At 69.5% G+C, this 220,059-nt stretch carries 219 protein-coding genes and 1 pseudogene (1 of these 220 running past the window's edge); 131 read left to right on the top strand and 89 right to left on the bottom strand.

The genetic code is table 11. The annotated features are described in order from the left end of the window. Positions 1–59: 59 nt before the first annotated feature. Both AC3WOE_RS06690 and AC3WOE_RS06685 read left to right on the top strand, forming a co-directional pair. The gene (locus tag AC3WOE_RS06690; protein ID WP_492689205.1) at positions 60–1,142 is read left to right on the top strand and encodes an alkene reductase; all 1,083 of its coding nucleotides are present in this window, start codon (positions 60–62) and stop codon (positions 1,140–1,142) included. Between the two features lie 112 nt (positions 1,143–1,254). Beyond that, positions 1,255–2,526, top strand: coding sequence for a PEP-CTERM sorting domain-containing protein (locus AC3WOE_RS06685; RefSeq protein WP_492689203.1), 1,272 nt, complete (start codon positions 1,255–1,257; stop codon positions 2,524–2,526). Between the two features lies 1 nt (position 2,527). On the opposite strand, the gene AC3WOE_RS06680 is transcribed toward AC3WOE_RS06685, so the two are convergent. The 3 genes from AC3WOE_RS06680 to AC3WOE_RS06670 form a co-directional block, all read right to left on the bottom strand. Beyond that, positions 2,528–3,544 carry a C1 family peptidase gene (locus AC3WOE_RS06680; RefSeq protein WP_492689201.1) on the bottom strand — a complete coding sequence of 339 codons (1,017 nt, stop codon included), beginning with the start codon at positions 3,542–3,544 and terminating at the stop codon, positions 2,528–2,530. Between the two features lie 145 nt (positions 3,545–3,689). Continuing rightward, complete coding sequence (locus AC3WOE_RS06675) at positions 3,690–4,832, bottom strand: hypothetical protein (RefSeq protein ID WP_492689200.1); 1,143 nt, start codon at positions 4,830–4,832, stop codon at positions 3,690–3,692. Next, entirely contained in the window at positions 4,832–5,398 is a 567-nt protein-coding gene (locus tag AC3WOE_RS06670; protein ID WP_492689198.1) for an MOSC domain-containing protein, read from the bottom strand. The genes AC3WOE_RS06675 and AC3WOE_RS06670 overlap by 1 nt, the downstream gene beginning before the upstream one ends. A 179-nt stretch (positions 5,399–5,577) precedes the next feature. On the opposite strand from AC3WOE_RS06670, the gene AC3WOE_RS06665 reads away from it, so the two are divergent. Then, positions 5,578–6,834 (top strand): cation:proton antiporter, encoded by a 1,257-nt coding sequence (locus AC3WOE_RS06665; protein WP_492689196.1) that lies wholly within the window; start codon positions 5,578–5,580, stop codon positions 6,832–6,834. Further along, a complete protein-coding gene (locus tag AC3WOE_RS06660) occupies positions 6,831–7,946 on the top strand; it encodes a YbdK family carboxylate-amine ligase (RefSeq protein ID WP_492689194.1) in 1,116 nt (371 codons plus the stop codon). The genes AC3WOE_RS06665 and AC3WOE_RS06660 overlap by 4 nt, the downstream gene beginning before the upstream one ends. A gap of 3 nt (positions 7,947–7,949) precedes the next feature. Here the strand turns inward: AC3WOE_RS06660 and AC3WOE_RS06655 are convergent, their stop codons facing one another. Next, complete coding sequence (locus tag AC3WOE_RS06655) at positions 7,950–9,440, bottom strand: CoA-acylating methylmalonate-semialdehyde dehydrogenase (protein ID WP_492689193.1); 1,491 nt, start codon at positions 9,438–9,440, stop codon at positions 7,950–7,952. 8 nt (positions 9,441–9,448) lie between these two features. After that, positions 9,449–10,792, bottom strand: coding sequence for an omega-aminotransferase AptA (aptA, locus tag AC3WOE_RS06650; RefSeq protein ID WP_492689191.1), 1,344 nt, complete (start codon positions 10,790–10,792; stop codon positions 9,449–9,451). A gap of 89 nt (positions 10,793–10,881) precedes the next feature. On the opposite strand from aptA, the gene AC3WOE_RS06645 reads away from it, so the two are divergent. Next, the gene (locus AC3WOE_RS06645) at positions 10,882–11,805 is read left to right on the top strand and encodes a LysR family transcriptional regulator (RefSeq protein WP_492689189.1); all 924 of its coding nucleotides are present in this window, start codon (positions 10,882–10,884) and stop codon (positions 11,803–11,805) included. A gap of 292 nt (positions 11,806–12,097) precedes the next feature. Then, complete coding sequence (locus AC3WOE_RS06640; protein WP_492689188.1) at positions 12,098–13,972, top strand: phosphoenolpyruvate carboxykinase (GTP); 1,875 nt, start codon at positions 12,098–12,100, stop codon at positions 13,970–13,972. A 61-nt stretch (positions 13,973–14,033) separates the two neighbouring features. Here the strand turns inward: AC3WOE_RS06640 and AC3WOE_RS06635 are convergent, their stop codons facing one another. Continuing rightward, positions 14,034–14,252, bottom strand: coding sequence for a hypothetical protein (locus AC3WOE_RS06635; protein WP_492689186.1), 219 nt, complete (start codon positions 14,250–14,252; stop codon positions 14,034–14,036). 106 nt (positions 14,253–14,358) lie between these two features. Further along, positions 14,359–16,101 carry a pectate lyase-like domain-containing protein gene (locus AC3WOE_RS06630; protein WP_492689185.1) on the bottom strand — a complete coding sequence of 581 codons (1,743 nt, stop codon included), beginning with the start codon at positions 16,099–16,101 and terminating at the stop codon, positions 14,359–14,361. Positions 16,102–16,240: 139 nt separating this feature from the next. Here AC3WOE_RS06630 and AC3WOE_RS06625 point away from each other — a divergent pair, with 139 nt between their 5' ends. After that, a complete protein-coding gene (locus tag AC3WOE_RS06625; RefSeq protein WP_492689184.1) occupies positions 16,241–16,531 on the top strand; it encodes a hypothetical protein in 291 nt (96 codons plus the stop codon). Here AC3WOE_RS06625 and AC3WOE_RS06620 read toward each other — a convergent pair. From AC3WOE_RS06620 to AC3WOE_RS06610, 3 genes are read right to left on the bottom strand one after another with little or no spacing between them, the layout of a single operon-like run. Beyond that, entirely contained in the window at positions 16,528–17,070 is a 543-nt protein-coding gene (locus AC3WOE_RS06620) for a DUF924 family protein (RefSeq protein WP_492689183.1), read from the bottom strand. The two genes, AC3WOE_RS06625 and AC3WOE_RS06620, sit on opposite strands and share 4 nt — an antisense overlap. Further along, on the bottom strand, positions 17,070–17,288 hold the full coding sequence (locus tag AC3WOE_RS06615; protein ID WP_492689181.1) for a hypothetical protein: 219 nt from the start codon (positions 17,286–17,288) through the stop codon (positions 17,070–17,072). The genes AC3WOE_RS06620 and AC3WOE_RS06615 overlap by 1 nt, the downstream gene beginning before the upstream one ends. Before the next feature lie 43 nt (positions 17,289–17,331). Then, positions 17,332–18,195: a hypothetical protein gene (locus tag AC3WOE_RS06610; protein ID WP_492689180.1), complete on the bottom strand. Its 864-nt coding sequence runs from the start codon at positions 18,193–18,195 to the stop codon at positions 17,332–17,334. A gap of 154 nt (positions 18,196–18,349) precedes the next feature. Between AC3WOE_RS06610 and AC3WOE_RS06605 the strand changes: the two genes are divergently transcribed. From AC3WOE_RS06605 to AC3WOE_RS06565, 9 genes are all read left to right on the top strand, one after another. Continuing rightward, positions 18,350–19,123 carry a CPBP family intramembrane glutamic endopeptidase gene (locus AC3WOE_RS06605; RefSeq protein ID WP_492689179.1) on the top strand — a complete coding sequence of 258 codons (774 nt, stop codon included), beginning with the start codon at positions 18,350–18,352 and terminating at the stop codon, positions 19,121–19,123. 46 nt (positions 19,124–19,169) lie between these two features. Continuing rightward, positions 19,170–20,063, top strand: a complete 894-nt coding sequence (locus AC3WOE_RS06600) for an AAA family ATPase (protein WP_492689177.1) — start codon at positions 19,170–19,172, stop codon at positions 20,061–20,063. Positions 20,064–20,067: 4 nt separating this feature from the next. Next, positions 20,068–21,222, top strand: a complete 1,155-nt coding sequence (locus AC3WOE_RS06595) for a vWA domain-containing protein (protein ID WP_492689176.1) — start codon at positions 20,068–20,070, stop codon at positions 21,220–21,222. A 118-nt stretch (positions 21,223–21,340) separates the two neighbouring features. Further along, entirely contained in the window at positions 21,341–21,661 is a 321-nt protein-coding gene (locus AC3WOE_RS06590) for a BON domain-containing protein (RefSeq protein ID WP_492689174.1), read from the top strand. Positions 21,662–21,758: 97 nt separating this feature from the next. Then, positions 21,759–22,301, top strand: a complete 543-nt coding sequence (locus AC3WOE_RS06585; protein ID WP_492689172.1) for an SRPBCC family protein — start codon at positions 21,759–21,761, stop codon at positions 22,299–22,301. Between the two features lie 145 nt (positions 22,302–22,446). Next, the gene (locus tag AC3WOE_RS06580; protein ID WP_492689170.1) at positions 22,447–23,529 is read left to right on the top strand and encodes an acyltransferase family protein; all 1,083 of its coding nucleotides are present in this window, start codon (positions 22,447–22,449) and stop codon (positions 23,527–23,529) included. 68 nt (positions 23,530–23,597) lie between these two features. Beyond that, a complete protein-coding gene (locus AC3WOE_RS06575; protein ID WP_492689169.1) occupies positions 23,598–25,571 on the top strand; it encodes a ferritin-like domain-containing protein in 1,974 nt (657 codons plus the stop codon). After that, positions 25,561–28,356, top strand: a complete 2,796-nt coding sequence (locus AC3WOE_RS06570; RefSeq protein WP_492689168.1) for a PAS domain-containing hybrid sensor histidine kinase/response regulator — start codon at positions 25,561–25,563, stop codon at positions 28,354–28,356. Before AC3WOE_RS06575 ends, AC3WOE_RS06570 begins: the two co-directional genes overlap by 11 nt. A 14-nt stretch (positions 28,357–28,370) precedes the next feature. Continuing rightward, positions 28,371–28,757: a DUF488 domain-containing protein gene (locus AC3WOE_RS06565; RefSeq protein WP_492689167.1), complete on the top strand. Its 387-nt coding sequence runs from the start codon at positions 28,371–28,373 to the stop codon at positions 28,755–28,757. 250 nt (positions 28,758–29,007) lie between these two features. Here the strand turns inward: AC3WOE_RS06565 and AC3WOE_RS06560 are convergent, their stop codons facing one another. After that, positions 29,008–29,703 (bottom strand): helix-turn-helix transcriptional regulator, encoded by a 696-nt coding sequence (locus AC3WOE_RS06560; RefSeq protein WP_492689165.1) that lies wholly within the window; start codon positions 29,701–29,703, stop codon positions 29,008–29,010. 230 nt (positions 29,704–29,933) lie between these two features. Continuing rightward, entirely contained in the window at positions 29,934–30,329 is a 396-nt protein-coding gene (locus AC3WOE_RS06555; protein ID WP_492689164.1) for a VOC family protein, read from the bottom strand. A 218-nt stretch (positions 30,330–30,547) separates the two neighbouring features. Here AC3WOE_RS06555 and AC3WOE_RS06550 point away from each other — a divergent pair, with 218 nt between their 5' ends. Both AC3WOE_RS06550 and AC3WOE_RS06545 read left to right on the top strand, forming a co-directional pair. Then, positions 30,548–30,865, top strand: a complete 318-nt coding sequence (locus AC3WOE_RS06550) for a DUF805 domain-containing protein (RefSeq protein WP_492689162.1) — start codon at positions 30,548–30,550, stop codon at positions 30,863–30,865. 68 nt (positions 30,866–30,933) lie between these two features. After that, positions 30,934–31,182 (top strand): hypothetical protein, encoded by a 249-nt coding sequence (locus tag AC3WOE_RS06545; RefSeq protein WP_492689161.1) that lies wholly within the window; start codon positions 30,934–30,936, stop codon positions 31,180–31,182. Here the strand turns inward: AC3WOE_RS06545 and AC3WOE_RS06540 are convergent. Further along, positions 31,179–31,367, bottom strand: a complete 189-nt coding sequence (locus tag AC3WOE_RS06540; RefSeq protein ID WP_492689159.1) for a hypothetical protein — start codon at positions 31,365–31,367, stop codon at positions 31,179–31,181. The genes AC3WOE_RS06545 and AC3WOE_RS06540 overlap by 4 nt on opposite strands. A gap of 223 nt (positions 31,368–31,590) precedes the next feature. Then, entirely contained in the window at positions 31,591–33,057 is a 1,467-nt protein-coding gene (gene glpK / locus AC3WOE_RS06535; RefSeq protein ID WP_492689158.1) for a glycerol kinase GlpK, read from the bottom strand. A gap of 27 nt (positions 33,058–33,084) precedes the next feature. Here glpK and glpD point away from each other — a divergent pair, with 27 nt between their 5' ends. Beyond that, the gene (gene glpD / locus AC3WOE_RS06530; protein WP_492689157.1) at positions 33,085–34,563 is read left to right on the top strand and encodes a glycerol-3-phosphate dehydrogenase; all 1,479 of its coding nucleotides are present in this window, start codon (positions 33,085–33,087) and stop codon (positions 34,561–34,563) included. Here the strand turns inward: glpD and AC3WOE_RS06525 are convergent. After that, entirely contained in the window at positions 34,547–35,224 is a 678-nt protein-coding gene (locus AC3WOE_RS06525; RefSeq protein WP_492689156.1) for a hypothetical protein, read from the bottom strand. The two genes, glpD and AC3WOE_RS06525, sit on opposite strands and share 17 nt — an antisense overlap. 52 nt (positions 35,225–35,276) lie before the next feature. Between AC3WOE_RS06525 and AC3WOE_RS06520 the strand changes: the two genes are divergently transcribed. Further along, positions 35,277–36,242 carry a DMT family transporter gene (locus tag AC3WOE_RS06520; RefSeq protein ID WP_492689155.1) on the top strand — a complete coding sequence of 322 codons (966 nt, stop codon included), beginning with the start codon at positions 35,277–35,279 and terminating at the stop codon, positions 36,240–36,242. On the opposite strand, the gene AC3WOE_RS06515 is transcribed toward AC3WOE_RS06520, so the two are convergent. The 4 genes from AC3WOE_RS06515 to AC3WOE_RS06500 all read right to left on the bottom strand — a co-directional run bounded on the left by AC3WOE_RS06515 (position 36,239) and on the right by AC3WOE_RS06500 (position 42,324). Continuing rightward, on the bottom strand, positions 36,239–39,118 hold the full coding sequence (locus AC3WOE_RS06515) for a carbohydrate-binding protein (RefSeq protein ID WP_492689154.1): 2,880 nt from the start codon (positions 39,116–39,118) through the stop codon (positions 36,239–36,241). The two genes, AC3WOE_RS06520 and AC3WOE_RS06515, sit on opposite strands and share 4 nt — an antisense overlap. 498 nt (positions 39,119–39,616) lie before the next feature. Next, positions 39,617–40,471 (bottom strand): PEP-CTERM sorting domain-containing protein, encoded by an 855-nt coding sequence (locus AC3WOE_RS06510; RefSeq protein WP_492689152.1) that lies wholly within the window; start codon positions 40,469–40,471, stop codon positions 39,617–39,619. Between the two features lie 318 nt (positions 40,472–40,789). Beyond that, complete coding sequence (locus tag AC3WOE_RS06505; protein WP_492689151.1) at positions 40,790–41,563, bottom strand: metallophosphoesterase; 774 nt, start codon at positions 41,561–41,563, stop codon at positions 40,790–40,792. Further along, positions 41,563–42,324, bottom strand: coding sequence for a UPF0149 family protein (locus tag AC3WOE_RS06500; RefSeq protein WP_492689149.1), 762 nt, complete (start codon positions 42,322–42,324; stop codon positions 41,563–41,565). Before AC3WOE_RS06500 ends, AC3WOE_RS06505 begins: the two co-directional genes overlap by 1 nt. Before the next feature lie 220 nt (positions 42,325–42,544). Here AC3WOE_RS06500 and AC3WOE_RS06495 point away from each other — a divergent pair, with 220 nt between their 5' ends. From AC3WOE_RS06495 to AC3WOE_RS06480, 4 genes are read left to right on the top strand one after another with little or no spacing between them, the layout of a single operon-like run. Further along, a complete protein-coding gene (locus tag AC3WOE_RS06495) occupies positions 42,545–45,064 on the top strand; it encodes a TonB-dependent receptor (protein ID WP_492689148.1) in 2,520 nt (839 codons plus the stop codon). Positions 45,065–45,109: 45 nt separating this feature from the next. Then, complete coding sequence (locus tag AC3WOE_RS06490) at positions 45,110–46,354, top strand: MFS transporter (protein ID WP_492689147.1); 1,245 nt, start codon at positions 45,110–45,112, stop codon at positions 46,352–46,354. Beyond that, positions 46,351–47,913, top strand: a complete 1,563-nt coding sequence (gene treF, locus AC3WOE_RS06485; protein WP_492689146.1) for an alpha,alpha-trehalase TreF — start codon at positions 46,351–46,353, stop codon at positions 47,911–47,913. The genes AC3WOE_RS06490 and treF overlap by 4 nt, the downstream gene beginning before the upstream one ends. 56 nt (positions 47,914–47,969) lie before the next feature. Further along, positions 47,970–48,653 (top strand): CAAX prenyl protease-related protein, encoded by a 684-nt coding sequence (locus tag AC3WOE_RS06480; RefSeq protein ID WP_492689144.1) that lies wholly within the window; start codon positions 47,970–47,972, stop codon positions 48,651–48,653. Between the two features lie 34 nt (positions 48,654–48,687). Here the strand turns inward: AC3WOE_RS06480 and AC3WOE_RS06475 are convergent, their stop codons facing one another. Continuing rightward, entirely contained in the window at positions 48,688–49,446 is a 759-nt protein-coding gene (locus AC3WOE_RS06475; RefSeq protein ID WP_492689142.1) for a helix-turn-helix domain-containing protein, read from the bottom strand. Positions 49,447–49,564: 118 nt separating this feature from the next. On the opposite strand from AC3WOE_RS06475, the gene AC3WOE_RS06470 reads away from it, so the two are divergent. From AC3WOE_RS06470 to AC3WOE_RS06460, 3 genes are all read left to right on the top strand, one after another. After that, positions 49,565–50,002: a hypothetical protein gene (locus AC3WOE_RS06470; RefSeq protein ID WP_492689141.1), complete on the top strand. Its 438-nt coding sequence runs from the start codon at positions 49,565–49,567 to the stop codon at positions 50,000–50,002. A 3-nt stretch (positions 50,003–50,005) separates the two neighbouring features. Continuing rightward, the gene (locus AC3WOE_RS06465) at positions 50,006–50,179 is read left to right on the top strand and encodes a hypothetical protein (protein ID WP_492689139.1); all 174 of its coding nucleotides are present in this window, start codon (positions 50,006–50,008) and stop codon (positions 50,177–50,179) included. Positions 50,180–50,293: 114 nt separating this feature from the next. Further along, the gene (locus AC3WOE_RS06460) at positions 50,294–50,740 is read left to right on the top strand and encodes a YiaA/YiaB family inner membrane protein (RefSeq protein WP_492689137.1); all 447 of its coding nucleotides are present in this window, start codon (positions 50,294–50,296) and stop codon (positions 50,738–50,740) included. A gap of 2 nt (positions 50,741–50,742) precedes the next feature. Here AC3WOE_RS06460 and AC3WOE_RS06455 read toward each other — a convergent pair whose 3' ends face one another. Then, positions 50,743–51,522, bottom strand: coding sequence for a hypothetical protein (locus AC3WOE_RS06455; protein ID WP_492689136.1), 780 nt, complete (start codon positions 51,520–51,522; stop codon positions 50,743–50,745). A gap of 142 nt (positions 51,523–51,664) precedes the next feature. On the opposite strand from AC3WOE_RS06455, the gene AC3WOE_RS06450 reads away from it, so the two are divergent. From AC3WOE_RS06450 to AC3WOE_RS06415, 8 genes are all read left to right on the top strand, one after another. Further along, positions 51,665–52,129, top strand: coding sequence for a hypothetical protein (locus AC3WOE_RS06450; protein WP_492689134.1), 465 nt, complete (start codon positions 51,665–51,667; stop codon positions 52,127–52,129). Beyond that, positions 52,126–52,908 carry a DUF2145 domain-containing protein gene (locus AC3WOE_RS06445; RefSeq protein WP_492689132.1) on the top strand — a complete coding sequence of 261 codons (783 nt, stop codon included), beginning with the start codon at positions 52,126–52,128 and terminating at the stop codon, positions 52,906–52,908. Before AC3WOE_RS06450 ends, AC3WOE_RS06445 begins: the two co-directional genes overlap by 4 nt. Beyond that, on the top strand, positions 52,905–54,803 hold the full coding sequence (locus tag AC3WOE_RS06440) for an MFS transporter (RefSeq protein WP_492689131.1): 1,899 nt from the start codon (positions 52,905–52,907) through the stop codon (positions 54,801–54,803). The genes AC3WOE_RS06445 and AC3WOE_RS06440 overlap by 4 nt, the downstream gene beginning before the upstream one ends. After that, positions 54,800–55,057, top strand: coding sequence for a hypothetical protein (locus AC3WOE_RS06435; RefSeq protein ID WP_492689130.1), 258 nt, complete (start codon positions 54,800–54,802; stop codon positions 55,055–55,057). Before AC3WOE_RS06440 ends, AC3WOE_RS06435 begins: the two co-directional genes overlap by 4 nt. Further along, a complete protein-coding gene (locus tag AC3WOE_RS06430; protein ID WP_492689128.1) occupies positions 55,054–55,794 on the top strand; it encodes a prolipoprotein diacylglyceryl transferase in 741 nt (246 codons plus the stop codon). Before AC3WOE_RS06435 ends, AC3WOE_RS06430 begins: the two co-directional genes overlap by 4 nt. Continuing rightward, positions 55,791–57,272, top strand: a complete 1,482-nt coding sequence (locus AC3WOE_RS06425) for a radical SAM protein (RefSeq protein WP_492689126.1) — start codon at positions 55,791–55,793, stop codon at positions 57,270–57,272. Before AC3WOE_RS06430 ends, AC3WOE_RS06425 begins: the two co-directional genes overlap by 4 nt. A 106-nt stretch (positions 57,273–57,378) precedes the next feature. After that, positions 57,379–58,209 carry a phosphate/phosphite/phosphonate ABC transporter substrate-binding protein gene (locus tag AC3WOE_RS06420; protein ID WP_492689124.1) on the top strand — a complete coding sequence of 277 codons (831 nt, stop codon included), beginning with the start codon at positions 57,379–57,381 and terminating at the stop codon, positions 58,207–58,209. A gap of 11 nt (positions 58,210–58,220) precedes the next feature. After that, positions 58,221–60,434 (top strand): sensor histidine kinase, encoded by a 2,214-nt coding sequence (locus tag AC3WOE_RS06415; protein ID WP_492689123.1) that lies wholly within the window; start codon positions 58,221–58,223, stop codon positions 60,432–60,434. Here AC3WOE_RS06415 and AC3WOE_RS06410 read toward each other — a convergent pair. After that, the gene (locus AC3WOE_RS06410; protein WP_492689121.1) at positions 60,431–60,928 is read right to left on the bottom strand and encodes a hypothetical protein; all 498 of its coding nucleotides are present in this window, start codon (positions 60,926–60,928) and stop codon (positions 60,431–60,433) included. The genes AC3WOE_RS06415 and AC3WOE_RS06410 overlap by 4 nt on opposite strands. Positions 60,929–60,966: 38 nt before the next feature. Next, complete coding sequence (tgt, locus tag AC3WOE_RS06405; RefSeq protein WP_492689120.1) at positions 60,967–62,094, bottom strand: tRNA guanosine(34) transglycosylase Tgt; 1,128 nt, start codon at positions 62,092–62,094, stop codon at positions 60,967–60,969. Between the two features lie 66 nt (positions 62,095–62,160). Between tgt and AC3WOE_RS06400 the strand changes: the two genes are divergently transcribed. Continuing rightward, positions 62,161–62,949 carry a substrate-binding periplasmic protein gene (locus tag AC3WOE_RS06400; protein WP_492689118.1) on the top strand — a complete coding sequence of 263 codons (789 nt, stop codon included), beginning with the start codon at positions 62,161–62,163 and terminating at the stop codon, positions 62,947–62,949. A gap of 109 nt (positions 62,950–63,058) precedes the next feature. On the opposite strand, the gene AC3WOE_RS06395 is transcribed toward AC3WOE_RS06400, so the two are convergent. Next, positions 63,059–65,551 (bottom strand): PKD domain-containing protein, encoded by a 2,493-nt coding sequence (locus AC3WOE_RS06395; protein ID WP_492689117.1) that lies wholly within the window; start codon positions 65,549–65,551, stop codon positions 63,059–63,061. Positions 65,552–65,687: 136 nt separating this feature from the next. Between AC3WOE_RS06395 and AC3WOE_RS06390 the strand changes: the two genes are divergently transcribed. Then, positions 65,688–66,293: an IMPACT family protein gene (locus AC3WOE_RS06390; RefSeq protein ID WP_492689115.1), complete on the top strand. Its 606-nt coding sequence runs from the start codon at positions 65,688–65,690 to the stop codon at positions 66,291–66,293. A gap of 4 nt (positions 66,294–66,297) precedes the next feature. Here the strand turns inward: AC3WOE_RS06390 and AC3WOE_RS06385 are convergent, their stop codons facing one another. Both AC3WOE_RS06385 and queA read right to left on the bottom strand, forming a co-directional pair. Beyond that, positions 66,298–68,757 (bottom strand): YCF48-related protein, encoded by a 2,460-nt coding sequence (locus AC3WOE_RS06385; protein ID WP_492689113.1) that lies wholly within the window; start codon positions 68,755–68,757, stop codon positions 66,298–66,300. A gap of 84 nt (positions 68,758–68,841) precedes the next feature. Next, positions 68,842–69,894 carry a tRNA preQ1(34) S-adenosylmethionine ribosyltransferase-isomerase QueA gene (queA, locus tag AC3WOE_RS06380; RefSeq protein ID WP_492689111.1) on the bottom strand — a complete coding sequence of 351 codons (1,053 nt, stop codon included), beginning with the start codon at positions 69,892–69,894 and terminating at the stop codon, positions 68,842–68,844. Between the two features lie 120 nt (positions 69,895–70,014). Here queA and AC3WOE_RS06375 point away from each other — a divergent pair, with 120 nt between their 5' ends. From AC3WOE_RS06375 to AC3WOE_RS06365, 3 genes are all read left to right on the top strand, one after another. Further along, a complete protein-coding gene (locus AC3WOE_RS06375; RefSeq protein WP_492689109.1) occupies positions 70,015–70,377 on the top strand; it encodes a TraR/DksA family transcriptional regulator in 363 nt (120 codons plus the stop codon). A gap of 18 nt (positions 70,378–70,395) precedes the next feature. Next, positions 70,396–70,764 (top strand): hypothetical protein, encoded by a 369-nt coding sequence (locus AC3WOE_RS06370; protein WP_492689108.1) that lies wholly within the window; start codon positions 70,396–70,398, stop codon positions 70,762–70,764. A gap of 117 nt (positions 70,765–70,881) precedes the next feature. Next, the gene (locus tag AC3WOE_RS06365) at positions 70,882–71,628 is read left to right on the top strand and encodes a substrate-binding periplasmic protein (protein ID WP_492689106.1); all 747 of its coding nucleotides are present in this window, start codon (positions 70,882–70,884) and stop codon (positions 71,626–71,628) included. 37 nt (positions 71,629–71,665) lie between these two features. On the opposite strand, the gene AC3WOE_RS06360 is transcribed toward AC3WOE_RS06365, so the two are convergent. Genes AC3WOE_RS06360 through AC3WOE_RS06350 form a run of 3 tightly spaced genes read right to left on the bottom strand, consistent with a single transcriptional unit; the run spans position 71,666 to position 73,407 of the window. Further along, positions 71,666–72,505: an anti-sigma factor family protein gene (locus AC3WOE_RS06360; protein WP_492689105.1), complete on the bottom strand. Its 840-nt coding sequence runs from the start codon at positions 72,503–72,505 to the stop codon at positions 71,666–71,668. Then, positions 72,502–73,017 (bottom strand): RNA polymerase sigma factor, encoded by a 516-nt coding sequence (locus AC3WOE_RS06355; RefSeq protein ID WP_492689104.1) that lies wholly within the window; start codon positions 73,015–73,017, stop codon positions 72,502–72,504. The genes AC3WOE_RS06360 and AC3WOE_RS06355 overlap by 4 nt, the downstream gene beginning before the upstream one ends. 18 nt (positions 73,018–73,035) lie before the next feature. Continuing rightward, positions 73,036–73,407, bottom strand: coding sequence for a COG4315 family predicted lipoprotein (locus AC3WOE_RS06350; RefSeq protein ID WP_492689103.1), 372 nt, complete (start codon positions 73,405–73,407; stop codon positions 73,036–73,038). A gap of 235 nt (positions 73,408–73,642) precedes the next feature. On the opposite strand from AC3WOE_RS06350, the gene recG reads away from it, so the two are divergent. Further along, the gene (recG, locus tag AC3WOE_RS06345) at positions 73,643–75,697 is read left to right on the top strand and encodes an ATP-dependent DNA helicase RecG (protein WP_492689101.1); all 2,055 of its coding nucleotides are present in this window, start codon (positions 73,643–73,645) and stop codon (positions 75,695–75,697) included. A gap of 27 nt (positions 75,698–75,724) precedes the next feature. Here the strand turns inward: recG and AC3WOE_RS06340 are convergent, their stop codons facing one another. The 6 genes from AC3WOE_RS06340 to AC3WOE_RS06315 all read right to left on the bottom strand — a co-directional run bounded on the left by AC3WOE_RS06340 (position 75,725) and on the right by AC3WOE_RS06315 (position 80,676). After that, complete coding sequence (locus tag AC3WOE_RS06340) at positions 75,725–75,916, bottom strand: hypothetical protein (protein WP_492689100.1); 192 nt, start codon at positions 75,914–75,916, stop codon at positions 75,725–75,727. Between the two features lie 93 nt (positions 75,917–76,009). Further along, positions 76,010–77,149, bottom strand: coding sequence for a 6-phosphofructokinase (locus AC3WOE_RS06335; RefSeq protein ID WP_492689099.1), 1,140 nt, complete (start codon positions 77,147–77,149; stop codon positions 76,010–76,012). Between the two features lie 12 nt (positions 77,150–77,161). After that, positions 77,162–77,884: a LytR/AlgR family response regulator transcription factor gene (locus tag AC3WOE_RS06330; RefSeq protein WP_492689097.1), complete on the bottom strand. Its 723-nt coding sequence runs from the start codon at positions 77,882–77,884 to the stop codon at positions 77,162–77,164. Continuing rightward, entirely contained in the window at positions 77,881–78,915 is a 1,035-nt protein-coding gene (locus AC3WOE_RS06325) for a sensor histidine kinase (protein WP_492689095.1), read from the bottom strand. The genes AC3WOE_RS06330 and AC3WOE_RS06325 overlap by 4 nt, the downstream gene beginning before the upstream one ends. A gap of 27 nt (positions 78,916–78,942) precedes the next feature. Beyond that, a complete protein-coding gene (locus AC3WOE_RS06320; RefSeq protein WP_492689094.1) occupies positions 78,943–79,836 on the bottom strand; it encodes an alpha/beta fold hydrolase in 894 nt (297 codons plus the stop codon). A gap of 123 nt (positions 79,837–79,959) precedes the next feature. Continuing rightward, a complete protein-coding gene (locus tag AC3WOE_RS06315) occupies positions 79,960–80,676 on the bottom strand; it encodes a peptidylprolyl isomerase (RefSeq protein WP_492689092.1) in 717 nt (238 codons plus the stop codon). 149 nt (positions 80,677–80,825) lie between these two features. Between AC3WOE_RS06315 and AC3WOE_RS06310 the strand changes: the two genes are divergently transcribed. Beyond that, positions 80,826–81,299, top strand: a complete 474-nt coding sequence (locus AC3WOE_RS06310) for an FKBP-type peptidyl-prolyl cis-trans isomerase (RefSeq protein WP_492689090.1) — start codon at positions 80,826–80,828, stop codon at positions 81,297–81,299. Here the strand turns inward: AC3WOE_RS06310 and panC are convergent. After that, the gene (gene panC / locus AC3WOE_RS06305; protein ID WP_492689088.1) at positions 81,292–82,128 is read right to left on the bottom strand and encodes a pantoate--beta-alanine ligase; all 837 of its coding nucleotides are present in this window, start codon (positions 82,126–82,128) and stop codon (positions 81,292–81,294) included. The genes AC3WOE_RS06310 and panC overlap by 8 nt on opposite strands. 110 nt (positions 82,129–82,238) lie before the next feature. Beyond that, positions 82,239–83,045: a 3-methyl-2-oxobutanoate hydroxymethyltransferase gene (gene panB / locus AC3WOE_RS06300; RefSeq protein ID WP_492689087.1), complete on the bottom strand. Its 807-nt coding sequence runs from the start codon at positions 83,043–83,045 to the stop codon at positions 82,239–82,241. 63 nt (positions 83,046–83,108) lie between these two features. Here panB and AC3WOE_RS06295 point away from each other — a divergent pair, with 63 nt between their 5' ends. The 11 genes from AC3WOE_RS06295 (at position 83,109) to AC3WOE_RS06245 (ending at position 96,104) form a co-directional block, all read left to right on the top strand. Continuing rightward, entirely contained in the window at positions 83,109–84,029 is a 921-nt protein-coding gene (locus AC3WOE_RS06295) for a hydrogen peroxide-inducible genes activator (protein ID WP_492689085.1), read from the top strand. 103 nt (positions 84,030–84,132) lie between these two features. Beyond that, complete coding sequence (locus AC3WOE_RS06290) at positions 84,133–86,949, top strand: hypothetical protein (protein ID WP_492689084.1); 2,817 nt, start codon at positions 84,133–84,135, stop codon at positions 86,947–86,949. A 153-nt stretch (positions 86,950–87,102) separates the two neighbouring features. Continuing rightward, positions 87,103–89,268 (top strand): catalase/peroxidase HPI, encoded by a 2,166-nt coding sequence (katG, locus tag AC3WOE_RS06285; RefSeq protein WP_492689083.1) that lies wholly within the window; start codon positions 87,103–87,105, stop codon positions 89,266–89,268. A gap of 105 nt (positions 89,269–89,373) precedes the next feature. Continuing rightward, a complete protein-coding gene (locus tag AC3WOE_RS06280; protein ID WP_492689082.1) occupies positions 89,374–89,802 on the top strand; it encodes a DoxX family protein in 429 nt (142 codons plus the stop codon). Between the two features lie 57 nt (positions 89,803–89,859). Further along, positions 89,860–90,354: a Dps family protein gene (locus AC3WOE_RS06275; protein WP_492689081.1), complete on the top strand. Its 495-nt coding sequence runs from the start codon at positions 89,860–89,862 to the stop codon at positions 90,352–90,354. Next, complete coding sequence (locus AC3WOE_RS06270; protein WP_492689079.1) at positions 90,354–90,959, top strand: DJ-1/PfpI family protein; 606 nt, start codon at positions 90,354–90,356, stop codon at positions 90,957–90,959. Before AC3WOE_RS06275 ends, AC3WOE_RS06270 begins: the two co-directional genes overlap by 1 nt. Before the next feature lie 134 nt (positions 90,960–91,093). Next, positions 91,094–91,663 carry a hypothetical protein gene (locus tag AC3WOE_RS06265; protein ID WP_492689078.1) on the top strand — a complete coding sequence of 190 codons (570 nt, stop codon included), beginning with the start codon at positions 91,094–91,096 and terminating at the stop codon, positions 91,661–91,663. Beyond that, the gene (locus AC3WOE_RS06260; RefSeq protein ID WP_492689077.1) at positions 91,660–92,673 is read left to right on the top strand and encodes a sensor histidine kinase; all 1,014 of its coding nucleotides are present in this window, start codon (positions 91,660–91,662) and stop codon (positions 92,671–92,673) included. Before AC3WOE_RS06265 ends, AC3WOE_RS06260 begins: the two co-directional genes overlap by 4 nt. Continuing rightward, a complete protein-coding gene (locus AC3WOE_RS06255) occupies positions 92,670–93,359 on the top strand; it encodes a LytR/AlgR family response regulator transcription factor (protein WP_492689075.1) in 690 nt (229 codons plus the stop codon). The genes AC3WOE_RS06260 and AC3WOE_RS06255 overlap by 4 nt, the downstream gene beginning before the upstream one ends. Before the next feature lie 47 nt (positions 93,360–93,406). Then, positions 93,407–95,035 carry a peptide chain release factor 3 gene (locus tag AC3WOE_RS06250; RefSeq protein WP_492689073.1) on the top strand — a complete coding sequence of 543 codons (1,629 nt, stop codon included), beginning with the start codon at positions 93,407–93,409 and terminating at the stop codon, positions 95,033–95,035. A gap of 118 nt (positions 95,036–95,153) precedes the next feature. Further along, the gene (locus AC3WOE_RS06245) at positions 95,154–96,104 is read left to right on the top strand and encodes a PEP-CTERM sorting domain-containing protein (protein WP_492689072.1); all 951 of its coding nucleotides are present in this window, start codon (positions 95,154–95,156) and stop codon (positions 96,102–96,104) included. 13 nt (positions 96,105–96,117) lie between these two features. Here the strand turns inward: AC3WOE_RS06245 and AC3WOE_RS06240 are convergent, their stop codons facing one another. Further along, on the bottom strand, positions 96,118–96,672 hold the full coding sequence (locus AC3WOE_RS06240; protein ID WP_492689070.1) for a DUF3617 domain-containing protein: 555 nt from the start codon (positions 96,670–96,672) through the stop codon (positions 96,118–96,120). Between the two features lie 104 nt (positions 96,673–96,776). Here AC3WOE_RS06240 and AC3WOE_RS06235 point away from each other — a divergent pair, with 104 nt between their 5' ends. Together AC3WOE_RS06235 and AC3WOE_RS06230 are read left to right on the top strand one after the other, a co-directional pair. Beyond that, the gene (locus AC3WOE_RS06235) at positions 96,777–97,496 is read left to right on the top strand and encodes a zf-TFIIB domain-containing protein (protein WP_492689069.1); all 720 of its coding nucleotides are present in this window, start codon (positions 96,777–96,779) and stop codon (positions 97,494–97,496) included. Between the two features lie 14 nt (positions 97,497–97,510). Beyond that, on the top strand, positions 97,511–98,701 hold the full coding sequence (locus tag AC3WOE_RS06230) for a tetratricopeptide repeat protein (protein WP_492689068.1): 1,191 nt from the start codon (positions 97,511–97,513) through the stop codon (positions 98,699–98,701). A gap of 30 nt (positions 98,702–98,731) precedes the next feature. Here the strand turns inward: AC3WOE_RS06230 and AC3WOE_RS06225 are convergent, their stop codons facing one another. Together AC3WOE_RS06225 and AC3WOE_RS06220 are read right to left on the bottom strand one after the other, a co-directional pair. After that, entirely contained in the window at positions 98,732–99,214 is a 483-nt protein-coding gene (locus AC3WOE_RS06225; RefSeq protein ID WP_492689067.1) for a hypothetical protein, read from the bottom strand. Further along, positions 99,211–100,143 (bottom strand): hypothetical protein, encoded by a 933-nt coding sequence (locus AC3WOE_RS06220; RefSeq protein WP_492689066.1) that lies wholly within the window; start codon positions 100,141–100,143, stop codon positions 99,211–99,213. The genes AC3WOE_RS06225 and AC3WOE_RS06220 overlap by 4 nt, the downstream gene beginning before the upstream one ends. 232 nt (positions 100,144–100,375) lie before the next feature. Between AC3WOE_RS06220 and AC3WOE_RS06215 the strand changes: the two genes are divergently transcribed. From AC3WOE_RS06215 to AC3WOE_RS06205, 3 genes are read left to right on the top strand one after another with little or no spacing between them, the layout of a single operon-like run. Then, complete coding sequence (locus tag AC3WOE_RS06215; protein WP_492689065.1) at positions 100,376–101,476, top strand: PQQ-dependent sugar dehydrogenase; 1,101 nt, start codon at positions 100,376–100,378, stop codon at positions 101,474–101,476. A gap of 51 nt (positions 101,477–101,527) precedes the next feature. Next, positions 101,528–105,604: a hypothetical protein gene (locus tag AC3WOE_RS06210; RefSeq protein ID WP_492689064.1), complete on the top strand. Its 4,077-nt coding sequence runs from the start codon at positions 101,528–101,530 to the stop codon at positions 105,602–105,604. 25 nt (positions 105,605–105,629) lie between these two features. Continuing rightward, positions 105,630–106,145, top strand: a complete 516-nt coding sequence (locus AC3WOE_RS06205; protein ID WP_492689063.1) for a YgjV family protein — start codon at positions 105,630–105,632, stop codon at positions 106,143–106,145. Here AC3WOE_RS06205 and AC3WOE_RS06200 read toward each other — a convergent pair. Further along, positions 106,111–106,986 (bottom strand): YihY/virulence factor BrkB family protein, encoded by an 876-nt coding sequence (locus tag AC3WOE_RS06200; protein ID WP_492689062.1) that lies wholly within the window; start codon positions 106,984–106,986, stop codon positions 106,111–106,113. The genes AC3WOE_RS06205 and AC3WOE_RS06200 overlap by 35 nt on opposite strands. A gap of 126 nt (positions 106,987–107,112) precedes the next feature. Here AC3WOE_RS06200 and AC3WOE_RS06195 point away from each other — a divergent pair, with 126 nt between their 5' ends. After that, entirely contained in the window at positions 107,113–108,270 is a 1,158-nt protein-coding gene (locus AC3WOE_RS06195; protein ID WP_492689061.1) for an AI-2E family transporter, read from the top strand. Between the two features lie 18 nt (positions 108,271–108,288). Here AC3WOE_RS06195 and AC3WOE_RS06190 read toward each other — a convergent pair whose 3' ends face one another. After that, positions 108,289–109,230, bottom strand: coding sequence for an MBL fold metallo-hydrolase (locus tag AC3WOE_RS06190; protein ID WP_492689060.1), 942 nt, complete (start codon positions 109,228–109,230; stop codon positions 108,289–108,291). Positions 109,231–109,493: 263 nt separating this feature from the next. On the opposite strand from AC3WOE_RS06190, the gene AC3WOE_RS06185 reads away from it, so the two are divergent. The 13 genes from AC3WOE_RS06185 to AC3WOE_RS06125 all read left to right on the top strand — a co-directional run bounded on the left by AC3WOE_RS06185 (position 109,494) and on the right by AC3WOE_RS06125 (position 123,650). Beyond that, a complete protein-coding gene (locus AC3WOE_RS06185) occupies positions 109,494–111,683 on the top strand; it encodes a TonB-dependent receptor (protein WP_492689059.1) in 2,190 nt (729 codons plus the stop codon). Positions 111,684–111,748: 65 nt separating this feature from the next. Further along, on the top strand, positions 111,749–113,254 hold the full coding sequence (locus AC3WOE_RS06180) for a sigma-54 interaction domain-containing protein (RefSeq protein ID WP_492689058.1): 1,506 nt from the start codon (positions 111,749–111,751) through the stop codon (positions 113,252–113,254). A gap of 160 nt (positions 113,255–113,414) precedes the next feature. Then, positions 113,415–114,620, top strand: a complete 1,206-nt coding sequence (locus AC3WOE_RS06175) for a substrate-binding domain-containing protein (protein ID WP_492689057.1) — start codon at positions 113,415–113,417, stop codon at positions 114,618–114,620. A 13-nt stretch (positions 114,621–114,633) separates the two neighbouring features. Beyond that, complete coding sequence (locus AC3WOE_RS06170) at positions 114,634–115,377, top strand: ABC transporter ATP-binding protein (protein WP_492689056.1); 744 nt, start codon at positions 114,634–114,636, stop codon at positions 115,375–115,377. Then, positions 115,374–116,105 (top strand): ABC transporter ATP-binding protein, encoded by a 732-nt coding sequence (locus AC3WOE_RS06165; protein WP_492689055.1) that lies wholly within the window; start codon positions 115,374–115,376, stop codon positions 116,103–116,105. The genes AC3WOE_RS06170 and AC3WOE_RS06165 overlap by 4 nt, the downstream gene beginning before the upstream one ends. Beyond that, positions 116,102–117,079 (top strand): branched-chain amino acid ABC transporter permease, encoded by a 978-nt coding sequence (locus AC3WOE_RS06160; RefSeq protein WP_492689054.1) that lies wholly within the window; start codon positions 116,102–116,104, stop codon positions 117,077–117,079. Before AC3WOE_RS06165 ends, AC3WOE_RS06160 begins: the two co-directional genes overlap by 4 nt. Further along, the gene (locus AC3WOE_RS06155) at positions 117,079–118,167 is read left to right on the top strand and encodes a branched-chain amino acid ABC transporter permease (RefSeq protein WP_492689053.1); all 1,089 of its coding nucleotides are present in this window, start codon (positions 117,079–117,081) and stop codon (positions 118,165–118,167) included. The genes AC3WOE_RS06160 and AC3WOE_RS06155 overlap by 1 nt, the downstream gene beginning before the upstream one ends. Continuing rightward, positions 118,164–119,006 (top strand): alpha/beta fold hydrolase, encoded by an 843-nt coding sequence (locus AC3WOE_RS06150; RefSeq protein ID WP_492689052.1) that lies wholly within the window; start codon positions 118,164–118,166, stop codon positions 119,004–119,006. Before AC3WOE_RS06155 ends, AC3WOE_RS06150 begins: the two co-directional genes overlap by 4 nt. 60 nt (positions 119,007–119,066) lie before the next feature. Next, positions 119,067–119,837: an ABC transporter ATP-binding protein gene (locus AC3WOE_RS06145; RefSeq protein WP_492689051.1), complete on the top strand. Its 771-nt coding sequence runs from the start codon at positions 119,067–119,069 to the stop codon at positions 119,835–119,837. Beyond that, positions 119,837–120,550: an ABC transporter ATP-binding protein gene (locus AC3WOE_RS06140; RefSeq protein ID WP_492689050.1), complete on the top strand. Its 714-nt coding sequence runs from the start codon at positions 119,837–119,839 to the stop codon at positions 120,548–120,550. Before AC3WOE_RS06145 ends, AC3WOE_RS06140 begins: the two co-directional genes overlap by 1 nt. 23 nt (positions 120,551–120,573) lie before the next feature. After that, a complete protein-coding gene (locus tag AC3WOE_RS06135; RefSeq protein ID WP_492689049.1) occupies positions 120,574–121,770 on the top strand; it encodes an ABC transporter substrate-binding protein in 1,197 nt (398 codons plus the stop codon). Positions 121,771–121,785: 15 nt separating this feature from the next. Continuing rightward, positions 121,786–122,673: a branched-chain amino acid ABC transporter permease gene (locus AC3WOE_RS06130; protein ID WP_492689048.1), complete on the top strand. Its 888-nt coding sequence runs from the start codon at positions 121,786–121,788 to the stop codon at positions 122,671–122,673. Next, positions 122,673–123,650 carry a branched-chain amino acid ABC transporter permease gene (locus tag AC3WOE_RS06125; RefSeq protein WP_492689047.1) on the top strand — a complete coding sequence of 326 codons (978 nt, stop codon included), beginning with the start codon at positions 122,673–122,675 and terminating at the stop codon, positions 123,648–123,650. Before AC3WOE_RS06130 ends, AC3WOE_RS06125 begins: the two co-directional genes overlap by 1 nt. On the opposite strand, the gene AC3WOE_RS06120 is transcribed toward AC3WOE_RS06125, so the two are convergent. Beyond that, a complete protein-coding gene (locus tag AC3WOE_RS06120) occupies positions 123,589–124,494 on the bottom strand; it encodes a DMT family transporter (RefSeq protein ID WP_492689046.1) in 906 nt (301 codons plus the stop codon). The genes AC3WOE_RS06125 and AC3WOE_RS06120 overlap by 62 nt on opposite strands. Positions 124,495–124,595: 101 nt before the next feature. Here AC3WOE_RS06120 and AC3WOE_RS06115 point away from each other — a divergent pair, with 101 nt between their 5' ends. From AC3WOE_RS06115 to AC3WOE_RS06105, 3 genes are all read left to right on the top strand, one after another. Beyond that, complete coding sequence (locus AC3WOE_RS06115) at positions 124,596–125,519, top strand: helix-turn-helix domain-containing protein (RefSeq protein WP_492689044.1); 924 nt, start codon at positions 124,596–124,598, stop codon at positions 125,517–125,519. 39 nt (positions 125,520–125,558) lie between these two features. Next, complete coding sequence (locus AC3WOE_RS06110; protein ID WP_492689043.1) at positions 125,559–125,705, top strand: hypothetical protein; 147 nt, start codon at positions 125,559–125,561, stop codon at positions 125,703–125,705. 123 nt (positions 125,706–125,828) lie between these two features. Continuing rightward, a complete protein-coding gene (locus AC3WOE_RS06105; RefSeq protein WP_492689041.1) occupies positions 125,829–127,055 on the top strand; it encodes a response regulator in 1,227 nt (408 codons plus the stop codon). On the opposite strand, the gene AC3WOE_RS06100 is transcribed toward AC3WOE_RS06105, so the two are convergent. Then, positions 127,052–127,405, bottom strand: a complete 354-nt coding sequence (locus tag AC3WOE_RS06100; protein ID WP_492689040.1) for a winged helix-turn-helix transcriptional regulator — start codon at positions 127,403–127,405, stop codon at positions 127,052–127,054. The two genes, AC3WOE_RS06105 and AC3WOE_RS06100, sit on opposite strands and share 4 nt — an antisense overlap. A 63-nt stretch (positions 127,406–127,468) precedes the next feature. Between AC3WOE_RS06100 and AC3WOE_RS06095 the strand changes: the two genes are divergently transcribed. Beyond that, positions 127,469–128,029 (top strand): carboxymuconolactone decarboxylase family protein, encoded by a 561-nt coding sequence (locus AC3WOE_RS06095; RefSeq protein ID WP_492689038.1) that lies wholly within the window; start codon positions 127,469–127,471, stop codon positions 128,027–128,029. 19 nt (positions 128,030–128,048) lie between these two features. Here AC3WOE_RS06095 and AC3WOE_RS06090 read toward each other — a convergent pair whose 3' ends face one another. Continuing rightward, the gene (locus AC3WOE_RS06090; RefSeq protein ID WP_492689037.1) at positions 128,049–128,651 is read right to left on the bottom strand and encodes a PAS domain-containing protein; all 603 of its coding nucleotides are present in this window, start codon (positions 128,649–128,651) and stop codon (positions 128,049–128,051) included. Between the two features lie 91 nt (positions 128,652–128,742). Then, complete coding sequence (locus AC3WOE_RS06085; protein WP_492689035.1) at positions 128,743–129,909, bottom strand: serine hydrolase domain-containing protein; 1,167 nt, start codon at positions 129,907–129,909, stop codon at positions 128,743–128,745. A gap of 129 nt (positions 129,910–130,038) precedes the next feature. On the opposite strand from AC3WOE_RS06085, the gene AC3WOE_RS06080 reads away from it, so the two are divergent. Then, a complete protein-coding gene (locus AC3WOE_RS06080; protein WP_492689033.1) occupies positions 130,039–130,410 on the top strand; it encodes a GFA family protein in 372 nt (123 codons plus the stop codon). A 99-nt stretch (positions 130,411–130,509) separates the two neighbouring features. Beyond that, a complete protein-coding gene (locus tag AC3WOE_RS06075; protein WP_492689032.1) occupies positions 130,510–130,902 on the top strand; it encodes a hypothetical protein in 393 nt (130 codons plus the stop codon). A gap of 211 nt (positions 130,903–131,113) precedes the next feature. Here AC3WOE_RS06075 and AC3WOE_RS06070 read toward each other — a convergent pair. The 7 genes and pseudogenes from AC3WOE_RS06070 to AC3WOE_RS06040 form a co-directional block, all read right to left on the bottom strand. Further along, positions 131,114–132,561 (bottom strand): annotated as a pseudogene (locus AC3WOE_RS06070) (IS1182 family transposase). 428 nt (positions 132,562–132,989) lie between these two features. Beyond that, on the bottom strand, positions 132,990–134,219 hold the full coding sequence (locus AC3WOE_RS06065) for a serine hydrolase domain-containing protein (RefSeq protein WP_492689031.1): 1,230 nt from the start codon (positions 134,217–134,219) through the stop codon (positions 132,990–132,992). A 145-nt stretch (positions 134,220–134,364) separates the two neighbouring features. Then, positions 134,365–135,558 (bottom strand): efflux RND transporter periplasmic adaptor subunit, encoded by a 1,194-nt coding sequence (locus tag AC3WOE_RS06060; protein WP_492689029.1) that lies wholly within the window; start codon positions 135,556–135,558, stop codon positions 134,365–134,367. 2 nt (positions 135,559–135,560) lie between these two features. Then, the gene (locus AC3WOE_RS06055; RefSeq protein WP_492689027.1) at positions 135,561–137,936 is read right to left on the bottom strand and encodes an ABC transporter permease; all 2,376 of its coding nucleotides are present in this window, start codon (positions 137,934–137,936) and stop codon (positions 135,561–135,563) included. Further along, the gene (locus AC3WOE_RS06050) at positions 137,936–138,658 is read right to left on the bottom strand and encodes an ABC transporter ATP-binding protein (protein WP_492689025.1); all 723 of its coding nucleotides are present in this window, start codon (positions 138,656–138,658) and stop codon (positions 137,936–137,938) included. Before AC3WOE_RS06050 ends, AC3WOE_RS06055 begins: the two co-directional genes overlap by 1 nt. A gap of 71 nt (positions 138,659–138,729) precedes the next feature. Further along, the gene (locus tag AC3WOE_RS06045) at positions 138,730–139,395 is read right to left on the bottom strand and encodes a glutathione S-transferase family protein (protein WP_492689024.1); all 666 of its coding nucleotides are present in this window, start codon (positions 139,393–139,395) and stop codon (positions 138,730–138,732) included. After that, the gene (locus AC3WOE_RS06040) at positions 139,392–139,808 is read right to left on the bottom strand and encodes a DoxX family protein (protein WP_492689216.1); all 417 of its coding nucleotides are present in this window, start codon (positions 139,806–139,808) and stop codon (positions 139,392–139,394) included. The genes AC3WOE_RS06045 and AC3WOE_RS06040 overlap by 4 nt, the downstream gene beginning before the upstream one ends. Before the next feature lie 86 nt (positions 139,809–139,894). Here AC3WOE_RS06040 and AC3WOE_RS06035 point away from each other — a divergent pair, with 86 nt between their 5' ends. Then, positions 139,895–140,767: a LysR family transcriptional regulator gene (locus AC3WOE_RS06035; RefSeq protein WP_492689023.1), complete on the top strand. Its 873-nt coding sequence runs from the start codon at positions 139,895–139,897 to the stop codon at positions 140,765–140,767. Here AC3WOE_RS06035 and AC3WOE_RS06030 read toward each other — a convergent pair. Beyond that, positions 140,754–141,671, bottom strand: coding sequence for a LysR family transcriptional regulator (locus AC3WOE_RS06030; RefSeq protein ID WP_492689021.1), 918 nt, complete (start codon positions 141,669–141,671; stop codon positions 140,754–140,756). The two genes, AC3WOE_RS06035 and AC3WOE_RS06030, sit on opposite strands and share 14 nt — an antisense overlap. A 117-nt stretch (positions 141,672–141,788) precedes the next feature. Here AC3WOE_RS06030 and AC3WOE_RS06025 point away from each other — a divergent pair, with 117 nt between their 5' ends. The 7 genes from AC3WOE_RS06025 to AC3WOE_RS05995 all read left to right on the top strand — a co-directional run bounded on the left by AC3WOE_RS06025 (position 141,789) and on the right by AC3WOE_RS05995 (position 148,639). Next, positions 141,789–142,682, top strand: coding sequence for an MBL fold metallo-hydrolase (locus AC3WOE_RS06025; protein WP_492689020.1), 894 nt, complete (start codon positions 141,789–141,791; stop codon positions 142,680–142,682). Positions 142,683–142,795: 113 nt separating this feature from the next. Then, positions 142,796–144,973 (top strand): heavy metal translocating P-type ATPase, encoded by a 2,178-nt coding sequence (locus tag AC3WOE_RS06020; protein ID WP_492689018.1) that lies wholly within the window; start codon positions 142,796–142,798, stop codon positions 144,971–144,973. Then, on the top strand, positions 144,970–145,365 hold the full coding sequence (gene cueR / locus AC3WOE_RS06015; RefSeq protein WP_492689017.1) for a Cu(I)-responsive transcriptional regulator: 396 nt from the start codon (positions 144,970–144,972) through the stop codon (positions 145,363–145,365). The genes AC3WOE_RS06020 and cueR overlap by 4 nt, the downstream gene beginning before the upstream one ends. Before the next feature lie 58 nt (positions 145,366–145,423). Beyond that, positions 145,424–145,858 (top strand): hypothetical protein, encoded by a 435-nt coding sequence (locus tag AC3WOE_RS06010; RefSeq protein WP_492689016.1) that lies wholly within the window; start codon positions 145,424–145,426, stop codon positions 145,856–145,858. Then, complete coding sequence (locus tag AC3WOE_RS06005) at positions 145,855–146,736, top strand: DUF2145 domain-containing protein (protein ID WP_492689015.1); 882 nt, start codon at positions 145,855–145,857, stop codon at positions 146,734–146,736. The genes AC3WOE_RS06010 and AC3WOE_RS06005 overlap by 4 nt, the downstream gene beginning before the upstream one ends. Before the next feature lie 10 nt (positions 146,737–146,746). After that, complete coding sequence (locus AC3WOE_RS06000) at positions 146,747–147,202, top strand: hypothetical protein (protein WP_492689013.1); 456 nt, start codon at positions 146,747–146,749, stop codon at positions 147,200–147,202. A 99-nt stretch (positions 147,203–147,301) separates the two neighbouring features. Beyond that, the gene (locus AC3WOE_RS05995; protein WP_492689011.1) at positions 147,302–148,639 is read left to right on the top strand and encodes an aminotransferase class I/II-fold pyridoxal phosphate-dependent enzyme; all 1,338 of its coding nucleotides are present in this window, start codon (positions 147,302–147,304) and stop codon (positions 148,637–148,639) included. A gap of 42 nt (positions 148,640–148,681) precedes the next feature. Here AC3WOE_RS05995 and AC3WOE_RS05990 read toward each other — a convergent pair whose 3' ends face one another. The 3 genes from AC3WOE_RS05990 to AC3WOE_RS05980 form a co-directional block, all read right to left on the bottom strand. Further along, positions 148,682–149,386, bottom strand: coding sequence for a glutathione S-transferase N-terminal domain-containing protein (locus tag AC3WOE_RS05990; RefSeq protein ID WP_492689009.1), 705 nt, complete (start codon positions 149,384–149,386; stop codon positions 148,682–148,684). Between the two features lie 109 nt (positions 149,387–149,495). Then, positions 149,496–149,843 (bottom strand): hypothetical protein, encoded by a 348-nt coding sequence (locus AC3WOE_RS05985; RefSeq protein ID WP_492689007.1) that lies wholly within the window; start codon positions 149,841–149,843, stop codon positions 149,496–149,498. A gap of 5 nt (positions 149,844–149,848) precedes the next feature. Beyond that, a complete protein-coding gene (locus AC3WOE_RS05980; RefSeq protein WP_492689005.1) occupies positions 149,849–150,223 on the bottom strand; it encodes a nuclear transport factor 2 family protein in 375 nt (124 codons plus the stop codon). Positions 150,224–150,297: 74 nt separating this feature from the next. Here AC3WOE_RS05980 and ubiA point away from each other — a divergent pair, with 74 nt between their 5' ends. The 3 genes from ubiA to AC3WOE_RS05965 all read left to right on the top strand — a co-directional run bounded on the left by ubiA (position 150,298) and on the right by AC3WOE_RS05965 (position 153,664). Continuing rightward, positions 150,298–151,206 (top strand): 4-hydroxybenzoate octaprenyltransferase, encoded by a 909-nt coding sequence (gene ubiA, locus AC3WOE_RS05975; protein ID WP_492689004.1) that lies wholly within the window; start codon positions 150,298–150,300, stop codon positions 151,204–151,206. Then, positions 151,203–151,964, top strand: a complete 762-nt coding sequence (locus AC3WOE_RS05970; RefSeq protein WP_492689003.1) for a substrate-binding periplasmic protein — start codon at positions 151,203–151,205, stop codon at positions 151,962–151,964. The genes ubiA and AC3WOE_RS05970 overlap by 4 nt, the downstream gene beginning before the upstream one ends. A gap of 68 nt (positions 151,965–152,032) precedes the next feature. Beyond that, complete coding sequence (locus tag AC3WOE_RS05965) at positions 152,033–153,664, top strand: S41 family peptidase (RefSeq protein ID WP_492689001.1); 1,632 nt, start codon at positions 152,033–152,035, stop codon at positions 153,662–153,664. Here the strand turns inward: AC3WOE_RS05965 and AC3WOE_RS05960 are convergent. The 6 genes from AC3WOE_RS05960 to proC all read right to left on the bottom strand — a co-directional run bounded on the left by AC3WOE_RS05960 (position 153,661) and on the right by proC (position 159,107). Further along, positions 153,661–154,680, bottom strand: coding sequence for a Gfo/Idh/MocA family protein (locus AC3WOE_RS05960; protein WP_492688999.1), 1,020 nt, complete (start codon positions 154,678–154,680; stop codon positions 153,661–153,663). The genes AC3WOE_RS05965 and AC3WOE_RS05960 overlap by 4 nt on opposite strands. An 11-nt stretch (positions 154,681–154,691) precedes the next feature. Further along, entirely contained in the window at positions 154,692–155,720 is a 1,029-nt protein-coding gene (locus tag AC3WOE_RS05955; protein WP_492688998.1) for a Gfo/Idh/MocA family protein, read from the bottom strand. Then, positions 155,710–156,864, bottom strand: coding sequence for an HPP family protein (locus tag AC3WOE_RS05950; RefSeq protein WP_492688996.1), 1,155 nt, complete (start codon positions 156,862–156,864; stop codon positions 155,710–155,712). The genes AC3WOE_RS05955 and AC3WOE_RS05950 overlap by 11 nt, the downstream gene beginning before the upstream one ends. Before the next feature lie 89 nt (positions 156,865–156,953). Further along, positions 156,954–157,502 (bottom strand): hypothetical protein, encoded by a 549-nt coding sequence (locus AC3WOE_RS05945; protein ID WP_492688994.1) that lies wholly within the window; start codon positions 157,500–157,502, stop codon positions 156,954–156,956. A gap of 181 nt (positions 157,503–157,683) precedes the next feature. Further along, positions 157,684–158,214 (bottom strand): chorismate--pyruvate lyase family protein, encoded by a 531-nt coding sequence (locus tag AC3WOE_RS05940; protein WP_492688992.1) that lies wholly within the window; start codon positions 158,212–158,214, stop codon positions 157,684–157,686. A gap of 80 nt (positions 158,215–158,294) precedes the next feature. Continuing rightward, positions 158,295–159,107: a pyrroline-5-carboxylate reductase gene (gene proC / locus AC3WOE_RS05935; protein ID WP_492688991.1), complete on the bottom strand. Its 813-nt coding sequence runs from the start codon at positions 159,105–159,107 to the stop codon at positions 158,295–158,297. Positions 159,108–159,183: 76 nt separating this feature from the next. On the opposite strand from proC, the gene AC3WOE_RS05930 reads away from it, so the two are divergent. Continuing rightward, on the top strand, positions 159,184–160,224 hold the full coding sequence (locus AC3WOE_RS05930) for an alpha/beta hydrolase (RefSeq protein WP_492688990.1): 1,041 nt from the start codon (positions 159,184–159,186) through the stop codon (positions 160,222–160,224). 49 nt (positions 160,225–160,273) lie between these two features. Then, entirely contained in the window at positions 160,274–161,275 is a 1,002-nt protein-coding gene (locus AC3WOE_RS05925) for a DUF1444 domain-containing protein (RefSeq protein WP_492688988.1), read from the top strand. Between the two features lie 79 nt (positions 161,276–161,354). Here AC3WOE_RS05925 and AC3WOE_RS05920 read toward each other — a convergent pair whose 3' ends face one another. From AC3WOE_RS05920 to AC3WOE_RS05900, 5 genes are read right to left on the bottom strand one after another with little or no spacing between them, the layout of a single operon-like run. Further along, positions 161,355–163,202 (bottom strand): ABC transporter ATP-binding protein, encoded by a 1,848-nt coding sequence (locus tag AC3WOE_RS05920; RefSeq protein ID WP_492689215.1) that lies wholly within the window; start codon positions 163,200–163,202, stop codon positions 161,355–161,357. Between the two features lie 60 nt (positions 163,203–163,262). After that, on the bottom strand, positions 163,263–163,538 hold the full coding sequence (locus AC3WOE_RS05915) for a DUF2164 domain-containing protein (protein WP_492688986.1): 276 nt from the start codon (positions 163,536–163,538) through the stop codon (positions 163,263–163,265). A 4-nt stretch (positions 163,539–163,542) separates the two neighbouring features. Next, positions 163,543–163,965 (bottom strand): hypothetical protein, encoded by a 423-nt coding sequence (locus AC3WOE_RS05910; protein ID WP_492688984.1) that lies wholly within the window; start codon positions 163,963–163,965, stop codon positions 163,543–163,545. A 37-nt stretch (positions 163,966–164,002) separates the two neighbouring features. Next, positions 164,003–164,398 (bottom strand): MAPEG family protein, encoded by a 396-nt coding sequence (locus AC3WOE_RS05905; RefSeq protein ID WP_492688982.1) that lies wholly within the window; start codon positions 164,396–164,398, stop codon positions 164,003–164,005. Between the two features lie 42 nt (positions 164,399–164,440). Continuing rightward, positions 164,441–164,719 (bottom strand): DUF2277 domain-containing protein, encoded by a 279-nt coding sequence (locus AC3WOE_RS05900; protein WP_492688981.1) that lies wholly within the window; start codon positions 164,717–164,719, stop codon positions 164,441–164,443. 102 nt (positions 164,720–164,821) lie between these two features. Here AC3WOE_RS05900 and AC3WOE_RS05895 point away from each other — a divergent pair, with 102 nt between their 5' ends. Next, positions 164,822–165,472, top strand: a complete 651-nt coding sequence (locus tag AC3WOE_RS05895; protein WP_492688979.1) for an MSMEG_1061 family FMN-dependent PPOX-type flavoprotein — start codon at positions 164,822–164,824, stop codon at positions 165,470–165,472. A gap of 8 nt (positions 165,473–165,480) precedes the next feature. On the opposite strand, the gene AC3WOE_RS05890 is transcribed toward AC3WOE_RS05895, so the two are convergent. Then, positions 165,481–165,669 (bottom strand): oxidoreductase-like domain-containing protein, encoded by a 189-nt coding sequence (locus AC3WOE_RS05890; protein WP_492688978.1) that lies wholly within the window; start codon positions 165,667–165,669, stop codon positions 165,481–165,483. Between the two features lie 35 nt (positions 165,670–165,704). Between AC3WOE_RS05890 and AC3WOE_RS05885 the strand changes: the two genes are divergently transcribed. The 4 genes from AC3WOE_RS05885 (at position 165,705) to AC3WOE_RS05870 (ending at position 167,351) form a co-directional block, all read left to right on the top strand. After that, a complete protein-coding gene (locus tag AC3WOE_RS05885; protein ID WP_492688976.1) occupies positions 165,705–166,244 on the top strand; it encodes a GNAT family N-acetyltransferase in 540 nt (179 codons plus the stop codon). 73 nt (positions 166,245–166,317) lie between these two features. Then, a complete protein-coding gene (locus AC3WOE_RS05880) occupies positions 166,318–166,644 on the top strand; it encodes a YbjQ family protein (protein ID WP_492688974.1) in 327 nt (108 codons plus the stop codon). Between the two features lie 4 nt (positions 166,645–166,648). Further along, positions 166,649–166,936, top strand: coding sequence for a hypothetical protein (locus AC3WOE_RS05875; RefSeq protein WP_492688973.1), 288 nt, complete (start codon positions 166,649–166,651; stop codon positions 166,934–166,936). Continuing rightward, positions 166,929–167,351 (top strand): hypothetical protein, encoded by a 423-nt coding sequence (locus AC3WOE_RS05870; protein WP_492688971.1) that lies wholly within the window; start codon positions 166,929–166,931, stop codon positions 167,349–167,351. Before AC3WOE_RS05875 ends, AC3WOE_RS05870 begins: the two co-directional genes overlap by 8 nt. Here AC3WOE_RS05870 and AC3WOE_RS05865 read toward each other — a convergent pair. Both AC3WOE_RS05865 and putA read right to left on the bottom strand, forming a co-directional pair. Next, positions 167,342–167,704 carry a hypothetical protein gene (locus tag AC3WOE_RS05865; RefSeq protein ID WP_492688970.1) on the bottom strand — a complete coding sequence of 121 codons (363 nt, stop codon included), beginning with the start codon at positions 167,702–167,704 and terminating at the stop codon, positions 167,342–167,344. The two genes, AC3WOE_RS05870 and AC3WOE_RS05865, sit on opposite strands and share 10 nt — an antisense overlap. Positions 167,705–167,782: 78 nt before the next feature. Continuing rightward, entirely contained in the window at positions 167,783–171,340 is a 3,558-nt protein-coding gene (gene putA, locus AC3WOE_RS05860) for a bifunctional proline dehydrogenase/L-glutamate gamma-semialdehyde dehydrogenase PutA (protein ID WP_492688969.1), read from the bottom strand. An 88-nt stretch (positions 171,341–171,428) separates the two neighbouring features. Here putA and AC3WOE_RS05855 point away from each other — a divergent pair, with 88 nt between their 5' ends. From AC3WOE_RS05855 to AC3WOE_RS05840, 4 genes are all read left to right on the top strand, one after another. After that, on the top strand, positions 171,429–171,899 hold the full coding sequence (locus AC3WOE_RS05855) for an Lrp/AsnC ligand binding domain-containing protein (RefSeq protein WP_492688967.1): 471 nt from the start codon (positions 171,429–171,431) through the stop codon (positions 171,897–171,899). Between the two features lie 324 nt (positions 171,900–172,223). After that, positions 172,224–172,997, top strand: a complete 774-nt coding sequence (locus AC3WOE_RS05850) for a substrate-binding periplasmic protein (RefSeq protein ID WP_492688965.1) — start codon at positions 172,224–172,226, stop codon at positions 172,995–172,997. Between the two features lie 37 nt (positions 172,998–173,034). Next, positions 173,035–176,160 carry a ligand-binding sensor domain-containing protein gene (locus AC3WOE_RS05845; RefSeq protein ID WP_492688963.1) on the top strand — a complete coding sequence of 1,042 codons (3,126 nt, stop codon included), beginning with the start codon at positions 173,035–173,037 and terminating at the stop codon, positions 176,158–176,160. A gap of 21 nt (positions 176,161–176,181) precedes the next feature. Next, the gene (locus tag AC3WOE_RS05840) at positions 176,182–176,709 is read left to right on the top strand and encodes a hypothetical protein (protein WP_492688962.1); all 528 of its coding nucleotides are present in this window, start codon (positions 176,182–176,184) and stop codon (positions 176,707–176,709) included. Here AC3WOE_RS05840 and AC3WOE_RS05835 read toward each other — a convergent pair. Together AC3WOE_RS05835 and AC3WOE_RS05830 are read right to left on the bottom strand one after the other, a co-directional pair. Continuing rightward, complete coding sequence (locus tag AC3WOE_RS05835) at positions 176,706–177,293, bottom strand: uracil-DNA glycosylase family protein (protein WP_492688961.1); 588 nt, start codon at positions 177,291–177,293, stop codon at positions 176,706–176,708. The genes AC3WOE_RS05840 and AC3WOE_RS05835 overlap by 4 nt on opposite strands. 4 nt (positions 177,294–177,297) lie before the next feature. After that, positions 177,298–177,993: a dienelactone hydrolase family protein gene (locus tag AC3WOE_RS05830; protein ID WP_492688959.1), complete on the bottom strand. Its 696-nt coding sequence runs from the start codon at positions 177,991–177,993 to the stop codon at positions 177,298–177,300. A gap of 87 nt (positions 177,994–178,080) precedes the next feature. Here AC3WOE_RS05830 and ribA point away from each other — a divergent pair, with 87 nt between their 5' ends. Continuing rightward, a complete protein-coding gene (gene ribA / locus AC3WOE_RS05825) occupies positions 178,081–178,695 on the top strand; it encodes a GTP cyclohydrolase II (RefSeq protein ID WP_492688957.1) in 615 nt (204 codons plus the stop codon). A gap of 97 nt (positions 178,696–178,792) precedes the next feature. Here ribA and AC3WOE_RS05820 read toward each other — a convergent pair whose 3' ends face one another. Both AC3WOE_RS05820 and AC3WOE_RS05815 read right to left on the bottom strand, forming a co-directional pair. Next, positions 178,793–179,011: a hypothetical protein gene (locus tag AC3WOE_RS05820; protein WP_492688955.1), complete on the bottom strand. Its 219-nt coding sequence runs from the start codon at positions 179,009–179,011 to the stop codon at positions 178,793–178,795. Positions 179,012–179,202: 191 nt separating this feature from the next. After that, on the bottom strand, positions 179,203–180,033 hold the full coding sequence (locus tag AC3WOE_RS05815; protein ID WP_492688954.1) for an AraC family transcriptional regulator: 831 nt from the start codon (positions 180,031–180,033) through the stop codon (positions 179,203–179,205). A 106-nt stretch (positions 180,034–180,139) separates the two neighbouring features. Here AC3WOE_RS05815 and bglX point away from each other — a divergent pair, with 106 nt between their 5' ends. The 3 genes from bglX (at position 180,140) to AC3WOE_RS05800 (ending at position 185,543) form a co-directional block, all read left to right on the top strand. Beyond that, the gene (gene bglX / locus AC3WOE_RS05810) at positions 180,140–182,398 is read left to right on the top strand and encodes a beta-glucosidase BglX (RefSeq protein ID WP_492688952.1); all 2,259 of its coding nucleotides are present in this window, start codon (positions 180,140–180,142) and stop codon (positions 182,396–182,398) included. Positions 182,399–182,517: 119 nt separating this feature from the next. Next, on the top strand, positions 182,518–184,245 hold the full coding sequence (locus AC3WOE_RS05805; protein ID WP_492688951.1) for an ABC transporter permease: 1,728 nt from the start codon (positions 182,518–182,520) through the stop codon (positions 184,243–184,245). Beyond that, on the top strand, positions 184,242–185,543 hold the full coding sequence (locus AC3WOE_RS05800) for an ABC transporter ATP-binding protein (RefSeq protein WP_492689213.1): 1,302 nt from the start codon (positions 184,242–184,244) through the stop codon (positions 185,541–185,543). The genes AC3WOE_RS05805 and AC3WOE_RS05800 overlap by 4 nt, the downstream gene beginning before the upstream one ends. Here AC3WOE_RS05800 and AC3WOE_RS05795 read toward each other — a convergent pair. From AC3WOE_RS05795 to AC3WOE_RS05785, 3 genes are all read right to left on the bottom strand, one after another. Beyond that, positions 185,513–186,331, bottom strand: coding sequence for an alpha/beta fold hydrolase (locus tag AC3WOE_RS05795; RefSeq protein WP_492688950.1), 819 nt, complete (start codon positions 186,329–186,331; stop codon positions 185,513–185,515). The two genes, AC3WOE_RS05800 and AC3WOE_RS05795, sit on opposite strands and share 31 nt — an antisense overlap. Positions 186,332–186,469: 138 nt before the next feature. Next, positions 186,470–186,754 carry a hypothetical protein gene (locus AC3WOE_RS05790; RefSeq protein WP_492688949.1) on the bottom strand — a complete coding sequence of 95 codons (285 nt, stop codon included), beginning with the start codon at positions 186,752–186,754 and terminating at the stop codon, positions 186,470–186,472. Positions 186,755–186,864: 110 nt separating this feature from the next. Continuing rightward, positions 186,865–187,386, bottom strand: a complete 522-nt coding sequence (locus tag AC3WOE_RS05785; RefSeq protein ID WP_492688948.1) for a DUF1697 domain-containing protein — start codon at positions 187,384–187,386, stop codon at positions 186,865–186,867. Between the two features lie 131 nt (positions 187,387–187,517). Between AC3WOE_RS05785 and AC3WOE_RS05780 the strand changes: the two genes are divergently transcribed. The 3 genes from AC3WOE_RS05780 (at position 187,518) to AC3WOE_RS05770 (ending at position 190,689) form a co-directional block, all read left to right on the top strand. Further along, positions 187,518–188,288, top strand: a complete 771-nt coding sequence (locus AC3WOE_RS05780) for a DUF1521 domain-containing protein (protein ID WP_492688947.1) — start codon at positions 187,518–187,520, stop codon at positions 188,286–188,288. A 207-nt stretch (positions 188,289–188,495) separates the two neighbouring features. Next, on the top strand, positions 188,496–190,139 hold the full coding sequence (locus AC3WOE_RS05775) for a LysM peptidoglycan-binding domain-containing protein (protein ID WP_492688946.1): 1,644 nt from the start codon (positions 188,496–188,498) through the stop codon (positions 190,137–190,139). Positions 190,140–190,149: 10 nt separating this feature from the next. Then, positions 190,150–190,689, top strand: a complete 540-nt coding sequence (locus AC3WOE_RS05770) for a hypothetical protein (RefSeq protein ID WP_492688944.1) — start codon at positions 190,150–190,152, stop codon at positions 190,687–190,689. Positions 190,690–190,693: 4 nt separating this feature from the next. Here the strand turns inward: AC3WOE_RS05770 and AC3WOE_RS05765 are convergent, their stop codons facing one another. From AC3WOE_RS05765 to AC3WOE_RS05725, 9 genes are all read right to left on the bottom strand, one after another. Then, the gene (locus tag AC3WOE_RS05765) at positions 190,694–191,416 is read right to left on the bottom strand and encodes a DUF6683 family protein (protein ID WP_492688943.1); all 723 of its coding nucleotides are present in this window, start codon (positions 191,414–191,416) and stop codon (positions 190,694–190,696) included. A gap of 27 nt (positions 191,417–191,443) precedes the next feature. Next, a complete protein-coding gene (locus AC3WOE_RS05760) occupies positions 191,444–191,602 on the bottom strand; it encodes a hypothetical protein (protein WP_492688942.1) in 159 nt (52 codons plus the stop codon). Beyond that, positions 191,575–192,540 carry a TolB family protein gene (locus AC3WOE_RS05755; protein ID WP_492688941.1) on the bottom strand — a complete coding sequence of 322 codons (966 nt, stop codon included), beginning with the start codon at positions 192,538–192,540 and terminating at the stop codon, positions 191,575–191,577. Before AC3WOE_RS05755 ends, AC3WOE_RS05760 begins: the two co-directional genes overlap by 28 nt. A gap of 141 nt (positions 192,541–192,681) precedes the next feature. Continuing rightward, on the bottom strand, positions 192,682–193,716 hold the full coding sequence (locus AC3WOE_RS05750; protein WP_492688939.1) for a TolB family protein: 1,035 nt from the start codon (positions 193,714–193,716) through the stop codon (positions 192,682–192,684). 77 nt (positions 193,717–193,793) lie between these two features. Continuing rightward, a complete protein-coding gene (locus tag AC3WOE_RS05745; RefSeq protein ID WP_492688938.1) occupies positions 193,794–194,504 on the bottom strand; it encodes a hypothetical protein in 711 nt (236 codons plus the stop codon). Between the two features lie 159 nt (positions 194,505–194,663). Further along, positions 194,664–195,359, bottom strand: a complete 696-nt coding sequence (locus tag AC3WOE_RS05740; RefSeq protein ID WP_492688936.1) for a DUF6683 family protein — start codon at positions 195,357–195,359, stop codon at positions 194,664–194,666. Next, positions 195,356–195,988, bottom strand: a complete 633-nt coding sequence (locus AC3WOE_RS05735) for a GNAT family N-acetyltransferase (protein ID WP_492688934.1) — start codon at positions 195,986–195,988, stop codon at positions 195,356–195,358. Before AC3WOE_RS05735 ends, AC3WOE_RS05740 begins: the two co-directional genes overlap by 4 nt. Continuing rightward, positions 195,985–196,272, bottom strand: coding sequence for a FliO/MopB family protein (locus AC3WOE_RS05730; protein WP_492688932.1), 288 nt, complete (start codon positions 196,270–196,272; stop codon positions 195,985–195,987). Before AC3WOE_RS05730 ends, AC3WOE_RS05735 begins: the two co-directional genes overlap by 4 nt. 4 nt (positions 196,273–196,276) lie before the next feature. After that, on the bottom strand, positions 196,277–197,494 hold the full coding sequence (locus AC3WOE_RS05725; RefSeq protein ID WP_492688930.1) for an EscU/YscU/HrcU family type III secretion system export apparatus switch protein: 1,218 nt from the start codon (positions 197,492–197,494) through the stop codon (positions 196,277–196,279). A gap of 369 nt (positions 197,495–197,863) precedes the next feature. Here AC3WOE_RS05725 and AC3WOE_RS05720 point away from each other — a divergent pair, with 369 nt between their 5' ends. The 23 genes from AC3WOE_RS05720 (at position 197,864) to AC3WOE_RS05610 (ending at position 216,921) form a co-directional block, all read left to right on the top strand. Continuing rightward, a complete protein-coding gene (locus AC3WOE_RS05720) occupies positions 197,864–198,556 on the top strand; it encodes a lytic transglycosylase domain-containing protein (RefSeq protein WP_492688929.1) in 693 nt (230 codons plus the stop codon). Further along, entirely contained in the window at positions 198,553–200,529 is a 1,977-nt protein-coding gene (locus tag AC3WOE_RS05715; RefSeq protein ID WP_492688928.1) for an FHIPEP family type III secretion protein, read from the top strand. The genes AC3WOE_RS05720 and AC3WOE_RS05715 overlap by 4 nt, the downstream gene beginning before the upstream one ends. Next, complete coding sequence (gene sctC / locus AC3WOE_RS05710) at positions 200,526–202,340, top strand: type III secretion system outer membrane ring subunit SctC (RefSeq protein WP_492688926.1); 1,815 nt, start codon at positions 200,526–200,528, stop codon at positions 202,338–202,340. The genes AC3WOE_RS05715 and sctC overlap by 4 nt, the downstream gene beginning before the upstream one ends. A 6-nt stretch (positions 202,341–202,346) precedes the next feature. Beyond that, positions 202,347–203,318 (top strand): SctD/MshK family protein, encoded by a 972-nt coding sequence (locus tag AC3WOE_RS05705; RefSeq protein ID WP_492688925.1) that lies wholly within the window; start codon positions 202,347–202,349, stop codon positions 203,316–203,318. A 34-nt stretch (positions 203,319–203,352) separates the two neighbouring features. Further along, positions 203,353–203,655, top strand: coding sequence for a hypothetical protein (locus AC3WOE_RS05700; protein ID WP_492688924.1), 303 nt, complete (start codon positions 203,353–203,355; stop codon positions 203,653–203,655). Continuing rightward, positions 203,652–204,044: a hypothetical protein gene (locus AC3WOE_RS05695; RefSeq protein WP_492688923.1), complete on the top strand. Its 393-nt coding sequence runs from the start codon at positions 203,652–203,654 to the stop codon at positions 204,042–204,044. Before AC3WOE_RS05700 ends, AC3WOE_RS05695 begins: the two co-directional genes overlap by 4 nt. After that, positions 204,044–204,778, top strand: coding sequence for a type III secretion system inner membrane ring lipoprotein SctJ (gene sctJ, locus AC3WOE_RS05690; RefSeq protein ID WP_492688922.1), 735 nt, complete (start codon positions 204,044–204,046; stop codon positions 204,776–204,778). The genes AC3WOE_RS05695 and sctJ overlap by 1 nt, the downstream gene beginning before the upstream one ends. Next, entirely contained in the window at positions 204,771–205,286 is a 516-nt protein-coding gene (locus tag AC3WOE_RS05685; RefSeq protein WP_492688921.1) for a hypothetical protein, read from the top strand. Before sctJ ends, AC3WOE_RS05685 begins: the two co-directional genes overlap by 8 nt. Continuing rightward, positions 205,283–205,918: a FliH/SctL family protein gene (locus AC3WOE_RS05680; RefSeq protein ID WP_492688919.1), complete on the top strand. Its 636-nt coding sequence runs from the start codon at positions 205,283–205,285 to the stop codon at positions 205,916–205,918. Before AC3WOE_RS05685 ends, AC3WOE_RS05680 begins: the two co-directional genes overlap by 4 nt. Next, the gene (locus AC3WOE_RS05675; RefSeq protein ID WP_492688918.1) at positions 205,915–207,243 is read left to right on the top strand and encodes a FliI/YscN family ATPase; all 1,329 of its coding nucleotides are present in this window, start codon (positions 205,915–205,917) and stop codon (positions 207,241–207,243) included. Before AC3WOE_RS05680 ends, AC3WOE_RS05675 begins: the two co-directional genes overlap by 4 nt. A 2-nt stretch (positions 207,244–207,245) precedes the next feature. Further along, positions 207,246–207,716 (top strand): hypothetical protein, encoded by a 471-nt coding sequence (locus tag AC3WOE_RS05670; RefSeq protein WP_492688917.1) that lies wholly within the window; start codon positions 207,246–207,248, stop codon positions 207,714–207,716. A gap of 7 nt (positions 207,717–207,723) precedes the next feature. Then, entirely contained in the window at positions 207,724–208,305 is a 582-nt protein-coding gene (locus AC3WOE_RS05665) for a hypothetical protein (protein WP_492688916.1), read from the top strand. After that, a complete protein-coding gene (locus tag AC3WOE_RS05660; RefSeq protein ID WP_492688914.1) occupies positions 208,302–209,186 on the top strand; it encodes a hypothetical protein in 885 nt (294 codons plus the stop codon). Before AC3WOE_RS05665 ends, AC3WOE_RS05660 begins: the two co-directional genes overlap by 4 nt. Continuing rightward, positions 209,183–210,244, top strand: coding sequence for a sensor histidine kinase (locus tag AC3WOE_RS05655; protein ID WP_492688912.1), 1,062 nt, complete (start codon positions 209,183–209,185; stop codon positions 210,242–210,244). The genes AC3WOE_RS05660 and AC3WOE_RS05655 overlap by 4 nt, the downstream gene beginning before the upstream one ends. After that, a complete protein-coding gene (locus tag AC3WOE_RS05650) occupies positions 210,241–210,882 on the top strand; it encodes a response regulator transcription factor (RefSeq protein WP_492688911.1) in 642 nt (213 codons plus the stop codon). The genes AC3WOE_RS05655 and AC3WOE_RS05650 overlap by 4 nt, the downstream gene beginning before the upstream one ends. Continuing rightward, entirely contained in the window at positions 210,879–211,550 is a 672-nt protein-coding gene (locus tag AC3WOE_RS05645) for a hypothetical protein (RefSeq protein WP_492688909.1), read from the top strand. Before AC3WOE_RS05650 ends, AC3WOE_RS05645 begins: the two co-directional genes overlap by 4 nt. A gap of 3 nt (positions 211,551–211,553) precedes the next feature. Next, on the top strand, positions 211,554–212,216 hold the full coding sequence (gene sctR, locus AC3WOE_RS05640; protein WP_492688907.1) for a type III secretion system export apparatus subunit SctR: 663 nt from the start codon (positions 211,554–211,556) through the stop codon (positions 212,214–212,216). Next, positions 212,213–212,488 (top strand): type III secretion system export apparatus subunit SctS, encoded by a 276-nt coding sequence (sctS, locus tag AC3WOE_RS05635; protein ID WP_492688906.1) that lies wholly within the window; start codon positions 212,213–212,215, stop codon positions 212,486–212,488. Before sctR ends, sctS begins: the two co-directional genes overlap by 4 nt. Next, a complete protein-coding gene (gene sctT / locus AC3WOE_RS05630; RefSeq protein WP_492688905.1) occupies positions 212,485–213,270 on the top strand; it encodes a type III secretion system export apparatus subunit SctT in 786 nt (261 codons plus the stop codon). The genes sctS and sctT overlap by 4 nt, the downstream gene beginning before the upstream one ends. A gap of 152 nt (positions 213,271–213,422) precedes the next feature. After that, positions 213,423–215,147, top strand: coding sequence for a TIGR02594 family protein (locus tag AC3WOE_RS05625; protein ID WP_492688903.1), 1,725 nt, complete (start codon positions 213,423–213,425; stop codon positions 215,145–215,147). Between the two features lie 62 nt (positions 215,148–215,209). Next, on the top strand, positions 215,210–216,007 hold the full coding sequence (locus tag AC3WOE_RS05620; RefSeq protein ID WP_492688902.1) for a hypothetical protein: 798 nt from the start codon (positions 215,210–215,212) through the stop codon (positions 216,005–216,007). 94 nt (positions 216,008–216,101) lie between these two features. Continuing rightward, a complete protein-coding gene (locus AC3WOE_RS05615) occupies positions 216,102–216,323 on the top strand; it encodes a hypothetical protein (RefSeq protein ID WP_492688900.1) in 222 nt (73 codons plus the stop codon). Then, positions 216,316–216,921: a hypothetical protein gene (locus AC3WOE_RS05610; RefSeq protein WP_492688898.1), complete on the top strand. Its 606-nt coding sequence runs from the start codon at positions 216,316–216,318 to the stop codon at positions 216,919–216,921. Before AC3WOE_RS05615 ends, AC3WOE_RS05610 begins: the two co-directional genes overlap by 8 nt. Before the next feature lie 1,286 nt (positions 216,922–218,207). On the opposite strand, the gene AC3WOE_RS05605 is transcribed toward AC3WOE_RS05610, so the two are convergent. Both AC3WOE_RS05605 and AC3WOE_RS05600 read right to left on the bottom strand, forming a co-directional pair. Beyond that, complete coding sequence (locus AC3WOE_RS05605) at positions 218,208–218,648, bottom strand: hypothetical protein (RefSeq protein ID WP_492688897.1); 441 nt, start codon at positions 218,646–218,648, stop codon at positions 218,208–218,210. 835 nt (positions 218,649–219,483) lie between these two features. Next, complete coding sequence (locus AC3WOE_RS05600; protein ID WP_492688895.1) at positions 219,484–220,047, bottom strand: helix-turn-helix domain-containing protein; 564 nt, start codon at positions 220,045–220,047, stop codon at positions 219,484–219,486. An 11-nt stretch (positions 220,048–220,058) separates the two neighbouring features. Here AC3WOE_RS05600 and AC3WOE_RS05595 point away from each other — a divergent pair, with 11 nt between their 5' ends. Next, position 220,059, top strand: partial view of an MFS transporter gene (locus AC3WOE_RS05595; RefSeq protein WP_492688894.1) — a 1-nt sliver only. It continues 1,172 nt past the right edge of the window; only 1 of the gene's 1,173 nt is visible here; the start codon is cut by the window's right edge — 1 of its three bases falls inside, at position 220,059; the stop codon falls past the right edge of the window.

Genomic DNA, 220,059 nt, shown 5'->3' with positions numbered 1-220,059 from the left:
GCCGCTTGCGTAGCCTCCTTCCCATCGCTCTCCCCATCGACTTTCCGACCGTCTTCACCATGACCACTCTTTTCGACCCCGTCCGCTTCGGCGACATCCAGCTGGCCAACCGCGTCGTCATGGCGCCGCTGACACGCAACCGCGCGACCCGGCAGATCCCCCACGCCCTGCACGTCGAGTACTACCGCCAGCGCGCCGGGGCCGGCCTCCTCATCACCGAGGCAACCCAGATCCGTCCCGACGGCCAGGGCTATTTCGACACCCCGGGCATCCACTCGCCCGAGCAGATCGCCGGCTGGAAGCAGGTCACCGACGCCGTGCATGAAGCCGGCGGCAAGATCGTCGTGCAGCTCTGGCATGTGGGCCGCATCTCGGTGAACAGCCTGCAGCCGGGCGGCCAGCAGCCGGTGTCGTCCACCAACCGCGCCGCCAAGACCAAGACCTATGCGGCCCATGGCGAGCTGGTGCCCACCGCCGAGCCGCGCGCGCTCGCCACCCACGAGATCCCGCAGCTGATCGCCGACTATGTGCAGGCCGCCAAGAACGCCATCGCGGCCGGCTTCGACGGCGTCGAGGTGCACAGCGCCAACGGCTATCTGCTCGACCAGTTCCTGCGTGACAGCGCCAACGACCGCAACGACGAGTACGGCGGCAGCATCGAGAACCGCGCCCGCCTGCTGATCGAGGTCATGACGGCCATCGCCGGCACCATCGGGGCCGGCCGCACGGCACTGCGCCTGTCGCCCGTCACGCCGAGCAACGACATCGGCCAGGACAGCAACCCGCAGGCCCTCTTCAACTATGTGGCCGAGCAGCTCGCACCCTTGAAGCTGGCCTTCCTGGAAGTGGTGGAAGGCGCCACCGGCGGCGCCCGCGACATCGCCCCCTTCGACTACGCCGAACTGCGCCGCCGCTTCAACGGCCCCTACATCGCCAACAACGGCTACGACCGCGGCATGGCCCTGGATGCCGTCGCCAGCAACCACGCCGACGCCGTCGCCATCGGCCGCCCCTTCATCAGCAACCCCGACCTCGTCGAGCGCATCCGCAGCGACCTGCCCTGGGCCGCGCCGCAAAAGGAGACCTTCTATGGCGGCGGTGCCGAGGGCTACACGGACTACCCGGTGCTGAAGCAGGCTTGATTCATACGTCGCCGATATGGCGATGCCCTGTTTCAGATATTTGACGCCTGAACGCGTGCTCTCCAGTATGGCGGCCGTCCTTGGGACGACCTCATAAAAACTGGAGACACGCATGAATCGCCTTCTCGCGCTGGCCTTGGTGACATCACTGGCCAGCCTCGCCGGGCCCGCCCTCGCGGCCGACCCGGTCAAGATCCTCTTCGTCGGCAACAGCTACACCTTCGGCCGCGTCGACCCGGTGCTGAGCTACAACGCTGGTGCCGTGCACGACCTGACGGCCGGCTTCAACGCCGTCAACCCGAGCGGCACCAACAGCTTTCCCCCCGGCACGGTGGGCCAGGGCAGCTTCGAGCCCCACCCCTGGGGCGGCGTGCCCGGCATCTTCAAGAAGATGACCGACGAGGCCGGCATGAACTACGACGTGTCGCTGTCGACGCGCAACGCGGCCTCGCTGCGCGGCCAGTTCCTGGACACGGCCAACAGCGACTGGAAGCTGCGCGAGAACGTCGCCACGCAGAAGTGGGACAGCGTCGTGCTGCAGGAGCAGAGCGACGCGGCCCTGCCCGCCGGCAGGGGCAAGAACGCCAACCTCGCCACCTTCAACGCCTACGCCGACCAGTTCGAGCGCTTCATCCACAACGGCGCGGCACAGAGCTACAAGGAGTCGACGTTGTTCGGCAGCCTGGCGGCCTGCACGGCGACGGGCCTGTCGTCCGGCAGCTGCAACACGACACGCACCATCGCCGCCAACCCCAACGCCAGCAGCAACACCAAGGTCTATCTGGAGGAGAGCTGGGCCCGGCCCGACATGGTCGAGGCCCACAAGGTCACGACGCCCGACCTCAACAGCGCTGACGGACGGCCCATCGTCGACGCCAGCGGCGGCAACGCCACGCTCTACTACAACAGCCTGGCCGGCATGACGGCCGATCTGCACGACTCCTTCTATGCCAAGGCCGCGTCCAACCCGGGCTTTGCCGGCGTCGTGCCGGTGGGCGATGCCTTCCAGCGTGCCGTCGACCAGGGCCTGGCCCAGGGCAGCGGCTTCTACAACGCGAGCGGCACGTTTGCCGAGACGGCGGGCGCACTCAACCTCTGGTGGCTGGACCGCACCCACGCGAGCAAATACGGCTCCTATCTTTCGGCCCTGACGCTGTTCGGCAGCATCACCGGCCACGACCCGTTGAGCCTGGGGCTGGGCGAGCAGGCCGCCGTCGACCTCGGCATCGACGCGACGACGGCGCGTGCGCTGCAGCGCGTGGCCAGCCAGCAGCTCGGCTTCACGACCGCCGTGCCCGAGCCGCAGAGCCTGGCCCTGCTGCTGGCGGGTCTGGGTGTGATCGCCTTGAGGACCGGCAAGCGCCGCAGCGGCGTGCCGGCCTGATTCAGCGGACCTCCATCACGTCCTCGATGACGTAGGCGACCTCGAGGATGCGCTTGAGGTCGCTGTCGCGGATGACCAGGGTGCCCTTGTCGCCCCATTCAGGGCCCCACATGTTCGCGAGACGGAACTCGGCCTTGGCCTGATCGAAGCCGACGACGGCCATGCTGTGGCCGCCGGTGGGGCGCAGCGGCGTGCGGATGACGACGCGGCCATCGGCACCGACCCGGTCGAAGTCCTCGGTGACGCTGAGCTGCACCACGGGCAGCTGCCCGGCCTGCATCGCACTGACGAGGGCCTCGGGCTTGCTGTCCAGCTTGCGAAACTTGCTGACCTTGTACGCCGGCTTCACCGAGGCCGCCGGGGCGGGACCGGCGTAGGGCCATTGCGACTCCAGCCAGGCGCCCACCTGCTGCGCACCCTTGAGGCCGCCGACGACGCTGCTGCCCTCGTAATCCTCGCCCGGCCATTCATCGAACTTGCGCGCCGTGACAAAGAGCCCGCGCGCCGAGATCGTCACCTTGCGGTTGAACTTGCTCTTGATGGCGGCCTGCAGCGCATAGGCGACGGAGAAGCCGATGGTGGTGCCTTCGCTGCCCTGGTTGCGGATGGCGCCCATCGCGTCGCGCAGGTCCAGCAGCAGCGCCGGGCCCGCCGCCGAGGCACTGGCCGACCGGTACTCCGGCGCCACCATGGTCATCTTCATGTACTCCTCGCGCCGCTGCGCCACCTCCTTGCGGTTGCCCTCCATCTCCTTCTCGAAGTCGGCCAGCATGCGCGTCACCTTCTCCGAGGCCTCCTTCTCCTTGCGCGCGATCTCGTTCTCGAACTTGGTCTCGATGCCCTTGCGCACCTCGTCCAGGCCCTTGAGGCCGACCAGCGTCAACACGACGGTGGCCGCGCCGAAATAGGCCAGGATGCGGGACTTGGCCTTCTCGGCGACCTTGTACGACCAGTAGTCGTCCCAGTCGGGATCCTTGGGGCGGGCGGGCGCCGGGGCAGCGTCGTCTGCAGATGTCATGCGGGCCTTCCTGCCTGGCGTCAATGCCAGCTGCGAAGGATTCTTGTCGCCATGCGCGCGCGGCTCATCCTCAACGCGGAGGAGAGGTGGCCCTCCACAGGATCGAACCAGGACGTGGCGGCGTGGCCGGCAGATGAATGCGGCTTCAGGTCTGGAAGGCGCCGGGGCTGCGCGCCGGACCGTCCAGCGCTTGCGTCGTGTGCGGGTGGCGGTACTCACGCGAGGGCGCCAGCCTGAGGCCGCCCCCCTCGCCCGCGTCGGCTGCCTTGCCGCGCAATGACGAATCCGGTTTGAGCCGGTAGTCGTCGCGCGCCGCGCGCACGAACTCATCCCAGTCGGCCGCGAAGTTGGCGCGCCGCGTCCAATGCCCCTCGGCCGCCAGCTTCGGGCCGCCGACCAGCAGGTTGTTGGCCAGCACCACCTCGGCTTGGGGCGGCGTCACGCGCAGCCAGATGCCACCATTCACGCCATTGCTCGGCAGCTGGTCCACCAGCGTGTTGTTGACGAGGTAGAGGGCCTGCTTCTCCCATTTGGCGCCCTCGACGCCGAAGGAGATCACATGCGGGTTCTCGGTCGTCGAACTCTGGACGATGAGATTGCCCATGACGACGGCGATGCCGCCGTTGGGGAACTCCAGCTCATAGCTGGCGCGGCCGCCGATCTCGTCGCTGAGGCGGTTGTAGAGGATGTGGTTCAGCGCCGCGCGGCTCTTCAGCAGATGGCCGAGCTTGCCGTGATGGAAATAGCTGCCCGTGACGGCGAGGCGCCTGATGGCGCCGACATAGAGGTTGTGCGTCTTGCCCTCGCGCAGCGCGATGGGGCCGAAGTCGCAGTCGACGATGTCGAGCTCGATGCTCTCGTCGTTGGCCGTCAGCAGGCCGTTCTCGTTGTCGACGAAGCCGCAGTCCACCAGGGTCAGCGAGCCTGCCTCGACGCGGATGCCGGCACCGTTGCGGTCGGGCACGGCGGCGCCGATGAAGTCGAAGCCCTCGATGCGCTGACGCCGGCCCGTCGTGACGAAGAGGCCTTTGCCCTGGGCATGGGCGCCATTGGCGAGCAGCCGCACGCGGCCGCCGACGGCACGCAGCGTCAGCTCGTGCTGGCGCCAGACCGCGACGTCGGCCACATAGTCGCCGGCGTCGACCTCGACGAGCGTGCCGTCACGGGCCTGCCGCGCCGCGGCGGCCAAAGACTTGATGGCACGCCGCGGGCCGACCTGCAGCACCGGACCCGCCCGGGCGGCGATGGGCAGCAGGCCGGCGGCGGCCAACAGCTGGCGGCGACGCATCAGCCCTTCTTCTTCATCTTGGCCTTGAAGAGCTCGACGATGCCGACTTCACGCGGGCCAGGAATCAGCTCGAAGCTGTCGCCGGCGGCGATCGAGCCCGCGCGCTTCACGGCCAGGTAGAAGCCGCACCAACCGCTCTGGGCCATCAGCTTGGCGGCCTGGTTGAAGCCCATGTGGGCATTGAACTTGAAGCAGGGGTAGCGCGGCTCGGAGACGACGAGTTCGCAGTCCGGGAAGCGCAGCACGTCGCCGATCCAGACCTGGCTTTCCAGCAGGCCCGACAGCGTCAGGTTCTCGCCGCAGTCGCCGGGCTGCAGGGCGCCCTCGACCTTGGCCTGGCCGCGCACCGTCGTCCAGAAGGCGTAGTGCTCCTGCGGATAGGCATAGACCGCCTTGGACAGGCCACCATGCACGCTGAGGTCGGCCTGCTCATCGCCCTCCAGGCTCAGCGCGTGCACGCCGACACGACCCGCGCGCGGGCGCTTGCGGATGGCGGAATCCAGGGACTCGCCCGTCGTGGCGACGAAATGCTCGACGCGGGCGGTATTCACGCTGAGGACTTGCATGTCAGGGGCGCCCGGCCGCCCGAAGGCACTGACGCGCCCCCTCGGGGGGGCAGCGAGCAAAGCGAGCGTGGGGGTTGTTTCATGCCCCCCATTCTCCAGGAGGCTTTTCGGCGTGTTGGCCTACAAGGCCGGTCGAACCGCCCATCTAGGCTTGCGCAAAAACCTCCAAGGGAGAGCCTATGAATGCACTCGACAGCGGCGCCAGGGTCTGGGCCGGGCTGGCGGTGGCCCCCTCCAGCGCGCTGATGTTCGTCGTCGGCGTGCTGCTGGCCGGCGCACTTGCCGGCGAATTCATTGCCGCGACGACGCGGCTGCCGCGCGTGGTCGGCTACACGCTGGCGGGCTGCGTGGCAGCCGCCTTCGGTCATGGCGTGGCCATGCCGCTGTCCGGCGCGGCGCAGACCGTCACCGACCTCGCCCTGGGCCTGCTGCTGTTCGAGATCGGCTGCCGCGTGCACCTGCGCTGGCTGGTTCGCAACCCGGGCCTGGCCCTGACCAGCCTGGCCGAGGCCTTGTGCAGCGCCGTGGCGGTGGCCCTGGTGCTGCGCCTCTTCGACCTGGGCTGGCAGACCGCCGTGGCCTGCGCCATCCTGGCCATGCCGGCACCGGCCGCCGTGTCGGGCCGCGTGTCGCTGGAGCTCGGTGCCGAGGGTCAGGTCACGCAGCGCGCCTCGGTGCTGACGGCCTTGAACACGCTGTATGCCGTCATCGCGCTGACGCTGATGCGCACCTGGTGGGCAGCCGACGATGGCGGCAGCCTGCCGCAGGCCCTCGCGGGCCTGGCCATCTCGTTGCTGACGACGCTCGGCGTCGCCGCACTGCTGGCCGGTGCGACCTATCTGGCCGCACGCCGCCTGGACCTGCGCAACCAGAGCGCGGCCCTGCTGGTGTTCGGCCTGGTGGCCTTTGCCATCGTCGCGGCGCGCGCCATCGGCGTATCGACGCTGCTGATGCCGCTGCTGGCCGGCCTGCTGCTGCGCAACACCAGCGAGCGCCCCTGGGTCTGGCCGCGCCACTTCGGCACGTCGGGCGGGGCGCTGGTGCTGATGCTCTTCGTCATCGTCGGCTCGGCCTGGTCGCCCAAGATCCTCGTGGCCGGCGGCTTCGCGGCCCTGGCCCTGCTGGCGGCGCGCTTCATCGCCAAGACCCTCGCCGTCGTGGCGCTGGCGCCGCTGGCCAAGGCGAGCTGGCGGCAGGGCCTGGCCCTGTCCATCACGATGACGCCGCTGTCGGCCACGGCCCTGGTCATGCTCAGCGAGCTGATGCGCGCCGAGCCCGAGCTGGCCGCCGGTGCCGTGCCCATCATCCTGGCCAGCATCGCGGTACTGGAGCTGCTCGGTCCCATCGCCGTGCAGTTCGCGCTGCGCCTGGCGGGCGAGCTGCCACCGGCGCCCAAGCGCCGCAAGAACAACAGCAAGGAGGGCAGCACGCCATGAGCCTGGGTGAATTTTCCAAATCGCAGCCGCTGACGCTGGGCGTCGAGCTGGAGCTGCAGATCGTCAACAGCCACGACTACGACCTCGCGCCGGTGTCGGGCGACCTGCTGCGGCTGATGGAGAAGCGCAGCATCCCGGGCGACGTGAAGCCCGAGATCACCAGCAGCATGATCGAGCTCGCCACCGGCGTGTGCACCGGCTTCGGCCAGGTGCTGTCGGAGCTGGGCCAGATCCGCGATGCGCTGGTGGACTGCGCCGATCGCCTGGACGTCTGCCTGGTGGGCGGCGGCACCCACCCCTTCCAGCATTGGAAGCGTCAGCGCATCTTCGAGACGCCGCGCTTTCACGAGCTGTCGTCGCTGTACGGCTATCTGTCCAAGCAGTTCACCATCTTCGGCCAGCATGTCCACATCGGCTGCCCGAGCGCCGACGAGGCCCTGGTGCTGCTGCATGGCATGAGCCGCTTCATCCCCCACCTGATCGCGCTGGCGGCCTCCTCACCGTTTGTGCAGGGCGAGGACACCGGCTTCGACTCGGCAAGGCTGAATTCGGTCTTCGCCTTCCCGCTGTCGGGCCGCGCGCCCTTCGTGCAGAGCTGGACCGACTTCGAGGCCTTCTTCGCCAAGATGACGCGCACCGGCGTCGTCTCGGGCATGAAGGACTTCTACTGGGACATCCGCCCCAAGCCCGAGTTCGGCACCATCGAGGTCCGCGTGCTGGACACGCCGCTGACCATCGAGAAGGCCGCCGCCCTGGCCGGCTTCATCCAGTGCCTGGCGCGCTGGATCACGGTGGAGAAGCCCTTCACGCTCAGCGAAGACGACTACCTGCCCTACACCTTCAACCGCTTCCAGGCCTGCCGCTTCGGCCTGGACGGCACCTTCGTCGACCCCGAGACCGGCGAGCACCGCGTGCTGCGCGACGACCTCATCGCCGTGCTGAGCAAGCTGGACACCCATGCCGGCGACCTGCACGCCGAGGCCGCGCTGCAATACATGCGGCGCGAGATCAACGGCATCGGCAACGACGCCACCTGGCTGCGGCGCGTCGAGGAAGAGAGCCATCTGCTGCCCGAGGTGATCCGGCGCGCCGCCAGGCGCTGGCACGGCTAGGGCTTACTTGCTGCTCGGGAAGGCGAACACCGCCTGCTCGCGCACGCCCGACGAGGGCCAGCGCTGGGTGATCTGCTTGCGCCGCGTGTAGAAGCGCACGGCGTCCGGCCCATAGGCATTCAGGTCGCCGAACAGCGAGCGCTTCCAGCCGCCGAAGGAGTGATAGGCCACCGGCACCGGCAGCGGCACGTTGACGCCCACCATGCCGACCAGGATGTGGTCGGTGAAGTGGCGCGCCGTCTCGCCGTCGCGCGTGAAGATGCAGGTCCCGTTGCCGTATTCGTGGGCGTCGATCATCGCCATCGCCGCCTGCAGGCTCTCGACGCGCACGATGCCCAGCACCGGGCCGAAGATCTCCTCCTGGTAGATGCGCATGCCGGGCTGCACGCGGTCGAACAGGCAGGGGCCGAGGAAATAGCCTTGCTCGTGCCCGGCCACCGTCAGGCCGCGACCGTCGACGACGAGTTCGGCACCTTCGGCCACGCCCTGGTCGACATAGCCGCGCACCTTCTCCAGATGGGCCTTGTTGACCAGCGGCCCCATGTCGCAGCCGGCCTCGCGGCCCGCGCCGACCTTCATGCGCGCGATCTCGGCAATGAGCTTCTCGCGCACGGCATCGGCCGTCGCGTCGCCCACCGCCACCACCAGCGGGATGGCCATGCAGCGCTCGCCGCAGGAGCCGAAGGCAGCGCCCATCAGCGCCGTCACGGCGTTGTCGAGATCGGCATCGGGCATGACGACGGCATGGTTCTTGGCGCCGCCCAGGGCCTGCACGCGCTTGCCGTGCCTGGTGCCGGTCGCATAGATGTACTCGGCGATGGGCGTCGAGCCGACGAAGCTGACGGCCTGCACGCGCGGGTCGGTCAGCAGCGTGTCGACGGCCTCCTTGTCGCCGTTGACGACGTTCAGCACGCCCGGCGGCAGGCCGGCTTCCTGGGCCAGTTGGGCGATGTAGAGAGTGCTGCTGGGGTCGCGCTCCGAGGGCTTGAGGATGAAGCTGTTGCCGCAGGCGACGGCCATGGGCCACATCCACAGCGGCACCATGGCCGGGAAGTTGAAGGGCGTGATGCCGGCGCACACGCCGAGAGACTGGAACTCCGACCACGCGTCGATGCCCGGGCCGACGTTGCGGCTGTGCTCGCCCTTCAGCAGTTCAGGTGCGTAGCTGGCGTACTCGACGTTCTCGATGCCGCGCTGCAGTTCGCCCAGGCTGTCCGCCAGCACCTTGCCATGCTCGTCGGTGATGAGGCGGCAGATGGTGTCGGCATGGGCCTCGAGCAGTTCCTTGAAGCGGGTCAGCACGCGGGCGCGCTTGAGCGGCGGCGTGTTGCGCCAGGCCGGGTAGGCCGCCTGCGCGGCCGCGATGGCCGCCTCGACGGTGACGCGGTCCGCCAGGCGCACCTGGCCGCCGACCTGGCCGGTGGCGGGGTTGAAGACATCGGCCGAGCGGCTGCCGCCGTCGACCTGCTGGCCGTTGATGAGATGGGTGATCACGAGGAGGCTCAGGCGGTGGCGTTGAAGCAGTCGCCGAGGGCCGACACCAGGGTGTCGATCTCGGCTGCCGTGCTGATGAAGGGGGGCGCGAGCTGGATGGTGTCGCCGCCGTAGCGGACGTAGAAGCCCTTGCGGTACATGGCCATGGCGATGTCGAAGGGGCGCTTGGCCGGCTCGCCGGGCAGCGGCGCGACGGTGATGCCGGCGGCCAGGCCGAAGTTGCGGATGTCGGCCACATGCTTGACGCCCTTGAGGCCATGCACGGCGGTCTCGAAGGTCGACGCCAGCGCCTTCACGCGCTCCAGCGAATGCTCACGCTCCAGCAGGTCCAGCGAGGCGAGGCCCGCGGCGCAGGCCACCGGGTGGGCCGAGTAGGTGTAGCCGTGCGGGAACTCCAGCATGTAGTCGGGCCCGCCCTGGGCCATGAAGACGTCGTGGATCTCCTGTTTGGCGACGACGACTCCGAGGGGCTGCACGCCATTGGTGATCTGCTTGGCGGCGGTCAGGATGTCGGGCGTCACGCCGAAGGCCTCGGCGCCCGTCCACGCGCCGGTGCGGCCGAAGCCGGTGATGACCTCGTCGAAGATCAGCAGGATGTTGTGGGCCGTGCAGATCTCGCGCAGGCGCTGCAGATAGCCCACCGGCGGGATGACGACGCCGGCCGAACCCGAGAAAGGCTCGACGATGACGGCGGCGATATTGCTGGCGTCGTGCAGGGCGATCAGCTGCAGCAGCTCGTCAGCCAGGGCCGCGCCCATCGGGCCCTCCTGCGGCGGCATGCCCTTGAAGAAGCTGCCGTTGGGCGGCTGGGTGTGGGGCAGGTGGTCGGCCTCGATGGCCTGTCCGAAGGTCTTGCGGTTGCCCACCATGCCGCCGACCGAGATGCCGCCGAAGTTGACGCCGTGATAGCCCTTGGCGCGGCCGATCAACCGCGTCTTGCCGGCCTGGCCCTTGGCGCGCCAGTAGGCCCGCGCCATCTTCAGTGCCGTGTCGGCCGATTCCGAACCCGAGCCGGTGAAGAAGACGCGATTCAGGCCGGCGGGCATCTTCTCGACGATCTTGTTGGCCAGTTCGAAGGACAGCGGGTGGCCGAACTGGAAGGCCGGCGAATAGTCCAGCTCGCGCGCCTGGCGGCTGAGGGCGTCGACGATCTCGGTGCGGCCATGGCCCAGGCCCGTGCACCACAGGCCCGAGAGGCCATCGAAGACGCGCCGGCCATCGTCTGTGCGGTAGTAGGCGCCTTCGGCACCGGTCAGCAGGCGCGGGTTGGCCTTGAACTCGCGGTTGCCCGTGAAGGGCATCCAGTGGGCGTCCATCCAGCCCTCGGGGCGATGGTTTGCGGAAGGAGACATGGGCAAGGGCTCCGAAGAACGATGCGCGCATGCTGCCCGCCGAATCGCTTGCAGAGAATGGCAAGATATCAATGTTCACTTGACTTGATATGAAAGCAAAAACGCCCCCGCTGCCCGGCCAGATCGCCGATGTCGACCTGCGGCTGCTGCGCGTCTTCAAGGCAGTGGTGGAGTGCGGCGGCATGGCGGCCGCCGAGCTGGAACTCAACGTGGGCATGCCGACCATCAGCCGGCAGATCAAGGACCTGGAAGAGCGCCTGGGCCTGGTGCTGTGCCGCCGCGGCCGCGCCGGCTTTGCGCTGACGGCCGAGGGCGCCGAGCTCTATGCCGCCGCCCTGCAGCTGCTGGCCGCGACGACCGACTTCCGCGCCCGGCTGGAAGACATCCACCACCAGGTCAGCGGCGACCTGCACGTGGCCCTGTTCGAGAAGACGGTCAGCAACCCCGCCTGCCATATCGACCAGGCCCTGGAGCAGTTCCACCGTGCCGCGCCGGGCGTCAAGCTGCACCTGCATGTCGGCACCATCACCACCATCGAGCAGGGCGTGCTGGCAGGCCAGTTCCAGGTCGGCGTCATCCCCGAGCACCGGCGCTCCGACAGCCTGGCCTACCGGTCGCTGTTCGGCGAGACCATGCATCTCTATGCCGGCAGCCACCACCCCTGGTTCGCCGATGAGCGCCGCTTCAAGTGGGCCGACCTGCGGCGCCAGAAGCTGGTCGGCCTGGGCTATCACTCACCGAACATGCTGCTGGCCCACCACCGCAAGCTGGAGCGCCAGGCCACGGCGTCGGACCAGGAAGCCGTGGCCACGCTGGTCCTGACCGGCTGCTTCGTCGGCTTCCTGCCCGATCACTATGCCCGGCCCTTTGTCGAAGCCGGCCGCATGCGCGCGGTGTCCCCGGGCGAGCTCAGCTACGAATGCCGCTTCGCCAGCATCCACCGCAACGACCCGACCCCGACCCGGGCGGCGTGGATGTTGTTGCAGGCGCTGGAGCTGGCGCACGCGGGATAGGCCGCCGGCGGTGGCAAGCCATTCTTGAGGCTTCGTCGCCAGACAACGCTGCCACCCCAAAAGTTGCACGGAGTTTCAGCGCGCCTTCGCGCAAACCCTAGGCCCACTTCGCCACAGCCGTGAGCCTCTCTCCCATGACAGCATGGCGTTATTCCTGTTTTGCATGACCCCACCGACCCGGGTGGTTACGGCGTGATTACATTGGATTCGACAATCCACCTCCCGAGGTTCGGTGTGCTTGGGCCAGCTCGCTGGCTGCCCCAAACACATTCCCATGATTGGAGCTTTCGCCATGAACCAACCCGCCATGCAGGGCCTGAGGCTGAACCTGCCTGCCTATGTGAAACACGCCCGGCTGATCGCCTGGGTGGCCGAAATTGCGGCGCTGACCGAAGCGGCCGACGTCTACTGGTGTGACGGCAGCACCGAGGAATACCAGCGCCTGTGCGACCAGCTCGTCGCCGCCGGCACCTTCAAGAAGCTCAACCCGGCCCTGCGCCCGGGCAGCTATCTGGCCAATTCCGACCCCAGCGACGTGGCCCGCGTCGAGGACCGCACCTTCATCTGCTCGCAGAACAAGGAAGACGCCGGCCCGACCAACAACTGGATGGCCCCGGCCGCCATGCGCGACCTGCTGCAGACCGGCGAGCAGGCCCTGTTCAAGGGCTGCATGCGCGGCCGCACCCTCTACGTCGTGCCCTTCAGCATGGGCCCGCTGGGCAGCCCCATCGCCCACATCGGCGTGGAGCTGAGCGACAGCCCCTACGTCGCCGTCAACATGCGCACCATGACGCGCATGGGCCGCGCCGTCGTCGAGCTGCTCGGCACCGACGGCGACTTCGTCCCCTGCGTGCACACCGTGGGCGCACCGCTGGAAGCTGACCAGGCCGATGTGTCCTGGCCTTGCAACAAGACCAAGTACATCGTCCACTTCCCTGAGACGCGCGAGATCTGGAGCTATGGCTCGGGCTACGGCGGCAATGCCCTGCTGGGCAAGAAGTGCTTCGCGCTGCGCATCGCCTCCACCATGGGCCGCGACCAAGGCTGGCTGGCCGAGCACATGCTGGTGCTGGGCGTCGAAAGCCCCGCCGGCAAGAAGATGCATGTCGCCGCCGCCTTCCCCAGCGCCTGCGGCAAGACCAATTTCGCCATGCTGATCCCGCCCAAGGCCTTCGCCGGCTGGAAGATCACCACCATCGGCGACGACATCGCCTGGATCAAGCCGCATGCCGACGGCAAGCTCTACGCCATCAACCCCGAGGCCGGCTATTTCGGCGTCGCCCCGGGCACGAACTCGCACACCAACCCCAACTGCATGGCCAGCCTGGAGCGCGACGTGATCTTCACGAACGTGGCGCTGACCGATGACGGCGACGTCTGGTGGGAAGGCATGAGCGACACGCCGCCGGCCCATTGCATCGACTGGCAGGGCAAGGACTGGACGCCGGCCCTCGCCAAGGAGACCGGCGCCAAGGCCGCCCACCCCAACGCCCGCTTCACCGTCGCCGCGACCAACAACCCGGCCCTGGACGCCAACTGGGACAACCCCGCCGGCGTGGCCATCGACGCCTTCATCTTCGGCGGCCGCCGCTCCACCACGGTGCCGCTGGTGACCGAGGCCCGCGACTGGACCGAAGGCGTCTACATGGCCGCCACCATGGGTTCGGAGACCACCGCCGCGGCCGCCGGCCAGCAGGGCGTGGTGCGCCGCGACCCCTTCGCCATGCTGCCCTTCATGGGCTACAACATGAGCGACTACTTCCAGCACTGGCTGAACCTGGGCGCCAAGCTGCAAGCCTCGGGTGCCAAGCTGCCCGCCATCTACTGCGTCAACTGGTTCCGCAAGGGCGCCGACGGCAAGTTCGTCTGGCCGGGCTATGGCGAGAACATGCGCGTGCTGAAGTGGATGCTGGACCGCCTGGAAGGCACCGGCGGTGGCGAGGAACATGTCTTCGGCGTGACGCCGGGCTATGCCGACCTGAATTGGGACGGCCTGGACTTCTCGCAGCAGCAGTTCGATACCGTCACCCGCATCGACGCCGCCGAGTGGCAGGCCGAGATGAAGCTGCACGACGAGCTGTTCGCCCAGCTCGCCTTCCATCTCCCCGCTGCGCTGCCGGCCGTCAAGGCCCGCATCGAAGAGCGCCTCGCCCAAGAGGCCCGCTGAGCTTTCCCCTGTTCTTTCCGGTGCAACACTTCAACGGGCGCTCAGGCGCCCGTTTTTTTCTTCAGCGCCGGCCGCCGAACACCAGCAGCAGGCCGCCCACGGCAATGGCGCCCACGCCCAGCCAGACCGGCACATTGACCTGTTCCTTCTCCTTGGCCGAGACCTCCAGCGAACCCAGCTTCACAACGGTCTTGTCCTTGGTGTAGCTGAAGCCGCCCATGGCGAGGCTGGCCGCGCCAACGACGAGCAGCACGATGGCGATGATGCGAGTGAATCCCATGTCGTTCTCCTTGCTTTGAGGAGACGTCAGGCTAAGGGCGATGCCCTGTGACAAACGGTGTCCGACGGCGCGATGCGCTGTCGGACGAAGCCGACAGCGGGTCGTTTCACGGATAGTCCTTCAGCGTCGCCGTGTTGCTGCCACCCTTGCAGCGCGCCGCGTCGCCGGCGTCGTTGATGACATGCTCGATGCTGCCCTTGTCGACCAGGCAGACCGTGATCATGTGGTGCATGCGCACGCCCGCGGCCTTGGGCACCTCGAAGGCGCGGTCCAGCACGACGTCGGGCTTCAGGAAGACGCTGTAGGCGCCCAGGCCCCAGGCCTCGTGGCGGGTCACCGTGTCGGCCACCTTGTAGGCCGCATGGCCGCGGCCGCCGGCGGCGTTCGTCCACTGGCCTTGAGTGGGCGGGTCATAAGGGATCTCGGACTGGTAGAAGTAGACGCGGCCACCATTGCCCTGCCAAACGACCTGCTCCTTCTGGAAGTGTTCGACGAAGAGGCCGTGGATGGTCACGTCCTCGCCGTTGACCCACAGGCCGTGGGCGGACGGGTTGCTCGTCCAGCTGACGCCTTCGCCATGGTCGGCGCGCCAGATCCAGGTGTGGTCGACGAGGGTGTCGTGGGCGTTGATGCGCAGGGCCGTGTCCACCTGTCCGGCTGCCGCGCCGCCGATGCGGAAGAACAGGTCGTGCAGAGCTATGGGGTCGGCCTTGTGGCGCTTGTTGGCGCCCGCCGGCGCCACTTCCATCAGCACACCGGGGTCCTGCTTGCCGGCGTCCAGGAACAGGCCGGAGATCGTCAGCCCGTCGACGTCCGCCGTCTTCAGCAGCGGCTGGCCGTTGTCCGAACGCAGCGTCGGGAAGCCGATGCCCAGCACGACGGTACCGGCGCGATTGACCTGCAGCGCTTCGGTCAGGAGGTACTCGCCCGGCGTGAACAGCAGATGCTTGCCGGCGGCCAGCTGGCCGTTCAGCTTCGCCGCCGTGTCGCCCGGCCTGGCGATGAAGAACTGCGCGATGGGCAGGGTCTTGCCCGGCGCCGTGACGGGCTTTCCAGCGCCGTTGGCCCAGGAGACGCCCACGCTGTCATGCCGCAAGGCCGGCACGCGCACCGCATAGCCCCCCTTGGCGTCGATGAAGAGCCAGGGCTTCTCGCGCACCACCGGCACCTGCGCCACCTTGGTGTAGCGCTGGCCGGGCGTCGGGAATTCGCCTTCCGGCGCGCCCTTCACGCCGACGAAGACCATGTTCCAGTTCGATCCCGTCCAGCTCGCCCACTCGCTGTTGCGCGACAGCCATTGCTGCTGGGTGGCCGAGTTGACCTGACCGTCCACCCGCACGTCCGAGAACCAACCGCCGCTGGCCCAGCCCTGGTTCTGGTTCAGCCGCATATTGCCGCGCACATGCATGCGCCGGAACGGGATGGCCTGGGACACGGCCCATTGCATGGTGTTGTCACCGATGCCCAGCGTCGGCGTCACGGCGAAGTTCTCGGCGCCGCGCCAGAAGTTCTGCGTCGCGTTGTCGTTGTCCAGCAGGGCCGTGGAGCGCAGGTCGCCGATGACGTGGACGTCGTCGGGGTGGGCCCCCAGGCCCAGCACCTGGGTGTAGAAGCCCACCGGGATGCGCAGGTCCTGGTAGGTTCCCGGCTTGAGCAGGATGGCGTCGCGGCGCGGACCGAAATGATTGGGCTGCTGGGCCGCGTAGATGCCGTCGATCAGCGCCTGCAGGCCCGGCGCCTTCGGATCAACGATGTGGACGTTGGGGCCGAAGTCGGGCACGCCGCCTGCCCATGCCGACACCGCCAAGCCGGTGGCCAGCACCCCCATCATCACTCGCTTGCTCTGCATGTCTCTTCCTCGCGGCCCTCGAAATGGAATCGGTTCCAATTCCTGGATTGGATCATGCCCGACGGGCTCGGGGCATCAGGGTCAGCCCCGGCGCACAATGGGCCGCACTCGAGCAGCCTGATCAAGGCGAGGAGGCTCCATGAACCAAGGCTTCGGTCACGAACTGCCGCCGCGACATGCCCAGCAACAGCACCGCCAGGTGTCCCGCTACCTGGTGGTCATCGGCTCCAGCGCCGGCCCGGTCGCCAAACTCTTTCTCGACGACCGCCGACAGGTGGGCGAGTTCGACGCGGGCACGGAGGAGGTCGCCGTCATGACGCGCAACGCCTCCTCATCGACGGGCGCCAGCGGCGCCGAATGGGACAAGGCCCTGTCCGGCCACAGCGCCCAGGAGCGCGCGGCCGCCACGGTCCATCTTCTCGATGTCTAGAAGCTCGAACCAGGCTGCTTGAGGAATTCGATTTCCTCGGCCGTCGACGCGCGGCCCAGCATGGCGTTGCGGTGCGGATAGCGCCCGAAGCGGTCGACTATTGTTTTGTGCTTGAGCTCGAACTCGTGGGTGTGCCGTGGTGCGCGCTCGCGCATCAGCGGCTCGGCTGCCGCGTGGATGGCGGCGGACTCGCTGTGCATATAGGGCATGTAGAGGAAAGCGCGCCGCTCGATGTCGAGCAGCAGGTCGGCACCGGCGGCAACAGCCTCCTGCGCCAGGGCCAGCGCCAGCGGGTCGGCCGCAAAGGCTCCGGCCGTGCCGCGGTGGATGTTGCGCGCGAACTGGTCCAGAACGATGACCTCGGCCAGCCGCCCCGCGGGCGTGACGCGCCAGGTGAACAGCTCGCACAGCCTGGCCCTCTCGTGCAGGGCGCCGAAGCGGCTGCGCACGAGTTCGTCGAAGGCCGGGTCGACCTTCCACCACTGCGCCGGCTGGATCTCCTCGAACCAGAAGCCCAGGATGTCCTCGGCCGTCGCCATCACTTGCGCCCGCCGAAGAGCAGCAACAGGCCGCCGACCGCGATGGCGCCGACGCCCAGCCACACCGGCAGGTTCACTTCTTCCTTCTTCTTGGCCGTCAGCTCCAGGGGCCCAAGCTTCACGACGGTGCTGTCCTTGGTGTAGCTGAAGCTGCCCATGGCCAGGCTGGCCGCGCCGGCGATGAGGAGGAGCACGCCGACGATCTTGGCGAAGTTCATGAGGCTGGCGGGTGAGTGCGAAGAGGCCAGCAGCTTAAGCGCTTCACCAGGCGTAGCTCGCCCCCAGCAACCCGTAGTTGCTGCTCTCGCCTTGCGACCCATGGCTGCGCCCGATGCCTGGCATGATCGTCCAGCCGGCACCCGCCGCGATGGCGGCCTTCATCTGCACGCTGTGCAGATTGCCGCCGTCGTGCACGCGGTCCTGCATGACCTCGCCGTTCAAGGCCACGCGCTCGCTGACGCGCCAGGTCACGCCGAGCTGGTGGCTGCGGTCCAGGGCCGCCTCGTCGCGGTTGACGGCCGAGACGCGGTTGCCGACCAGCGGCACGCCGGCCAGCAGACCGCCGTTGCTGGTCGTCTGGGTCGTCGTCGAATAGCGGTTGTGCAGGGTGGCGCCGTAGACGGTCAGCCGCTGCGTCACCGCGACGGCGCCGTGCACGCCGACACCACGGCCTTTGACGCGCTGCTCCACCGGCGCGTTGCCGGCCGTGCCGCGCGCGCGACCCTGGCGCCTCACGGCGTCCACGCCCAGGTTGACGCCTTCCGTCGGCCGCCAGTCCGCGGCCGCCGCCAGATCGGTCTGGCGCAGCCGGTTGCAGTCGCGGCGCTGGCTGGCATTGACGCTGGCCTGCCAGGCCTTGCCGGTGACGCCGCCACCCACTGCCGCTTGCTTGGGGCGGTAGACCTCGCCGCTGGCCACGTCGCGGCTGCGCGACTCGCCGACGCCGGCATGAACCCAGGCGCTGTCGCCCAGGGGCAGGCTGAGGGCTGCCTCCGCGCTCTGGTTGCGCTGGCCGTCACGCTGGACGGCCAGGTTGAGCGTGCGCTTGTCGGCATTGGGGGCGGGCTCCTCGGCATGGACCGCGAGACTGGCGAGCAGCAGAGACAAAGAGGCGAGGGCTTTCATGGCGTTTCCTTCGGGTTCCGCGGGCCGGCCCGTGCCGACCCTTCCACTCGACAACGCCGCCCAACGCCAAATCCTTCCCATCGGCCTGTAAACACTTGCAAGCGCCCGCGCCGCCGGGCGCTAGAGTCGCCCCCCTTACGCCGTCACGCCGCCGATGCCGCCCACCCGCGACACCTTCCCCAACGCCTTCGAGGCGGTCTTCCTGGTTGCCTGCCTGTTCGCCGCCGAATTCCTGATCGGCATCGCGCTGTACGACGCCCGGACGGTGCTCGGCATGCACCCCAACGACCTGATGGACCTCGCCTCCGTGCTGGCCAACGGCCTGCTGCTGACGGCGGTCATGCAATGGTCGGGCCTGAGCTACGGCGCGCTCTTCCATCCCGCCAGGAGCTCGCCGCGCGCGGTGATGGGCCTGCTGGCCCTGCCCATCCTCTGCGTGGTGCCGGCCCTGACCCTGGGCATCACGACCCTCGAGGCCGGCGTGGTCGCGCTGTTCCCGATCTCGGCATCCGACGCCGCAATGTTCGAGCGCATGACCTCGGGCGGCGTGATCTCGGTACTGATGATCTGCCTCGTCGCGCCCATGGTCGAGGAGATGCTGTTCCGCGGCGTCATCCTGCGCAGCTTCCTGCGCCAGTACCCGCGCTGGCCGGCCATCCTGGGCACCTCCCTGCTGTTCGGCCTCACGCACATGAACGTCTACCAGTGCGTGGCTGCCTTCATCACCGGCACGCTGATGGGCTGGCTCTACGAGAGAACGCGCTCGCTGTGGCCTGGCATCCTGCTGCATGCCAGCTACAACACCGCGGTCATGTTCGGGCCGGATGCCGACAGCGCCGTCTCGCCCTTCTACGGACTGATCATCCTCATGCTGGCCGCGGCCGGCACCCTCCTGTTGAGATCGCTGCTGCTGCCACGCCGGGCCTGACGCGCGGATACTCCCGGCACCGTGATTCACAACAGGCCCTGCCGACATGAATCAGCCGCCGCCGGCCAGCATCGAGGCCACCGCCGCCGCCCTCCAGGGCCAGGCCTATCTGCCCTCGCGTGAACTGGCCACCGCCGCCTTCCTCGCCCTGCGCCTGTCGCGCCCCCTGCTGCTGGAAGGCGCGCCCGGCACCGGCAAGACCGCCATCGCCGCCGCCCTGGCCGCCGCGCTGCAAAGGCCGTTGATCCGCCTGCAGTGCTACGAAGGCCTGGACCTCGCCGCCGCCGCCTACGAGTGGAATTACGCGCGCCAGATGCTGGAGATCCGCCTCGCCCAGCCGGGTGAGCCCCGCACGGCGGACGAACTCTTCGCGCGCCGCTTCCTCATCGAGCGACCCCTGCTGCAGGCGCTGACGACGACGCCGGCGCCCGTCCTCCTCATCGACGAGCTCGACCGCGCCGACGCGCCCTTCGAGGCCTTCCTGCTGGAGTTCCTGGCCGACTTCCAGCTGACCATTCCCGAGCTCGGCACCGTCACCGCCGCCGCACCGCCCCTGGTCATCCTGACCAGCAACCGCAGCCGCGAGATCCACGACGCGGTCAGGCGCCGCTGCCTCTACCACTGGCTGGACTTTCCCGACGCGACGCGCGAGCTGGCCATCGTCCAGGCCCGCCTGCCGGATATCGCGGCACGCCTGGCACGCGAGGTCGTGGCCTTCGTTCAGGGCCTGCGCCAGCTCGATCTCTACAAGCTGCCCGGCCTGGCCGAAACCCTGGACTGGTCGCGCGCCCTGGTGGAGCTGAACGCCGTCAGCCTCGACCCCGCCACCGTGCAGTCGACGCTGGGCGTGCTGCTCAAATACCAGGACGACATCGCCCGCGTTCAGGGCAGTGAGGCGGCGCGCCTGCTGGCAGAGATGCGCGAGGTCGCACGCGCCTGAAGTGATGGACAGGCTGGCTGAAAACCTCGTCCACTTCGGCCGCGTGCTGCGCACCGCTGGCATGCCGGTGGGCACCGACCGCCTGCTGCTGGCAGCCCAGGCGCTGGAGGTCGGCGGCCTGGCCTCCCGAGCCGACTTCAAGGCCACGCTGGCCACCTGCCTCGTCGACCGCCCCGAGCACCGCCCGCTGTTCGACCAGGCCTTCCACGTCTTCTGGCGCGACCCCGACCTGCTGGGCCGCATCATGGCCCTGCTGCTGCCCCAGGCCCAGGGTCGCAGCGAGGCCCCGCCGCCACCCGAGAACCGCCGCCTGGCCGAGGCGCTGTTCCCCAGCGAGCCCACGGCACCGCGCACCGAGCAGGTCGACATCGAAGCCCGCCTGGACGCTGGCGACCGCGAGCTGCTGCAGCACCGCGACTTCGACACCATGACGGCCGCCGAATGGGCCGCGGCGCGCCGCGCCCTGGCCGCCCTGCAACCCCGGCTGAAGCAGCAGCTGACGCGCCGCCACGCCGCGGCACCCCGAGGCCGCATCGCCTGGCGCGCGACACTGCGCGCCGAGGCCCGCCACGATCTCGCCCTGCCGCTGCGCGAGCGCGCCCGCCACCGCGCGACGCCGCTGGTGCTGCTGGCCGACATCTCCGGCTCCATGGGCCGCTACTCGAGGGTGCTGCTGCACCTGGCCCAGGGCCTGCTGAACCCGGCGGCCGGCACGGGCGAGGCGCCCGTCGTCGAGGCCTTTGTCTTCGGCACGCGGCTGACCCGCATCACGCGCCAGCTCAAGAGCCGCGATCCCGATGCCGCCCTGGCCGCCGTGTCGACGGCGGTGCCCGACTGGGCCGGCGGTACGCGCATTGCCCAAAGCCTGCACGCCTTCAACCGCGACTGGGCGCGCCGCGTGCTGGGCGGTGGCGCGGCCACGGTCCTGCTCGTCAGCGATGGCCTCGAGCGCGACGCTCAGGAAAGCGCCCGCCTCGGCTTCGAGGCCGAACGCCTGCGCCTGAACTGTCGCGAACTGCTCTGGCTCAACCCGCTGCTGCGCTTCGACGGCTTCGAGCCGCGAGCCGCCGGCGTGCGCGCCCTGCTGCCCCAGGTAAGCCGCCATCTGCCGGTGCACAACCTGGACAGCCTGCAGCAGCTGCTCACCGCGCTGACCTGACGTCGTCCTACAAAGCGGCGGCGCACCGTCCGCCGCGGCCGACACGGCCGGCTGCCTAGATTCCGGTTTCAGCGGTGCGCATCGGGTGTTGCCGCTTCCGATGAAAGGAACCCCAGCCATGAAGATCTCGAAACTCGCTTCCCTCGTTGTCGTCGGCGCCCTCGTCGTGCCGCTGGCCAGCTTCGCGGATGACAAGCCCGCCGGCACGGCCAAGACCTGGGTCAAGGACTCGGTCGTGACCACCAAGATCAAGGCCCAGCTCGCCACCAGCAAGGTCTCCTCGCTCGCCAAGGTCCACGTCGAAACCGACGCCAATGGCTGGGTGGAGCTGACCGGCAAGGTGTCCACCCAGGCCGAGAAGGACCGCGCCGAAGCCATCGCCAAGGCGGTCGACGGCGTGAAGTCGGTCGACAACCAGCTGACCGTCACCGGCAAGTAAACCGGCAGATCAAGCGCCCCCCGGCCTCCCGCGCACGGCCCGCCGACGCACCACGGCGGGCCGTGCCTTTTTGCGGGCCCGGCGCCAGAATGCGCCGATGCAGATGACCGGCCAGCAAACCCTGCCCGTGAGCCAGGCCGACGCCTGGGCCGCGCTGAACGACACCGCCATGCTGCAGGCCGCCCTGCCCGGGTGCGAGGCCATCACGCCCAGCGGCGACCACGCCTTCGACTTGGCTCTGGCCGTCTCCATCGGCCCGGTCAAGGCCAGGTTCAAGGGCCGGCTGCAGCTGTCCGAGCTGACGCCGCCGCAGAGCTACCGCCTCGGCTTCGAAGGCTCGGGCGGCGCGGCCGGCCACGGCAAGGGCCAGGCCCTGGTGCAGTTGCAGGCGGTGGCGCCGCACGAAACGGTGCTCAGCTACGACGTCACCGCCAGCGTCGGCGGCAAGCTGGCGCAGGTCGGCTCGCGCCTCGTCGATGCGGCAGCCGGCAAGCTGGCCGAAGACTTCTTCGCGCGCTTCCACGCCGCGTTGGTCGAACGTCATCCGCCCGCCCAGGCGGCGACGCCGCCGGCCCCCGCCCCGCCGCCCCCCGGTCGCCTGAAGCGGCTGCGGGCCTGGCTGAGGCGGTTTTTTGCCTGACTGGATGTTGCAAATTGCCCGGACGGCTTCGTGACGGCCTGAAACAAGGGGGGTTTTCCCCGGGACGGCGCCGGTACAATTTCACAAGTCCGAAACAACGGGCCTGCCTTGTGCAGGCCCGTTCTTTTGCAGGCCCGTTCTTTTTATGTCCAACCCATCCCGCCGACTGCCGCACATCGACGTCCTGAAGGCGCTCGCGGCCCAGATCATCGTGCTGCACCATCTGGTCAGCTACGGTCCGATCGCCCGCGCCGCTCATGCCGCCCTGCCCCTGCTGGCCGGCGCGATGCATCAGTACGGCCGCATGGCGGTGCAGATCTTCCTGGTCGTCGGCGGCTATCTGAGCGCGCGTGGCCTGTCGCCGCGCGGCCAGGCCCTGCAAGCCGCCGCGCCCGAGCTGCTGTGGCGGCGCTATCTGCGCCTGGTGCTGCCCTTCCTGGCCGCCCTGGCGCTGACCCTGGGAATCTCCGGCCTCATCGCCTCGTCCTGGCCCGAACTGGTGCCCACCGACATCAGCCTCGGCCAGCTGCTGGCCCACGCCCTGCTGCTGCACGACGTGCTGGGCTACGAAGCCCTCACCGTGGGCGCCTGGTATGTGGCCATCGACCTGCAGCTGTTCGCGCTGCTGGTGGGCCTGCTGTGGCTGGCGCGGCGCGGCTGGCGGCATCCCAGCCGTCTCGTCGTCGGCCCCATCCTGGTCGCCGCCGGCGTGCTGGCCTCGGCCTGGGTCTTCAACCGCCAGCCCGAGCTGGACGCTTTCGGGCTCTATTTCTTCGCCGCCTATGGCCTGGGCGCCCTGGTGCACTGGCTGGGCCTGTGGCGCCATCGCCGCGCCGGCTTGGCTCTGCTGGCCGCTGCCGTCGGCGCCGCGCTGATGGCCGACTGGCGCGACCGGCTGGCCCTCGCGCTGGCCACGGCCCTGTGGCTGTCCTGGGCCCAGGCCCGCCATGGCACGGGTCGACCGCTGCTGCCGGACGCCTGGGCGTCGCGCATGGCCAGTGCCGCCACGCCGTCCTATGCCCTCTTCCTGCTGCACTTCCCGGTGCTGCTGCTGAGCAACGCCCTGCTCGCCCATCTGCCCGGCGCCTCTCCCGAGGCCGGCGTGGCGCTGCTGGTCGCCACCTGGCTGCTGGCCAACGGCCTGGCGGTGCCTTTCCACCGCTGGGTGGAAGCGCCCGCCGCGCGCTTCGATCCCCTGGCCTGGCTGCCGCGCCTGCGCACAGCCTGAAAACCACAGGTTTCGGGGTTGCGGCTGCGTGCTAATGTCACGCGAAGCCAGCCCGAGGATGCGCTTCCATGACGACGCCCAACGCGGCTCCCAGCCGCGAACAACTGCTGCATTGCCTCTACGAGGCCGCCGAGCTGGAGCACAACCTGATGTGCACCTACCTCTATGCGGCCTTCAGCCTGAAGCAGGGTGAGGCCGAGGGCCTGAGCGCCGCGGAGGCCGCCGCCACCGAGCGCTGGCGGCGCGAGATCACCGCCGTGGCCGTCGAGGAGATGGGCCATCTGGTCGCGGTCTGGAACATCACGGCCGCCCTGGGCGGCGCGCCGCGCATCGGCCGCGGCAACTTCCCGCTGGACCCGGGCTATCTGCCGGCCAGCGTGGTCGTCAAGCTGGCGCCCTTCAACGAGGCGACGCTGCAGCACTTCATCTTCCTGGAGCGCCCCGACGGCAGCAGCGAGCAGGACGGCGAGGGCTTTGCGGCGGAGCGCCAGTTCACGCGCGGCTCCGACGTGCCGCGCATCACGCCCATGGCCTGCGACTACGAGACCGTCGGCCACTTCTACAAGCAGCTGAGCGAAGACCTGCGCAGCTTCGTCGCCCTGCACGGCGAGCCGGCGGCCTTCGCCGGCGACCGCTGGCTGCAGCTGGGGCCCGACGAGCTCAACCTCTGCGGCGCCCGCCATGTGCTGTGCTCCAAGACCGCGCTGGCGGCCTTCGACGCCATCGTGCGCCAGGGCGAGGGCGCGCCCAGCGACAGCGAGACCTCGCACTACCAGCGCTTCGCCGCCATCCGCAGCGAGCTGGCCGCCCTGCGCCAGGCCAACCCCGGCTTCCAGCCCGCCTGGCCGGCCGCCACCAACCCGGTGCTGCGCCGCCCGCCGCGCCCCGAGGGCCGGGTCTGGCTGGAGAACCCCGACGCCAGCGCGGCGGTGGACGTGGCCAATGCCAGCTACGGCCTGATGCTGCGGCTGCTGGCCCAGAGCTATCTGATGCCCGGCCCCTCGGCAGAGAAAAGCCTCATCGTCGACCTCGGCATCGGCCTGATGCGCGCCTTCACGCCGCTGGCCGAGCATGCGGCACGCCTGCCCGCCGGCCCCAGCAGCCCGGGCTGCCACGCCGGCGCCAGCTTCACCGCCCTGCGCGATGCGGCCGGCATGCCGCCGGGCCCGGCGGCGCGGCGCTATGTCATCGAACGCCTCGGCCAGCTCGCCGACGCCGCGGCCGGCCTACACGCCCAACTGGGCGCAGAACGCACGGGCCGCGCCGCGCGCCAGCTGCAGTCGCTGCGCGAACGCGCCGAGCGCGGGCTGGACGTGAACGCACCGGCACCCGCGCCGACCGCCAAGCCGGCGGCCGCGGCGCCACCACCGCCCGCGCCGCCCACCGAGGTCGTCGACGGCATCGAGGTCGTGCAGGGTGAGAAGATGGAGTTGCGCTTCGAAGCCAAGCGCTGCATCCATGCGCGCTTTTGCGTGACCGGCGCGCCCAAGGTCTTCCTCGCCAACGTGCAGGGGCCGTGGATCCACCCCGACGCCATGCCGGTCGAGCGCCTCGTCGACATCGCCCACGCCTGCCCCTCGGGTGCCATCCAGTACCGCCGCAAGGACGGCGAGGCCGACGAAGCCGCGCCGCCCGTCAACCTGCTGTCGGTGCGCGAGTCGGGGCCTTACGGCATCCGCGGTGCGCTGTCGCTGCGCGGCCAGTCCATCGGCACGCGAGCCACGCTGTGCCGCTGCGGGGCCAGCAAGAACAAGCCCTTCTGCGACGGCAGCCATCACGACATCCACTTCGCCGCCAGCGGTGAGCCCGAGACCGGCCTGCTGGGCCTGTCCACCGACATGCCCGCGGTGCGCGACGGCGCCGTCGCCATCGAGCCCGAACCCAATGGCCCGCTGCAGCTGCGCGGCAATCTCGAGGTGTTGAGCGGCACCGGCCGCATGGTCTGCCGCGTCACGCAGGCGCGGCTGTGCCGCTGCGGCGGCAGCCAGACCAAGCCCTTCTGCGACGGCAGCCACGCCCGCAATGGTTTCAGTGCCGACTGACACCAACGACACCCGCGACGCGCTGCAATTGATGGCGGCGCGAACGCTGCTGTGGATCGTCGGCGTCGTCGGCACCATCGCCGCGCTGATCGGCATCGGCGAAACCCTGCTGGGCCTGCGCGCACTGTGGGCCAGCCAGCGCCTCGTCGTCGGCCTGGCCCTGCTCAGCGTCAGCGCCGTCGGCTGGCTGCTCTGCCGCGCCGGCCGGGCGCGCATGGCGACCACCCTGGTGCTGGGCGGCACCCTGCTGGCCCTGTTCGCCCATGCGGCCCATATCGGCATCGGCGTGCACACCATCGTCCTCGCTGCCGGCGCCCTGGTCATCGCGCTGGGCGGGGGCGTGGCCGGCAATGCGGCGGCGGTGCTGCTGACCGTCTTCTATCTCTGCGGCATCGGCGCGCTGGCCATGATGGAGGCCCAGGGCCTGCTGCTCGGCCTGACGGCGCCGCGCCAGCCCCAGCTGTCCGACCGCCTGGTTGCGCATTTCCTGCTGGCCACCAGCGGCCTCGCCTCGGCCCTGCTGCTCAACCGCATCCTCGGCACGGCGCTGACGCGCGCCATCGGCGAGGAAGCCCGTCTGGCCCGCCTCGTGCAGGCCGCCCACAACTGGGCCTGGGAGGCCGACGCCAAGTTCCGCGTGACCATGCTGTCCGACGAGTTCGAGACCCTGTCCGGCCACCAGCGCGAGGCCTTCCTGCGCATGGGCGAGCCCGGTGGCGTGGTGCTGGTGCGCGACGCCGACTACCCCGGCCTGCTGGAAGACATCCGTGCCAAGCGCGCCTACCGCGACCGCGTCAACGCCTTTCGCACGCCCGACGGCCGCATCCTGTGGGCGCTGACCTCGGGCGAACCCATCTTCGACGCCGACGGCGAGCACATCGGCTGGCGCGGCGTCAGCCACAACATCACCGGCGAACGCCTCGCCCTGCAGCAGCACCAGCGCACCGCCAACATGCTGGACCGCGTGCTGCGCGCCAGCCCCGATGCCATCTGCGTGGCGCATATGGAGGACGGCAGCATCCGCTTTGCCAACTCGGGCTTCTGCGCCCTGGTGGGCCTGACGCGTGAGGAGCTGATGGGCCGCTCGGGCCGCGAACTCGGCCTGTGGCCCGACAGCAGCGAGCCCAGGCGCCTGGCTGCCGAGCTGGCCGCCTCGGGCATCGTGCGCGACTTCCGCTCCGCCCTGCTGGTGCATGGCGAATGGCGCGACGTGCTGGTGTCGGCCGCCACGCTGGACTGGGAGGGCGAGCCGGCCACCATGCTGATCGCCCGCGACATCACCGACCGCGAGCGCGCCCGCATCGAGGCCGAGGCCATCCTGGAGCACGCCAGCGTCGGCATCGCGCTGACCCGCGGCGAGCGCTTCGAGCGCGTCAACCACCACTGGCAGGAGATCTTCGGCGGCACCGAACCCCAGCTCGCCGACGCCCACGCCAGCCTGCCGTCGGCCCAGCAGGTGGCCAGCGCCGCCCTGGCTTTCGAGCGCGACTTCATCCGCCCCGACGGCCGGCGCATCACCGTGCGCTTCAACGCCCGCGGCCTGCCGGCGACGCTGCCCGGGCGCAGCGAGCAGGACGGCGACCGCGCCACGCTGTGGGTAGCCGACGACGTCACCGAGAGGCGTCGCCAGGAGCGCGAGCTGCAGGCCGCCAAGCAGCAGGCCGAGGGCGCCAGCCACGCCAAGAGCGCCTTCCTCGCCACCATGAGCCACGAGATCCGCACGCCGCTGAACGGCGTGCTCGGCCTGGCGCGGCTGTTGCAGCAGGGCGCCCCCGACGACGCGCATCGCGACAAATACCTGGCCCACCTCGTCGGCGCCGCCGAGTCGCTGAACGAGATCGTGTCCAACGTGCTGGACCTGTCCAAGATCGAGGCGGGTCATCTCGAGCTGGAGAAGATCGAGTTCGACCTGCATGCCCTGGCCCAGGCCAGCTTCGAAGGCTGCGCGGCGCTGGGGCGGGAGCGCGGCCTGGACATGCAGATCGAGCTGGCGCCGGGACTGCCTCGCCTGGTCATCGGCGACCCGCTGCGGGTGCGCCAGATCATGGCCAACTTCCTCGTCAACGCGCTGAAGTTCACCGAGCGCGGCCACATCCGCCTCAAGCTGTCGGTGGCCGACACCGACCGCGTGCGCATCGTCGTCGCCGACAGCGGCATCGGCGTGCCGGCGGAACTGCAGGGCCGGCTCTTCCGCCCCTTCGCCCAGGCCGACGATTCGACGACGCGGCGCTTCGGCGGCACGGGCCTGGGCCTGTCCATCTGCCGCGAACTGGCCACGCGCATGCAGGGCCGCGTCGGCGTGCAGAGCGACGGCGCCAGCGGCTCCAGCTTCTGGGCGGAACTGGCCCTGCCGACCAGCCTCACCGTCGACGACACCGCCCAACGCAAGCGCATCCCGCTGCCGCCGCGCTACCCACTGGCCGGCCAGCGCCTGCTGGTCGCCGAGGACAACCCGGTCAACCGCCTCATCATCACGGCCCTGCTGCAGCGCCTGGGCGCCGAAGTCGTCGAGGCCGAAGACGGCGAGGAGGCCGTCCGCATCGCCCGCGAGCAGTCCGGGCGCCTGGACGGCGTGCTGATGGACCTGCACATGCCCAAGGTCGACGGCCTGAAGGCGACCGAACTGCTGCGTGCCGATGCGGCCACCGCCCGCCTGCCCATCCACGCCTTCACGGCCGCCGTGCTCGATCAGGAGCGCGAGAAGGCCCTGGCCGCCGGCATGAACGGCTTCATCGCCAAGCCCGTCGCGGAAGAGGAAGTCATCCGCGTGCTGGGCCGCCGCTGAAAGAGGACTCGACCATGGCCATCCGCATCGTCAGGCTCGGCAGCCCGCGCGCCCCGGACGAAGGCACCCGCATCGGCACCGTGCGCCGCCCGCCGCGTGGCGTGCCCAAGGCCGAGTTCGCGTCGCGCGACTTCTACGACGTCTGGTTCCCCAATCTCGCGCCCAGCCTCGAGACCATGAAGCTCGGCCAGGCCGTGGCGACCGAGGCCGAATGGAAGGCCTTCACGAAGAAATACCGCGCCGAGATGGCCGAGCCCGAGGCCCAGCACGCGCTGGCGCTGCTGGCCACGCTGTCGGCGCAGACGAACTTCTCGGTGGGCTGCTATTGCGAGGACGAGGCGCGGTGCCATCGGTCGCTGCTGCGCCAGTTGCTGGCCGACAAGGGCGCGCAAATCACGTAATTCGCCGGTGGCGTGCCAGTGTTGATTCGCGGGCCGAGCGCTGGGCCGCTCCCGAGCCGGCCCGCCTTGGGCGATGTGCTTACGGCTCAATGCCGCAAGCATCGCCGTCCCCTCGGGGGCTGAGGCCGGACACGGTGAGTCCTGAGGACTCGCCGTGCCTGCCGAAGCGCTGCGGGCTCTGGCCGCAGCGCGGTCCCGGTCAGGTTCGCCCGCGTTCAGCGCGGCGAGACTGGACGAAGGGGGCTCCATTTCACGCCCCACCGTTGTCCTGCGCCTCGCGCTTGCGATTCATGTCCGCCAGCGTCTTGCCCGGCTCGTCGCGGAAGGCGTCTTCCAGCACCTCCAGCGTTTCCACGCGGTCGACGCGGAAGCTGCGGAAGTCGTTGCGCAGCTCGCACCAGGCCGCCAGCGTCCAGACCGGGCCCCAGAACAGGCAGGCCAGCGGGCGCACGATGCGATCGCTCTTGACGCCGCCCAGGTCCAGATAGCCCACCTTCAGCTTGCGCCGCGCCTCGGTGGCCTCGCGCATGGCGGTCAGGTGGGCGCTGGTGGCCGGGTCCAGGGCCGGCAACGGTGCATAAAGGGCCAGGCTCTCGGCCGCTGCGCGGGCGTCCAGCGGCAGCACGGCGAGGATCTTGCTCAGCGCGTTCTCGGCCTGGCGGGCGAGTGCCGCGTCCAGGCGCGACTCGGCCATGCGCACCGTCGCGACCAGGGCCTGGGCCTCCTGCTTGCTGAACATCAGCGGCGGCAGGTCGAAGCCGGCCCGCATGCGGTAGCCCACGCCGGCCTCGCCCTCGATGGGCACGCCCTGCTGGCCCAGGGCCGCGATGTCGCGGTAGACCGTGCGCATCGACACCTCCAGGCGCTGGGCGAGGTAATCGGCCGTCGTGAGACGGCGCCCACGGATGAGCTGGACGATCTGGAAGAGGCGGTCGGCGCGGCGCATGGGGAGCCACTGTAGGGCAGTGGGCATGCCCCTTGCAGAAGACATGCGTCACCGACAACGACGTCGAACACCATCATGGCCATCTACGCCTCCTTCCAGGCTCGTGCGACCCACGCAGCCGAACTGGCCACGCTGGGCGCCATCAGCGCCCCGCAGCCCTCACTGGCGCAGGACCAGCTTTTCGTTGCACGCGCTTCGACAGGGCGAAGTCGCCCCGCAAAGGGGCGCAGTCAGCCCATGGCCGTGCAGAGCTCGACCAGCGCGCCGTCCGGGCAGCGCACATAGGCCACGGTCTGGCCCCAGGGCTTGGTGACCGGGGCGGCCAGCGCACGCGCCCCGGCGGCGACGGCCTTGTCGTAGGCGGCTTGCACATCACCCACCGTGAAGCCGATCTCCATGCCCAGCGGTTGGGTGCTTTCGCTCGCCGCGACATAGTCGTGCTGGACGCTGTCGCGCGCGGTCGCATGATCGACAAAGGCCAGCTTGGCCCCGGCCGCACCGGTCTCGACTTCGCCATAGGCACCGCTCTCATGCAGAAAGCGCGTCTTCAGGCCGAAGGCCTTGTCGAAGAAAGCCAGGGAGGCGGCGACGTCGGGCACGTAGACGAGGGTGTAGGCGAAGTTCATGCGGCGCTCCTGAGGTCTGAAAGACTGCATGCTGCGCCGGGTTGCCTGTCAGCTCCTGTCAGCAGCCCCCCCGGACGATACGCAGCAATGCGAGCCTTCCTCATCGCCACCGGCCTGGTGGCTCTCGCCAGCCTCGGCGAGAGCCTGGGTTTCTAAGGGGTGGTCAAAAGCCGCGGCGGCCCTAGCATGCCGGCGACCCAACTCGCCAGGGACAGGCCATGACCTTTCAGGATTCGATCAAAGTCTGCTTCAACAAATACGTCGACTTTTCGGGTCGCGCCAGCCGCTCCGAATACTGGTGGTTCGCCCTCTTCGTCGTGCTGGGCTGCATCGTCACCTCGGTGGTCAACCACTGGCTGTACTACCTGTTTGCCCTGGGCACCCTGCTGCCCCAGCTGGCCGCCGCCTCGCGCCGCCTGCACGACACCGGCCGCAGCGGCTGGTGGCAGCTGATCGGCCTCATCCCTCTGATCGGCTTCATCGTGCTGATCGTCTTCCTGGCCCAGGAGAGCGGCGAAGCGTCGGAGCCGGCCTGAGCTCACGGCGCCGTGCTGCAGGACCAGCGCAGCGGCGCCATCGTCACGCTGTCCCGAATGACGGCCAGATGTCGTTCGGGGGCTTCGGCGGCGGCACACGCAGCTTTGCCAAGGGCATGGGCGGCACCCAGGCGGGTGATCCGGAGCAGGCGGCGGCGACCATCGATGCGGCGCTGAGGGCCGAGGCCACGCCATTGCGGCTGCAGCTGGGGGCGGATGCGATTGACGCGGTGCGGGCGCACAGCGAGCAATTGCTGAAAGATCTGCCGGCTTGGGAGGCGATCGCCCGCGCTACTTCCGTAGACCTGCCGGCTTAAGCGGAGAACTTGACGAGCTCGCGGAAAGCCCAGCGATCACGGACAGATTGACTGGACTGCTTCAGCACGTAGAACGCGGTCTCGTGCAGGACAAGATGACACAGGTAGTCCCAGTCAGTTTTCAAGACCTGCAGCTCATTGCCAAAGCCATTGCATTTCATGAGGTCCAAGGCAGCGCGGATCATGGCGTCGCTCTGTTCATCTTGAATCACTATCAAGCATCGGTCAGGCCAAACGAAGCACTTTGCGGCCCTATCTGGATTGGTCTCGGGAACATCTCGTTCGACACACCATTGATGCACTGAGCCTACGACCTCGAGCCAATTCGGCTGAATACCATAGTGACCCAGTAGCTTGTGGACCTTCGTAATGTGCTCAGCAACACGAATCATGGTCAGCCGGCCCTAGTCATTCCGCCAACACCTGCCTCACCGCCCTGTCCCACTCCGCCAGCCTCGCCCCCGCCTCGTCGCGTGACATGCGCGGCTCAAACGCGCGGTCGAGTTGCCAGATGGCGCCGATCTGCTCCGTGGACTCGTAGACGCCAGTCCCCAGACCGGCCAGCAAGGCCGCACCCAGGGCCGTCGTCTCGATGACCTGGGGCCGCAGCACCGGGATGCCGAGCAGGTCGGCCTGGAACTGCATCAACAGATCGTTGGCACTGGCGCCACCGTCCACGCGCAGCTCGGTCAGCCGGTCCGCGGCATCGACGTCGGCATTCATCGCCGTCAACACCGCCGCGCTCTGGAAGGCGATGCTCTCCAGCGCCGCGCGGGCGATATGGGCTTGCGTGGTGCCGCGTGTCAGGCCGAGCAGGGCGCCACGCGCATCGGGCCGCCAGTAGGGCGCGCCCAGGCCGGCGAAGGCGGGCACGAACATGACGCCGCCGGCATCGGCCACGCTGCCGGCCAGGGTCTGCACCTCGCCGCTGCCGCCAATGGCCTTGAGCCCGTCGCGCAGCCATTGCACGACGGCGCCGCCGACAAAGACGCTGCCTTCCAGCGCGTACTGCGCCGCCGCATCGACTTGCGCGGCGCGCGTCGTCACCAGGCCTTGCGTGGAGGTGCGCGCCTGGGTGCCGGTGTGCATCAGCAGGAAGCAGCCGGTGCCATAGGTGTTCTTGGCCTGGCCGGGCTGCAAGGCCGCCTGGCCGAACAGGGCGGCCTGCTGGTCACCTGCAATGCCGGCGATGGGCACGCCAAACTCCGTCGCCTGGCCGAACACGCCCGCCGAGGGTCGCACCTCGGGCAGCAGGCTCTTCGGAATATCGAAGGCGGCCAGCAGCTCGTCGCTCCAGTCGCCGCGGTGGATGTCGTAGATCAGCGTGCGCGAGGCATTGCTGGGGTCCGTCGCATGGACCTTGCCGTCGGTGAGCTTCCACAGCAGCCAGCTGTCGATGGTGCCGAAAGCCAGCTCGCCGCGGGCCGCGCGCTCGCGGGCGCCCGGCACGTTGTCGAGCAGCCAGCGCAGCTTGGTGGCGGAGAAATACGGGTCCAGCACCAGGCCGGTCAGCTCGCGCACGCGCGGCTCCAGGCCCTGGGCCTTGAGCTGCTCGCAGAAGGCCGCCGTGCGCCGGTCCTGCCAGACCAGGGCCTTGTGCAGGGGCTGGCCGGTCTTGCGGTCCCACAGCACGACGGTCTCGCGCTGGTTGGTGATGCCGATGGCGCCGACCTTCACCCCCGCCTTGGCCAGGGCCTCACGAGCGCAAGCGATCTGGTGTTGCCAGATCTCCTCGGCGTCGTGCTCCACCCAGCCCGGCTGGGGGAAGTGTTGAGGCAGTTCGCGCTGAGCCACGGCCAGCAGGCGGCCGGAGCGGTCGAAAACTAGAGCGCGTGAACTAGAAGTTCCCTGGTCCAGCGCAAGCAGTGCATCCATGGCGTCGGTTCACTTAGAGTGGTCGGTATGGATGATATTGACGTCGTGGTGGTGGGAGGCGGCATCAACGGCACAGGTCTCGCCCGCGATCTGGCCGGCCGGGGTTGGCGCGTGCTGCTGGCCGAACGCGACGACCTCGCGTCCCACACCTCGTCAGCCTCCACCAAGCTCGTGCACGGCGGCCTGCGCTATCTGGAGACCTATGAGTTCTCCCTGGTGCGCAAGGCCCTGCAGGAACGCGAGGTGCTGCTGAAGAGCGCGCCGCATCTGATCCAGCCGCTGCGCTTCGTGCTGCCGCATGCGCCGCATCTGCGCCCGGCCTGGATGATCCGCATCGGCCTTTTCCTCTACGACCATCTGGCCCGCCGCGAGCTGCTGCCCGGCTCCCACGGCCTGCGCCTGGCGGGCAGCGTCTACGGCGCGCCGCTGAAGCCGGAGTTCACGCGCGGCTTCGTCTATTCCGACGGCTGGGTGGACGACGCCCGCCTCGTCGTGCTGAACGCCCAGGACGCGCAAGCCCGCGGTGCCGAAGTGCTGACGCGTTGCGCCGTGACCCAGGCGGTGCGCGGCAAGGACGGCTGGCAGGTCACGCTGCAGAACGGCCGCCAGCTTCGCAGTCGCGCCCTCGTCAACGCCGCCGGCCCCTGGGCCGAGCGCTTCCTGCGCGACCACACCCAGGGCGGCAACGGCCAGGCCCTGCCGACGCGCGGCCTGCGCCTGGTCAAGGGCAGCCACATCGTCGTGAACCAGCGCTTCACCCACGACCACGCCTACATCTTCCAGAACGCGGATGGCCGCATCATCTTCGCCATCCCCTACCAGGAGCATTTCACGCTGATCGGCACGACCGATGTGGAGCTGCCGGAGCACGAGGAACCGCCGTCGCGCGCCACCATCGCCCAGGACGAGGTGGCCTATCTCTGCGAGCAGGCCAGCCGCTACCTGGCCCAGCCCGTGGCGCCGGCCGATGTGCTGTGGACCTACGCCGGCGTGCGCCCGCTGCTGGACGAGGGCGGCTCGGCCTCGGCCGTGACGCGGGACTATCTGCTGGAGTCCGACAGCAATGGTGCCCCGCTGCTGAACGTCTGGGGCGGCAAGCTGACGACCTATCGCAAGCTGGCCGAGGATGGTGCGACGCAGGTGGGCGACATGCTCGGCGATGCACGCAAGCCCTGGACGGCAGGCACCCGGCTGCCGGGTGGTGACCTCGGCGCGCATGGCGTCAACATCGACGCCTTCGCCGCCGAACTGCAGGCCGCGCATCCGGGCCGACCGGGCGTGCGCCGTGTCGCCCGCGCCTACGGCCAGCGGGCCCGCGAACTGCTCGCGGCGCCGACGGGCGCCGAGATCGCACCGGGCCTGTTCGAATCCGAACTGCGCCATCTGGTGGACCATGAATGGGCGCGCGACGCCGAGGACGTGCTGTGGCGGCGCAGCAAGCTCGGCCTGCACTACACGGCCGATCAGCGTGAAGCCGTGGCAGCCTGGTTCAGAACGCGAGCTTGAAGCCGACCGTCGCCAGGCGGGCCCGCGTGCCGCCGAGTTGACGACCCCAGGACGCATCGACAAAGACCCGGTCCGGCACCAGCGCCACGCGCAGCGCCGCATTGGCCCAGGGATGACCCCGGTCGTCGCCGAAGACCTCGGCCATGGGCTGCCAGCGCCCGCCTTCGCCCAGCCCGTTGTGCTCGGCCGCCAGAGCCCAGGTGGTGCTGCGCCGGTGCGCCAGCTCGTCGCGCTGATGTCCCAGGTTGGCATGCAGGACCCAGTCGCGCGACAGCGGCGCCGTGGCGACGAGGATGAGCCCGACGCCGCTGCGCCGCCAGGCCGTCTCGACGTGGCGATGGCTGAGGCTGTAGGCCAGGCTCAACTGCGCGTCGCCGTCCCCCCAGGGCGTGCTGAAGAACTGCGTCTTGCCGTTCACCGCGAACTCACGCGGCGTGAAGGCCTGCAGCGCGACCTCGGTGCCGCCGCCGATGCCGCAGCCGAGTTGCAGATAGCTCTGGTGGGCGTCGCGCCCCTGGCCGCGCCAATCGCTGTGCGCGCCTTCGAGCTCGCAGGCGTGCGGATCCATGACGGGCGCGTCCTCGGCCTGCAGAGGCCGGCCCGCCTCGGCGGCGCTCGCGGCTAGCAGGCTCAAGACCAGGACGAAGGGCAGGCGTGACATGGAAAGAGCCTAGCGCCTGCTTGTGACGAAGGCATGGGTGATGATGCCGGCCATGTTGTTTGGTTTGTTGTTCGCCTTCGCCGCCGGACTGATGTGGGGGCTGGTGTTTGTCGCGCCCGTGATGTTGCCGGGCTATGCCCCCGCCTTGCTGACGGTAGGCCGTTACCTGGCTTTCGGGTTGATCGCCCTGCCACTGGCCCTGGCCCTGGACAGGCGCGCGCTGCGCGAGCTGCAGCGGACCGACTGGTGGGAGGCCGCCAAGCTCAGCCTGGTGGGCAACTTCCTTTACTACCTCTGCCTGTCGGCCGCCATCCAGCGCGCCGGCGCGCCGCTGCCGACCATGATCATCGGCACGCTGCCGGTCGTCATCGCCATCTGCGCCAACCACCGCAACCGCGTGCGCGACGGCCATCTGCCCTGGGCGAAGCTGGCGCCGTCGCTGCTGCTGATCGCCGCGGGTCTCGCCTGCGTCAACCGCGACGAGCTGGCCGTGTTGCAGGCCGAGGCCGGCGACCCGCGTCGCTATGCCGAGGGCGCCCTGCTGGCCATTGCGGCCGTGGCCTGCTGGACCTGGTATCCGATTCGCAATGCCGACTGGCTGAGGGCGCACGCCGATCGCAGCCCGAGGGCCTGGGCGACGGCTCAAGGCCTGGTCACGCTGCCGATGGCGTTGGTGGGCGTGCTGCTGCTCGCGTTGCTGTACCTGCTGGCGCCTGGCACGCTGATCCCCGCGGACTACGCTTTTCCCTTCGGCGAAAAGCCGCTGGCCTATATGGGCCTGATGGCGGCCATCGGCCTGTGCTCGTCGTGGCTGGGCACGCTGTGCTGGAACGAGGCCAGCCAGCGCCTGCCGACCTCGTTGTCAGGACAGTTGATCGTCTTCGAGACCCTGGCCGCGCTGGCCTACGCTTTCGCGTGGAACCAGCGCACCCCGCCGCCGGCGACTTTGCTGGGCGTGGCCCTGCTGATCGCCGGCGTGGTCTGGGCTCTACGCATCAAACCAGTGAAGCACGCCTAGAACCCGGAGTTGCCCGACCCCCGGTTCAGCGTGAAGCCACCCGTGTTGCTCAAGCCACCTTGCGCAGCACCGCTGACCGTCACGTTCTGGAAGGTCGCATTGCCGCCGGACTTGATCTGGATGCCGTAGGTGCCGGCGCCCGTGATCGTCACGCCGTCGAACAAGGCGCCCTGCACCTGGTTGGGTCCGCTGATGTAGATGCCCGAGTAGGTGCTGTCCTGGATGATCAGGTCCTTGATGATCAACGGCGACGTGATGCTCGACGTATCAGCGAACAGGAAGAGGGCGCCGAACTGGTCGTTCCAGTTGGGCTCAAAGCCGCCCGTGCGCACCAGGGTGTTGCCGGTGATGCGCGTGGTGCCGCTGAAGGGCACGGGGCTGAAGCGCGAGCTGACCGTGATGCCCGACGAGCCGACCACCGTGTCGCTGATGACGTTGTACTCGGCGCGGTTGCCATTGCCGCCGTAGATGCCGATGCCGTTGGCCAGCACCGGCGACTGCACGGTGTTGCGCAGATAGGCCGAGTTGGTCACCGCGGCGCCTTCCGAGAACATGGCCAGCGCGTCGTCGCCCGTGTTGCGCACGACGCTCTGGTCCATCACCACGTTCTGCACATTGGCGTGGATGTTGACGCCATCGGCGAAGGTGTTGCGGATGCGCAGGCCGCTGGCATAGAGGCCGTTGGTGCCCGAGTCGATCCACATGCCGACCTTGGTGTGCTCGAACCACAGGTTCTGGAACATCGAGCCGGTGCCGAAGTTGCCCTCCAGCGGCGCGTCGGTCAGCACCTGGCCGTCGGGGTCGCGCAGCGTGACCTTGCCCAGCATCAGGAAGTCGACGAGCTTGACGTTGCTGCCGGTGCCGTAGAGGCCACCGTGGCCGTCGTCGCCGAGCTGCACCGTCGAGTACCAGGGACCGGCGCCGCGCATCGTCACGCCGGAGATGTTGATGCGCGAACTCAACTTGAAGGTGCCCGCCGGGATCCACACCACGCCACCGCTCGGTTGCGCTGCGGCGATGGCCTGCTGGAAGGCCGAGGTGGCATCGCCGCCGCCGGACACCGCGCCATAGCTGGTGATGGAGAAGGCACCGGCCGGCATGGCGTAGGCAGCGGGCACGACCTCGGTCTCGATGAAGTCGATGTCGTAATAGGCGGCGCTGTTGCCGCTGTCCTTCTGCAGCTTGAACACGGTGCCGGCCGGATAGCTGGCCAGCGGCACATGGACCTCGTCGTAGAAGTGGCGCGGCGTGCCATCCGACGGCACGCCGCGGAAGGGATAGGCGCCGTAGACCCAGGCATAGGTCGAGGTCAGGTTGAGGTCCTGCACCTTGGTCCCGTTGGCGTACAGGGCCAGCGTCGCCGACTGGCCGCCACCGCCCGGTGCATCGGGGATGGAATAGCGCAGCACCAGGGAGTTGGTCGGCTGCGTCGTCGTGAAGCTGACCTGATGGCCGGTGCTCGACAGGCGCACCAGGCTGCGGCCGCTGGACTCGGATTGCACCGTGAAGGGCGTGCGGCTGGCCGTCAGCACGGTGGCGTTGGTCGAGGCGCTCTCCGCCTCGTACAGCGTCGTGCGCACGGTGGCGCCGCGTGCCGCGGCCGCCAGTTCGCCGGCCACGCTCAGGCTGTCGATGCCGACATCGGCGCCGGCGGACGCTGCCGCCAGACCGACGGTGTTGTGGCCGGTGCGCAGCGTCAGCGGCAGGCTCAGCGTGGCCCAGCTGCTGCTGGCCGGGATGCTGACGGTGCCAACCTTGGCCGCGTTGACGACGACGTCCAGCGTGCGGGCGCTGCCGCTGGTGTTGAGGTAGCGCAGGCTGGCGGTGGCGCTGCCGTCACCGCTCATGAAGACGGTGCGGATGGCGCGCGCACCGCTGCTGGAGAAGCCCGCGGCATAGCCACTGCCGTTGTAGCCGGTGACCGAGGTCGACACCGCGGCGCCGCCGGACATGAACCAGGTCTCGGCCTCGGCCGGCGTCACGTTCGGGTTGCCGCCGCCGGTGATGGCCGCGACGTCGAGCGCATCGAGGTTCACGTTGCCACTGTCGCTGGTCGTGAACTTGTAGGCCACGGTGTGGGCACCAGCGCTCAGCGTGACGGTCGACGTCTGCGTCGCCCAGCTGTCCCAGTTGGCCGTGGCAGGCAGGCTGACCTGGCCGGCGGAGGCGCCATCGACGTAGACGGTCAAGGTCTTGGCCGCGCCGGTGCCGTTGGCATAGCGCAGGCTCAGCGAATGGCTGCTGGTGCTGGCCGCCGTCACGGCGAAGGCGACCTGGGCATTGCCCTTGTTGCCATCGGTGAAGCCACCGACAAAGCCGCTGCCCTGGTAGCCGGTGTGGTCGGTCGCCACGACGGCACCACCGCTCAGCGTGGCGTTCTCCGCCTCCCGGCCGCCGCTGCCAGTGACGACGGCGTCGACGTCCAGCTTGTCGAGGTTGACATTGCCGCTGTCGGCGCTGGTGAACTTGTAGGTCAGCGTGTGATTGCCGGCCGTCAACGCGACGGTCGTCGTCTGCACCAGCCAGTCGTCCCAGTTGGCGGTGGCACCCAGGCTGACCTGGCCCTGGGACACGCCGTCGACGTAGAGCGTCAGCGTCTTGGCCGAGCCGGTGCCATTGGCATAGCGCAGCTTCAGCGTGTAGTTGCCGGCGCTCGCCGCATTGACGGTGAAGGCGGTCTGGGCATTGCCCTTGTTGCCGTCGACATAGCCGCCGACAAAGCCGCTGCCGGTGTAGCCGGCGTGGTCGGTGGCCGTGGCCGCGCCACCGCTGAGGGCGGCGCTCTCGGCCTGGAAGGTGGCAGCATGAATGGTGGACGCCGCCATCAGGATTGGCAGGCAGGCGATCAGTCGGCGCAGAGCCGGTTGGGTATGCATAGTTTTGTCTCCGTAGTGGTCTTCACGAGACCCGTCTGACGCGGGTCGAAAACCACTCTAGGGACGAGGGACAGCCCTTTGGCGATGCCCCGGCAAGGCGCAAGGCCTGAAGCTTCAAAACCTTGGGAAGGCTTCAGGCCGGCTTCAGATTCGCCATAGGTCCGGCGAGCGTGGCCTGGACAAGCGGGAGACGGCGGGACGTTTGGTAACGCGACCCCAGGACATTCACCGATGCGAACCCATGCTGCCGCGATGCAACCCGCGGCCCATCACGATGAAGCATTGTGAGTCGATCGGATCGCAAGGCGCCCGTCCGTGGCGCAGCGACCGCGGAATCTGCGAAGCGGGATCGGGCGGGCTGGCAAGGCATGCAGGCGCCAGAAGCGCTACCACGCCCGCTGGCGTGAGCCAGCAGGCGGTAGCAGGTCCGCCCGGCCCTGCCAAAGCGCATACGGCGCCCCAAGGCGCCGTATGGGGCTCCCCGACCGCGCCGGGGTCTCAGTTGCGGCGACGGCGTGCAGCGCCGGCAGCAGCCAGACCGAGGCCCACCAGCGCCAGGCTCATGGGCTCGGGAACGCTGGGCGGTTGGCCAACGAAGATCTCAGCCAGGACGCCCAGCTCGCCGGTGCCACTGGCGGCCCCGCCGTTGTCATAGCTGCTTTCCGCATTGCCGGTTTCGTCCAGGCCCAGGAAGCCGACGAAATGGCCGGTTGCGTTCACGTTCGGGCTGAACACCGCGAAGATGGCCTGACCTTCCCACAGGGCGGTGAAGGTGTAGGTCACATTGCCCGGTTGAGCAGCCGTGGAGCAGCCGTAGGTGTCGTCGTAGTCAGTCGCGAACAGGCTGCCCTGATTGCTGAAGCCAGGGCCGCAAGCGGCCGGGCCATCGTGGAATACGTAATCAAAGTTGACGCCGGCTGCAATGTCGGCCAGGTTCTTGACCTGCGTGCGGTGGAAGGCGCCTCCAGCGTTGCTGTCCTTGTCGACATCGGTGCCGGCCGCCAACAGCGCGTTGGCGCCGTTGTAGGCCGTGCCGCTGAGTCGGACATTGGTGAACGCCGAGGCAGTGCTGTTGTTGATGTAGATGTGCGGGTCGTCACCGGTGTACTGGCCGCTGATGGTGGCGACCAGAACGGGGCCTGCGTGGGCCAGGCCGGCAACGGCGAGCATTGCGGTCGCGGCGGTTTTGGCGAAAGCGCGGAAGACCATGATTTCGACTCCTCGTTTGAGTTCAATGAACCGGACGACAGGGGTTGCATCGGAAAGACAACCGCACGCAACCGCGGAACCCCATCGAATCAAGCATCTTTTGGGCCATCGACTCAAGTCTTTGTCAGGATTGGGCAATTGCAAGACGCGGAACGTGAGCCGCTGGATCCGGGACGGAAATGTCAGATTTCTCGACTCCCGAGTTCTAGGGATTCGCCAGGGCGATGCCCTCGCGAAGGAGACTGGTGGGCGTACGAGCCGCCCGACCGACTGCCGTGCGTGTGGTGTCGCGGGCCGGCGGTGTCGGCCCCATGAAGCCGGTGATGAACACCGCGGTCGCTCGGGACATCGACACCGGGTGACGCGGTTCAGCCTCGAGCAGCCGTGGGGCTCCACCCATCGCTGCCGGCTGTCGCATCCAAGCCAGCGCGGCAAGACATCAACGACCGTGCCCGTTGAGCCTCAAGCCGCGAAGACCTCGAACACCCGTTGCCCATCGAAGCCATCGGCCTCGCCGCGCTTGGTGTGGCCGCGGGCATTGCTGATCACGCGCGTGTCGCCCAGCCAATAGTTGTGGCGGCAGTGCAGATGGCCGTGAATCCACAGGCTGGCGTGAGGCAGCAGCTCTTCGTCGTTGTTGCAGAAGCTGGCCGTGCCGGGCTGGCGGCCATAGCGCGGGTCGGCGCTCTTCAGGCTGGGGGCGAAGTGGGTGATGGCCACCGTCGCGTCCCAGTCGCTCGTCGAGTTGCCTCGCGCGAGTTCATCGGCCAGCCAGGCGCGCTGCTCCAGCGCCAGCACGCGCACCGCATCGACGCCAAAGGGCTCGCCGTGGCGCGTGGACTGCATGACGTTCTGGAAGTAGCCGCCGGCACGCATTGCGCGGTCGCGCCCCGAGGGGCCAAAGGCGTCGAAGTCGCACCAGCGCGTGCAGCCGACAAAGCGCACGCGGCGGCCTTCGCGGTCGCTGATGACGACGGACTCGTCATCCAGCATGCGCAGGCCGACTTCCTTGACGTGAGCGCGCAGCGCCTCGCGCGCCTCGTCCACGTCACGGCGGTCGTACTCGTGATTGCCCGGCACAAAGAGCACCGGCACCGGCCAGCCGCGAAACAGCTCGAAGCTGCGCCAGGTCGTGTCGATGTCACCGGCCAGGATCAGCAGTTCGGCGCCGGGTGCGGGCACAGGAACGTAGCTCTCTGTCTCCAGGTGGAGATCAGAGAGCAGCTGCAGGCGCATCAGTTAGCGCCGTGACATTGCTTGTACTTGCGCCCCGACCCGCAAGGGCAAGGATCGTTGCGCCCCACCTTGGGCGTGTCGCGCTTGATGGTCTCGACGCGGTAGCGCTCGGCCTCGGTCAGGTCGGCCAGGTCGGCCACCGTGACGACCAGCTCCTCGATGGCATCGTCCAGGTCCTTCAGCGGATGTTCGCGGTTCAGCGTGGCGACGACTTCCTTCTCCTCGGCGGTCTCGGCCGGCAGATGGCGGTACAGGCGGGCCATGGCGGCGGCGACGTCCTCGTTGGGCATGTCGGCCAGCTCGGGGAAGCACAGGGCGGCATGCTGGAAGCCGGCCACCCAGGGCATCAGGGCGCGGGAGATCGGGCCCAGTTCGTCATAGCTGGCGCGGGCCGAGCGCTCCTCGTCGGTGGCGTCCTCGGGCAGGGGCTCGGGCTCCTGCTCTTCGTCGACCTCGAGGATGACGGGGTCGAACCAGCCGTCTTCCACGAGACCCCGGTTCAGGGCGGCGTGGCGGCGCTCGACGAGCTGGGTCAGCTTGTCCAGCCAGCCCGCGTCGACGGTCTCCGGCAGCAGGCCGCCGTCGTAGTCAAAGATATTGGGCAGCCACTCGTCGGACTCGATGAGGCGCGGCTGCACGATGACGCCACAGAGATAGCCGTCCAGCATGGAAGCATCCAGCGGTTGCAGGGGCTGGGGCGTGGCGGCGAGGAGTTCGTCGAGTTCGGCGAACTCGGCGTCGGTGAGGTCATGGGTGCTCATGGGCGGCGATTGTCGGGGTTTGCCCCCGCTCAACAAGCCGCCCCACCGAAATCTGGTCTCAAGCCGGGCCGCAATCGATGTCATCGATGTCAGCGCACCGCCACATTGGTAAAAACCCAAATGACATCGATAACATTTGCCATCAAAGTCCAGTCCATCGAAAGTCGGCGACGGCCGCGACGGCTTTCGGGACGCACAACAACCACTACCGGAGACATCCATGACCAGCTCACCCGCCACGCGCCGCGCCGGCGCCTTCCGTCCCCAGCTGATCGCCCTGGCCGCCGCCCTGCTGTGCGGCAGCGCCTTCGCCCAGGAGGCGAGCCCCACGCCCAAGCCCGCCGACAAATCCCCCGAAGTCAAGGAGCTCGAAGCCGTCGTCGTCACCGGCACGGCGCGCCGCGAGGGTGTGCGCAAGCTGGAAGCCGGCTTCTCGATCACGACCGCCACCGAGGAACAGATCAAGCAGGCCGCGCCCACCAGCACGGCCGACATCCTGAAGACCGTGCCCGGTGTCTTCGTCGAGACCTCGGGCGGCCAGGCCGGTGCCAACATCCGCGTGCGCGGCTTCCCGACGCCCGGCGACGGCCCCTACTCGACCTTCCAGCTCAACGGCGCGCCGCTGTACCACCTGCCCACGCTGAGCTTCTTCGAGCACTCCCAGCTGTTCCGCCTGGACGACACCATCGACCGCATGGAAGTGCTGCGCGGCGGCCCCAGCCCCATCTTCGGCAGCGGTCAGCCCGGCGTGACGGTCAACTTCATCCAGAAGGACGGCCGCAACCCCGAGGCCGGCCTGCGCGTGACGACGGGCACCGGCAACCTCAAGCGCGTCGACGGCGTCTATGCCGGCAAGCTCAGCGACCAGTGGAACATCATGGTCGGCGGCTTCTGGCGCGAGAGCGACGGCGTGCGCGACACGCAATTCCCCGCCGACAGCGGCGGCCAGGCCAGCGTCATGCTGAGCCGCAAGCTCGACAACGGCAGCCTGCAGCTCTATGCCCGCGCCTTGCATGACCGCAATGCCTTCTTCACCGCCATTCCGGTGGTCGGCTCGGCCGACGGCAAGAGCGCTTCCAGCTATCCCGGCTTCGATGCGCTGAAGGACTATTTCTACGGCAACGAGCTGCGCAACATCGTGCTGGAGACGGGCCGCGCCACGGGCCGCACCCTGCCCAACGGCAAGCCCGAGATCCAGCGCAGCGCCGTCACCAAGGACCTGGCCGACGGCCGCGGCGCCGACGTGCAGACCTATGGCGCCAACCTCGACTCCAAGCTCGGCGACTGGACGCTGACCAACAAGCTCAGCCACACGACGGGCGACACGCCGACGTACGCGCTGTTCTCGGGTGCCAACCCGCAGACGCTGTCCAGCTACATCGCCTCGCAGGTCGCCGCGGCCAACGGTGACGCGGCAGTCGTGGCCGCCGCGGGCAGGGCTGCCACCACCGGCACCGCCACCTTCACCAACGGCGGCGGCACGGTCACGGGCAGCACGCCCGTCATCGTCAACGGCATGTGGGCCGTCGACAAGGCGCTGCGCTCGACCAGCAACGAGACCCGCCTGTCCCGCGAGATCGCCCCGGGCAACAACCTGACCCTGGGCCTGTACCTGGCCGGCTACAGCTCGCATGACGTGTGGACCCTGGGCCAGGCCCAGTTGATGACGGTGCAGTCCCATGCCCGCCTCGTCGACGTGATGCTGGACAACGGCGTCAAGGCCTCGCGCAACGGCTATGTCTCGCCGCCCTTCTCCTTCGACCTCGACGCCAGCTACAGCGGCAACACCCGCGCCTTCTTCATCGCCGACGAATGGCAGCTGACCAAGGAGCTGCGCGTCGACCTCGGCGCCCGCCGCGAGACCCAGCGCATCACCGGCACCATCGCCAACGTCAGCAACGGCGACCTCGATGCCGACCCGACGACGATCTACAACAACAACCTGGCCTACTTCAACGGCACGAATACGCTGATCGACAGCAAGCTGAGCCGTTCCTCCTTCACCGGCGGCGCCAACTACGCCTTCACGCGTGACTTCAGCGCCTTCGTGCGCGTCAACAAGGGCCACCGCCTGCCCGACTTCGACGTGCTGCGCGGCCGCGGCGCCAACGAGAGCAAGGATTCGGTCGAGGACATCACGCAGTTCGAAGTCGGCCTGAAGACCGCCACCAAGCTCTACAGCGCCTTCCTGACGGCCTATGCCAACAAGCTGACCAACTCGCAGACCCAGCAGTTCACCAATGCCGGCAATGTCGTGCTGCGCCCCAACAGCAAGGCCAACGGTGTCGAGTTCGAACTGGCGCTTCGCCCAGGCTATGGCTTCGAGATCGCCGCCACCGGCAATCTGCAGGACGCGAAGTACAAGGACTTCCAGCAGTTCAGCGGCAACCGCGTCGAGCGCGCGCCGAAGTTCCAGGCCCGCCTGACGCCGAGCTGGCAGACCCAGACCGGCTTCGGCCAGCTGCGCACCTTCGCCACCTTCAGCCATGTCGGCGAGCGCTTCGCCGACCAGACCAACACGCTGAAGCTGCCGGCCTACCGCACCCTCGACGCGGGCGCCGTGTTCTCCATGGACAACGGCCTGGAAGTGCGCCTGACCGGCACCAACCTGACCAACAAGGTCGGCCTGACGGAAGGCAACTTCCGCGTGCCGGGCCAGGGCGTGGGCCAGGACGGCGTCTTCCTCGCGCGGCCGCTGTTCGGCCGGGCCTATGAGCTGAGCGTCGGCTTCCAGTTCTGAGGAAGCGCCAAGATGGCGATGCCTGAACTCCAAGCCCCGCTCGACATGACCACCACTCCTGCAGTCTCCCTGTCGAGCGGCGGCCTGCGCATCAAGCTCGCCATCATCCTCACCTACATGCTGTTCGGCGCCCTGCTGAACAGCGTGGGTGCGGTCAACCTGCTCGTCGTGCAGACGCTTGGCGTGCCGCGCGCTGAGGCGGCCCTGCTGGACGCGTGGAAGGACCTGCCCATCGCGGTCACGTCCTTCCTCGTCGCCTCGTTGCTGCCCCGCCTTGGGTTGAAGAAGTCCATGCTGCTGGCCCTGGCGGCCGTCGGCGCGGCCTGCCTGGCCATGCCGGTGCTGTCGGCCTTCTGGGCCATCAAGCTGCTGTTCTGCACCCTGGGCGCGGGCTTCGCCCTGGTCAAGGTCTCGGCCTATTCCATGATCGGCCTGGTCACGCAAGACCGCGCCGGCCATGCGCGCTTCACCAACCTGCTCGAAGGCCTCTTCATGGTCGGCGTGCTGGGCGGCTTCCTGCTGTTCAGCCAGGCGGCGCACTCGCAGGGACAGGCGTGGCTGCAGGTCTACAACATCCTCGCAGCGCTGGCCGCCGGCGCCTTCGCGCTGCTGCTGTTCAGCCCGCTGGACGAAGGGCCCATCCAGTCCTCGGACACGACGCTGCGCCAGGATCTCGTCGCGATGGCGCCGCTGCTGAAGATGGCGCTGGTGGTCGTCTTCCTGCTGTCGGCGTTTCTGTACGTGCTGATCGAGCAGGGCATCTCGACCTGGCTGCCCAGCTTCAACAACGAGGTGCTGCACCTGCCGACGGCCATGAGCGTGGGCCTGGCGGTCATCATGCCCGCCACCACCGCGCTGGGGCGCCTGACCAGCGCGGCCGTCATCGGCCGCCTGGGCTGGTTCGCCGTCGTCATCGCCTGCCTGGTCGGCATTGCCGCGCTCATCCTCGTCGCGCTGCCGATGGCGAAAGGCGCGCAGCCGCTGACCGGCGACATCGGCTGGCTGAACGCCCCGCCGGCGGCCTATCTGCTGCCGCTGACCGGCCTGCTGCTGGCACCCATCTACCCGGCCATCAATTCCGCCATGCTGAGTGCGCTGCCGCAGCGCCAGCACGCGGCCATGACCGGCCTCATCGTCGTCTTCTCGGCCCTCGGCGGCACGCTCGGCAGCTTCATCACCGGCCGCCTCTTCGTCGCCTTCGACGGCACCACCGCCTTCGGCCTGCTGCTGGTGCCCGTCGTGGTCCTGGCGGTCTCGCTCACCCGGCTGCGCCGGCATCTCGCGTCATGACTTCGTCCTCCTCGCGCCACCTCCTTGCGGTCGCGCCCACCCATGCGGTCGCCCCCGCCCACGCGGCGGCCGCCACGCCCCATGAGCTCTATGGCGAGCTCTTCGTCGCCGTGCAGATGACGCGCGTCTTCGGCGACGGCAAGAGCTTTGTCGACGCCCGGCCCAAGACCGCGCCTTCGCTGATCCGCGCCCGCTTCGAGGCCGAGCGCCGCCTGCCCGGCTTCTCGCTGCCCGACTTCGTGCACGCCCATTTCGAGCTGCCCGGGCATGACGCCCCCGTAGGCCCGCGACTGGGCATCCGAGAGCACATCCGCGCCCTGTGGCCGCTGCTGGTGCGCGAGCACCCCCAGGCCCAGGAGGGCGAGAGCCTGCTGGCCCTGCCCCAGCCTTACGTGGTGCCCGGCGGGCGCTTCCGCGAGCTCTACTACTGGGACAGCTATTTCACGATGCTGGGCCTGGTGGCCGATGGCCGGCGCGACCTGGCCGAGCACATGCTCGCCAACTTCGCCCACCTGATCGCCACCCACGGCTTCATCCCCAACAGCAGCCGCAGCTATATGCTGAGCCGCAGCCAGCCGCCCTTCTTCTTCCGCATGGTCGAGCTGCTGCACGCGGACGACCCCGCGGCCGGCTTCGCCACCCATCTGCAGTCGCTGAAGACCGAGCACGCCTTCTGGATGGCCGGCGAGGCCACGCTGGCACCCGGCCAGGCCCACCGCCGCGTGGTGCGCACGGCCGACGGCGCTCTGCTCAACCGCTACTGGGACGACCGCTGCACGCCGCGCGAGGAGAGCTGGCGCGAGGACGTGCTGACGGCCGAGGCCGCCAAAGGTCGCACACCGACCGACGTCTGGCGCGACCTGCGCGCCGGCGCCGAGAGCGGCTGGGACTTCTCCGGCCGCTGGTGCGCCGATCCCGCCGACATCGCGACCATCGAGACGACAGCGCTGGCGCCCGTCGACCTGAATGCGCTGCTGGCCGGGCTGGAGAACGCGATTGCGCTCGGCGCCACGCGCAGCGGCGACACCGCCACCGCCCGCGCCTTCGAGGCCCGTGCCGCCGCGCGCCGCCAGTTGCTGCAGACGCGCTTCTGGCGCTCCGATGCCGGCCATTTCGCCGACCTGAACTGGCGCCAGGCCGCCGATCCGCGCCCGCTGACCGCCGCCGCTCTCGTGCCCCTGTATCTCGGCATGGCATCGCCCGCCCAGGCCGACGCCATGGCCGCCCAGGTGCAGCGTCATCTGCTCGGCGCCAACGGCCTGCTGACGACGGCTCTCGTGACCGGACAACAGTGGGACGCCCCCAACGGCTGGGCCCCGCTGCAGTGGATGGCCGCCCTCGGCCTGGCCCGCTACGGCAGCACGGCCCTGGCTCGCGACATCGCTTCGCGCTGGTGTGCCAGCGTGCATCGCGTCTACCTCGCGACCGGCCGGCTGCTGGAGAAGTACGACGTCGCCGAAGACAAGCCCGGCGGCGGCGGCGAGTACGAGACACAGGATGGCTTCGGCTGGACCAACGGCGTCTTCGTGGCCTTCAAGACGGGGCTGCTGGCCCCCTGAGGCTTGGGGGTGTTGGCGCCTCGGCCCGTCACGACCTGGCCTTAAGCTGGGCCCTGATGCCTGCCGACACGCCCCCGTTCAGCGCCGCCGCCCTCGCCCGCTGCATTCCCTTCCTCGTCTTCATGGCCTTCCTGGCCCTGCGGGGCTATCTGCCCGCTGACCTCGGCCTGGATGCGCGCTGGATCTATGGCGCCCAGACCCTGGTCGTCGCCGGCCTGCTGGCCTGGTACTGGCGTGGCTATGGCGAGCTGGCGCGGCAGAACCTGCCTACCGCCCGCGAGACGGGCTGGGCGGTCGTCGTCGGCATCGCCGTCTTCGCCATCTGGATTCAGCTGGACGCGCCCTGGATGCAACTCGGCTCGGCCACCGCCAGCTTCGTGCCGCTGGACGCCAACGGCCAGCCCATCTGGACGCTGATCGCCTTGCGCCTCGTCGGCGCCGCCCTCGTCGTGCCCGTCATGGAGGAGCTGTTCTGGCGCAGCTTCTTGATGCGCTGGGTGCAGCACCCCGGTTTCGAGCGTGTGGACCCGCAGACGGTGGGCCTCAAGGCCATCGCGCTGTCGACCTTCGTCTTCACGCTGGCCCACACGCTGTGGCTGGCCGCCGTCGTCGCGGGCCTGGCCTATGCCTGGCTCTATCGCCGCAGCGGCAAGCTGTGGACGGCCGTCGTCGCCCACGCGGTGACCAACGGCCTGCTCGGCATTTGGGTCATCGCGACCGGGCGTTGGGAGTTCTGGTGAGAAGGGCCAGCGAAAGGCTGGCTCGACAGTCGATCTAACCCTTGCGCTGACCCAGTCCCGGCCGTTCCAGATCCCGGAAGGCCTCGAAGATCCACGACCGCAAGCCGATGACGACGCTGTAGGGCCGCTTCTCGGAGGCGGGAAGCTTCTGGTCCAGCAGGTGCTGGCGCGCGAAGTCGTCGGCGGCGCGCTGCAGCCGCTCCGCCAGCTCGCGGGCATGGCCGGCACCGAACTCGCCGTGCACCAGGGTCAGCAGCTCGCCATCGCCGTCGAAGCCGCCGGCGAAGAAGTCGGCCATCACGCGCTCGCGGAAGAACTGCATGACGGGGCCTTGCGGTCGCCAGCGTAGGGTCTTGGCCACCTTGAGCTTGTAGCGGTTGTGCGGCCGCAGCTCGATGACGCCCAGGCGGTCCAGCTGGGCCAGGGCCGCGACGATCTCGGCCTCGGCCATGCGATAGCGCGTCAGCATGTTCTCCAGCGGCCACTGGCTCAGGCAGCAGATGGCCACCAGCAGCAGCTTGGGGTCGGCGACGACGGCCTTCTCCTGCTCCAGGCTGAGCTCGCGCTGGGTCGGCGTCTCGCGCACCAGGCGTGCCGCCAGCTCGGCGAACTCCAGGCCCAGCACGCGGCAGATCTCGTCCACGCGTGACAGCGGCATCTCGCCGCCCGGCGCCAGCATGCGCTTGACGCTGGATTCCGACAGCTCCAGCTCGCGCGCCAGCTCGGCATAGCTGAGGCCGCGCGTCTTCAACTCGGCCTTGATCAGGGCCACGAGGGTTTGCGTGCTCGACATGGCGCGACGGTAGCGCATGACGGCACCCGCCGGTCCGCCGCACGCTGCCGTGCCGGATTTCCAAGGTCGCCGCGGCCTCCCAGCACTGAACATCGCGCCGCTCTCCACAGGACGCCCGATGAAACCCCTGCTTGCCTTGACTCTCGCCCTGAGCCTCGCCACCACGGCGCAGGCCCAAAGTCCCAACACCGCCGACTCGGTGGCCAGCACCCTGCCAACCGCCATGCTGTCGGCAGCGTTGCTCAACGCCGGCGGCGTGTCGACGCGACTGACGCCGCAGCTGCTGCTCGCCGAAGGCGCGGTCCTCAGCGTGATCGGCGTCTACGAGGAAGGCGATGGCTTCAGCTGGCTGCTGGAAAGGCCGTCCGATGGCGCCCGCTTCAGTGTGCGCATCGCTGGTCGCCTGCTCGACGGCGTGTTGATCGCGCCGGGAGCCGTCGTCTGCGTCACGGCCATGTCCACCGGCGCCTTGCTGTCGGCTGCGGGCCGGGCACTGGCCTTCATTCCCAACGAATCAGGCAAGGCCCTGTTCCACCACGAACGCATCAGCAGCTGACCCATGCTCACACGACGCCACCTGCTGTGCTGCGGCGCCCCACTCGACCGCCTGCGCGAGCACGACCCGCTGCTTTTCGACCTCGCGCTCAAGCGCGCCGCCCACTGGCGCGGGGCCCGGCTGTCACCGGTCGTCTTCGCCACCCGCCCCCATTTCGAGGGGGCAACGGTGTCATGAGGCGCTACTTTGCGACTCTTGCCACGCGCCTCGGCACTATTCCCAAGGTCGCGCCCACGGGCTTCCCTCAAGATCGCGGCCCATCACTTACTCACGCTGAAGAAAGAACTTTCCATGGCCACCCGCTTCGTCATGCAACGCGACACCAACGCCTGGCGCCTCCAGGTCTGGACCTCCTTCGTGCTGGCGCTGATCGCCTGCGCCTGGGGCGTGTTCGGTGCACCCGGCCAGGACCTGGACCGCGCCTTCCTCGCCATCGGCCTGTTCTTCTCGGTGTTCGCCTGCTTCGCCGTGGCCAAGACCCAGCGCGACAACCGCGACGGCCAGGTGGACACCCAGGGCTGGGTCATGATGGTCTGGATCGCCCTCGTCGCCGCGCTGGCGCTGACGGCCTGGGGCCTGTGGCGCATGCAGATGGACGACTGGACCAAGCGCTACCTGGCCGTGTCCTGGCTCTTCCTGGTCTCGACCACCTTCACGCTGGCCAAGACCCTGCGCGACCGCCATGAGGCCGATCTGCTCGAACAATCGAACGCGCGCGGCACCCAGCAGGAAGACTGAGGCTATTCGCGGGATTTCACGTCCAGGAAGCGCTGCTGGCGCAACAGCGCCTCACCCGCCTGGTCCTGCAGCGGCTGCAAGCGCCTTTGCAGGCCTTCATGCAGCGTCGCCAACTGCTGGACCAGGGCCGCATCGGCGCTGGGCTCCCCCGAGGCCAGCGGCAGCGCGCGCTGTGCCACCGGGATGCCCAGATAGGCCTCCAGGCTGTCGGGCAGATAGCGAGCCACGCACAGCTGCACAAAGGACCGATCCTGCATGGCCAGGCTGCCCAGGAATCCCGGTTGCTGGGTCAGCTCCAGGCTCTGCTTGATGGCCTTCAACGCATCCCTGGCCGGCGCTGGCATCTGCGGCGCGGCGCGCGCCAGCAACTGGTCCAGGGCCTGCAGGTCCGCACTCGACAGCAGCGACTCCTGGCCCGACTCGCCCGGCGCCCGACGCAGGCGCCAGACGCCGCGCGCGGCCCAGGCCAGGCCCGCCGTGCCGACGACGACCAGCACGCCCACCAGCACCGGCTGGCCCACGAACAAGGCTCCCGACAGCGAAGCCACACCGACACCTGCCTGCACGCGCGCGGCCATGGGCAGTGGTGTCGTCGTCATGGGCCGAGGGCCGGCTGCCAGCGGGCGCCCCAGCTCATGGCGCGCGCGCAACTGCTGCTGGCGCTGCTGGACGACCTCGGGCCGCTCTTCGCTGCCGGACGGCTGCAGCTGCCGCGTGCGCCGGTTCACCGGCTGCGAGCCAACGGCAAGACGCGACGACGATTCGGGGGCGGGAGCAGGCATGCGAGGCATCCTAACCAGCCGCCGGGGTGTCGCCACACGCTACCGGCCGGCGCTTGCCATGCGCCTCGGAACTATTCCCGAGTGCCCGCCTGCGGCATCGCGCAAGATCGCTGCCACCTCTGCTGCACAAGCGTTCATCGCCATGCCTCACACCGCCGCCCTTCGACGCCTTGCCCGGCCCGCCCTGCTCAGCCTCGCGCTGTGCGCCGCCTGGCCCGCCCAGGCCGACGCCAGCCTGTCCGAGGCCAGCGTGGCCGTGTCACTGGCCCCCGTCGCGCTGTCGATAGGCGCCGTCAGCGCCACCGGCGTCGCGCTCAGCGCCATCCCGGCGGGCATCCTGTCGGCCGGCGCCACGCTGGTGGTCGTCAGCGTCGAAGTCGTTGCCGGCGCGACGGTCTGGGTGCTGGAACGCGTCTCGGATGGCGTGCGCATCAGCGTCAAGGCCGCGGGCAAATTGGTCGAGGGCGTCGTCATATCGACCGGCACGGTCGTCACGGTCTCGGTCATCGGCGCGGGCACCATCCTGTCCGCCGCCGGCGAGGTCATCGCCTTCATCCCCAGCGAGATCGGCAAAGCCCTGCTCTACAACGAGCAGATCAGCCGTTGAAGCCCGTCCTTGCCGCGGCGGCGCTCGCCGTCGCGACGACCGCCCACGCCGGCCGCCCCTGCGACGAGAAGCAGCCGACGACCCGCCAGATCGAGCAGGGGCTGAACCTGGCCCAGGCCACGGCCCGCCAGCTCGATGCCAGCGGCGCCCAGGTCGTGCTGCTGGCGCGCGCCGGGCAGGACCTGTCCAAATACGGCCTGCAGTGGTCGCATCTCGGCTTCGTCTACAGGGACGCCAGCCAGCAACCGGCGGTCTGGCGCGTCGTGCACAAGCTCAACCACTGCGGCACCGACCATGCCGCCGTGTACCGCCAGGGCCTGGGTGAATTCTTCCTAGACGATCCCTACCGCTACGAGGCCGCCTTCGTCGTCCTCAAGCCCGAGCTGCAGCAGGCCCTGCTGCCCGTGCTGACCGACAACGGCCGCGTGGTGCGCTTCAACGAGCGCCGCTACAGCATGGTGGCCTATGCCTACGGCAGCAAATACCAGCAAAGCAACCAGTGGGTGCTGGAGACGCTGGCCGGCGCGGCGGCCCCGGGCGTGGTCAGCCGGCGCGCGGCACAGGACTGGCTGCAGGCCCAGGGCTACCAGCCCACCGACCTGCACCTGTCCACGCTGACCCGCCTAGGGGGACGCCTGACTCGCGCCAACATCGCTTTCGACGATCATCCGAGCGCGCGTCGTTTCACGAGTCATATCGACACGGTCACCGTGGACTCGATGTTCGCGTGGACCCAGCGCACCGGCCTGTCCCAGTCACCCCAACTCATCAAGCAATGAGCCAAGAACATCCGAATCAGTTCGCGCTGTTGAAGCAACGCCGCTTCGCGCCCTTCTTCTGGACGCAGTTCCTCGGCGCCGCCAACGACAACGTCTTCAAGTTCGCGTTCACGCTGATGATCACCTACCAGCTGCAGCTGGACTGGCTGCCGTCCAAGATGGCGGGCCTGGTCATCGGGGCCCTGTTCATCCTGCCCTATGTGCTGTTCTCGGCCACCAGCGGCCAGCTCGCCGACAAGCACGACAAGGCGCGGCTGATGCAGCTGGTGAAGAGCCTGGAGATCGCCATCATGGTGATCGCGTCCTGGGGCTTCTACGCCACCAATGTGCCGGCACTGCTGCTCTGCGTCTTCCTGATGGGCCTGCACTCGACGCTGTTCGGCCCGGTCAAGTACGCCTACATGCCGCAGCAGCTCAACGAGCGCGAACTGACCGGCGGCAACGGCATGGTGGAGATGGGCACCTTCGTGGCCATCCTGCTCGGCCAGCTGGTCGGCGGCATCCTGGTCGACACGCCCGTCGTCGGCCCCCAGCATGTGGCCTGGGCCTGCCTGGCCTTGGCGGTTGCCGGCCGCGTGACGGCGCAGGCGATTCCCGCCAGCCCGTCGACCGACCCGAATCTGGTCATCAACTGGAACCCCTTCACCGAGACCTGGCGCAACCTCAAGCTCGCCCACGAAGGCGTGGCGGTGTTCCGCTCCCTGCTGGGCATCTCGTGGATGTGGTTCTTCGGCGCCGTTTTCCTCAGCAACTTCCCGGCCTTCGCCAAGGAAGTGCTGCACGGCAGCCCCCAGGTCGCCTCGCTGCTGCTGGCGGTGTTCTCCATCGGCATCGGCATCGGCTCGCTGATGTGCGAGATGCTGTCCAAGCGCCATGTCGAGATCGGCCTGGTGCCGCTGGGTGCCATCGGCATGAGCGTCTTCGCCATCGACCTGTATTTCGCCGCCTCCGGCCTGCCCGCGGCCGAGCCCTACAGCGTCAGCGCCTTCCTGGCCGTGACGGCGCACTGGCGGGTGCTGGCCGACTTGGGCGCGCTGGCCCTGTTCGCGGGCCTGTACAGCGTGCCCATGTATGCGCTCATCCAGCTGCGCGCCCAACCCAGCCACCGCGCCCGCATCATCGCGGCCAACAACATCCTGAACGCTGTCTTCATGATCGCCAGCTCGGTCATCGCCGGCGCCATGCTGGGTGCGGGGCTGACCATTCCGCAGATCTTCCTGGCCGTCGGCATCGCCAATGCCGTCGTGGCCTTCTACATCTTCCTCATCGTGCCGGAGTACCTGCTGCGCTTCGCCGCCTTCGTGCTGACGCGCCTGGTCTATCGCTTTCGCGTCATCAATGACGAACGCATCCCGACCGCCGGCCCGGCCGTGCTGGTCTGCAACCACGTGTCCTTCGTCGACGCCGTGCTGCTGATGGCCGCCAGCCCACGCCCCATCCGCTTCCTGATGGACCACCAGATCTTCAAGATCCCGGTGCTGGGCTGGATGTTCAAGCTGGCCAAGGCCATCCCGATCGCCTCGCAGAAGTCCGACCCGGCCACCTACGAAGCCGCCTTCGCCGCCGCCCGCGCGGTGTTGAAGGACGACGAGATGGTCTGCATCTTCCCGGAGGGCGCCCTGACACGCGACGGCGGGCTGCAGCCCTTCAAGGGCGGTGTCATGAAGCTCATCGAAGGCATGCCCGAAGTACCCGTCATCCCGATGGCTCTGGGCAATCTCTGGGGCAGCTTCTTCTCGCGCGTGGAAGACGGCAAGGCCATGGTCAAGCCGCTGCGGCGCGGCATGTGGAGCCCGGTCAGCCTGACGGTGGGTGAGGTGATGGCGCCGGCCGCGGTGTCGCCCGACGCCCTGAAGACTCAGGTGCAGGGGCTGCTGGCGGGAGCTGCAGCATGAGTGACGCCCGCACCCCGTTCGGCCGCATCGTGCTGGTGGGCATGCTGATCATCGCCACCCTGGGTTTCGGCCTGGCGGGCTTGTGCGGCGGCGTCTTCACCGTGATGGCCCTGCCCGAGGTGATCGCGCCACCGCGTCACGAGGGCTTTGCGGGCGCCATCCTCTTCATCTCCCTGCCCAGCCTGCTGATCGGCGGCGTGCTCGCTTGGCTGTGCGTGCGCAAGCTGCTCAAGATGTCACGCAGCGACGATTGATTGCCGACGCCGTCAGTGCCGCCTGGGTCCACAGCGCCTTCGCCTATGCCGGCATGGCCCTCGGCGCGGCGATGTGGCGCCGATCGCTGCGGCAGCAGTCGCGCGGTGGCGCGCTGGCGCCGGGCAATTTCGGTGTCCTCGTCGGCCTGCTGATCGGCGCTGCCCTGGGCAACAAGCTCGTCTTCCTGATCGAGCGCCCCGACATCGCGCTGGCCCTCTGGCAAGGCGGCCAGCTCATCTTTCCGGGTCAGAGCATCGTCGGCGGCCTGCTGGGCGGCCTCATCGGCGTCGAGCTTGCCAAGCAGCTGACCGGCCAGACGCGCAGCACCGGCGACGCCATGGTGCTGCCCATCGCCGTCGGCCTCGCCATCGGCCGCGTGGGTTGCTTCCTCGCCGGCCTGCATGACGACACCTATGGCCTGCCGACGACCCTGCCCTGGGGTGTGGATTTCGGCGACGGCGCGCCGCGCCATCCCACCCAGCTCTACGAGATCGCCGTCGTGCTGGCCCTGGGCCTGGCGCTGCACCGCGCCCGCTTCGCCACACCGGGCCTGGCCTTCAAGCTCTTCCTCTGCAGCTATCTGCTCTGGCGCTTCCTCGTCGAATTCCTGAAGCCCGTGCCGGTCGCCTGGCCGCTGGGCCTGTCCGGCATCCAGTGGACCTGCCTGGTCGCGCTCGGCCTCTACGCCCCCATCACCGCCCGCGCCTGGCGCCAACCCGCCCTGGCCACGCCATGAACCGCAAGAACCGCCCCTATCTGTTCTACGACACGACGCAGTCGGTCTGCACGACCTGCCTGAGGCATTGCGAGGCCAAGATCCTCATCAAGGACGACCACGTCTACATGGACAAATGGTGCCCGGCCCATGGCACCGAGCGCGTGCTGGTCAGCGACGACGCGGCGTACTACCGCCAGTGCCGCGAGGTCTTCGTCAAGCCGCCCGAGATGCCGCAGCGCTTCGCGACACCGATGCAGTACGGCTGCCCCTACGACTGCGGCCTCTGCCCCGACCACATGCAGCACAGCTGCCTGTCCATCGTCGAGATCAGCGACCACTGCAATCTGCGCTGCCCGACCTGCTATGCGGCGTCCGGCCCGGAGCGGCTGACGCACCGCTCGATGGACGAGGTCATCGCGATGCTGGACGCCATCGTCGCCAGCGAGGGCGAGGCCGATGTCGTGCAGATCTCCGGCGGCGAGCCGACGCTGCATCCGCAGTTCTTCGACATCCTCGATGCCGCCAAGGCCCGGCCCATCAAGCATCTGATGGCCAACACGAATGGCCTGCGCATCGCCCAGGATGCAGCCTTTGCCGAGCGGCTGGCGGGCTATGCGCCGGGGCTGGAGATCTATCTGCAATTCGACTCGCTGCGGCGCGAGGCGTTGATGGACCTGCGCGGCGCCGACTTGCGGCGACCGCATGAAGAAGCCCTCTCCAGGCTGGACGCGCTGGACCTGTCGACGACCCTGGTCATGACCGTCAAGCGCGGCGTCAACGACGACGAGATCGGTGACGTGATCCGTCACGGCCAGTCCTTCGGCTGCGTGCGCGGCGTGACGCTGCAGCCCATTCAGAACGCCGGCCGCGTCGAGGCCTATGACGCGGCGAAACACCGCCTCACCGTCAGCGAGTTGCGCCGCCGCATCGCCGAGCAGAGTGGCGTCTTCACGCCGGCCGACGTGCTGCCCGTGCCCTGCAACCCCGACACGCTGGCCATGGCCTACGCGCTGCGCAGCCAGGACGCAGAAGGGGGCCTGGTACCGCTGACGCGCTATCTGGATGCCGCCACGCTGCTGTCCGGCGACCGCAGCACCATCGTCTTCGAGGGCGACCCGGCCTTGAAGGCCTCGGTCTTCAAGCTGTTCTCCACCAACCACTCGCCCGAGAGCCAGTCCAACTGCCTGTCGGAGCTGCTGTGCTGCCTGCCCAAGATCGATGCACCCCAGCTCAGCTATCGAGACGTCTTCCGCGTCCTCATCGTGCAGTTCATGGACGCCCAGTCGCTGGACATCCGCGCACTGAAGAAGAGCTGCATCCACATCGCGCGGCCCGATGGGCGACTGATTCCCTTCGAGGCCTACAACCTCTTCTACCGCGACGAGCGCCAGACCGAGCTGGCCGCCATCCGCGCGGAGATCGACCAGGGCCGGGCCTTGCGCCTCGCGGCGGCTGGGACGCCCATGCACTTCGCCCGGGCCGCCGGCATCGACTGAGGTTCCATTCGCGTCGCGGCGACGGGATTTTTTGCCACGCGCCGCGCTGGGAAAGCCGGGACACTGTGAACAAAATCGGGCACGTTCCGCTACCGCCGGAGGATCGATGAGAGCCATCGCCCTGCTGCTGGCTGCCGCCAGCCTCGCGCTGCCCGCCATGGCGCAGACGGAGTACCGCTTCTCGCCGGTCAACCAGGCCAATCTCGCGACGGCGGCCTCGTACTGGAATCCCATCGTCGCCTACGTCTCCGAGAAGAGCGGGGTGAAGCTGTCGCTCAAGCTGGGCCGCACTTCTGCCGACACCACCGCCTTTGTGCTGGCCCAGGAGGTGGAGTTCGCCTTCACCAACCATCTGTTCAGCCCGGACCGCGAACAACTGGGCTGGAAAGTCTTCGGGCGCCGCAACACGCCGGCATTGCATGGCCAGATCGTCGTCGCCGCCGACTCACCGATACAGGATCTCGCTCAGTTGGACGGCAAGGAGATCGGCTTCCCGGGCCCCGAGGCCTTCATCGCCTACAAGACGACCTATGCCCAGCTGCTGCAGCGGAAAATCAACGTGCGCACCGTCTTCGGCGGCAACATGGACGGCGCCTTCGCCCAGCTCTTCAGCGGCAAGGTTGCCGCGGTGGGTGCCAACTCGCAGCTCGTCGAGGGCTATGCCAGGCGCGAGGGCAGGCAGTTCCGCGTGCTGTGGAACTCCGAGCCCTACCACGACCTGGCCCTGATGGTGTCTCCCAAGGTGCCCGCGCGCGATGCACAGGCCGTCGCCAAGGCCTTCACGGAGATGGCACAAGACCCGAAAGGCCGTGAGATCCTGGCCTCCGGCGCCAAGCTGATCGGGTTGTCGACGGAGGCCTACTTTGTCGCTTCCGACGGACATGAATACGCGTCCTACCGCCGCTTCTATCAGGCAGCCCCGGCCCAGTTGCGCTGAAACGGCTCACGATGTCCCGCCTGGATTCCCTGCTGCCGCGCTCCCTGGTCAGTCGCGTCATGCTGCTCTACACGGCGGCGCTGACGCTGCTGGTCACCGCCGGCTTGGGTGTCTTCCTGGCTCATGCGGTCAAAGCCACGCTGGAGGACGCCGAGGTCGGCGCGCAGGCCATGTCGGCACTGCTGTCGCCCGCCATCGCCGACGCTGCCGTCATCGGCGACTACGACACCATCAAGCGCACGCTGGATCGCGCCATCGCCCATCCGTTGTTCGAGCGTGCCGCCTTCATCGATCTCAAGGGCGGCCGCATCGAGGTCGTGCGACAGGATCTTCCTGACCCGACACCGCCCAACTGGCTGGTGCGCCACGTTGCCGCCCAGCAATCGCCCGTCAACGCGCCCATCAACGTGGGCGGGCGCGACTATGGCATCACCCGTCTGACCGTCTGGAGCGAGCGCCTCGCCGCCGACATCTGGCAGGGCATGCGGCTGGCGATGCTGCTGGCCAGCGTTGGCGTCCTGGCCGGTATCGCGATGGTCTGGTGGCCGCTCAAGCGCTGGCTGGGTCAGCTGGACCGCGTCAGCGACCTCGGCGCCCGGCTGCAGCAGGGCCACCAGGCCATCCTGCCCATGCCCGTCGACCAGGCACCCACCGAGTTCCAGCGCACCTTCGAGGTTGTCAATCAGGTCGCCGCGTCGCTGCAGGCCGAGCGCACTCAGGCTGCCGTCACGCTGGCCTCCATCGCCGAGGGCGTGGCCACACTGAACCGCGCCGGCATCGTCGTGCTGGCCAACCCGGTGCTGGGCCGCTTGCTGGGCACCGAAAGCACGATGCTGCTGGAGCACCCGATCTCGCAGCTGCTGCCCGAGCTGCATGTCGACCCTGCCACCGACCACGGCTGGCATGGCCGCCGCTTCGAGCGCGGCGAGCGCGTGCTGGAGGCCAGCCTGGCACCTGTGCGATCCGATCAGGGCGAGTCCGCGGGTGCCGTGATCGTGCTGCGCGACGTCACCGAGCAGCAGGCCTTGGAGGACCGCCTGCGTGCCGAGCTGGAAGCCCGCTCGCACGCCATGGAGGCCATGAGCGAGATGCTTGGGTCTGCGGGCTCGGTACCAGAGGGCCTGCGCACGGGGGCAATCGAGCAGCTGTCCAGCCAGGTGGGTGACATGGTGACGCGGCTGCGCCGCCAGACCGGACAGCTGCATGCCATCTTCAACCTCAGCCCGGACGGCTTCATCGCCTTTGACGCGCAGCGCCGCGTGCAGTTCGTCAGCCCGGCCTGCGTCTTCCTGACGATGCTGCCGGATCGTGATGTATTGGGTCAGGATGAGGCAGGCCTCGAAGCGCTTCTGCAAGGCCGCTTTGCCCAGCCGGACACGCAGCGCCCGCTGCGTCTGCAGGAGCTGCGCGAGACGCCGCGGATTGTGCAGATGGCCAAGCCCATGCAACGCATCCTGTCGCTGGCGCTGCACGACGGTGGCGGCGTCGAGACGCCGCAGCTGCTGCACATCCGCGACATCAGCCAGCAGTTCGAACTCGACCGGCTGAAGAGTGAGTTCATGACGACCGCTGCTCACGAGCTGCGCACGCCGATGACCAGCATCTACGGTTTCGTCGAGCTTCTCATCCATCGCGAGTTCTCACCCGAACGGCACAGGGAGCTGCTGCAACGCGTACACCGGCAGAGCCGCGCCATGATCGACATCCTTGACGAGCTGTTGGACCTGTCACGCATCGAGTCACGCCGCGCGCTGGACTTCCAGTTCCAGCCCGTCAGCCTGGGCGAGCTGCTGCGCCAGACGCTCGACGACTTTGGCGTACCGCCGGGCCGTGAGCCGCCGACGCTGTCGCTGTCCGCCGTAGCGCCGTGGGTGCAGGTGGACGCCAGCAAGCTCGGTCAGGCGCTGCGCAACTTGCTGTCCAATGCCTACAAGTATTCGCCCGCCGGCGGGCCCGTGGCGATACGGATGCTGCCCGTCGGCGAGGAGCTCGTCGACATCGAGGTGCAGGACCACGGCATCGGGATGACGCCGGAGGAGCTGGAACATGTGACCGAGCGCTTCTACCGTGCCGACCGGTCGGGCGCCATCCCGGGCACGGGCCTGGGCATGGCCATCGTCAAGGAGCTCATAGAGCTGATGGACGGCAGCCTGCAGCTGCATAGCGAGCCAGGTCACGGCACGACGGCGACGCTGCGGCTGCGGCGCATCGCGCCTCCCGGCTAGGAGGTGCGCCACCCTCTCCAGCGTCGCACCAGCTTGAGCTTGATCGCCCGTGCCGTGCGCCACACGGCACTGGCGCGTATCCAAGCGAGCAGATCGGCCTTCCAGGCCGTCCAGCGCGCGTAGAAGCGGGCGAACCAGGGCAGTTGCATCAACGCCGGCTGGATGAGCTGGAACAGCCAGGCCAGCAGGGCCGTGCCGAACAGCTTGGCCCCGATGATGACCGCCACGCCCAGCAGCGCGTGGCCCTTGGCCACCAACCAGACGGCCGCCAGCTTGATGGGCAGGATGAGCAGGCTGGGCAGCACGAGCACGACGAAGGCCCAGCGCGGTGGCAGACGCTTGAGCAGGGCCTCGATCTGGCGGATGACCGGCAGCTTCGCGATCAGCGCGAAGACGCGCCGCAGCGGCTCCCAGCCCCACTCCTCGAACAGGATGAGGATGGCCAGGACGACCCGGATCAACCAGCGCAGCGGAGCGATGAGGGCTTTCAGCATGCCGCTATCTTGGGGCCGTTGCGCCGTTCACCAAGAGGTCACACCCCGCGCGCCCGGTCGGCGTGGAACTGGGCCCGCCAGGCCTCGAAGCGACCGGCGTCCAGCGCGTCGCGGATCTCCTGCATCAGGTTCAGGTAGTAGTGCAGGTTGTGCACGCTGGTCAGCATGGGGCCGAGCATCTCGCCGCAGCGGTCCAGGTGGTGCAGATAGGCGCGGCTGAAGCCCTGGCAGCACTCGCAGGTGCAGGTCTCGTCCACCGGCTTCTCGTCGGCCTTGTAGCGGGCGTTGCGCAGGCGCAGGTCACCGAAGCGCGTGAACAGATGGCCGTTGCGCGCATTGCGGGTGGGCATCACGCAGTCGAACATGTCGATGCCCTGGGACACGCCTTCGACGAGATCCTCCGGTGTGCCCACGCCCATCAGATAGCGCGGCTTGTTCGCGGGCAGCTGATGGCCGGTGTGCTCGAGGATGCGCTGCATCTCGGCCTTGGGCTCGCCCACCGACAGGCCCCCGATGGCATAGCCCGGCAGGTCCAGCTCGGCCAGGCCCGCCAGCGAGGCGTCGCGCAGGTGGGTGTACATGCCGCCCTGCACGATGCCGAACAGCGCGTTCGGGTTCTCCAGGCGGTCGAACTCGGTGATGCAGCGCCTGGCCCAGCGCAGGCTGAGCTCCATCGACTGCTTGGCCTCGCGCTCCGTCGTCAGCACGCCCTTGCTTTCATAGGGCGTGCACTCGTCGAACTGCATGACGATGTCGGAGTTGAGGATGGTCTGGATCTGCATGCTGACCTCGGGGGTCAGCAGCAGCTTGTCGCCATTGACGGGCGAGGCGAACTTGACGCCCTCTTCGCTGATCTTGCGCATGGCGCCCAGGCTCCAGACCTGGAAGCCGCCGGAGTCGGTCAGGATGGGCTTGTTCCAGCTCTCGAAGCGGTGCAGGCCGCCGAACTGCTTGACGACGTCCAGGCCCGGCCGCATCCACAGGTGGAAGGTGTTGCCCAGGATGATCTGGGCGCCCATCTCCTGCAGCGAACGCGGCGTGACGCCCTTGACCGTGCCATAGGTGCCCACGGGCATGAAGATGGGCGTCTGCACGACACCGTGGTTGAGCGTGAGCGTGCCGCGGCGGGCGCGGCCTTCGGTCTTGAGGAGGTCGAACTTCAGCATGGGGGTGGGATTGTCGCAGTCGCCCGGGGCTGGACGCCATGCCCTCCAGCCGCCACCATCCAGCCCATGATGCGCACCCTGATCGCGGGCTGGCTGCTCGCCTCGGCGGGGCAGGCCGCCCAGGCCTGCGGCCCCTACACGGCCGCCCTCTATCCCTACGCCCGCTTCTATTACGAGGACCCGCAGAAGGGCCCGGCCGGCATCGACAAGGACATGTTCGACGAATTGGCGCGCCGCACCGGCTGCCAGCTGCGCATGGTGGTGGAGTCGCGCGTGCGCATCTGGGACCAGATGCGCCGCGGTGGCGTGCAGATGACGCTGTCGGCGCTGATGAGCACCGAACGCCGCGAGATCGCCGAGATGGTGCCCTATGCCCAGGGACGCTACCAGGTGCTGATGCGCCGCGAACTGGCGGCTCGCATCCCCAGCATCGCGGCCTTCGAGGCCGATACCCGATTGAAGCTGCTCGACGTGCGCGGCTATGTCCACGGCCCCACCATCGACGCCTGGGTGGCCCGCATGCGCAGCCAGGGCCGCCTCGTCGAGACGGGCGACTTCAAGACCGCGGCCCGCATGATGCGCGCCGGCCGGGCCGATGCGCTGCTGGCCCTGCCCAGCGGCTGGGGCATCGCCCAGGCCGCCTTCGACGACCCGGATGAGCTGGTGCCGGTGGACGTGACGCCCAACGAGCGCCATCCGGTCGCCCTGGCCATGCTGCACAGCATGCCGGACGCCGACCGCCAGCGCCTGAAGCGCGCGCTGACGGGCATGCTGGCGGACGGCAAGGTCCACGAGATCCTGACGCGCCATCTCGGCGACAAGGGAGCCAGGGCCGCAGCCTATACCGGCGATTGAGGTCGACGCTGAAGGGAACGGTCCTTCGGGGCCTGCGACCGCTTGGCCGGCTGGCGGGACAACGCCCCACTGAAACTTCCGCTGGACGCAAACATCCGCATCGCCAGCTTCACTCGCCGCCGGTCGCGGTGCCGAGGAGGGTGTTGGCCCCAAAGGCCCAGACGGCCCGCGCATCGACGATGGACAGGCGTCGCAGGTTGGCGCTCGTTGGCGCGGCCTGGAACTCCCAGGTCTGCCCCCCGTCGCCGGTCGTCCAGATGCCCCCCTGCGCGGAAAGTGCCCAGCCGCGCTGCGCGTCCGCAAAGGTGAGCTGGGTCAGCAGGCTGCGGTACCTCGACGAGCCGGGCAGCGTGACCGCCGACCAGGTCTTGCCGAAGTCCTTGCTGCGATGCAGGCCGCTGGTGTTGAACAGCCAGAAGCTGGAGGCCCCTGTCGCCACGCCAAACAACCCTATCCCGGAGGCGACCTGGGGCACGGTACATGCGGTCCAGTTCGCGCCTCCGTCTTCGGTGGTCTGGAGGCAGAGGATGGGAGGGTTGGAAGAGCCGGCGTAAAAACTGCTGCCGGCCACACCGTGCTGCGCGTCAAGCATCTGCATGCTGGACGCGGAAAGCATCCCCGAAGCCTGCCAGTTCATGCCCAGGTCGGCCGACCGGAACACCTGGGCGCCCGTGTACAACCATCCCTGCGTGCGATCGATGAACTGCACATCCAGCACCGTCCCCTTGAACACGCTCGTCCAGGTCTTGCCACCGTCCGCACTGCGGAGCAGCCGTGGCTCGGGAGCGCCCCGATCGGTGAACAAGCCGCTGAGCAGCAGCGACTGGTCCGGGCCCTTCCAGAGGTTGTAGACCGTGCCGGCAGGCAGGGTCGTGTTGGTCGTCCACGACCGCCCCCCATCGTCCGTCTGCAACAACGTGGTCGCGCTGGAGACCACGAAGCCCTGCTTGACCGTCAGGAAGACGCCGCCGCCATTCGTGGCCACAGGCACCGAGCGGGGGCCTGCGACGGCGACGCCGGCCCAGGTGACCCCGTTGTCTTCGGTACGGAACAGCTTGTCCTTGCGCAACTGCAGGCCGCGCTGGGCGTCGAAGGGCTTGTTCTCGGCAACATCACCCAGACTCGACTGGATGCGGAACTGGTAGCTGCGCGTGAAGTCGGACGACGCCGGCGAAAAAGCCACCCAGTTCTTGCCGGCATCCGAGGAGAAGAACGTCAGATCACCCTGGTAGCCAAAGACCGTCTTGCCGCCGGCGCTGAGTTCCGCCCAGAGCCTTTGCTCATCGACGGCATGGATCGCCAGGCTCTTCATGTCCGCGGCTTGGGGGAGGCGCTGCCATGGCGCCCCGGCCGGGTTGGACAGCAGCAGGTTGCCCTGGTCGTCACGCACGCCGAGGCCGGCGTCGCCGATGAACCCTGTCGAACCCGAAAAGGCATCCCCTCCCAATGACTCGCCGGGTGCCGCCACCGCCCAGGTCGCGCCGCCATCGACGCTGTAGCAGACCTTGGCGACATAGGTGCCCGGCCCGAGCACATAGCTGGTATCGGTCACCGCCATCAACCGCCCGGCAGGCGCGACCTGCAGGCTTGCACTGTTGAGGTGGTAGACACAGGACGCCGGGAACGATCCAAGGGTCTGAACGGTGAGCCCTGCATCGTCCGACGCTTCCACCGACAAGCCGTTGAGCCGCCACATGCGGCCGGATCGACCTGCCGCGGGCAGGGAGGACAGGTTCAAGGTCCATGGCGGGGTCGTGGCGCTGACGGGATTGGCGCGCCAGGTGGCGCCACCGTCCACGCTGCCGAATGAAGGCCCCCTCGCGGAAACGGACTCGGCGATCAAGGCCCTGCCGCCCAGCACGCGGACGCGGTAATTGGAGCCCAGGCTTTCATCCTGGGCCGGCAGCGCCGGTGCAAAGCTCGCGCCGCCGTCCGAGGTTCGCCAGATCACCGGGTCAAAACCCACCGTCCCTTCTACATTGGCCGCCACCCAGCCATTCATGGCGTCCGTGAAGTAGACGCCCGTCGCACCGTTCGGCCCCGAGGCGGCCAGGGTCTGCCAGGTCTTGCCGGCATCCACCGTGCGCCACACATCGCCAAAACCGGTGACCAGCCACGCCTGCGTAGCGTCGGCGACGTGGACCGCCTGGATGGGTAGCGCCTGCGACTCGACCCCGATCCGGCACCAACCACCCAGGCCCGGCCGACTGCAGGACGTGCTGCGCAGATTGGCCCAGGCTTGCACGGTCAGCTTCCTGGTGGCGGCAACGCTGGCCCCCTGCGCATCGGTAATCGTCAGCGCCACCGAGTACTCGCCTGCGCTGGCATAGCTGTGCTGCGGGCGCGCCTCGGTACTGGATTCGCCGTCGCCAAAACGCCAGTCGTAGCGCCAGCCTGCCGCGGCGGTGACGACGGAACTGTCGAAGGCGACAGCGGTCTGCCAGTCGGCTTGTGCCGGAGCCGTCACGGTGATGCTGGACGGCAGCGCCGGCGGCGCTGGGGGCGGCGGTTCGTTGGACGATCCACCGCCGCCGCAACTGGCAAGCAACACCGAAATTCCAAGCCATGGCGCCGCCAGGCGTCGGGCAAAGTCCACGAACACGCTCCCTGATTCTGTTTTCCGAATCTAACAGCCAAGATCGACGCAGTCGTGGCGCCATGGGAGATGGCAGCAGGCTGGATGCAACGACTGGCAGGCCGCACATCACACCGTTGATGTGGTCGGACAATCCCGCCACATGCCCCTGACCCTCGCGGCGCCGGCCGAACACGAACTCGTCATCAAGAAAAGCCGCTTCCTCGGCCGCGTCGAGCCCTGCGCCGATCGCGCGGCGGCCCTGGCCCGCGTGGCCGAGCTGCGTGCCGCCCATCCCGGCGCGGCCCATGTCTGCTGGGCCCTGCTGGCCGGCGGCCACTCGGCGGCCAATGACGACGGCGAGCCCGGCGGCACCGCCGGCCGACCCATGCTGGACGTGCTGCGCCACCAGGGCCTGGACGGCGTGCTGGCGACGGCCGTGCGCTATTGGGGCGGTGTCAAGCTCGGCGCCGGCGGCCTGGTGCGGGCCTACACCGACTGCATCGCCCAGGCCCTGCTGACGGCCGAGAAGATCGAGCGCGTGGCCCAGGTGGAACTGGGCTGCGAGCTGCCCTATGAGCTGGAGGGCCGGCTGCGCCGCCTGGCCGAACAGCATGGCGCCCTGCTCGTTGACGTGCGCCACGAGACGCGCGTCAGCATGCGCTTCAGCCTGCCCGTGACGGCCCGCGCCGCCTTCACCGCCGCCGTCAACGAAGCGGCCCAGGGCCGGCTGGCCTGGGCGCGCGAAAGCAGCATCGCCGCGGGGTAACGGATCAATCCCCGCCGCTGCCGGTGCCGAGGACGACGCCGTTGCCGGTGATCCAGCCGTTCTTGGTGTCGACGAAGCTCACCCCGGTGAGGTTCTGGCCCGTGGCCTGGGCCTGGCGCCTCCAGGTCTTGCCACCGTCGCTCGTGACCACGACCAGGCCCCGGCTGCCCACCAGCACGCCGTAGCTCGGCGTGGGGAATTGCAGGGCCAGCAGCACGCCGCGCGCCGGCAGCGCCACGTCGACCTGGACCCAGGTGCGTCCCGCATCACTGGAGCGCATCACGGTCTCGCCGACCAGCCACAGGGTCTGGGCGTCGCTCCAGGCGATGTCGTTGAAGACCGTGGGAAAGCAGGTTGGCGTCCAGGCCTGGCCGCCGTCCGTGCTGGCCGCCACGCAGCTGCCCGAAGGCTCCATGCCCGGCTTGCGGCCCAGCAGCACCAGATGCTGGGCATCCAGGGCCTTCAGCCGCTCGGCCTGCAAGCCGTTGATGATCATGGCGCCGCCCCAGCTGTCGCCGCCATTGCTGCTCGCCAGCACCGCGGTGCTCGACGTGGCCTGATCAAAGCGTGCCACCCAGACCTTGCTCTCGTCCAGCGCGGCCACGTCGGCGTAGGAGGACGTGGCGCCTGGCGCATAGGACAGCGTCATCGCGCCCAGCACCTGCGCGCTGGCACCGCCGTCCCGCGTCGTGCAGAGTCGACCGCCCTGGTTGCTGTCGCCCAGCGCCCAGCCTCGAGAAGCGCTCCCGTAGGCGATATGCCGGATGAAGCCGCAGGCGTCGTTCCAGGCGGTCTGCCAGATGGGGCTGCGGCCGGTGCCCTGCAGCAGCCCGACATTGCCGGGGGCCAGCAGGCCGGCGCCCGACGTCTTGTCGAACAGGTGGGGCTCGGACCAGAGCAGCACATCGACCGTCGCGAACGCCAGGCCCGCCGGCGACAGGAAACTGCTGGTGCCGCGGGCCGCAAAGCTGCCGTTGCCGAGCAGCTGCACCCGCGTGGGCACGAAGCCACCCGTCGGGAGGGCCGTGTTGACGAAGCGCTGGCTGCGCCAGCTGACGCCGCCGTCGGACGTGCTGAGCAGGAAGCTGTCCTGGGGGCTGGTCGCACTGATCACCAGCGTGTTGCTGTCGGGGGCGGCGAGGAGCTCCCGGCTGGAGAAGCCCGCCGGCAGGGCGACCGCCCGCCAGGCCTGATCCAGCCCGGTCGACCGGTAGAGCCCGCCATCGGCGCCCAGGGCCCAGCCGCCGCCCGCGGGCAACAGCCGCACCGCCGCGCTGGAAATGGGCGTGTACAGGCTGGGTTTGGGGCCGACGTAGTTGCCGAAGGTCGGCAGGCCTTCGCTGGATTGCTGCTTCCAGCTGGCGCCGCCGTCCTGGCTGACGCAGAAGGCCCAGTGGTCGCCATCGCCGGCGTGCTGCGCGCCGAGCTGAGCGACCAGGGCCGTGCCGCGCACCTGCAGCGGCGGCAGGGCATTGGCAAACACCGGCGCGCAGGCCGGCGCCGCCGCGGCGGCGGTCCAGGTCGCACCGCCATCGGTGGACAGGCTCGCCTGCTGGCCATCCCACGACCACAGCGGGCCGTCGGGGAGCATCGGGCCGGCCGGTGCACCGCTGGCGGTGTAGTAGCTGTCGAGGAAGTGACCGCTGTGCGTGAAGATGCCGCGCGCCTCGGGTGGCAGGCTGCGTGTCGTCCAGGTCTTGCCGGCGTCGCCGCTGAAGCGGTTCAGGGACGGCGCCCAGATCCGGCCATTGCCTTGCGCGAACAGCGGGACCGGGGCCGCGTTGCCCGCGAGCGCGTCGGTCAATCGGGTCCAATGCTTGCCCGCGTCCACGCTTTGCCAGAGGTGGCGGCTCGTGAAGACCCAGGCCGTGTCGGCATCGGTCAGGGTCAGGCGCTGGGGCTGTTCATCGTCGAGCATCAGGCCCAGGCTGTAGGGCGCCCAGGTCTGTCCGCCGTCCTGCGTGGCGGCAACGTCGCCCACCGGGCTGACCGCCAGCCCCTGGGTCGCGGTCGACCAGACGACATCGGCGAAGGCGATGGCGGGCTGCGGGTAGCGCAGCCCGCACCAGCCCTGGCCGTTGTTGCCGGTACAGAGCAGCTCACGCAGGCGCGCGGTGTCGTTGACCTGGACGATCGACGTACCACTGACCTGCGCAGTGCCATTGCCCAGCGTCAGCTTGACGGCGTAGTCGCCCGGCTTGGTGTAGCTGTGCTGGGGGTTGGTGTCGGTGCTGGTGCTGCCGTCACCAAAGTCCCAGCTGAAGCTCAGGCCGGCACCGGACGTGGCGGAGCTCGTGAATGCCACGGCCTGGCTGATGTCGGCGCCTGCCGGCACCGTGACGACGACACTGGCCGGCAGCGCGGTCGGGTTCGGCGTCGGGCTGGGGTCGCTGCCACCACCACCGCCGCCGCAGGACTGCAACAGGAGCAGGCCGAAGAAGCCAAGGACATGGGACGGATTCAAGCAGCGCAAGAACAACTCCGAGAGTGGCGGCGCGCGCAAGATACCTGCGTTTGGCCCGCAAACTGACGGTTATTTTCACACCCCCTAGACACCGCGGGCCAGCAGCATCGCGTCGCCGTAGCTGAAGAAACGGTAACGCTGTGCAATGGCGTGGGCGTAGACGGCCCGGATGTGCTCGTAGCCCGCCAGGGCGCTGACCAGCATCATCAGCGTGCTCTTGGGCAGGTGGAAGTTGGTGACGAGTCTGTCGACGACGCGGAACTCGAAGCCCGGTGTGATGAAGATCTCGGTCTCGCGGGCGCCCGCCTCGAGCTGGCCACCGCGCGCGGCAGACTCCAGGGCGCGCAGCGTCGTCGTGCCGACGGCCACGACGCGGCCACCGCGGGCGCGGCAGGCGGCCACGGCATCGACGGTCGACTGCGGCACCTCGAACCATTCGCTGTGCATCTTGTGCTCGTCGAGCCTGTCGACACGCACCGGCTGGAAGGTGCCGGCGCCCACGTGCAGGGTCACATGCGCCTGCTCGACGCCACGCGCGGCCAGCCGCGCCAGCAGGGCCTCGTCGAAATGCAGGGCGGCCGTCGGCGCGGCGACGGCGCCGGGTTCCTTGGCGAACACCGTCTGGTAGCGACGCACATCGTCGGCGCTGTCGGCATGGGCGATATAGGGCGGCAGCGGCACATGGCCATGCTGCTCCAGCAGCGCGAAGGGGTCGCCGGCGAAGCGCAGATGGAACAGGCCGTTGTCCGGTCCGCAGCGGCCCAGCACCTCGGCGTCGAAGGCATCGGCGAAGCGCACCCGGCTGCCTGGCTTGGGGCTCTTGCTGGCGCGTAGATGCATCCAGACTTCCTGGGTGCCGGGCAGCACGCGCTCGACCAGCGCCTCGACCGATCCGCCGGTCGACTTCAGTCCAAACAGCCGCGCCTTGATGACGCGGGTGTTGTTGAAGATCAGCAGGTCGCCGGCCTGCAGCAGCTCGGGCAGCTCGCGGAAGACGCGGTCCACCAGACCGCTGCCGGTCGCGTCCAGCAGGCGGGAGCCGGTGCGCTCGGCCGCGGGATGCTGGGCGATCAGTTCCGGGGGCAGGTCGAAATCGAAGTCGGCGACGGTGTAGGCCGGCGGGGCGGAAAGACTCATGACGCGTTGGAGGGCAGGACGGACCCGTGCCAAAGAAAGATGGATTTTCCCATCGCGCCGACTTGATGCAGCGCAAGGTGCGGGCGACGGCCCGGTGCCAGCATGGCGCCAGGAGATTCCATGAGCACTGCCCTGACACCCGGACAACATGCGCTGCTGGAGAGCCAGCTGCAACTGGCGCGCCAGCGCGTGCAACTGGCGCTGCAGGCCCAGCGCGAAGGCAGCGACCGCCTCAGCCATGCCGCCGCCCTGCTCGAGGACGAGCCGCAGCAGCACGGCGCGGACCGCGAGCTCGACCAGGCGCGCGACACCCACCTGCTGACCGAGCTGCAGGACATCGACGATGCCTTGATGCGGCTGAAGCTGCCCGGCTATGGTCGCTGCGTCGACTGTGCCGCCGTCATCCCCTTCGATCGCCTCCAGCAGCTGCCCCAGGCCCTGCGCTGCGTCGCCTGCCAGGCGAACGCCGAGGCCGCAGGCTGAGCCTCAACCGGAGTTTGCATGTTCCACGCCGTCGTCCACCTTGATCACCACCACGCCCAGGTGCTGCACTTCGACGCCCACCAGGTGCACGCCGCCCGCATCGAACCCCAGGACCGCCGTGCCCATGGCCATGACGCCCACGGCGAACAGGCGCTGTTCGAGGCCGTCTGCCAGGCGGTGCAGGACACTTCCGAGGTGCTGGTGACCGGCTCGCATCCGGTCATCGGCCAGTTCCGCCACTACGTCGAGGCACACCGGCCCGCGCTGGCGCCCCGCATCGCCGACTACCGGCCGGCCGCGCCGCTGAGCCAGGGCCAGATGCTGGCCATGGCGCGCCAGTTCTTCATCGCCCACGACCGCATGGCCGGCGTGCCGATGCCGGGCTGAACCGGCCGGCGGCCGCTTGCCGCGTGAAATCTCACACGGCCGGGCCGGGAACGGGTCGCCTGCGACGGGGCTTGTCACACACGCCTCCTAGACTGGTAGCGCAATCCCTCCGCCCTCGTGAAACGCCGCTCCTGTCTCGTCCTGCCCGCGCTCATCGCAGCGTCCTTCACCGTCGCCGCGGCCGACGACGTCCTGCTCGGCATCACCGAAAATCTGCCGCCGTTGAACTACCTGGAGGACGGCAATCCCCAGGGCTTCAGCGTCGAGCTGCTGCGCATGATGGCCAGCCAGGCCGGCGTGCGCCTGGAGCTCCAGGTGCTGCCCTGGCAGCGCGCCATGCAGGTGGCCGAGGCCAATGCCCAGGGCGTGCTGTTCTCGCTGACGCGCACGCCCGAACGCGAGGCCCAGTTCCAGTGGGTCGGGCCCATCGCCCAGCGGCGCATCCTGTTCTACAAGCTGGCCAGCCGCGCTGACCTGACGCTGACCCAACTGGCTGACCTGGGCGGCTCTCGCATCGGCGTCGTGCGCGACTCGGCCGCCGACCGCGCACTGCAGGCCGCGGGCCTGCGGCCGGGCATCGAGCTGGAGCATGGCCTGGACGATGCGACCAATGTGCGCAAGCTGATTGCCGGGCGCATGGAGTACGTCACCCTGCTGGACTGGGCGGCCGCCTGGAATCTGCGCCAGCTGCAGCTGCCCTACGGCACCCTGCAGGCCGTCATGGAGCAGGACGTCAGCAAGTCCTATTGGTACGGCCTGCGTCTCGACGCCAACCCGGCCCTGGTGCGCCGGCTGCAGGCGGCCCTGGACACCATCCGGCGCGACGGCCGCTATGAGCGGCTGCGGCAGCGCTATTTCCGTTAGGGCCTGTGAACGCTATGGCAATGGGTCGCGCAGGCCCTTAGCCCGCCAGCTGCTGGTGCACCCGCTGCGCCAGCGGCTGCAGCTCGATGGCCGGGTGGGCGCTGAGGGCATAGCCGAAGCCGCCGTCCACCCAGTAGAGCGTCGTGCGGCCGTCCTGCTGCAGCAGGCGGAACTCCGCATTGGCCGGCGCGGCCGCGGGCTCGAAGACGGCCACCAGCAGCGTCAGGCGGTCGCCATCGGCGTTCTCGTACATGAACTGCGCCCGCGGGCTGCCCGGCTGGCCGGCGTCGCCCGGCAGCAGCCGGCCGCCGAGCAGGGCGTAGCCGCGGTCGGCCAGCACCGGCACCTTCAGCGGCCGGCCCAGGCGGCGGCTCAGCCACTGCACGAGATGGTCCTGCTCGGCGGCCGACACCTCCACCGGATGGCGCTTCTCGGTGCTGTAGACGGCGAAGGCCACGCCGGCCTCGCGGGCGAACTCGGGCACCGCTCGGTGGGCCAGGGACTCGACCGGCAGGCGCGGCGCACCGGCATCGTGGCGGCCCCACTGGTAGCCGCCGCCCAGGCCCGCGGCCAGCAGCACACCCGCAGCCAGCGCCTGAGGCAGATAGGCACGCCGGCGCTGGGATGCCGCCGCACGCAGCACGACGCCGGTGAAGTCGGCCGGCGTGTCGTCCAGCGGCCAGTCGCGGGCCAGGCCGCGCAAGGCCTGGCGCTGGCTCTGCCACTGGGCGACGCGGGCGGCGGCCTCGGGGTCGGCGCGCAGGCGCTGCTGCACGGCCGCGGCAGCCTCGGGCGACAGCTGGCCGTCGACGTAGGCATGCAGCTCGGCCTCGCCCGCCGGCAGGGAGTCGGGAGGGGGGGAGTGGGGCTGGCTCATCGCTTCATCCGCGCCAGGGTGACGATCTGGGCGCCGGCCATCGGGGCCGTGGACGCCAGGCGCTGGCGCAGGGCCTCGCGCCCGCGGTGCAGGCGCGACATGACGGTACCGACGGGCACGCCCAGGATCTCGGCCGCTTCGGCATAGCTGTACTCCTCGACGGCGACGAGCAGCATCACCGCGCGCTGGGCCGTCGGCAAGGCCGCAAGCGCCCGCTCCAGGTCCAGGCGCTCGCCGGCCGGCGCGGCCGGGTCGGCAGGCTCGGGCATCTCATCCAGCAGCGCATGGCCATCGTCGAGATGCCAGTCGCGCAGCTGGTTGAGGTGCAGGTTGTGCATGATGGACAGCAGCCAGGACCGCAGCGAGGGGCCCGGCCGCCACAGCGCCCATTTGCGGCAGGCGCGCTCCAGCGTGTCCTGGACGAGGTCGTCGGCGCGCGTGGCATCCCCAGTCAGCAGGCGCGCATAGCGGCGCAGCGCCGGGATGTGGACGAGCAGCTGTTCGACGGCCACGCCAGGATGCCGGATGCGTCAGGGGCGGGCGAGCTGCCAGACCTTGTTGAAGCCGTCGCCGCTGCGGTCGCCAGCCTTCTGGTCCTTGGCCCAGAAGTACAGAGGCTTGCCCTTGTAGGCCCACTGGCGGCTGCCGTCGTCGCGGGTGACGACGCTCCAGTCGCCACTCGCCGCAGCACCCGCAGCCGCGGCCAGCGGCGGCCAGTTGGTGGCGCAGGGGCCGTTGCAGACGCTCTTGCCGCTGCCGGCAGCGTCCTTGTCGAAGGTGTAGAGCGTCATGCCGTTGGCACCGACGAAGACGCCATCGACCACGTTGGCGGGCGCCGGAGGGGTGGACGCGCAGGCGGTGAAGGCCATGACGGAGGCGCAGGCCAGCAGACGGAAGTTCATGTCGAAACCCGAAAGAGTGGAGGGGACATGACGGTGAACACGGGAAGGCCACCCACTATTCCATGCGCTCCCGAAAAATCCCAATCCTTCATTCGCCGCGCACCAGCATCCCGGTGGTCTCGTGGATGCCCTGGTCGGCCTGGATGGCCCCGTGGGCACGGCGGGGGCATTCTGGCAGCAGGCCCGCTGAACCCGCTGCCTGCCCGGGCCACCCGGCGCCCGCAAAATGGCGCCCATGCCCGAGGCCGCCGCCACGCCCCCACCTCAGCCCAAATCCGCGCCCCAGAAGGCGATGGAGAAGCTCGGCCTGGTGCGCGACATCGACCTGGCCCTGCATCTGCCGATGCGCTATGAGGACGAGACCCAGCTGACGCCCATCGCCGACCTGCGCGAGGGCGTGCCGGCCCAGGTCGAGGGCATCGTCGTCGACTGCCAGGTCGAGCTGCGCAGCCGCCGCCAGCTGCTGGTGCGGATCAAGGACGGCACCGGCACCCTGCTGCTGCGCTTCCTGCACTTCTATCCCTCGCAGCAGAAGCAGATGTCGGCCGCCACCCGGCTGCGCGTGCGCGGCGAGGCGCGCGTGGGCTTCTTCGGCCGCGAGATGGTGCACCCCGTCGTCAAGGTCGTCGACGAGGACACGCCGCTGGCCCAGTCGCTGACGCCGGTCTACCCGGCCTCGGCCCAGCTGCCCCAGGCCTATCTGCGCAAGGCCGTGGCCTCGGGACTGGCGCGGGCCGACCTGCGCGAGATCCTGCCGGCCGGCGTCGTGCCCCAGGGCCTGCCCAGCCTGAAGGAGGCGCTGACCTATCTGCACCACCCGCCGCCCAGTGCCTCGCAGGAGGCCCTGCATGAGCACCATCACCCGGCCTGGCACCGCCTCAAGTTCGAGGAGCTGCTGGCCCAGCAGCTGTCGCAGCTGCAGGCCCAGCGCGAGCGCGCACTGCTCGTCGCACCGGCCCTGCGCGCACGGCCGGGCGGCCTGCACGAGAAGCTGCTCGCGGTGCTGCCCTTCCAGTTGACCGGTGCCCAGCAGCGCGTGTCCGAGGAGATCGCGCAAGACCTGGCGCGCCCCCAGCCCACGCACCGGCTGCTGCAGGGCGACGTCGGCTCGGGCAAGACCGTGGTGGCGGCCCTGGCCGCCGCCATCGCCATCGATGCCGGCTGGCAATGCGCGCTGATGGCACCGACCGAGATCCTCGCCGAGCAGCACTTCCGCAAGCTGATCGGCTGGCTGGAACCTTTGGGGCTGAAGGTGGCCTGGATCACCGGCAGCGTGAAGGGCAAGGCGCGGCAGAAGATGCTGGACGCGGCCGCCTCGGGCGAGGCCCAGCTCATCGTCGGCACCCATGCCGTCATCGAGGACAAGGTGAGGTTCGCCAAGCTGGGCCTGGCCATCATCGACGAGCAGCACCGCTTCGGCGTCGCGCAGCGGCTGGCGTTGAGAAACAAGCTCAAGGCGATGGACCTGGAGCCGCATCTCTTGATGATGAGCGCCACGCCCATCCCGCGGACCCTCGCGATGACCTACTTCGCCGACCTCGACGTCTCCACCATCGACGAGCTGCCGCCCGGCCGCAGCCCCATCGTGACCAAGGTCTTCACCGCGTCCAAGCGCCATGACGTGGTCGACAAGATCCGCGGCGCGGTGGCCGACGGCGCCCAGGTCTACTGGGTCTGCCCGCTGGTGGAGGAGTCGGAAGCGGTGGATCTGCGCAATGCGACCGAGACGCACGCGGAGCTGAGCGCGACGCTGGCAGGCACCAGGGTGGGCCTGCTGCATGGCCGCATGTCGCCCGCCGACAAGGCCGCAGTGATGGCGCAGTTCTCCAGCGGCGAGATGAGCGTGCTGGTGGCGACGACCGTCATCGAGGTGGGCGTGGACGTGCCCAATGCCAGCCTGATGGTCATCGAGCATGCCGAGCGCTTCGGCCTGGCCCAGCTGCACCAGTTGCGCGGCCGTGTGGGCCGGGGTGCCAAGGCCAGCGTCTGCGTGCTGATCTACAGCCCGCCGCTGTCCGACACCGGCAAGTCGCGATTGAAGGCCATGGCCGAGACGACCGACGGCTTCGAGATCGCGCGCCGCGACCTCGACATCCGCGGCCCCGGCGAATTCATGGGCTCGCGCCAGAGCGGCGCCGAGCTGCTGCGCTTTGCCGACCTGCAGGAAGACGCGCCCTTGCTCGTCGCCGCACGCGCCCTGGCGCCGCGGCTGCTGGACGAGCATCCCGAGGCCGCGCGCCGTCAGGTGGCGCGCTGGCTCGGGACCAAGGCGGAGTTTCTGAAGGCTTGAGCGCGGCCGAGGGCAAGGCTGATCTGCTTACTTGCAGATGAAGCTCTTGGCATTCACCTCCTTGACATTGCCCGCACCGCAGGTGGCAACGGCCTGCTCGCTCATCTTGGCAATGGCGGCTGATTCGGCCGGGAAGGCGGTGGCGGGCGGTGCGAAGACGCAGGCGCTGAGGAGGCTGGAGGCGGCCAGGGCAAGGGCGAAGGCGGCGATGCGGGTCATGCGGTATCCGTCGTTGGAGATGAAGAAGGCCGCAGCCTAAGCGGCCCACTGCCAGCCGTCGCGCCCGGGGCGACGAACTGCACGACCGCAGGGTCAGGTTGCAGGGACGACCGACACGCCGAGGCAGACACCCAGGTCCGTCGCCGTGGCCAGCGTGTCGCCGTCCAGCGGCACGGCCTTCATGCGGCCCGCCACCTCGGCCAGTGGCACGGGGCGCACGTCGCGGCCGTCAAGCGCCACCATGACGTCGCCCAGACCGGCATCGAGCGCCCGCACCGCCGCGGCGCCGAAGCGCAGCGCCGCGACGCGGTCGAAGGCCGTCGGGCTGCCGCCGCGCAGCAGATGACCCAGCACCACGCAGCGCGCGTCCTTTCCCGTCAGCCGCGCCAGCGCCTGCGCCACCTGCTCGCCCATGCCGCCCAGGCGCTCGGCGTGGCCGGCCTCGGCGGGGCCGCACAGCACGCGCTCGCCGCCGCGCGGGTGGGCGCCCTCGGCCACGACGACGATGGAGTAGGCCAAACCGCGGGCCTCGCGCCGCGCGATCATCTCGGCCACGGGCGCGAGGTCGAAGGGCAGTTCGGGCAGCAGGATGGCATGGGCGCCGCCCGCCAGGCCGGCATGCAGCGCGATCCAGCCGGCGTACCGGCCCATGACTTCCACGGCGATCACACGGTGGTGGCTGGCGGCCGTGGTGTGCAGGCGGTCGATGCACTCGCTGGCGAAGGCCGCGGCGGTATCGAAGCCGAAGGTCATCACGGTGCCATCGAGGTCGTTGTCGATGGTCTTGGGCACGCCCACGACACGCAGCCCGCGCTGGGCCAGTCGGTGGGCGATGGCGAGCGACCCGTCGCCGCCGACGGCCACCAGCGCGTCAACGCCTTCACGGGCCAGCGCGTCGAGCAGGTCCTGCGAGCGGTCGACGAGGGCGACGCTGCCATCAGCCTGCGGCATCGGGAAGGCGAAGGGGTCGCCCTTGTTGGTGGAGCCCAGCAGCGTGCCGCCCAGCGCAGCAATGCCTTCTACGCGCTCGCGCGTGAGCGCGAGGCAGCCGTCGCCGGCACGGTAGCGCTCGGGGCGCAGCAGGCCGTCGTAGCCGTCGCGGATGCCGACGCAGGTCCAGCCGCGCTGCAACGCGGCGCGCGTGACGGCCTGGATGACGGCGTTCAGCCCGGGGGCGTCGCCGCCGCCGGTCGTGATGGCGATGCGGCGGATGGCGGGGTTCGGCGTGGACATGCGCCCAGTCTCCTACAGCTCCAACCTCTCGCGCAGCAACTTGGCCTGGCGCCGCGACACCTCGACCTGGTGGCCGTCGCGCAGCAGGACACGGTAGCCGTCGTTGCTCCAGGGCTGGATGTCCTGGATCCAGCGCAGATTGATCAGGTGGCTGCGGCTGGCGCGGAAGAAGAGCTGGGGGTCCAGCCTCTCCTCCAGCGCCGTCAGCGTGCGCGTCAGCAGCGGGCGCTGACCGTCGAACCAGGCCTGGGCGTAGTTGCCGCAGGACTCGAAGCCGGCGATGTCGCCCAGGCGCACGAACCAGCAGCGCTCGCCATCGCGCAGGAAGACCATGTCGTCGGCCCCCTTGAAGGCGCCCGCCGCCATGCCGGCGGCCGGCGCCGGCCGCAATCTGTCGCGCGCCTTGGCCAGGGCCGCCTCCAGCCGCGCGGGATCGATGGGCTTGAGCAGATAGTCCAGCGCATTGCGCTCGAAGGCCGCCAGCGCATGCTGGTCATAGGCCGTCGTGAAGATGACCAGGGGCAGGTGCTCGAGCTGGTCCAGCAGGTCGAAGCCGGTGGCGCCGGGCAGCTCGACGTCCAGCAGCAGCAGCTCGGGAACCAGCGCCTCGATGGCCGCGCGCGCCGGCGCGAGCTCGGCGGCCTCGCCGACGACGTCGGCGTCGGGAATGGCCGCCAGCAGGGTGCGCAGCTCCTGGCGGGCCAGGCGCGAGTCCTCGACGATATAGATCCTCATGGGGCCAGCTCCACGGTGACGGTCACGCGGCCGTCCGCTGCGGCTATGCGGCAGCCCGCGCCGTCGCCACCCGCACGGGCCAGGCGCTCGCGCAGATGGGCCAGGCCGAGGCCGGTGCCGTCCGACGAGCCCGGCGCCCACTGGCCGGGGTTGCTGACGGCCAGCGTCAGCCGCGCGCCGTCGCGCTTCAGGCCGATGTCGACGACCCCGCCGCCCGCGGTGCGCGCGATGCCATGCTTGATGGCGTTCTCCACCAGCAGCTGCAGCAGCATGGGGGGCACGCTGGCGCCGGCGGTAGCGGGGTCGACCTGCCAGTCCACGTGCAGCCTCTCTTCGTGATGCAGCTGCTCGAGCGCCACATAGTCGCGCACGACGGCCAGCTCGTCGGCCAGCGGCACGCGCTCCTTGGCGCTGTGCTGAAGGGTGTGGCGCAGGGTGTTGGACAGGCGGCTCAGCATCTCGCGGGCGCGGGCCGGGTCTTCGTTGATGAGGGCGCGCAGATTGTTCAGCGCGTTGAACAGGAAGTGCGGGTTGATCTGGGCACGCAGCACCTGCAGCTCCAGCTCGCGGGCGGCGGTTTCGGCCTTCCACTTGGCGATCTCGCCGTGGCGCCAGCGGTTGATCATCTGCACGCCGACCCAGACCGCCATCCACAGCCACAGCAGCACGCTGGTGTTGAAGGTGTAGGTCGCCAGCACCATCCAGCCACGCGGCAGGCCTGCAGGAAACTGCAGCAGTCCCAGCGTGATGCCGGCCGAGTTGACGGCGTAAGTCAGCAGCTGCACCACGAAGGCGAACAGCGGCGGCACCAGCAGCAGGCGCAGCAGCAGGCTGCGGGGCGGCAGGTCCAGCCAGGCGCGGCGCAGGGCCAGCGCACGCAGGGCCTCGCTGGCCACCCACAGCCCAGCGCCGACGAAGACCATGACGAAGACCAGGGAGCCGCTCAGCGCTCCGAAGCTCGCGATCATCGCGATCGAGAGGCCCGAATAGAAGCACCACAGCAGCGCCTGCACCGCGATGCGCTTGCGCATGTCCATGCTCCTCCCGGGTCGTTGCTCTTACTTGGCGGTGGCCAGGAAACCCTTGACCTCGCCGACCAGCCAGTCGGCATCGTCCCACATGAGGAAGTGGAAGCCGCGCTGGCTCATGGCGATCCTGGCGCCGTCCAGGCCGGCGTACTGGGCCTCGAAGATCTTCTTCGTGCTGTCCAGCGTCGAGCCCATGGGTTCGAAGGCGGCCCAGGCGCCGAGCACCAGGGTGGGCGTCTTGATCCTGGGCAGCAGGGGGCGCAGATCCTCGCCCCACAGCTCGGACATGGCCTGAGCCGAGGTAGCGCGGTCGCTGGCCAGGCTCCAGCCATAGACGCGTTCGTTGTTGGCCGGGTTGCGGCTCATGCCCATGGAGCCCTGGCGGGCACCGGCCTCCCATTGCTCCTGGGTGGCCGACAGCATCTGCTGGCGCATGCCGGCGGCCATGCCGCGGGCGGCTTCCGGCGTGGCACCGCGGATGCCGGCCAGGAAGGGCAGGGAGTCGACGATGACGAGGCGGTCGATGCAGCCCGGCTTCTCGGCTGCCATTTCCAGCGCCAGCACGCCACCCAGGCTGTGGCCCATGACGACGGGCCTGTCGAGCTTGCGGTCGTCCACATAGGCCAGCAGGCGGTCTCGCATGCCGTTCAGGAAGTTGTCCATCGCCACGGCGGGCGCGCCGGCGAAGCCGGGCAGCTGCACGATATGGCATTGCACGCCGGGCTGCAGGGCGGCGCAGGTCTGGTCCCAGGTGCTGGCGGCGCTGTTCAGGCCCGGGATCATCAGCACCGGCCTGCCCTGGCCGACGACGTCGACGCGCAGGTCGTGGAACTCGGTCGTGGCGGCGTGGCTGTTGCTCACCCACAAGGCGGTGGCAATGCCCACGGCAGCACCGAACAGGCCGATCCAGGTACGCTTGGACATGCAGGTCTCCATCGAGGTTGTGATGGACGCATGTTGCCGGCGCTGCGGCGCGTCGCCCGGCACCGGATGACGAACGGCAAGCCGGGCGGACGAATGGCGGGCCGCCCGGACGGGCGGGGGGGCTTACTTCAAGCGTTGTGCCCAGTAGACGAGCACCTCGGTGCGCGGCTCGATGTCGGTCGAGCTGTAGGTGTAGGTCGGCACGACGTTGATCGCGTCCAGCGTGTTCAGGCCCGAGATGATGCGGCCGAAGACGGCATAGCCCGGGTTGGCGGCGCTCTGGTAGTCCAGGCTGGCGTTGTCCTGCACATTGAAGAAGAACTGGCTGGTGGCGGAGTCGGCGCTGTCGCGACGGGCCATGGCAATCGTGCCGCGCAGATTGGACAGGCCGTTGTTGCTCTCCAGCTTGATGGGCGCGAACAGCGGTGTCTTGGTCACCATGCCGCTGGTGTAGCCGCCGCCCTGGATGACGAAGTCGCGGTCGACGCGGTGGATCAGCGTGTTGGAGTAGAAGCCCGCCGACACGTATTTGTAGAAGTTGGCGACCGTCTGCGGCGAGTAGGTGTCGTAGAGCTCGACAACGATCTCGCCGCTGCTGGTCAGCATGCAGACCGTGCCCCATTTGCTGGCGGCGGACGCGGCCAGGCCGGCCGGGCTGCAGGACTGCGTGGGGGGATTGGGATTGGGGTTGGGGCGCGGGTATTGCGTGCCGCCGCCACCGCCACCGCCGCCGCCACCCCCACCACCGATCTCGACTTCCACGCCGCCGCCGCAGGCGCTCAACACGGCGGCCGCGCCCAGGGCGAGGACGAGGCTCAGGAAGCGGGTGGGCAGGCGCATGGGACAACTCCGGTGACGACGGTCTAGAGCGGCTAACGTCAGCCTTCGTGGCCTGTTGACTCTGCTTACAAGCCTTTACGTGCGCTGGCTATAGTCCGCGCCGCCGCCACGAGCGGCGCTTCTTTTCCTTCCACTTCGCCGTCGACCCCATGTCCGCTCTTCGCACCCGCCGCTTCGCCCTCCTGCTCGCAATGAGCGCCAGCCTCGGTCTGTCCGCCTGTGGCGGTGGTGGCGGAAACTCCGGCACCCCCATCAACCAGGACCCCAACGGCTGGAATGCGGTGACCACGCTGAAGACGACCGACACCACGGTCGGCACCGGCGCCACCGCAGTGGCCGGCAGCAAGGCCACGGTGAACTATTCGGGCTATCTCTACGACGTGCGGGTGGCCGACACGCGTGGCACCAAGTTCGATGCCGGCAGCTTCCAGTTCACCCTCGGCACCAACCCGCTGCAGGTCATCGCCGGCTTCGACCAGGGCGTCACCGGCATGAAGGTGGGCGGCAAGCGCACCGTCACCATCCCGGCCAGCCTGGGCTACGGCAGCACCGGCGCCGGCAATGGCGCCATTCCGCCCAATGCCGCCCTCGTCTTCGACATCGAGCTGACCGCGATCAACTGACTTCGAGGTTGTCGATCAGGCGGGTCTTGCCCAGCCTGGCGGCACCCAGGGCGACCAGGGGCTGGCCTTCGACGGCGGCTCCGAGGTCGTGTTGGCGGCGCAGCGTCAGATAGTCCGGCGCCCAGCCAGCCTCGCGCAGCGTCTGCATGGCGTCGGCTTCCATGGCCGCGAGGTCGCGCTCGCCGGCCTGCCAGCGGGCGATCAGGGCCTTCAGCGTGCGCGACAGGCGCAGCGCTTCCACCTTCTCGGCCTCGCTCAGATAGCCGTTGCGCGACGACAGCGCCAGGCCTTCGTCACTGCGGCGGGTCTCGCCGCCGAAGATCTCGATGGGCAGGCCCATCTGCGCCGTCATGCGGCGCAGCACCATCAGCTGCTGGTAGTCCTTCTTGCCGAACACGGCCAGCGTCGGCTGCACGAGGTTGAAGAGCTTGTGCACGACGGTGCAGACGCCCGTGAAGAAGCCGGGCCGGAAATGACCTTCGAGGATGTCGGCCAGCTCGGCGGGCGGCACCACCTTGTAGCCCTGGGGCTCGGGATAGAGCTCCTTCTCGCTCGGCGCGAAGACGATGTCGCAGCCGGCGCCTTGCAGCAGCGCGCAGTCGCGCTCCAGCGTGCGCGGGTAGGTGTCGAAGTCCTCGTGCGGCGCGAACTGCAGGCGGTTGACGAAGATGCTGGACACCACGGCACCCGCCGGCCCCACCAGCTCACGCGCCTGCTTCACCAGCGCGAGGTGACCCTCGTGCAGATTGCCCATGGTGGGCACGAAGCCGCGCTGGCGATGGATGGCGAGGGCGTCGCGCAGCTCGGCGATGGTGTGGATGACTTGCATCGTCTGCATCCAATCAAAAAACAAGCAAAGCCACAGAGACACAGAGGCACAGAGAACAAGCGCAGTCTCTCTGTGCCTCTGTGTCTCTGTGGCTGTGTTTCATAGATTTCTTAGAACCCGTGCGTCTGGTTCACCGGGAAGGTCTTGGCCTTCACCTCGTCCACATAGCCCTTCACCGCCGCCAGCACCGAGTCCTTGCCGGCCATGAAGTCCTTGACGAAGCGCGGCTTGCGGCCGGGCGTGATGTTGAGCATGTCGTGCAGCACCAGCACCTGGCCCGAGGTGCCGACACCGGCGCCGATGCCGATGACGGGCACGGGCGATTCGGCCGTGATCTCGGCGGCCAGAGCGGCCGGCACCATTTCGTAGAGCAGCATGGCGGCACCGGCTTCGACGGCCTGCCAGGACTCGCGCTTCATGCGGGCGGCGCTTTCCTCGTCGCGGCCCTGCACCTTGAAGCCACCCAAGGCGTTCACCGTCTGCGGCGTGAAACCGAGGTGCACGCAGACCGGGATGCCGCGCTCGCTGATGAAGCGCACGGTCTCGGCCGTCCAGCCGCCGCCTTCGAGCTTGACCATATGCGCGCCGGCCTTCACCAGCGCGGCGGCGCTCTTCCAGGCCTCTTCCTTGCTGACGTGATAGCTGTCGAAGGGCAGGTCGGCAATGATCCAGGCCCATTTGTGGCCGCGCGACACGCAGAAGGTGTGATAGACCATGTCCTCGATGCTGACCGGCGCCGTGGAGCCGCGGCCCTGCAGCACATTGCCCAGGGAATCGCCGATCAAGAGGATGTCGACGCCGGCTTCGTCCAGCAGGCTGGCGAAGGCCGCGTCATAGCAGGTCAGCATGGCGATCTTCTCGCCGCTCGCGTGCATCTGCGCCAGGCGCGGCAGGGTCATGGGCTTGCGGTCGGTCATGCGTCTTCTCCGTAGAAACCCCGATGAGGCTGCCGAGGCGGCCGCAGTGTAGCGTTGCGCCCCATGACCCTGACCGAGCTCAGATACATCGTCGCCGTCGCCCGCGAGCGTCATTTCGGCCGCGCCGCCGAGGCCTGCTACGTGTCGCAGCCGACGCTGTCGGTGGCGATCAAGAAACTGGAGGAAGAGCTCGACCTGAAGATCTTCGAACGCGGCGGCAGCGAAGTCACCGTGACGCCGCTGGGCGAGGAGATCGTGCGCCAGGCGCAGTCGGTGCTCGACCAGGCCGGCGCCATCAAGGAGATCGCCAAGCGCGGCAAGGACCCGCTGGCCGGCGCCCTGCGCCTGGGCATCATCTACACCATCGGCCCCTATCTGCTGCCCGAGCTGGTCAAGCACACCATCGAGCTCTATCCGCAGATGCCGCTGATGCTGCAGGAGAACTTCACGGTGAAGCTGCTGGAGATGCTGCGCACCGGCGAGCTGGACTGCGCCATCATGGCCGAGCCCTTCCCCGATGCCGGCCTGGCCACGGCGCCGCTCTACGACGAGCCCTTCGTCGTCGCCCTGCCGGCGGTGCATCCGCTGGCCACGCGCGAGACCATCTCGGCCGAGGAGCTCAAGCGCGAGACCATGCTGCTGCTCGGCACCGGCCATTGCTTTCGCGACCATGTGCTGGAGGTCTGCCCCGAGTTCGCGCGCTTCTCCAGCGACGCCGAGGGCATACGCCGCAGCTTCGAGGGCTCGTCGCTGGAGACCATCAAGCACATGGTGGCCTCGGGCATGGGCGTGACCGTCGTGCCCCAGCTGTCGGTGCCGCGCGATCCCGCACCGCACCTGGCCTTCGTCCCCTTCAGCGAGCCCGTGCCGACGCGCCGCGTCGTGCTCGCCTGGCGGCGCAGCTTCACGCGCTACGAGGCCATCGCGGCGCTGCGCAATGCCATCTATGCCTGCCAGCTGCAGGGGGTGGCACGGCTGAGCTAGGGGGCCGCTGCGCGCTCGTCAGTACTGGTGATGGCAGGGATGCCGTCGGGTTCCAGCATGGAGTCCTTCGCCGCCTCGCTGCGGCTTCTTCAGGGGGCCTTCCATGCACAAACCCATCACCATGCGCCGTTGCCCGGCGCCCGTCCTCGTCTCCACGCTGCTGGCCAGCGCCGCCCTGCTGAGCGGCTGCGGTGGCGGCGGGTCGGCAGCCGAACCACCGCCCGCGGCGCCGCTGACACCGACGCCGGCACCGCCCGCCACGGTGGCCATCAGCGGCAAGGCCGTCGACGGTGCCCTGTCCGGTGCCACGGCCTGCTATGACCTGAACGACAACGGCGCCTGCGACAGCGCCGAGCCCAGCGCCACCACCGCCGGCGACGGCGGCTTCAGCCTGGCCGTACAGCCGGCCGATGCGGGCAAGCACCGCGTCGTCGTGATGGTGCCCGCGACGGCCATCGATGCCGACACCGGCGCCGCCGTCGGCACGGCCTTCACGCTGCTGGCACCGGCCAGCGGCAACAGCGCGGCGCACAGCGTCTTCGTCAGCCCGCTGTCCACGCTCGTGCAAGGCCATGCCGATGCCAACGGCGTCAGCCTCGCCGACGCGACGGCCCTGGTGCAGGCCCAGGCCGGCCTGGCCGTCTCGCCGCTGGCCGACTTCACCGCCAGCGCCAATGCCGACAACAAGCAGGCCGCCCTCGTCGCCCGCCTCGTGCAGGCCACCACGCTGGCTCAGGCCGACGCCCTCAAGGGCGTGGTCGGCCAGGCCGACATCAGCGGCGCCACCGCGTCGGCGGCCGAAGTGAACCAGCAGGTGACGAGCGCCGTCGTCGGCGCCCTGCCCACCATCGCCGGCAAGGCCGCCGAGACCGGCGTCGCCGGTGCCAGCGGCGCGGCGCTGACGACGGCCATCAACGACGCCGCCAAGGCCGTCGTCGCCCAGGCCGGCATGACGCCCGACGAGGCCAAGGCCGCCATCGGCGCGGCCAAGCTGCCGGCCGACGCTTCCGTCTCGACCGCCATCCCGACGGCCCAGCTGACCGCCCTGCGCTACACCGACGTCAACAACTGGTTCATGCGCAGCCTGCAGAACAGCGCGGCCGACAACACGCCTGATGCCGCCGGCTTGATCCGTTATGCCTCCCTCTATATGCTCAGCCAGAGCAGCGGCTACAGCGCCGCCGGCGTGACCCAGGCCTGGGCCAACGGCGGCAGCGCGGCGCGCAGCGGCGACCTGCACTGGAACGGCAGCGTCTGGGTGGCCTGCAAGCTCGGCGACCGCAACACCGCCAGCGTGCGCGATGCCCAGGGCCGCGCCAGCTACAACTACTGCGACGGCCTGGAGAAGGGCCGCACCTGGCGCACGGTGCTGGACCTGGCCGGACAGGGCATCGCCAGCGTGTTCACGAGCCGCATCCGCAGCTACCCCGGCGGCAGCGGCGGCGTTCTCTATGCCAACTGGGGCCCCGCCAACCTGGCCAGCTTCGGCAGCGCCAGCTTCCCCGCGGGTGCCAGGCTCTACTACCAGACCAACACGCCGACCGAGACCGCCATCGCCTACGACGTGCAGGCCAGCGCCATCGCGACGGGCTACAGCGCCGAGATCGCCGCCGGCGGCGACGCCCGCAGCACCACCGGCCTGGCCTGCGCCGGCACGACGACGGCCGTCAACCTGACCACGCTGGAAGACCTCGTCGCCCGCAACCCCGGCAAGCCCTGCATCTTCGCCAAGGCGACGAGCGGCGGCGACGCCAGCCTCGACCCCAACGAGTGGTGGAGCAACTCGACGGCCAGCCTCGGCACCCTGGCCGGCGCGGCCACCAGGCCGGCCGGCACCGGCAACTGGTACAGCACCGACCTGCGCCTGCGCGTGGCCTTCGCCGGCGGCGGCGGCACGGCGACCACCTACTACAGCTGCCTGAACCGCGCCAGCAACGGCAGCACCCGCAACTGCACGCCGCTGGGCAGTGGCAGCTACAGCATCAAGACCCTGGGCGACGCCCGCGTCATGACCCTCAGCGGCCTGCCGGCACTGATGGCCCAGGCCGGCTACAGCCGCGTCTTCGTCGAGCGCGGCGGCAAGGTCTATTTCGGCTACCAGAACCCGGCCGGCGCCAGCCAGAGCCTGCTGCGCCTCAACCTCGAGGCCGCCAACGCCGTGCTGGCCGCCCTGCCCGGCATGCCGGCCATCAACCCCGCCACCCGCTACACCGACCTGTCCGCCGCCAGCCAGGCCGCGCTGACGACGGCCAAGGGCGCCTGGCTGGCCACCGACGGTGACAACCTGGCCCTGCTGCGCATCGGCGACGGCGGGCGCTACCTGTTCGGCCAGGCGGCCGCGGCCCATGCGCTGTCCCAGACCGGCCACGAGCTGGGCTGGCTGAGCTATGACGCCGCCAACCAGACCTTCACCGGCCTGGTGGAGAGCAACTCCGCCGGCGAAGGCGCCGAGCTCAAGCGCAGCGCTGCCGAGCAGGCCACCGAGAAGCTGACCATCACCGCCACCCAGCTCAGCAGCAGCCTGGGCACGGTGTTCAGCCGCGCGCCCAACGACAACACCGGCATGGTCGGCCTGTGGGCCTTCTCGGCGACCGAGTTCAACACCCAGCACTTCCTCTTCCTGCCCAGCGGCAAGCTGCTGATGATCGACCCGCTGGGGGACACCCAGCCCGGCAGCTGCCTGAACGAGCGCAAGGGCCCGGCCGGCGGCGAATACTCCAGCTACAGCTACGACAAGGCCAGCGGCGCCCTGGCCGTCACCGGCAAGATCTACGACACCAACGGCTGCGCCGGCATGTGGGACATCGGCGCCAGCGCCAACGCCAGCTTCTCGGCCCAGGTGCAGTTGTCGGCCGACGGCATGACGGCCACGGTCACGGCGCCGGACGGCGTGTTCACGATCTATCGCATCACCCCCTAAGCCGGAGCCCACGCCAGCGGGTCCCTCGTCGCAACATCGGGCGCCGACCACGGCGCTTGATGATTTTGGCTATTGTTAGGTTAGTTCTATTCAAAACCACCGCCCAATAGCCATCATTAAGCTTTGGTCTCCCCCCAGACACCAGGAGCCGACATGAGCGACCCGACCACCAAGCCCGAAGGCAAGTGCCCCTTCCACCACGCCGCCGGCAGCGGCACCACGAACCGGGACTGGTGGCCCCACCAGCTGCGCGTCGACCTGCTGAACCAGCATTCGAGCAAGTCCAACCCGCTGGGTGAGGACTTCAACTACGCGCAGGCCTTTGCCAAGCTGGACTACGCCGCGCTGAAGGCCGACCTCGTCAAACTGATGACGGACAGCCAGGACTGGTGGCCCGCCGACTTCGGCCACTACGGCCCGCAGATGGTGCGCATGGCCTGGCACGCTGCCGGCACCTACCGCACGACCGACGGCCGCGGTGGCGGCGGGCGCGGCCAGCAGCGCTTCGCGCCGCTGAACTCCTGGCCCGACAACGTCAACATCGACAAGAGCCGCCGCCTGCTCTGGCCCCTCAAGCAGAAGTACGGCCAGGCCATCTCCTGGGCCGACCTCTTCATCCTGGCCGGCAATGTGGCGCTGGAATCCATGGGCTTTCGCACCCTGGGCTTCGCCGGCGGCCGCGAGGACGTGTGGGAACCCGACATGGACGTGGCCTGGGGCGCCGAGACGAAATGGCTGGCCGACGACAAGCGCTTCGAGGGCGAGCGCAGCCTGATTGCCAGCGTTGGCGCCACCCACATGGGCCTGATCTATGTGAATCCCGAAGGCCCCAACGCCAGCGGCGACTACCTGGCCGCGGCCAAGGACATCCGAGCCACCTTCGGCCGCATGGCCATGGACGATGAAGAGACCGTCGCGCTGATCGCCGGCGGCCACACCTTCGGCAAGGCCCACGGCGCCGCGCCCGAATCGCACAAGACCGCCGAGCCCGAAGGCGCCAGCATCGAGTCCCAGGGCCTGGGCTGGACCAGCGGCTTCGGCAGCGGTTCCGGCAAGGACACCATCTCCAGCGGCCTGGAAGTCACCTGGACGCAGACGCCGGCGCAGTGGAGCAACCACTTCTTCGACAACCTCTTCAAGTACGAGTGGGAGCCCATGACCTCGCCGGCCGGCGCCAAGCAATGGGTGGCCAAGAACGCGCCGGAGGACATCCCCGACGCGCATGTGCCGGGCAAGTTCCACAAGCCCACCATGCTGACGACCGACCTGACGCTGCGCTTCGACCCCGAGTTCGGCAAGATCTCGCAGCGCTTCCGCGACGACCCGCAGTCCTTCGCCAATGCTTTCGCCCGCGCCTGGTTCAAGCTGACCCACCGCGACATGGGCCCCAAGGCCCGCTATCTCGGCCCGGAAGTGCCCAAGGAAGACCTGATCTGGCAGGACCCGCTGCCCGCGGCCACCCACCACCCCAGTGCCGGCGACATCGCCGAACTGAAGGCCAGGATCGCCGCCTCAGGCCTGTCCGTCGGTGACCTCGTCTCGATCGCCTGGGCCTCGGCCTCGACCTTCCGCGGCGGCGACAAGCGCGGCGGCGCCAACGGTGCTCGCATCGCCCTGGCCCCGCAGAAGAGCTGGGCCGTCAACGAAGCCGCCGTGAAGGCCCTGCCCCGGCTGGTCGAGATCCAGCAGGCCTCGGGCAAGGCGTCGCTGGCCGACCTCATCGTGCTGGCCGGCGGCGTCGGCATCGAGCAGGCCGCCAAGGCCGCGGGCGTCACCGTCGAGGTGCCGTTCGCACCGGGCCGCGTCGACGCCACCCAGGACCAGACCGACGTCGAATCCTTCGCCGTCCTCGAGCCCCTGGCCGACGGCTTCCGCAACTACAGCAAGGGCAAGCTTGGTGCCTCCACCGAGGCCCTGCTGGTCGACCGCGCCCAGCTGCTGACGCTGACCGCGCCCGAGATGACGGCCCTGGTAGGCGGCCTGCGCGTCCTCGGCGCCAACGCCAACGGCAGCCCGCACGGCGTGTTCACCGACAAGCCCGGCACGCTGAGCAACGACTTCTTCGCCAAGTTGCTCGACATGGGCACGGTCTGGAAGCCGACGGATGCAAGCGCCGAGACCTTCGAGGGCCGCGACCGCAAGACCGGCGCCGTCAAGTTCACCGGCACGCGAGCCGACCTCATCTTCGGTTCCAACTCCGTGCTGCGAGCCTATGCCGAGGTCTATGCCAGCGCCGACGGTCGTGCCAGGTTCTTCCAGGACTTCGTCGCCGCCTGGACCAAGGTCATGAACCTCGACCGCTTCGATCTGCACGCCTGAATCAGAAGAATTCAGAGCCGATTCAGGACGTTCAGCAGCGGGATCCCCAGGATGCGAGGCCGCCGGCACCCCCGCCGGCCTCGCCACCTGACCCAAGAGGCTCCCATGTCCGATCTCCGCGCCCGCTTTCCCCTCGAACCCCTGACCCTGCTGCGCCTGACGGTGGCGCTTTTCATCGCCCTGCACGGCTGGGTGCGCTTCGTCCACGGCGACGCGCTGGGCTTCGGCGTCTATGTCGAACGCCATGGCGTGCCACTGGGCACCTGGCTGGGCCCGGCCGTCACCGGCTACGAGATGCTGGCTTCGCTCGTGCTGGCCAGCGGCCGCTTCATCTTCCCCATCAGCCTGGGCTTCGCGGCCATCTACCTCGTCGGCATCCCCGTCCACCATCTGCAATATGGCTGGTTCTCGTCGGGCAACGAAGACGGCTGCGAATACCCGGTGCTGATGATCGTCTGCCAACTCTGCCTGGCCTGGCAGCACGCGCCGACGCTGCTGCGCGCCCGCTGGCCGCGGCTGTTCGCCAGCGCCTGAACCCACGGGGGCGGGCCGAATCCGTTAGGCTCACCCCGTTATGTCTTTGGAGCCGTCATGGCCAAGAAATCCGCCGCCCCGTCCATCAGCATCGGCATCAGCGACAAGGACCGCGCTTCCATCGCCGCCGGTCTGTCCAAGCTGCTGGCCGAGACCTACACGCTGTACCTGACGACCCACAACTTCCATTGGAACGTGACGGGCCCGATGTTCAACAGCCTGCACGCCATGTTCATGGCCCAGTACACCGAGCTGTGGAACGCGGTCGACCCCATCGCCGAGCGCATCCGCTCCCTGGGCTTCCCGGCGCCCGGCAGCTATGCCCAGTTCGCCAAGCTCAGCGGCCTGCCCGATGCGCCCGCCACGCCGCCCAAGGCCATGAAGATGGTCGAGCTGCTGATGCAGGGCCACGAGGCCATCGCCCGCAGCGCGCGTGCCATCTTCCCGCTGGTCGACAAGGCCGGCGACGAGCCCAGCGCCGACCTGCTGACCCAGCGCCTCACCGTCCACGAGCAAACCGCCTGGATGCTGCGCAGCCTGCTCGAAGAGTGATGAAGGTCGCCGTCCTCACCTTCGACGGCTTCAACGAGCTCGACAGCTTCATCGCCCTGGGCCTGATCAACCGGCTCTACGCCCAGGGCTGGTCGGCCGCCATCACCAGCCCGACCGAGCAGGTGACATCGATGAACGGCGTCACCGTCACGGCCCAGCAGCCGCTGGAGTTCGCCAACGAGGCCGATGTCGTGCTGTTCGGCAGCGGCATCCACACCCGCGCCATCGCCAACGACCGCGTGCTGCTCGACCGGCTGCAGCTCGATCCGGTGCGCCAGCTGATCGGCGGCCAGTGCTCCGGCACGCTGCTGATGGCCCGCCTCGGTCTGCTGGCCGACATGCCCGCCTGCACCGACTCGACCACCAAGCCCTGGGTCGTCGAGGCCGGCGTGCGCGTCGTCGAAGAGCCCTTCCACGCCCGCGGCCCCATCGCCACGGCCGGCGGCTGCCTGGCCTCGCAATACCTGGCCGCCTGGGTCATGGCCAGGCGCGCCGGGCTGGATGCGGCACGCTCGGCCCTGCACTACGCGGCGCCGGTGGGCGAGAAAGAGGTCTATGTCGAGCGCGTGCTCGGCGTCGTCAAGCCTTTCCTGCCAGACGCTTGAGGCCCACCGCTGATGTCGGTTTTCGGCGGCTTGCTGCGCAGCCGGCCACCGTTCGCCCCATCGCATCACCGGGATGCCGGCGCGGCCCTAGCCTGCATGCGGACCGATTCGTGTCCGTCATGGGAGATTGATTGATGAAAGCCTCCGCCATCGTGGCCGCCGCCGCCGTCGGCATGCTCGCCACCGCCCTTGCCCAGCCCGCCGACCTGCCGTCGGGCTGGATGCAGAGCGGCGACGCCCAGACCTGCGAGGGTCATGTCGTGTCGACGAGCGGCGCCCCCAGCGCCAGGGTGTTCAGCATGGACTGCAAGCCCGGCACCCAGGGCTTCTCGTCGCTGATGCAGATGCTGGCGGCCACGGACTACGCCGGCAAGCGCGTGCGGCTGAGCGCCCAGCTGCGCGGCGACCAGCTGGCCGCCTGGGGCGGCCTGTGGATGCGGGCCGACAGCGGTCAGCGCCAGGGCACCGCCTTCGACAATATGTTCGACCGCCAGCTGCACGGCAGCTTCGGCTGGAAGCCCGCCGAAGTGGTGCTGGACATCCCGGCCGATGCCACGGCGCTGAGCTTCGGCTTCCTGCTCACCGGTCCCGGGCAGTTGCAGGCGACGCAGTTCCGGCTCGAGGTCGTGTCCGATGCCGTGGCGACAACGGGCCAAGGTGCCCGCGTGCTGCCCCGGCAGCCCAGCCAGATGACGCCGTCTTGAGCAGCGCGGCACCCTCCCTGGGCAGCGACCTGGCCGAGGCGCTGCGCGAGGAAAAGGTAGGCTGGCGGCGCCCGGCGCCGCTGCTGACCGGCCTCGCGCTGTTCGCACTGGCGGCCCTCTTGCTGCGCGATCACCCCGCCTGGGCGCTGTCGCTGGGCCTGTGGCTGGGCCACGCCGCCACCGACGGTCTCTGCGGCCTGCTGGCGCGCAGAGACCGTGCTGCCGCCGAACTGCTGTTGCTGGCCTGGCTGCTCGGCACCGCCCTCGGCTGGGCCACGGAGCAGGCCCTGGCGCCGCAGGCCATGACGGCGGCCGAGCGCGTGACACGCGCCTGGCTGCACCTGGGCTTCGGCGCCGTCATGCTGGGCCTGCCACTGCTGCAGGGCCTGCGCCGGTTGCGCGCGCTGCGCCGTGTGGAGCAGGAGCGCGCTCGGCTGCGCGCCGAGCTGCAGATGCTGCAGGCCCAGATCGAGCCGCATTTCCTGTTCAACACCCTGGCCACGCTGCGCAGCTTCGTGCGCCAGGGCTCGGACCGCGCCCTGCCGCTGCTGGACGCCGTCAGCGGCTTCCTGGACACCGCCCTGGCCCGCACGCGCCAGGCCGAATCCACGCTGGGCGAGGAATGCCAGATCGTCGAGCACTACCTGGCCATCATGGCCCTGCGCCTGGGTGAGCGGCTGCGCTGGCGCATCGAGGTCGATGACGCGCTGCGCGACCTGCCGCTGCCACCGCTGATGCTGCAGCCGCTGGTGGAGAACGCCGTCCAGCATGGCATCGAGCCCAGCGAGAACGGCGGGCATGTGCTGCTGCGCGCCGCGCGGTCCCCAGGCCAGCTGCAGCTCAGCGTCATCAACAGCGGCCAGCCGCTCATCGACACCCCGCCCAAGGGCCATGGGCTGGCCCTGGCCAACCTGCGCCAGCGCCTGCAGGCCCTGCACGGCGATAGCGCCGCGCTGGACCTCGCCACCAATGCCGAGGGCCTGACCGAGGCCCGCATCACCCTGCCATGACGACTGCCCTCATCGCCGACGACGAGCCCCAGCTGCTGGACGAGCTGCAACTGCTGCTGCGCGATGCCTGGCCCGACCTCGACATCGTCGCCCGCGCCCGCAACGGCAGCGAGGCGCGCCGCCTGCTGGACGAGCTCCGCCCCGACATCGCCTTCCTCGATATCCGCATGCCCGGCATCGACGGCCTGGACCTGGCCGGCCTGGCGCCCGCCGGCACGCGGCTGGTCTTCGTGACGGCGCACGCCGAGCACGCCCTGGAAGCCTTCGAGCACGCCGCCGTGGACTATCTGCGCAAGCCCGTCACGCCGGCGCGGCTGGCCGCCACGGTGCAACGTCTGCAAGCCGGCCACGACGGCTCCAGGCTGCGCTTTCTGCAGGCCTGGACGGGCAACACCATGAAACTGCTGGACGTCGACCAGCTGGCGGCGCTGCGCTCGGAGCTGCGCCATACGCGGGCCCTCAGCCAGGGCGGTGAACACCTGCTGCTGCGCATGTCGCTGAGCGAACTGCAGCCGCAGCTGGACGCCCAGCTGTTCTGGCAGATCCACCGCGGCTCGGTCGTCAACGCCCGCGCCATCGAGCGCATCGAGCGACGCGACGACGGCGAGCTGTGGGTGCATCTGCGCGGCATCGGCCAGGCCCTGCCGGTCAGCCGCACGCACCGGGCCCGCTTCAAGGGGATGTAGACCGCGGAGCGGCTGGGATAATCGCGGGTTAGCCCGAGAACAACTCCATGTCCGAACCCATCGCCAGCCGCATCGAGACGGAAGTCCGCCGCCGCCGCACCTTCGCCATCATCAGCCACCCCGACGCCGGCAAGACCACGCTGACGGAGAAGCTGCTGCTGTTCTCGGGCGCGATCCAGATCGCCGGCTCGGTGAAGGCGCGCAAGGCCTCGCGGCATGCGACGTCGGACTGGATGGAGATTGAAAAGCAGCGCGGCATCTCGGTGGCGTCGTCCGTCATGCAGATGGAATACCGCGACTGCGTCATCAACCTGCTCGACACGCCGGGCCACCAGGACTTTTCGGAAGACACCTACCGCGTGCTGACCGCCGTCGACGCGGCCTTGATGGTCATCGACGCCGCCAACGGCGTCGAGCCGCAGACCCGCCGCCTGCTGCAGGTCTGCCGCGCCCGCAACACGCCCATCCTGACCTTCGTCAACAAGATGGACCGCGAGGTGCAGGAGCCGCTGGCGCTGATGGACGAGATCGAGCGCGAGCTGGGCATGACCGTGGTGCCCTTCACCTGGCCGGTCGGCATGGGCAAGCAGTTCCACGGCGTGATGGACCTGCGCCAGCAGCGCATGCGCGTGTTCGCGCCCGGCGAGGACCGCGCCGCCGGCACCGAGGAAGTGCTGGAAGGCCTGGACAACCCCGCCTATGCCGAGCGCTTCGGCATGCAGTATGACAACGCCAAGGGCGAGATCGAGCTGGTGCGCGAGGCCGCGCCCGAGTTCAGCCACGACGACTTCCTGAGTGGCAGGCAGACGCCGATGTTCTTCGGCTCGGCCGTCAACAACTTCGGCGTGCAGGAAGTGCTGGACGCCCTCGTCGAGCTGGCCCCGCCACCGGATTCGCGCCAGGCCATGCAGCGCACCGTGCAGCCGGAGGAGCCCAAGTTCACCGGCGTGGTCTTCAAGATCCAGGCCAATATGGACCCGGCCCACCGCGACCGCATCGCCTTCGTGCGCGTGGCCTCGGGCCGCTTCGAGCGCGGCATGAACCTGAAGGTGGTGCGCTCCGGCAAGAGCCTGCGCCCCAACAGCGTCGTGACCTTCATGAGCCAGAAGCGCGAGCTGCTGGACGAGGCCTTTGCCGGCGACATCATCGGCATCCCCAACCACGGCGTGCTGCAGCTGGGCGACACCATCACCGAAGGCGAGGCCCTGCAGTACACCGGCCTGCCCTTCTTCGCGCCAGAAATGTTCCGCGCCGTCGAAGTGGCCGACCCGCTGAAGACCAAGCAGCTGCGCGCCGGCCTGACCCAGCTCGGCGAGGAGGGCGCCATCCAGGTGTTCCGGCCCATCGCCGGCAGCGTGCTGCTGCTGGGCGCCGTCGGCCAGCTGCAGTTCGAAGTCGTCGCCCACCGCCTGGAGCACGAGTACGGCTGCAAGGCTCGCATCATGCCCAGCCGCTTCCAGGTGGCGCGCTGGGTCACCTGCGACGACCCGGCCGAACTCAAACGCTTCATCGACGCCAACGACCACCGCATGGCCTACGACGCGGTCGACGCGCCGACCGTGCTGGTCGAGTACGCGCCCGAGCTGCGCGCCATCGAGGCCAATTGGCCCAAGATCAAGTTCCACGCGCTGCGCGAGCACGCCGGCCTGGTGTTCCAGCAAAGGCTGGACGGCTGAGCATCCCTCGCTCGGGGTCCCGCCTCTTCCTATATCTTGAGGGGGCAGGCAGGCATCGGGATTGTGGGCCGGGAGCGGCTGTGGTGTGCTTGCGCGTCCTGAATCCAGAGAGGCGCCCATGCCCGGCACTGCATTCCCCTTTGACTGCGAAGACGCGGGCCGGCGCCCGGCCTGGCGCCGGCTGACCCTGCTGGCCGCCGCGCTGGCGGTTGCCGGCAGCGTTCAAGCCCTGCCCGCGCTCCCGGCCGCGCAGGCCTATGCCCAGGCCACCAGCACCGACTTCGCCGGCAATGCCTGCGACAGCGGCCTGAAGATCGGGATCAGCGGCACTTCGGCGGGTTGTACGTCGATATCGGCCGGCGTGAATGCCGGCAGCCAGGCCACCGCGGGCTTTGGCAGCGTGCACATCAGCTCCAGCGCCGACACCCAGAGCGCCGGCACCGACAGCCATTCCGGCAATGGCTGGTCCAGCGCAAGCTTCGTCGACTCGATCGCCATCCATGGCCCGGCCGGCAAGATCGGGACGCTGACCGGCACGCTCTATTTCAGTGGCGGCATCGGCGCATCGGCCAGCGGGTCGCCGAACACCGCGACCAATGCGGGCGCCAGCTACAACTTCAGCGCCAGCTTCTTCGGCCAGAACGTGGCCCTCAGCGGCAGCGTGCTGGAGGCCACCAATGGCGTGTCCAACAGCAGCAACCCGGCGGGCGGCGCCTTCCTGGTCACGGCGCCCATCAGCTTCGGCAATGACGGCTGGGCCATCGGCTCGATCACCATGACGGCCATCACACAGTCAGAGTCTTCCGCCCGGCCCTACCAGCCCTTCTCGGGCGCGCCCATCATCACGGCCGATGCCCATGCGGCCGCCGGCTTTGGCCACACCCTGTACTGGGGCGGCATCAGCAGCCTGACCGTCGACGGCGTCGAGCTGGCGGGCTATGACCTGGCGTCGGCATCGGGCGCCGACTATCGCTTCTCCACCGCGGCGGTGCCCGAGCCCGGCAGCGTCGCGCTGCTGCTCGCCGGCCTGGCCGTCATCGGCTGGCGCCAGGGCCGCAGCCGCCGCTGAAGCGACACCGCCGTCAGCAGGACGACCCCAGCCAGCGGCCGGTGGACAGCATGCGCTGGTCCACTTCGTCCGCGCTCAAGGCATTGCCGGTGCGGCCGTCCACGGCATTGCCGCGGCCGTTGAGCTCGATGCGGTAGCTGGTGGGGCCATAGGTGGCGTTGAACTTGCCCTGGGTCAGGCCGCCGCCGCCGGTGCGGCAGGCATAGCTGCCGACCGCTTCGCTGCTGGTGAGCTTGACGCCGGTCGTCTCGCACTTCCAGGGGCCGGAACCGCTGAGGGCCGATTCCAGATAGGTCGGCAGGTCGATCCTTGACTGTTGCGGCGTCAGGCAGGCCTGCTTCTCCGCCGCCTGCTGCTTGTCCATCTCGGCCTTCTGCGCATCGGTCAGGCGGCTGCGCAGCTTGGTGCGCAGGGCCGTCAGCCCAGGCTTCATCGACTGGCCGTTGATCCAGATCTCGCTGTCGGCGGCCCAGAGGCCGGGGTTGACCTCGAGGACGGGGGCGGCGAGGGCCGGCAGCGCGGATGCGGACAGGGCCATGACGAGGCAAAGGGAAGGCAGGCGAGGCATGTTGAAGTGAAGAGCTCGAAACGGCGCGCATTGCAGCAGCCGCTGCCCGCAAGCGGCAATCCCTCGATCGCCGGCCACGTGTAACGGCTCGCTACCATCTCGCCATGCCCACGACCGCTGCCCGCCCCTGTCCCTCCTGCGGCGACGCTCTGCTGGTGCGCACGCTGCCGGGCCATCACGCGGGCAGCGTCGACATCGACTTCTGCTTCGGCTGCCAGGGCATCTGGTTCGACCACCACGAGAACCTGCAGCTGTCGCCCGAGTCCATCGTGGCGATGTTCAAGGCGATGCACCAGCACCAGGGCGACCGGCGCGGACCATTGGCCGGCACGCCGCGCTGCGCGGAATGCAGCGCCCGGCTGGTGCAGGGTTTCGACTTCGTCCGCAGCGGCCGCTACGTCACGCACCGCTGCCCGCAGGGGCATGGCCGCTTCAGCAGCTTCTCGGCCTTCCTGGTCGAGAAGGGCCTTGTGCGCCAGCTCACCAAGCCCGAGATCGCCGATATCGCCAGCAAGATCGGCGTCATCCATTGCAGCAGCTGTGGCGCAACGGTGGACCTTCGCAAGGAAGACGCCTGCTCGCATTGCCGATCGCCGTTGTCGCTGCTCGACCCGCAGGCCGTCGAGCAGGCGCTGCAGGGCTATGCCAAGGCCGCCGCCAAACGTCCGGCGCCCGAGAACGTGGCCGACGCGCTCGGCCTGATGCTGCGCGATCGGGCCCGCGCTGAGCGAGAGAGAGCACAGCAGGGTCATTTCGGTGACGTTTATGCGGTGGACCTGTTCGCCGCCGGACTGAGCCTGATCAGCAGCTTGTGGGAAGACTGAAGGACGCCTGATCCATGGCCGCCAAACCCAGCGACTTTGACAAGGGTCTCGCCCTGCACCAGCAGGGCCGCCTCGCCGAGGCCGAGCACCACTACCGCCGCATGCTGCGCACCGCGCCGACGAACTTCGACGCCCTGCACCTGCTGGGCGCCCTCTGCGGCCAGACCGACCGCTTCGACGAAGCCCTCGAGCTGCTGAACCGGGCCCTGGCCCAGCGCCCCGACAGCGCGCCGGCCCTGAACAATCTCGGCAACACCCTTGGCAGCCTGGGTCGCCATCAGGAGTCGGTGCAGGCCTTCGAGCGGGCCCTGGCCGTGCGACCCAAGGATGCCAAGGCCCTGCGCAACCGCGGCACCAGCCTGCGCGCGCTGGAGCGGCCCGAAGAGGCCCTGGCCAGCTTCGACGCCGCCCTGGCCCTGCAGCCCGGCTACTCCGAGGCGCTGATAGGCCGCGCCGAATGCCTGCTGACCCTGCACCGAAGGGGCCAGGCCATCGCGGCCTTCCAGCAGGCCCTGGCCCTGGGCAAGGACGTCGACCAGATCCAGTACGCCCTGGCCGCCCTGGGTGTCGGCAGCGCGCCCTCGACGGCGCCGGCCGGCTATGTCGAGGCCCTGTTCGACATGTATGCCCACAACTTCGACGAGCACCTCGTCAAGACCCTGGGCTATCGCACGCCCGCGCTGCTGGTGGCGGAGCTGCAGCGCAGCGAACCGCCGAAGGGGGGAGGGGACGTCATCGACCTGGGCTGCGGCACCGGCCTGTGCGGCCCGCTGCTGCGCCCGCTGGCCACCCGGCTGACCGGCGTGGACCTGTCCGGCCTGATGCTGGCCAAGGCCCGCGAACTGGGCCTGTACGACGAACTCGTGCAAGGCGACATCGTCCAGGCGCTGGACGGTCAGCCGCAGCGCTTCGACATCGCCGTCGCCGCAGATGTCTTCGTCTATATCGGCGAGCTGAACGCGGTCTTCGCCGCCACCGCGGCCGCGCTGCGACCCGGGGGCCTGTTCGCCTTCTCGGTCGAGGCCTGCGAAGACGAGGTGGACTTCCGCCTCGGCGCCAAGCGCCGCTACGCCCACTCGCTGCCGTATCTGCAGCGCCTGGCCGCGCGCCACGGTTTCACGATGGCATCGTCCACGCGCAGCGCCATCCGCAAGGAAAGCGACGAGGCCGTCGACGGGTTGCTGGTCGTGATGCGCCGCGCCTGAGGGCGGCGCCCGGTGCCGACCCGGCGGCGATCAGAACTTCTTCTGCAGCTCCTGCACGGACGCGTCGCCCGGTATGGCATGGGGCGCGCCACCTGCCAGCGCCGCATGGCGGGAAAGCAGCCGCCAGGGGGTGAGGTCCGATTGCCACAGATCGACGACGAATACGGCCGCACGTCCCTTGCCGCGCGGCTGCAGCACAAAGCTTGCGAGCACTCGTCCCGTCGCCACCTCCTGCGCCGTCATGCCGCGCACGCTGTAGTCAGCCGCGCCAGCCGTCTTGACCATGGCATCCACCCAGGCCTCGAAGGGCACGGGGCTGTCCGGCCGCGCGGCGGAGATCATCATGAAGTCCTCGCCGAGCAGGCCCTCGAGCGCCCGGGCGTCGCGGGCACGGGCGGTGGCGAGCAGCAAGTCCTCCGCCTGGCTGGCTCCCTGCACCAGCCGCGTGGGCAGGGAGGCACCCGAACCAGCCGCCCCCGCAGGGGCGGCCAGCACGAGCGCGGCCAGCGTCACTGCCGCTTGTTGGCGTAGTCGGTGTAGCACTTGTTGTCCACCGGGGACAGGTTGCGCTGGATCAGGAAATTGCGTCCGGCCAGCGTCTGGTTGTAGGACGAACCGTTGGCCGCCGTCTGCTGGTTGCTGCCGAAGGTCCAGGCGCACTTGTCGGCGTTTTCCGCGCCGCTGGCGTCGTACCAGGCGTTGGCCTGCGGGTCGCTCAGCGTCTCCTCCAACTCGTGAGCCACGACCGAGGCCATGCCATCCACGCCCGGGTTGCCGTTCGGGCTGATGGTCTGTGCCGCGCACGAGGCCAGGCAGCGGTTGGCATTGCCCACGAAGCTGAACTTGACCACCTGGCCGGCGATGGTGGCCGAGCTGTGCCAACCGCAGTACTTGTTGCAGAAGCCCGAGGACTCGGACACCTCGGTGGAGGTCAGCACGAAGTAGATGCCGTTGGGATCGGCCGCGCCCTTGCTGGTGATATAGGACTTCACGACCGACTGCACGCGCGCATCGCTCAAGCGCGTGCCCTGGCTGCCCGTGTCCACGCCCTCGTTGTAGGTGCCCAGCAGCCCGGACACGGCGCCGCTGCCGGAGGTGTAGTTCTTGTTGATGGCCAGGTAGTTGGAGCCGCTCAGGCCGGCGATCAGGTCGCGGATGACCTGCTGGCCGGCGGGGTTGTCGCTGCCATTGGTCTGGTTCCAGTTGCCGTACCAGATCACGTGGACATTGGGCTGGCCGGTCATCACGGGACCGCCATGGTTGGTGATGGGCGACAGCGATGCCGTGCCGCCGGCCGTGGGCGCGTCGTGGCTGGCGCTGCCCTCGTTGACGCGGTGGGAGCCATGGCGGTCCGGGTTCAGTTCGGAACCGGCCTGCGCCAATGCCGCAGCCGTGAACGCAGCCGCTGCCAACGTCAGCCCGAGTCGAGTCATTCTCAGCATGGGTATTCCTTCAACGATGTTGATTGACTGGCCCCGTCGAGGTGACCCCGCCGAGGATGTCCCAGCGTAGACAAGCCCATGGGACGGCCGGCTTCACAGAAACCCTGGCGGCACGACACCAAGCTGACAGGCAGCCTTCGCCAAGCTGCCGGCTCGCCGTACCTCGCAGCCACTGCGCCAGCTGAGCGAAAGAGCGAAGATGGGGTCTTCCCTGCCCCCACGCATCGCCGACATGAAGCCCCTGCCGACCCTCGCCTTGACCCTTGCCGCGGCCCTCGCGTCCACGGCCCAGGCCGCCCCCGAACTCGAAACCGTCGTCGACGGCCTCAAGACGCCCTGGGCGGTGGCCTTCCTGCCCGATGGCCAGTTCCTCATCACCGAGCGCGACGGCGCCCTGCGCACCGCCAGGGCCGGCGGCAAGCCCAGCGCGCCCATCCAGGGCGTACCGGCGGTCGACGCGGTCGGCCAGGGCGGCCTGCTGGACGTGCAGCTGGACAGCGACTTCGCGCGCAACCGCACGATCTACTTCTGCTTCGCCGAGCCCAGCGCCGACAGGAAGAGCAACAGCACGGCCCTGGCCCGCGCTCGCCTCAGCGAGGACCTGAAGCGCCTGACCGACGTCAAGGTCATCTTCAGCCAGAAGCCCAAGGTCGAGAGCAAGCACCACTTCGGCTGCCGCATCGTCGAGATGCCCGACGGCAAGCTGATGCTGAGCATGGGCGAGCGCTACTCCGGCATGCAGAGCGCCCAGACCCTGGACAACCACCTCGGCAAGATCGTGCGCGTCGGCAAGGACGGCAGCGTGCCGGCCGACAACCCCTTCGTAAACACGCCCGGCGCCCTGCCCGAGATCTGGAGCTATGGCCATCGCAACTCGCAAGGCCTGACCCTGGACGACAAGGGCCAGCTCTGGGAGCACGAGCACGGGCCCCAGGGCGGCGACGAGCTCAACCTGATCCGCCCCAAGCTGAACTACGGCTGGCCCGTCATCACCTATGGCGAGAACTACGGCGGCGGCAAGATCGGCGACGGCATCTTCGCCAAGGCCGGCATGGAGCAGCCCGTCGTCAAGTGGGTGCCGTCCATCGCCCCCTCGGGCCTGGTGCGACTCAAGAGCGCCAAGTACGGCCCGGCCTGGCAAGGGAACTTCTTCATCGGCTCGCTGAAGTTCGGCTACCTCGAACGCGTCAAGCTCGACGCCGACAACCGGCCCATGGAGCAGGAGAAGCTCTTCGCCGACGCCGGCCGGATGCGCGATGTGCGCGAAGGCCCGGACGGCCTGCTCTATCTGCTGCTGGAAGCCCACGGCCGCCTCGTGCGCGTGAAGCCCTGATGCGAAAACCCGCCTGAGTCTGCGACCATCGGCCCCGCAAGGGAGACGCCGATGATCACAAAGAAGATTCGCGGCCTGGCCGCAGCCGTGTCGATGGTCGCACTCGCCGCCCAGGCCGCGCCGCTGACACCCGCCGAACTGCCCGCCGCCGCACGTGACTGGCTGCCCTGGGCGGCCCAAGGCCAGTCGCCACTGGGTTGCCCAGCCGGTGCCGCGGAGGGCGAGACGCCGGTCTGCGTCTGGCTCGGGCGGCTGCAGCTCGCAGCGGGCACTCGCGACGCCAGCTTCAAGCTGGAGGTGCAGGTCTACGGTGCGCCGGCCCGCGTCGTGCTGCCCGGCGAGGCGGGCGCCTGGCCGCAGGACGTCAAGGCGGGCGGCAAGCCGCTGGCCGTCGTCGAGGCCAGCGAACACCCGGCCGTGTGGCTGGCACCGGGTGCCCATGTCGTCGAAGGCCGCATCACCTGGGCCGAGATGCCGCAGAACCTGACCGTGCCGGCCAACCTGGCGACCATCGTCGTGACCAGTGACGGTGCCACGCAGGCCCGCGCGCCCGACGGCGACGGCCGCATCTGGCTGCGCGCCGTGGCCAGCCCGGCCGAGGCCAGCGACAGCGTCAACGTGCAGACCGTGCGCCTCATCGACGACGAGCTGCCGCTGACCGTGACCACCGCCTTCGACCTGCGCGTGGCCGGCCGCGCCCGCGCCGTGGAGCTGCCGCTGGCCCTGCTGCCGGGGCTGCGCGCCATGCAGCTCGACAGCCAACTGCCCGCGCGCCTGGCCGACGACGGCCGCCTCATCGTGCAGGCCCGGCCGGGCAACTGGCGCATCGAGCTGCGCGCGCGGCTGATGGCGCCGGTGCAGACGCTCAACCTGCCCGAGGGTGCACCCGACGAAGAAGTCTGGGTCGTCAAGGCCGCGCCGGCGCTGCGGCTGATCCGCCCCGAAGGCCCGACCAGCGTCGACCCGCGCCAGGTCGAGATGCCCGAGCCCTGGCGCGCCCTGCCGGCCTTTCGCCTCAAGCCCGGCGAGACGCTGAAGCTGACCGAGCTGCAGCGAGGCAATGCCAAGCCGGCGCCGGACACGCTGACGCTGGAGCGTCTGCTGTGGTTGGACTTCGATGGCCAGGGCCTGACCGCCAACGACAAGTTCAGCGGCCAGCTGTCGGCCAGCTCGCGCCTGGCCATGCCCGCCCCGGGCCAGCTCGGCCGCGCGGCGCTGAACACCCTGGACCAGCCCATCACCCGTCTCGGCGCCGAAGGCCTCGCCGGCTTCGAGGTGCGCGACCGCAGCACCGGCATCGAGGCCGACAGCCGCTGGCCCGCGGACGGCGCCCTGCCGGCCAGCGGCTGGAGCGTCAGCGTCGACAGGCTGCAGGCCCAGCTGCAGCTGCCGCCCGGCTGGCGCCTGCTGCATGCCCAGGGTCCCAGCAGTGCCAGTGGCGCCTGGATCGGCCTGTGGACGCTGTGGGACTTCTTCTTCGTGCTGCTGGCCGCGCTGGCGGCCTACCGGCTGCTGGGCTGGCGCGTCGGCGTGCTGCTCGGCGTGGCGCTGGCGCTGACCTGGCACACGCCGGGCAGCCCGCCGGCCTCGCTGTGGTTTGGCCTGCTGGCGCTGACGGGCCTGGCCCGTGTGCTGCCGGCGGGGCGGGCCCAGGCGGCGTTTTCGCGCGGTCGCATCGCGGTGGGGGCCATGCTGGCCCTGCTGATGCTGCCGTTTGCGGTGCAGCAGGTCAGGGAGTCCATCTATCCCAGCCTGGAGCAGACCCGCTGGGTGCCCGGATTCGCCAGCAAGGAAGAAGCGGAAGACACCCGGGGTGGTGTCTCGGTGCGTCTGGACAGGGCCTCGCCGGCGCCCTTCATCCCTCGACCCGAAATGCAGATGGCCTCGCCCGAGCCAGCCAAAGGCGGCAGCTACCTGTCGAAGTCCGCCAAGGTCATGGAACGCGTCGACCCCAATGCCCGCGTGCAGACGGGCCCCGGCCTGCCCACCTGGACCTGGCGCGGCCACACCCTCACCTGGAGCGGCCCGGTCACGCCCGAGCAGACCTTGCGGCTGTGGCTGCTGCCGCCCTGGGCAACGGCGCTGATGAAGCTGGGCGGCCTGGCCCTGCTGAGCCTGGCGCTGATCGTCGTCGCCGGCCTGAAGCCGCCGCCCTTGCGCGCATCCCGCGTGGGCACGAGCGCCGTGGCTGTAGCCCTGTCGTTGGCCCTGGGCCTGACGCCCCAACCGAGCGAAGCTCAAGCCGCCTGGCCCAGCGAGGAGCAGCTCAAGGCCCTGCGCGACAAGCTCGCCGCGCCGCCCGACTGCCTGCCGCGCTGCGCCGAACTGGCGCGACTCTTCGTCAGCGCCTCGGGCTCGACGGTGCAGCTGCGTGCCGAGATCCACGCCCAGACCCTGGTGGCCGTGCCCCTGCCCGGCCAGGGCACCGGCTGGCAACCTGGCAGCGTCACGCTGGATGGCCAGCCCGCCGCCACGCGCCGTGACGACGAAGGCAAGCTGCTCGTGGCCGTGCCGGCCGGCGTGCACCAGGTCGTGCTGAGTGCCGACGTGGGCGGCGCCAGCAACCTGGACATCAGCCTGCCGCTGCCGCCGCGTGCGCTGCAGAGCGACCTCAAGGGCTGGGCCCTGGCCGGCCTGGACCCGCGCGGCGAAAGCACCGGCGCCATCACGCTGAGCCGCGAGGCCACCGCGGGCAGCGCCCACCGCGAGGACACCGGCACGCAGCGCGACGCGCTGCCACCCCTCGTGCGCGTGGAGCGCCTGCTGCAGCTGGGCCTGCACTGGCAGGTGCAGACCCACATCCAACGCATCGCCCCCAGCCGCGCGCCGCTGCGCGTGCGCTGGGCCCTGCTGCCGGGCGAGGCCGTCAGCGATGCCCGCGTGACCGTGGACGGCACGAGTGACACGAGGACGGCCAGCCTGCAGCTCGGCGGCGACGAAGAGGCCGAAGTCGCCAGCACGCTCAAGCCCAGCGAGGCGCTGACCCTGCTGGCCGGCAAGGAGCCCAACCAGGTCGAGCGCTGGACCGTGGACGCGTCCACGCAATGGCATGTGGAGTCCAGCGGCCTCCCGCCCACGGCCCTGCAGCAGGGCGGCCAATGGCAGCCCGAATGGCGGCCCTGGCCCGGCGAGACCCTGAAGCTGACGGTGCGCAAGCCCGCCGGCATTCCCGGCCAGACGCTGACGCTGGACAGCGCCAAGACCATGATCGATCCCGGCGAGCGCAGCACCGACCTGCAGCTCGACCTCAAGCTGCGCGCCAGCCTCGGCGGCCCGCACACCCTCAGGCTGCCGGCCGGGGCCGAGCTGCTGGGCGTGACGCTGCAGGGCAGCGCGCTGCCTCTGCAGTTGCGCGACGGCGCCCTGACCCTGCCGCTGACGCCGGGCGCGCAGGAGGTGCAGATCCGCTGGCGCGCACCCGAAGGCATGGGCGCCTGGTGGCACCACGAAGGGCTGGCCCTGGGCCTGCCCGGCGTCAACGACGCGCTGACGCTGAGCGTGCCGCAGGACCGCATCGTGCTGGCCGTCGGCGGGCCGATGATGGGACCGGCCGTACTGATCTGGGGCGTGCTCGTCGTCGTGGGCGTGCTGGCGTGGTGGGTGCCGCGCGGCCTGCCCGGCGTCATGGCCCGGCCGGCCTGGCTCATCCTGGCCCTGGGCGTGGCGCCCGTGTCCCTGGGCGCCCTGGCCCTGCTGGCCGCCTGGTTCGCCCTGCTGGAGGCACGCCGGCGCTGGGCGCTGGCCCAGCCGGCGGCACCGCGCTGGCTGCGCATGCTGGTGCAGCTGGTCCTGGTGCTGTGGACGCTGTTCGCCATCGCCGCCCTGCTGAGCGTGCTGCGCACCGGCCTGCTCGGCTACCCCGACCTGCTCGTCGCCGGCCCGAACTCGACCGCCCAATGGCTGAGCTGGACCTCGGACCGCTTCACCGAGCACACGGCCGGGGCCTGGGTCGTCAGCGCGCCGGTCTGGCTGTACCGTGCGCTGATGCTGGCCTGGGCGCTGTGGCTGGCAGCGTCACTGCTGCGCTGGGTGGGCTGGGCCTGGGTTGCATTCAGTGCGGGTGGCGCCTGGCCGGCCAGGCCGGCCGTGGTGCGGGCCCCCAAGGAGGATGGCCAGGCGCCGGGCTGAGGTCCGGCCGTGACAATCACGCCCGATGTCGGATTGGTTCTCCCTCGCCCAGCTGCTGGGCTATGTCGCCTTCGTGCTCGGCGTCGCCTGCTTCCTGCAGACCGACGACCGCCGCTTCAAGCTCTTCATGACGGGCGAGTGCATTGCCTACATCGCCCATTTCGCGCTGCTGGGCAATCCGACGGCGGTGGCGAGTTCGTCGCTGTCCATGCTGCGCTCGCTGCTGTCGCTGTACACGCGCTCGAAATGGGTGGCGGTGGGCGTTGTCGCGGCCAACATCGGCTTCGGGCTGGCCATCGCCGGCAAGCCGAGCGACTGGCTGCCGCTGACCGCTTCCTGCCTGGGCACCCTGGCCCTGTTCACGTTGCAGGGCGTTCCGATGCGGCTGCTGATGATGTGCGGCACTTTGCTGTGGATCGCCAACAACCTCATCGTGGGTTCCATCGGCGGCACGGCGCTGGAGGTGGTGATCGCAGTGATCAACCTGACGACGATCACCAGGATGGTCAAGGCTCGCCGAGGCGCTCGAACTCCGCAATGACCTGGGCCCCGAACAGCAGCAGCGTGGCACCGATCTCCAGGCTCAGCAGCACGGCGATGGCGGTGGTCAGCGAGCCGTAGACGGTGCCGATCTGCGACAGAGTGCCGAAGTACCAGACCAGCAGATGGCGCGACAGCTCCCACAGCAGGGCCGCGGCCAGCCCGCCCACCAGGGCCAGCGGCAGCGACAACCGGCCCACCGGCATGACCAGATAGACCGAGGCCAGCACGAAGACCTCGCCGGCGAAGCCGAGCAGATAGAGCATGACGCCCGACACGCCGTCCAGCGACCAGCTCAGGCCCAGCAACTCCACCTCGCGCTGGCCCAGGGCCTGGAAACGGCCGGCCACCAGCGTCACCAGCAGCAGGCCCAGTCCCAGGCAGAGGATGTAGACATAGGGAATCAGCGCCGAGATCAGGAAGTGGCGCCGGCGCAGCCGGTGGCGGTGATGGAAGATCACCGCCATCGCGCTCTCCAGCACCGAGAAGGCCAGCGAACTGAAGAACAGCATGCTGCCCAGCAGCACCCAACCCATCACCTCGCGATGCGCCAGGAAGCGCGCCAGCTCGGCCACGATGGCCACCGACTGGCCCGGCACCAGCCATTCCAGATAGCGGCCCACGGTCTGCAGCAGCAAGGCCTGCCCGACCCAGTGCGACAGCGCTATGACGCTGAGGATCATCAGCGGCACGATGGACAGCAGGGCGTAATAGGCCACCGCACCGGCCAGCAGCAGGCCCTGGTTGGCGCGGAAGGCCTTCAGCGTCTGCCAGGCAAAGCCCCAGGGGTTGTGCAGCACACGGGCGGTCTGACGGGCAAATCTGTGGGTGAAAAGTTGCATGCGCCCAGGTTCGGCGCGCGGAACAGGCGCGGCTTGTCGGCGGGCACAACGCCCCCCTGTCAGACAGCGCCGTGACACGCGCCAGGCCGCGCACGGCCGGTGTAACGGCGCGTACGCTGCGGCGTCATGAGCGCGCTTCCCTCCAGCATAGACCCGGCCCCGCCCGCCAGCGAGCCATTGCACCTGCACATGCCGGTCGATGTGCGCAGCTTCTCGCTGGCGGCGCTGGCCCTGGTGGCGGTGCTGTTCGCCCTGCACGTGGCCGGCGCCTTCTTCGTGCCGGTGCTGCTGGGCGTGATGCTGAGCTATGCGCTGGCGCCGGTGGTCGAGCAGCTTCAGCGTCTGCACCTGCCTCGCGCCCTGGCCGCGGCCCTGCTGCTGCTCGGACTGATGGGCTGCGTGGGCTGGACGGGCTATGCCCTGTCGGATGACGCCAACAAGCTGCTGGAATCGCTGCCCACTGCCGCCGAAAAAGTTCACACGGCCATGACTTCCCGCCGACCCGGGTCGACCAGTGCGCTGGATCAGGTTCAGAAGGCGGCCACGCAGCTGGAGCAGGCAGCGGAGGCCGGCGCGCCGGCGGCGGCACCCGCCAATGCGCGCGGCATCACCCGCGTCGTCGTCGAGCGGCAGCGCTTCAACCTGCACGACTATCTGTGGACCGGTACGATGGGCCTGCTGGCCTTGCTCGGCGAGACCCTGGTGGTGGTGTTCATCGCCTTTTTCCTGCTGGCGTCGGGCGACACATTCAGGCGCAAGCTGGTGCACCTGGCCGGCCCGACCTTCGCCAAGCGGCGGCTGACCGTGCAGACCCTGGACGAGATCGGCGAGCAGATCCAGCGCTATCTGCTGGTGCAGGTCTTCACCAGCGCCGTGGTCGGCCTGACGATCTGGCTGGCCTTCCTGTCCGTCGGCATGGAGCACGCGGCCGTGTGGGGCGTGGTCGCCTTCACGCTGGACTTCGTGCCCTACCTCGGCGCCACCGTGCTGACCAGCAGCGCCGGCCTGATGAGCTTCGTGCAGTTCGGCACTGTCGACATGGCCCTGCTGGTGTCGGGCATCGCGCTGGGCGTGCACACGCTGTCGGGCAATCTGCTGATGCCCTGGCTCAGCAGCCGCAGCAGCCGCATGAACGCCTTCGCCGTCTTCATCGGCGTCCTGGCCTTCGGCTGGCTGTGGGGCCTGTGGGGCCTGCTGCTGGGCGTGCCCATCCTGGCCAGCGTCAAGGCAGTGTGCGACCGCGTGGACGGACTGCAGCCGGTGGGCGAACTGCTCGGGACCTGAGCCGTTCGCCCTCCAGGGTCAACGATTCGCCGAATAGTTCACCGGCAGCCAGTCATAGCCCTTGCCGTCGACGCGCAGCTTGCCGATGCCGGGGAAGCTCACATGCGTCACGGCCACGTAATAGCCGTCCTTGGCCGCGGCCGCATAGGCCTTCTCGCGCGCCGGCGCGGCAGCCTTGGGATCGGAATCGAAGCTCATCGTGACGGCCGGCTCGGGAAATTGCACCGCCGCCACGTGCATCAGGTCGCCCCAGAACATCATCTTCTGGCCCTTGCTCTCGGCGACGTAATTGCTGTGGCCGGGGGTGTGGCCATAGGCCGGGTAGGCCTTCACACCGGGCACGATCTCGACGCCAGCGGCGCTGCCCTCGAAGGGCTTGAAGCGGCCCGCGTCGGCATAGGCCTTCACGTTGGCGGCGATGGCCTTGGCGCCGTCACCGCCCTTGGCGATCTGCTCGGGCGTCAGCCAGAAGTCGGCGTCGCGCTTGTCCAGGCGCAGCGTCGCGTTGGGGAAGTTGGCCTTGCCGTCGGCGCCGGTGCCGCCGATGTGGTCGCCGTGCATGTGGGTGATGACGATCTCGTCGACCTGGTCGGGCGTGTAGCCCGCGGCCTTGAGGTTGGCCAGCACGCGCCCCAACGTCGGGCCGAACAGGCCCGAGGCGCCTGTGTCGACCAGGACGATCTTGCTGCCGGTGTTGATCAGATAGGCATTGACCGAGGTCTCCAGCGGCACGCCGAGATAGGCGTGCTGCAGGGCCTTGAGGGTGTTCGGTGCGGGCTGCTGCAGCAGCTTGTCCACGGGCAGGTCCAGGGTGCCGTCGGACAGGGCGGTGACCTCGAAGTCACCGAGCTGCATGCGGTACCAGCCCGGCGCCTGGCCCTTGAGCTGCGGGCCGGCGGCGAGGGCCGTGGTGGCGCTGAAACCAAGGGCGAGGGCGGCGGGAAGCAGGCGCTTGAGCATTGTTCGTCTCCGGGGGGATGAAGGGGAGCGGCGCAGGATAGCGGCGCCCTGGCGACCTTGCAGCCCCCAGGGGTGTTGTCTGACTGCCGGACAGCTTCGGCGGCGGCGAATGACTGGAATCCGGACAGTGCCGACGCTTCGGACGCGAAAACCGCGGGTTAGCTCGCAAGGGTTTGCCAGTGACTTGCCCCGAGTTGGCGCGGGCATGGCTTTTGCGGTTTGGGGACCTGGCATCCATTACGACGACAACCAGGAGACAAGCCATGCCCCGACGCCTGCCGGCGCCTACGCCGCTGCATTTCGCCATCCTCGCCGCCCTCGGCGCTGCCCTGCCCGCCGCCGCGCAGACCGCGCCGGCCGCCGAACCCACGGTGACGACGCTGGACGTCGTCAAGGTCACGGCGCGCAAGCGCGAGGAGTCGCTGCAGGATGTGCCCGTCGCCGTCACGGCGCTGACGGCCGAGCAGCTGGACAAGCTGGCCATCAAGGACCTCGGCGACCTGCAGGGCCAGGTGCCCAACCTGACCATCTACGCCGCCCGCGGCAGCAACACCACCATCACGACCTTCATCCGCGGCGTCGGCCAGGCCGACCCGCTGTGGGGCGTGGACCCGGGCGTGGGCATCTATTTCGACGATGTCTACATCGCCCGCCCGCAGGGCGCGCTGCTGGACGTGTATGACGTGCAACGCGTGGAAGTGCTGCGCGGCCCCCAGGGCACGCTCTACGGCAAGAACACCATCGGCGGCGCGGTCAAGTACGTGTCCAAGCCACTGCCTCAAGCGACCGAAGGCTCGGTGACGCTGGCCGTCGGCAACTACGGCCAGGTGACGGCCAAGGGTGGCGTGGGCACCGCCGTCAACGACGGCCAGTTCCGCTTCCGCCTCGCCGGCGCCAGCCTGAACCGCGACGGCTACGGCAAGGACCTGACCGACGGCAGCCCGGTCAGCGACCAGGCGACGACCAGCGGCCGCGTCTCCATGGGCTGGTTCCCGACCGGCTCGACCTTCAACGCCCAGCTGTCGGTCGACCGCACCCGCGACGACTCCCACATGCGCGGCTTCCAGCGCCTGAACGTCAATGCCTTCGACCCCGCCAAGACGCCGGCCACCACCGGCCGCTACGACATCGCCAGCGGCATGCCCAATGCCAACCGCACCAGCAGCGAGGGCGAATCGCTGACGCTGAACTGGGGCCTCAGCGACGACTGGAGCCTGAAGTACATCCTGGCCCACCGCGCTTCCGACACCAACACCTCCATCGACTTCGACGGCCTGCCCAACAAGATCGCCGACGTGCGCGCCGAGTACCACGACAGCTCGCAAAGCCACGAGCTGCAGGCCATCTACGAGGGCCAGAACCACTCGGGTGTCATCGGTGCCTACTACTTCGACGGTCGCGCCGGCGGCACGGTGCGCAACAACTTCTTCAACCTCAGCTTCGGCACCACCAACGGTCTGGTCTACACCAAGGGCAAGGCCATCTTCGGTGACTGGAGCTGGCGCCTGACGCCGCAGTTCAGCGTCAGCGCCGGCCTGCGCTACACCGACGAGAGCAAGCGCGCCGTCGTGCTGAACCAGGCCTTCGCCAACGACCAGTTCAGCGGCGCGCCCATCGCCGTGCCGGCCAATTTCGACAACAGCCGCTCGGTCACCAACACCTCGCCGCGCCTGTCGCTGGAGTACAAGGCCAGCCAGGCCATCAAGCTCTACACGACGGCCTCGCGCGGCTTCAAGAGCGGCGGCTACAACATCCGCGCCAACACGGTGGCCTTCCCGTCGTCGGGCAAGCCCTTCGCGGACGAAAAGCTCGATTCGCTGGAAATGGGCGCCAAGATGATCCTGGACGACGGCCGGCTGGAGCTGAACACCGCCGTCTTCCACAACAAGTACAAGAACGTGCAGCTGTCGGTGTTCACCAGCTACACCCAGGCCAACGGCCAGCCCGGCTTCTTCGGCGACTTCACCAACGCCGGCAAGGCCACGGTGCAGGGCGCCGAGGTCGAGTTCCTGTGGATGCCGACGACGGCCTGGCGCATCAGCGGCAACCTGGCCACGCTGGACGCCAAATACGACGAATACATCGACCGCGGCGTCAACGTGGCCGACCAGAAAAAGTTCACCAACACGCCCAAGTTCCAGGCCGGCCTGAACATCGAGAACAACATGAAGATGCCGGTGGGCACCCTGCGCTCGCGCCTGGGGCTGACGCACCGCAGCAAGGTCTACCCGACGACCGACCTGTCCGAGGCCCTGGCCCAGGACGCCTACACCCTGGTCAACGCCGGCCTGATCTGGGAGAAGGACGCCAAGCTGAGCTTCTTCCTGCAGGGCAGCAACCTGACCAACAAGGCCTACAAGACCGACGGCTACAACATCGCCGCCCTGGGCGTGCTGAACGCCTACTACGGCGCGCCGCGCATCTTCACCGTCGGCGGCACCTTCAAGTTCTGACGGTGCGACTGAGCGGGTTCGGCCTCGCGGAAGGAGGCGGGCCGGCGCGGTACATTGCGCCGGTCATGCCTCTGTCCAAAAACCAGACACAGCCCGCCGGCATCCCCCAGGATGTCGATGGGCTGCTGCGCCTGGCCGCGCAGTCGATGTTCGACGTGCTGGCGCGGTCGACGGAAGGGATGATGGTCATCGACCGCAACCACCGCGTCGTCTGGATCAGCGAGGGCTACAAGCGCTTCCTGCCGGCCCTGGGCTTCAACGACGAACGCGAGTTCGTCGGCCGCCCGGTCGAGGACGTGGTGCCCAACACGCAGATGCTGCAGGTGCTGGAGAACGGCAAGCCTGTCCTCGTCGACCTGCTGACCAACAAGGCCGGCACCTTTCTCGTCAGCCGCCTGCCTTTGAGAAATGACGACGGCGAAGTCATCGGTGCCCTGGGCCTGGTCCTGCTGGATCACCCCGAGACGACGATGCAGCCGCTGATCCAGAAATTCGCGCGGCTGCAGCAGGAGCTGGAGGACACGCGCCGCCAGCTCGCCGCCCAGCGCCGGCCCAAGTACACGATCGCCAGCTTCATCGGCGCCAGCCCCGCGGCCCTCGAGGTGAAGCGCCAGGCCCGCCGCGTCGCGCAGACCGATTCCACCGTGCTGCTGCTGGGCGAAACCGGCACCGGCAAGGAGCTGATGGCCCATGCCATCCACTCCGCTTCGCGGCGCGCCCACCGGCCGCTGGTGGGCGTCAACATCGCCGCCGTGCCCGAGACCCTGCTGGAGGCCGAGTTCTTCGGCGTCGCGCCCGGCGCCTACACGGGCGCGGAGCGCAAGGGCCGCGACGGCAAGTTCAAGCTGGCCGACGGCGGCACCTTGTTCCTGGACGAGATCGGCGACATGCCGCTGGCACTCCAAAGCAAGCTGCTGCGCGTGTTGCAGGAGCAGGAGGTGGAGCCTCTGGGCAGCAACACGGTGCTGCGCGTCGATGTGCGCGTGATTGCCGCCACCAGCCGCGACCTGGCCGCCATGGTCGCCGCAGGCACCTTTCGCGCGGACCTGTACTACCGCCTCAATGTGCTGCCCATCCGCGTGCCCGCGCTGCGCGAGCGGCTGGACGACATCGAGGCCCTGGCCGAAGCCCTGGGCGAAGACATCGCCCGCCGCAGCGGCATGCCGCAGAAGCTGCTCAGCCCCGACGCCATCGAATGGCTGATGCAGCAGACCTGGCCCGGCAATATCCGCGAGCTGCGCAACACGCTGGAGCAGGTCAGCCTGATGAGCGACGACATGCAGCTGACGGCGGCGCATTTCCAGGGTGGGGCGGTGTCACCGGCGGCGACGGCCGCCGCTGCTGCGCCGGCGCCTCCGCCTGCAGCGCCTGCCATCACGACGGCTCAGGCCGTGGCGCCTCTACCCGAGCTGATCGAGGCGCTGGAGCGCGACGCGATTGCCCGTGCGCTGCAGGCCACCGGCGGCAACCGCATGGCGGCGGCACGACTGCTGCAGATCTCCCGGGCGTCGCTGTACGAAAGACTGGCGCGCTGGCCGGACCTCGAAGTCCAGCTTTCGGACAACGCCTGAAATTCGGACACTCTCAACGTCCCTAACGGCCAAAAACCTCGGGACAACCCGCACGAAAACCGTCACGGCGCCCCCTTCCCCGCCGGGCACGGCCCTTGCAAAAAGGGAAGACACCGTCTGCCGACAGAGCAGACCCACAAGACCTCAGGAGACAAGCCCCATGCGCCCCATCACGCGCCGCCTGACCACCCGCGTTCTGCTCGCCGCCGTCACGCTGGCCACCTCCGGCCTCGCCCTGGCTGCCGGCAATGAAATCCGCATCGCCCACGTCTACAGCAAGACCGGCCCGCTGGAGGCCTACGGCAAGCAGACGCAGACCGGCTTCATGATGGGCCTGGACTACGCCACCGGCGGCACCATGACCGTCGCAGGCAAGAAGCTCGTCGTCATCGAGAAGGACGACCAGGGCAAGCCCGACGTCGGCAAGAGCCTGCTGGCCGCGGCCTATGGCGATGACAAGGCCGACATCGCCGTCGGCCCCTCGTCCAGCGGCGTGGCCCTGGCCATGCTGCCGGTGGCCGAGGAGTACAAGAAGATCCTGCTCGTCGAGCCCGCCGTGGCCGACTCCATCACCGGCGAGAAGTGGAACAAATACATCTTCCGCACCGGCCGCAACTCCAGCCAGGACGCCATCGGCAATGCCGTGGCCGCCGACGTGGCCGGCCTCAACATCGGCGTGCTGGCCCAGGACTACGCCTTCGGCCGTGACGGCGTGAAGGCCTTCAAGGAAGCGCTGAAGAAGGCCAAGATCGTCCATGAGGAATACCTGCCGACGCAGACGACCGACTTCACCGCCGGCATCCAGCGCCTCGTCGATGCGCTGAAGGACAAGCCCGGTCCCAAGGTCATCGCCGTCGTGTGGGCTGGCGCGACGACACCCTTCCCGGCCCTGGCCGCCCAGGACCTGCAGAAGCGCTACGGCATCGCCGTCGGCTCGGGCGGCAACATCCTGCCGGCCATGACGGCCTACAAGCAGTTCCCCGGCATGGAAGGCGCGACCTACTACTACTTCGGCATCCCGAAGAACCCGGTCAACGAATGGCTGGTGGCCAACCACTACAAGCAGTTCAAGCAGCCGCCCGACTTCTTCACCGCCGGCGGCATGAGCGCGGCCATCGCCCTCGTCGAAGCCCTGAAGAAGACCAATGGCGACACGGCAACCAACAAGCTTATCAAGACCATGGAAGGCATGAGCTTCGAGACGCCCAAGGGCCGGATGACCTTCCGTTCTGAGGACCACCAGGCCATGCAGTCCATGTACCACTTCCGCATCAAGGTCGACCCCGCCTTCCCCTGGGGCGTGCCGGAGCTGGTGCGCGAGATCAAGCCGGAAGAAATGGCCGTGCCCATCCGCAACAAGCGCTGAGCGCGGACGGCCCGTGCTCGAAACCAAGAACCTGACGATCCGCTTCGGCGGCCATGTGGCCGTCGACGGCGTGTCCTGCGCCTTCCAGCCCGGCACGCTGACGGCCATCGTCGGCCCCAATGGCGCGGGCAAGACGACCTACTTCAACCTGATCTCGGGTCAGCTGCCAGCGACCAGCGGCGAGGTCTGGCTGGATGGCGAGAACCTGACCCAACTGCCGGCGCCGGTGCGCACGCGCCGCGGCCTGGGCCGGGCCTTCCAGCTGACCCAGCTGTTCGCCCACCTGACCGTGCTGGAGAACGTGCGCCTGGCCGTGCAGGCTCGCCAGGGCAAGGGCCTGCGCATGCTGTCGGTGTGGCTGTCGCATCGCGAGCTGATCGACGAAGCGCGCGCCATCCTCGAGCGAGTGCGCCTGGCCTCGCGTGCCGACGACCTCGCCGCCAGCCTGCCGCATGGCGACCAGCGCAAGCTCGAGGTGGCGATGCTGATCGCCCTCGATCCCAAGGTCTATCTCTTCGACGAACCGACAGCCGGCATGAGCGTGGACGAAGTGCCCGTCGTGCTCGACCTGATCCGCGCACTGAAGGCCGAGAAGAAGCACACCCTGCTGCTGGTGGAACACAAGATGGACGTGGTGCGCGAACTGGCCGACCGCATCATCGTGCTGCACCAGGGCAAGCTGGTCGCCGATGGCGACCCGGCCACCGTCATTGCCTCGCCCATCGTGCAAGAGGCTTATCTGGGAGTCGCAGCATGAACCTGTTGCAGCTCCAGGGCGTCCACACCCACGTCGGGGCGTATCACATCCTGCACGGCGTGGACCTCGACGTGCCGGCCGGCCAGGTCACCATGCTGCTGGGCCGCAACGGCGCCGGCAAGACCAGCACGCTGCGCACGCTGATGGGCCTGTGGACGGCCAGCAGCGGCATGGTGCATTTCAAGGGCGAAGACATCACCAAGCTGTCGACACCCGACATCGCCTCGCGCGGCATCGCCTATGTGCCCGAGACCATGGGCATCTTCGGCGAGCTCAGCGTGGCCGAGAACCTGCTGCTGGCGGCACGTTCGGCCAAGCGCATCGTCGATCTCGACGCCAGGCGCCTGGACTGGCTGTTCGGTCTCTTCCCCGCGCTGAAGACCTTCTGGACCCATCCGGCCGGCAAGCTGTCGGGCGGCCAGAAGCAGATGCTGGCCATCGCCCGCGCCATGATCGAGCCGCGCGAATTGCTGGTCATCGACGAGCCCAGCAAGGGCCTGGCGCCGGCCATCGTGCAGAACCTCATCACGGCCCTGCGCGAGCTCAAGGGCACGCAGACGACGGTGCTGCTCGTCGAGCAGAACTTCCGCGTCGCCGCCGCGCTGGGCGACCAGGTCGCGGTGATGGACGACGGCCGCATCGTGCACCGTGGCGCCATGCGCGAGCTGATCGAGGACTCCGACCTGCAGCAGCGCCTGCTCGGCCTTTCTCTGGCGGCCCACCAATGATGAAGCTCGACCCCCGCCCCCTGGCCCTGCTCGCCGCGCTGATGCTGCTGGCCCTGCCCCTCACCGGCAGCCTCAGCACCTGGCTCAACCTGACCCTGGCCGGTCTGGCCATGGGCCTCATCGTCTTCGTCATCGCCTCCGGCCTGACCCTGGTCTTCGGCCTGATGGATGTCCTCAACTTCGGCCACGGCGTCTTCATCGCGCTGGGCGCCTTCATGGCGACGACGGTGCTGGCTGCCATGGCGCCCTGGGCCACCAGCCCCAGCGTCGCCGCCAATCTTGCGGCCCTCGGCGCCGCGTGCCTCGCCGGCATGGCCATCGCAGCAGCCGTCGGTATCGTCTTCGAGCGCGTACTGGTGCGGCCCGTCTACGGCCAGCACCTGAAGCAGATCCTCATCACCATGGGCGGCATGATCATCGGCGAGGAGCTGATCAAGGCCAGCTGGGGCCCGGCGCTGATCCCTCTGGAACTGCCCGAGACCCTGCGCGGCATCTTCCTGGTCGGTGACGTCGCGGTCGAGAAGTTCCGCGTGCTGGCCATGGCCATCGGCATCGCCGTGCTCATCGCGCTGCTGCTGGGGCTGAACCGCACCAAGATCGGCCTGCTGATCCGTGCCGGCGTGCAGGACCGCGAGATGGTCGAGGCCCTGGGCTATCGCATCCGCCGCCTCTTCGTCGGCGTCTTCGTCGCCGGTGCCGGGCTGGCCGGCCTGGGCGGCGTGCTCTGGGGCCTGGTGCAGCAGGGCGTCACGCCGCAGATCGGCGGCCAGGTCAACCTGCTGCTCTTCATCGTCATCATCATCGGCGGCCTCGGCTCGACGGTGGGCTGCCTGGTGGGCGCGCTGCTGGTCGGTCTCGTCGCCAACTACGTCGGCTTCATCGCACCCAAGGCGGCCCTGTTCTCCAACATCGGGCTGATGGTGGCCATCCTTCTCTGGCGCCCGCAGGGCCTCTACCCGGTGGGAGCCAAGTGATGCTGCGCTCGCTGCTCTCCCACGACCTGCCGCGCAGCCGCATCCTCGGCGCGCTGCTGATCGCCTGCTTCGTCGGCCTGCTCGGCGCGCCCTTCATCTTCACGGGCACGCAAGCCCTGAACGTCGCGGCCAAGATTCTGGTCTTCATCCTGCTCGTCGCCAGCTACGACCTGCTGCTGGGCTACACCGGCATCGTCAGCTTCGCCCACACCATGTTCGTCGGCATCGGCGCCTACGGCATCGCCATCGCGTCGACACGGCTGGGCTCGGACTGGACCTCGCTGGGCATAGGCTTTGTCGCGGCACTCGCGCTGAGCGCCGTGCTGGCCCTGGGCATGGGCCTGGCCAGCCTGCGCGTGAAGGCCATCTTCTTCGCCATGATCACGCTGGCCGTGGCCTCGGCCTTCATGACGCTGGCCTCGCAGCTGAGCGATTTCACCGGCGGCGAGGACGGCCTGAACTTCCAACTGCCCGAGGTGCTGAGGCCGTCGACCGAGTTCATGGAAGACCCTTTCCTCGGCGTGATGCTGGACGGCCGGCTGCTGACCTATTACCTGCTCTTCGTCGCCGTCGCGGCCCTGATCGCGCTGCTGCTGCGCGTCGTGAATTCGCCGTTCGGGCGGGTGCTGCAAGCCATTCGCGAGAACGAGTTCCGGGCCGAAGCGATTGGCTACCGCACCGTCGTCTACCGCACCGGCGCCAACATCGTCGCGGCCCTGCTGGCCTGCTGTGGCGGAGCCTTGCTGGCCCTGTGGCTGCGCTACACCGGCCCGGAGACGGCGATGAGCATGGAGATCATGCTGGACCTGCTCCTCATCGTCGTCATCGGCGGCATGGGCACGGTCTATGGCGCCGTCATCGGCAGCGTCCTCTTCATCGTCGCCCAGAACTATCTGCAGGCCCTGCTCAAGGGCGCCGGTTCGCTGGTCGAAGGCGTGCCGGTGCTGAACACGCTGGTGTCGCCCGACCGCTGGCTGCTGTGGCTGGGCCTGCTCTTCGTGCTGGCCGTCTACCACTTCCCCGGCGGCATCGTCGGGCGGCTGCGGCTGGCGGCGTGGACGCGCGCAAGGGGAGTGAAAAACAAATGAGATCGCGTTACCTGAACTGCCTGGGTCGCGAGATCCACGTCACGCAATGGGGTGACCCGCGCACGCCCACCGTCGTCGCCTGGCATGGCCTGGCACGCAGCAGCCGTGACTTCGACGACTTCGCGTCGGCCCTCAGCCATCGCTGGCATGTCGTTTGCCCCGACACCCTGGGCCGCGGCCTGTCGCAATGGGCCATTGACCCGGCGCGCGAGTACTGCCTGGAGTTCTATGTCGAGCAGGCCGAGGCTTTGATGGACCAGTTGGGCCTGACCAAGGTGCACTGGGTCGGCACATCGATGGGCGGCGCCATCGGCACGCTGGGCGCGGCGACCCGGCTGCGTGGCCGCATCAAGCGCCTGGTGCTGAACGACAACGGCCCCGAGCTGGCCGCGCCGGCCCTGGCCCGCATCAAGACCTATGCCGGCCAGCCGCCGAGCTTCGCAACGGTCAGCGAGCTGGAGACCTATTTCCGCGAGATCTACGCCAGCTTCGGCCAGCTGAGCGACACGCAATGGCGCCATCTCACCGAGACGTCGCTGCGCCGCCTGCCCGACGGCCGCGTGACCACGCATTACGACCCGGCCCTGGTGGCGCAATTCGAGCACCATCCAGACGACTACGAACTCTGGCAAGCCTGGGACCAGCTCGACCTGCCGGTGCTCTGCCTGCGCGGCGAAGACTCGACGCTGCTGACCGCCGAAACCGCCCAGGCCATGCGCGAGCGCGGCCCGCGCGCGGCCGTCGCCCTCATCCCCGGTTGCGGCCACGCGCCCGCCTTGAACACGCCCGAACAGATCAGCCTCATCGAGCGCTTCCTTTCGGCCGACCAAACCCCGTGAATGCCCGTAAGCCAGTGTCAGGCTTGAAGGCCTAGAGTCGCGCAGCCAACCCGGAAGTCCATGAGCGAATTCATCCTCGAGACCCAGGACCTGACCAAGGAGTTCAAAGGCTTCACCGCCGTCGACTCGGTCAACCTGCGCGTGCAGCGTGGCCACATCCACGCCCTGCTCGGCCCCAACGGCGCCGGCAAGACCACCTGCTTCAACCTGCTGACCAAATTCCTGACGCCGACACGCGGCCGCATCGTGTTCGCGGGTGCCGACATCACCGGCGAAAGCTCGGCCCAGATCGCGCGCCGCGGTGTCATCCGGTCTTTCCAGATCTCCGCGGTGTTTCCGCACCTGACCGTGCTGGAGAACGTGCGCATCGGCCTGCAGCGCTTCACCGGCACGAGCTTCCATTTCTGGAAGGGGCTGACCGGGCTGAAGACGCTGGACGCCAAGGTGCTGTCCCTGCTCGAACTGGTCGACCTGCGCGACATGGCGAATGTGAAGGCGGCCGACCTGCCCTATGGCCGCAAGCGGGCCCTCGAGATCGCCACCACCATGGCGATGGAGCCGCAACTGATGCTGCTGGACGAACCCACGCAAGGCATGGGGCATGAGGACGTCGACCGCGTGACGGCCCTCATCAAGCGCGTGGCCGAGGGCCGCACCGTGCTGATGGTGGAGCACAACATGAAGGTGGTGGCCAGCATCGCCGACCGCATCACCGTGCTGGCCCGCGGCGCCGTGCTGGCCGAGGGCGACTACGCCACCGTGTCCAAGCACCCCGCGGTGCTGGAAGCCTATATGGGCACCGAAGCCACCGAGTTGCAGGGAGCGCACTGATGGCGACACCCGCCCTCGAAATCCAAAACCTCAACGCCTGGTATGGCGAGAGCCATATCCTGCACGGCCTGTCCTTGAGCGTGCAGCCCGGCCAGGTCGTCACGCTGCTGGGCCGCAATGGCGCCGGCCGCACGACGGCGCTGCGCGCCATCATGGGCCTGACCGGTGCGCGCAAGGGCTCGATCAAGGTCCATGGCGAAGAGACCATTGGGCTGTCGACCCATCGCATCGCCAACTTGGGGCTCGGCTACTGTCCCGAGGAGCGCGGCATCTTCGCGTCGCTGACGACCGAGGAGAACCTGCGCCTGCCGCCGCTGCTGAAGGCCCGGCGCGGCAAGGTGATGAGCGAGACCGAGATCTACGCGATGTTCCCCAACCTGGCGGAGCGCAGGCACAGCCCCGGCACGCGGCTGTCGGGCGGCGAACAGCAGATGCTGGCCGTCGCGCGCATCCTGCGCACGGGTGCGGACATCCTGCTGCTGGACGAGATCTCCGAGGGCCTGGCCCCCGTCATCGTCCAGGCCCTGGCCCGCATGATCCGCGCGCTGAAGGCGCAGGGCTTCACCATCGTCATGGTGGAGCAGAACTTCCGCTTCGCCGCCCCGCTGGCCGACCACTTCATCGTCATCGAGCACGGCGAGGTCGTGCTGTCCTTTCCCGCAGCCGAACTGCCGGCCCACCAGGCCAAGCTGGACGAGCTGCTCAGCGTCTAACCCGACCTTCAACTGGAGACATCATGAAGAAGACCCTCATCGCCGCCGCCCTCGCCAGCTGCGGCTTCGCCGCCCAGGCCCAGATCTCGGGTGACGTCATCAAGATCGGCTTCCTGACCGACATGTCCAGCGTCTATGCCGACATCGACGGTGCCGGCGGTGTCGAGGCCATCAAGATGGCCATCGCCGACATGAAGGGCATGGCCGCCGGCAAGAAGATCGAGCTGATCTTTGCCGACCACCAGAACAAGGCCGACGTCGCCTCCGCAAAGGCGCGCGAGTGGATGGACACGCAGGGCCTGGACCTGCTGGTGGGCGGCACCAACTCCGGCGTCAACCTGGCCATCGCCACCGTCGCGGCCGAGAAGAAGAAGCCCTTCATCTCCATCGGCGCCGGCAGCTCCGCGCTGACCAACGCCAACTGCACGCCCTACACCATCCACTACGCCTACGACACCGTGGCCCTGGCCAATGGCACCGGCGGCGCGGTGACCAAGGCCGGTGGAAAAAACTGGTACTTCCTGACCGCTGACTACGCCTTCGGCGCGGCCCTGCAGGCCGACACCACGGCCGTCGTGCAGAAGAACGGCGGCACCGTGAAGGGCAGCGTCAAGCATCCGCTGAACGCCAGCGACTTCTCCAGCTTCCTGCTGCAGGCCCAGGGCTCGGGCGCCCAGATCCTGGGCCTGGCCAACGCCGGCGGCGACACCATCAACGCCGTCAAGGCCGCCAACGAGTTCGGCATCACCAAGACGATGAAGCTGGCCGGCCTGCTGATGTTCATCAACGACGTGCACTCCCTGGGCCTGAAGACCACCGAAGGCATGTACCTGACCGACTCCTGGTACTGGAACCAGAGCCCCGAGGCCCGCGCCTGGAGCCGCCGCTTCTTCGAGAAGATGAAGCGCATGCCCTCGTCGCTGCAGGCCGCCGACTACTCGGCCGTGACCCACTACCTGAACGCCGTCAACGCGACCAAGACCGACGATGCCGAAAAGGTCATCGCCAAGATGAAGGACACGCCGATCAACGACTTCTATACCAAGGGCACCATCCGCAAGGAAGACGGCCGCGGCATCCACGACATGTTCCTGATGCAGGTGAAGTCGGTGAAGGAATCGACCGAGCCCTGGGACTACTACAAGGTCGTGACGCGCATTCCGGGTGAAGAGGCCTTCACCAAGCTCGCCGACAGCAAGTGCCCGCTGGTGAAAAAGTGATCCCCTGAGGGCGCGATGACAGAGTTCTTCGGTATTCCCCTGCCGGCCCTGCTGGGTCAGCTGCTGCTCGGCCTGGTCAACGGCTCGTTCTACGCGATGCTGTCCCTGGGCCTGGCGGTCATCTTCGGCATGCTCAACATCATCAACTTCGCCCACGGGGCGCTGTACATGATGGGGGCCTTCTTCGCCTGGATGGGGCTGGAATACCTGGGCCTGAACTACTGGTTCATGCTGGGTCTCGCGCCCTTCGCCGTGGGGCTCATCGGCATCGTCATCGAACGCACGATGCTGCAGTGGCTCTACAAGCTGGATCACCTCTATGGCCTGCTGCTGACCTTCGGCATCACCCTGGTCATCGAGGGCGTGTTCCGCAGCTTCTACGGCGTCTCCGGTCAGCCCTACCAGGTGCCGGACGCGCTGCAGGGCGCCACCAACCTCGGCTTCATGATCCTGCCCAACTACCGCGGCTGGGTGGTCGTTGCCTCGCTGGTGGTCTGCTTCGCGGTCTGGGCGCTGATCGAGAAGACGTCGCTCGGCGCCAAGCTGCGTGCCGGCACCGAGAACCCCAAGCTCGTGCAGGCCTTCGGCATCAACGTCCCCGCCATGGTGACGCTGACCTATGCCGGCGGCGTGGCCCTGGCGGCCTTCGCCGGCGTGCTGGCCGCGCCCATCCTGCAGGTGTCGGCGCTGATGGGGTCCAACCTCATCATCGTGGTCTTCGCCGTCGTCGTCATCGGCGGCATGGGCTCCATCCTCGGCTCCATCCTGACCGGCCTGGGCCTGGGCATCGTCGAGGGGCTGACCAAGGTCTTCTATCCCGAGGCGTCCAACACGGTCGTCTTCGTCGTCATGGCCATCGTGCTGCTCGTTCGTCCGGCTGGCTTGTTCGGAAAAGAGAAGTGATGAACAAGAAAGTCATCGGCTACGCCGCCCTGTTCGCCGGCATCGCGCTGCTGCCGGCCCTGGGGGTCTATCCCGTCTTCGTCATGAAGGTGCTCTGCTACGCGCTGTTCGCGTGTGCCTTCAATCTGCTGGTCGGCTTCACCGGCCTGCTGTCCTTCGGGCACGCCGCCTTCCTCGGCACGGCCGGCTATGTCTGCGGCCATGCCCTCAAGGTCTGGGGCCTGCCGACGCCGGTCGGCCTCGTCGCCGGCATGGCCGGCGCGGCCGTCGTCGGGCTGGTGTTCGGGCTGCTGGCCATCCGGCGCTCGGGCATCTACTTCTCGATGATCACGCTGGCCCTGGCCCAGATGCTTTACTTCTTCTTCCTGCAGGCGCCCTTCACGGGCGGCGAGGACGGCCTGCAGGCGGTGCCGCGCGGCAGCTTGCTGGGCCTGCATCTGGAAAGCGACCTGACGCTGTACTACGTCGTGCTGGCCATCTTCATCGCGGCCTTCTGGCTGATCTACCGCATCGTCCACTCGCCCTTCGGCCAGGTGCTGACCTCCATCCGCGAGAACGAGGCCCGTGCGACGTCGCTGGGCTATGACACGGCCCACTTCAAGCTGCTGGCCTTCGTGCTGTCGGCCGCCCTGGCCGGCCTGGCCGGCGCCACCAAGACCCTGGTGCTGGGCTTCGCGACGCTGACCGACGCGATCTGGACCACCTCGGGCCTCGTCATCCTGATGACGCTTGTCGGTGGCATGGGCACCCTCGTCGGTCCCATGGTCGGTGCCCTGGTCATCATCGCGCTGGAGAACAAGATCGGCGACCTCGGCAACTGGCTGGGCGACCTGACCGGCGTGGCCTGGTTCAACAGCCTGGGCGAATCGGTCAGCCTCGTCACCGGGCTGATCTTCATCGTCTGCGTGCTGGCCTTCAGGCGCGGGCTGGTGGGCGAGGCGATGGCGCTGTTCGAGAAGCGCCGCCCGGCTTCCTGAACACCAGCACATTGCCGGCCATCACCAGGGCCAGGCCGGCCAGGGCCGGCGCCGTCCACTGGTAGCCCTCCACCCAGGCCGACACGTTCAGCGCCACGACCGGGAACAGCACGGTGCTGTAGGCCGCCCGCTCGGGGCCCAGCCGCCCCACCAGCGTCAGATAGGCCGTGAAGCCGATGACCGAGCCGGGAATGGCGAGGTAGAGCAGCGCACCGACGTAGCGGGCGCTCGCGTCAAACACCAAGGGCAGGCCGGCCGCGAGCGCATAGCCCGTCAGGATGGCCGTGCCGACGGCCATGCCCCAGGCATTGGTCTGCACCGGCTTCAGCCCCTGGTTTTGCAGGGCGGCCGACAGCAGGTTGCCGGTCGAGAAGCACAGCGTGCCGCCCAGGGCCCAGGCCAGGCCGACGGCGCTGGCATGGCCACCGCTGATCTCGGGCCAGAACAGCAGCACCAGGCCAGTCAGCCCCAGCGCACCGCCGGCCAGCACCTGGGGCGCAATGGCCCGTCCGTGCACCACGCGGGCCAGCAGCGCATTCCACAGCGCCGCGCTCGAGAACACCACGGCCACCAGGCCGCTGGCCACCGTCTGGCTGGCGTTCAGGAAGCAGACGAAGTTCAGGCAGAACAGGCACAGCCCCTGGGCCAGCACCCAGCCCAGCGCCTTGCCGCGCGGCACCACGAGCTGGCGGCGCCAGATGAGCCAGGCGAACAGCACCAGGGCCGCCAGGCCGAAGCGGTAGGCGATGGACAGCGCGATGGGCACGGTGCCGAGCTGCCACTTCAGGGCGATCCAGGTCGTGCCCCAGATCAGTACCACCAGCACATAGAGAAGAGCATTCATGCCGCCATCGTGGCCGGTCGGGCGGCGGCGCGATTGCATATTCCTGCGCTTCGTCGGCCCGGCCACGGCACGGAAGGGGCCGGTGGCCCTAGCATCGGCTCATGCTCGACCTGACCGCCGGTTCGACCGCCCACCAGCCCGTCTTCGACGTGCTGGGCCGCTCGCATGCGCGCCGCGAACGTGAGCTGGCGCTCGCCGACGGCCTGCGCCTGGTGCAGTGGTGCAACCGCGGCGGCCGCATGGACTATCAAAAGCCCGGCCACCACACCCTGTCGGTCTATCTGCAGGGCGGTCACGACACCCACCTCGTCGAGACGCCCCGCGACACCGGCCACCCCGGCTGCCACTGCATCCTGCCGGCCGAGCACGAATCGCGCTGGAACGTGGCCGGGCCGCTGCGCTTCGTCCACCTCTACCTGTCCGACGCTGCCTGGGCCGACCGCATCGTGCGGCTGCTGGACGCCGAACCGCGCGCCATCACGCTGGAGCAGCGCATCTTCGGCGAGGACGCCACCCTCGCCGCCTGGGCCCAGGGCGTCGCTGCCCAGGACTGGCGAGACCCGGCCGAGCGCCTGCGCATCGACGCCCTGAGCCAGGCCGCCCTCGACCACCTGGTGCTGCAGGCCGCCCGGCCGCGCCAACGCGAGCGGGCCGAACGCGCGGCCGGTGGCCTCTCGAGCGCGGCCCGCCGGCGCGTGCTGGATTTCGTCGACATGCACCTGGACAGTGCGAACCTCAGCCTGCCCCGCCTGGCCGCCGAGGCCCATCTGTCGGAATTCCACTTCGCCCGCATGTTCCGCGTCTCCATGGGCAGCACGGTGCACGACTGGGTCGCCGCTCGCCGGCTGGACCGTGCCCGCGAACTGCTGAGCGGCAGTGCTCTGCCATTGGCCGACATCGCCGCCGCCTGCGGCTATGCCGGTGCCAGCCATCTCAGCCAGCGCTTCAAGACGGCGCTCGGCACCACGCCGGGGCAATACCGTCGACTCCTGCCACCACGCCGTCAGCATTTACCAGCGAGTTAGGGGGGGCGCGCCACGGCGACATGGCCCACTATCGAGCCCATGCCCACGTCACCCCGCTTCAAGTTCACCGTCACCCTCGTGGTGTCGGTGCTGGCGGTCGTGCTGACGCTTTTCGTGCCCGGTGAGGACGAAGTGGCCGGCAATGTGGCCCGCACGGCCAGCATCCTGCCGCCGCCGCAACGCTGAATCTGTCCGCCCCGGCGTGACAAAAACGACGCCGGCCGGGCCGCATTGAAAAGGCCGGTTCGCGGAGCGGACACTCAGGGGCGCGATGATGTGAGACTTTGAAGTCCCGCACGCCCCCCGACGATGAATGAGTTGTTGATCTGGACCCTGGCCGCCGTGGCGGTCGCCGTCGTGCTGTTCCTGCTCTGGCTGGGGCGCCGCCGCCAGCAGAAGGCCCGTGCCGACGCCGAGCGCCGCGAAGCCGACAGCCTGATGCAGAGCCAGGTCGAGCACGCCGCTCGCGCCCAGCATGTGTCGGCCGAAATGGCCGCCCGCCAGGAAGCCGACGCCCAGGCCCTGCGCGAGGTGGAAGAAGCCGTGGCCCAGCGCCTGGCCCAGCAGCGTGCCGAGGAAGAGGCGATCGAGGCCGAACGTGTCCGCGTCGAGCAGGAAGAAGCCGCCCGCCTCGAAGCCCAGGCCCAGGCCACCCGGGAGGCCGCCGCGGCCGCCGAAGCCGAGCGCCAGGCCGCTGAACGGGCCGAGGCCGAGCGGCTCGAAGCCGAACGTGTCGCCCGCGAGGAAGCCAAAGCCCGAGCCGAACGCGAAGCGGCAGAAGCCGCCGAGGCCCAGCGCCAGGCCGAAGCGCGGGCTGAAGCCGAGCGCCTCGCCCGCGAACGGGCCGAACGCGAAGCCGCCGAAGCCGCGCGCCTGGCTCAGGAAGCCGCCGCCCGCGAAGCCGAGGCCCGCGCCGAGGAAGCCCGCCGCCAGGCCGCCGCCCAGGCCGAAGCCGAACGCCTGCGGGCCGAGCGCGAGGAAATCGAACGCCTGGCCCGCGAGCAGGCCGCGCGAGAAGCCGCCGAGGCCGAGCGCCTGGCGGCCGAACAGCGGCGCCTCGAGGCCGAACGTGCGGCGGCTGCGCAACGTGCTGCTGCCGAAGCCGCAGCTGCGGCCGCAGCGGCAGCGGCCGCCCAGGCGACCCGCGAGCTGCGCGCCGACGAGACCCTGGTGCTGGTCGCCGACGACTCCAAGATCGTCCGCGTCAAGATCAGCCGCCTGCTGGCCACCCAGAGCTATCGCGTCGCCTTGGCCGAGAGCGGCGAGCAGGCCCTGGAGCTGCTGGCCGCCGAGCGCCCCCATGTGCTGATCACCGATGTCGAGATGCCCGGCATCGACGGCTTCGAGCTGACCCGCCGGGTGCGCGCCGCCGCCGCCACGGCCGAACTGCCGGTGCTGATGATCACGTCTTCCGACGACAAGCAGGAGCAGGCCCAGGCCGCCGGCGTGACCCAGCTGCTGGGCAAGCCGTATTCGGAAGAAGCCCTGATCGCCGCCATCGAGAAAGCCCGACTGGCCGTGCGAGTCCCTGCTTAAGCCGCCTTCTGCACCTCGCGCGCCCAGCGCGGCGCCCATTGCAGCAACGGCTCGATGGCCACCAGCAGCGAGCGCCCCTGGGGCGCCAGCCGGTAGCCGCTGCCCGCGTCATGCTCGACGAGCAGGGCGGCGCGCAATTCCGCCAGGCGCTGGTTCAGCACCGAGGCTGACAGGTCGCCGCAGGCCGCTTGCAGGGCGCGGAAGTTCAGGCTCGCATCCTCGCCGCGCAGCTCCCACAGGATGCGCAGCGTCCAGCGGCGGTGGAAGAGCTCCAGCGCCGCGTTGATGGCGTCCTTGCCCGAGGCCGGCGTATCGGCCACCACCAGTTTTTCGAGGCGTTTTGTCGTCATGCTTTGATTTTAGAAGCAACTGCGGCTAGAGTTCGCCCACCGCAACGCTTCTTATTTCGAAGCATGAACACTGCCACGACACCCCGCATCGCCCCTCGAACCATGCCCCTGCCGCCCGACGTCGCCGAGCGCATGAGCCGCCTGCTGCCGGCGGGCATGCCGCCGCCGCAGATCTTCCTGACCGTAGCCCGCCACGGCGAGCTGTTCAAGGAGATGGTGGACAGCGGCTTGCTCGGCCCCACCGGCCTGGCCGACCGCAGGCGCCTGGCGCCGCTGCTGCGCGAAGCCGTCATCCTGCGCACCTGCACGATGGCGCGCTGCGACTACGAGTTCAACCTGCACGAACAGACGATCTCGCGGCGCATGGGCTTGAGCGAGGCACAGATCGCCGACCTGCGCCGGCCCGCGCTCGACGCGGCGCTGTGGACGCCGCAGCTGCTGGCCGCGCTGCGCCTTGTCGACGGCCTGGTGGCGCGCCTCGACGTCGAGGACGCCAGCTGGGCCGAGCTGTGCCGGCACTTCGACGAGAACACCCTCATCGAGATGACCCAGCTCGTCGGCCACTACACCGGCGTCGCGATGCTGGCGGCCCTGGCGCGGCCGTCTCTCGACCGCTATCGCTAGAAGCCGCCTTCGGGTCCGGCTAGCAGCACAGCTCGTCCAGCTGTGCCACGGAGGCCTGCAGCAGGTCCGCCACCAGGCCCAGCAAGCGGTCGCGCTCGACGGCGACCTGCCGCGCCAGATCCGTGCCGTCCAGGCCGGCATGCTCGAAGCTCAGCAGCCGGTGAAAGGGCAGATCCAGGGGCACGCCCTCCATGAGGCCGCGCGGACCCACCGGCAGGCCGCCCCGCGGTGAAGACGGGCGTTCGGTCAGGTCGATCATGGTCCCGACCATGCGCACCGCGCGGCCTTCGGCGCTGCGTTCGATCACGCGGCCGCGGGAGTGAACACGGCGATAGCCCGAACCATTGCTGCGCAGGCGAAAGCTCGCTTCATAGGCCGGCCGCCCGCCGACGGCATGCTCGCGGATGGCGGCGAGCATGGGCTCCAGGTCTTCAGGATGGACGCGGCAGCGCCAGAAATGCGTGCTGTCGGCGCTGTGCGGCTCGGGGAAGCCCAGGCGCTGCTTCCACTGCGGGGAATAGTGGACCGTCTCGAGCTCGAGACGCAGGTCCCAGATCCCGAGGTCGCCCTCCTCCATGGCTTGCCGCCAACGGTGGTCCGCCGGTTGCTGCTGCATTTCCATGCGGTGATTGTGAGGCCCGGTGCCCGGCTTGCCGGCAAGTTGCGCCAACGGATACCGCCGCCGGCCATGGCACAGTGCACGAAGGACCGGGTCAGTGCTCCACCGCCGCCAGCAACCGGCCGACGAACTCGTTCAGGGCCGGCCCGTTGTCGATCCAGCGCACGACCGCGACGACATCGTTCTCCCAGTCGATGTAGATGATGTTCTGGCCATTGCCGCGGAAGGTCACGCTGCTCTCGGGCGCCGCCGGCAGGGCCTTCCGGCCGGGATTGAGGAACCAGTTGCAGTAGCCGTACTCGGCGTTGTCCGGCCCCGGCTGGCGGGCCTTGGCGATCCAGTCGCGCGACACCAGCGGGCGGCCGTTCCACTCACCCTGGCGCAGGAAGAGATAGCCGAAGCGAGCCATGTCCCAGGCGTCGATGAACATGCCGCCGCCCCAGTGGCCGCCGCCCGAGACCGACTGCATGCGCTGGCCGTCCAGCTCGACCCAGGAGTTCTCGTAGCCGTTCCAGCGCCAGCGGCTGGACGCGCCGATGGGGTCCATGACCTGCTCGCGCAGCACCTCGGGCAGCGGCCGGCGCCAGACCTGCAGGGCCGCCAGGGCCAGCACGTTGACGCGCACGTCGTTGTACTTGTAGTGGGTGCCCGGCGCAAACATCGGCCGGTTCGGCCAGTCCTCGGGCGTCTTGCCGACGGGGCGGTCGGCCCAGTCGGGCTTGCCCCACAGCGTGCCCTGCCAGTCGCTGGTCTGGCGCAGCAGGTAATCCCAGGTGATGGGCGCGTTATGCGGCGCGGTGAAGAGGTCGACGCCGGGCGGCATGTAGTCGGCCGCGCGGTCGTCGGTGCTCTTGATCAGCCCCTGCTGCCAGGCCAGGCCGACGACCGTGGACAAAAAGGTCTTGGTGACGCTGTGCGACATGTCGACGCGCTGCGTGTCGCCCCATTCGGCCACCACCTTGCCGCGGTAGATGACCAGGCCGTTGGCCGTCGCCCGCTCGCGCGTGGGCCCGATCTGGCCGCCGTAATAGGGCTCGTTCCTGCCGAAGCTCTGGGCCAGGTAGAGGGCCTGGTCGCGTGGTGCCGGGTTCTCATGGGCCTGGGCATAGGCGACGGCTTCGGCCAGGCGGGTTGCATCCAGGCCCAGCGCGGCCGGCTGGGCCCGCGCCCAGTCGCCACGCGGCGGGAAATAAGCGGGCTCGGCGACGGCCAGCGTCGAGACCAGGGCGGCGAGGAGGACGAGGCGGCGAGGGAGGCGCATCGGGCCATTGTGGCCAAGGGGCGCGGTGGTCGGTGAATTTGCGCTGGCTGCTGTTTTGCAGGCGACGGGGTCGCAGCGGAAGCAGACACTACGCCATAGTCAATTCAGCCATGGCGCAAGGATCTTCTTGTGGAGCAATTGCTACAGGGTTCATGCCACTGCGGCGCAATACGAATTCGTCTGCCAAACGTTCCGACCCGCGCGACGTCATGCAACTGCTCGATATGCCGCCGGCTTGGCGCGATCTGGGGAGTTTTTGACTGGATGACTGTGGAGCTGAGCGCGAGCAGCGATGCCCTTGCCTCCTACGTCTGGGGCGAGAAGACCCTGCGCACCATGCGTTGTACGAGTTGCGGATGCGTAACCCACTGGGAGCCCTTGCAGCCACAGGATGGCGCTTGGCACGGCGTGAATCTGAGGATGTTTCCGGTGAAGCTTCTCGAGCAGGTACGAGTCCGCCGCTTTGATGGTGCAAAGTCCTGGACATTCCTCGACGAATAGCGGCGCCGTCCGTGCGCGTGCAGCTTGAGGTCAGTCTAGGGTAGCTATCCTGCACAGATTCAACTCCCCTGACGCTGCATCTCAGCAGACAACAACTTGATGGAATTGCCTCGCCTCAGCGTGCGGGCCCTCGCGGTGGGTCTCGTCACCATGCTTGCACTGGACCTGGTGTCGGGCGTTGCCGTGCTGGCGCTCTGGCCCGGCGATGCCAGCACGTCGGCAGACGTCGCGGCGATCGCCGCGCAGCCCGCCTACCTGGCCGTTGCCCTGGTGATGGGGACGATGACGACGGCCGTGGGCGGTGGCATCTGCGCTCGCCTGGCAGGCAGGCTTCCGTACTGGAACGCCGCCGCCTTCGGCGTGTTGAGCATCGCCATCGGGCTGCTGCTGTCCGATCCCACCCAGCCCTGGTGGTTCACGGCGATGGCGATCCTGGTCTCGATGCCGGCGGCGATCTATGGCGCGCAGGTGAGCCTCAAACGGAGGCGATAGCAGCGAGTGGTCACTGGGACTGCGCAAGCCGCAGTCCGTTGTGCAGCGAGGCCGTGTGAGAACTCGGCGGCGGCTTCATCGGTCGTCAATCGAAGCGTTGCGTGTCCGGTTTGGCGCGCGCAATCGCGGTTTGCGGGTTGCTGAGGTATTCGGAGAGCAATACGGCCCGTTGCAGGCTCGTGTGCGTCGCCAGCAGCAATGGAGAAGGGCCTCACGCCCCCACTAGTCTCATTGCCCTTTTGGCTTTTGCAAAGCCGAGGATGCTCAGCACGCGCTTGAAGTTGTACGCCAGCACGCTCAAGCTCATCTCGGTGCCCACGTTCTGGATGCCACGCATTAGGAAGTGCGTCCAGCCCATCCAGTGCTTGAGGGTGCCGAAGACATGCTCAATGGTGCGCTTGCGTACCGTCATGGCGTCCGGCATGCGGTCCAGTCGCTGCTGCACCCTTTCTGCGATCTCCTCGTGCTCCCAGCGCCTGATGCGCCGGTACTCACTGGTCGTGCATTGGGCTTTCATGGGGCATGTTGGGCAGGCGCTGGACCAGTAGATGTGGATCTGCAGGCCGTCCTCTTCTCGACTGAAGCGGTGTATGGCGCGCTGCCCCGCAGGGCACTGGTACTCGTCTTCTCGGGCGATGTAGATGAAGTCGGTCTTGTCGAATCGTCCCTCTGCCCTTGCGTTGGATGTCATGGGTTTGGGGACCACCGCTGCCACGCCTGCGTCTTCGCAATCCTTGAGGACTGGGCTGCTGTAGTACCCGCGATCGGCGATGGCAGTCAGTCGGCGCTTGCCCATGGCTTCTCTTGCGGCCACGGCGATTGCGCAGAGCTGGGCTCGATCGCTGCCGGTGTTCGTCACTTCATGCGCAACGATCAGGTGGTTCTTGGTGTCGACAGCCGTCTGCACGTTGTAGCCCACCATGGCCGTGCCCTTGGCGCGTAGGTGGTCATCGCGCGGGCGTCAGGATCGGTCTGTGAGAGCTGGTGATCGGGTAGGGCCTGCAGCTGTGCCTTGACGGCTTGAAGCTCTTGCATGCGTTGCCGCATCTTCTGGATCTTGCCCTGCAGTCGCGCCGTCTTGGCCTGCATCTCCACCGGCTGCGTCCTGTCGGCCGTCTCCAACGCATCGAGGTAGCGCTGGATGCTCTCTTCCAGCTCACGTTCACGACGCTCGATCTTGCCTGGCGTGTAGTTGCGCTCGCGGTTGTTGACCGCCTTGAACTTGCTGCCGTCGACGGCCACGACAGCCTCGGTGAACAGCTTCAGTTCTCGGCACAGCATCACGAAGCGGCGACAGACGTTGCGAATGCCTTTGCCGTTGTCGCGGCGGAAGTCAGCGATGGTCTTGAAGTCGGGAGCCAGCCTGCCGGTCAGCCACATCAGCTCCACGTTGCGCTGGCATTCGCGTTCAAGGCGACGGCTGGACTGGATGCGATTGAGATAGCCGTACAAGTACAGCTTCAACAGCACCGACGGGTGATACGAGGGGCGGCCCGTTGCGGCTGGACTTGCGCCATCGAAGCCCAGCGCTACGAGATCCAACTCGTCGATGAAGACGTCAATGACTCGGACCGTGTTGTCCGCGTCAATGAAGTCGTCCAGGCACTCCGGCAGCAGCGTGACCTGGTGCCGATCTTCTCCCTCGATGAATCGCTTCATGTGGCAGCCCTGAGTGGCGTTCCCACAATCTAGGCAGCGGTGCGTGCGATCCAACGAGGGTTTTCACACAGCCTCCAGCGGAAGCGGACGTCCGTAAACTCATAGCGCAATACCACTTGAGGGGACGCATGCTCGGTTTGCTTCCATGGGAGCGTTGGCTACATCCGTTGATCTATGGCCCTCTCATGACGGCTTTCGCAATTTGGTACATGTGGTCGGAACACGCATCACTTGCATGGTGGAAGTGGCTTCTCCTTGTCGCGGGCGCCCTCTACGGCGTCGTAGGTACCGTCCTATGGGTTATCAAGCGAACGAATATTTTCGATAGCTCATCTCACGTAGAACGATAGTTAGGCGTCGATGCCCTGACCTGTGGACAGGTCAGCAACCAGCCTCAAGGCGCCGATCACTCCGCTGCAGAAGCGCAACTAGTTCTTCCGGTAGTGCGCCGTGATCGCATCGATCAGCGCCTGCCTGACCATGGCCGCCTGCGGATCGGTCGCGGCCGGCCAGGCGCTCTGGGTGACGACGACGAGGTTGAGTTCGGGGTCGATCCAGATGCCCTGGCCGAAGATGCCCGAGGCCCGGTAGGGCTTGCCGCGGGTGGTCCACCACTGCAGTCCGTAGCCGCCACGGCCCTGCAGGCCCTCGGTGGCTTCACGCGTCGTCGTCGTGGCCTGCTCGACCCAGCCGTCCGGCACCACCGCCTGCCCGTCGGGCAGACGGGCGCCGCGCATGAAGAAGAGGGCGAAGCGGCCATAGTCGCGCAGTGTGACCGACAGGCAGCAGCCGGCAATCTCGGCACCCGAGCGGTCGAGCATCCAATAGGCGTCGCCCTCCATGCCCAGCGGCTGCCAAAGTTTCTCGGACAGGTAGTCGGACAGCGTCCGGCCCGTCGCCGCCCGCACCAGCGAGCCGACGAGATTGGTCTCGCCCGTCTTGTAGACCCACTTGCTGCCCGGCGCGGCTTCGCGAGGCAGGCGGGCCATGTAGGTGACGACCGGGTCCGAGCCGTTGACGGAGGGCTCCGCGGCGAAGCGGGCGACGTCGGAGTTGGGGTCGCCGTAGTCTTCGTTCCAGCGCACGCCGGACGTCATGTTGAGGAGCTGCCGCACGCTGACGCCCTCGTAGCCAGAGCCCTTGAGTCCCGGCAGATAGGTGGTGACGGCGTCGTCGAGGCTCTTGATGCGCCCGTCGCGGATCGCCGCTCCGACGAGAGTGGACGAGAACGACTTGGCGACCGAGAAGCTCGTCCAGCGCATCTGCGGCGTCTGGCCCAGGCCGTAGCGCTCCAGCACCACCTGGCCGTCCTTCAGCACCAGCAGGCCCGCAGCGCGGTTGCGCGTCATGTAGTCGTCGAGGGTCCAGGTCTGGTCGCCGACCTTGAAGCTGAGTTCCAGCGGCTGGGCCGCCACCGGCAATGCGCTGGCCGTCGATCCACGCTTCACGAGCCGGGTGGGAAACAGATCCTCCATATGGGGATAGCCGGCCTTCTGCTGCTCGAAGCTCCAGAACAGCACGCTGCCGCCGACGCTTGAAGGCGCCGAGGCAGCCGGCGTCGCGGTGGTCGGTTCCGCGGACCGGGCAGGCTGCAGCGCAGCCGTCAGCAGGGCTGCGGTGACGGCCGGCAGGAGTCGCGCGGCGACGAATGTCTTCATGGCTTTGTCCTCGGTGCTGCGGTGAATGGGCGGCCCGGCCACCGTCGGCAGGTCCGCGGCTGGCGAGCTTAAGGGCAAGGCGCCCGGCCAGCGCTGCGTCGAAACGCCCTGTCGTCGTCGTCGTGTCGGCGCAGGGCGATGCCTGTCAGATCTTGCGCGCCTTCACCCGCGCGCCATCGACCAGCGTCGTGGGCGGGTAGAGGACGACCTCGGTGCCGACCGCCGGCCCGCCCTTCACCCATGCATGCGTGCGGCTGCGCGCCATCACCTCGACCGGCTGCAGGCGGGCGCGTTGGCCGTCGATCACGAACACCGCCATGCCTGGGGCATCGGCGCGCGGGAATACAGCGGCCAGCGGCACCTGGCGCGCGCGCGCCTCCGACAGCACGACGATGCGCACGCCCACCCGGTAGCCGTCGCCCAGCGTCGGCCACTGATCGGCGGGTTGCGTCAGGTCGATCAGCACGCGCACGCGCTGCTCCTCGACGCCAAGCGCCGACACCTTGGTGAACGCGCCGGGCTCGACGAGGCGAAGCCGCCCCGTCAGCTCCCCCGGGCCGCCCCAGCGCTCCACGTGCACCATCTGGCCGGGCTTCAGCTTCACGGCCTCGGTGGTCAGCATCTCGGCCACGACCTCCATGCGCGCGGTGTCGCCCAGCTCCAGCAACGGCGTGCCCAGGGCCACGCTGGTTTCGCTGGCCTGCTGGATGCGCAGCACGCGGCCGGCCACGGGCGAGCGCAGCACGAAGGCCGGGCCACCGCCACGCTGCGCCACACCGAGCGCCGCCCGGGCCTGTTCGGCCTCGTGCGTTGCAATGTGGTGCTCGGCCCGTGCCGCCTCCAGGTTGCGCTCGGCGCCGACGGAAGCGAGTCGGTCGGCCACGAGCTTGGTGGGTGCAACGAAGCCCTGCTTGGCCAGCTCGTCGCTGCGCTGCGCCTCGATGCGGGCCTGCATGAGGGCCACCTTGGACCCCTCCACGCGCGCGGCCGCGCGCTCGACGCCCGCCTGCGCGGCGTCCACCCGCGCGCGCAGCTCGCGCAGGCTGCGCTCGTCCAGCAGCGGCGACAGCGAAGGCGTCAGGGTCGCGACGACGTCGCCCGCCGCGATGGCATCGCCCTCCCGCAGCGCGATGCGGTCCAGGCGGCCGGCCAGCGGCGCCGAGACGACGTAGCGGTCGCGCAGCCGGGTGCGGGCGTCTTCGTCCACGGTGGCCTCGAACGGGCCCTCGACGACGCTGCCGACCTCCACGTCCAGCGGGCGAGGCGCGAAGGCCCAGGCCAGCGCCAGCACGGCGGCCAGCGTCGCGCCGGCCAAAGTCAGTTTCGAGGAGGTCTTCATTGTCATTCCCGGGTCTTGAGAACGGCCACCATGTCGAGCCGGTCGATGCGGCGGCGCACGACGGCGCCGCTGGCGAGCCCGGCCGCCACGACACACAGCGCCGCCCAGGCGTAGGTGCGCGCGCGGATCACGACCGGAAAGAAGAACTGGTCGGACTTCAGCAGCTCGGAGATGGCGTGGATGAGGGCCCAGCCCAGGGCCATGCCCAGGGGCAGGGCGATGGCGATGGTGATGGCCATCTCGCCGAGCAGCATGGCCGACACCTCGGCGCGCGTGAAGCCGAGCACCCGCAGGCTGGCCAGCTCCCAGCCGCGCTCGGCCAGCACGATGCGCGCGTTGTTGTAGACCACGCCCACCGCGATGACACTGGCGAACACGGTCATCAGGGTGCTCATGATGCGCACGTTGCGGGCGCTGATCTCCTGCATGTTGCGCACCATCGTGGCCTTGCTGAAGGCGCCGGCCACGCGGGGCATCGCCTGGGTCAGGGCCAGCACCTCGGCCTCCCGGCCCCGTTCGATGGACAGCACCTGGCCGCCACCGAGATCGCCATCGCCCAGCGCGCGGTTGAGGGCGTCGCGGTCGATGTAGGCGTTGAGGCCCATCATGTCGCGCACCGTGCCGCCCACGGCCAGCTCGATGCGGCGCGGCTCGCCCTCCAGCACCTCCAGCCAGACGCGGTCGCCCGGCTTTGCGTCGAGCTTGGCGGCCAACCTGTCCGTGAGCAGCAGGCCGCGATCCTCGAGCGGCAGCTGGCGGTTGTCGACGTCCACCAGCCGGTACAACTCCGGCCGGGGCGCGAAGCCGCGCACGAGGACGCGCTCGGTGCGATGCCCATGACCCATCACCACCGGCACGAAGCGCGTCGTCTCGACACCCCTGACGCCGGGCAGCCGAGCCAGTTCCAGCCGTGCGCGGACGGCGTCTCCGGGCTCGGCCGTCCACACGGTGATGTCGCCGCGCAGGGACAACGTGAACTGCGTGTCGATGATGGCCTCCATCGCGTCGCGGAAGTAGTTGCCGAGGATGGTGATGGCCACCGCGGCAGCCACGCCGCCCACGGCCAAGGCCGCGCGCAGCGGCCGGCGCTCCATGTTGCGCACGGTCATGCGCAGCGCCGGCCCCATGGCCTGGATGCCCAGGCGCTCGAGCAGCGTGCTGCGGTAGCGGCCGGGCGCCGGCGGCCGCATCGCCTCGGCCGGCGCCAGCCTCACCGTAGCGAGGATGGCGCTGAGGGTGCCGATCACCGCGGTGCCGACCGTGATGGCCGCGCTGATGGCCACCAGCGGCGCGGCCAGCTGGTGCTCGAAGCGCGGGAAGTGGAAGAACTCGGCGTACAGCCGCGTCAACGCGCCGCCCAGGATGTCGCCCACCGTCAGGCCGAGTGCGAGGCCCAGGGCCACGATGGCAAGCACGAACTTCAGGTAGTGGGCCGCGATGCTGGCGTTCGTGTAGCCGAGGGCCTTGAGCGCGGCGATCTGCTCGCGCTGGGTGCCGACGAGCCGCGTCACCACCACATTCAGCAGGAAGGCGGCCACGCCGAGGAAGATGGCCGGCAGCACGGTGCCGAGCACCCGCTGTTCCTTGATCTCGTTGTCGAGCATCTGGTGCGAAACCTGGTTGTCGCGGCCATACACGTCGCGGCCGCCATAACGGCCCAGCAGGCGTGACAGGTCCGCCACGGTGCCTTCGGCGGACGCACCCGGCGCCAGCTTCACGGCCACGCGGTTGAACGCACCCTGCATGTCGTAGGCCGCGGCGAGGGCGTCGCGGTCGACCCAGAACACGCCGAAGCCGCGCAGGTCGGGCATGCCCCAGAGGCCGGCGAAGATGTATTCGGGCGACAACGCCGTGCCGACGATGCGCAGCCGGCGCTGCTTGCCGTTGACGAGGGCGTCCACCGCGTCGCCCGGCTTCAGGCCCCGCGCCTGTGCGAAGCCCTCGTTCACGAAGGCCGCCAGGCTGCCGTCGCTGGGGGCGTCGCCCAGGGCGTCAAGGCGCTGCCCGGCGCGCACGCTGACGAGGTTCATGCGCGGCGGCTGCCGCCGGTCCAGTCCAATGAGCTGGCCGATGATGGGATCCGCCAGGCCGGGAATGGAGACCCGCACGGTCGCCTCGACCGTGGTCTGAACGTCGGCCACGCCGGGCAAATCGCGCAGCTCGGCCTCCAGCGCCCGTGGCGCCCGCTTCACACCGGCGAACAGGTCGGCGAAACGGCCCTCGGCATAGAAGTGCTCGCGCGCCAGGGCGAGCGAGTCGACGGCGGAGAGGCTGGTGACGAAGCCGGCGATGCCGCTGGCCACCACCAGCGCGATGGTGAGCGCCTGGCTCCACATGCGCCGCAGGTCGCGCAGCAGCTTGCGGTCGAGGGCGCGCATCACCAGGCCAGCTCCGAGGGCGACAGCCGGTGCTCGTTGACGACGATGCGCTGGATGCGGCCGTCGCCGAGGTGGATGACGCGATCGGCCATGGCGGCGATGGCGGCGTTGTGCGTGATGATGATGGCCGTCGTGCCGAGCTCGCGGTTGACGCGGGCGATGACCTCGAGCACGAGCTTGCCGGTCTGGTAGTCCAGCGCGCCGGTAGGCTCGTCGCAGAGCAGCACTTCGGGGCGCTTGGCGATGGCACGTGCGATTGCCACGCGCTGCTGCTCGCCGCCCGACAGCTGGGAGGGAAAGTGGTCGCGCCGGGGCGCCAGCCCGACGAGGGCCACCGCTTCGTCGGCCGGCATGGGGTCGCGGGCGATGTCGGTGACCAGCGCGACGTTCTCGCGCACCGTGAGGCTGGGGATGAGGTTGTAGAACTGGAAGACGAAGCCGACGTGCTCGCGCCGGTAGGTCGTCAGCACGGCTTCGTCGGCGCCCTGCAGCGCCTGCCCGCCGAACGACACTTCGCCCGTGGTCGGCGTGTCCAGGCCGCCGAGGATGTTCAGCAACGTGGACTTGCCGCTGCCGGATGCACCCAGCAGCACGATGAATTCGCCGCTGAAGACATCCAGGTCGACACCGGACAAGGCCCGGACCTCGATCTCCCCCGTGCGATAGACCTTGCTCAGGCCTCGAGCCCGGAAGACGGGCCGGCCAACCGCTTCATTCACCATGGTCCCGTCATGTTGCGGGGCCAGGTGTGCAGGGGACTTGCGCTATCTCAAGGCGATCGACGAAGGAGGCTTCAGTTCACCGCCTCGCACAAGCGCCTGGCCAGCGCGCCATCTCGCTCGATCAGAAAGGCACGCAGGCGCTGGGCATAACCCGCCGACACGGCCTCACGCACCGACGGCCTTCCTGCCAGCGCCGCGCGCCAGGCCTGCACGCGCGGCTGGCCGTCGAACAGGCCCTCGGGCGGGATGACGTCGAAGTAGCGGAACACCGGGCCGAAGACCGCGTCGACCAGGCCGAAGCGCCGGCCGGCAAACCAGGGCCCTTCGCCCAGCACGGCTTCGAGCTGCTCGAAGCGCAGGCGCAGCGCGGCATAGGCCCGCTCCAGAGCCGTGTCGTCACCCGCGCTGTAGAGCACCGCGATGCCGCTCAACACCGCCGAGCCGAACTCCATCCAGGCCCGCTCACGCGCTCTCGCGAGAGCGTCTTCGGGATGCAGGCGCGGCGGCCGGGTCTCGTCGAGGTATTCGCAGATGACGGCGGACTCGAAGACCGCCTCGCCGCCGACGCTCAGCACCGGCGTCTTGCCCAGCGGCGACAGACGCAGGAACCAGTCGGGCTTGTTGGACAGATCCACGTCAATCCGTTCGAAGGCCACGCCTTTCTCCTTCAGCACGATGGCCGCGCGTTGGACATAAGGGCAGAGGGCATGGCTGATCAGCGTCACACCCGAATTCATGCCGCGCTCCAGGTGAAGCGGTCGCTGCGCTTGAGCGCGGCGGCGCCATCACCGCCCAGCCACAGCACGATGGACATGGCGGCCAGGAAGACCGGGTACTCCCAGCCGCCACCCGGTGCATTGAAGACCCAGCCATTGGGCGCATGCACCCAGGCCGCGCCGAGCAGGACAGGCACCAGGGCCAGCGCGACCTGGCGCGGATAGACGCCCAGCAGCAGCATGGCGCCGCCCATGGCTTCCGCCGCGAAGACGGCATAGGCCAGCGCGCCTGGCAACCCTTGGCCGACGAAGAACTGCGCCGTGCCCGGCAGCGTGAAGACAAAGAGCTTGAGGCCGGCGTGAGCGAGGTACATCAGGCCGAGGGAAAGGCGCAGCAGCAGCAGGCCGGCGGAGGTCGAGGGGTTCATGAGCATCTCCAGGGAAGGGGTGGCGCTGCGGTCAATGTAGGTAGGCATACGGCGCATGAAAATACGCATGCAGATCAACTCCGATTGCAGCCATGCAATACGAACTCGCTCCCGCCGACCTCGCCCTGGTGCTGGCCCTGCACCGCGCCGGCACGCTGGCCGCGGCCGGCGAGCGTCTCGGCGTCAATGCGTCGACCGTCTTCCGCATGCTGCAGCGGCTGGAGCGTGGCCTGGGCCAAACTCTGTTCGAGCGCGGCCGGCGCGGCTACACCGCCCTGGAACTGGCGCGCACGCTGGCCGCCCAGGCCGAGCAGGTCGAAGCGGCGCTGGAAGCCGCCCGCGCCGCGGCGCAAGCCCAGCCCGGCCAGGCCGCCGGCACGGTGCGCCTGACGACGACGGACACGCTGCTGCACGGCCTGCTCGCGCCAGCCCTCGCCACCCTGCATCGCGAGCAGCCGCGGCTGCAGTTCGAGCTGCACACCGGCAACGAGCTGGCCAGCCTGTCGCGACGCGACGCCGACATCGCCTTGCGCGCGACGAGCAAGCCGCCGGCCCACCTGATCGGCCGCCGCGTCGGGCCCATCCGTGTCGCCCTCTACGCGGCGAAGTCCAGCGTCATCAAGCATTGGGACCAGGTCGAGGCCGGCGGCGCGGCGTGGGTCGCACCCGACGACGGCCTGCCCGAGCACCCGTCGGTGCGCTGGCGCCAGAAGCACTTCCCGACGCTGCAGCCGGCTTTCCGCACCGGCAGCGTGCAGAGCGTGGCCGAGCTGGTGGCGCTGGGCCTGGGCGTGGGCGTGCTGCCCCTCTTCCTGGCCGAGCCGCGGCGCGAATTGCGCCGGCTGACCGAGCCGCTGGACGAGGCCGAGACCGATCTCTGGCTGCTGACCCATCCGGAGACGCGCCATTTGCAGCGCGTGCACACGGTCTGGAACCACCTGACCGAAGCGCTCAAACTGGACTGACGCGATCCCAAGGTGGCACGTCCCCACCGCCAAAGCGCTCGGCCAGAAAATCCACCAGCAGGCGCAGGGCCAGCGGCTGGTGCTGGCGCGACAGGAAGACGGCGTGCAGGCCCAGGGGCTCGGGCTCGTAATCGGGCAGCAGGCCGACGAGGCGGCCTTCGCGCAGGTCCTCGGCGACGAAATAGGTCGGCAGGATGGCAATGCCACCGCCGGCCAGCACGGCGCGGCGCAGCACGGCGGCGTCGTTGGTGGACAGGACGTCGGCAATCGGCCGCTCGATGGCCTGGCCGGCATGCCGGAAGCGGTACTGCGCCGCGCTGACGAAGGCATGGGCCATGCAGCGATGGGCCTGCAGGTCCTCCAGCGTCTCGGGCCGGCCGCGCTCGGCGAGGTAGCCGGGCGAAGCACACAGCACCGAGCGGCAGACGCCCAGCGGCCGCGTGATCAGCGTGGGCTCCAGCGTGTTGGTGATGCGCACGGCCAGGTCTATGCCTTCGGCGGCGAGATCCACGCTGCGATCGGCCACCATCAGCGTGAAGCCGACTTGGGGGTGGGCGCGCTGGAAGTCAACCAGGGCCGGCGTGAGCTGGGCATCGGCGAACGACGGCGAGCAGGTGATGCGCAGCCGTCCGGCGGGCTCACGGCGGGCGACACCGGCCTGGTGGGCGACGTCTTCGCTCAGGTCCAGCAGCTGGCGGCAGGAGGCCAGGGCCGACTGCCCCGCCTCGGTCAGGCTCAGGCGCCGCGTCGTGCGGTGCAGCAGGCGTGCCCCCAGCCAGGCCTCCATGGCCGCCAGATAGCGGCTGACCATGGCGGTGGACATGTCCAGGCGCTCGGCCGCCTGGGTCAGGCTGCCCTGCTCGACGACGGTGACGAAGACGCGGGTGGCGGTGAGACGGTCCATCAACGGCCGATTCTGTCGATTGGCGCAACAAATATTCGATTGAAGCGAACTTTATCGACTGAACCAACGTAAATACAGTGAATCCGGTCCCACAAACCCTTCACCGGAACGCTCACCATGTCCTTCTTCCACCCCCGCCGCTTCGCCCGCCTGCTGCTGCCCACGCTGACCGCCGTCGCCACCGGCGCCGCCCTGGCCCAGGCCCCCGCCACACCCCTGACCCTCAAGGTCTACAACGCCGATGCCAACAGCTTCCACGTCAACGCCATCGTCGTCAGCGGCAAGACCGAGGCCATCGTCATCGACAGCGGCTTCACCCGCGCCGACGCGCTGCGCGTGGCCGCCAACGTGCTGGACAGCGGCAAGGCGCTGAAGGCCATCTTCATCAGCCAGGCCGACCCCGACTACTACTTCGGCGCCGAGGTGCTGAAGAGCCTGTTCCCGCAGGCCCAGGTGCTGACCACGCCGGCCGTGCGCGACAAGATCCAGGCCAAGCTGGCCGGCAAGGTCTCGTTCTGGGGTCCCAAGATGGGCACGAATGCACCGCGCCAGCCCGTGCTGCCCGAGGCCATGACCGGCACGACGCTGACCGTCGACGGCGAGACCATCGAATTGCGCGGCACCACCGGCACGCTGGCCCATCGCCCTTGGCTGTGGATCCCGTCCAGCCGCGCCATCGTCGGCAACATCGCCGTCTTCGGCGGCCTGCATGTGTGGACGGCCGACACGCAAAAGCCCGCCGAGCGTGCGGCATGGGCGACCCAGCTGGACGAGATGCTGGCGCTGAAGCCGGCCGTCGTCGTGCCCGGCCACATGGCCGCCGGCACGGCCCTGGACGACAGCGCCATCCGCTACACCCAGGCCTATCTGCAGCGCTTCGAGGCCGAGCTGCCCAAGGCCGCCAACGCCGCCGCGCTGATCGCGACGATGCAGCAGGCCTACCCGCAGGCTGGCCTCGGCATCGCCCTGGACATCGGCGCCAAGGTCAACAAGGGCGAGATGGCCTGGTAAAGAGCCTGGCAAGCCCCGCCCCGGCCCGGGCGGGGAGCATTCGACGGACACTGTTGACCTTCCCACGATGGGAAGGCTGAGGATGACTCCAAGTCCTCACCGAAGTGCCCGCCATGACCTCCCCCACCTCCGCCCTCAACGACGTGACGCTGCAAGTCAGCGGCATGAGCTGCGCCTCCTGCGTGCGCCGCGTCGAGAAGGCCCTGCAGGCCGTCCCCGGCGTGCAGCAGGCCAGCGTCAACCTCGCCACCGAGAAGGCCAGCATCCAGGCCCTGCCCAATGTGCCGGTCGCGGCGCTGACGGCAGCCCTGGGCAAGGCCGGCTACCCGGCCATCGCGGTCGAGCGTGCCGCCCCGCCGGCACCCGAGCCCAGCGGCGGCCTGCCCGCCTGGTGGCCGGTGGCCGCGGGTGGAGCGCTCAGCCTGCCGCTGATGTTGCCCATGCTGGCCGGCGTCATGCTGCCGGGCTGGCAGCAGCTGCTGCTGGCCACGCCGGTGCAGTTCATCCTCGGTGCGCGCTTCTACCGCGCCGGCTGGGGTGCGCTGCGTGCCGGCAGCGGCAATATGGACCTGCTGGTGGCCCTGGGCACCTCGGCGGCCTATGGGCTGTCGGTCTATCTGCTGCTGCGCCACCCCGGCCACACCCACCTCTACTTCGAGGCCTCGGCCGCCGTCATCACCCTGGTGCTGCTCGGCAAATTCCTCGAGCAGCGCGCCAAGCGCCAGACGACGGATGCCATCCGCGCACTGAATGCGTTGCGCCCGGCCACGGCGCGGGTGCTGCGCGGTGACATCGAAGTGGAAGTGCCGGTGGCCGAAGTCCGCGTGGGCGACCTGGTCGCCGTGCGGCCCGGCGACCGCATCGCCGTCGACGGCGAGATCGTCGGCGGCCGCAGCCATGTCGACGAGTCGCTGATCACCGGCGAGAGCCTGCCGGTGGCCAAGTCCGAAGGCCAGCGCGTGACCGGTGGCGCCATCAACGCCGAGGGCGCGCTGACGGTGCGCACCACGGCCATCGGCGCCGAAACGGCCCTGGCCCGCATCATCCGCATGGTCGAGTCGGCCCAGGCCGCCAAGGCCCCCATCCAGCGCATCGTCGACCGCGTCAGCGCCGTCTTCGTGCCCATCGTGCTCGTGCTGGCGGCACTCACCTTTATCGGCTGGTGGTTCCACGCCGGCGACGCCGAACAGGCCCTGGTCAACGCCGTTGCCGTCCTCGTCATCGCCTGCCCCTGTGCCCTGGGCCTGGCCACGCCGACGACGCTGATGGCCGGCACCGGCGTCGCCGCCCGCCAGGGCATCCTCATCAAGGACGCCGAGGCGCTGGAACTCGCCCACGCCGTGACTGTCGTCGCCTTCGACAAGACCGGCACGCTGACCGTGGGCCAGCCGACACTGACCCAGGTCCTGCCGGCCGCAGGCGTGAGCCGCGATGAAATGCTGCAACGGGCCGCTGCCCTGCAACGCAGCAGCAGCCATCCGCTGGCCCTTGCCGTGCTGGCCGAGGCCAAGGACCTGGCCGCCCTGCCCGTCGAGCAGGCCCGTGCGCTGCCGGGTCGCGGTGTCGAAGGCGTCGTGCAGGGGCGCCGCCTCGCCCTCGGCAGCGCACGCCTCGCGCAGGAGCTGGGCGTGGCCGGCGCAGCGCTGGCGGCCGAGGCCCTGAAGCTCGAGGCCGAGGGCCACACCGTCTCCTGGCTGATCGAAGGTGACCGCCTGCTCGGCCTGCTGGCCTTCGGCGACCGCATCAAGGACAGCGCCGCCGCGGCCGTCGCGCAATTGCAGGCGCGCGGCATCCGCACCGTCATGCTGACCGGCGACAGCCGCGGCGCCGCGGCCGGCGTCGCGCGCCAGCTCGGCATCGGCGAGGTCCACGCCGAGGTGCTGCCGGGCGACAAGGCCGCCACCGTGCAGGCCCTGCGCGAGAGCGGCGCCGTCGTGGCCTTCGTCGGTGATGGGCTGAATGACGGGCCGGCCCTGGCCGCCGCGTCGGTGGGCTTCGCGATGGCCGGCGGCGCCGATGTGGCGACCGAGGCCGCCGGCGTCACGCTGATGCGCGGCGACCCGCGGCTGGTCGTCGATGCCCTCGACATCTCGCACCGCACCTACGCCAAGATCCGCCAGGGCCTGTTCTGGGCTTTTGCCTACAACGTCGTCGGCATCCCGCTCGCTGCACTCGGCCTGCTCAATCCCGTCATCGCCGGCGCGGCCATGGCCTTCAGCAGCGTCAGCGTCGTCACCAATGCACTGACGCTGAAGCGCTGGCGCGGCACGGCCACGGGACAAGCGCGATGAACATCGGCGAAGCGGCCCGCGCCAGCGGCGTATCGACCAAGATGATCCGGCACTACGAAGGCATAGGCCTGGTGCCGCCGCCGGCGCGCAGCGAGGCCGACTACCGCGTCTACGGCGAGCGCGAGATCCACCTGCTGCGCTTCATCCGCCACTCGCGCGACCTGGGCTTCTCGCTGGCGCAGATCCGCGCCCTGCTCGGCCTCTGGCAGGACCGCGACCGCCCCAGCCGCCAGGTGCGCGCGCTGGCGCTGGAGCATCTGGCCGAAGTGGAAGCCAAGCTCGCCGAGCTGCAGGCCATCAAGTCGACGCTGCAGCAGCTGGTGCACAGCTGCCACGGCGACGAGCGGCCCGACTGCCCCATCCTCGACACGCTGGAGACAGGCTCGCGGTAACAAAGCGCTGACACATCCGCGCTATCGTTGCCCATCCTCATCACACCGCGAGTCCACGATGCGCTTCGCCCTCCTTGCCGTCCTGGCCCTGGCCGCTGCCGCCGCTCAAGCGTCGTCCACCACGGCCTCCTCGGCCGCCGACGCCGGTTCGTCCGCCTCGGGCAGCGTGTCGGATTCCTTCAAGGGTTCGTCCAACAGCAGCGCCGGTGGCGAGCGCCGCGCCGAAGGCCGCTATCGCGTCACCGAAGTGGCCCAGGCCGACAGCGCCGGCAAGCTGCGCCTGAAGCTGGAGCGCGAGGGCGCCGCGCCCGTCGAGCTGACCCTGCCCCAGCAGGCGCTGGCGGCCCGGGCCGTCAACGTCGGCGATGAGGTGCAGGCCACGCCCCAGCCCTATGGCGTCGCCTTCGCCCATGCGGACAACGGCCAGGCCTTCTTCCTCGTGCTGGAGGACAACTGGCACCGCGAGCTGGCGGCACGCGTCGTCAAGCCTTGATCCGGGCAGCCGTCACAGCCGCCCTGCTGCTGACGGCAGCCACGGCGCAGGCCGGCGTGCTGCCCCGCGGCTGCGACCCCAACCGCGAAGTCACGGCCGCCCAGCAGGACCGGCTGCTGCGCTTCACGGCCGTCATCCGCCAGTTGCTGGCCGAGTCCGGCACCCCGGCCGCCTTGATCGCGCGTTCGGGCACCGACCTGTCGCGCTTCGGCCTGCGCTACTCCCACGCCGCCATCGCGCTGGCTTCAGGGCTGGACACGCCTTGGGCCGTGCGCCAGCTCTACTACGCCTGCGCCGAGGGAGCGCCCCGCCTCTTCGACCAGGGCCTGGCCGGCTTCGTCTCGGGCAGCGACGACGTCGACATCGGCTATGTCAGCGTGCTGCTGCTGCCGCCCGAGGCCGCCGCGCCGCTGGCAGCCGCGACGCTGGACAAGCCGATGGCGCTGGGGCTGCTGAACGCGCGCTACAGCGCCAACGCCTATCCCTTCAGCACCCGCTACCAGAACTGCAACCAGTGGGTGGCCGAACTGCTCGCCGCCGCCAGCGCCGGCCCGCGCACCCGCGAGGAGGCTCAAGCCTGGCTGCAGCGCGAGGGCTATGCGCCCGTGCCCGTGCAGGCGCCCGGCTGGCTGCTGCTGGCCGGCCACGCCATGCCCTGGCTGCACTTCGACGACCAGCCGCGCGAACAGCTGCGCGCCGGCGCCGTGCAGACCAGCCTGCCGGACAGCCTGCAGGCCTTTGCGCAGCGGCGCTGGCCGACCGCACGACGCGTCGAGTTCTGCCATGGGCCGCAGGGTGTCGTGCAGCGCGAAGGCGGCGCGCCGCTGGCAGCGGGCTGCGTGCCGCAAGCGGGCGACCGCGTCATCGCATGGAACTGAAGGCGCCGCGATGAAGGATCCCACCGCCGCCCAGGTCGCCGACTTCATCGCCCGCTACACCCCCGAGATGGCCGCAGCCATCTCGGCCTGCCGAAGCAAGCTGCAGGCGCGCGTCACCCACGGCTACGAACTCGTCTACGACAACTACAACGCGCTGGCCATCGGCTATGCCTGGGCCGACAAGGCCTCGGCCAGCCTGGTGTCCATTGCCGGCTATCCGCGCTGGGTGACGCTGTTCTTCCTCTACGGCCGTGACCTGCCCGACCCCGAAGGCCTGCTCGAAGGCGAGGGAGTGCGGGTGCGCAGCATCCGCCTGAAGTCGCCCGACGACCTCGACCGCCCCGCGGTGCGCCGCCTGCTGGACCTCGCCCTGGCGCCGCACGCGGGCGACTTCGCAGCGGCGCCGCCCTTGAAGACCGTCGTCAAGTCCGTCGCCGCGAAGCAGAGGGACCGGCGCCCGCCGTGAAGAGGCCTCCGGCCTGAGCCACCAAAAATGAGGATGTGCGGCGCGCCCGCGCTGCGCACAGTCCGACCCCACAACAACGAGCTTTTCTCGGGGGCCGAAATGGACGAATTGATGGATCGGGCCGTGGACACCACGGCGGGGGAGAACTCCAACGAAGGGGCCGAGCTGCGAGGCTCGTCCTTCGACTACCTGACGCAACCGGGCACCGACCTGGTCGCCAAGGCCCAGGCCTTCCATGCCTGGGCGCAGAACCGCGTGGCGCATGGCGTCTTTCCCTATGCCAAGCGCCTGGGCGGCCGGCCTGGCGCCACGGCCGAGCTGACACTGCTGGACGGCCAGCGCCATGCCGGGCTGAACTTCTCGTCGCAGGAATACCTGTCGCTGGCCCGCCATCCCAAGGTGTGCGCGGCGGCGCAGGCAGCGATGGAGCGCTACGGCGTTCACAGCGCCGGTTCCACCGCCCTGGCCGGCAATGTCGAGGAGGCGGCGGCGCTGGAAGCCGAGCTGGGCGAACTGCTGCGCACGCCTGAGGTGCTGCTGTTCCCGACCGGCTGGGCCGCGGGCTTCGGCGCCATCAAGGGCCTGGTGCGCGAGGCCGACCACATCGTCATCGACCAGCTCGCCCACAACTGCCTGCACGAGGGCGCGCGCGCGGCGACGCCCAATATCCATCTGCACCGCCACCTGGACGCCGACCATGTCGAGCGCCTGCTCAAGCGGGTGCGCCAGCGCGACCCGCACAACGGCATCCTCGTCGTCACCGAGGGCTGCTTCTCGATGGATGCCGACTCGCCGGACATCGCCCGCCTGCAGGCGCTGGCCCACCAGTACGGCGCCCTGCTGATGGTGGACATCGCCCATGACCTCGGCTGCATGGGCCCGGGCGGCGGCGGCCAGCTCGAGATGCAGGGCATGCTCGGCAAGGTCGACCTGGTGATGGGCTCCTTCTCCAAGACCTTCGCGTCCAACGGCGGCTTCGTCGCCAGCCACCACCGCGCGATCAAGGAATACCTGCGCTTCTACGCCGCGCCCAACACCTTCTCCAACGCGCTGTCACCGGTGCAGGTGGCCATCATCCGCGCCTGCGTGGCCATCGTGCGCTCCGCCGAGGGGCAGCAGCGCCGTGACCGGCTGATGCAGGGCATCCTGGGCCTGCGCAACGCGCTGACCGAGCACGGCATCACCGTGCTGGGCCACCCTTCGCCCATCGTGCCCGTCATGCTGGGCCACGACGCCCTGGCCCGCGTGGCCAGCCGCGAGATGGCCCAGGCCGGCCTGCTGGCCAACCTCGTCGAGTACCCGGCGGTGTCGCTGAACAGCGCCCGGCTGCGCATGCAGGTCATGGCCGACCACACGCCGGCCCTGGCGCAGACGGCGGCGCGCATCGTGGCGGACTCGCTGCAGCGTGCACGTGACATCACGGGTCACGTGCACTGAAGCCCCTCGCCCAGCGCTCGGCCCGAATGCAAATGCAGCGGATCAGTCCCGTGCGGGGATTTTGAGCCCGCGCTGCACCGCCGGCCTGGCCAGGAAGGCCTGCAGCACCCGCTCGACCTCGGGGAAGTCGTCATAGCCGACGAGGTCGCGTGCGCCGTAGAAGCCGATCAGGTTGTTGACCCAGGGGAAGGTCGCGATGTCGGCGATGCCGTAGTCGTCGCCCATGATCCAGGCCTTGCCCTGGAGGTGGACCTCCAGCACCTTGAGCAGGCGCCTGGCCTCGGCGGCATAGCGGTCGCGCGGACGCTTGTCCTCATAGTCCTTGCCGGCGAACTTGTGGAAGAAGCCGACCTGGCCAAACATCGGCCCGATGCCGCCCATCTGGAACATCAGCCACTGGATGGCTTCGTAACGACGCGCCGGGTCCCGGGGCAGCAGCTGGCCGGTCTTGTCGGCCAGGTAGATGAGGATGGCGCCGCTCTCGAACAGCGGCAGCGGCTGGCCGCCAGGACCGTCGGGGTCGATGATGGCCGGGATCTTGTTGTTCGGGTTCAGCGACAGGAACTCGGGGCTGAGCTGGTCGTCAGTGGTGAAGCTGACCAGATGCGGCTCATAGGCCAGGCCGATCTCCTCCAGCGCGATGGCCACCTTGACGCCGTTGGGCGTGGGCAGGGAATAGAGCTGCAGGCGATCCGGGTGGGCGGCGGGCCATTTCTTGGTGATGGGGAAGGCGCTCAGGTCGGTCATGTCGTGGGCGGGAGCGAAGGAGTCGGGCCACTTTAGGGGCGACGGCCAAGACCCGGGCCGGACGAGGCTTTCAGCGCTGGCGTAGGGGAAGGCGTGGGGAAGGGGGCGCTCAGCGCACCCCGGCCGGCTTGCGCGTGGCCTGGCAGAACTTGGCCTGCGCAGCCTTGTCCTCGGGCTCGACGCGCGGCTCCAGGCCCGCCAGGGCTTGCGTCACATGGGCGTTGCCCTTGTATTTCTGCTTGAGCCGGGCCAGCTCGGCATCGGTGCCGGGGCAGCTCTGGCAGACCAACCAGTCAATGTCCTTCTGGCGCTCGGCGTCAAAGCCGTGCTGGCCGCGGTAGTGGTCGCAGGCCTCGCGCAACTCGACCAGGGTCTGGACCTCCTTGGGCAAAGGCGTCGGTGCCGCCCACGCCGCCAGCGAGGCGCAGAGAAGCGCTGCTGCGGCCGACCGGCTCATGCCCATCAGTACCTCTCGACGTACGCCGACGCCCGCGGCCCCGGCTCATACGGGTCGGGCCAGTAGTCGGTCACACGCAGGATGAGTCCATCTTTCACATCGAAGATTGTCAGACCCATCATCGGTGGCGCGCTGCTGATGAAGTCGATCTGCGTCATCGCGCTGCCCGCATCGGCAATGCATCGGCGCACCTCGACGCGCCAGGGCTGCGGCCAGGTGGCAAAGAAGTCGACATAGCCCGCGGCGCTGCAGATGCGTTCGCGGCTCTGCGGCGCTTCATAGACCATGTCGGGCTGCAGCAGGCGGCCGAAGGCCTCCCAGTCCTGGGCATTGGCCAGTTGCCAGTGCAGCAGCACGAGATCGCGGGTCGTCAAGCCCATGGCGCAGGCCTTCGCAATGCAATCCAACGACTATGCAGCAAACCGGCAGCGCCGCGCGGCGTGAAAATGCCCCCATGTCCACCACTGCCCACGCCACCACGCCCCCGTCGCGGCTGTCCCTGTATCTGCAGCTGATCCGCTGGGATCGCCCCGCCGGCTGGCTGCTGCTGCTGTGGCCGACGCTGTCGGCACTGTGGATAGCCGCGGACGGCTGGCCGGGCTGGCATCTGCTGGCCGTGTTCACGGCGGGCACGGTGCTGATGCGCTCGGCCGGTTGCTGCGTCAACGACGTGGCCGACCGCGACTTCGACCGCCATGTGCAGCGCACGGCCGGGCGCCCGGTGACGACAGGCGCCGTATCGGTCAAGGAAGCGCTGGTGCTGGGCGCAGCCCTGTCCCTGGTCGCCTTCGGCCTGGTGCTGACGACCAACCCGCCGGCCATCCTGCTGAGCTTCGCGGCCCTGGCCGTGGCCATCGCCTACCCCTTCGCCAAGCGCGTGCTGGCCATGCCCCAGGCCGTGCTGGGCGTGGCCTTCTCCTTCGGCATCCCGATGGCCTTCGCCGCCGCGCTGGGCGGCATGGAATGGAATCTGCGCGCCGTGCCGCTGTCGGCCTGGGCCCTGCTGGTGGCCAACCTCTTCTGGGTGCTGGCCTACGACACCGAATACGCCATGGTGGACCGCGACGACGACCTGAAGATCGGCGTGCGCTCCTCGGCCATCGCGCTGGGCCGCTGGGACGTGCCCGGCATCATGATCTTCTACGCCACCTACCTCGCGATGTGGGCCGGCCTGGGCCTGCGCCTGGGCCTGGGGCGCTGGTTCCTGCTCGGCATCGCGGCGGCGGCGGTGCAGGCCGCCTGGCACTACAAGCTGATCCGCCGGCGCCACCGCGCGGGCTGCTTCACCGCCTTCCGTTCCAACCACTGGCTGGGGTTCGTGGTCTTCGCCGGGACCGTGGTGGACCTGGCCCTGCGCCGATGACCACGCGGCGCCACGTTCTCGCCGCCAGCGCAGCGTCGCTGGCGGCGGCGTGGGCCGATGCGGAGCCAGCGGCCGGATCGCTGCTGCTGGTGAACACCGTCTACCCGCCGCTGGTGAACCCTCAGGGCCATGCCAGCGGCGAAGGCGTCGACATCGAGATCGCCCGCGAGGCACTGCGGCGCGGCGGCTATGCCGGCACCATCGAGATCGAGTGGGTGCCCTGGAAGCGCGCCCTCTTCATGCTGGAACGCGGCACGGCGGACTTCACGACGACGGTGAACTACAGCCCCGAGCGCGACCGCTTCCTGCGCTGGAGCCTCAGCTACCGCGCCGGCAAGAACTACCACTTCTACACGCGCGTCGGCTCGGGCCTGAAGCTGGAGAAGCTGCAGGACCTGCGCGGGCTGCGGCTGGCCGTCGGCGCCGGCTACATCTACCCCAAGGCCGTGCTCGAGCAGGCGGACGGCCGCGTGGAATACGCGCGCGACGTGGGCACCGCGGTACAGCTGGTGGAGCGCGAGCGCGCCGACGTCGTCGTCGTGACGGCGCTGGTGGGGCTGTGGGAGGTGAGCCATCTCGGCCTCGTCAGCCGGCTGGAGCGGCAGCCGCTGCAGCACTTCAATCCCGAGCCCACCTTCATGGCCTTTTCCAAGAACAGCCCGCGCAGCATGGCCGCGCTGGCCGCCATGGACGCGGGCCTGGCCAGCATGCAGCGTGACGGAAGCATCACCCGCATCGAAAAGCGCTACGTGCGCTGAGCAGCCTAAGCCCTAGACTGCGCGCCCACGCGGCCCAGACCGCTTGCGCTCAATCAGGGAGTTCGTTCATGTCCTATCCGTTCCGCCGCACGGCGGTGCCGGCCGTCGTCCTGGCCTTGCTTGTTGCCGGCTGCGGCGGCGGTGGCGGCCCCGCAGGCACGCCCATCTTCCGTGCCGGCGACAGCCCGTCCTCCCCGAGCTCGACGGGTGGCCCGTCCAGCAACGGCGGCAGCAGCAGCGGCGGCAACACCTCGCCCGACCCCGCCGGTCCCTCGGCGAGCTTCGCCCAGCAATGCGCCGCCGGCAACACGCTGGCCGCGGGCAGCCTGCGCACCTCCACGCTGGACACTGAGAAAAAGTGGCTGCGCGCCTATTTCGACGAGGCCTATCTGTGGCGCGACGAGGTGCCGGCCGTGGACCCCTCGCAGCCGGCCTACAGCGGCAGCGACAGCTACGCCGCCATGGACGCCTATTTCGAGGCGTTGAAGACGCCACGGAACACCGACACCGGGCAGCGCCGCGACCGCTTCAGCTTCACCTATCCCACCGCCCAGTGGACGGCCTTGATCGACAACGCCGTCGAGGCCGGCTATGGCATCGAGTGGAAGCTGACCAGCCCGCTGCCGCCGCGGCAGATCCAGATCGCCTATGTCGAGCCCGGCAGCCCCGCCGATGTCGCCGGCCTGAAGCGCGGTGACCAGCTCGTCGGCGTGGACAGCGTCAGCGCCGACGTGGGCGACGCCTCCGGTGTCGATGCGCTGAACTCTGCCCTCTTCCCCGACCTGCCCAACGCCCGGCACGACTTTGTCTTCACGCGCGGCGACGGAACGACGCTGCGCCCCCGCCTCACCAGCGCGACCATCACCAAGACGCCGGTGCCCATCACCCGCGTCGTGACGACGCCGTCCGGCCAGCGTGCCGGCTATCTGCTGTTCAACGACCACATCGCGCCGGCGGAAGGCCAGCTGATCACGGCCATGCAGGGCTTCCAGGCCCAGGGCCTGCGTGAACTGGTGCTGGACCTGCGCTACAACGGCGGCGGCTATCTCTACATCGCCAGCGAACTGGCGACCATGATCGCCGGCGCGACACGCACTTCGGGCCAGACCTTCGAGACGCTGAAGTTCAACGCCAGGCGCAGCAGCGAGAACGAGGCGACGCCCTTCTTCAACACCTCCTGCATCCTGGTGGGCAACCACTGCACCCAGGAGCAGCCGCTGCCGGCGCTGAACCTGACCCGCGTCTATGTGCTGGCGCAGTCGGGCACCTGCTCGGCCAGCGAGTCCGTCATCAACGGCCTGCGCGGCATCGGCGTGGATGTCGTGCTGATCGGCGGCAAGACCTGCGGCAAGCCCTATGGCTTCACGGCCAAGGACAACTGCGGCGTCAGCTACTTCCCCATCGAGTTCGTCGGCGTCAACGCCCAGGGCTTCGGCGACTATGCCGACGGCCTGGAACCCAAGGCCGACGCCACGGGCAGCAGCTCGCGCTTCGTCAAGGGCTGCACGGTGGCCGACGACACCGGCCACGCGCTGGGCGACGCCTCGGAAGGCATGCTGTCCGCCGCGCTGCGCCATATCGACACCGGCAGCTGCCCGGCGGCCACCGCCAAGGCCCAAGGCACGGCGCGCGGTGACGGTGTGGCGATGACGCTGAAGCGCCATCCGGCGCGCAGCAACCGCGTGCTGGCGGGACGTTAGGCCTGCGGGAAACGGGCGCGGATCGCGTCCATCCAAGCCAGCAAGGCCAGCGTTTCAGCGTGCGGCATGCGCGGGCTCTCCACCAGACCGGCGCGGACGCAGGCCTGGACCTCGGCAATCTCGCCCTCGAAACCGTTGAGGACGAAGGGCGCTTCGACACGCCGGGCCGGTGAGCGATGCGCGTCGAGCTCGACGACCTGGGCATACGAGAAGCCCTGAGGAAAGCGCAGGGCGCCCTGGCTGCCCAGCACCTCGAAGGCATTCGCCGAGACGGCGTCGAAGCCGCAACGGAACTGCGACGTGACGCCGCCCGGGAAGTGCAGGCTCACGTTGACGGCGGCATCCACCCCGCTGGGCGCCAGCCTGGCCTGCACGTCCATGGCGACCGGCTCCGGGCAGGCGCCGTCATTCATCTGCTGCAGCACCCAGCGCGTCACGGCGAGGTTGTAGATGCCGATGTCCCACAGCGCGCCGCCGGCCAGCGCCGGGTTCCAGAGCCGGTGCTGCGGGTCGTAGGCGGCGGGGAAGCAGAAGCTCGACTGCATGGCCCTCAGCTCGCCGATGGCGCCCTCGCGCAGCCAGCGGCCGGCGATGTCGTAGGCGGGCAGGAAGCGCGTCCACAACGCCTCCATCAGGAAGACGCCCCGGCTGCGCGCCAGCTCGATCAGGGCCTGGCCCTCGGTGCGCGTCGTCACCAGCGGCTTCTCGCACAGCACGGCCTTGCCCGCTTCCAACGCAGCGCGGATGTATTCGCCATGGTGGGAATGCGGCGTGGCGATGTAGACGGCGTCGACGGACGCGTCGACCAGCAGCTCGGGCAGTGCGGTGGTCACGCGCGCCGGCGCCTCGCCTTCACGCTGCCATTGCGCGGCAAAGGCCTGGCCCTTGACCGCGTCGCGCGCCAACACCGCGGCGAGGCGGGCGCCCGGTACCGCGGCCAAGGCGGAGGCGAACTGGTGGGCGATGCCACCGGGGCCGATCACGGCCCAGCGGAACAGGTCGGCGTCAGCGGCCATCGCTGAAGGCGTCAAGCCTTGTTGACGCCGCCCGGGAAACGGGCGCGGATGGCATCCATCCAGCCCAGCAGGCCCAGGGTCTCCGAATGCGGCATGCGCGGGCTCTCCAGCAGGCCGGCGCGGATGCAAGCCTGGGCCTCGGCGATCTCGCCCTCGAAGCCGTTGATGACGAAAGGCGCCTCGATGCGCTCGGCCGGCTCCTTGCGCGTCACCAGCTCCACCGCCTCGGCCTGCCAGAAGTCCAGCGGGAAGCGCAGGCCGGCCTTGGAGCCCAGGGCCTCGAAGGCGTTGACCGAGGCCGCGTCGAAGCCGCAGCGGAACTGCGACGTCACGCCGCCGGGGAAATGCAGGGTCACGTTGACGGCGGCGTCGACACCGGTCGGCGCGAGCTTGGCCTGCACGTCGATGGATTCGGGCTCGGGGCAGGCGCCGTCGTTCATCTGCTGCAACACCCAGCGCGTCACGGCCAGGTTGTAGATGCCGATGTCCCACAGCGAACCGCCGGCCAGCGCTGGATTCCACTGGCGGTGCTGCGGGTCGTAGCTGGCGGCGAAGCAGAAGCTCGACTGCATGGCGCGCAGTTCGCCGATGGCACCCTCGCGCAGCATGCGGCCGGCGAGCTCATAGGCCGGCAGGAAGCGCGTCCACAAGGCCTCCATCAGGAAGACGCCCCGGCTGCGCGCCAGCTCGATCAGGGCCTGGCCCTCGGCGCGCGTCGTCACCAGCGGCTTCTCGCACAGCACCGGCTTGCCCGCCTCCAGCGCGGCGCGGATGTATTCGCCGTGGTTGGAGTGGGGCGTGGCGATGTAGACGGCGGCGATGGTGGGGTCGGACAGCAGCTCCGTCAGCGCTGTCGTCACGCGCGCCGGGCGGCCCTCGCCCCGCCACTGCTGGGCATAGGCCTGGCCCTTGGCCGCGTCGCGCGCGAACACGGCCGCGAGCTGGGCGCCCGGCACGGCCGCGAGGGCGCCGGCAAAGCGGTTGGCGATGCCGCCAGGGCCGATGACGCCCCAGCGGAAGATGTCGTTGTCATGGGCCATGGCTGAGGGCTTTCACGAGGTCGGATTGGGTGAGGATGCCGACGAGCCGGGCCTGCTCGCCGATGATGGGAATGTGGTGGTGTCCGGTGTCAGAGAACAGCGGAACCAGCTCGGCGATGGCGCGCTCGGCACTGGCCACGCGCACCTGGCGGCTCATGATCTGGCCGACGACCTCGGGCTTGGTCGAATGCGTGGCCGGCGAGGGACGCAACAGCGTCTGCAGGCGGCTTGCCAGACCCTCGCGCTGCTGGCCTTCGGCGGCGCGCATGAAGTCGGCGCGCGTGACGATGCCGACGATGCGCTGCACGCGGTCCACCACCGGCAGGGCCTTGATGCGGTGCTGCTGCAGCAGCGCCCAGGCTTCGCCCAGCGGCGTGCCGAACTCCACCGTGATGACGGGCGTGGACATGATGTCGGCGCAGCGCAGGCCGCCGAGGCGGTTGCGGTAGCTCAGCATCTCGGCCTCGTGCAGCAGGTCGGCGAGATCGTCGCGCGGCACGTCCAGCACCTGGTTGTAGCGGGCCAGCACGGCGTCCAGCTCGGCATCGCCGAAGCGCGGCGGCGCGACGGTGGCACCCGCGGCGGGCGCCGCCGGTGCGGTGACATGCTGGGCGTGCGGATAGCGGCGGCCGGTCAGCGTGTTGTAGGCCATGCCGGCGAGCACCAGCAGCAGGGAGTTCAGCGCCACCGGCACGAAGGCGAAATGCCAGTCGTGGGTGGCCGTCAGCACCATCAGCAGGCTGGCCGCGCCGCCCGGCGGGTGCAGGCAGCGCATGCTGAACATGACGCCGATGGCGAGCGCCACCGCAATGGCCGCAACGGCCAGTGGCGGCAGGGGCAGCCACTTCATGCAGGCGATGCCGACCAGGGCCGACAGCGTGTTGCCGCCCACGGCCGCCCAGGGCTGGGCCAGCGGGCTGGCCGGCACGCCGAACACCAGCACCGCGCTGGCGCCCAGCGGCGCGACCAGCCAGGGCAGGCCCGGCCCCATGGTGAGCTGGCTCAACAGGCCGGCCAGCAGCAGACCCAGGCAAGCGCCGACCACGACGCGCAGGCGCTCGCGCGCATTGACGGCCTGCGGCGCGGGTCGCAGCGCACTCAGCAGGGCGAGAACTCGATCGGGCAGGGAGGCGGCAGAGGACATGGGCGGCAGCAGGGCTGAGTAGCCAAGGCCGCCGATTGTGTCCGCCACCGGCCCCTGCGCCGGTTCAACTCGGTTTCAGATGACCCGCGTCAGGCTTTCGCGAGCAGGCCGTTCATCTTCACCTTGAGCACCTGGGCCTGGGCGCGGCGCTCCTTGGTCGCGGCGCGCTGGTAGGCGGCCTCGGCCTTCTCGCGCAGGGCCACGGCGCGCTGCAGCGCCTCCTGGTAGCGCTCGACGGTGTAGGTGTTCTCGGTGCCGATGTAGACGCTGCGGGCCAGCGGCGTCTCGCCGAAGCGCGGCAGGGTCACCGCGAAGCTGCAATCACGGACGCGGCTGCCGGCGCGCTGGCGCACGATGGGGCCGGAGATGCCCGATGGCAGGTCGCTCTGCTTCTTGCGGCTGGGCGTGCGGCGCAGGCGCGAGGGCGCAGGCAGCGTCGCAATGCGCTTGAGCAGCTCCTTGGTGGCCATGGCCAGCGCGCGGCGGGCGCCGGTGCCGTCCTGGCTGTGGTCGGAAAACAGCTTGGTGCCGCCATAGCGCAGCTGCCAGCCATGGGTCGACAAATGGTCGATTCTTTGAATGCATTGCGGCACGACAAAACGCTCACCGCTGAAGATCACCACATCACGTGTGTTCATCACTGCCCCCAGTGTTCCAGCCCGCCTGTTGCGTCTTTGCGCGGCGGGTCTACTAACGCCCCTCTGATACGGACTGAGTTTATGGGGGTTTATGGGCGCAGTGCTAATTTATGACGCCATGGAAACAGTTTCATCGAAAAGGCGTCAGCTCAATGACAGCTAAGCGTCCGGTCGTACGGGTTCACCCGGGTCGCTGACGGGCCAAGGCCGGATCGAAGAGCTCCATGACCCGCAGCTGGGCGCCGCTGCGGCTGAAGACCGAATTGCGCGACCACAGCATCTGCGGCGAGGGCGCCTTGCCGGTGGCGGCCTCCCATTGCCGCATGGCGTGCCGCCGCGTGTGGCCGTGGCGGGACAGGCGGCGTGGCTGCAGCTCGCTGCGATGGATGCGGTAGTCGTCGTAGAGCAGATGGGCCAGCGGCCGGGCACCCAGGCCCTTCAGCGCCCGCCAGGGGCCGGTGGTGGCGCGCTGGTGCACGGCTGAGCGTGCCCACACCAGGGGCTCGCCGTCGACGCGCAGGATGACCTCGCGCACCACCGTCAGCCCGCGCGGCGGCAGGCCCAGGGCGGCGCGCTCCAGCGCCCGGAACGGCGCCACGCCCTGGCGCAGCACCTGCACCTCGAAGCGCTCACCCAGGCGGGCCAGGCGGCGGCTCAATGAGCCCGGCGCCCGCAGCCAGTCGCGCAGGCTGTTTCGCGTTGCGATGCCCATGTCAGCGGCGCACGGCCGCCCGAAGGCGCTGACGCGCCCCCGCGGGGGGCAGCGAACAAAGTTCGCGTGGGGGCTCCATGTCAGCCGAACTCTTTGCCCAGTTCTGTCGCCCGCTTCTGCGCAGCCAGGACGGCGCGCTGTATCGCCGCGTCGACGCCGTCGGCCTGCATCGACGTGATCGCCGCGTAGGTCGTGCCGCCCTTGCTCGTCACGCGTTCGCGCAGCGTCGTCGGCGACTCGTCCGAGCGCAAGCCCAGAGCCGCCGCGCCGGCGCAGGTGGCCAGGGCCAGGCGCTTGCCCTGCTCGGCGCTCAGGCCCATGTCGACGGCCGCGGCCATCATGGCCTCGACGAAGAAGAAGAAATAGGCCGGTCCCGAGCCCGACAGGGCCGTCACGGCGTCGAGGTCGTCCTCGCGCTCGACCCACAGCGTCTGGCCCGTGGGCGCCAGCAGGCGCTCGACGGTGGCGCGCTCCTGGCCCGACACCGCCGGGCGGGCGAACAGGCCGGCGATGCCCTTGCCGATCAGGGCCGGCGTGTTGGGCATGGAGCGCACGACGCGCTCGCAGCCGGTGGCGGCGACGATGGACTCGGAGCGGATGCCGGCCATCACCGACAGATGCAGGGAGCCGCCCAGCCAGGCCTTGATCGGCTCGGCGGCTGCGCCGAAGAGCTGGGGCTTGACCGCCCAGACGATGGTGCCGGCGGCGGCCAGGCCGGCGTCGCCCGCGGCCACGGCCGCGATGCCGAATTCGCCGACCAGCTTCTCGCGCTGCGGCGCATAGGGCTCGACGATGATGAACTGGCCAGGCTTCATGCCGGCGCGCAACAGCCCACCGATGATGGCGCTGGCCATGTTGCCGCCGCCGATGAAGGCAATCGTTTCTGCACTCATGGACGCGAGTCTAGAGCCTGGACCGGCCGTGTTTTCACGGAACGAAACAGCAACACGGCCGGGCTATGGTGGCGCCATGCGCCCCGCCCGTCTCGACCGCCGCTCGCTGCTGTTCGCCACCGCCACCCTCGCCCTGGCCGGTTGCGCCGGCGGCCCGCCGCCGCCCAAGCCCTGGGCCGAGACGGCGACGCGCGAGCTCAACCTGTCCCTGGCCGGCTTCGAGCTGCAGGGCCGCCGCGTGGTGGTCACGCGCAGCGCCGGCGCTGCGGGGCCTTTGCCCGTCGTCCTCTACCTGCCCGGCATCGGCCAGGGCCCCGAGACCGGCCAGCGCTGGGCCGCCACCTGGGCCCAGGCCGGCTATGCCGTGCTGGCCGTGCAGCCGCTGGAAGACGACGCGGCGGCCTGGCGCTCCAGCCTGGCCCGCAGCGGCGAGTTCCGCGAGCTGGGCCAGCTGCACTACGGCGACGCGATGCGCGCCGACCGCCTGGCCGCATTGCGACGCCTGCTCGCCGCGCTGCAGGCCCAGCCGGTGGCCGGCGTGAACCTGGACTGGCAGCGCGCGGCCATCGCCGGCTACGAGATCGGCGCGCAGACGGCGCTGGACCTGGGACAGGACGCCGGCGCCTGGCTGCCGCGCGCCGTCATCGCCATCAGCCCGCCGCCCATGGACGCCGCCGCCGCGACGCCGGCGGCCCTGCTGATCACCAGCGACAGCGATGGCGACGCCCTCGGCCTCGTCACCCGGCCGGCCGAGCGCCGCCGCGCCTTCGAGACCCTGCAACCCGGCGCAGCCTGGCTGCTCAACCTGCCCGGCGCCTCGCACGCGGCCCTGGCCGGCACACTGGCCCCCGAAGGCTGGCATGCCCAGGACCAGCACCGCGGGCGCGAAGGCGCCATCGGCGGGGGCCAGCAACGCGGCGGCATGGGGGGTGGCGGCCAGGGAGGGCAGATGCCCCACGGCCCGGCGGGCGGTACGCCGCGTGGCCCACGCAGCGGCAGCGCCACCGAGGCGGCCCAGGCCGACCTGCACGAGGCCATGCGCCTGAGCGTGGCCTTTCTCGACGCCCGCCTGCGCGGCGCGGCCATGCCGACCAGCGCCCTGCTGACGGCGCGCTGAAGTCCGGCGGCGGACTGCCTACACTCCCGCCGCAAACGGGAGGACCTGCATGGGCGCGACGACGGCCGATCTCGATGATCTTCTGCTGCATGACGAGCTGCTCAAGACCGTGGGCAGCCGGGCCCTGCTGCTGCTCGGGCTGACCCTCTCGGCCGTGATCGGCTTTATCGGCCACATCGTCGTGCTGGCCGTCATCGGCTGGCTGGGCACCTGGTTCATCGGCACCCACATCATCAGCCGCGCGGCGCCGGTGCTGCGCACCGCCCCCCTCGTCAAATACCCGCTCTTCCTGAGCTGCGCCATGCCCTTCCTGAGCCTGGTGGCGCCCGTCTATCTGTGGACGGCCGCACGCAGCCAGCGCGCCGAACTGGAAGTCGCGATCCGCCAAGCCCAGCTGCGCGAGCGTCGGGCCCCGGCCTCGCCGCCGCCGGCACCGGCCCCTGCCGAGCCCACGCGGGCGCCGCCGAGCGAGGCCCTGCCCGTGCTGCGCGCGGTGGCCGACGGCGGCTGGGCCGAGGGCGAGGAGGTCAAGCTGCAATTCGTCGCGGACAAGCTGCCGCCCGGCATCACCAACGACCCCGGCCTGCTGCCGCCCACGCGCGCCGCGGCCGGCGTCTTCGCGGTGGGCTATCACGTCGACGCCGGCGACCACTGGACCTCGGTGGACCGCGACGAGATGCGCCAGGCCGGCATGAACCTGAACGCCCTGCATCGCCAGTCCCTGACCAACCTGATGATGCGGGTGAAGGGCAAGCCGGGGCTGAGGCTGGTCGACCACCCGCCCTATTTCGGCCTGCTGCTGGACGGCGACCACGAGGCCTGCCTGGTGCTGCTGGACGGCCTGTGGGACCACCTCTTCGCCGACAAGACGCCCAACGGCGCCGTCGTCGCCATCCCGTCGCGCGACGTGCTGTCCTTCTGCGACGCGAACTCGGCCGACGGCATCGCCGCCCTGCGCGAGGTCAACCGGCGCATCGGACCAGACGCCAAGGGCGCGCTGTTCCAGGGCTTGCTGCTGCGACGCGGGGGAAGCTGGCGCATCCTGGAATGAGGTCATGCCAACCGGCTTGCAGGCCGGCCGGGCTTCGCGAGGCGTCGGACAGGACGCAGGTCCTGTCCTCGGTCCTGGCTCAGTCTTCCAAGCCCAGGAAGCCCCCGCTCTGGTGCGCCCAGAGCCGCGCATAGATGCCGTTCAGCGCCAGCAACTCGGCATGCGAGCCCTGCTCGACGATGCGGCCGGCGTCCATCACGACGAGGCGGTCCAGGGCCGCGATGGTGGACAGGCGGTGGGCGATGGCGACGACGGTCTTGCCTTCCATCAGCGTGTAGAGCGACTGCTGGATGGCGGCCTCGACCTCGCTGTCCAGGGCGCTGGTGGCCTCGTCCAGCAACAGGATGGGCGCGTCCTTCAGCATCACGCGGGCGATGGCGATGCGCTGGCGCTGGCCGCCCGACAGCTTGACGCCACGCTCGCCGACGAAGGCCTCGAAGCCGGTGCGGCCCTTGGGGTCGGACAGCGTCGCGATGAACTCGTCGGCATGGGCGCGCACGGCGGCGCGCTGCATGTCGTCCACGCTGGCGTCGGGGCGGCCGTAGAGGATGTTGTCGGCCACCGAGCGATGCAGCAGCGAGGTGTCCTGGGTGACCATGCCGATATGGCGGCGCAGCGAGTCCTGGGTGACGCCGGCGATGTCCTGACCGTCGATGGTGATGCGGCCGCCCTCGGGGGCCAGGTCGTACAGGCGCAGCAGCAAGTTGACCAGCGTGCTCTTGCCCGCGCCGCTGCGGCCGACGAGGCCGATCTTCTCGCCGGGCTTGATGACCAGGTCCAGCCCGTCGACGACGACCTTGCCATTGGGGTAGGCGAAGCGCAGCTGCTCGAAGCGCACCTCGCCCCCAGTTCCGTCGTTCTGCACCACCAGCTCCGTCGCACCGCTCGCGTCGGCAATGGTCTGTGGCTTGGACAGCGTGGCCAACCCGTCCTGCACGGTGCCGATGTGCTCGAAGAGGGAGGCCATTTCCCACATGACCCAGTGCGAGATGCCGTTCAGCCGCATGCCCATCGCGGTGGCCGCGGCGACGGCGCCGACGCCGATGGCGCTCACGCCCCACAGCCACAGCGACAGCAGGGCGGTGCTGCCGACGAGCAGGGCCGACAGCAGGGTGTTGACGACCTCGAAGCCGGTGACCAGGCGCATCTGGCCATAGGCCGTCAGCATGAAGTCCTGCATCGCCGACTTGGCATAGCTGGCCTCGCGCCGGCCGTGGGCGAACAGCTTGACGGTGGCGATATTGGTATAGGCGTCGGTGATGCGGCCCGTCATCAGGCTGCGTGCATCGGCCTGGGCCTGGGCGATCTTGCCCAGGCGCGGCACGAAGTAGCGCAGGGCCAGCAGATACAGGGCCAGCCAGCCGGCGAAGGGGACGATCAGCCAGGCATTGAAGCTGGCGACGATGGCGACCAGGGTGCCGAAGTAGACGGCCACGTAGACCAGGATGTCGACGACGATGAGCCAGGTGTCGCGCACGGCCAGGGCCGTCTGCATGACCTTGGTGGCGATGCGGCCGGCGAACTCGTCGCCGAAGAAGGCCAGGCTCTGCGACAGCATGCGGCGGTGGAAGATCCAGCGCAGCCGCATCGGGAAATTGCCGAACACGCCCTGGTACTTCAGCAGCGCCTGGGCCGAGGCGAGCACGATGCTGGCGGCCAGCACGCCGAGCAGCAGCCACACGACGGGCTGGGGCCTGGCCCACAGCTCGGCCGGCTGGATGGTGGACAGCCAGTCCACCAGCGAGGCCATCAGGCTGAACAGCAGGGCCTCGGCCGCCGCGATGCCGGCGGTGAACAGCGTGACGGCGAAGAGATGCTTGCGCACGCCATCGGCGCAGCGCCACAGGAAGGCGAAGAAGCGCGTGGGGGGCGCGGTGCCGGCAGTCTCGGGGTAAGGATCGACGAGGCGCTCGAAGCGAGCGACCAGCGGTTGGAACAGCGAAGCCATCCCGCTAGTGTCGCTTGGCAGCGTTGTCAGTGCCGAACGTCAGCGCCGTCCGGCCGGCCTGGCCGCACGCCGGCTCCAGTACTGGAAAGCGTCCTCGTGCACTTCGACGTCCACCTCGGCGACACGCTGGCCCAGGCGCTGCTGCACCTCGGCCACCGCCTGGTTGTAGACCAGGGGCGCGATCTCTTCGAGGAAGAAGCCGAGCAGCGCACCGGCGGCGACGTTGCCGACGCGCTCCTCGAATTCCGCCTCCAGGTAGCGCTGCAGCGAGGCGACGGCCTGCTCGCGCTCGGGGCGCTCGAGTTCGATGGCCATGGGCCTACTGGCTGGCGGCCGAGGCCGGCGGCATCGGCACGGGCACGGTGACGCCGGGCGACAGTGAGATCTCGTCCACCAGCGTGACGCCGGTGACGAAATAGCGCGTCTCGCCGAAGCAGGAGGTCGGCAGGCCGACCTTCTCTTCGTAGTGCAGGTTGACGCGGCGGCCCATGACCTTGTTGATGGCCTCGGCCGTGGCCTCGTCGTGCACGGTGAACTGGAACTTCTCGACCGTGGCCGAGCCGGGCAGGGAGACGAGCGCCTGCTCGCCCTCCCAGGTCTTGCAGACCCAGCCCTTGCGCGAGAACTTCTGCACCCAGCCGGCGCGTTCGCCCGAGGAATAGCTCCAGTGCCAGGCGAAGGCGAACCAGGCCGCGACGAGCAGCAGCAGGGCGACGAAGAACAGGGCGAGCTTCAGGCGCATGGCGGTGTGAGGGAGCCGGGGGCGCGGCGATTGTGCGTCAGGTCATGCCCACGACCATCATGGCCAGGCCGACGATGCTGACCGTCCAGACACCGGTGCGCACGAAGGGAATGCCCACCACATAGACCGGCACATAGACGACGCGGGCCCACAGGAAAATCTGGGCGCCGAGCAGCACGCGTTCATTGGTGGCACCCGCCACTTGGGCCACCAGGGCCAGAGCGGCGAAGAACAGCAGGTTCTCCAGGCTGTTGGCCGCGGCGCGCTGGGCACGGCCAGCCAGCGGCGTCGCCTCGGGCAGGTTGTCGCGGTTGCCGAAGGCCAGCATCAGGCCCTTGGGCGTCCAGGCCCGGGCCCGGATCAGGCTGGCCGCGAGCACGGTCAGCCAGGTCAGCAGGGTCATGCAGACGACGAGGGACAGCAGCTTGGGCATGAGGTTTCCTCCGCAATACGCGCCGGGTCGACGCGCCGCGCATCATCCGCCCGGGGGACCGAAGCGCGCCTGCGAGCGAACCCGCGCTTTCTCCGCCTCGACCTCGCGATTCCTGGGCTCGGCCGTCGTCACCAGCGCGGCGATCAGCGTGCGCGCCTCGGCGGTGATCGCCGCCACGGCCTGGTCGAAGGCCGCCTCGTTGGCTTTGGACGGCACATTGAAGCCGCTCAACTTGCGCACGAACTGCAGGGCCGCGTCGCGGATCTCGACCTCGGTGGCCGGGGGCTCGAAGTTGAAGAGAGTGCGGATGTTGCGGCACATGGCATTGCATGAGGAACCAGGGATCTGACCATCCTAGCGAGGGCGCTGCGCGAGATGCGCGCCCACCACAATGGACGCCTGCCCGACACGCCCGAACGAGCCATGACCTCCCACCTGTCACACCGCCTCACCACCGACATCGTCCAGTCCGAGGCCCAGCTGCGTGCACTGATCGGCGAGCCGGCCGCCCTGACCTGCGCCAAGATCACGGACCGGCTGAACGCGGCCACGCGGCTCTTCATCGAGCGCTCGCCCTTCGTCTGCCTGGCGACCAGCGACCGCGCCGGCCGCTGCGACCTCAGCCCCCGCGGCGACCCGGCCGGCTTCGTGCGCATCCTGGACGACCGCACGCTGCTGATCCCCGAACGACCGGGCAACCGGCTGGCGGACTCGATGCGCAACGTGCTCGCCAACCCGCAGGTGGGCCTGCTCTTCGTCGTACCCGGCGTGACCGACACGCTGCGCATCAACGGCCGCGCCCTGCTCACCGTGGATGCCGACCTGCTCGCACCCAGCGCCATCGAAGGCAAGCTGCCCAAGATCGGCTTGCTCGTGGACGTCGACGAGGCGTACACGCAGTGCTCCAAGGCCTTCCTGCGTTCGCAGCTGTGGGACGCGACGCGCTTCGTCGACCCCGCCTCCATGCCGACCGGCGGCGAAATCCACCGCGCCATCCAGGGCGAGGCGTTCGATGCCGCCCGTTACGACAGCGAGCGCGCGGAGCGCTATCGCCGGCGAGAGGGGTTTTATTGAGTCTCGCTTCAAACGGCCTGCGGATGCCGCTCGCGCCAGGCCCGCAGCTTCTGGCGGTAGTCGTCCATGGCCAGGTCATGCAGGTCGAAGATGCAGGGGCTGCAGCCATTGCCGCAGCAGGCGTCGAAGTCGGGTTCCGGCGGCGGCTCGGGCTTGGGGTCCACGTCGGGCAAGGGTGGCGGGGGCATCGGCAGCATCGCCATCGATTGTGCGGGTGAGCAGAATCGGGGCCATGCAGTTCACCGCCCTGCCCGAGTCCGACCATCCCTTCGTCATGCTGCGGCCCATCGAGGCCGCCGACATCCCGGTCTGGTTCGGCTATCTGTCCCTGCCCCTCGTGCACGAGCACACGAGCTGGAATCCACAGGTGGCTGGCGAACTGGCTCACTACGCCGCCCTCACGCACACGCCGTCGTCGCTGCTGAGGCTGGCCATCGCGGATCGCACCACCGGACTGATGGTGGGCTCGATAGGCTTTCACACCGTCTCGCCCGAGAACCGCACAGCCGAGCTGGCCTATGACCTGTCGCCGCCCGCCTGGGGCCGGGGCATTGCGAGCGCCATGGCCCGCACCCTGGTCGACTGGGCGCATGGCCATGTCGGCCTGCTGCGCGTGCAGGCGACGGCCCTGGTCTCCAACACCCGTTCCATGAAGGTGCTGGAGGGCTGCGGCTTCCAGCGCGAAGGGCTGCTGCACAGCTACCGCCTGGTCCGCGGCCGGCCGGGCGACTTCTGGATGTGCGCCCATGTCGTGCCACCCGGCGCGGACTGATGCCCGACTTCCCTTATGTCTTCCTGATGCCCGCGAACCGAGGATCACGCCACCCCATCACAAGGAGAGAGCCGTGCTCATCGTCACCACCGAGAACCTCGCCGGCCACCGCGTCACCGAGGTCAAGGGCCAGGTCTTCGGCGTCGTCGTGCGCAGCCGCGGGCTGGCGGGCAACATCCTGGCCGGGCTGCGCTCCATCGTCGGCGGCGAGATCACCGAATACACCCAACTGCTGGAGGAGGCGCGCCGCCACGCCATCGACCGCATGGTCAAGAACGCCAGCCTGATGGGCGCCAATGCCGTGGTCATGATGCGCTTCGACTCGTCGGAGATGGGCCAGACCATGAGCGAGATCGTCGCCTACGGCACGGCCGTGGTGGTCGAGCGCGTGGCATCCTGACGCCATGTTGCGCACCATGCTGCTCATCGTGGCCCTCGCGGTCGGCGCGATCGGCCTGGCCACCCGCCTGGCCGGCCACCAGGACGCGACGCCCTTCGCCCTCTGGGGCTGCGTGATTGCCGCGGCGGTGCTGCTGGAACGCTGGCGCTACCGCTCGCGCAGCGCGGTGGAGGGCGGCGACTGGCAGAAGACGGAAGAGCGCTTCGTGGACCCCGAGTCCGGCCAGGCCACGCAGGTCCTGTACAACCCACGCACCGGCGAACGCCGCTACGAACCCGCTTCCGATGCCTGAGCGCCCCAGCTACGCCATCAAGACCGAGATTGCCGACCCCGGCGCCGGCAGCTGGGCCTTTGCCGCGCAGAAAACCATGTACGACGGCAAGCGCATCGCCACGGGCGACGTGATCTTTCTGTTCGCCAGCGAGAACGAGGGCGGCGCCGGCCTGGTGGCGCGCGGTGTCGTCACCTCGGCCCAGGCCACGCCCCGACTGCCGGACGTCGAGCGCCAGACACCCCGCGTCAGCATCACGGTCCAGCGCACCGCGCTGATCCAGCGACGCCTTGGCCGCGCCGAACTCAAGCCCTTCAAGGACTGGGACGACGGCCGCCCGGAGACCGAACTGAACTTCAAGTTCTACCGCCAGGCGACCAACAAGATCGTGGGGCTGTCGGAGGAAGCGGCGGCCTTTCTCGCCCGCTACTTCTGACGTTGGCGCAGGCGCTGCACCCGCGCCTCCAGCACCGCCAGCTCGCGCTCGCTCTCCTCATCCTTGATGGCCTCGATGCGCTCGTGGATGGAGCGCAGCTCCCGCAGCGGCCGGGACGCCGCCTGCACCTCGGCCGGCTGGCGCTCGGCCAGCTCCATCAACAGCCTGGTGATGACGCCGAGCTGGTCGCCATAGGTCGCGACGTCGAAGGCGCGCGCCTCGATGCGGGCGTTGCCCGCCTGGGGCTTGATGCCGGCAAAGAACCAGTCGAGCCGCGGCTCGATGTCCTGGGCCACGTCACCGCTGAAGGGCAGGCGCAGCTGCGGCGCCCAGAGCCAGAACCAAGGAAACATCGTTTTCTCCCTGCACGCCGGAACAGCGGGCGTGTGGGGAGATGGTGGCTCGGCCGCGTGACAGCGGCAATCCCGCTGTCAGTGCACCCCCGCCAGCAGCGCCGCATTGCCGCCTGCCGCCGCCGTGTTGACCGTCAGCGTCTGCTCGGCCGTGAAGCGATAGAGCTGGCGGACATGACCGGCCGCCGTCACCAGCGGCAGGATGGCGCCGGTGCGGGCCGCCAGGGCTTGAGCCAGGCGATGGGCGGTGGCGGCGTCGGACGAAGCCACGGCGACACCGGCCAGTTGCGGTGCGGCCAGCAGGCCGGGCAGGGTCGCATCGGGCAGCAGCGTCAGCGCCTGCGTGGGCAGGCCGGCGCGCAGCAGGGCCTGGCGGGCGCGTTCGTCGCCGCCCAGCCAGATGGCGCTGTTGCCGGCCAGCAGGGCACTGACGACGGCGGCCAGGCCCGCGTCACCGCGGCCCAGCACGGCGAAGACGCCGCGGGCGTGGTGGCGCAGGGTGTTGCTCTCGCCCGTCGGACCCGGCAGGACCATGTCGGCGAACTGGGTCTGCGCCGCGGTGAAGAGGCCGCGCAGCGTCAGGGCCGCGGGCGCATCCAGCGTGTCGGCGGCGCGGCGCAGCGTGGCGATGCGGTCGGCCAGCGGTGTGTCGCGCCAGCCGGCATCGGCGCCCACGGCCAGGGCGTTGGCGGGGCCATCCAGGGCCAGCACCGGAGCCGGCGCGTCGAGCTGCGGCTCGGCGCAGAAGCGGCGCAGATAGTCGGGGCCGCCGGCCTTGGGACCGGTGCCCGACAGGCCTTCGCCGCCAAAGGGCTGCACGCCGACGACGGCGCCGATGATATTGCGGTTCACGTAGACGTTGCCGATGCGGGCCTCGTCGGCCAGGCGCTGGGCGCGGCTGTCGATGCGGGTCTGGATGCCGAGCGTCAGGCCATAGCCCAGCGCATTGATTTCGGCGATGACCTCGTCAACCGAGTCCTCGAAACGCACCACATGCAGCACGGGGCCGAAGATCTCCTCGCCGAGGTGGGCGATGCGCGGCAGCTCGAAGGCGACCGGACGGATCTGGCGCGGCATGGGCTCGGCCACCGGGGCCTCGGCCAGCAGCGTGGCGTCGCGCTTCAGGCGTTCGACATGCTTGCTGATGTTGGCGTGGGCCTCGTCGTCGATGACGGGGCCGACGTCGGTGGCCAGGTCGGCCGGCTGGCCGACATGCAGCTGCGACAGCGCGCCCTTGAGCATCTCGATGACGCCCTCGGCGATGCTGGACTGCACGCAGAGCAGGCGCAGGGCCGAGCAGCGCTGGCCGGCCGAGCGGAAGGCGCTCTGCACGACGGCGTCGATGACCTGCTCGGGCAGGGCCGTCGAGTCGACGACCATGGCATTCAGGCCGCCGGTCTCGGCGATCAGCGGGATGGGTGAGTTCGGCTTCGAAGCGAGCGCCTTGTTGATGATCTGGGCCACGGCCGTCGAGCCGGTGAAGCAGACACCCGCCGTGTGGGCATGGGCCACCAGGCCGGCACCGACGGTTTCGCCCGGGCCGTGCAGCAGGGCCAGCGCATCGGCCGGCACGCCGGCGGCGTGCAGCAGCTCGACCATCTTCAGCGCGACATAAGGCGTCTGCTCGGCCGGCTTGGCGGCGACGCTGTTGCCGACGACCAGAGCCGCAACCACCTGGCCGGCAAAGATGGCCAGCGGGAAGTTCCAGGGGCTGATGCAGACGAAGACGCCGCGGCCCTGCATCAGCGATGCATCGCCCTCGGCCTGGTCGGCGTAATAACGCAGGAAGTCGACGGCTTCACGCACTTCGGCCACGCAGTCGGCCTGGGTCTTGAAGGCTTCCTTGACCAGCAGGGCGCAGAACTCGGCCAGGCGGGCGTCGAGATCGTCGGCGGCGCGACGCAGGATGGCGGCGCGGCGGCTGACGGGCGTCAGATTCCAGGCCGGGAAGCCGGCGTGCAGGCGCTGCATGGCGGCGTCGACCTCGGCCGCCGAGGCCTCCGGAACGGCGTGGACCGGTGTGCTCTCCAGCGCCGCCTGCAACGGCGCGCGCTGGGCCGGCGCGGTCAGGTCGGCGCCGGTGGAGTTGGCGCGGCCGCGGCCTTCGCCGTCCAGATAAAGGGCCGGCGGCAGCGGCAGGGCGCTGGTTGTGCGCACATCGGCCAGCGGCGAGCCGAGCAGCTCGGGCACCTGCACGCTGGGGTCGGCCAGTTGGTGGACGAAGGAGGAGTTGGCGCCGTTCTCGAGCAGGCGGCGCACCAGATAGGCCAGCAGGTCGCGGTGTTCACCGACCGGTGCGTAGACGCGGCAGGGGATGGAGCCGTCCTTCAGCACCTCGCGGTAGACGCCTTCGCCCATGCCATGCAGGCGCTGCATCTCGAAGGGGGCGCCGGTGGCACGGGCCATCTGCACTATTGCCGAGATGGTGCCGGCGTTGTGACTGGCGAACTGCGGGTAGATGACGTCGGCATGCTGGATCAGCGCGCGGGCGCAGGCCAGGTAGGAGACGTCGGTGTGCTGCTTGTGCGTGAAGACGGGATAGTGCGCCAGGCCCAGCTCCTGGGCGCGCTTGATCTCGCCGTCCCAGTAGGCGCCCTTGACCAGGCGCACCATGAAGCGCAGACCGTGCTTGCGGGCGATGGCGGCCACCTCGTCGATGACGGCCAGGGCGCGGGTCTGGTAGGCCTGCACGGCCAGGCCGAAGCCGCGCCACTGCGGGTAGACGACGGCGATCTTGGCCGCCAGCACGTCCAGCACGTCCAGCGACAGCTCGAGGCGGTCGACTTCCTCGGCGTCGATGGTCAGGTTGATGTTGGCGCTGGCGGCCAGCTCGATGAGGGCCCACACGCGCGGCAGCAGCTCGGCGAAGACGCGCTCGCGCTGCAGCACCTCGTAGCGGCTGAACAGGGCGCTGAGCTTGATGGAGATGCCGTCCGACGCCTCCGGGCTGTCGGCACGCTGGCCGGCGGCGATGGCCTTGATGGCGCCCACATAGGCGGCCTGGTAGCGGCGCGCGTCGTCCTCGGTGCGGGCGCCTTCGCCAAGCATGTCGTAGCTGAAGCGCAATTGCTTTTGCTGCTTGCGGGCGGCATCCGCTTCGGACATGGCCTCGCCGATGTTGCGACCCAGCACGAACTGGCGGCCCAGCAGCTGGATGGCGCGCACGGTGGCCGCGACGACGGTCTGGGCGCCCAGGCGCTTGAACAGGCCGCCCTCGTCCTCGGCACCCGGCAGGAAACGCTTGGACATGGAGATGGCCGAGGCCGACAGCGCGGCCAGCATCTTGTGCGGGCTGCCTTCGCTGGCACCGTCGAAGTCGGCGCGGCCGAGCTGGTCGGCCGTCAGCGCGATGGCCGTGGGCGCATCTGGCACGCGCAGCAGGGCCTCGGCCAGGCGCATCAGGGCCAGGCCCTCGGCGCTGGTGATGGGGTATTCGCGCAGCAGTGATTCCATGGCCCAGAAGGGCGCCGGGTTCTTGCGCACCTGCTCCACCCAGGGGCTGGCCATGGCGATGACGCCGGGCCAGTCCAGCGCACCGCCGACGCGCTCGGCCAGGGCCTGCACCACGCCGGTCTCGGCCCGGTAGGGATCGGGCAGGCGGGGCTGTTCGGTCGGGGCGGCGAAAGGCGTGGGCATGGCGGACTCCTGGTGAGGTTTCGCACTCTATCGACGGTCAACTTGGATTAAATTCCAAGGATCAACGCAATGACCGACAAAAATCCAGATGAGCGATGAGACCAAGCTCGACAAGATCGACGAACGCATCTTGCGCGCCCTGCAGGCCGACGGGCGGATTTCCAACCTGAAGCTGGCGGAAACAGTGCACCTGTCGCCCACCGCCGTGCTGGAGCGCGTCAAGCGCCTGACCCGCGACGGCTACATCCTCGGCTACGAGGCGCGGCTCAACCCGGCCAAGCTGGGCGCGGCCATGCTGGTCTTCATCGAGGTGCACCTGGACCGCACGGTGCAGGACGTGATGGACACCTTCAAGGGCGCCGTCCAGGCCCGGCCCGAGATCCTCGAATGCCATCTGGTGGCCGGCGGTTTCGACTACCTGCTCAAGACCCGGGTGCGCGACATGAGCGCCTATCGTGAGTTCATCGGCAGCGTGATCTGGAGCCTGCCGGGCGTGCGCGAGACGCGCACCTATGCGGTCATGGAGGAGGTCAAGTCGACGAATGCGCTGCCGATCTGAGCCCCGCGGCGCAGGCTCAGCGGGTCGCCGTGGCGATCACGCTTGCGCCCCGCCCCCGTGGGCTGAGGGATCGGCCTGAGCCTGTTCGTAGCATACTCATCGGACGCACCATAAATGCGCAACCTTCTTCAGCGTTGCTTACAAGTGTGCTGACACGCGAAGAACTGCAGGCAAAGAGGGGCTGATGATGGAGCCTGGGCGACTCCCAGTGGATGGATGCCGGGTGACGGCGCTCTGCGCGAGCATCGGTGTCACGGAACGGGCGCCTGGTGAACGCCGCGAGGACGGCGCCGCCGACACGCGGCCTAGCGGCCAGGGCCCGACATGAAGGCGCTGCTGCTGTGCGTCCTGGTGGCGGTCTGCAGTGCGCAGGCCGCCGAATGCCCGCGGGTCGTCTTCTCGGCCAACCCGAACTACCCGCCCTTCCACTGGGTGGAGGACGGCAAGCTCGTGGGGGCCAGCATCGAGCTGACCGAACGCATCTTCGGAGAACTGGGCGTCGGCGCAGAGGTGCGCTATCTGGGGCCATGGAATCGGGTTCTGCGTGCTGCCCAACAAGGCCAGATCGACATGATCGCGGCGCTCAAGCCCACGCCGGAGCGTGAGGCCTTCCTGCAGTTCACCAGCGCACGCGTCTCGACCAATCCGATGGCCGTCTTCGTGCGGGCCGACCATCGCATCGCCTACGGCGGATGGCCCGACCTGGTCGGCCACATCGGTCTGGTGGCGCGCGGCGACCGATTCGGCGAAGGCTTCGATGAATACCTGCATGACAAGCTGCAGGTGCTGACCAGCAACGACATGGCGGACGGCTTTGCCAACCTGCTGCGCGGCCGCGGCGAGTATCTGGTGACCAGCTTCTTCGCCGGCACCGCCTATCTCGCGGCCAATGGCCTCGACGACGCCGTTGTCCCGCTGAGCCCAATGGTCAACCACGGCGCCGTGCACCACGGCTTCGTCCGCCGCTCGCCCTGTGTGAAATACGCCGAGGCGGTCGCGTCGAAGCTGCATACCTACGAAGGCGATGGCACCACCAACCGGTTGATCGCCAAGTACACCGATCTATGGCGAAACCGGCTGACCAAGCGCGGGGAGTGACGGGTGCCGCCGAACGGCCTTGTGTTCTGATTCGCGCATGACAGCGCGCAGCCGATCCTCGCGTTGGCGCGGCATGGCCGCGCTGCTGCTGGCCGCCCTGTTCCGTCTGGCATCGGCCGAACCGGCTCCCGGCGCCCTGGAACCCCAGTTCGCCACCATTGCCGTGCCCCGCGACGTGGTGGGCAGCCTGGCCCAGGACCGCCAGGGCCTGATCTGGATCGGCACCAGCGACGGCCTGGCTCGCTTCGACGGCTATCGCCTGCGCCCCATCGAGCGCGAAGGCGCGACGGCCGTGCAGCGCAACCTCGGCTGGGTGCGCTCGCTGGCGGCGGCGGCCGACGGCGGCATGTGGATAGGCACCGAGGTCAACGGCCTGGCCCGCTACGACCCCGCCTTCGACCGCGTCCGTGTGCTGGGCAGCGGCAGCGAGCGCCCCACGCCCATCCGCGCCCTGGCCGAGGACGGCAGTGGCCGGGTCTGGGTCGGCACCCTGGGCCAGGGCCTGCTGCGCTACGAACCCAGGACCGAGCGCTTCGAGCCCGAGCCGCTGAAGGTCGACGGCGAGCCCGAGCGCCGCGTGCTGTCCCTGGCCGTGGGTGGCGACGGCTCGCTGTGGGCGGGCCATTGGCGCGGCCTGATGCGACGCGACCCCCAGGGCAGCTGGACGGCGGTGGCCCTGCCTGAAGGGGACGGCGAGGCCGCCATCGGCATCAGCACCCTGCTGGAAGACCGCGACGGCCAGCTCTGGTTCGGCAGCGTGGACGGCCGCGTCGGCCGCCTCGAGGCGGGCAAGCGACCTTATTGGTTGCCGGCCCGTTTCAAGGGCGGCGTGCAGGCGCTGGCTCAAGGCGCCGACGGCACCGTCTGGGCCGGCCTGACCGACGGCATCGCCTGGTTGGACGGCAGCACTGGCGCCCTGCTGCGCCAGCTGCGCCACAACCCCCACCTGCCCGGCGGCCTGGCCGGCAACGACGTCAACGTGCTGCTGCGCGACCAGACCGGCGCCATGTGGGTGGGCGGCTATGGCGTCGGCCTGCAGCGCCACCAGCAACACCCCGCCCTGGCGGTGCGCGGCCCCGACGCCGATGCGGCCAGCCCCCTGGCCAGCAGCGACCTGCGCGGCCTGCTGCCCCGCCGCGACGGCCTGCTGATGGTGGCGACCCACAGCGGCCCGGTGGCCTTGCTGGACGCGCAGCTGCGCACCGTCGGCCGCTGGCCGCGCGAGGTCGACACGCCGGTGGACAACCTCGCCGAAGGGCCGGATGGCAGCGTCTGGCTGGTCGCCAATGGGCGCCTGGAGCAGCGCGAGCCGCGCACGGCCCGCCTGCTGGCAAGCTGGCCGCTGGAGGGCGGACGGGCGCACCGCGTGCTGGCCCTGCCGAATGCCCAGGGGGGCGAAGTCTGGGTCGGCATGCAGGACGGCCTCTACCGCCTGGCTTCGCCCCAGGGCCGCATCGAACGCGTGCGCCGCGCCGATGGCGAGCCGCTGCGCGGCGGCGTGCATGCGCTGCGCGTCGAGGCCGGCAGCGGCCAGCTCTGGGTCGGCGCCCTGGCCGGCCTGTTCCGCTGGGACGGCCAGCGCCTCGTCGAGGTGCAGGGCGCGCCGGGCGAGGCGCTCGGCTTCCCCGCCGTGCTCGGCCTGCTGCTGACGCGCGATGGCAGCCTCTATGTGGACACCGCCGTCAGCGGCCTGCACCGGCTCAAGGGCTATGACGAGCAGGGCCGCGCCCGCTTCGAGCGCATCAGCGAGCGCATGGGCGCGCCCGGCCGCCCCTTCGGCGTCAACCTGCACGAGGACGCCAAGGGCCGGGTGTGGAGCCAGCAGTCGGTCTACGACCCCATCGCCAACCGCCTGGACGAGCTCAGCGGCTCCGAGGGCCCGCCCATGGGCACGCCGCGCTTCTTCGCCGACGCCGCCCTGCCCGACGGCCGCCTGCTCTTCAGCGGCAGCCGCGGCCTGCTCGTCATCGACCCGCTGGCCTTCATGCCCTCGCGCTATGCGCCGCCGGTGGTCATCAGCAGCCTGCGCCGCGACGGCCAGCCCTTCCAGCCCGAGCAGGACCTGATGCGGGGCCTGAAGCTGCCGGCCGGCACGCGCAGCTTCGCCGTCGAGTTCGCCGCCCTGGATTACATCGATCCGCCCAAGCTGCGCTACATGATGCGGCTGGAGGGTTGGGACTCCGGATGGACCTTCACCGACGCCAGCGCCCGCTTCGCGAGCTACGGCGGCCTGCCGCCGGGCCGCTACCGGCTGGAGGTCTATGCCACCAACCACCACGGCATGTGGGGCGACCGGCCGCTGCTGCTGGACATCGAGCTGGTGCCCGCCTGGTGGCAGACGCGCTGGGCCCAGGCGGCCGCCGTGCTGGCCACGCTGGGCCTGGCATGGGCGCTGCTGCGCTGGGGTGTGGCGCGGCGCACCGCCCAGCTGCGCCAGCGCGAGTCGGCCCTGCAGGCCCTGGTGGACCAGCGCACCGCCGAGCTGCGCGAGGCCAGCACGACCGACCCGCTGACCGGCCTGCGCAACCGCCGCTACCTGGACTCGCGCGTCGCCTCCGACCTGCAGCTCTGCCTGCGCCACTACACCGAACCGCGCCACGGCAATCCCGACCGCAATTACGACGAGGAGGCCGACCTCCTCGTCGTGCTGATGGACCTGGACCACTTCAAGCGCATCAACGACCGCCATGGCCATGCCGCCGGCGACCAGGTGCTGACCGAGTTCGCGCGGCGCCTGCGCGGCGTCTTCCGCGAGAGCGACGTGCTGGTGCGCTGGGGCGGCGAGGAATTCCTGGCCCTGGCCCGCGGCGGCGCGCGCAGCGGCGCGACGGAGCTGGCCCAGCGCTTCTGCGCCGCCATCCGCGACCAGGCCTTCACGCTGGCCGACGGGCGCACCCTGTCCATCACCGTGTCCATCGGCTTTGCCGTCTTCCCGCTGGACCCCGAGGCGCCGCGCGCCTGGGACTGGGACGCCACGCTGAGCCTGGCCGATGCCGCCCTCTATGCCGCCAAGGCGCAGGGCCGCGACGGCTATGTGGGCGCGCTGCGCGCCGATGGCCTGCGGCCCGAAGCCCTGGGGCCGGACACCGAAACCTGGATGAAGCACCCCCGGCTGCAGATCAGGCGCAGCAGCTGCGAAAGCGCCGCGGCCTGGGAGGGCTGAGCCGGGTTGGACAATGGCCCCATGAAACGCCGCTCCATCGCCCTCATCGCCGGCCTGCTGACCAGCTTCACGGCCGGGGCCGCCTCGACGACGGCCCAGATCACCGCCCGCTCGGCCCTGATCGGCCTGCAGATCGCCGCCAAGCAGCGCCAGGCCAAGGGCGTGTTGCCCGCCGTCCAGAACGACTGCATCCAGGCCCTGCAGCCCGATGAGCTCTATGTGACGACGGACAAGGTCGTGGCCGAGTCCCTGAGCGCCGATGACGTGGCCGCGGCAGACCAGTTCTTCAACTCCCTGCCGGGCCGCAAATATGCGCTGCATGGCCTGCTGAGCATCTACACGGCCCTCGGCGAGAAGCCGCCCGAACCCCTGCCCCTCATCACGGCCGAGGACGGCAAGGCCATCGAGGATTTCGCGGCCACGCATGCAGGGCAGGCGCTGCTCAAGCGCCAGGTGCTGCAGGCGCCGGCGGCCCGGCTGGCCTATGAGGGCCGCATCCAGGAGCTGGTGCTGCGCTGCAAGGCGGTCAAGCCGGATCGCGCGGACTAGGACCCGGCCAGCACCTGCGCGACGGCCTGGCGCAAGGCCGGCAGCACCTCCGCCTCGAACCAGGGCCGCCGCTTCAGCCAGTTCTGGTTGCGCGGGCTGGGGTGGGGCAGGGGCAGCAGGTCCTGGGCCAGACCTTCGCGCCAGCCGGTGACCAGCATGTCGACCGAGGCCCGGCTTTGCAGATGCCAGGCCAGGGCATGCTGACCGATGGCCAGGGTCAAGCGGATGTCGGGCAGGGCATCGAGTGCCCGTTGCCGCCACCGCGGTGCGCACTCCGGCCGCGGCGGCAGATCGCCCGAAGCGGCCTTGCCCGGGAAGCACAGGCCCATCGGAAAGATGGCGAAGCAGGCCGGGTCGTAGAAGGTCTCGCGCGACACACCCAGCCAGGCGCGCAGACGGTCACCGCTGGCGTCGTCGAAAGGCCGGCCCTTCTCGTGCGCGACGCGGCCCGGCGCCTGGCTGGCAATGAGGATGCGAGCGCGCCGGTCGAGCTGGAAGATGGGTCGGGCGCCCAGCGGCAGGGACGGCTCGCAGGCCGTGCAGGCGCGCAACTCGGGCAGCAGGCGCGCGAGCGACGTCGCCACCGCTTCAGGCCAGGTGCTGGCCGAAGAAGCGCATCGTCCGGTCCCAGGCCTGCTGGGCCCAGGCGGCGTCGTACTGGGTCTTGGCGATGCGGCCAGGGCCTTGCGCGGCTTCGCTGGCGAAGCCGTGGTGGGCCAGATAACGGTGGCCCTCGTAGCGCACGCCGGCCGCGGCGAGCTTGGCCTCCAAGGTGTCCACGCCGGCGATGGGAAAGAACTCGTCCTGGGTGGCCCAATGGGCCTGCAGCGGGATCTTGATCTTGCTGGCGTCCACGAATTCCAGCGGTGGCATGCCGTACCAGACGACGGCGGCGTCGGCCTCGGGCACCAGGGTGGACGCCAATACCGTCAGCGCCCCGCCCATGCAGTAGCCGGTGACCCCCACCTTGCCGCTGCCCAGCCCGAGGCTCTTGAGGTGGTTCACCGCGCCGCGCACGTCCTGCGAGGCGGCATCGCCGAAGTTCAACCCCGTCATCAGATGGTGGGCCTCTTCCTCCTCGACGGTGCTCTTGCCGCGGTAGAGGTCGGGCACCAGGGCCGTGAAGCCGGCCTGGGCGAAGCGCTCGGCCACGCCGCGGATCTGGTCGTTCAGCCCCCACCATTCCTGGATGACGACGATGGCGCCCAGGGGGCGGGCCGCTGCGGCGAGAAAGCCGGGCGTGCTCGCGCCGTCGGGGCGCTTGAACTGGATGCTCTGGGCCATGCGAACCTCCGAAAAAGCCGGTTGGGGGCAAAAGACTAACCTGGGCGACAGCGGGTTTTCCCCGGGACGGCGACAATGGCACCCGTCATGAACATCGAACGCATCGTTTCCACCCGCCTGCCGACGCCCTATGGCGAGTTCGCCATCCACGGTTTCCGTGAGGGCGACACGGGCCAGGAGCATGTCGTGCTCAGCATGGGCGATCTTGCCGGTCAGCCCGGCGACGAGCCGCCGCTGGTGCGCGTGCATTCGGAATGCATGACGGGCGAGGTCTTCGGCTCGCTGCGCTGCGACTGCCGGCCGCAGCTGGAGAGCGCCATGAAGCGCATCGCCGCCCAGGGCCGCGGCGCCATCGTCTACATGCGGGGCCACGAAGGCCGCGGCATCGGCCTGGTGCAGAAGCTGCGTGCCTATGCCCAGCAGGACGGCGGGGCCGACACCATCGAGGCCAATGCCCAGCTCGGCCTGCCCATCGACGCGCGCCGCTACGACGCCGCAGCCTGCATGCTGCGCGCCCTGGGCGTGACCCGCATCCGGCTGCTGACCAACAACCCGTTGAAGATGGCCGCCCTGGCCGAGTTCGGCATCGAGGTGGTCGAGCGCGAGGCCTCGCTGACGCGACCCAGCCCCGAGAACGAGAAATACCTGCGCACCAAGGCCGAGTCCATGGGTCATCACGACCTGGGTCATCTCTTCGAGTAGAAGAAAACAGGCCAGGGCTGTTGCGCGGCCCTGGCCCGATGTTCGGTCAACTCAGGGTCGGCGCCTCACGGCGCTTCACCCGCAAGCCCTTGCGCAGTCAGCGGTTCTTGGAACCCTGCTGCTGGCTGGACTTGCGTTGCTGGTCCTGCGGCTTGTCGCGATCGATGGACTGGCCACCCTGCTGAGGCGAGTTGCTGCCGGAACCTTGCTGGCTTTGCTGGCCGGGGCTCTGATCGCGCTGCTGACCGCCTTGCTGCAGGTTCTGACCGCCCTGCTGGGACTGTTGCTTGTCGCTGGATTGACGTTGGTTGGCCATGACGTTTCCTTCAGAAAGATCGGCGGCACACCGCGCGCCGCCGTCTTCACCACCTTAGGCCGATGCTGGCCGGGACCTGTAGGAGAAGGTGCCGGATACAACTGCAAAGCGCAAGCGCTGGAGACGAGTTGTGCCGTTAGGCGACGAGAGCGTGGCAAGTGGCCAGAGACGCAACGAGTCGTAGTTCAAGCTCAAGCGCGGCGATGCTGCTCGCGGTAACCGCTGGGGCTCAAGCCATGACGGCGGCGGAAGCGCTGCGTGAAGTAGAACGGGCTGGCAAAGCCCACCATCTCGGCCACCTCGGCCACGGGCTGGCCGGTGGCGCGCAGATAGTGGGCCGCCATCTCCAGGCGCCGGTCTTCCATATAGGCCTGGGGCGAGCGGCCGGTGCCACGGCGAAAAAGCAGGCAGAACTGCGAGCGCGACAGGCCGGCGACCTCGGCCAGCTGGTCGACGTTGACCGGCGTGGCCAGGTCGCAGTGGAAGCGCTCCAGCACGCGCTCGATGCGCGGGTCCACCGGACTGGCGCCGCCGGGGCTGGCCTCGGCCGAGGCCACGCGCAGCACAAAGGCTTCGAGCAGGGCCTCGACGATGGGCTCGCGCTGGGGTAGGTCGGGCTCCGTGAGGTTGAAGCGGTGCGCCGCTTCCAGCTGCGAGGCCAGCTCGACACGCAGCGACACATCGGCCACGCCATGGGCCTGCCAGCGCCGCGCCGGGTCGAACCAGTCCAGCTGCTGGCCCAGGCGGGGCGTCATCCGAAAATGTAGCCAGTAGAACTCCCAGCCGGTCTGCGGGTCGGGGATGCGGTAGGAGCGCTTGTGGGCGGGAGCCAGCAGCAACAGCTCGCCGACGCCGGTCTCCACCGTCTCGTTGGCGAAGCGCACCTCGCCTTTCCCTCTGAGCGTGAAGTAGCCGTTCCAGTGCGCAAGGTTGCCCTCCACCCATTGCCGCGGCTCGAAGCGGCTGTTGAAGTAGCCCGTCATGGGCATCATGGGCCCGGTCGATCCGATCACGCCTCGCATCGTCCGATGTTATAGGTGGATCGCCCGTGCGGCGATTCACGGGCCCCGGGCCCGGCCCCTAGAGTCGCCGCCGGTTCAGACCCAAGACATCGAAGGAGACATCCCCATGGCCCGACTCTCGCCGCTCGTTGCGGCTGCCTGTGCCTGCCTGCTGGCCGGCAACGCCCTCGCGGCGGACGCCATCGCCCAGCGCGCCCAGGCCCTGCTGGCGCGCATGACGCTGGACGAAAAGATCGGCCAGCTGACCCAGCTCGGCGCCGAGGTGCCCGGGCCGAACAAGGAGAAGCCTGATGAGCTGATCCGCGCCGGCAAGGCGGGCTCGGTGCTGTGGACCATCGACTCCGACCTCATCGCCCGCCTGCAGCGCGTGGCGGTCAAGGAAAGCCGCCTCGGCATCCCGCTGCTGTTCGGCTACGACGTCATCCATGGCTACAAGAATGTCTTCCCGGTGCCGATTGGCATGGCCGCGAGCTGGGACCCGGCGCTGGTCGAACGCGCCCAGGCCGTCGCGGCGAAAGAGTCCTGGGTGTCGGGCATCAATTGGACCTTCTCGCCCATGGTGGACATCGCCCGCGATGCACGCTGGGGTCGCATCGTCGAAGGTGCCGGGGAAGACACTTTCCTCGGCGTCGCCATGGCACGCGCCCAGGTGCGTGGCTTCCAGGGTCCGGCCCTGGGCACGCCCGAGCGGGTGCTGACCAGCGTCAAGCATTTCGCGGCCTATGGCGCCGCCGACGGCGGGCGCGACTACGACTCGGTCTATGTGCCCGAGGTGCAGCTGCGCAACGTCTACTTCCCGCCCTTCAAGGCCGCCATAGCCGCCGGCGCGGGCGCCGTCATGTCGGCCTATATGACGCTCAACGACGTGCCGGCCTCGGGCAACCGCTGGCTGCTGCGCGACGTGCTGCGCGGCGAGATGGGCTTCAAGGGCTTTGTCATCAGCGACGCCTTCGCCGTGCAGTCGCTGGAGAACCACGGCTTCGCGGCCGACAACGCCGATGCCGCCGCGCGCGGCCTGCAGGCCGGCGTCAACATGGACATGGCCAGCAACAGCTATCTGCGCCAGCTGCCGGCCCTGGTGAAGAGCGGCAAGGTGAGCCTGCGCGTGGTGGACGACGCGGTGCGCGAGGTGCTGGCGGTCAAGCTGCGCATGGGCCTGTTCGAGCAACCCTATGGCGATCCGGCCCGCAAGGAAGCCGTCTTCAACGACCCGAGCCACCGCGCCGCCGCCCGCGAGGCCGCGCAGCGCTCCCTCGTGCTGCTGCGCAACGAGGGCGGCGCCCTGCCGCTGGCTGCCGCGCTGAAGCGCATCGCCGTCATCGGCCCGCTGGGCGACAGCGGCGAGGACATCAAGGGCTCGTGGACCGTCGAGAAGGGCCCGGGCGTCACGGTGCTGGAAGGCATCAAGGCGCGCTGGCCGCAGGCCGAGGTGACGTTCTCGCGCGGCGGCGACATGCAGCGCGCCTTCGCCCTGCCCTGGGACGCCAGCGACGGCAAGCCCGCGCCGGCGCTGATGCCCGCGGCCGAGCAGCAGGCCGAACTCGTCAAGGCGGTGGAAGCCGCGCGCCAGGCCGACACCGTGGTCATGGTGCTGGGCGAGCGCGCCAACATGAGCGGTGAAGCCGCCTCGGTCGCGTCGCTGGCGCTGCAGGGCAACCAGCAGGCACTGCTCGAGGCCGTGGTGGCCACCGGCAAGCCCGTCGTGCTGGTGCTGCTCAACGGCCGGCCGCTGGACATCGCCTGGGCCAGCACCCATGTGCCGGCCATCGTCGAGGCCTGGTTCCCGGGCACCGAGGGCGGCCATGCGATTGCCGACGTGCTCAGCGGCGCCATCAACCCGGGCGGCAAGCTGCCCCTCACCTGGCCGCGCAGCACCGGCCACGTGCCGGCCTACTACAACCACAACCGCACCCACTCCGACGAGACCGACCGCAACTTCACGTCGCGCTATTCGACCGACGCGCCGTCGTCACCGCTCTATCCCTTCGGCCACGGGCTGAGCTACACCAGCTTCAGCTACGGCCAGCCGACGCTGGACCGCGCCACGACCCGCGCCGGCGAGCCGATCAAGGTCAGCGTCAAGGTGAGCAACACCGGTGCGGTGGCGGGCGACGAGGTGGTGCAGCTCTACATCCACCAGCGCGCCGGCAGCGCGGCGCGGCCGCAGCGCGAGCTCAAGGGCTTCAAGCGCATCCAGCTCGCCGCAGGCGCTGAAGAGACCGTCAGCTTCACGCTGGACCGCGGGACCCTGCAGTTCTGGAGCCCGATCACCCGGGCCTGGGTCGTCGAGCCCGGCGCCTTCGACGTCTGGGTGGGTGGCAGCTCGATCGCCACGGCGCACACGCAATTCCGGCTGACGCCCTGAAGCGGGGCTGATGCGGGGCTGACGCGGGCGGCGCAAGCTGCCCGCAAGTCCCGGGACAGGGGCTTTCACAAGCCCGCAGCAGGCGCGCGTTACGCTGCGCGGCTCTGTTCGCCCCCGTCATGTCCGACCGCCGCTTCTTCCCCCGCCCCGCCGTCGAGGCCAGCTTCAACCGCTGGGACTGGGCGCTGCTGCCCCTCGTGCTGGCCGGGTTCAGCCTGCTGGCCCTGGCCGCCACGCAGATGGCCCGCCCCTTCCACGTCGGCGAGCAGCTGCCGCTGAGCCTGAACGTCGCCTACCTGCCCTACTACCTGCTGCGCACCACGCTGCGGATGTTCATCGCCATGGGGGCGTCGGTGGTGTTTGCCTGCGTGTTCGCGGTGCTGGCGGCCAAATACCGCCTGGCCGAGAAGGTGCTGGTGCCGCTGCTGGACATCCTGCAGTCCATTCCCATCCTCGGTTTCCTGTCGATCACGGTGACCGGCTTCATCGCCCTCTTCCCCGGCAGCCTGCTGGGCGTGGAGTGCGCGGCCATCTTCGCCATCTTCACGTCGCAGGCCTGGAACATGGCCTTCAGCCTTTACCAGTCGCTGCGCACCGTGCCGCGCGAGCTGCAGGAGGCGGCCCACATCTTCCAGCTGTCGGGCTGGCAGCGCTTCTGGAGGCTGGAGCTGCCGTTCGCCATGCCCGGCCTGCTGTGGAACATGATGATGAGCATGTCCGGCGGCTGGTTCTTCGTCGTCGCGTCCGAGGCGATCTCGGTGGCCGGCCAGGACATCAAGCTGCCGGGCGTGGGCTCCTACATCGCGCTGGCCATCGAGGCCCGCGACCTCACCGCCATCGGCTGGGCCATCCTCGGCATGCTGATCGGCATCCTCCTCTACGACCAGCTCTTCTTCCGCCCGCTGCTGGCCTGGGCCGACAAGTTCCGCTTCGAGGAGTCGGGCGGCGAGAACGCGCCGCAGTCCTGGCTGCTGACCTGGCTGCGCCGCACCGAGCTGCTCGGCAAGCTCGGCGAGTGGCCGGGGCGCTGGATCACCGCCAGCTTCCGGCCGCTGCGCAAGAGCTTCGACGGCCGCTCCATCCGCTCGCGCCCGCGCGCCGCCAACCCGCTGTGGACGCGCGCGTGGGACGCCGTCATCGCTGCGCTGGTGCTGTTCGCCGTCTGGCGCCTGGTCAGCTTCATCCACACCGAGGTCGGCTGGGGCGAAGCGGCCCATGTCTTCAAGCTGGGCCTGTACACGCTGGCGCGCGTGCTGGTGCTGATTGCCATCGCGTCGCTGATCTGGGTGCCCATCGGCGTCTGGATCGGCCTGAACCCGCGCATTGCCGGCCGCGTGCAGGCCATCGCCCAGTTCCTCGCCGCCTTCCCGTCCAACCTCGTCTTCCCGGTCGCGGTGCTGCTGATCGTCAAGTGGCGGCTCAACCCCGACATCTGGCTGTCGCCCCTCATCATCCTGGGCACGCAGTGGTATCTGCTCTTCAATGTCGTGGCGGGTGCCTCCACCATCCCGACCGAGCTGCGCCTGGCAGCGCAGAACCTGGGGCTCAAGGGCTGGCTGGCCTGGAAGCGCTATCTGCTGCCGGCCATCTTCCCCAGCTTCGTCACCGGCGCCATCACCGCCAGCGGCGGCTCCTGGAACGCCAGCATCGTGGCGGAATACGTCAGCTGGGGCGACACCAATCTGCAGGCCCAGGGCCTGGGCAGCTATATCCAGCAGATGACGACGGCGGGCGACTTCCCGCGCATCGCCCTCGGCATCGGCGTCATGTGCATCTTCGTGATGGCGCTGAACCACTGGGTCTGGCGGCGCCTCTACCGCATCGCCGAGGAAAGGATGCACTTCTGATGGACATGCTGATTGAACTGAAGGACGTCGCCAAGGGCTTCAAGTCCGCCGACGGCAGCCTGCGCTCGGTGCTGGAGGACGTGGACTTCACGCTGGCCAAGGGCGAGATCGTCGCGTTGCTGGGCCAGTCGGGCTCGGGCAAGAGCACGCTGCTGCGCATCATGGCCGGCCTCATCCCGGCCGACGCCGGCGACGTGCACTACCGCGGCCAGCCGCTGTTCGGCCCGGCCCAGGGCATCGCCATGGTCTTCCAGAGCTTCGCCCTCTTCCCCTGGCTGACGGTGCAGCAGAACGTCGAGCTGGGCCTGGAGGCCGCCGGCGTCGGCGAGACCGAGCGGGCCCAGAAGGCCGAGGCCGCCATCGAGCTGATCGGCCTGGCGGGCTTCGAGGGTGCCCTGCCGCGCGAACTGTCGGGCGGCATGCGCCAGCGCGTCGGCATGGCGCGGGCCCTGGTCATGCAGCCGGCCGTACTGCTGATGGACGAGGCCTTCTCGGCCCTGGATGTGCTGACCGGCGAGCGCCTGCGCAACGAGATCCTGGAGCTGTGGGACGGCGGCCAGATGCCCACGCAGGCCATGCTGGTGGTCTCGCACAACATCGAGGAGGCCGTCATGATGGCCGACCGCGTGCTGATCTTCGCCAGCAACCCGGGCCGCGTGCGCGCCGAGCTGCCCATCACGCTGCCGCGCCCGCGCCGCGCCGACAGCGCCGAGGTGAGGCTGCTGATCGACGAGGTCTACAAGCTGATGACCAGCGCCTCGCCGACCGCGGGTGCCACCGAAGAGCCGGCCAGGCCGCATCTGTCCGACCGCCTGCCCGAGGCCGACGTGGGCCGCATGGAGAGCCTGCTGGAACTGCTGGTGGGCGACCCCTTCCGCGGCCGCGCCGACCTGCCGCAGCTGGTGGAGGAGAGCGACCTCACCGACGAGGAGCTGCTGCCCCTGGCCGACGCCCTGCACCGCCTGGGCCTGGCCCAGCTCAGCGGTGGCGACCTGCTGATGACGCCGCTGGGTCATCGCTATGTCGACGGCAGCCACGAGTTCCGCCGCCAGCTGTTCGGCCAGCAGCTGCTCGAACACGTGCCGCTGGCCGCCTTCATCCGCCACAGCCTCGAGCAGGAGGCCGACGGCGAGCTGAAGGAAGAGCCTTTCCTGAAGCTGCTGATGGACAGCATGGACACCGCCGAGGCCGAGCGCGTGCTGCGCGTGGCCATCGAATGGGCGCGCTACGGCGAGGTCTTCGAGTACGACTTCCACACCGGCCTGATTCACCTGCCGGAGTCCGACGAGGACGACTGAGGCCGCAGCGTCAGGGCCTCGCGGATGGCCGCGACGACGAGCTCGGGCTTGTCGGTCTGGATCTGGTGGTCGGAGTCGACGATGTGCTTGCGGGCGCGCGGGTAGAGCTGCTGGACCAGGTCTCGCGTCGCCGCGCTGTCGTCGATGACGCCGAAGTCCACGGCCACGGCCGTCTTGTCCTTGGGCACGTTGAAGAGCTGCACGACGCGCGAGTCATCGAAGGGCGGCATGGCCAGCACAGCCTCGCCGGTGGCGTGGATCTGGTCCACCTCGTCGGATACGGCGCGCGACATCAGCCAACGCTTGCCCAGGCGGGCATACCAGGGGAAGTCCCCGGGCTTCTTGATGACGCGCGGATAGACCGCATCCACCAGCACCAGGGCCTGCACCTCCTGCGGGTAGCGGCGCGCAAACCACTGCATGTACAGGCCGCCCAGGGAATGGCCGACCAGCACATAGGGCGGCTTCAGCCCCTTGGCCGCCAGCAGGGCACGCAGCTCCTCGACGACGGCCTCGCCGCTGCGCGCCCCCTCGGCCGGTTCGCTCTGGCCATAGCCGGCGCGGTTGTGGGTAAACAGGGTCGCATCGCGCGACAACGCATCGGTGACGGCCGTCCAGGTGTCCAGCGTCATGCGCGCGCCGTTCTCGAAGACGACCACCGGCGCGCCCGAGGCGGGCCCGGCCCGCAGGGACTCGACGCGGCGGCCCTGCACGGCGTCGATGGAAGGCGCCGCCAGCACGGGCGCCAGGCTCAGACAAAGGGCCAGGCCGGCCAGCGCGCGGCGCAAGATTGGGGAAGGGGTGTGAGGGTTGAGCATCCGGCCATGCTCTGCGGCCGCAGCTCTCAGCTCAACGGCGATGCGACAGGCTGCACGCCGGCAGGCACAGGCCGCAGAAGCCCGGCGCGCGGGCCGGCGGCCTCGCCCTCAGTGCTGAGCCAACAGGTGGCTCACGCCAGCCCGGGCGTAGACGGCCAGCACCGCATCGCTGACCTTGCGGGCGCCACCGGGCGCGGCGCTGCGCACCTGTTCACCCCGCTCGACGATCTCGCGCAGCTCATGGGCGCGGGCGATCTGGTCGGCGCGGCTGTGCGCAGGGTCGGCGAAGGCGTCCAGCAACGGGAACGTTTCGGCCCACCACGGCGCCGGGTACCAGCTCCGATCACCGGCCTGCACCCAGAACCTGGGCTTGAAATGGATGGCGCTCGTCATGGTCCTGCTCCCTTCGACTACTCTGGCTGCCATTCTGGCCAGCCGGCAGCGTCCAGGCAGGTGAAGAAGACCATCGCGCCCCCCGCAAATGGGGAGTTCCGCCGCGCGCTTCAGGCCGCGGCGCACTTGATGACCGTCTCCCAGGTGCGCGTCGTGATGGCCTTGCCGAAGGTCTTCTCCAGCAGATGCATGAAGACCGGCCCCTTGGCCTCGGGCACATAGCTGCAGAAGACCTCGCCACCGCCGAGGCCGTGGATGCAGGCCTCGCCATGCGTCAGCGGCAGCTTGACGGGGCTCTCGGCCAGCGGTGCGGGCAGGAAGGTCACGACGCGCTTGGCGCCGGGCTTGAGCTTGAAGCCCGCGAAGGGATCGGCCTCGATCAGATGCTGCAGATGAGCCGTCGACCGCACCAGCGTCATGAAGCTGTGGCCCTGGCCGTCCAGCATCGCCTTCTCGACACGGTGCTGCAGCGTCGCGAGTGACGCGGAGCGCGCCGTGGAGAAGGCGACGTTGCCGCTGCTCAGCAGCGTCTTCACATCGGTGAAGCCGGCCTCCTCGAAGCAGCGCTTGAGTTCCGGCATCTTGGCGTTCATCGGGCTGACACCGCGCAGCAGGGCGACATAACGGGGCATGGGAGCGGAGTATGGCCTGCGGCCGACCCTAGCTGCGGCTGCCCCGAATTGCGGGCGGCCGCAGCTGGCGGGCCCCGGCGACTGCGAATTCAATCGCCGGGCGACTGAAACACACCCACGAGGAGAACTCCATGACCACCATCCAGACGGCCAGCAGCACCTCGCTGACCGCCATGTCCTGCGTGCCGAACACCAACCCCAGCCACGCCAGCACCAGCATGCAAGGCGGCAAGGCCGTGTTCGAGAACGACAACTACCGCATCACCGCCGGCGACGACAACAACGTCAACATCTACAACAAGAACACCGGCGAGACCTACAACATCTGGGGCGACCCGCACGTCGACATCGACGGCAAGCACGCCTTCGACTTCTGGGGCACCACGACCTTCAAGCTCGAGGACGGCACCAAGGTCACCATCGAGACCACGCCGTGGAATGCCGGCAACGGCATGACCCTGGCCAGCAAGGTCGCCATCACGAATGGCGACTACGGCGTCGAGATCAGCGGCGTGGATACCAACAAGGTCGGCGACCTCAAGATCGACGAGGCCGCCGGCTGGGGTCAGGTGCTGGACTGGACGCACAAGGACGGCAATGTGCTTCAGGAGAATCCGGCAGGCTCGGGCTTCCTGGCCGTGGACGGCAACGGCAACATCCAGAAGGTCGACCAGGCCTATATCAACAAGACCGACGAGCACCTCAACCCCGGCCTCGACCCCAGCACGCAAAAGCGCGCCGGCGACTTCCTGAAGAACGCCCTCAACCTGTTCAGCGGCCTGCTGTCGGCCTCGCTGAGCGGCGCTTTCCTGGGCGCCCTGGCGGATGCCGGCGAAAGCCGTTCCCCGTCCACCCGCGACGCCCACCGCTTCTCGCTGACGGTGGCGCGCCTGGGCTCCTGAACGAAGCTTCCCCGGCATCAGGGCGGCCCTCAAGGGCCGCTCTTTCTTTTGTGCTTCATGGCGCCGCGCTTGCGGCCAACCCCAGCTGCGGCTGCCCCGAATTGCGGCCAGCCGCAGCTGGCGCGGCCGCGCCGGCCAGCGTGCAATGCCCTTGCGACCGATCACCCCTGAGGAATGCCTGTGCTCCAAGCCCTAGAAGCGAGCGGAATGCGGCCCGTCGCCGCGCCGCCCCCGCCCCCCGAGACCACCGTCTACGCCCAGCGCGGCGACCGCCTCGCCGACGTCGCCCAGCGCCACGGCGTGGACGAGCACGCCCTGCGCGAGGCCAATCCCGAGTTGGCCCAGGCCGAGTCGCTGCCGCTCGGACAGCACGTCAGGCTGCCTGACGCCTCCACCGAGCTGAGCCCCGCCATCGCCGGCATCTCCGCCGCGGGCGGCCGCGAGGGCCTGGTGCAGGCCCTGCAGGCCAAGGCCTACGAGGCGGGTCGCGCGGCGCCGCAGCAGGCCTTCGACGGCAACCTGTTCCGTGCCGTCTCCACCGATCACGAAGCGGGCGCGCTCAACCACACCTTCGGCTCGCCGGGCCGCAACAACGCGCCCGGCCAGCGCATGATCTACACCGCCCCCGATGCGGCCAGCGTGCTGCACGAAGGCGCTGCCTATGCCGGGCCGGGCCAGCATCCGCTGGCGAACCGGAGCGTGGTGGAGATGAACTTCCGCGCCACGCCCGATGCCAGCGGCAAGGGCGGCGTCAGCGACATCGCCGAAGGCGCGCGTCGGGTCGGACTGCCCGTGCAGGCCCTCACCGAACCCAAGGGCGGCAAGTCGCCCAGCCTGCTGCACCAGCTCACCGGCGAGCACCCCTACACGCTGCCGCAGCAGGCCGCCAAGGGCGCCTCGGACATGGGCGCCACCGCGCTGCGTGCGCCGGCCGCCACCTGCGACGCCCAGATCGACATCGTGCCGCGCAACGCCCAGGCGAGCCAGATCACGCCGCTGCGCGTGACCCGCTACGACGCCGGCGGCAACCTGGCCTCCAGCGGGAACGCGGCGGGCATCCAGCCCATGCCGACGGACACCCGCACCTACACCAACGGGCCTCTCGTCAAGAACGCGGGCGACCGGCCGCCCATGCAGATCAGGGCCAAGCCCAACGATGCGCCCAGGCTGGCCCAGGCCAGCGAGCCCGGCCGCCCGCTCAGCGCCGCCAACCAGGGGCCGGAGAAGGCGGTGGATGGCCGCTTGGGCCGCGTGCGCCAGAGCCTCACGGGTGCCCAGGAGGGCTATCCGCGTGCCGCCTCCACGCGCTACGGCGCGGTGGGCGGCGCGGCGGCAACCTTGATCGACGCTGGCGTGCGTGCGGCACGCGGCGAGGGCGTGAACGCGGGGCAGGTCGCGCAGGCCACGGCCACCAATGCTGCCGTGGGCGGCAGTGCGGCCAAGGCGGTCGACCTGCTGGCGCCGCGCATGGGCCTCGTCAAGGCTGGTGGCGCCGTCGGTGCGCTGGTGCAGGCCGGCGTCAGCGGCTACGGCAATGTGCAGGCCTACCGCGCCGGCGAGATCAGCGGCTCGCGCGCCGTGGCCAATACGGTGGTGGACACCGGCACCGCCTTCGCGGCCGGTGCGGCGGGTGCCTGGGTGGGTGGCGCGGTGGGCTCGGTGGTGCCGGTGGCGGGCACGGCCGTCGGCGCCGTCGTCGGCTTTGGTGTCGGCGTCGGCGTGCACTACGCCATCGGCGCCCTCGACAAGGCCACCGGCTTCACCAGCACGGCCAAGGATGCGCTGGCCTCGGGCCTGCAGTCGGTCAGCGACGGCGCCTCCAAGGCCTGGAACGCCATCAAGCCCTGGTAAGGTCCGGGCCATGCCCGACCTCGACTTGCAAGCCCTGCCGCCCGAGCTGCAGGCCGCGCTGGAGAAGGCCTGGCCCGGCTGCCCCGAAGCCCAGCGACGCGCGTTGCTGGGCTCGCGCTGCTGGTCGGGCTGGCGCCCCACCTGGCCCGACCGCATCTGGGCCTGGCAGCCGGCCAGCCGCTGGTGGCGCCCCTGGCGCGCTCGCGAGTACCGCGAGCAGGCCGAGGGCCTGTTCGTCGACCACGTCAGCGACGTGCTGCAGAGCTACCCGGCGCGGCTGTTCGATCCCGAGCAGCCTTTCTTCGACACGCCCTGGACCCAGGCCAAGGTGCTGCTGCGCAGCCCCGTGCCGGAGGTGTTCAGCGACGCGGACTTCTGGGCGATGACGCAGCAGCTGTTCGGTGGGCGCGTCGAGAGCGCCACCGCCTCAGCCCTGGCCTGGGCGCGCGGCATGCAGACCGAGAACGCGCTGCGCGGCTACCGGCGCGAGCAGTGGCTGATCGACGCCGTCTACCGGCTCGAGATGTCGGCCACCGGCACCTATCTGTAAACCCTCAGCGCGCCACCAGGCCCTGCCGGCCGATCTGGATGCGCTCCACGCCCAGGCCCAGCGCCGCTTCCAGATTGGCCTTGGCGGCATTGCGGAAGTTGACCTCTTCGCTGGGGTTGGGCTTCTGGTTCAGGTGCTCGCGGTAGACCACCATGAAGGTGCCCACCATGGCCAACTGCTCAAACATCGCACGCCTGGCCGCCGGGCTGCTCTGGGTGAAGGCCGGGTTGCGGGCCAGCGTGCCCTGCATCTGCAGCACCAGGGACTTGAAGTCCTCGTCCGGCACGGGCTGCTGCATGAAGGCGCTGTAGTTGCCGGCGATGAAGGCGGCCACGCCGGCGGCGACGTCGTTGGGCGTCAGGCCGAGCTGGGTCTCGAGCTTCTGCCAGAAGATGAAGGACTCCTCATAGGCCTTGGTCATGGCGCTGCGCTGCGCGGCCGGGAAGCGCTGTGCGAGCTCGCTGGCCGACTGCCGGACCTGCGCCGGGCCGTTGACGACCAGGGGCGCATTCAGGGCAGCGAGGGCGCTGGCCGACGTGACCGCCGGCGCGGGGCTGAACACCGGCGCGGCCGGTGCGGCGAGGCCGCCAGCCGCGGGCTTGGCCAACATGCCGCGCATCTGCTCGGCCAGGCTGACCGCCGGCACAACCTGGGCCACGGCCAGGCCCGCCGTGCAGCACAGCGCCGCCACGGCGAGACGGAGGGAAGTGAGGTGCAGTCGGAACATCGGGACTCCGTGAAGAAGGGAAGAGGATCACTTGTCGAGGCTGTAGCTGCCGCTGCCGACATGGACGGTCTTGCTGTCGTCGCAGTCCAGCTGCAGCACGAAGCCGCTGGGCTGGTAGTGGCCGCGCTGGGCCGCCTGGAGGGGGCGAAGCGCACGCGTCAGCGGGTCCAGGCGATGGCCGGGCAATTCACCGTGGTCATGGACCCGTCGGGCCGCTTCAGCGGCACCCGCTGGGCGTCCCCCGACGGCGTCACCGCCACCACATTGGATGCCGTGGCTTCGGCCACCCAGAGCGTGCAGCTGCCCCGGCAATTGAAATCGCTGCAGGACACGCCGGTGTCCTTGACGAAGGCGACCTGCCGGCCGTCCGGCGACCAGAAGGCATGGGCGACCAGGTCGTTCTTCGTGAAGCGCCGCAGCTCGGAGCCGTCGACATTCATCATCCACAGGTCCACGCCGCTGACCGATCCGGTGTCGCGCAGCGCCGCCAGCTGAAGCAGCGCCCGCTTGCCGTCGGGGCTCACGTACAGGGCTTGCGGCAGCCGCGCTTCAGGCCATCGGACGGTGGCAACGCGCTGCTCCGCCCCACCCAGCACGATGCGGCTGACCTCGCCCGAAGGCTGCACGCGCAGCAAGCTGCCGTCGGGCATCCAGGACAGCGCGTCCGGCGTCTTGCTCGGCCGGGTGACGTAGAGCAGCCGGCGCAGCTGCAGGTCATAGACGACCGGGCCGCGGTCGGCAAAGATCGTTGCACCCCAATCCACGAGGATCTGGGGGCGACCGAGTGGTGAAGGGCGAGCGTTCTCTCCGATATAGCCGTCGACCACCTGGTCGAACAAGGTGGCCTGGTCGCTGCTGCGCCTGACGATCAGATGGGTTTCGTCGCCGCTGGACCCCTGGGAGCTGTAGTCACGCAGCAGGTAAAGGCTGCCGTCCGGCCAGGGCGCTCCCGATTTTTCCGGCGCGACCCGGCGTGTCTGGCCCGTGACGGGATTGGTCGCGAACGTCCCTTGCGGGTTGCTGAGGTCGCGGTAGGAATGCCACAGCGTGCCGGACATGGAGCCGGCGGCCTGAGCCGCGCCGAACGCGACCCACCCGGCCAGCAGGGCGGCGAAGCGGGTCAAGACCTGGAAGGCTGTCAATCGCAGGAGTTCCAATGAAAAAGGGCGATTCGCTGAATCGCCCGTCCGCGTGATTCGTCAGCCGGATTGGAGCCGGGAGCCCGGCGATTCCAAATCCCTAACGATGCGCTGGATGCAGCCGCGTCAGCGCGTCCATGCCATGACCGGACAGCTCAGGTTCTTCGTCGTGCCGTTGGTGCGCTTGACCGAGAAGCGCTGCGCGTCATTCGATCCTTCGACGGCAACCACGTCGGACGCGCCGGCGTCGGCGTACCAGACCGTGCAACTGCCCTGGCAGGTCGACTCCGTGCAGACGACGCCGGTGTCCTTGCTGAACGCCACGTATTTGCCGTCCGGCGACCAGAAGGCGTTGGAGATCAGGTCGTTCTTCGTGAAGCGACGCAGGCCGCTGCCGTCGACATTCATCATCCACAGGTCCACGCCACTGACCGAGCCGGTGCTGTGCAGTGCGGCCAGTTGCACCAGGGCCTTGCTGCCGTCGGGGCTGGCATAGACCGCCTGCACCACGCGCGACTCCGGCCAGGCCACCGTGGCGAGCGGCTGCTCCGCGCCGCCAAGCACCACCTTGCTGATCTCGCCCGAGGCCTTCACGCGCAGCACGGCGCCATCGGGCAGCCAGGAGATGGCGTCGGGACGGCTGCTGATCGGTGTCGCGAACAGCAGCTTCTGCTGCGCAATGTCGTAGACGATGTTGCTGCGCGAGGCGTTGATCGACTCGGCCCAGGGCGCCATCACCTGGTCGGCGCTCTTCGGTGACGGCGACAGGTCGCCGACATAGCCGTCGACCGTCAGGTCCGCCAGCGTCTGGCCGTCGCTGACGCGCCGCACGATGACGCGCGTCTCGTCACCGACCGAGCCTTGCGAGGTGTAGGCACGGTGCATCAGGCGGCTGGCGTCGGCCGATGGCACCGACCATCGGTCCGCATCGACCTTGACCGAATTGCCGGTGATTAGGTCCGAGACGAAGGTGCCTTGTGTATCGCTGATGTCGGAGTCCGAATGCCAGATGCTGCCTGCCAGCGTCGCAGCGGGCGGCGGCGTGGTCGGGTTGGTCGGGCTGGTGGGCGCGGGGTCACCACCACCGCCGCCGCCACCGCATCCGGTCAACAGGAACAGGCTGGCCAGCAGAACGCTTGCGACGCGACCGAAGTGATTCATGACAATGGATTTCCAGGTTCAGAAACGCAAAAGGGAGGGGCCAGGCCCCTCCGCTGTAGCTCCGATGAACGGATCGATTACTGCTTGCGAGCCATCGAGGACAGGGCTTCGCCCAGGCCCTTCAGCGCCGTCGTGAAGACGCTGTTCAGGTAGTTGTATTCCTGGCTGGTGGCCTGGAATTCGGTCATCAGTTTGTTGAACTTGTCGGCTTGCTCGGCCTGCTCGGACGAGCCCTGCTTGGCGCTGGCCTTGGCGGCAGAGGCATCATTGATCTGCTGCGACAGGTTGACCATTTCCTTGGCCTTGTTGCCCAGGGCCTGGCCCATCACCGAGGCGATGGCCTGCAGCCAGCCGCCGCCGGAAGTGCCCTTGGTGCCCTTGGTGCTGCCGCCGCCTTGGGCACGCAGCTGGTCCAGCACGCCTTGGACGATCTGGTTGGAGAAGTCGGATTCCCACTGCTTGATGGCGCCGCCAAAGTTCTGCTGGGCCGCGCCCTGGGCTTCGTGAGAAACGCCTTGCTGGCTTTGCTGCGTCAGCTGGTTGATGACCTGGCCGATGGTGGACTTGACTTCTTCGCCCAGGAACTTGGGCATGCCATGTTCCTTGACCAGGGTGTCGACGGCGCTGTTGGCGCCGTTGCCGATGGCCTGCTGCAGCATGCCGCCGATGGCCTGGCCGATCATGGCGCCCAGCGGGCCGCCGAAGATGCCGCCGACGATGCCGCCAATGGCGCCCAGGATGCCACCCGAGCCACCGCCGCCGAAAACGCTGCTAACTGCTGATCCCATGTCGATCTCCAAAAGTTGGGTTTTGCGGCAAAGCCTTGCCGCATTGATGTGTGAATTTCGGAGCATCTGAATCCGGTGGCGACTGAAAAAACACCGGCTTCGCTGCGTGTCTTGTCGGCAAGGTTTTCTGAGCAAACTCTGCGGCGCTGACGGGTTTGATTAAACGGGCTCGGTCCCGGGCTGCCTATATGCGGCCGCTCCTATTTCGGCGCCAACCACGCTAGGGTTGGCCGCAGTCGGCGTGTCGAGCTGGCGCAGCGCGGCACACAGCGCGGGCAGGTCGAGGCCGAGCTGGCGCGCCAAGCTGTTGCGGGCCATCCAGGTGGCCGAGGCCTGGGCCGCGCTGCCCTGGCGGCTGGCCTGTACCGTCCACTCCCCCAGAGCCACCGCCAGCACGGCGAAGCGCTCGAAGGCGTCCTGACGCTGCGCCAGCGGTGCGTCGTCCCAGGGCAGTTCGTCGATGACCCAGGCCTTGACCCATTGCGTGATGGCCTGCCAGCGCTGCGGCGTCAGCGCCTCGTGGTCGAAGGCCTGGCGGCAGGCGCCCAGGTAGGCGGCCAGGGCCGCACCCAGGTCGTCCTCGGCGCGGCCGGCGGCCAGCTGGTTGCGGTAGTGCTGCAGGCAATGCGTCACCAGGCTGGGCTGGGCCGGGGTGCCGAGCATTTCGCGCAGCGCCGCGGCGGCCGTGGTGGGCTCGGCCACGCGCGAAGGCAGGCGCCAGCGCGTCGTGCCGAGGTCGCTGCCGGCGGCGGCGTCGGCCAGCGGTGGATGGGCGAAGCGCGACTGCTCCAGCGCTTGTGCAAGACGTTGGCCGAGGGCGGACTGCCAGGAATTGGGAGTGGCGGAGGTGGTCATGACGGGGCGAGGGTTGAGGGTGGGACCGCACGCCGGACCCGGCGCAGGCGGTCGCGGCGGCTGAGGGTGCGGACGGCCGACCAGGTCGCGGCGTCCAGGGCATGGTGCTCGGAGGGCTGGCCTTCGTAGAGGGCCGTGCTGCGCGGCGTGAAGCCCAGGGCTTGCAGGCAGACACGGGCGCCACGGTTGTCCGGATGGCAGATGCCCCAGACCCGCGGCAGGCCGAGGGTCTCGAAGGCATGGCGAAGCAGCACCTCGCCGCCCGCAAGGCTGAGGCCGCTGCCCCAATGCTCGGGCCTGAGGCGGCTGCCCAGCTCGGCTTCACCGGCCTGGACCGGGCTGCCGAGGCTTGCCTGCACCGGCATCAGGCTGAACCAGCCGGCGAACTGCTCGGCCGTGTCGTCCAGCGGCACGGCGCAGCGCCAGATGCCCAGACCGGGATGGCGGCGATAGAAGTCGCCGAGGCAGGCGGTGAAGGCCTGGGCCCAGCGCAGCTCGTGCAGGGGCTGCTCGTCGGGCAGCAGGGCGCGCACGCGCGGGTCGGCATGCAGGCCCTGGATGTCGGCCGCATCGCCGGCGCCGAACTCGCGCAGCCGCAACCGGGCGTCCTGATGCGCAAAGGCCGTCATGGCTGGCGCTCCGCCTCGCCCAGGGGCCAGCGCGCCAGCAGGCTGATGCCGCCGGCCGTGACGCCCAGCATCCAGCGCTCGCCGGCATGGTCCAGCAGCACGACACGCTCGCGCGCGCCGACGGGCAGGGCGCGCACGAAGCGCAGGGCCTCGCCATCGGCGCCGGGCACGCGGCCGCCCAGGTTCTGCAGCCGCCGCCAGCCGCGGATCAGCACCCAGGCCAGCAGCAACACGAAGGCGAGGGCCACGACGGTGCTGGCGAGGTTGAGCATCAGGTCTTGCATGGCTTCAATTGGCTTCGGCCGGCACGGCGCGCGGGTCCAGGTCAGGATGAGGGGTCAGGTCTTCGCCGGGGGCCGGCCGCATGCGTGGCGGCTCGGCAGGCATCTCGTGGCGCCGGTGAGGGTCGGCGCGCCCGGCCTCCCACTTGAGCTGCTCGCGCACGCCCTCGGCCCAGACGATGACCTCGGCCAGCACGTCGAAGAGGTCGGGTGGAATGACCTCCCCCTCCTCGCAGCGCGCAAGCAGCTCGCGGGCCAGCGGCACGTTGCGCACGATGGGCACGCCGGCTCCCTCGGCGGCCTCGCGCATGGCGCGGGCGACATGGTCCTCGCCCTTGGCGCTGACGGTCGGCACCGGGCAGCGGCCGGGCTCGAAGTCGATGGCGATGGCCACGTGCGTCGGGTTGACGACCAGGGCATTGGCGCCGCGCGCCGCGGCCTGCTGGTTGCGCTGGCTCCATTCCGCATGGGCCTGCTTGCGCTGCTGCTTCAGATGCGGATCGCCTTCGCTCTCCTTCATCTCCTGCTTGATGTCGCGCATGCTCATGCGCATCTTCTTGGTGAAGCGGTGGCGGGTCCACAGCGTGTCCAGGAAGGCCACACCGAAGAACACGCCGACCGTCCAGGCCAGGGTCTTGACCGTGCCCTCCCAGATCAGGCCGCCGAGATGTTGGGCCGGCTGCGCGGTGTCCAGGGCCAGCCGCATCGCGTCGGGCAGCAGCAGCCTGGCCACCGCCCAACCTATGCCCAGCAGCAGCGCCGTCTTCAGGATGCCCTTGATCAGCTCGACGAGGTTGTCCAGCGAGAACATGCGCTTCAGGCCGTCGGCCGGGTTGAGGTGCTCGAGCTTGGGCGCGACCTTCTCGAAGGCCAGCACCGGCCCGGCCTGCAGGAACTCGACCAGCGTGCCCAGGGCCGCGACCGGGATGACCAGCAGGGCCACCAGCAGCACGGTCAGTTCCACGCTCTGCCAGCCCAGCAACGCGGCGACATGGCCGAAGCCCTCCTCGCGCCAGCCGGCCGAGACACGCGCGAACAGGCTCTCGCACAAGGCGGTGACGCGCTCGCAGCCCAGGCGCAGGCATAACGCACCCATGACGAGCCAGACGAGCAGCGTCGCCGTGCTCGTCAGCTCCTTGCCCTTGGCGATGTCACCCTTCTTGCGGGCGTCCTGCAGGCGCTTCTGCGTGGGCTGTTCGGTCTTGTCGCCGCTGTCGTCGGCCATGGCTCCCTAACACCTATTTCTAGGGGGTGCAAACGGGGTTTGTGAAAACTTGTTTTCAGGCCAGACCTACTTCTAGGGGGCCTCGCGCCCTGCGGCCCACGGGGTGGTGCTTGGCAAGGCGGGAGCGAACGATGCCCGGTCCGGCATTGCGGCGGTGCAGCAGATGTTTCCACGCGTAAACGTGGGGGGGCCATCGATACATACAAAGGAGCGATGTCTACGGGTCAGTCAGTTACTTCTGCTTGCAATGGTCAACAAGGCCGCAGACCTTGCCCGCATAGTCCGCCCGTCCAAAAACAGGGAAGACAACAGGTGTTCGGACTCCAACGGATCTGCCAGGTCATGGCGACCGCCGCGTTAGGTGTTGGCATGTGGAGCGCCCAGGCGGCGCCGGCTTGCCCATCCCTTTCGGCCGAAGCCTTGCTGGACGGCGCCCCGGCAACGGGCGCCAGCGGCTTCGCGCTGGCGGAGAAGCTGTGCCTGGCGACGCTGGTGCGCACGCCTGCGCCCCTGCCCACCGTCGTCGAGCCCGAGCCGGTCGTCGCCGAGCCGGTCGCGGCACCCGTCATGCCGCGGCCGACCCCGCTCGCCGAGGCCACACCGCTGCCGACCAGCCGCGACAGCGTCGGCCAGGCCCGCATCCGCGCGCTGGCACCGCTGATGGCCGAGGTGGCCCAGCGCCACGACATCGACCCGTTGCTGCTGCACGCCGTGGCCCACATCGAGTCGCGCCACCAGAGCCAGGCCATCTCGCCGGCCGGCGCGCGCGGCCTGATGCAGGTCATGCCCGCCACCGGCCGCAGCATGGGTCTGGCCCAGGCCGATCGCGAGCTGCTGACGCCGCAAGGCAATCTGGAAGCCTCGGCCCGTTACCTGAAGCAGCTGCAGGCCCGCTTCGGCAACGACCTGCGCCTGGTGCTGGCGGCCTACAACGCCGGCGAGGGCGCAGTCGAGCGCCATGGCCGCCGCGTGCCGCCCTATGCCGAGACCCAGGCCTATGTGCGCGACGTGATGGCGGTCTACGCCGAACTGCGCCGCCGCTTCTCTGGAGCCCCTGCATGAGCGCAAGGGACGGCCTCTCCGGCTACTTCGCCGCGACCGACCGGCCGCGCGAGGGCCTGATCGCCCGCTTCAGCGACCTCTTCCTGGTCGCCGGCATCGTCGCCATCGTCGCCCTGATGGTGTTGCCGCTGCCGCTGTGGCTGATCGACCTGCTGGTGGCCGTCAACATCGCCTCCGGCCTGGTGTTGATCCTGATCGCCGTCTACGTGGCCGGCCCGCTGGAATTCTCGGTCTTCCCCAGCGTGCTGCTGATGACGACGCTGTTCCGGCTGGCCCTGTCCATCGCCACGACGCGCCTCATCCTGCTGCACGCCGACGGCGGCCACATCATCGCCACCTTCGGCAAGCTGGTGGCCGGCGGCAACCTGGTGGTGGGCCTGGTGGTCTTCCTCATCATCACGGTGGTGCAGTTCATCGTCATCGCCAAGGGCGCTGAGCGCGTGGCCGAGGTGGCGGCGCGCTTCTCGCTGGACGCGATGCCGGGCAAGCAGCTGTCCATCGACTCCGACCTGCGCTCCGGCCTCATCGACAAGGACGAGGCCAAGCGCCGCCGCCGCACGCTGGAGCTGGAGAGCAAGCTGCACGGCAGCCTCGACGGCGCGATGAAGTTCGTGAAAGGCGACGCCATCGCCGGCATCGTCATCATCCTCATCAACCTGCTCGGCGGCCTGGCCATCGGCGTGCTGCAGCAGGACCTGAACCTCGCCGACGCGGTGCACCGCTACTCCATCCTGTCCATCGGCGAAGGCATGGTGGCGCAGATCCCGGCCCTGCTCGGCGCCATGGCCGCCGGTCTGCTGGTCACGCGCACCAACGATGACGAGAACGACCGCCATCTCGGCGACGCCATCCGCAAGCAGCTCGGCGCCAAGCCGCGCGTGCACCTGATGGCCGCCGGCATCTGCCTGCTGCTGGCCACGGTGCCGGGCTTTCCGCCGCTGGTCTTCGGCCTGCTGGCCATCATCTTCGGCACGGCCGGCGTCATGCTGACGCCCTGGGGCCGCGACTGGCTGGCCCAGCACATGCCCGAGCTCGGCCCCAGGCGCCACAAGCCCGAGCCCAGCGCGCTGAAGACGGCCCAGCCGCGCGTGCGTCCCTCGGTGCCGCTGCTGCTGGAGCTGCCCCAGTCCCTGCTCGGCGACGGCGGCATCGCCGTGACGCGCGCCATCGAGACCATGCTGGACGAACTGCAGCTCGACCAGGGCCTGCCGCTGCCGCGCCTGGCCCTGCACGGCCGCCTCGGCCGTGAAGGCTGGCGCCTGCTGGCCCATGAGGTGCCGCTGTCCGAAGGTGACATCAGCGGCGACCCGCGAGCCCTGGCCCGGCAGGTGCAGCAGGCCCTGCGCCGCAACGCCGCCCTCTTCGTCGGCATCCAGGAGACCAGCGAGCTGCTGACCCGCGCCCAGGCCGAGCTGGCCGATGTGGTCAAGGAAGTGCTGCGCGCCCTGCCGGTGCAGAAGGTCACCGAGGTGCTGCGCCGCCTCGTCTCCGAGGAGGTCTCCATCCGCAACCTGCGCGACATCCTCGAGGCCCTGGCCGATGCCAGCCAGCGCGAGAAGGACGTGCAGGCCCTGACGGAGATGACGCGCATCGCGCTGCGCCGCCAGACCCACCACCGCATCTGCCCGGGTGGCGAGCTGCGGGCCCTGATGCTGTCGCCCGAGCTCGAGAACCTGATGCGCCAGAACCTGCACGTCAGCGGCGGCGTGACCCAGCTCGCCATCTCGCCCGACGTGGCCCGCCAGTTCGCGGCCGAGGTCCAGGCCCAGGTCGAGGCGCTCAAGCCCCAGGCCCTGGTCTGCGCCATCGACCTGCGCTGGCATCTGCGCAAGCTCATCGAGACCGAGTGCTTCGACACGCCGGTGCTGTCCTTCCACGAGCTGCTGCCCACGCTGCGGTTGACGCCGCTGCTGCATCTGCCCCCACCCAGAATCGACGCGCCTGCCCCGCAGGCCGCGCTGCTCGCCGCATGACCTCCATCCTCAAGATCGCAGCAGCCGCCACGCTGCTGCTGGCCCAAGCTGCGCCCCTGCTGGCCGCCCCGCTGCCGGAAGGCCTGCGCCCCGTCAAGCTCGAGGCCCGCGACCAGCCCATCGAGCAGTTCCTGCAAGGCCTGTTCTCGGGCAGCGACATCCCCGTCGTCGCCACCGGCGTGCAGGGCCAGGTCAACGGCCGCTTCGAGGGCACGCCGGCCAAGCTGCTGCGCGACCTCAGCCGCGCCTACAACCTGCTCAGCTACTACGACGGCGGCGTGCTCTACATCGCACCGGCCGGCGAGACCCAGACGCGCAGCTATCTGCTGACGCCCGCCGCCGCCGCCCAGGTGCAGCGCGCCGCGCAGGCCCTGCAGCTGCCCGATGCCCGCAACACGCTGAAGTTCAGCGACGACGGCGCCCTGCTGGCCGTGGGCGCCAAGCGCTTCGTGCAGCAGGTGGACGAGCTGGTCCGCCAGGTGCGCCCCGGCACCACGGCCGTCGCGATGAAGACCTGGGCACCGGCCCAGCAGCAGCCCCTGCCCGACTACCGCATCTTCTACCTGCGCTATGCCTGGGCCCAGGACGTGCCGATGAGCTTCGGCGGCCAGCAGACCACCCTGCCCGGCGTGGCCAGCATCCTGCGCTCGCTGACCGGCCAGCCCCGCCAGGCCCGCACCGCCGTGGCCGCCGACCCCGCCCGCGCCCAAGGCAGCCAGCGCGCCCGCGGCGGCGCGATGCGCAACACGACGACGCTGGGCCTGGTGGACGAAGCCGCCCCCGCCATGCGCGGCACCGACACCCTGGTCGCGGCCCTCAGCCAGGTCGGCTACGGCCAGCCGGCGCTTGAGGCCGCCGAGCCGCCGGCACCGCCCGACTTCGCGCCGCGCATCGAGGCCGACCCGCGCCTGAACGCCGTCATCGTGCGCGACCTGCCCGAGCGGCTGGACCGTTATGCCGCCCTCATCAAGTCGCTGGACGTCGAGCCGCAGTCGCTGGAGATCGAGGCCACCATCATCGACGTCAACACCGACCGCATGCGCGAGCTCGGCATCAACTGGCGCTACAACCACGGCCTGTCCAGCCTGATGTTCGGCAACGGCACGGCCAGCGACACCCGCCTCAACGGCCAGCAGGATCCGACACCTTCGGCCAAGGGCGGCGTCATCTCGGCCGTCATCGGGGACCGCTACCCCTTCGTCGCCCGCATCACCGCCCTGCAGAGCGACGGCGCCGCCAAGGTCGTCAGCAGCCCCCAGGTCGTCACGCTCTCCAACGTCGAGGCGGTGTTCGACAACAGCTCGACCTACTACGTGCGCGTCGCCGGCCGCGAGGACGTCGACCTCTTCAACGTCACCGCCGGCACGCGGCTGCGCGTCACGCCGCATGTGTTCAAGGACGGCGACGAAGCGCCGGCCCGCATCAAGCTGCTGGTGCAGATCGAGGACGGCGGCCTGACCGGCCAGAGCGTGGACAACCTGCCCATCGTCGAGCGCTCGGGCATCAACACCCAGGCCCTGATCTCCGAGGGCGAGAGCCTGCTGATCGGCGGCATGGTGCGCGACAGCTCCACGGCCGGCGTCGACAAGGTGCCGTTGCTGGGCGACATCCCGCTGCTGGGCAATCTCTTCAAGACCCAGCGCAAGGGCGGCCAGCGCATCGAACGCATGTTCCTCATCACGCCCCGACTGGCCAGCAGCAAGGCCACGGCCGACGTGATGGAAAGAGCCCGCCAGCCTCTCGTGAATCCAGCCAACCCGGCCGCACCCGCCGGCTCGACGGGCGGCGAGGGCGCCGCGCAGCAGGAGTAGTCCGCCATGAAGTCCCACCACCCCGTCCCTCTGCTGGAACTGCGCGTCCTGGCCGGCCGCCAGCTCGGCGCGCGCGCGCGGCTGGACGCCCAGCAGGACCTGCTGGTCTGCGGCCTGAACGCATCCAACCAGGCCGACACCCAGTTCGCCGACATCCTGCTCGCCAGCGACGTCGACTTCCAGCTGCGCCTGGTGCCGGTCGCCGCGGACCGCATCGGCGTGCAGCTGGTGTCCGGCGTGGCGGTGCTGGCGGACAAGCCGTTGGCACCCGGCGCCACCGTGCATGCCTGGGCTCCGGGCCAGACCCTGCAGCTGGGCGACACGCAGGTGGCCTATGGCCCGGCCGATCAGGACTACTGGCCCGAGCCGGTGCTGCATGACGATGCCGAGCCCGCAGTCCCGCGCATCGCCGCCGCAGTCAAGCCGCGCCCCATGCTCGAAGGCGTGTTGACGGCCCTCGGCCTGGTCATGGTCATCGGCGGCGCGTCGGTGGCCTGGCGCGGCGGCACGCTGCGCGACGCCGCTCAGGTCGTGGCCAAGGTCGTGCCACCCGCTCAGGCGCCCACGGCCCCCGACCTGCTGGCCAGCGCCGTCGATGTCTTCCGCCTCTACGGCATCAGCGCCAAGGCGAGCTGGTCGCCCGAGGGCGAACTGGTGCTGCACACCCAGGAGCGCGACGCCGCCAAGGTGCAGGCCGCCGCGGCCGCGGCGCGACGCGACATCGCCCGCCTGCCCGCGCTGCGCGTGGACAACCAGCCGCCCGCCGCCGTGGCCGCCGCGGCCGCGCCCCCACCGGACGACCCGGCCAAGCGCCTCGTCGCCGTCATCGACAACGCCGACAGCCCCTACTTCATCACCGCCGACGGCAGCCGCTACTTCAGCGGCGCCCTGCTGCCCAGCGGCCATCGCGTCGTCGAGATCGCCGGCCGCGCCGTCGTCGTCGAACGCGACGGCCAGCGCACGCGGCTGACCCTCTGAGCCCTCTTCCCAACCCTCCATCAAGGAGACTCCCATGTCCAATACGCTTCTCAACACCCTCGCCGCAGCTCCCGTCACCGGCACCACGGGTGGCAAGACCAACGGCAGCGGCGGCTCCTGGTTCGAAGCCATGGCCGACGCCTGGGGCAAGGCCCTGGACAAGCAGGCCAGCGACATCGAGACCGCCTCCAATGCGATGAACAGCGGCGGCGACACGCCCTCCGCCGTCACCGAGCTGACCGCGATGTCGCTGAAGATGAGCTTCCTGGCCAGCAGCTCGCACACGGCCGTGTCCACGGTCGGCTCCGCCCTCGAAACGATGGCTCGCAAGCAGTGACACCCGGCCTCGCCATCGCGGCGCCCGTGCAGGACGTGCAGCTCGGCGCGGGCGCGTCGTTGTCCAGCCTCGGCCAGGTCCCGCCGACGGCCGACGTGGCGGGCTTCGAGCGCGCCCTGGCCGGCGCCGTGCAGCGCCTGGGCCCGACCGAGTCGTCCGCCCAGGCCATGCAGCGCATCGTGCAGCCGCTGGATCACATCAACGCCGAAGCCGCTTCTCTCGGGCGCGACGCCCGCGCGGCGGCGGCCTCGGGCCAGGAGCTGACGCCGGGCGAACTCGTCAACCTGACGGTGCGCTGCCAGGAGTTCATGTTCCATTGCCAGCTGACTTCGAACATTGCCAACCGCACGTCCGAAGGCCTGCAGCAACTCTTCAGGCAGCAATCCTGATGAAACCACTTCGAAGCCTCTGCGCACTGGTGCTCGCCACGCTGCTCGCCGGCTGCGGCGAGCAGACCCTCTACGCCAAGCTCGACGAGCGCCAGGCCAACGACATGGTCTCGGCGCTGCGCATGTCCGGCGTGCCGGCGCAGAAGAACGCCCGCGAAGACGGCTTCGAGGTGCTGACCGGCGAGGCCGACTTCGCCCGCGCCGTGCAGATCCTGAAGGCGCAAGGCCTGCCGCGCGAGGACTACGACAGCCTGGGCAAGGTCTTCAAGCGCGAGGGCTTCGTGTCCACGCCGGTCGAGGAGCGCGCCCGCCTGATGCACGCGCTGTCGCAGGAACTGTCGCACACCCTGACCAGCATCGACGGCGTGCTGCAGGCGCGCGTGACCCTGGTCGTGCCCGAGCGCCATCCGCTGTCCGACAAGGTGCTGCCTTCGTCGGCCTCGGTGATGCTCAAGCACCGCCCGGGCCTCAACATCGAGACCCTGCTGCCCAAGGTGCGCGCCCTGGTCGTCAACAGCGTCGAGGGCCTGCCCTATGAAAGCGTGTCGGTCGTCGCCTTCGCGGCCGAGCCCACGCCGACGGTCCCGGCCGTGACGGACAACGGCACGCCGACGGCCGCCATGGCCCTGGCCCTCACGCTGGGCACGGCCAGCCTCGGCGGTGCCGGCTTGCTGGCCTGGCGCCGCCGGCGCGCCAACGAGCAGCTCGCGCTGGAAGGGAAGGTCCATGACTGAGCGCGCGTTGCGGGCCCGCGTCGCCCGCCGCCTGCTGGCCGACGCGCCCGCCGAAGCCCGCAGCCTGAGCTGGGCCCAGCTTGACGCCGCTCCCGCCTGGCTGGCCCTGGAACACGACGAGCTGCTGGCGCTGGCGCGTCGCTGCGGCTCCGTGCTCGCTGCGCCGGCGCTGCGCCTGTGGATCTCCGGGCCCTTGCGCGAGCTCGCGCGCGCCACCCTCGGCGTGACCTGGTGGCGGGCCCTGCGCAGCGCTGCCGACTGGCCGCCCCTGCCCGCGGGCCTGCCGGCGAGTCTGAGCGGCTGGCCCCAGGTCGGCACGCCCGAGGCCTTGAGCCAGCAATTCACCGAAGCCGGCGCCGCCGTGCTGCTGGCCGGCCTGCCGCACGGCTCGCTGCGCCACGCCGCCAGTCGCCGCCTCGGCCCGGTGGCCGCCTGGGTCATGCCCCAGGCCACGGCCCTGGCCGTGCTGCGCGAGACCCTGGCGCTGCAGGACAGGGCGGCGGCATGAACAGCTTCATGTTGTGGCATCGCGACCCCACCGCGCGGCTGGGCATCGCGTCGGACCGCCGCGTGCTGCGCGCCGCCGAGGTGCCGGCCCTGCAGGAAGCCGACCAGCTGCTGGCCGAGCTGCGCGAGCTGTTCGAGCAGGAGCAGGTGCGCGTCGACGCGGCCTGCGAACAGGCCCGCGAGGAAGGCCTGCGCCAGGGCCTGGCCCAGGCCGAAGGCCAGGTGCGCGAGCAGCTCGCCGTGGACCTGACCCGCCTCACCCGCGCCCATGAGGAACGCTGCCTGCGCCAGCAGCGCGACGTGGCCCGCCTGGCACTGGAGGTCTTCCAAAAGCTGCTGGGGCCTTTGCCCGCCGACGAGGCGCTGGCGCGCCTGGCGGCCCAGGCCGCGCGCGAGCTGCTGCCGGCCCGCAGCTGGCGGCTGCACGTCCATCCCGCCCGCATGGACGGCCTGCGCGCCGCGCTGCTGGCCGTCGACCCCGACGACAAGGCCGGCCTGGGGAGCGCCGAGATCGTGGCCGACGCCGACCTGGCCGAAGGCGATTGCCGCCTGACCACGGAGTTCGGCACGGCCGACGCCAGCCTCGCGACGCAGGTCGAGCGCCTCGCACATGCCTGGGGGCTGAGGCCATGACCCTGGCCCTGGACGCCGAGACCGACACCCTGCGCCGCAGCCTGCAGCGCGCCCGCACCGTGGCCACGCTGGGCCGCGTCGTGCAGGCGGGCGGCACGCTGATGCGCGCCACCGGCGTGCAGGCCCGCGTCGGCCAGAGCTGCCGCGTCTTCGATCCTTCGCGCCCTCTCGACGAGGGCCTGCTGGCCGAGGTCATCGGCTTCCAGGGCCACGAGGCCGTGCTGGCGCCCCTCGGTTCGCTGCAAGGCCTGCCGGTCGGTGCCGCCGTCGAAGTGCTGCACGAGGCCGCCCAGCTGCCCAGCGGCGCCGGCCTGCTCGGTCGCGTCATCGACGCCTTCGGCCAGCCGCTGGACGGCGGCCCGCCCCTCGATCATCTGCCGCGCGTGCCCCTCTACCGCGACGCGCCTTCGCCGCTGCAGCGCCGCCCGGTGCATGAGCCGCTGGTCTGCGGCGTGCGCGCCATCGACACGCTGCTGACCGTCGGCGAAGGCCAGCGCGTCGGCATCTTCGCCATGGCCGGCGGCGGCAAGTCCACGCTGCTGGGCATGCTGGCGCGCAGCACGCGGGCCGAGGTCAACGTCATCGGCCTGATCGGCGAGCGCGGCCGCGAGGTGCGCGAGTTCCTCGAAGACAGCCTGGGTCCCGAGGGGCTGGCGCGCTCCGTCGTCGTGGTCTCCACGTCCGACCGGCCGGCGCTGGAGCGCGTGCGCGCGGCGCATGCGGCGACGGCCATTGCCGAAGGCTTCCGGGCCCAAGGCGCGCGCGTCGTCCTGATGATGGATTCGGTCACCCGCTTCGCGCGCGGCCTGCGCGAGATCGGCCTGGCCGCCAACGAGCCGGCCGTGCGGCGCGGCTACCCGCCCTCGGTGTTCGCCGAGCTGCCGCGGCTGTTCGAGCGCGCCGGCAACGACGCCCACGGCTCCATCACCGCCTTCTACACGGTGCTGGCCGAGGACGAGGAAGGCAGCGACCCGGTGGCCGAGGAGGTGCGCTCCATCCTCGACGGCCATCTGGTGCTGTCGCGTGCCCTGGCCCAGGCCCAGCACTACCCGGCCATCGACGTGCTGGCCAGCGCCAGCCGCGTCTTCACGCGCGTGACCCAGGCCGAGCAGCAGCGCGACGCCGCCCATGTGCGCGCCCTGATGGCGCGGCACAAGGAGGTCGAGTTCCTGTTGCGCGTCGGCGAATACCAGGCCGGCAGCGACCCGCTGGCCGACCAGGCCATCGAGCGCATGCCGCAGATCAAGGCCCTGCTGCAGCAAGCCACCCACGAGCCCAGCGACTGGGACGGCGGCCTCCAGCATCTGCGGGAGATCGTCGCGTGAGCATGACCCTCTCTCCGGCCGATGCGCGCCAGTGGCTGCGCCTGCGCCAGTTGCGCGTGCAGCGCGCGCGCCAGGCCTTGGCCCAGGCCCATGCCCAGGCAGACCAGGCCCGCGCCGCCGTCCACGCCCGTGAGGCCAGCATCGCCCGCGGCCGCCGGCGCCTGGCCGAGCTGGTCTGGCATTGGGGCACGGCCGGCAGCGCCGACATGCCGCGCTGGGGCCGCCAGGTGCAGGCCCATGGCGAGGCCCTGGCCGAAAGCCTGGAGCGCGATGAATACGCCCTCCTCGACGAGCAGGAGACGCTGGCGCAGGCCGTGGAGGCCGTTCGCCAGCGCCAGGCCGAGCTGGCCCGCGCCCAGGCCCGCGAGGACGCCGTGGACACCACGCTGAAGGACCAGCGCCGCCGCGATCTGCAGGCCCGCGAACAACAGGCCGAACTGGAAGCCGCCGATGCCCACCGTGCCCTGCACTGAGACCGCCGTGAAACTGCTGCCCCTCCTCCTGCCCCCGATCGCGACGCTGCCACGCGGCCGCTCGCCCCTGGCGGCCTCGGGCGAGGAGACGCCCGTGCCGACGGCCCACCGCGACGCCGGCGATCCCGATTGGCGCAACGCCTACCGCCGGCTGCGCGATCAGGAGTCGCCCGAGGCCGAAACGCCGGCCGGCGCGCCCGCCCTGATGCCAGCGGCGAAGCGCGAGCCCGCAGAGGAGGCCGTGCAGACCCGCAGCGTGTCGCCCACCGCCACCGTGCAACGCCTCGAAGCGGCCCGCCAGCTCGCCGACGCTCAGCCCGTGACGACCCCGACGGCACGCGTCTGGCAGGTCGAGCTGCCGGCCCCCGCCGGCCCGGCCTGGCGGCTGGATGTCGAGCAGGCCCGGCCGCTGGCGCCCCTGCATCTGGAACTGCGCGTGCCGCCGGTGGCCCAGGCCCAGGCCCGGCAGCAGCTGGGCGATCTGGACAAGCGCCTGCGCGACGCCGGTCATGAGGTCCTCAGGTCACGCCTGCGCGAGACCGCGCGGGCGGACAAGCGCAGCCTGCCGGTCGACGAGGTGCAGCCATGAGCGGCATCGGCGCCATCCAGGCCGTGAACCCGGCCGAGACCTGGCAGGCCTGGCTGCAGGCCGGCACGCAGGAGGCCGAAGCCCAGCTCGCCGAGGCGGCGCAGGCCGCGCCCGAGCAGGCCCCTATCGCGGCGCCGGCACCCCTGCCAGCGGCCCCGGCCACGCGAGCCGCCGAGCTGCCGGCGCTCGCGCCCCAGCTCGTCGATGCAGCCTCGGCGCTGCTGCCCGTGAGTCCGGTGCTGGTGCAGCCGCTGAGCCTGCAGAACGGGCCGGAGCTGCGCTGGCGGGCCCAGGGCGCCGAGGCCTGGCGCGCGCTGTGGGACGAGGCCGGCGGCGAACCGCAGCAGGAGCAGCAGCCGATGCCTGAGACGCAGGCACCCGCCCTCGAGGCCCTGCCCGACTGGGCCCAGGCCCTGCTCGACCGCTTGCGCGACGCGGCCGCCGCACCCGTCTCGGCGACCGCCCTGCGCCCCGCCCTGCAGGCCTGGCGCGTGGGCCTGCCCGTGCTGCTCGCCTGCCCCGCCGGCCTGGTCAGCCTGCAGCCCAGCCGCGATGCGTCGACCTGGCAGTGGCGGCGCTGGCCGGCACGCTGGCGCAGTGCCCGCCCGGCGGCGACCGAACGCTGGTGGGCCGTGCGCCTGGCCCTGGGCACCCAGGGCCGCCCGCGCACGCTGCGCGACCTGACCGGCGGCCCCGCGCTCGCGCCGGGCCAGGTCAGCTGCGAGCTGCGCCTGGACGACGTCGCCCCCGGCATCGCGCAATGGACGGAAGTGCTGGTGCAGGCCCCGGCCTCCGCCAGCCTGCGCACCCTGCTGGGTACGCGCCCTTCGCTGACCTGGCTGCTGTGCAACCAGCCGCTGTGGCTCCGGGAATGCCCATGAACCGCATCGATGCCGACCTGCTGCACGCCCTGGGCGAACTGGGCGTGGCCCTGGCCATCCTCGATGGCGACTTCCTCGTCGCGCTGAACGCGCCCATGCAGGCCCTGCTGCCCGGCGAGGCCGGCGGCCTGGCCGAGGACTGGGCCCAGCCCCTGCACGGCCTGGCCAGCGCCCTGGTCGCACCGCTGGGCCTGCGCACGCGTTGCGGCGTCAGCGGCGAATACCTGGCCCAGCGCGTCGCCCTGGATGCTCGCCATGTGCTGCTGCGCCTGGACGACGAGCGCGAGCGCCTGCACCATCTGCAGCGCCAGCTCGACGACCGCGAGGGCCTGCTGTTCACGTCACGCTCGCTGACCGTCAGCGAGATGGGCAGCGTGCTGGCCCACGAACTCAACCAGCCCATCGGCGCGACGGCCAACCTGCTGCGCGGCCTCAAGCTGCGCCTGGCCCGCCGCCACCCCGACGACACCGACGAACTCGCCGCCCTGGACAAGGCCGTGCAGCAAGTGACCTATGCCAGCCAGATCATCGGCCGGGTGCGCGAGTACACCCAGTCGCGCCAGCCCAAGACCGAGGCGCTGGACCTCGCCGAACTGGTGCACCAGAGCCTGGCCCTGCTGGACTGGGACCTGCAGCGCGAGGCCGTGCGCCTGGTGCTGCGCCTGCCGTCGCGACCCGTGCCCGTGCAGGGCGACGCCGTCATGCTGCAGCAGGTGCTCATCAACCTGCTGCGCAACGCGCTGGACGCCTTGCGCCTGGACAGTCCGGCCGAACCCCGGATCGACATCGAGCTGGTCGTCGAGGCCCATCGTGCCGAGCTGCGCGTCAGCGACAACGGCCCCGGCATCACGCCGCAGACTGAAGGCCGTCTCTTCCTGCCCTTCAGCTCCACCAAGCCCAACGGCATGGGCCTGGGCCTGTCCATCTGCCGCTCGCTGATCGAGATGCACCAGGGCCGGCTCTGGTTCTCGCGGCGCGAGGCCGGTGGCTGCTGCTTTCACTTCGCGCTGCCCATGGCGGTGGCCGCGACACAAACCGTTTTGGAGAGGACGACATGACCCCTCGGCAAATCTACGTGGTGGACGACAACCACGAGTTCCGCGACTCGCTGCGCTTCTGGCTCGAAGGCTTTGGCTGCAAGGTGCGCGACTGGGGCGACCCGCGCGACGCGCTGCAGTCCCTGGCCCGCGTGGCCGTGGGCACGACCTGGCCCGAATCCACCTGCCTGATGCTGGACGTGCGCATGCCCGAGCTGTCCGGCCTGGACCTGCACGACGCGCTGCGCGAGCGCGGCATCCACCTGCCCGTCATCTACATGAGCGGCCATGCCGACGTGCCGCTGGCCGTGGCCGCCATGCAAAAGCGCGGCGCCGTCTCGCTGCTGGAAAAACCGCTGGACGATGCGGCCCTCAGCGCCGCCCTGGACCGCGCCTTCGCACCGACCGATGTCGACACCGGCATCGATGCCGAGGTCGAGGGCTCGCGCGAGGAGTTCGAGCGCCGCTCGCAGACCCTGTCGCCGCGCGAACGCCAGGTGCTGTCCCTGGTGGTCAAGGGCCTGATGAACAAGAACATCGCCGACGAGATCAAGCTGTCGCTGAAGAGCGTGGAGCTGTACCGCTCGCGCGGCATGCGCAAGATGAAATGCCGCTCGGTCACCGAACTGACCCGCATCATGGTGAGTCGTCGCGCATGAGGTTCATCCCGCAAGCCCTCACCCAGGGCGTGGGCTGGCACTACCGCTGCGGTCCGCTGCGCATGTGCATCAACGCCGACGACTTCTCGCCCGGCGAGCTGGCGCCCTGCGCGGCCGAGGCCGCCGTCGTTCTCGACCTGGCCGGCGAACTGCTGGACGCCTTGCAGGTGGCCGGCCTGGCGGCCGATACGGACTGGCAGTGGGCTGCCGAAGCGGACGACAGCAGCGGCGCCCAGGCGCACTGGCGCGGCAGCGATGTGGAAGTGAGGCTGGCCCTGCCCTGGAGCGTGCTGCGTGCCTTGCATCAGGCGCCTGACGTGCCGGGCCTGCAATGGCAGCCCACGCTGGCGGAATGCGTGCTGGCGCAATGGCGACTCGACGATGAGGAGGTGGCCGCGCTGGAGCCGGGCGGCCTGCTGCTCCTCGACGGTGCGACACCGCCGCGGCTGCGTGCGCGCGGTGAACCCCTGGCAGGGGACCCCTGGCAGCTGGTGGCACGCTGGGAGCTGCCGCTGGCGGTCGAGACCGTGCTGGACTGGAACCCGGCGCGGCCGCCCCTGCCGGCGCAATGCCTGCTCATCGAAGCCGCCCGACCCGACGCCGTGCGGGCCCGCGGCCGCCTGCTGCCCTGGGGCAGCGGCCAGGCCCTCCGCGTGGAGGGCGTCTAGCCCATGGACCTGAGCAGCTTCACGCCGGCCTCGGCCCTCATCACCGTCGTCCTGCTGGCCCTGGCGCCCTTCGTGGCCGTCATGGTCACGTCCTTCACCAAGCTGGTCGTCGTACTCAGCCTGCTGCGCAACGCCATGGGCCTGCAGCAGGTGCCGCCCAACGTCGTCATGAACGGCCTGGCGCTGATCCTCAGCATCTACGTCATGTACCCGGTCGGCGTTGAGATGCAGGACAGCCTGAGCCGCTCAGCGCCCACCACCGCCAAGGCATCGACCAGCCAGATGCTGGCCGCCGCCGACGTGGCCAAGGAGCCATTGCGCGAGTTCCTGCTCAAGCACAGCCGGCCGCTGGAGCGCGCCTTCTTTCTGAAGACGGCCCAGCGCAGCCTCAAGCCCGAGCAGGCCCAGGAGCTCAGCGAGCGCGACTTCCTCGTCATCGTGCCGGCCTTCACGGTCAGCGAGCTGACGGTGGCCTTCGAGATCGGCTTCCTGATCTTCCTGCCCTTCCTCGTCATCGACCTGGTCATCTCCAACATCCTGATGGCCATGGGCATGCAGATGCTGTCGCCGACGACGGTGTCCCTGCCCTTCAAGCTGCTGCTCTTCGTGCTGATCGATGGCTGGGTCAAATTGACTCACGGTCTCGTGTTGACGTATCAAACATGAACAGCGAAGTCATCCAGCTCACCCAACAGGCCCTGTGGCTGGTGCTGCTGCTGTCGGCGCCGCCCATCCTGGTGGCGGCCATCGTCGGCCTGCTGATCGCCTTCGTGCAGGCGGCCACCCAGCTGCAGGAGCAGACGGTGCAGTACGTGGCCAAGTTCTTCGCCATCGTCGTCACCATCTTCATCACCGCCTCGCTGCTCGGCGGCAGCCTGTACCGGCTCGGCGACAAGGTCTTCAGCGAGTTTCCTGGCCTGGTCCGCATCAACCAATGATGGAGTTCTGGGTCGGCCACCCGACCGATGCGGCCCTGCTGCTCGGCCTGTCCACCATGCGCGTGGCGGTGGCCTTCCTGCTGGTTCCGCTGTTCACCCAGGACCTGATCCCGGCGCTGATCCGCAATGCCCTCTTCCTGGCCCTGGGCCTGCTGGGGCTGCTGGTGCAGGAGATCAAGCCGCTGCAGATGAGCAGCTGGGAATGGGCCGTGCTGTACGGCCGCGAGGCCCTGCTTGGCGCGGCCCTCGGTTTTTTGTTCGCCGGGCTGATGTGGTCCTTCGAGATGGCCGGCCAGCTCATCGACACCAAGGTGGGATCGGCCCAGGCCCAGGTGCTGGACCCGCTGTCGGGCCACCAGACCTCGCTGACGGGCGCCTTCCTGGCGCGGCTGGCGAGCTGGGTCTTCATGGCCTCGGGCGGCTTCATGCTGTTCGCCGCCCTGCTGCTGGACAGCTTTGCCCTCTGGCCCCTGCACGGCGGCTGGCAGCTGCTGCCGACGGCCTCGGTCGCCTTCGAGGCCGAGTTCGGCCGCATGCTGCGCCTGGCCCTGCTCGTCGCCGCGCCGTCGCTGGTGATGCTCTATCTGGTGGACGGCGTGCTCGGCCTCATTAACCGCTACGCCCAGCAGCTCAATGTCTTCAGCCTGTCCATGTCCATCAAGGCCGTCGTCGGCCACCTCGTGCTGCTGCTGCAGCTCGCCAGCCTGGTGGCCCTGATGAACGAGGAGATGCTGGTGCGGGCCAGCGTCGTCAAGGACGTCATGAAGCGGCTGTTCGGCTGATTGCGGCCAACCCTAGCGGCGCGCGCGGCGGCGTACGTTCTGAAACAGCAGCGCCCGCAATTGCCCGGTCCACGGCGCTGGTCTGAAATGGACTGATCGACGCGATGCGCGATTTGCTCATCGCCCCGTCAGGACAACGCCAAGGGCAGCCCATGAGCACCGTTACCCGAACCACGTCGACCTCACTGGCCGTGAACGACACGCCGCCGCCCGCCGGCCGCAGCTACGAGGTGCAGCACGGCGACAGCCTGAGCCGCATCGCCGAGGCCAACGGCGTGTCGGTGCAGGCGCTGCTGGCCGCCAACCCGCAGGTGCGCAACCCGGACATCATCTACCCGGGCAGCCAGCTGACGATCCCGGCGACGCGCTACACCGTCCAGCGCGGTGACACGATGCGGCACGTCGCGGCCGACCACGGCCTGACGCTGCAGGCGCTGGTGGCCGCGAATCCGCAGGTGCGCAACGCCGACCTGATCCACGTCGGCGACACGCTGAACCTGCCGTCGGTGGGCCATCTGGTGGACGGCCTGCCCGTCGTCGGCTCCGTCGGCCTGGTGCACGACACGCTGCTGCCGGTCTACATGACGGACCGGGGCTACCGCAGCGACATCGGCAAGGCCGCCATCGCCAGCGGCTCGGCGCAGTCCTCCGTGGAACTGGGCATGAACCGGGCGCTCAACGCCGACCCCACCGAGAAGCGCGAGGTGACGCAGCGCCAGATCGCCGAGCCCGCACTGACGCGCACCGACGGCACGCGCAACGCACCGGCGCTGGACCTGCAGCGCTTCACCGACCCGGCGCTGGGCTCGAATGCCCTGGCGGCCATCGTCATCGGCAATGCCGAAGGCACGCGTCGTCCCAACGGCGGCTTCACTGCGGCCTACGGCGGCCACACCGACCCGGGCAACGCCGCCCACAACCGCGGTTCCTTCTCCTATCAGCACGCCGCCAGCAGCCCGGACGATGCCGACCGCCGCCAGCTCGCCACGCTGCAAGGCCAACTGCCCGCGTACGAGGCCGCCGCCCGTCGCGCCGGGTTGGACCCGAACAACGCGCGCCTGGCCTCGGCCTATCTCGACCTCTACAACCAGTCGCCGAGCGCGGCCGGCCGCTTCCTGAGCCAGCTCGGCACGCTGCGCGGCCAGCCCCTTGACACCGCCCACATCACCGACCTGCGCGTGCACAGCTTTGTCGACGCGTCCACCGGTCGTCGCTTCCAACTGCCCGGCGGCGGCATGGCGGGCAGCGGCTTCGCCACCATCGCCCGCAACCAGCTGGGCCACCTACCCACCGAGGCGCAGGTGCAGGCCGTCATCCGCGCCGACCAGCAGCGCCGCACCCACGCCGTCGAGACGGCGCTGAACACGCAAGGCCTGCTGCGGGCCGCGCCGGCCACCGCCACGCCGCCGGCATCGGCCGCGACGGGTCGCGCCGGCCTCGTGCTGGACATTGCGCGGGGCGAGCTGGGCACGAAGGAGATCCGCGGCGCGCGCGACAACCCACGCGTTGTCGAGTACCACCAGGCCACGTCGCTGAAGGCGAAGAACGACGAGACCGCCTGGTGCTCGGCCTTCGTCAACTGGACGATGAAGCAGGCCGGCGTGCCGGGCACCAACAGCGCCGCAGCGCGCAGCTGGCTGAACTGGGGCACGGCGGTGGCCCGCGACAGCGCCCATGTGAAGCCGGGCGACGTCATCGTCTTCCCGCGCGGCAACAACCCGACCCAGGGCCATGTGGCCATCGTCGAAGAGGTGCTGGCCAATGGCCGCGTGAAGGTCATCGGCGGCAACCAGGGCACCGGCCGCGGCCAGCCCGACGGCGTGACCGAGTCCATCCGTTCGCTGTCCGAATCGATCGGCGTGCGCCGCGCGAACTGAGCGGCGCCCCTGCTTCCTGTGACACGGCCGCGGGGCCGCCGCCGGGATACTGCCGCTTCGTCATGACCGCGCTGTTGAATGCCCCCTTACTCGCCGCTGCGCTGCTCGCCGCCGCAGGCGCGCACGCCCAGGTCACGCCCGACCCACTGCCCACGCAACTGGTCTGCCAACCCAGCGACAGCCTGACCGTGAGCGTGAGCCGCGACGCCGCCGGCACGCCGCTGCGCGCCGGCATCTACGTCACCTCGGGCACGCACGAGTGCGACCTCAGCAGCGCAGGGCCGGCCACGGTCCAGCCCGATGGTTCCTGGCGCTTCGCCTGGGCCGACAAGGACCAGGCCGACACCCGCTACCGCGCCACCGTGAAGCGCGACGGCAGCGATGGTTACACGCTGGCCTTCGAGCCCGCGCGCTGCGGCACCCTCGTGCTGCCCGCGTCATCCGCGCTGGCGCCCAAGGGCAAGGGCTGCAAGTCGCGCGTGGACCGCGATGGCGCCTTCCTGACCTTCTGGCGCCAGTTCCGCGAGGCCGTCTTCAAGCGCGACGGCGACATGCTGCAGCGCCTGTCGCTGCCGCAGCTGGAGTTCACGGAAGGCCCCGACATGGTCAAGGCACCGTCCAGCATCATCCGCAACGCCGCCAGCTGCCTGACCGACGTGCCCACCAATAACGGCGACACCGACATCGGCAAGCTGCTGAAGGCCCTCGACGCGCCGCGCCTGGACATGCCGCCATGGTCGCGCCGCGGCGACTCGGCCGTCGACGCCGGCGGCGCCTTCGAGGCGCGCTGGACGGCCAAGGGCTGGCGCCTGTCCTACTTCAATGCCAGCCGGGCGGTGTTCTCCGAATGCAAGCCGTGAGCGGCCGACCGACGAATTAGGGGCAGCCGTAATCGCCTTTAGCGGAGCGCTTCGCTAAGCTGACTCTCAACTTCAACCCCGAGCCCCCCAAGCCATGATCGGCGCTCCCCTGTCACCATCCGCCTCGCTGTACCCGGCGACCTCGCTGCGCCCGCTGGATGCACCCGCCGCATCGGCCCGCAACGGCGGCCCGGCATGGCTCGATGGCTTGGGTGCGGGCGGCGCCGCCAGCCTGCGAGCCGACGTGGCGGCCGACCAGCGCGGTCTGTCGGTCCAGCAGCACGCCGAGCGCGTGCTCGGCGCCCTCGTTGGCTGAACTGCTGGCCGCACCGCGCTGGGTCGAAGCGGCCCAGGCCCTGGTCGGCGGCTGCCTCGATCTCGGACCGCGCCAGGAGGGTGCCGTCGCGCTGATGGAGGCCGTCTGCACCGGCCTGGGTGACCAGCTCTACCCGGCCTTTCTGCGCGTGCTGGCCGAGGTCAATATGCGCGGCGAATATGCGGCGCGATCCGCGGTCGCCCAGACCCTGGCCCGGTCGCTCAGCCAGGGCCGGCTGCCCAGCGGCTCACGCGCCGCCTGGGGCTCGCATCAGGCGGGCGCGCAGCGGCGCAGCCTGGGGCCCATCGAATACCTTTGCCTGGCGGCCTGGCCGCAACGGGGCACACCTTCGGAGCTGTCGCCCGAGCAGTTCCAGACCCTGGCCAGCGCGGTCATGGAGTTGATGGACTGCGATGGCGACGCGCGCCGGCTCTATGCGGACCACCTGTCCGCGGTGGCCGACGATCCGCTGGACGGCACCATGCCGCGTGAAGTCAGAGGCGCCCTGCGCACGCTGGCCCAGGGCTGGCGCCACGATCCCGATGCCAGCCGGGCCTGCGCGGCATTTGTCGCCGGCCTGGGGCGGGCGACGCGCTGAATGGTTCAGTCCTGATACCCCGGTGGCTAGCTAGATCGCCGCGGCGGTCGGCACTCCAGTCCCGTCCGCTTTGCGATAGCGGCCATCTGCCAGCGGGCCGATATGACGAGCTAGAGTAGTCCCATGCATAGATCAGGGTGCACAGTGGCAGCGTTAGTTGCGTCAATCGCATTGGCTGCCTGCAGCCAGTCAGCCCCCACTGACGCAATGCTGTTCGAAGCGGCTGGTTTTGTGCCTGTCGCTGATGAAGCGAGCCTGCTTTCAAGTCAGGAGAGGGAGTCGATCCGCCTTCGTCGAGAAGACCGATTTATCAAGCGGCTGATAGTCGTCAGCTTCAACTCGGAGGCTCTCAAGTCACCGACGATCTCACTCGAGATGCCCGACCATCGTGTCTATAGCTTCAATGGCGTTGTTGCACCCGCAGTTGGTGTGCCAGGCTATACCTGGAGAGCATCGTCGACGGCGGGAATTGCTCTCCCTCAAGCTGCAGGATCAACAGCAACCGCATCGGAAAACAGTAGTTCGCTGGCGAAGTCTCTCGAACTCTACTTTGATGGCGGCAGAAAGCACGTAGTCGGCCAGTTGGTTGTTGCGAATCGAAGCTTCCAGCTGACGTCGCTGAATGGACGGTATATGGCTTTGGCGGAGAACGGCTTGAACCCGTCATCGCTTCCAATTGACGCCGAGCCATCCGCTCCCATACCAAGTCGTCAGCCGAACGCCGACTGGCCTAGAGGCCTCTTTACTGAAAGGCTTAGAGAGTCGTTGACTACCTCGTCGATCGGGGCCCAGCTCTCTCCGGAACACTGCAAGGGAGTTACCACTTGCGGGGAGGTAACCATGATCAGTTGCCAATCCACGAGAGATGGTCCGGCGATGTACTTCAACAACGTGTCCGGGAGATTGATCATGGCCTGTGGCGGCGCGTGTATGAGAGGCCCTGGGCTCCCAAACTCCAAGCTTTGCACCGCCTGCCCGCCTCCCGAATGGAAAGCTTGCGACCGCGCTGACGGCTAGCACGCATGTCCGCTATCAGCCTCAGCCTAGAGCCGACGCATGCTTTGCAGCGCTGGCTGTCATTGATACAGCCAGATCCACCGACCACGTCATTACACCCCTCGGCCGCTCGCGCGGTAAGTGCGGGCATGACGCCGTCGATGTGCCGAGGCTTGGCGCTCCAGCGCGAGAGGGTCAGGTATTGCTCGAGCCAGGGCTTGAAACTTGAGCCCAGCCTCTGAGCCTTGCGTGACCCGGAGCCTTCGAGCCAGATGTCTGCCGGGTTACGCTCATACCTTGGCGAGGAAGGCCGCCGCATCACCCGCTTCACACTTCCAGTCTGCGAAGACGCCGACCAGATTGCATTCCACGCAGCGGCAAGCGATGTAGTACCAGCGCACGTCATGAGTACCCTCGTACACGGAGACGCCGGACATCAGCTCGAACACCTCGTTCTCGCACACGCACTCGTGCACCTCGGGCGCGGCTTCTTCAGCGTAGTCCGCGCTGTCGCCCATCAGGTGTTCCTGCCCGCAGTCGGTGCAAGTGCGGATCGCCACGCCGGCTTCTTCATCGGTCTGCAGCGCGAAGGTCCGGCACCCGCAATCGCATTTGGAAGCGGCAAACCGGACGGCCTCATGGCGATTCGCAACGCTGTAGCTACGCAGCTCGGCTTGGGTGTCGCCGGACGTCGTCCCGTACCAGAACTCGCCCTTCTTCGTCAGTGCCATTGATGCTGCTCCATTCTTCGGGGTGGCCTTCCCAGCAGGCCTGACGCCCGGCTCGCCCCGAGCATCTGGATTTTGCCTGGAGGCCCGGCGAGTCGTCGCCAGAGGCCTGGGTCGGGGTGATCGCCGACAAGAGCTGCGAACATCCTTAGATGCCGATTCTTGGCGATTTCAGCCATGCGGCGGCCTCTCCACTTGAGGCGACATTCGCGCTCGAACTGGTTCTCCTATTTCCGGCGGTTGGGCAGACCACTTCCGGAGTACCAAGGCTTCGATGTGTAGCGTCGTTCTCGAACTACAACCGGATCAATGGTGTGAGACTGCGTCGCAGAGTCTTGAGATGCAGCTAGGTATGGGCCCGTGGATGACTTGGCACCCGCCACATGGCCCCGATGGCAAGCGAACGTTGTATAGCTGTTCAATGCAAAAGGGCATCAGCGCAAAGGCGAAATATGGATCTGGTCGTCCACAGACTCCAGCTGCTTTTCGGGGGCATCGATCCATGTACCAGCGGTATGGGTCACACCAGAGATTGAGCGCGCGCTTCCCACTCAAGAAAGCCCGTAAGCCGCTGTCCTACGTGGTGAGGAAAGGCTGCTTCCAACCTGAGGCAGCCGCCAGGTGTTTGTCGACCGCACGCCTGCGCTGATGTTCACCAGCGGCACACAGCACGCTAAAGCTTGCCGACAGCCTCATGACGCGCCGTGCCCACGACACCGAAGACGGCCCGTGGTCTGGCAACCGAGGCTGGCCATGGTGATGGACCGCTGAATAAATCATTCATTGTCGATCACCCCGGCGGCTGGCTAGATTCGCAGCCGTGAATGAAGACAAGATCTCAACCGGCCACGTTCTCCGTCAGCCGCACAAAACTGCCGTCGGAGAGCTGCATCCTGATCCAGCGCATGCGGCTGCGTTCGATGGGCATGACCGGATCGTCGGTGGCCTCGGTGTCGAATTCGATGGCCTCCGGGCCCGGTTCGTACCAGCCCAGCTCGTCCAGCCGCGCCTCCTGCGCGACGATCTGCGGCGTCGCATAACGCCACAGCGCGCTGCCCATCAACTCGCTGCCCGGCACCCGGCAATGCAGCTCGCGCGACCGCGACAGGGCCAGCAGCCGGTGGCTGTAGTCGCAGACCAGATGCATGGGCGTGTGGGCCGTGCGCACCAGGCGGCCGAGGGCGAAATCGGCGGCGCTGTCCAGCTTCGCGGCCATCAGGCTGCGCAGGCTCAGTTGCTCCTCCGGCGAGGGCGCGACCTGACCGCTTTCCCAGCGCGAGATGGTGGTCTGCGACACGCCCATCTGGTCGGCCACTGCCGTCTGCTTGAGGCGCCGCAGCGAACGCCACAGGCGCAGGCTACGGCCGAGCTGGCGGGTGTCGGGCATCAAGGCGTGGTTCATCGGAGCGATGCA

The sequence above is a fragment of the Roseateles sp. FW305-36 genome (genome assembly GCF_058787015.1).
This window is presented reverse-complemented; position numbering and strand designations above follow the sequence as displayed.

Excerpts from the sequence above, each read along its gene's own strand:
- AC3WOE_RS06120 (WP_492689046.1), bottom strand. The coding sequence starts at position 124,494 with ATGAATGCTCTTCTCTATGTGCTGGTGGTACTGATCTGGGGCACGACC.
- bglX (WP_492688952.1), top strand. The coding sequence starts at position 180,140 with ATGGCCCGACTCTCGCCGCTCGTTGCGGCTGCCTGTGCCTGCCTGCTG.
- glpK (WP_492689158.1), bottom strand. The coding sequence starts at position 33,057 with ATGGATGCACTGCTTGCGCTGGACCAGGGAACTTCTAGTTCACGCGCT.
- panB (WP_492689087.1), bottom strand. The coding sequence starts at position 83,045 with ATGACCGACCGCAAGCCCATGACCCTGCCGCGCCTGGCGCAGATGCAC.
- AC3WOE_RS05865 (WP_492688970.1), bottom strand. The coding sequence starts at position 167,704 with ATGTTTCCTTGGTTCTGGCTCTGGGCGCCGCAGCTGCGCCTGCCCTTC.
- AC3WOE_RS05740 (WP_492688936.1), bottom strand. The coding sequence starts at position 195,359 with ATGACCACCTCCGCCACTCCCAATTCCTGGCAGTCCGCCCTCGGCCAA.
- AC3WOE_RS06000 (WP_492689013.1), top strand. The coding sequence starts at position 146,747 with ATGAAGGATCCCACCGCCGCCCAGGTCGCCGACTTCATCGCCCGCTAC.
- AC3WOE_RS05985 (WP_492689007.1), bottom strand. The coding sequence starts at position 149,843 with ATGAGCCGGTCGGCCGCAGCAGCGCTTCTCTGCGCCTCGCTGGCGGCG.
- AC3WOE_RS05905 (WP_492688982.1), bottom strand. The coding sequence starts at position 164,398 with ATGCCCAAGCTGCTGTCCCTCGTCGTCTGCATGACCCTGCTGACCTGG.
- AC3WOE_RS06210 (WP_492689064.1), top strand. The coding sequence starts at position 101,528 with ATGATCACAAAGAAGATTCGCGGCCTGGCCGCAGCCGTGTCGATGGTC.
- AC3WOE_RS05885 (WP_492688976.1), top strand. The coding sequence starts at position 165,705 with ATGCAGTTCACCGCCCTGCCCGAGTCCGACCATCCCTTCGTCATGCTG.
- AC3WOE_RS06310 (WP_492689090.1), top strand. The coding sequence starts at position 80,826 with ATGTCCGCTCTTCGCACCCGCCGCTTCGCCCTCCTGCTCGCAATGAGC.
- sctC (WP_492688926.1), top strand. The coding sequence starts at position 200,526 with ATGACCTCCATCCTCAAGATCGCAGCAGCCGCCACGCTGCTGCTGGCC.
- AC3WOE_RS05955 (WP_492688998.1), bottom strand. The coding sequence starts at position 155,720 with ATGGCCCATGACAACGACATCTTCCGCTGGGGCGTCATCGGCCCTGGC.
- AC3WOE_RS06205 (WP_492689063.1), top strand. The coding sequence starts at position 105,630 with ATGTCGGATTGGTTCTCCCTCGCCCAGCTGCTGGGCTATGTCGCCTTC.
- AC3WOE_RS06145 (WP_492689051.1), top strand. The coding sequence starts at position 119,067 with ATGAGCGAATTCATCCTCGAGACCCAGGACCTGACCAAGGAGTTCAAA.
- AC3WOE_RS06690 (WP_492689205.1), top strand. The coding sequence starts at position 60 with ATGACCACTCTTTTCGACCCCGTCCGCTTCGGCGACATCCAGCTGGCC.
- AC3WOE_RS06335 (WP_492689099.1), bottom strand. The coding sequence starts at position 77,149 with ATGTCCACGCCGAACCCCGCCATCCGCCGCATCGCCATCACGACCGGC.
- AC3WOE_RS06185 (WP_492689059.1), top strand. The coding sequence starts at position 109,494 with ATGCCCCGACGCCTGCCGGCGCCTACGCCGCTGCATTTCGCCATCCTC.
- AC3WOE_RS06085 (WP_492689035.1), bottom strand. The coding sequence starts at position 129,909 with ATGCGCCTCCCTCGCCGCCTCGTCCTCCTCGCCGCCCTGGTCTCGACG.
- AC3WOE_RS06505 (WP_492689151.1), bottom strand. The coding sequence starts at position 41,563 with ATGCGCCTGCAGCTGCTCTCTGATCTCCACCTGGAGACAGAGAGCTAC.
- AC3WOE_RS05660 (WP_492688914.1), top strand. The coding sequence starts at position 208,302 with ATGAGCGGCATCGGCGCCATCCAGGCCGTGAACCCGGCCGAGACCTGG.
- sctJ (WP_492688922.1), top strand. The coding sequence starts at position 204,044 with ATGAAACCACTTCGAAGCCTCTGCGCACTGGTGCTCGCCACGCTGCTC.
- AC3WOE_RS05720 (WP_492688929.1), top strand. The coding sequence starts at position 197,864 with ATGTGGAGCGCCCAGGCGGCGCCGGCTTGCCCATCCCTTTCGGCCGAA.
- aptA (WP_492689191.1), bottom strand. The coding sequence starts at position 10,792 with ATGTCTCCTTCCGCAAACCATCGCCCCGAGGGCTGGATGGACGCCCAC.
- AC3WOE_RS06325 (WP_492689095.1), bottom strand. The coding sequence starts at position 78,915 with ATGCGCAAGCGCATCGCGGTGCAGGCGCTGCTGTGGTGCTTCTATTCG.
- AC3WOE_RS06235 (WP_492689069.1), top strand. The coding sequence starts at position 96,777 with ATGCCCACGACCGCTGCCCGCCCCTGTCCCTCCTGCGGCGACGCTCTG.
- AC3WOE_RS05890 (WP_492688978.1), bottom strand. The coding sequence starts at position 165,669 with ATGCTGCCGATGCCCCCGCCACCCTTGCCCGACGTGGACCCCAAGCCC.
- AC3WOE_RS05970 (WP_492689003.1), top strand. The coding sequence starts at position 151,203 with ATGACCACGCGGCGCCACGTTCTCGCCGCCAGCGCAGCGTCGCTGGCG.
- AC3WOE_RS05915 (WP_492688986.1), bottom strand. The coding sequence starts at position 163,538 with ATGGCCATCGAACTCGAGCGCCCCGAGCGCGAGCAGGCCGTCGCCTCG.
- AC3WOE_RS05840 (WP_492688962.1), top strand. The coding sequence starts at position 176,182 with ATGAAACGCCGCTCCATCGCCCTCATCGCCGGCCTGCTGACCAGCTTC.
- AC3WOE_RS05870 (WP_492688971.1), top strand. The coding sequence starts at position 166,929 with ATGCCTGAGCGCCCCAGCTACGCCATCAAGACCGAGATTGCCGACCCC.
- AC3WOE_RS05625 (WP_492688903.1), top strand. The coding sequence starts at position 213,423 with ATGAGCACCGTTACCCGAACCACGTCGACCTCACTGGCCGTGAACGAC.
- AC3WOE_RS06595 (WP_492689176.1), top strand. The coding sequence starts at position 20,068 with ATGGACAGGCTGGCTGAAAACCTCGTCCACTTCGGCCGCGTGCTGCGC.
- AC3WOE_RS05925 (WP_492688988.1), top strand. The coding sequence starts at position 160,274 with ATGGGCGCGACGACGGCCGATCTCGATGATCTTCTGCTGCATGACGAG.
- AC3WOE_RS05830 (WP_492688959.1), bottom strand. The coding sequence starts at position 177,993 with ATGGCCCAGAGCATCCAGTTCAAGCGCCCCGACGGCGCGAGCACGCCC.
- AC3WOE_RS06635 (WP_492689186.1), bottom strand. The coding sequence starts at position 14,252 with ATGGGATTCACTCGCATCATCGCCATCGTGCTGCTCGTCGTTGGCGCG.
- AC3WOE_RS06315 (WP_492689092.1), bottom strand. The coding sequence starts at position 80,676 with ATGCGCCTGCCCACCCGCTTCCTGAGCCTCGTCCTCGCCCTGGGCGCG.
- AC3WOE_RS06605 (WP_492689179.1), top strand. The coding sequence starts at position 18,350 with ATGCCGCCCACCCGCGACACCTTCCCCAACGCCTTCGAGGCGGTCTTC.
- AC3WOE_RS06160 (WP_492689054.1), top strand. The coding sequence starts at position 116,102 with ATGATGAAGCTCGACCCCCGCCCCCTGGCCCTGCTCGCCGCGCTGATG.
- AC3WOE_RS06230 (WP_492689068.1), top strand. The coding sequence starts at position 97,511 with ATGGCCGCCAAACCCAGCGACTTTGACAAGGGTCTCGCCCTGCACCAG.
- AC3WOE_RS05685 (WP_492688921.1), top strand. The coding sequence starts at position 204,771 with ATGACTGAGCGCGCGTTGCGGGCCCGCGTCGCCCGCCGCCTGCTGGCC.
- AC3WOE_RS06040 (WP_492689216.1), bottom strand. The coding sequence starts at position 139,808 with ATGCTCATGAACCCCTCGACCTCCGCCGGCCTGCTGCTGCTGCGCCTT.
- AC3WOE_RS06135 (WP_492689049.1), top strand. The coding sequence starts at position 120,574 with ATGAAGAAGACCCTCATCGCCGCCGCCCTCGCCAGCTGCGGCTTCGCC.
- AC3WOE_RS05605 (WP_492688897.1), bottom strand. The coding sequence starts at position 218,648 with ATGGCACTGACGAAGAAGGGCGAGTTCTGGTACGGGACGACGTCCGGC.
- queA (WP_492689111.1), bottom strand. The coding sequence starts at position 69,894 with ATGAGTCTTTCCGCCCCGCCGGCCTACACCGTCGCCGACTTCGATTTC.
- AC3WOE_RS05965 (WP_492689001.1), top strand. The coding sequence starts at position 152,033 with ATGTCCTATCCGTTCCGCCGCACGGCGGTGCCGGCCGTCGTCCTGGCC.
- AC3WOE_RS06050 (WP_492689025.1), bottom strand. The coding sequence starts at position 138,658 with ATGGTGAATGAAGCGGTTGGCCGGCCCGTCTTCCGGGCTCGAGGCCTG.
- AC3WOE_RS06370 (WP_492689108.1), top strand. The coding sequence starts at position 70,396 with ATGTTCCACGCCGTCGTCCACCTTGATCACCACCACGCCCAGGTGCTG.
- AC3WOE_RS06450 (WP_492689134.1), top strand. The coding sequence starts at position 51,665 with ATGCCTCACACCGCCGCCCTTCGACGCCTTGCCCGGCCCGCCCTGCTC.
- AC3WOE_RS06585 (WP_492689172.1), top strand. The coding sequence starts at position 21,759 with ATGCAGATGACCGGCCAGCAAACCCTGCCCGTGAGCCAGGCCGACGCC.
- AC3WOE_RS06645 (WP_492689189.1), top strand. The coding sequence starts at position 10,882 with ATGAAAGCAAAAACGCCCCCGCTGCCCGGCCAGATCGCCGATGTCGAC.
- AC3WOE_RS06630 (WP_492689185.1), bottom strand. The coding sequence starts at position 16,101 with ATGCAGAGCAAGCGAGTGATGATGGGGGTGCTGGCCACCGGCTTGGCG.
- AC3WOE_RS05675 (WP_492688918.1), top strand. The coding sequence starts at position 205,915 with ATGACCCTGGCCCTGGACGCCGAGACCGACACCCTGCGCCGCAGCCTG.
- AC3WOE_RS05950 (WP_492688996.1), bottom strand. The coding sequence starts at position 156,864 with ATGTCCTCTGCCGCCTCCCTGCCCGATCGAGTTCTCGCCCTGCTGAGT.
- AC3WOE_RS06565 (WP_492689167.1), top strand. The coding sequence starts at position 28,371 with ATGGCCATCCGCATCGTCAGGCTCGGCAGCCCGCGCGCCCCGGACGAA.
- AC3WOE_RS06060 (WP_492689029.1), bottom strand. The coding sequence starts at position 135,558 with ATGAAGACCTCCTCGAAACTGACTTTGGCCGGCGCGACGCTGGCCGCC.
- treF (WP_492689146.1), top strand. The coding sequence starts at position 46,351 with ATGACTTCGTCCTCCTCGCGCCACCTCCTTGCGGTCGCGCCCACCCAT.
- AC3WOE_RS06490 (WP_492689147.1), top strand. The coding sequence starts at position 45,110 with ATGACCACCACTCCTGCAGTCTCCCTGTCGAGCGGCGGCCTGCGCATC.
- AC3WOE_RS05775 (WP_492688946.1), top strand. The coding sequence starts at position 188,496 with ATGCGGCCCGTCGCCGCGCCGCCCCCGCCCCCCGAGACCACCGTCTAC.
- AC3WOE_RS06390 (WP_492689115.1), top strand. The coding sequence starts at position 65,688 with ATGCCCCTGACCCTCGCGGCGCCGGCCGAACACGAACTCGTCATCAAG.
- AC3WOE_RS06215 (WP_492689065.1), top strand. The coding sequence starts at position 100,376 with ATGAAGCCCCTGCCGACCCTCGCCTTGACCCTTGCCGCGGCCCTCGCG.
- AC3WOE_RS06095 (WP_492689038.1), top strand. The coding sequence starts at position 127,469 with ATGAACACTGCCACGACACCCCGCATCGCCCCTCGAACCATGCCCCTG.
- AC3WOE_RS06100 (WP_492689040.1), bottom strand. The coding sequence starts at position 127,405 with ATGACGACAAAACGCCTCGAAAAACTGGTGGTGGCCGATACGCCGGCC.
- AC3WOE_RS05820 (WP_492688955.1), bottom strand. The coding sequence starts at position 179,011 with ATGGCCAACCAACGTCAATCCAGCGACAAGCAACAGTCCCAGCAGGGC.
- AC3WOE_RS06200 (WP_492689062.1), bottom strand. The coding sequence starts at position 106,986 with ATGCAACTTTTCACCCACAGATTTGCCCGTCAGACCGCCCGTGTGCTG.
- AC3WOE_RS06270 (WP_492689079.1), top strand. The coding sequence starts at position 90,354 with ATGAAGGTCGCCGTCCTCACCTTCGACGGCTTCAACGAGCTCGACAGC.
- AC3WOE_RS06030 (WP_492689021.1), bottom strand. The coding sequence starts at position 141,671 with ATGGACCGTCTCACCGCCACCCGCGTCTTCGTCACCGTCGTCGAGCAG.
- AC3WOE_RS06105 (WP_492689041.1), top strand. The coding sequence starts at position 125,829 with ATGAATGAGTTGTTGATCTGGACCCTGGCCGCCGTGGCGGTCGCCGTC.
- AC3WOE_RS05790 (WP_492688949.1), bottom strand. The coding sequence starts at position 186,754 with ATGACGAGCGCCATCCATTTCAAGCCCAGGTTCTGGGTGCAGGCCGGT.
- AC3WOE_RS06280 (WP_492689082.1), top strand. The coding sequence starts at position 89,374 with ATGTCCGATCTCCGCGCCCGCTTTCCCCTCGAACCCCTGACCCTGCTG.
- AC3WOE_RS06265 (WP_492689078.1), top strand. The coding sequence starts at position 91,094 with ATGAAAGCCTCCGCCATCGTGGCCGCCGCCGCCGTCGGCATGCTCGCC.
- panC (WP_492689088.1), bottom strand. The coding sequence starts at position 82,128 with ATGCAAGTCATCCACACCATCGCCGAGCTGCGCGACGCCCTCGCCATC.
- AC3WOE_RS06475 (WP_492689142.1), bottom strand. The coding sequence starts at position 49,446 with ATGTCGAGCACGCAAACCCTCGTGGCCCTGATCAAGGCCGAGTTGAAG.
- AC3WOE_RS06615 (WP_492689181.1), bottom strand. The coding sequence starts at position 17,288 with ATGAACTTCGCCAAGATCGTCGGCGTGCTCCTCCTCATCGCCGGCGCG.
- sctR (WP_492688907.1), top strand. The coding sequence starts at position 211,554 with ATGGACCTGAGCAGCTTCACGCCGGCCTCGGCCCTCATCACCGTCGTC.
- sctS (WP_492688906.1), top strand. The coding sequence starts at position 212,213 with ATGAACAGCGAAGTCATCCAGCTCACCCAACAGGCCCTGTGGCTGGTG.
- AC3WOE_RS05725 (WP_492688930.1), bottom strand. The coding sequence starts at position 197,494 with ATGGCCGACGACAGCGGCGACAAGACCGAACAGCCCACGCAGAAGCGC.
- AC3WOE_RS06540 (WP_492689159.1), bottom strand. The coding sequence starts at position 31,367 with ATGATCCGCGCTGCCTTGGACCTCATGAAATGCAATGGCTTTGGCAAT.
- AC3WOE_RS06110 (WP_492689043.1), top strand. The coding sequence starts at position 125,559 with ATGCCCACGTCACCCCGCTTCAAGTTCACCGTCACCCTCGTGGTGTCG.
- AC3WOE_RS06125 (WP_492689047.1), top strand. The coding sequence starts at position 122,673 with ATGAACAAGAAAGTCATCGGCTACGCCGCCCTGTTCGCCGGCATCGCG.
- AC3WOE_RS06600 (WP_492689177.1), top strand. The coding sequence starts at position 19,170 with ATGAATCAGCCGCCGCCGGCCAGCATCGAGGCCACCGCCGCCGCCCTC.
- AC3WOE_RS06680 (WP_492689201.1), bottom strand. The coding sequence starts at position 3,544 with ATGACATCTGCAGACGACGCTGCCCCGGCGCCCGCCCGCCCCAAGGAT.
- AC3WOE_RS06410 (WP_492689121.1), bottom strand. The coding sequence starts at position 60,928 with ATGCTGAAAGCCCTCATCGCTCCGCTGCGCTGGTTGATCCGGGTCGTC.
- AC3WOE_RS06045 (WP_492689024.1), bottom strand. The coding sequence starts at position 139,395 with ATGAATTCGGGTGTGACGCTGATCAGCCATGCCCTCTGCCCTTATGTC.
- AC3WOE_RS06165 (WP_492689055.1), top strand. The coding sequence starts at position 115,374 with ATGAACCTGTTGCAGCTCCAGGGCGTCCACACCCACGTCGGGGCGTAT.
- AC3WOE_RS06495 (WP_492689148.1), top strand. The coding sequence starts at position 42,545 with ATGACCAGCTCACCCGCCACGCGCCGCGCCGGCGCCTTCCGTCCCCAG.
- AC3WOE_RS05980 (WP_492689005.1), bottom strand. The coding sequence starts at position 150,223 with ATGGGCTTGACGACCCGCGATCTCGTGCTGCTGCACTGGCAACTGGCC.
- AC3WOE_RS06665 (WP_492689196.1), top strand. The coding sequence starts at position 5,578 with ATGAATGCACTCGACAGCGGCGCCAGGGTCTGGGCCGGGCTGGCGGTG.
- AC3WOE_RS06465 (WP_492689139.1), top strand. The coding sequence starts at position 50,006 with ATGCTCACACGACGCCACCTGCTGTGCTGCGGCGCCCCACTCGACCGC.
- AC3WOE_RS06670 (WP_492689198.1), bottom strand. The coding sequence starts at position 5,398 with ATGCAAGTCCTCAGCGTGAATACCGCCCGCGTCGAGCATTTCGTCGCC.
- AC3WOE_RS05680 (WP_492688919.1), top strand. The coding sequence starts at position 205,283 with ATGAACAGCTTCATGTTGTGGCATCGCGACCCCACCGCGCGGCTGGGC.
- AC3WOE_RS06180 (WP_492689058.1), top strand. The coding sequence starts at position 111,749 with ATGCCTCTGTCCAAAAACCAGACACAGCCCGCCGGCATCCCCCAGGAT.
- sctT (WP_492688905.1), top strand. The coding sequence starts at position 212,485 with ATGATGGAGTTCTGGGTCGGCCACCCGACCGATGCGGCCCTGCTGCTC.
- AC3WOE_RS06470 (WP_492689141.1), top strand. The coding sequence starts at position 49,565 with ATGAAACCCCTGCTTGCCTTGACTCTCGCCCTGAGCCTCGCCACCACG.
- AC3WOE_RS06275 (WP_492689081.1), top strand. The coding sequence starts at position 89,860 with ATGGCCAAGAAATCCGCCGCCCCGTCCATCAGCATCGGCATCAGCGAC.
- AC3WOE_RS06415 (WP_492689123.1), top strand. The coding sequence starts at position 58,221 with ATGTCCCGCCTGGATTCCCTGCTGCCGCGCTCCCTGGTCAGTCGCGTC.
- AC3WOE_RS05780 (WP_492688947.1), top strand. The coding sequence starts at position 187,518 with ATGACCACCATCCAGACGGCCAGCAGCACCTCGCTGACCGCCATGTCC.
- AC3WOE_RS05620 (WP_492688902.1), top strand. The coding sequence starts at position 215,210 with ATGACCGCGCTGTTGAATGCCCCCTTACTCGCCGCTGCGCTGCTCGCC.
- AC3WOE_RS06550 (WP_492689162.1), top strand. The coding sequence starts at position 30,548 with ATGACCTTTCAGGATTCGATCAAAGTCTGCTTCAACAAATACGTCGAC.
- AC3WOE_RS06295 (WP_492689085.1), top strand. The coding sequence starts at position 83,109 with ATGACCCTGACCGAGCTCAGATACATCGTCGCCGTCGCCCGCGAGCGT.
- AC3WOE_RS06685 (WP_492689203.1), top strand. The coding sequence starts at position 1,255 with ATGAATCGCCTTCTCGCGCTGGCCTTGGTGACATCACTGGCCAGCCTC.
- AC3WOE_RS05845 (WP_492688963.1), top strand. The coding sequence starts at position 173,035 with ATGACAGCGCGCAGCCGATCCTCGCGTTGGCGCGGCATGGCCGCGCTG.
- AC3WOE_RS06545 (WP_492689161.1), top strand. The coding sequence starts at position 30,934 with ATGTCGTTCGGGGGCTTCGGCGGCGGCACACGCAGCTTTGCCAAGGGC.
- AC3WOE_RS05990 (WP_492689009.1), bottom strand. The coding sequence starts at position 149,386 with ATGACCGACCTGAGCGCCTTCCCCATCACCAAGAAATGGCCCGCCGCC.
- AC3WOE_RS05650 (WP_492688911.1), top strand. The coding sequence starts at position 210,241 with ATGACCCCTCGGCAAATCTACGTGGTGGACGACAACCACGAGTTCCGC.
- recG (WP_492689101.1), top strand. The coding sequence starts at position 73,643 with ATGCCCGAGGCCGCCGCCACGCCCCCACCTCAGCCCAAATCCGCGCCC.
- AC3WOE_RS06090 (WP_492689037.1), bottom strand. The coding sequence starts at position 128,651 with ATGGAAATGCAGCAGCAACCGGCGGACCACCGTTGGCGGCAAGCCATG.
- AC3WOE_RS05945 (WP_492688994.1), bottom strand. The coding sequence starts at position 157,502 with ATGAACACACGTGATGTGGTGATCTTCAGCGGTGAGCGTTTTGTCGTG.
- putA (WP_492688969.1), bottom strand. The coding sequence starts at position 171,340 with ATGCCCACGCCTTTCGCCGCCCCGACCGAACAGCCCCGCCTGCCCGAT.
- AC3WOE_RS06190 (WP_492689060.1), bottom strand. The coding sequence starts at position 109,230 with ATGCTCAAGCGCCTGCTTCCCGCCGCCCTCGCCCTTGGTTTCAGCGCC.
- AC3WOE_RS05815 (WP_492688954.1), bottom strand. The coding sequence starts at position 180,033 with ATGCGAGGCGTGATCGGATCGACCGGGCCCATGATGCCCATGACGGGC.
- AC3WOE_RS06525 (WP_492689156.1), bottom strand. The coding sequence starts at position 35,224 with ATGTCACGCCTGCCCTTCGTCCTGGTCTTGAGCCTGCTAGCCGCGAGC.
- proC (WP_492688991.1), bottom strand. The coding sequence starts at position 159,107 with ATGAGTGCAGAAACGATTGCCTTCATCGGCGGCGGCAACATGGCCAGC.
- AC3WOE_RS06250 (WP_492689073.1), top strand. The coding sequence starts at position 93,407 with ATGTCCGAACCCATCGCCAGCCGCATCGAGACGGAAGTCCGCCGCCGC.
- AC3WOE_RS06575 (WP_492689169.1), top strand. The coding sequence starts at position 23,598 with ATGACGACGCCCAACGCGGCTCCCAGCCGCGAACAACTGCTGCATTGC.
- AC3WOE_RS06440 (WP_492689131.1), top strand. The coding sequence starts at position 52,905 with ATGAGCCAAGAACATCCGAATCAGTTCGCGCTGTTGAAGCAACGCCGC.
- AC3WOE_RS06420 (WP_492689124.1), top strand. The coding sequence starts at position 57,379 with ATGAGAGCCATCGCCCTGCTGCTGGCTGCCGCCAGCCTCGCGCTGCCC.
- AC3WOE_RS06220 (WP_492689066.1), bottom strand. The coding sequence starts at position 100,143 with ATGCTGAGAATGACTCGACTCGGGCTGACGTTGGCAGCGGCTGCGTTC.
- AC3WOE_RS06580 (WP_492689170.1), top strand. The coding sequence starts at position 22,447 with ATGTCCAACCCATCCCGCCGACTGCCGCACATCGACGTCCTGAAGGCG.
- AC3WOE_RS05655 (WP_492688912.1), top strand. The coding sequence starts at position 209,183 with ATGAACCGCATCGATGCCGACCTGCTGCACGCCCTGGGCGAACTGGGC.
- AC3WOE_RS05875 (WP_492688973.1), top strand. The coding sequence starts at position 166,649 with ATGTTGCGCACCATGCTGCTCATCGTGGCCCTCGCGGTCGGCGCGATC.
- AC3WOE_RS06320 (WP_492689094.1), bottom strand. The coding sequence starts at position 79,836 with ATGTCCAAGCGTACCTGGATCGGCCTGTTCGGTGCTGCCGTGGGCATT.
- AC3WOE_RS06150 (WP_492689052.1), top strand. The coding sequence starts at position 118,164 with ATGAGATCGCGTTACCTGAACTGCCTGGGTCGCGAGATCCACGTCACG.
- AC3WOE_RS06435 (WP_492689130.1), top strand. The coding sequence starts at position 54,800 with ATGAGTGACGCCCGCACCCCGTTCGGCCGCATCGTGCTGGTGGGCATG.
- AC3WOE_RS05730 (WP_492688932.1), bottom strand. The coding sequence starts at position 196,272 with ATGCAAGACCTGATGCTCAACCTCGCCAGCACCGTCGTGGCCCTCGCC.
- AC3WOE_RS06175 (WP_492689057.1), top strand. The coding sequence starts at position 113,415 with ATGCGCCCCATCACGCGCCGCCTGACCACCCGCGTTCTGCTCGCCGCC.
- AC3WOE_RS06360 (WP_492689105.1), bottom strand. The coding sequence starts at position 72,505 with ATGAGCCAGCCCCACTCCCCCCCTCCCGACTCCCTGCCGGCGGGCGAG.
- AC3WOE_RS06130 (WP_492689048.1), top strand. The coding sequence starts at position 121,786 with ATGACAGAGTTCTTCGGTATTCCCCTGCCGGCCCTGCTGGGTCAGCTG.
- AC3WOE_RS06660 (WP_492689194.1), top strand. The coding sequence starts at position 6,831 with ATGAGCCTGGGTGAATTTTCCAAATCGCAGCCGCTGACGCTGGGCGTC.
- AC3WOE_RS05805 (WP_492688951.1), top strand. The coding sequence starts at position 182,518 with ATGTCCGACCGCCGCTTCTTCCCCCGCCCCGCCGTCGAGGCCAGCTTC.
- AC3WOE_RS06055 (WP_492689027.1), bottom strand. The coding sequence starts at position 137,936 with ATGCGCGCCCTCGACCGCAAGCTGCTGCGCGACCTGCGGCGCATGTGG.
- tgt (WP_492689120.1), bottom strand. The coding sequence starts at position 62,094 with ATGCTGAAGTTCGACCTCCTCAAGACCGAAGGCCGCGCCCGCCGCGGC.
- AC3WOE_RS06625 (WP_492689184.1), top strand. The coding sequence starts at position 16,241 with ATGAACCAAGGCTTCGGTCACGAACTGCCGCCGCGACATGCCCAGCAA.
- AC3WOE_RS06520 (WP_492689155.1), top strand. The coding sequence starts at position 35,277 with ATGTTGTTTGGTTTGTTGTTCGCCTTCGCCGCCGGACTGATGTGGGGG.
- AC3WOE_RS06480 (WP_492689144.1), top strand. The coding sequence starts at position 47,970 with ATGCCTGCCGACACGCCCCCGTTCAGCGCCGCCGCCCTCGCCCGCTGC.
- katG (WP_492689083.1), top strand. The coding sequence starts at position 87,103 with ATGAGCGACCCGACCACCAAGCCCGAAGGCAAGTGCCCCTTCCACCAC.
- AC3WOE_RS05930 (WP_492688990.1), top strand. The coding sequence starts at position 159,184 with ATGCGCCCCGCCCGTCTCGACCGCCGCTCGCTGCTGTTCGCCACCGCC.
- AC3WOE_RS05705 (WP_492688925.1), top strand. The coding sequence starts at position 202,347 with ATGAAGTCCCACCACCCCGTCCCTCTGCTGGAACTGCGCGTCCTGGCC.
- AC3WOE_RS05940 (WP_492688992.1), bottom strand. The coding sequence starts at position 158,214 with ATGGGCATCGCAACGCGAAACAGCCTGCGCGACTGGCTGCGGGCGCCG.
- AC3WOE_RS05645 (WP_492688909.1), top strand. The coding sequence starts at position 210,879 with ATGAGGTTCATCCCGCAAGCCCTCACCCAGGGCGTGGGCTGGCACTAC.
- cueR (WP_492689017.1), top strand. The coding sequence starts at position 144,970 with ATGAACATCGGCGAAGCGGCCCGCGCCAGCGGCGTATCGACCAAGATG.
- AC3WOE_RS06290 (WP_492689084.1), top strand. The coding sequence starts at position 84,133 with ATGCACAAACCCATCACCATGCGCCGTTGCCCGGCGCCCGTCCTCGTC.
- AC3WOE_RS06075 (WP_492689032.1), top strand. The coding sequence starts at position 130,510 with ATGGAATTGCCTCGCCTCAGCGTGCGGGCCCTCGCGGTGGGTCTCGTC.
- AC3WOE_RS06010 (WP_492689016.1), top strand. The coding sequence starts at position 145,424 with ATGCGCTTCGCCCTCCTTGCCGTCCTGGCCCTGGCCGCTGCCGCCGCT.
- AC3WOE_RS06620 (WP_492689183.1), bottom strand. The coding sequence starts at position 17,070 with ATGGCGACGGCCGAGGACATCCTGGGCTTCTGGTTCGAGGAGATCCAG.
- AC3WOE_RS05600 (WP_492688895.1), bottom strand. The coding sequence starts at position 220,047 with ATGAACCACGCCTTGATGCCCGACACCCGCCAGCTCGGCCGTAGCCTG.
- AC3WOE_RS06330 (WP_492689097.1), bottom strand. The coding sequence starts at position 77,884 with ATGAGGATCTATATCGTCGAGGACTCGCGCCTGGCCCGCCAGGAGCTG.
- AC3WOE_RS06400 (WP_492689118.1), top strand. The coding sequence starts at position 62,161 with ATGATGCGCACCCTGATCGCGGGCTGGCTGCTCGCCTCGGCGGGGCAG.
- AC3WOE_RS06425 (WP_492689126.1), top strand. The coding sequence starts at position 55,791 with ATGAACCGCAAGAACCGCCCCTATCTGTTCTACGACACGACGCAGTCG.
- AC3WOE_RS06155 (WP_492689053.1), top strand. The coding sequence starts at position 117,079 with ATGCTGCGCTCGCTGCTCTCCCACGACCTGCCGCGCAGCCGCATCCTC.
- AC3WOE_RS06500 (WP_492689149.1), bottom strand. The coding sequence starts at position 42,324 with ATGAGCACCCATGACCTCACCGACGCCGAGTTCGCCGAACTCGACGAA.
- AC3WOE_RS06255 (WP_492689075.1), top strand. The coding sequence starts at position 92,670 with ATGACGACTGCCCTCATCGCCGACGACGAGCCCCAGCTGCTGGACGAG.
- AC3WOE_RS05670 (WP_492688917.1), top strand. The coding sequence starts at position 207,246 with ATGACCCTCTCTCCGGCCGATGCGCGCCAGTGGCTGCGCCTGCGCCAG.
- AC3WOE_RS06115 (WP_492689044.1), top strand. The coding sequence starts at position 124,596 with ATGCTCGACCTGACCGCCGGTTCGACCGCCCACCAGCCCGTCTTCGAC.
- AC3WOE_RS06375 (WP_492689109.1), top strand. The coding sequence starts at position 70,015 with ATGAGCACTGCCCTGACACCCGGACAACATGCGCTGCTGGAGAGCCAG.
- AC3WOE_RS06590 (WP_492689174.1), top strand. The coding sequence starts at position 21,341 with ATGAAGATCTCGAAACTCGCTTCCCTCGTTGTCGTCGGCGCCCTCGTC.
- AC3WOE_RS06675 (WP_492689200.1), bottom strand. The coding sequence starts at position 4,832 with ATGCGTCGCCGCCAGCTGTTGGCCGCCGCCGGCCTGCTGCCCATCGCC.
- AC3WOE_RS05855 (WP_492688967.1), top strand. The coding sequence starts at position 171,429 with ATGAGCGATGAGACCAAGCTCGACAAGATCGACGAACGCATCTTGCGC.
- AC3WOE_RS05910 (WP_492688984.1), bottom strand. The coding sequence starts at position 163,965 with ATGCGCCTGAAGCTCGCCCTGTTCTTCGTCGCCCTGCTGCTGCTCGTC.
- AC3WOE_RS05895 (WP_492688979.1), top strand. The coding sequence starts at position 164,822 with ATGACCTCCCACCTGTCACACCGCCTCACCACCGACATCGTCCAGTCC.
- AC3WOE_RS06640 (WP_492689188.1), top strand. The coding sequence starts at position 12,098 with ATGAACCAACCCGCCATGCAGGGCCTGAGGCTGAACCTGCCTGCCTAT.
- AC3WOE_RS05850 (WP_492688965.1), top strand. The coding sequence starts at position 172,224 with ATGAAGGCGCTGCTGCTGTGCGTCCTGGTGGCGGTCTGCAGTGCGCAG.
- AC3WOE_RS06065 (WP_492689031.1), bottom strand. The coding sequence starts at position 134,219 with ATGAAGACATTCGTCGCCGCGCGACTCCTGCCGGCCGTCACCGCAGCC.
- AC3WOE_RS05770 (WP_492688944.1), top strand. The coding sequence starts at position 190,150 with ATGCCCGACCTCGACTTGCAAGCCCTGCCGCCCGAGCTGCAGGCCGCG.
- AC3WOE_RS06240 (WP_492689070.1), bottom strand. The coding sequence starts at position 96,672 with ATGCCTCGCCTGCCTTCCCTTTGCCTCGTCATGGCCCTGTCCGCATCC.
- glpD (WP_492689157.1), top strand. The coding sequence starts at position 33,085 with ATGGATGATATTGACGTCGTGGTGGTGGGAGGCGGCATCAACGGCACA.
- AC3WOE_RS06610 (WP_492689180.1), bottom strand. The coding sequence starts at position 18,195 with ATGAAAGCCCTCGCCTCTTTGTCTCTGCTGCTCGCCAGTCTCGCGGTC.
- AC3WOE_RS06340 (WP_492689100.1), bottom strand. The coding sequence starts at position 75,916 with ATGACCCGCATCGCCGCCTTCGCCCTTGCCCTGGCCGCCTCCAGCCTC.
- AC3WOE_RS06350 (WP_492689103.1), bottom strand. The coding sequence starts at position 73,407 with ATGAACTTCCGTCTGCTGGCCTGCGCCTCCGTCATGGCCTTCACCGCC.
- ribA (WP_492688957.1), top strand. The coding sequence starts at position 178,081 with ATGAACATCGAACGCATCGTTTCCACCCGCCTGCCGACGCCCTATGGC.
- AC3WOE_RS05900 (WP_492688981.1), bottom strand. The coding sequence starts at position 164,719 with ATGTGCCGCAACATCCGCACTCTCTTCAACTTCGAGCCCCCGGCCACC.
- AC3WOE_RS05765 (WP_492688943.1), bottom strand. The coding sequence starts at position 191,416 with ATGTTCCGACTGCACCTCACTTCCCTCCGTCTCGCCGTGGCGGCGCTG.
- AC3WOE_RS05615 (WP_492688900.1), top strand. The coding sequence starts at position 216,102 with ATGATCGGCGCTCCCCTGTCACCATCCGCCTCGCTGTACCCGGCGACC.
- AC3WOE_RS05700 (WP_492688924.1), top strand. The coding sequence starts at position 203,353 with ATGTCCAATACGCTTCTCAACACCCTCGCCGCAGCTCCCGTCACCGGC.
- AC3WOE_RS06035 (WP_492689023.1), top strand. The coding sequence starts at position 139,895 with ATGCAATACGAACTCGCTCCCGCCGACCTCGCCCTGGTGCTGGCCCTG.
- AC3WOE_RS06460 (WP_492689137.1), top strand. The coding sequence starts at position 50,294 with ATGGCCACCCGCTTCGTCATGCAACGCGACACCAACGCCTGGCGCCTC.
- AC3WOE_RS06455 (WP_492689136.1), bottom strand. The coding sequence starts at position 51,522 with ATGCCTGCTCCCGCCCCCGAATCGTCGTCGCGTCTTGCCGTTGGCTCG.
- AC3WOE_RS05745 (WP_492688938.1), bottom strand. The coding sequence starts at position 194,504 with ATGGGATCAGCAGTTAGCAGCGTTTTCGGCGGCGGTGGCTCGGGTGGC.
- AC3WOE_RS05995 (WP_492689011.1), top strand. The coding sequence starts at position 147,302 with ATGGACGAATTGATGGATCGGGCCGTGGACACCACGGCGGGGGAGAAC.
- AC3WOE_RS05960 (WP_492688999.1), bottom strand. The coding sequence starts at position 154,680 with ATGGCCGCTGACGCCGACCTGTTCCGCTGGGCCGTGATCGGCCCCGGT.
- ubiA (WP_492689004.1), top strand. The coding sequence starts at position 150,298 with ATGTCCACCACTGCCCACGCCACCACGCCCCCGTCGCGGCTGTCCCTG.
- AC3WOE_RS06140 (WP_492689050.1), top strand. The coding sequence starts at position 119,837 with ATGGCGACACCCGCCCTCGAAATCCAAAACCTCAACGCCTGGTATGGC.
- AC3WOE_RS05785 (WP_492688948.1), bottom strand. The coding sequence starts at position 187,386 with ATGCCCCGTTATGTCGCCCTGCTGCGCGGTGTCAGCCCGATGAACGCC.
- AC3WOE_RS06020 (WP_492689018.1), top strand. The coding sequence starts at position 142,796 with ATGACCTCCCCCACCTCCGCCCTCAACGACGTGACGCTGCAAGTCAGC.
- AC3WOE_RS06195 (WP_492689061.1), top strand. The coding sequence starts at position 107,113 with ATGAGCGCGCTTCCCTCCAGCATAGACCCGGCCCCGCCCGCCAGCGAG.
- AC3WOE_RS05715 (WP_492688928.1), top strand. The coding sequence starts at position 198,553 with ATGAGCGCAAGGGACGGCCTCTCCGGCTACTTCGCCGCGACCGACCGG.
- AC3WOE_RS06025 (WP_492689020.1), top strand. The coding sequence starts at position 141,789 with ATGTCCTTCTTCCACCCCCGCCGCTTCGCCCGCCTGCTGCTGCCCACG.
- AC3WOE_RS06515 (WP_492689154.1), bottom strand. The coding sequence starts at position 39,118 with ATGCATACCCAACCGGCTCTGCGCCGACTGATCGCCTGCCTGCCAATC.
- AC3WOE_RS05750 (WP_492688939.1), bottom strand. The coding sequence starts at position 193,716 with ATGAATCACTTCGGTCGCGTCGCAAGCGTTCTGCTGGCCAGCCTGTTC.
- AC3WOE_RS06245 (WP_492689072.1), top strand. The coding sequence starts at position 95,154 with ATGCCCGGCACTGCATTCCCCTTTGACTGCGAAGACGCGGGCCGGCGC.
- AC3WOE_RS06560 (WP_492689165.1), bottom strand. The coding sequence starts at position 29,703 with ATGCGCCGCGCCGACCGCCTCTTCCAGATCGTCCAGCTCATCCGTGGG.
- AC3WOE_RS05735 (WP_492688934.1), bottom strand. The coding sequence starts at position 195,988 with ATGACGGCCTTTGCGCATCAGGACGCCCGGTTGCGGCTGCGCGAGTTC.
- AC3WOE_RS06555 (WP_492689164.1), bottom strand. The coding sequence starts at position 30,329 with ATGAACTTCGCCTACACCCTCGTCTACGTGCCCGACGTCGCCGCCTCC.